The organism is Actinomyces bowdenii, assembly GCF_017592395.1.
Classification (GTDB): domain Bacteria; phylum Actinomycetota; class Actinomycetes; order Actinomycetales; family Actinomycetaceae; genus Actinomyces; species Actinomyces bowdenii.
Genome location: NZ_JAGFOU010000002.1, coordinates 1 through 164,205 on the forward strand (window position 1 = coordinate 1; position 164,205 = coordinate 164,205).

Here is a 164,205-nt window from a genome sequence, read left to right on the forward strand (position 1 = left end):
TTGGCACCCCAGTGATCCCCTCATCCCTTACTACTAATTCCACCAGACGGTTCAACTGCGCCCTGTCCAGGCCTGTGATACCCTTGCTCATGACGGCTCGTTCCTGAGAGGTTTTCGTTATGCAATCTGATTCTCTCAGACCAACGAGCCGTCACCCATCTAACACGCCGAACACCTACCCCCAGTAAACACCCCTGAATAACCTTCTATATAAATAACTTCTACCCGCTCGCAGTGCTATTCCTCTACATGTCAGCGGGACTCGCTCTCGGGGTGCTTCTCATAGGCCTGCTCCTGGCTTATGCCAGATCGTCGCGGCGGCGGTTCCGGCTGGTTCTGGGGGGAGTGGAGCTGAGAAGCCCGGGGCTCTTCCTCGTCGGGGAGCTCTGCATCGTCATTCTCCTCCTCATCGGCGCCGGCGACACCCTCCTGCTGACCATCGTGTCGCCCTACGCCGATCAGTATGAAGGGCGCCACATAGCATTCATGGCGTCCCTCGCGACGATCATCCTCCTCATCATCTCCTGGAGCATCACCGAGTCCTACGAGCTGCCGGGGCGCCGGGCGATCACGCTGAGTCCCGATGGACTCCGCGTCTCCCGGAAGCACCGCCAGGCCATTGATGTTCCTTGGTGCTGCTCGCCACAGGTGATGGGGGTGAGGAGAAGGGACGGGGCAGTCATCATCAACCTCAACGAAGGCATGATGAGGCCAGCCGAGATTCCCCTCCGTCTCGTGCCGATCAGCTACGTGCGTTTCGAGCAGATCATCTCGTTCTACGCAAGCCACCCGGAGTTGCGACACGAACTGGGCACTGATGCCGGGCTCGCACGGGTACAGGACCTCATGAGGCGCTACGCCTGGGAGATCGAGGAAGACCTCTGATCCCCGCATGAACAGGCCCAGGATTCGACCGCGGTAGAGGGAGGGGCCGCGCCAGCCGGCGAGCCCCCGGCGGTGCCGCGCCAGAACCATCCGATGACCGGCCGCCGGTATCGACAATCGTGGGCGGAGGAGGCCCCAGGGGAGGACGGCTCTCACGAGCGAGGGGCACGGGTGTCCACCGATCGGTGGACACCCGTGTGAGTCGGCTGATGGCTACCGCCCACGCGGGCCAGTTCCAACACTGGAGCCATGACCAGCACCGGCACGGCCCCCGCCACCAGCACCGATCCCGCCACCACGGCGGCCCCTGCCCATGACGCGACCACCGCCCCGACCCCCACCACCGCCGCAGCGGCCCATGCCGCCAGCGCCCCGGCCATCGATATCCGCTCCCTGACCAAGTCCTACGGGGCCAAGCAGGTCCTGGACGGCCTCGACCTCACCGTCCCGGCCGGCAGTGTCCTGGCCCTCCTGGGCCCCAACGGCGCCGGCAAGACCACCACGGTCGAGATCCTCCAGGGCCTGCGCCGCCCCGACTCCGGTGCTCTGGCCGTCCTGGGGCAGGACCCCCGCCGCGCCTCCCGCTCCTGGCGCGCCCGCCTGGGCATCGTCTCCCAGGCCTCCACCGACCTGGCCGACCTCACCGTCACCGAGGCCCTCACCCACATCTCCCGATTCTTCGCCGAGCCCGCCGGCGTCACCGAGACCATTGAGCGCGTCGGCCTGGCCGATGACGCCCGCACCCGGGCCTCGCGCCTGTCCGGCGGGCGCCGGCGCCGCCTCGACGTCGCCCTGGCCATCATCGGCCGGCCCGAGCTGCTGTTCCTCGATGAGCCCACCACCGGCTTCGACCCCCAGGCGCGCCGCGAGTTCTGGAGGCTTGTGGAGGACCTTCGCGACGACGGCACCACCGTGCTCCTGACCACCCACTACCTGGAGGAGGCCGCCCATCTGGCGGACGAGGTCGCCATCATCCTGGGCGGCCGCATCATCACCCACGGCACCCCCGAGCAGCTCGCCCGTCAGGCGGGCACCGAGCGGACCGTGCGCTGGATCGATAACGGCCGCCCCTACGAGACCAGCACCGCCACCCCCACCGCTGTCGTGCGCCACCTGCTCGATAGGCTGGCCGACGACGGCGGGGAGATCGAGGGCCTGGAGATCCTCACCCCCACCCTGGAGGAGCACTACCTGGCGCTCATCGCCGAGCACGCCCACCATGCCGCGCGGGATCGCGCCGCCTCCTGAGCCGCCCGCCACGTCGCCCACCTCCACCGGATCGCACGAAGGACCCTCCGCCATGCCCACCGCACCGACCCCCTCCATGCCCCCCGCCACCGCCGTCGTCGGCCCGGGCGCCATCCCGGGCCCGGCACCTGAGGATGCGCGCCCCGGCCAGCCCGCCCCGAGCCCGGCCGGCACCCTGGCCATCGTCGCCACCCTGACCCGCACCAGCCTGCTCACCTTCATCCGCGAGCCCGTCAGCCTGGCCATGCAGTTCTTCTACCCCTTGTTCATGCTGGGCATCTTCAACGCCGTCTTCCCCGACGACATCGCCCCCGGCGTGTCCTACGCCGAGTACCTCCTGCCCGCCATGATCACCACCGGCATCCTGACCACCTGCCTTCAGCACCTCACCATCGCGGTGGCCACCGAGCGCGAGGACGGCGCCCTCAGGCGCCTGGCGATCCTGCCCGCCCCCGCCTGGGCGCATGTGGTCAGCAAATGCGCCTCCAACACGATCCTGGCCCTGGCCAACAGCGCGATGCTCATGCTCGTGGCCCACTACGGCCTGGACATCGACCTGCCCACCACCACTCGCGCCTGGGGCCTGCTGAGTGCCACCTGCCTGCTCATGATCGCCACCTGCACCGCCCTGGGGCTGGCCATCGGCCGGATGAGCCCCACCGCCCGCTCCGCCGCAGGCCTCATCACCCCGGTGGTCATCATGCTCCAGTTCGTCTCGGGGATCTTCTTCCCCCTGTCCCAGCTGCCCGACTGGATGGTCCGCACCTTCTCCGTGCTGCCGGTGCGCTGGTCCGCAGAGCTCATGCGCGAGGCGCTCCTGCCCTCCACCTTCGCCGCGGCTGAGCCCACCGGCGCCTGGGAGACCGGCAGGGGGCTGGCGGTCGTGGCCGCCTGGCTGGTGGCAGGGGTCGTGGCCGCTATTGTCATCACCCGCCGCGATACGGTGGACCGGTGAGACCCGCGGAACCGATCGTGCCGGCGGCCTCGGCCCCCGACGCTCCGGTCCCTGCTCCCGCCCAGCCCGGGCGACAGGACGGGGAGGTGCCCGCAGCCCCGGCATCGCGCCGAGCATCGAGGGCGCCGGGGCAGCCTGCGGGGGCCGAGGCCACCGCCTGCGCCCCTGCGGCTGGGCGGGCCCCGGGGGCCATCGCTGCACTGCTGGACCGGCCACGGCCGCCGCGCTGGGCCTGGCGACTCCTGGCCTGGAGCTGCGCCGCCCTCACCCTGGGCCTGCTGTGGTGGCAGACCTGGGCCTTCGCGCTCTTCTTCATCGTCTTCCCCCTGCTGTGGGTCGTCCAGGACACCTTCCGGGCCGGGATCCGGGCCAATCTCCTCTTCGGTGCGGGCATCGCCGTTGTGGGTGGGATCGGGCGCGACCCCTCCTGGGTGGTCACCGCACTTGTCTCCACCGGTTTCTCCCTGCTCATGGGCGTGTGGATGCAGCGGGTCCATGTGGCCCGCGCCCAGGCCGTCCAGGCGCTGGCGGACAAGCAGGAGGCCCTGGCCGCCCTGGTCGCCGCCCAGGAGCGGCTGGCCGCGGCCGAGCGCGCCGCCGGCATCGCCGTTGAGCGCGAGCGGTGGGCGCGGGAGGTTCACGACACCCTGGCCCAGGGCTTCGTCTCAGTTATCACCCTGGCCCAGGCGGCCCGAGCCGCGCATGAGGCACTGGCCGGGCCTGGTCGCGCGGCGCCGGAGGATCGGCGCAGCCGGGAGCTGGGGGAGCGCCTGCAGTGGATCGAGGAGATCGCACGGGACAACCTCATTGAGGCGCGCGCCCTGGTGGCCGGCGATGTTCCCAGTGCGCTGCATGAGGGGGGAGTGGCCTCGGCCCTGGAGCGTCTGGCCGCCGACCAGCACCGGCACGGCCTGGAGGTCTCGCTGACCACCAGCCTGCCCGAGGGCCTGCCCGTGTCCAGGCAGGTGGCGATCCTGCGCACGGTCCAGGAGTCGCTGAGCAATGTCGTGCGCCACGCCCAGGCCCGTACCGCCCAGATCAGCGCCGGGGTGCAGGACGGTGAGATCGTCATCGCCGTGCGCGATGACGGCCGGGGCACGCGCGGGGCCCCGGAGGGCACGGGCCTGAGCGGGATGAGGGCGCGCCTGGAGTCGATGGCGGGCACCCTGACCGTCGACCCGCTCCACGCCCCCGATGCTCAGGGTCGCACCGGCACGATCGTGGAGGCGAGGATGAGCCTATGAGCCCTGAGGACAACCGCGTCGGAGCGCCCACCCCGGGGACGGAGCCCGCACCGTCTCATCCCCTCGGCCCCGATCTCGTACTTCCAACCGCCGAGATGGAGGCCGAGGGGACGAGATCGGCGAGCCCGCCGGTGCGGGTCCTGGTCGTCGACGACCACCCGGTCGTGCGCCTGGGGATCGTCGGCATGCTCGCCGACCAGGAGGACCTGCGGGTGGTGGGGCAGGCCGACGACGGCCGCCAGGCCCTGGAGGCCGTTGCCGAGCTCGACCCCGACGTCGTGCTCATGGACCTGCGCATGCCGGTGCTCGACGGCGTGGAGGCCACCCGGCGCATCGCGGCCCTGGATGATGGCCCGCGCGTGGTGGTGCTGACCACCTACGACACCGACGGGGACATCCTGCGGGCCGTGGAGGCCGGGGCCATCGGCTACCTGCTCAAGGACTCCCCGCGGGGTGAGGTCCTGGCCGCGGTGCGGGCCGCTGCGGTGGGGCGCAGCGCCCTGAGCCCCACGGTGAGCACCCGTCTGGTCGGGGCGGCCCGCAGCAGGGGCGCTGCCCCCGGCGCCGGTGGGTCTCGCGGGGCGGGTGTGTCTCGGGGTGGGCCGGTGAGCCTTTCCCCGCGTGAGTGCCAGGTGCTGGAGGCGGTGGCGCGGGGTCTGTCCAACAGCCAGATCGGCAGCGAGCTCTACATCACCGAGGCCACGGTCAAGACTCATCTGTTGCGGGCTTATGGCAAGCTCGGGGTGGAGACGCGCACGGCTGCGGTCACTGAGGCGCTGCGCCGTGGCCTGCTCGACCTGGGCTGAGTCCTGGTGGTCGGGCCGGGTTGGGGTCCGCTGGTGTCCAGATCCCTGACAAAGGGGGGTTGAGGGGTGTGCTGCGTTGATATGGATCCGCATGATCCTGCGGTTCCTTCTCGCCGTTGAGCGGCGCGGGAAGTCCTTTGTCAGGGATCTGGACACCCAACCCTCCACGACCTCCGCGGGGCGCCGGGGCAGCCCGCTCGGTCCCGGCCCCGGTGATCGGAGGGCTCAGCGATCCGGGGAGACGCCGGCCAGCTCCTCGTCATCGGCGTTGCCGCCGGTGCAGACCACGGCACAGGGGCCGCCGCGCTCCAGGCGCCCCTCGTCGGCCATGAGGCCCGCCAGGGACGCCGCTCCCGCGCCCTCGGCCAGGGTGTGGGCGCGGGTGGCCATGAGGCGGACCGCCCGCTGGATGTCCTCGTCACTGACCAGGAGGAAGTTGTCCAGGCGCTCGCGCAGCACCGACTGGGTCAGGGCGAATCCGGTGCCGACCGCCAGGCCCGCCACCCGTGTCGTGCAGGGGGCGCTGAGCGGCTCACCGCTGCGCCAGGAGCGGTAGGCGGCCGGGGCCGAGGCGGACTGGACCGCCACCACCCGGCACTGGGGGGCCAGGGCATCGCGCACCAGGCAGGCACCCGCCGCCCCCGATCCCGATCCCGCCGGCACGTACACCGTCGTGAGATCGCCGTGGCGCAGGAACAGCTCGAGGTAGACCGTGGCATGTCCCAGGACGATCGCCGGCTCATCGCCGGGGGAGACCAGGCGCAGGCCGTCGGTCTCGGCCAGGCGGGCGGCGTGGGCCAGGGAGTCGCACATCGTCGCCCCCTCCACCACGACCTGCGCGCCCAGGGCCCGCACCGCCTCGACCTTGCGCGCCGGGGCGCTCAGGGGCATGACCACGCAGACCGGCACGCCCCGCCGGGCCCCGGCCCAGGCCAGGGACTGGGCGTGGTTGCCGGTGGAGGCCGTCACCACCCCCGTGCGGCGCTCCCGGGGGCCCAGGGCCGCCATGAGCGCCACCCCGCCGCGCACCTTGAAGGCCCCGGTGGGCTGGACATTCTCGTGCTTGACCACGACCTCGACCCCGGCGGCCTCATCGAGCAGCGGGTAGGACCAGGCCGGGGTCTCGGGCAGCAGGGCGCGCACCTCGTCGAAGGCGCGCAGCACGGCGGCGAAGTCCAGTCCTGCGGGCGCCGGGCGGGCGGCGCTGGGGGATGCGGCGCCGGCGGCGCCCGGGCCGATCGCTGTGGTGGTCGCAGTGGTGGTCGCAGTGGCGGTGCTGAGCATGCCCTCCATCATCCCCACCCCCGTCATATCAGTCCAATGCATGTTTTTTCGATATCCAATCAAGTTTGGACATGCTTTGGCGTAGCATGGTCCCATGCTCGACCTCCGCCAGCTCGAGGCCCTTGTCGCCCTGTCCCACCACGGCACCGTCTCGGCCGCCGCCCGGGCGCTGGGCTACAGCCAGCCCACCGTCTCCCACCACCTGGCCGCGCTCGCGCGCGCCACCGGGGCGGTTCTGGTGGCCCGGGCCGGGCGCGGGGTGCGCCTGACCCAGGAGGGGCGGGCCCTGGCGGCGCGCGGCGAGGAGATCCTGGGGCTCATGGACCGGGCCGAGCGCGAGATCGGGGCCATGGCGCGCGCCGAGGCGGGGCGGGTGCGCCTGGCCGCCTTCCCCTCGGCCGTGGCCTCCCTGGTGCCCGGTGTTCTGGCCCTCCTGCACGAGCGCCACCCCGGCCTGGTCGTCGAGCTGATCGATGCCGAGCCCCCCGAGGCCCTGGAGGCCCTGAGCCGGGGGCGGGTCGACGCCGCCCTGTCCTTCTCCTACGCCGAGGGCGAGGAGGACCGCGAGGGCACCCGGACCATTCCGCTCATGGACGACCCGCTCTACCTCGTCACCGGCCCCGATGGGATCGAGGACATCGCCCAGGGCGGCCGGTGCCGGTGGATCACCGGCTGTGCGCGCTGCCATGAGGAGCTGGCCGCCGTGGGCCGCTCGGCAGGCTTCGAGCCGGAGGTGGCCTACGCCAGTGACGATTACGTCGCCGTCCAGGGCCTGGTGGCCGCGGGTCTTGGCGCGTGCCTGCTGCCGGGCATGGCCCTGCGCGCCTACCGCCACCCCGAGGTCGTCGTGCGCCCGCTGGCCGGCGAGCGCCGTCACGTGGCCATCGTCGTCCACGCCGCCGTGCCGCGCCCCGCCGCCATCGACGCCCTGGTCGGCGCCTGCCGCGGTGCCGCCGAGGCCGTGGCCCCCGGCGGTTCGCGGATCCCCGTGGCGGTCTGAGCCGGGCGCTGCGCGGACTGCTGGCCACTGCTGCCGCCGCGCCCTGGTGCGCAAGCGGGCGCGGGGGCTGGGGCGGCCTTGCAGCGGGCCCGGCCTGGCCCGCTGCACATCTTCGCGCCTGGTCCCGGGCGGTCATCGGCATGATTCCAAGGATGTGTTCCCCGCTGGAGCTCCTGGGGCCCCTGAAGATGTGCAACCCCGGGCCCGCTGCACATCTTCACCGGGCCGGCGCGAGCCTGAACCCCGGGATCACGCCGATCGGCGGGCCCGGAATCGCCCCTCGAGAGCCGAAGATGTGCAGCCCCGGATCCGCGGCGCTGCGTCGGCCCCGGCGGGCCGCGTGCGACCATCCGACCAGCCGCACTCCTGAGCGCACCCGGCTCAACCCTACTCACGCCTACCGCGAACAGGGGCATGGGCGCCCCCTCCGCCTGGTTAGCCTTGTCAGCACGTGCCCGCGCCATCTCTCCAACGGCGCTGCGCCACTCCCACCGCCAACACCGGTCGGGCGGCGCGCTGTGCACGTGCCGAGGAGGAATCACGGATGTTTGAACGCTTTACTGATCGCGCCCGCCGCGTCGTCGTGCTCGCCCAGGACGAGGCCCGGGCGCTCAACCACAACTACATCGGCACCGAGCACCTCCTTCTCGGCCTCATCCACGAGGGCGAGGGGGTGGCGGCCAAGGCGCTGGAGTCCATGGACATCTCCCTGGACGCCGTGCGCGCCCAGGTCGTGGAGATCATCGGTGAGGGCCAGTCGGCCCCCACCGGCCATATCCCCTTCACCCCCCGGGGCAAGAAGGTCTTCGAGCTGTCCATGCGCGAGGCCCTCCAGCTGGGCCACAACTACATCGGCACCGAGCACCTGCTCCTGGGCCTGCTGCGCGAGGGCGAGGGCGTGGCCGCCCAGGTGCTGACCAACCTCGGCGGGGACCTGTCCAGCGTGCGCCAGACCGTCATGCAGATGCTCTCGGGCTACGAGGGCAAGGAGGCGGTGGCCGCGGGGCCGGGCGGCTCGAAGGAGGGCACGCCCTCGGGCAGCGCCATCCTCGACCAGTTCGGCCGCAACCTCACCGCCGCCGCCCGCGAGGGCAAGCTCGACCCCGTCATCGGGCGCCACAAGGAGATGGAGCGGGTCATGCAGATCCTCTCGCGGCGCACCAAGAACAACCCCGTGCTCATCGGGGAGCCCGGCGTGGGCAAGACCGCCGTCGTGGAGGGCCTGAGCCAGGCCATCGTCCATGGCGATGTCCCCGAGACCCTGCGCGACAAGCAGCTCTACTCCCTGGACATGGGCTCCCTGGTGGCCGGCTCGCGCTACCGCGGCGACTTCGAGGAGCGCCTGAAGAAGGTCCTCAAGGAGGTGCGCACCCGCGGCGACATCGTGCTGTTCATCGACGAGATCCACACCCTGGTGGGGGCCGGCGCCGCTGAGGGCGCGGTGGACGCCGCCTCCATCCTCAAGCCCATGCTCGCCCGCGGCGAGCTGCAGACCATCGGGGCCACCACCCTGGATGAGTACCGCAAGATCGAGAAGGACGCCGCCCTGGAGCGCCGCTTCCAGCCGGTGACCGTCGAGCAGCCCAGCATCGAGGAGACCGTGGGCATCCTCACGGGCCTGCGCGACCGCTACGAGGCCTTCCACCGCGTGGTCATCACCGATGACGCCATCGAGGCTGCCGCCAAGCTGGCCGACCGCTACATCAACGACCGCTTCCTGCCCGACAAGGCTATCGACCTGGTCGACGAGGCCGGCGCCCGCCTGCGCATCCGCCGCATGACCGCCCCCCAGGAGCTGCGCGACATCGACGAGCGGATCGCCGAGGTCAAGCGGGAGAAGGAGTCGGCCATCGACGACCAGGACTTCGAGCGCGCCGCCTCCCTGCGCGACGACGAGCGCCGCCTGGGCGAGGAGCGGGCCGCCAAGGAGAAGGCCTGGAAGTCCGGGGACCTGGACCAGGTGGCCGAGGTCGATGAGAACCTCATCGCCGAGGTCCTGGCCATGTCCACCGGCATCCCGGTGGTCAAGCTCACCGAGGCCGAGTCCGCCAAGCTGCTCAACATGGAGGGCGAGCTCCACAAGCGCATCATCGGCCAGAACAAGGCCATCGAGGCGCTGTCGAAGTCCATCCGCCGCACCCGCGCCGGCCTGAAGGACCCCAAGCGGCCCGGGGGCTCCTTCATCTTCGCCGGGCCCACCGGTGTGGGCAAGACCGAGCTGGCCAAGGCCCTGGCGGAGTTCCTCTTCGACGATGAGGACGCCCTCATCCAGCTCGACATGTCCGAGTTCGCCGAGAAGCACACGGTCTCGCGCCTCTTCGGCGCGCCTCCGGGCTATGTCGGCTACGACGAGGGCGGGCAGCTGACCGAGAAGGTGCGGCGCCGTCCCTTCTCCGTGGTGCTCTTCGACGAGGTGGAGAAGGCCCACCCCGATATCTTCAACTCCCTGCTGCAGATCCTGGAGGACGGGCACCTGTCCGATGCCCAGGGCCGTGTGGTGGACTTCAAGAACACCGTCATCATCATGACCACCAACCTGGGCTCCAAGGACATCGGCAAGTCGGTGGCCACCGGCTTCCAGTCCACCGACTCCGGGGCCATGGACTACGAGGAGATGAAGGCCCACGTCAATCGCGAGCTCAAGCAGCAGTTCCGGCCCGAGTTCCTCAACCGCGTCGACGATCTCATCGTCTTCCCGCAGCTGACCAAGGCCGAGGTGCGCCAGATCGTGGACCTCATGATCGCCCGTCTGGCCGTGCGCCTGGCCGAGCAGGAGATGTCCATCGAGTTGACCGACGCCGCCAAGGAGCTGCTGGCCGAGCGCGGCTTCGACCCGGTCCTGGGGGCCCGCCCGCTGCGCCGCGCCATCCAGCGCGACATCGAGGACGCCCTGAGCGAGAAGATCCTCTTCGGCGAGATCGAGCGCGGCCAGAAGGTGATCGTCGACGCCGAGGGCGATTCGATCCTGGGGGAGTTCATCTTCCGCGGCGAGCCCTGGACGCCCGGTGAGGCCGAGGAGGCCGCGGTGCGCGAGGCCGAGAAGATCGTCTCGGGATCCTCGGTGAGCAGCGCTCCGATGCCCGCCCCGCGGACCTCCCCCGGCAGTGAGGGCGCCGCGCCCGCGCCCGGCTTCTGAGCCGGCTGCCGCCGTCGCAGGCCAACGCCGTCCGCCGTCGGCCCCGATGGCCAGGGCGCTCCACGGCACTGCCCGAGCCCGCTGGGGCCGGACCGGTTCTCGGTCCGGCCCCAGCGGGCTCCCGGCGCTCATGCGGCGTCCATGGGGCGCGGCGGCTGCTGGCAGGCTCGTGGAGCAGGGGCGAGAGTCCTAGGAGCCTGTGATGAATGAAGCCTCATATATGGTGAAAGAATGCTCAAAAAAAGGGGGGAACAGCCTGATGGGATGCCGCTCCTCGATCGGGTGCCCGCTGCCGGCCGTTACAGTGTTGTGACACCCGTGGTCGCCTGCCGCAGTCGACCCGGTTCCCCAGGGCGCCTCCGCGCGCCAGGATCCGCGCCTTGTTACTGAGAAAGCCGCTATGACCCAGGCCAGATACGAACCCCGCCACCTCTCACGGTTCCGGCGCCCCACCTTGCGCACAGCCAATGGGTCCGCGGCCCTGGGGGGCAGCTGCCTCATGGTCGGGGGCCTGGCCTGGGCCCAGTGGCCCCCACCGGCGACCGCGGCCGTCCTGACCGTCATCGTCTTCATCAGCCTCGGCCTGGTCACCGCGCCGCCCTCCAGCGCGCTGCGGCGGGGGGTCATGCCCCACGGCTCCCGCCGGGCCTGGGCGGGCACCATGATCCTGGCCATGTCCCCCGCGATCCTGCTGGGGATCGTCTTCCCGATCGTCGCCCCCCGGATCGCCGGGAGCTCCATCGGGGGCGTGGGGCTTCAGGCCATCATCCTGAGCGTGTCCGTGGTGGTGCCCTGGATCAGCCAGGTGGTGGGCAACCCCGTCTACCGCCTGCTCGGCGATGCCATCGGGCGCGGCCCGGCGGTGGTGCTGCGCCGGTACTGCTCGGCCTGGCCCGCCCTCTTCCTGTGGGCGCTCATCCCCTCCCTGCTCGTGGCGCTGACGGTCTCCGCGGTCACCGGCTGGTCCGCCCGGGCCATGGGGGCCCACCTGGCCCTGCTGCTCGCCCACGTCGTCTTCGTCCAGTCCCTCATCATCTCGGACATCTCCGGACGCCGCCGCCTGTGGGCCGTGGGATGGCTCGTCTACGCCCTGTCGCTCCTGGCCGTGCCCGCCTGGTGGATCCTGCCCCCGCTGCTGGGGGCCGTCAGCCAGCTGCTCACCATGGGGGGAGCCCTCGGCGGCCTGCTGCGCCCCACGGCCGTCCCGGCCGGTCCCCTCGTCCAGGACATGGCCCGCGGCCTCATCCTGGGGGGAGTGCTGTGGTCGGACAAGTTCTTCCTCTTCCTGTCCGCAGGCACCGGCTTCAACGTCGCCCTGGTCTACCTCAGCCTGCAGCCCGCGGTCGTCGCCTACTGCTACTACTTCTCGGTGACCTCCCCACGGGTCAACACCGAGGTGGCCCTCTTCCAGGCGCTCCTGAAGGAGCGGCACATGGAGGAGCTGCGCTCGCGCGGCCAGCAGCTGCGCCATCTGCTCAACGCGAGCCTGGTGCGGGCCTGCGCCGTGGGCATCGGGGGAGTGCTCATCATCGTCGTCCTCACCGCCCTGGCCTCTCCCGGGGACCTGCGCGAGGTGCTCATCGTGGGGTCCTCCTCCCTGCTCTTCACCATCCTGACCCTCCTGTCCTACGAGATCGACCACATCGGCGACCACGTGTCCTCCCTGCTGCTGTCCGCCGCCCACCTGGCCGCGGCCGCCTTCCTGCTGCTGGGCCGGGGCAGCACGCAGGCCTACCTCCCGCTGGCCGGTGTCGATCTCATCCTGTGCCTGGCCGCCCTGGTGCTCTACCGCAGGCGCTGGGCCGCACCCGAGTACTCCTTCTTCTGGGGAAAGGCGATGTCCTGGTGAGCTCATCCATTCGCAGGCGGCTGGAGTCGCTGCCCTCCTACTACTCGGCGCCCGCCGGGGGCTATGCGCCCATGCCTCCCTCGATGAGCAACCGGGGCTCGGCCGCCTCACCGCAGACGGCCCGACGGCGCTCCGCCTCCAGTGCCGAGCCGCCTGAGGCGGAGCGGGCCGCGGGCCACCGCCCTGCCGCAGCCGCGCCGCCGCCCGGGCCGGGGCAGCAGCTGCCCGGGCCGGCGGCTGCCGACGGGCCGCCCGCGCCATCAGGGCTCCAGCCCACGCCGCAGGGCTACGGCTTCGTGGTCACCGGCCCCACCCCCGCCTCCCCTCCCGCCGCCGGTCGGGCCGGCGCGCCGTCGGCCCCCGCCACGCCCCCGGTCCCGGCCGCCGGCCCGCAGGCGCCGGGCGCCGCGCCCCACCCGCCTGAGGACCGCGCGCCCGGGCCCGCGGGCCCCCTGCTCGACGACGTCGTCGAGCCCGAGGGCGTCCTCATCGTCGAGGACCTCCCGGCCGTCTCGCCCAGCGAGGAGGTCCCCCCGCCCGTCCAGGAGGCGGCCACCGGCCCCGGATCGCCCTCCTGGCCCGACGGCGTGCCCGCCGACGGCGTCTACCAGGACGTGGACGTGGCCATCGTCATGGAGTCCACCTACCCCTACCTCAAGGGCGGGGTCTCCGCGGTCGTCCACGACATCATCACCGGCAACCCGGAGCTGACCTTCGGCATCATCCACCTCACCTGGGACTCGCAGGCGCCCAACAAGGACCTGTACGGCATGCCCGGCAACGTCGCCTGGGTGCGGGTGCTCTACCTGGCCATGGAGGAGCATGAGGAGCCCTTCCTGCGGGCCCGCCCCCGCGACCTGCGCATGGGGCGGCGCAAGCGCCGCGAGCTGTCCCGCAGGCTCGTCGGCTCCCTGCTGTCCCTGGCCCAGGAGGGCCGCACCGAGCCCCTGTGGGATCTCATCACCGAGGGCCTGGCCGGGGGCACGCGCCGCTACCCGGTGTGGGCGATCCTGGGGACCCAGGAGTTCATGGAGGCCTACCGGGAGATGATGCCGGACCTGGGCATGTCCATGTCCGACATCTTCTGGTGCCTGCGCGACTTCTTCTCCCTGGCCTACGCCGTGCTCTCCGAGCCCATGCCCCGCGCCGCCGTCTACCACGCGCACACCACCGGGTACGCGGCGCTGCTCTCGGTGGCCGCCTCCCGGCTGCACGGCACGAGCTTCCTGCTCACCGAGCACAACCTCTACGTGCGCGACACGGTCAACACCCTGCTGGACCGGCGCCTGGACCGCAACATCGCCCTGACCGACTACCGCACCTTCGACGTCACCGGCCGCCAGCGCATGTGGATGGCCTGGTGGCTGGAGATGGGCAGGCTGTGCTACCCCTACGCCTACGCCAGCACCTACCTCTACCCGAGGGCCATCACCGAGGCCACCGAGCTGGGCGGGGATGCGAGCAAGGCGATCATCATCCCCAACGGCATCGTCACCACCGAGTTCGATGCCTCCTACGCCGCCCGCATGAGGGCGCTGGAGGCGATCAGGAGGGAGGGCGCGGGCAGGCACCTGTGGAAGCTGGTGTACATCGCCCGTGTCGTGCCCATAAAGGGTCTCATGGACATGATCGACTCCATGAAGCTCATGGTGGGCCGCGGCCTGAACGTGCACCTGGACGTGTGCGGCCCCACCGAGCACCGCCCCGACTACTTCGAGAAGTGCCTCAACCACATCATCGAGCAGGGCCTGGAGTCGGTCATCACCATCCGCGGCACCGTCAAGGTCCGGGCCCTGCTGCCCGAGTTCGACCTGTTCGTCCTGCCCAGCTACAACGAGGGGCTGCCCGTAGTCTCCCTGGAGACCATGGGGGCGGGCATCCCCACGGTGAGCACCGACGTCGGCGCCGTGCGCTCGGTGGTGGAGGACGAGATCGTTGCCGAGGACGGCACCGTGTGGGGGCCCTGCGGCACCATCATCGAGCCGGGCGACCCCGTGGTCATGGCCGATGAGGTCCAGCGCATCATCGAGGATCTCGACCTCTACGAGAGGCTGTGCCGGGCGGCGCGCGGGCGCGTGGAGGCCGCCTACAACCTGGAGAAGGTCAACGCCGCCTACAACAAGGTCTACCGGCAGGGCGGTGCCGGGAAGGGAGCGTGAGCGTGAGTGGAGTCGGAGCCTGGATCCGGTACGGCAACCCCCTGGAGCCCTCGGAGGTCGACTTCGCGTTGCGCCACTACCGGGTGGCCATCCTCCAGCCCTGGGAGACCGAGGCGGCGGCGCGCCTGAAGGACCGGCGCCCCGATATGACGGTCCTGGCCTACCGCTGCCTGTCCTCCGCCCGCGACTTCGAGCCCCCCGAGCGCTGCGCCTCGGGCCTGACCTTCCAGGAGGTCTCCCGGCGCGGCTGGCTGGCCCGGCGCGCCGATGGCAGCGCTGTGGAGTGGTCGACCTACCCCGGCCACTTCCAGGCCCGGGTCTGGGACGAGCGCTACCGGGCCCGCTGGGTGGAGCAGGTCTGCGAGGACACCGCCGGGACGGCATTCGACGGCATCATGTCCGACAACGACGTCTTCGACGACTACTACGGCCTGGGACTGCCCCTGGAGGAGGTGGAGGACGCCGCCGCCCTGCGCCGGGTCCTCGACGGCTTCGTGGAGCAGGTGGGCTGGGGCCTGGCCGGGGTGGGCAAGATCCTGGTGCCCAACATCGCCGAGGCCCGCCGCGAGCCGGGCCGCTGGGAGCGCCACGCCGCCTGGGGCGGCGGCCTCGACGAGTGCTGGCTGGGGTGGGGCGGCAGCCGGCTCTTCGACGAGCCCACGGCCCTGGCGCAGATCCACCAGCTGCGCGGTCCGGGCCTATCCGTGGTGCGCACCCCCGACGGCGGTGGCGGCCGGGCCCCGCACGCCCTCTACGGGCTGGCCGCCTTCTGGGTCTTCGGCGGCGGCCGGGGCGCCTACGCCTCCACGGGCCACGACGACTACTCCCGCACCCCCTGGTTCCCCGCACTGGACGCCGACCTGGGCCGGCCCATGGGCGAGCCCCGGCGCGAGGGCGGGGCCTGGGTGCGCGACTTCGAGGGCGGCCTGGCCGCCGTCGTCCTGGACCCCCACCACCGGGCCCGGCTCGATCTGCCCCGGGGCCTGGTCCTGCCCGGGCGCACGGGGCAGCCCGACGGGCGGGCCCTGCCCCGCAGCGCCGTGCTGCCCGCGCAGCACGGGCTTCTCGCCCTGCGCCCCTGAGCCGTTGCACATCTTCGGCGCTCCTCGCACCGCCCGGGGCCGGTTCTTCCGCGGAATCCCGTCGACCTCCGAGGTGAAGATGTGCAGCAGCGCCCCCGTTGCACATCTTCAGGCCGCTCCGGGGCGGGCGGGCCCGGGGGATCTGCGGGATGCCGCGGTTCTGGTTGCCGGCTGCCGGCTGAAGATGTGCAGCTCGGGGCAGGCGCGCTCCGTGGCGCCCCGGCTTTTTGATCTAGGACTGAGGTCACACTAGAGTGGGGCCGTTGACGCGCAGGCGCGCAGTCCATCCACACCAGTCCCATCAGGATCCATCCACCGAAAGAGGCGATGATGCCCACCACCTACGTGTACCGCTTCAGCGAGGGCGACAAGGACCAGAAGGACCTTCTGGGCGGCAAGGGGGCGAACCTCGCCGAGATGACCCGTCTCGGCCTGCCTGTCCCCCCAGGCTTCACCATCACCACCGATGCCTGCCGCGCCTACCTGGCCACCGGTGAGGTCCCCGAGGAGCTCGCCGTCCAGGTCACCACCGCCCTGCGCGAGGTCGAGGCGGAGCTGGGCCGCCAGCTCGGCGCCGCCGAGGACCCCCTCCTGGTCTCGGTGCGCTCGGGCGCCAAGTTCTCCATGCCCGGCATGATGGAGACGGTGCTCAACATCGGCCTCAATGACGAGTCCGTCAAGGGACTGGCCACCGCCAGCCAGGACGAGCGCTTCGCCTGGGACTCCTACCGCCGCCTCATCCAGATGTTCGGCAAGACCGTGCTGGACATCGACGGCGAGCACTTCGCCTCGGCCCTGGAGGCCAAGAAGGCCGACCGGGGCGTGAGCCTGGACTACGAGCTGGATGTCGAGGCCCTCACCGAGCTGGTCGAGGAGTACAAGGCGATCGTGCGCGAGCACGCGGACATCGACTTCCCCCAGGACCCGCGCGCCCAGCTCGACATGGCCACCGAGGCGGTCTTCCGCTCCTGGAACACCGAGCGCGCCCACATCTACCGCCGCCGCGAGAAGATCCCCCACGACCTGGGCACCGCCGTCAACGTGTGCACCATGGTCTTCGGCAACATGGGGCAGACCTCCGGCACGGGCGTGTGCTTCACCCGCGACCCCTCCACCGGCCGCTCCGGCGTCTACGGCGACTACCTGGTCAACGCCCAGGGCGAGGACGTGGTGGCGGGCATCCGCAACACCCTGTCCCTGTCCGACCTCAAGACCATCGACCCGGAGTCCTACAAGGAGCTGCGCGCCGCGATGCGCCGCCTGGAGACCCACTACCGGGACCTGTGCGACATCGAGTTCACCATCGAGCGCGGCAAGCTCTGGCTGCTCCAGACCCGCGTGGGCAAGCGCACCGCCGCCGCGGCCTTCCGCGTGGCCACCCAGCTGGTGGACGAGAAGCTCATCACCAAGGACGAGGCCCTCACTCGCGTCACCGGCGACCAGCTCACCCAGCTGATGTTCCCCCAGTTCGAGCACACCGGGGACAACGACCTCATCACCAAGGCCATGCCGGCCTCCCCGGGTGCGGCCGTGGGCCGCATCGTCTTCGACAACGCCGAGGCCGTGGCCCGCGCCGAGGCGGGGGAGCCGGTCATCCTCGTGCGCCGCGAGACCAACCCCGACGACCTGCCCGGCATGGTGGCGGCGGTCGGCGTGCTCACCGCGCGCGGCGGCAAGACCTCCCACGCCGCCGTCGTCGCCCGGGGCATGGGCAAGACCTGCGTGTGCGGCGCCGACCAGCTCGAGGTCGACGCGGCCGCCAAGACCATCCGGGTGCGGGGCCGTGAGGACCTGGTCCTCACCAGCGAGGACACCATCGCCATCGACGGGCAGACCGGTGAGGTCTTCCTCGGCGAGGTCCCCGTGGCCGACTCCCCGGTGATGACCTACCTGCGCCGCGGCCTGCAGGCGGCCCTCGACGCCGCGGGCGACGTCGACTCCCGCGAGCTCATCACCAGCGTGGACCGCCTCATGCGCCACGCCGATGCGGTGCGCCGCCTGGAGGTGCGGGCCAACGCCGACAACCCCGACGACGCCCGCCACGCCATCCACCGCGGCGCCCAGGGCGTGGGCCTGTGCCGCACCGAGCACATGTTCCTGGGCGAGCGCAAGCAGTTCGTCCAGAACCTCATCCTGGCCCAGACCCCCCAGGAGCGCGAGAGCGCCCTGGCGGCCCTGCTGCCCCTGCAGAAGGGCGACTTCGTCCAGATGTTCGAGACGATGAACGGCAAGCCCATGACGGTGCGCCTCATCGACCCGCCGCTGCACGAGTTCCTGCCCGACTTCACCGAGCTGAGCGTCAAGGTGGCCCTGGACCGCGAGCGCGGCGCCCTGGACCCGGCCGATGAGGAGCTCCTGGCGGTGGTGCGCCGCAACCACGAGGCCAACCCCATGCTGGGCCTGCGCGGGGTGCGCTTGCTGCTGACCATGCCCGGGCTCATCGAGCTCCAGGTGCGCGCCATCGCCGAGGCCGCTGTGGAGCGCCTCAAGGCCGGCGGGGACCCGCGCCCGGAGATCATGATCCCGCTCATCGGCTCGGTGCGCGAGCTCCAGATCGCCCGCGAGCGGGTCGAGGCCGTGCTGGCCGAGGTCTCCCAGGCCTCCGGCTACGAGCTGGACTTCCCCGTGGGCTGCATGATCGAGCTGCCGCGCGCCGCCGTGAGCGCGGACACCATCGCCGAGGAGGCGGACTTCTTCTCCTTCGGCACCAATGACCTGACCCAGACCACCTGGGGCTTCTCGCGCGACGACGTCGAGGGCACCTTCTTCAAGGAGTACCTGGAGGAGGGCGTCTTCGGGGTCTCGCCCTTCGAGACCATCGACGAGCGCGGTGTGGGGCGCATGGTCGAGCTCGGCGCCGAGCGCGGCCGCCGGACCAAGCCCGGCCTCAAGCTGGGGGTCTGCGGGGAGCACGGCGGCGACCCCGAGTCCATCGAGTTCTTCCACCGCGCGGGCCTGAACTACGTGTCCTGCTCGCCCTTCCGGGTGCCGGTGGCGCGCCTGGAGGCGGGGCGCGCAGCGGTGTTCAGCTCGGCGCAGGACTGAGCCCGAGCCGCCCGGGTACCGCGCGGGGAGAGGGCGTGACGCCTGAGCCCTGAGGCAGAACCGGATCATTCCAGTGGGGGCCGTGGAGCGGAACCGTCGCTCCACGGCCCCCACCGGCATGGGCCGTGGGCTGTGCGGTGCGCCGTCATCCTGGCCGGCAGGGCCGGTGCTCGCCCCCCCGGGCGGGGTTCCGCTGAGGGTGAGGCAGTGCGGGCCCCGATCGGCGGGCGTGCCATCATCGCATCATGACCAGTCCAGCGCCCTCGGCACCGCCCGGCAGCATCGGCCCCGGACTCCGCCCGGCCACGGCCCCCGAGCCGGCCGTGTCCCTCCAGGCCCTCACCGGCGCCCTGCGCGAGCGGATCGAATCCGTCGTGGTGGGCAAGAGGCGCGCCGTGGACACCGCCATCGCCGCCCTCCTGGCCGGGGGCCATCTGCTCATCGAGGACGTTCCCGGGGTCGGCAAGACCACCCTGGCCACCGCCCTGGCCCGCTGCCTGGACCTGAGCGTGGCCCGCATCCAGTTCACCTCCGATCTCCTGCCCGCCGACGTCACCGGTGTGAGCATCTACGACCAGTCCACCCGGGCCTTCCGCTTCCACCCCGGCCCCGTCTTCAACTCCGTGGTCATCGCCGACGAGATCAACCGGGCCACCCCGCGCACCCAGTCGGCCCTCCTGGAGGCCATGGGGGAGGGGCATGTCAGTGTCGAGGGGCGCACCCTCGACCTGCCCGAGCCCTTCATGGTGGTGGCCACCCAGAACCCCCTGGACATGGAGGGCACCTACCTGCTGCCCGAGGCCCAGCGCGACCGCTTCATGGCCCGCATCTCCATGGGCTACCCCGAGCCGGGCGCCGAGACCGCCATGCACACCGCCCGCAGCGGCACCGACCCGCTCAGCGCCCTGAGGCCCCTGGCCGGCATCGAGGACGTGCGCCGCGCCCGCGCCGCCGTCGCCCGCCTGCACCTGGCCGAGCCGGTGGCCGCCTACATCGTCGCCCTCGTGGGCGCCACGCGCACCGACCAGGCCCTCTCCCTGGGGGCCAGCCCGCGCGCCGGACTGCAGCTGGCCGCCCTGGCCCGTGCCCGCGCCGCCATGAGGGGCCGGGACTTCGTGACGCCCGACGATGTCGCCCGCTCCGCCCACGGAGCCCTCACCCACCGCCTCATCCCGGCCGGGCGCTTCGCCTCGGCCGCCCAGGCCCATGCCGCCGCGGGGGAGGTCCTGGCGCGCATCGTGGCGCGCACGAAGGTGCCGGGCCGGTGAGCCAGGCCCTCGCGGCCACCCCGGCCCCCGGCTCCCGAGCGCCCCTCCCGGGCCGCCTGCCCCGGGTGGGGCTCACCGCGCGGGGGCGGGGGCTGGTGGCCCTGGCGGCCCTGCTGGCCCTGGCCTGGTACCTGCTGCGACTGCACCTGCTCACCCATGCCGCCCTCCTCCTGCTGGCCCCCGTGGCCACCGCGCTGCTCGCCGTGGTGATCCTCCTGGCGGCCAATCTGCTGCGGCGCCCCCGCGCCGAGCTGGACGTCCTGGGCCTTGCCCAGGTCGGCCAGCGGGTGCGGGTGGCCATCCGCACCCGCTGCCTCATCCCCCGATTCCTGCCCGCCTGGGTCGCCTGGCAGGTGGAGGAGGCCGGCAGCGCCCCCGCCCTGACCCCCCTGGACCGCGGCACCAGCCTCCTGGCGCTCAGCGCCATCCGGCGCGGCCCCGCCGCACTGGGGGCCATGGGCATCGAGATCATCGAGCCCCTGGGCCTGGTCCGCGCCCGCCTGCCCCTGAGGGCGGGCCTGGTGCTGCTGGTCCTGCCCCAGCCCCTCGCGCTGCCCGAGCCGCCGCCCGCGCCGCGAGCCGGCCTGAGGCCGGGCGGGAGTGCCGGGGAGCAGGGCGAGGAGCGCGTGGGCAGCCTGCGGGACTACCGCCCCGGGGACGCCCTGGCCTCCATCCACTGGAGGCAATCGGCCCGCCTGGACCGACTCGTGGTCACCGAGCCGGAGCGCGAGGCGCGGCCCCGGCCGCGCCTGGCCCTCGTCGTCGGAACCGGGGCCTACCAGGGCCCCGAGCACGCCGAGACGGCCGTGGCCCTGGCCGCCGGCGTCATCGAGGCCTGGGAGCAGGGGCGCCGCGGCATCGACCTGCTCCTCCTGAGCGGCGACCCGCTGGGAGCGGGGCGGGCGGGGGAGCAGGCCTGGACGTGCCTGCGCTACTCCTGCGAGCCGGAGCGCGTGCCGGCCCTGGCCCGGGTCCTGGCTCTGCTGGAGCACTCCGCCCCCGATGCCCTGGACTCCCTGCGCCGGGCCGTCGCCCACCATGAGCCCTCCCTGAGCGCCCTGGGCGGCCCGCTCCCGGGCGCGCTGCGCGCCGACGTGCTCCTCACCGGGCCCCCGGGCCGGGTGCCATCCGCGCCGGGTGCCCACCCGGTGCTGGACCCCCGGGCTCGCGGCACCCTCGTCCTGGTCGGTACCGGGAGGGCCACTGCCACCACCTCCACCGCCACCACCGGTGCTCCCGCCACCTGGCGGGTGCTGGAGGCCCGGGGGCACACCTGGGGGCGGCGCCGATGAGCCGGGATGCCGCCATCCGCCCCCGCAGCGCCCGCCGCCCTCCGGGGCCCGGCGCCGCCGTGCCCCGGGTGCCCCGCCGTGCCGCGGGCGGCCCGGCACCCGCCCGGCTCCGGGCCCAGGAGGCGGGCAACCGGGTGATGAGCGCCCCCGGGCGCCTGGAGCCGCTCCTGGCCGCACTGCTGCTGACCGCCCTGTGGTGGATGGGACTGAGCTCCCTGACCGGCCTGCTGGCCGCGGGGCCCTGGCTGCACCAGGCGCTCGCGGTGTGCGCGGCCGCGGTGCTGACCACCGGGGTGGGGCGCTGCCTGTGGCCGCAGCGGGCCCTGCTGATGATCCTGGCTGGGCTGGCCGCCGGTGCGGGCGCGGTGGCCTGGGCGGGGCGCGCCGGCCCCTTCCCCGAGATGTGGTGGCATGAGCCCTCCGGGGCCCTGGCGGCGGTCAGGGCGCAGATCTCCGAGGGCGTGCCCCCACTCGCCCCCGCACCGGCACTGGCCTCTCTGCTCCTCCTGTCCTGCCTGCTGCTGTCCTGGACCAGCGCCGTGCTCTCCGCCGGGGGCGGGGACGCCATCGCCGTCAGCGGCCTGCTGCCCGCCGGCCTCCTGCTGCTGCCCGCCCTCTTCCTGAGCACGACGCCGCCCACGGCCGTCCTCATCGCGGTCAGCGCCTGCCTCCTGGGCCTGGTCAGCATCTCCGCCCCCGCCCGCTACTGGCCCGCGCGCGGCCACGGGCCCGGAAGCGCCCACGGCCCCCGGGTCCTGCGCCGCCTGAGCGCCCTGGCCATGGGGCTGGCGGCCCTGGCCCTGGGCGGGGGCCTCATCAGCAGCGCCCCCACGACGCCGGACCACGTGTGGAATCCCGAGGGCGCCTCCTCCACCATCCCCGACCTGAGCGTCGGGCTGTCCCGGGACCTGGTGCGCGGCTCCAACGCCACGGCCTTCTCCTACACCGGGCAGGCCGATGAGGGCGAGAGCATGCGCTTCACCCTGGGGGTCATCACCAGCCTGGAGGGGGAGGTCTGGCAGCCGGACGCCACCGCCGAGGACCTCGCCGTCGACCAGCTCCGGACGGGCGATGCCCCCAGCACGCTGACCGCCGGGGGCGCCGCCAGTGCCTCGGGCCTGGATGCCGAGCGGGTGCGCGAGAGCCTGGGAGCCCTGACCCTGACCACCCAGGGGCTGCGCACCGACCGCCTCCCCACCCTCCAGTCCACGGCACTGGTCGCCCAGCCGGTGACCACTCCCGACTCCCTGCCCCCGGGAGCACAGGTCCAGGTGCCCGACCTGGGGCAGTGGCGCTGGGTGCAGGGCAGCTCCACCGCCGTGGCCGGCACCGCGCCCCTGAACCCGGGCAGCACGTACAGCCTCCTGGGCTGGAGTGCGGTGGCCGACGCCCAGGGGCGCCCCCGCGCACCGGTGCCCCTGCCCCCGGCCCCGCCCGACCCCCAGGCCCTGGACGCCTACACGGCCCTGCCCGAGCACACCCCACCGGCCATCGCCGCCTTCGCCCAGGAGACCGTCTCCCAGGCCGGGACGGATCGGGCCTCCCAGGCGGCCGCCCTCGTGGCCCGGCTGCGCGGCCCGGACTTCACCTACGACGAGTCCGCCCCCTACGCCCAGGACACCACCGCCATGGCCTCCATCGAGGCCTTCCTCAGCGCCCGCAGCGGCTACTGCGTCCACTACGCCTCCGCCTTCACCGTCATGGCCCGCTCCCAGGGCATCCCCACCCGCATCGCGGTGGGATACGCCTCGCGCAGCACCGGTCCCGGGCAGTGGACCGCCGTCACCGGCCACCAGCTCCACGCCTGGCCCGAGGTCTGGCTCGACGACGCCGGTTGGGTGGCCTTCGAGCCCACGCCCGGCGGTGCCGGCCTGGCCGCCGACGAGGGGACGACGACGCCGGGCGGCGCCAGTCCCGCACCCGCCACCAGCCCCGCGGGCGGGGCCGCCCCCAGTGCCCGGCCCGGGCCCAGCGCCTCGGCTGCGGGCGAGCCGGGGGCCGGGCCCTCCGCTCCGACGACTCCTGGGGGCTCGCAGTCCGCCGCCGAGGCCGGGCCGGCGGCTCGCCTGGCCGGCCCGGCCATGGCGCTGGCCGCGGGCCTGGCGGTGCTGGCGGTGCTGGCCGCGCCGGCCCTGGCCCGTCGGGCCCGGCGCGGCCGGCGCCTGGCCCGGGTGCGCTCCGGGGACCGCCCCGCCCAGGCGGCCTGGGATGAGCTGCTGGCCACCGCCCGGGACCTGGGACTGCCCACCGGCGGGAGCCCCCGCGCCACCACCGAGGAGGCCGTGGAGGAGGCCCTGGCCCAGGCGGTGCGGGCGGCTGAGGGGCCCCGGGCGGGGCCCGGCGATGCGGGCCGGGAGGCGATCCGGGCCCTGCGCGCCCTGCGGCAGGCCGTCGTCGCCGAGCGCTACGGCCCCCCGGGCCGGGCCGGGGCCCCGGCTGAGGCCCTTCTCACTGCTCTGGAGGCCTGCGCCCCGGCGCTGGGGGCGGCCGCGGGGCGGTCCCGGCGCCTGGTGGCGGTCCTGGCCCCGGCCAGCCTGATCCCCGCAAGCCCGCGCCCGGGCGGCCGGGCGCCCCGCGGGCCCGGGTGAGCCCGCCCGGGCGGGGCGCGGATGAGGCCAGGAGGACACAAGACGGTATCGCTGCCGAACTGTGATCATGAGAGGATGAGCGGGGCGCCGCAGACATGCGCCCCGCGCTGGCGGCGGTTGATGCACGACGAGGAAGGGCTTCTTCTCCATGGCCATGTACGAGCTCGACGGCAATCACCTCCTCCCGGTGCGACTGGGACGCTCGGCGGATGCTGATACTCGGGCCCGTAGCCTCGCCGCCCTCCAGCGCCAGATCGTCGAGGTCCTGCGCCGGCCCCTGTTCCCCCTGGAGTGGGGCCGGGTCACCGGCGGCGAGAGCCTGACCGCCCTGGACGCCACCGGGCAGGTGGTGCTCGTCGAGGTCCTGCAATCCCTCAGCGCCGCCGAGGTCATGGCCGCCATGGCCCGGCTGACCGCCACCGCCGCCCTGGGCAGGCGCGAGCTGGCCGGGCGCTACGCCGGGGGGCTGGTGTCCTTCCGCGAGGACTGGAACGAGTTCCGCGAGGCCATGCCCGCCCAGGTCGAGGCCGGCCCCCGACTGACCCTGGTGACGGCCTCGCTGGCCCCCGAGGTGCGCTCCAGCCTATCGGTGCTCATCGGCTCGGGGGTCGAGCTCTACGAGGTCGACGTGCGCGTGGTCGATGAGGCCCGCGTGGTGGTCGTCGTCGAGCAGATCGTGGAGGGCTCACTGGACGCCGAGGGCCCCCTGCTCGTGGCCCGCGCCCCCCGCCCCTCGCTGACCGGCTCGGAGCAGCGCGCCGGTCAGGAGGCTGATCCGGGGCCCGCCTCCTCCCGGGCCGCCAGGCCGCCCCGGCCCAAGGCCGACCCCGTCACCGGCCCCATCGAGATCGTCATCCCCCGCAACTCGGACGGCGCGCAGCGGCAGGCCGGCCGGGTCGCGCGCGGCGCGAGAGCCGGGGAGCGGGGATCCGCCCCGCAGGCCCCTGGACGAGCCTCCCGCGCCCGCGCGGGCAGCCCGGGTGACTCAGGCGGGGCGGCCCGCAGCGCTCAGGCCCCCCAGGCCGTGCCTGCCTCAGGAGACCACGGCGGGGCAGGCGCCGAGGATCAGGTGGAGCGCAGTGCCGGCCCGGCCGATGAGGCGCAGGCCGCCGCTCCTCCCAGCGGGGCGCGGCCCGCTGCGCCCGTGGAGGCCACCAGGCGAGGGGCCTCGGGGCGCAGTGCCCACGCCGCCGTCTCTGCCCGCCGGGAGGCCGTGGTACGGCGCGGCGTGCACGCCTCCGACGCCGCGGGCGGCCATGAGACCGGCAGTGCCGACGATGAGCCGACGGAGGCGGCCGGCCCTCCAGGCGCCCAGGCGCCCAGTGCGTCGTCGGGCTCCACCCAGGAGATCCCCGCCGCCGGTGGCGGCGCAGGGCATGCGGACGGGGCGGCCCACGCCAGCCCGGCCACGGCCCAGGCCGATCCGTCTCCGGCAGTGCCCCAGGCACCGCCCCGCCTGACCCGCAGCTCCCTGCGCGCCGGGGCGGGCGGCGCCTCCCCGCAGGAGACCGGCACGGCCGGTGCCTCCGGCTCATCCTGGGCTGCGGGCGGCGGCCCCGCCGCGGCCGCCATCCCCCCAGCGGGCGGATCGGCCAAGGACGAGGACGACCTGGTGGCCATCGCCTCCAGCTTCGACCGCCCCCAGCGGATCATCTGGCAGGGGCTGCGCCGCGGCATCTACCACGAGGCGCAGCTCTCGGCAGCCGGCATCATCACCCTGGCCGACGGGCGCAAGTTCACCGACCCGACCTCGGCCGCCAACGCCGCCCAGAACGTCACCGACGCCGACGGGTGGCGCGTGTGGCGCCTGGGACTGCGCGGCCCCCACCTCAGCGAGCTGCGCGAGCGCCTCTCCCAGGACCGGACGGGCGCCTGAGCCCCGGCCGCGCAGCCACTGCTGGCCCTGAGCCCGGCCCCTCCCGCAGGCCCACTGCCGGGCCGGGAGGCTCGGCCTCACGGGCGGGGCCGTGTGCATCGCTGGTCGTAGTCCCAGTGCCGTCGTGAGCCTCTAGAGCGCAGCCGCCCCCGTGCCCCAGGCTGGTCCCGGTCCGCGGCTCCCCGACCCCGCGGACGGAAGGAGAGGACGATGAGCGTGATCCGACGGGCCGCGGCCCTGGTCCTGCTGCCCTTGCTGTCGCTGCTGGCCGCCTGCTCCAGCTCCCTGCCCGCCAGCAGGCCCCCGGTGGAGGCGCCGGCTGAGAGCCATGAGCTGACGGCGCAGGACGTTCAAGCCTGGCTCGATGGCAAGCTGCCCGATGCGCTGCAGAACGGAGACATCCCGGGAGCGGTGGTGAGCGTGGTCAAGGACGGCCAGGTGCTGACCACCCGTGGATACGGCTGGGCGGAGACGGGCGCAGGCAGCGGGGAGGCGGTGCCGGTGGATGCGCAGTCCACGCTGTTCCGGGTGGGGTCGATCTCGAAGATCCCCACCTCGATCGCGGTGATGCAGCTGGTGGAGCAGGGCAGGCTCGACCTGGACGCGGATATCAGCGCCTACCTGGACTTCGAGATCGAGCGGGGATTCGAAGGGCCTGTGACGCTGCGCCACCTGCTCACCCACACCGCGGGATTCGAGGAGAAGGGCAAGGCCGTGATCGAGGCCGGCGGCGGCCCCTCGGACCTGGAGGCCGCCGTCAAGAAGGACCGTCCGGCCCAGGTCTTCGCCCCGGGGACCACCCCGGCCTACTCCAACTACGGGATCGCCCTGGCGGGCTACATCGTCCAGCGCGCCAGTGGGCAGCCCTTCGAGGACTATGTGCGTGAGCACGTCCTGGAGCCGGCGGGGATGGGATCCTCCACCTACGACCAGCCCCTGCCCGCCGAGCTGGAGGGGCGGATGGCCAGCGGCTACACCAGCGCGGACCAGCCCGCCCAGCCCTTCGAGTCGATCAATGCGCCGGCCGGGGCGCTGACCGCCTCGGCGCCGGACTTCGCGGCCTTCATGATCGCCCAGCTCCAGCGCTCATCCGAGCTGCTCTCCGAGGCCTCCTGGGAGCAGATGTGGAGCCCGAACCCCGATCCCGAGGGGCTGGGCGGCCTGGCCCAGGGCGACCGCATGGGCCTGGGCTACTGGATCTATGAGCGCAACGGTCACCGCATTGTCGAGCACGGCGGAGACACCGTCTTCTTCCACTCCGATTTTGAGATCTACCCCGAGGACGGCGTCGGCATCTTCATCGCCATGAACGGTGGCGGCACTGAGAATGCCAGTGGGACCATCCGCACCGATCTCATGGAGGGCTTCACCGACCGCTACTTCCCCGCCGAGCAGGACGCCGACCAGGCGGGCGCCGCCGGCCAGCAGGCGGATCCGGAGCAGTCGCGCGAGCGGGCCGAGCAGGTGGCCGGCAGCTACCAGGTGGCGCGTGGTTCCTTCACCACCTCCCTGACGATCTTCGACCCTCTCCAGACCGTGAGCGTCTCGGCCCGGGACAACGGCAACCTGGTGCTCAGCGCTCAAGGGCAGCCCCTGGAGTATGAGGAGATCGAGCCCTGGGTGTGGCAGCGGCTCGGGGGCCACGACCTCATCGCCGCCGACACCGGGGATCAGGGCGTGCGCCTGTCCTTCATGGGGCCGCACACCCTCCTGCCGGCCAGTGCGAGCACCCGGCTGCTGCTGCCGGTCATCATCGGTGGCGCGGTGCTCCTCGTCATCGTCCTGGTGGCCTGGCCCATCGGGGCCCTGCGTCGGCGGAGGAAGAGCCGCAGTGGCAGGCCGGCCCCTGCCGCGCTGCCCTGGACGGGCAGGATCGCCCGGATCGGGGGACTCATCGCCCTGGTGGTCACCCCCGGCTGGCTGGCGATGTGGGTGATGGCCTTCTCGACCTCCCAGCTCCCCAGTGATCTGCTGCTCAGGGTCATGCAGGCTGCACAGTGGGCGGGTGCCCTGGCGATCGTCCCGGCGGCCTGGGACCTGTGGACGGCGCTGCGGGGCCGTGCGGGATGGCGGCGCATCACCGTCTCCGGCCTGCTGCTCCTGGGCCTGGTGGCACTGGCCTGGGTGGCCTGGTCCGCCAACCTGCTGACCTCCGGCACCCGCTACTGACAGGACCGGGGAGGAACGATGGCACCACGATGGATCGGCAGCGCTCTGAGCCTCCAGATCGGTCCATGAGCAGGGACAATACCGCCGTGCCTCACACCAGGAGCGCTGCTCGCCCCCGGATCCGCCGCAATGACGTTCTGCTGGCCCTCGGGCTGGCGGTGGCCCAGGGAGCGGCAGTGGTGCTGGGGGGCGTCGTAGTAGCCGAGTTCCGTCCCCTACTCCCGATGATCACGGTCCTGCTGGTGGCCGAGAGCCTGGCGCTCATGCTGTGGCGCTCCCGCCCCCTGGTCTGCCAGGCCCTGGTCTGGTCGATGGAGATGCTCATCGCGCTGATGGTGCCGATCGGCTACAGCGTCAGCGGCCTGGGGCAGCTCGTCGTCTCCTTCGGCATCGGCATGCGACTGCCACTGCGCCGGGCCGTCCCCCTCCTGAGCGCGCTGGCGCTCACCGGCCCGATCATCTCGTACGGGAGGGAGCCCGCCTCGCCGTGGCAGAGCAGCGCGCTGCTCCTCCTTGTCGAACTGGCCATCTACCTGTTGCCGATGCTGGGAGGGGCGGCCCTGGCCAGCAGCCGCAGGTATGAGGCCGCCCTGCGCGAGTTCCAGAGGCGCGAGCACGCGCGCCAGTTGGAGGTCGCCCTCATCCAGGAGCGGCGCCGCCTGGCCGGGGAGCTGCACGACGTGGCCGCCCACCACTTGGCCGGGATCGCGGTGCAGGCCGCCGCTATCGACAGGCTCGTGGAGCGCGAGCCCGCCGCCGCCAGGGCCGCCGCGGCGCAGTTGCGCGGGCAGGCCAAGGAGGCGCTGGCGGGCCTGCGCTCCGTCGTCGGGCTGCTGCGGCGCGACCACGAGGACGGAGTCGCCCCGCCCGGCCTGGCGCACCTGCCGGCCCTGGTCGAGTCCATCAGCGAGCTCGGCGTTGATATCCGCATGCGCGCCGATGGGCAGGGCCCGCCACCGGGCCTGGCCCCGCAGGAGGGCACCGCCGTCTACCGCGTCGCCCAGCAGGCCATCAGCAACGCCCTTCAGCACGCGCCGGGCGCCCGGATCCTCGTCGAGATGCGCAGCTCCGGGGACCGCCTCGTCCTGTGCGTGACCAACACCGCCGCGCAGGGGGAGCCCGCCGAGCCGGGAGGCGGGGGAAGCGGGCTGGCGGTCATGCGCGAGCGCGCCGCGGCCGTCGGAGGCCGGCTGGAGGCGGGGCCGATCCGGCAGGGCGGCTGGCGGGTACGGTTGGCCCTGCCCCTGAATCGGGAGGATGAGGCATGATCACAGTGGTGCTGGTCGATGACCAGGTGGTGGTGCGCGCCGGGTTCCGCGTCCTGCTGGAGGAGCACGGCGACATCACCGTGGTCGGGGAGGCCGGTGGGGGCCGTGAGGCGGTGCGCGTGGTGCGCGAGACCCGGCCCGACGTGGTGTGCATGGACCTGCGCATGCCCCAGGGCGATGGCCTGGGCGCCACCCGCAGGATCGTCGCTGAGCGCCACGACGGCTCACCGGCGGTCCTGGTGGTCACCACCTTCGACATGGACGCCGACGTCTTCGGCGCCCTGGAGGCCGGGGCCGACGGCTTCATTCTCAAGGACTGCGAGCCCGAGGATCTCGTGGGGGCCGTGCGCCGGCTCGCCGGGGGCCAGGGGCTGGTCGACCACAGCGTCACCCGCCGGGTCATCGCCGAGTTCGCCCGCCGCCAGGCACCAGTGGTCAACCACGGGCAGCTGGCCCTGCTCACTGAGCGCGAGCGGGAGGTGGTCGAGCTGCTGGCTCGTGGCATGTCGAATGCGGAGATCGCCGCCGAGCTCGTGGTGGAGACCAGCACCGTCAAGTCCCATCTCGCCAGGATCCTGCCCAAGATCGGGGCGCGTGATCGGGTTCAGGCGGTCGTGTGGGCCTTCCGCAACGGGCTGGCCTGAGGGCCGCGGCCGGCCCTGCGCGCCGGCGGGACTGTCACATGAGCACGTAGGCGGCCAGCCAGCGGCGCATGGCGGAGAAGACCTGCTCGCGCACCGGGGGCTCGGACAGGGTCAGGTCGTGCACCCCGCCGCGGAAGCGCGCCACCGTCACCAGGTCCCCCAGCTGGACGGAGCGGCGAGCGGTGGCGTCGGCGTCGATGATCGTGTCGGCGTGGCGGGAGTCCGGCGAGCGGCCCACCCCCAGGCGGGTGCGCGCCGAGCTCATCGACAGCACCGGGCAGCGGATATCCAGACCCTGGGCCACGCGGGCGTGCCCGGCCAGGATCGCCTGCAGCCAGCCCGGCCGGATCGGCGCCGAGGGCTTGAGCGACCAGGCCCGGTTGATCTGCCAGCCGGTGACATAGGGGTCGCCCTCCCAGGAGGGGTCCGGCAGCTCGCCGTCGAGCTCGGGGTCCCAGCCGTCGGTGATGGAGAAGGCCTTGGCCGGGTCGATCATCCCGGTCAGCAGGGCCATGCGGGGGTCGCGCAGCGCCAGGGTGCGGATGACCGGCTCGCCCACGGTGCGCAGCAGGTCCGAGCCGTGCATCTCCAGCCAGGCGGAGTTGAGCACCAGGGCGCTCAGGGCCCCGGGATGGCGGTCGGCCCACAGGGCCGCGGTCAGCCCACCGGTGGAGTGGCCCGAGAGCACCAGCTCGGCCTCCCAGTCCTGCTCGGCGCGGATGACCCCCAGGGCCAGTCCCAGGTCCTCGTCGTACTCGGTCAGGGAGGTGCACCACCCGTGCAGCTGGCCCTCGCGCCACGAGCGCCCGTAGCGGCGCAGGTCCAGGGCGTAGAAGGCGCCCCCCAGCCGGGAGATCTCACGGGCCAGGTGGGTCTGGAAGAAGTAGTCGTTCCAGCCGTGGACGTAGAGGTAGATGAAGGCCGGGCTCGACGGCGTGCCGGGGATGGCCTGCGGGTCCAGGGCCGGCAGGTGGCGCACGAGAGTGGCCACGGCGCCGTCGTCCTCGTCATCGGGCAGCAGCTCCAGGGTGCGGGCCTGGAAGCCCGGCCCCAGGATGTCAGGGCCCCAGGCCCCCACCGGCGCATGCTCCTGCTCCGGCCCGGACTGGGGCGCGGCGGGGCAGGCGTGCGGCGAAGGGGCACTGGGATCGGTCACGCCACCATTGTGGCCGCAGTGCTCCCGTGACGCTCCCGGCTTCGCCCTCAGCGCTGCCAGGCCCTTACGCGCTTCTACCCTTCAAGACGCAGATCGGCATGCCTGCAAGAGGTGGAACTGCGTCTTGAAGGGTGAAACTGCGTCTTGATGGCCCCATGCGCGGACCGGGTGAGCGGCCCGGCCCCGATCAGCGGGAGTGGGCGGCGATGAACTCGCTGATGGCGGCCTCCACCCGCTGATCGGGGCCGACCAGGAGGTGCCCGCCGGTCTCGACGATGACCGCGGTCAGGTCCGGGTAGCGGTGCAGCGAGGCCTGCACCCCTCCCTTCGGGGGAGCGAAGCGCGCCACCCTGTCGTCCCGCGCGTGCACGAGCAGCACGGGGACCTCCAGCTCCTCGATGGGGTAGTCCTCGAAGCGCACCGCCATATCCCGATTGGTCACCCGAGCATCCAGGTCGGCCCCCGCCCGGCGCGGCGCCAGGGGCAGCATCCCGTGGATCGTGCTGCGGGGCATCCCCATGAGCGGCCCGAACAGCGGCGATGCCAGCCACATGATCCAGTCACGGCTCATCCATGCCGGCGGCCCCAGCCGCCCCGGGGGCCTCGGCGGCCGGCTCGCCCACGGTGCCGCCGAGGACAGCAGGATGAGGCCCATGACCCTCTCGGGGTGGTCCAGGGCGAAGCGGATCGCCGGTGTCCCGCCCGCCGAGGCCCCCAGCACCAGGGCCCGCTCGATGCCCAGGTGGTCCAGGAGCTCGGCGAGGACCTCCGCCTGCTCGGCCGGGGTGCCCCCGCCCCGCACCGCGCTGCCCGGGTAGCCGAAGCGCGAGGGCGCGATCACCCGGCACCGCGCGCCGATCCCCCTGGCATTGCCCAGGGCCTGGTCGAAGCCGCCGTACAGGCCGTGGAGGGACAGCAGGGGCGCGCCCTGCCCATCATCGACGAAGGACACCGGCCCGTGGGCCAGGGCGATGCTCCGAGCGCCGCAGGCCTCCAGGTGGGCGCGGGCCCGGCGAAGGTCCCGCCGCAGCGCCAGCGCCGCCCCGCAGGCCACCAGCCCGGCGCCCACCCCGAGGGAGGTGAGCAGCCCCGCCCGCATCGGCCGCGATCCGCGCTTGCCCATGGACGACATGGTAGACGCCAAGTGCGCGATCCCACGGGCCCCTGAGCGGGCCGCCCGGAGGGCGCGCGGGCAGCCGCCCCAGTGCGCGCCGCAGGCCCGGCCCTCTCATGCCCCGGCCAGGAAGTCGCGCAGGATCGCATCCATCTGGTCGGCCTCGATGAGGAAGCCGTCATGGCCGTGCAGGGAGGAGATCGTCGCCCGGCGCGCTCCCGCGATCCCCCGCTGGAGCTCCTCGGCCTGGGAGGGCGGGAAGAGGCGGTCGGAGTCCACATCCACCACCAGGGTGCGCGCGCTCACCCGCCCCAGGGCCTCCGCGATCCCGCCGCGCCCCGTGCCCACGTCGTGAACCATCATCGAGTGGGTGACGATGAGGTAGGTGTTGGCATCGAAGCGCGCCAGCAGCTTGCCCGCGTGGTGGTCCAGGTAGGACTCCACCTGGTAGCGGCCCCCCACCGCCGGGTCCTCCGCCCCCTGGTGGCGGCGCCCGAAGCGCTCATCCAGCTCGGCGGCCGAGCGGTAGGTCGTATGCGCCAGCGCTCTGGCCAGCCCCAGCCCCCGCACCGGCCCCACCGGGTGGGAGTAGTAGTCGCCGTCGAAGAAGAAGGGGTCGGCCACGATCGCCAGCTCCTGGAGGTGGCACCAGGCCAGCTGGTCCGCCGTCGTCGAGGCGCCTGTGGCCACCAGCGCCAGGTTGCGCACCCGATCGGGGTGGGTGACCGCCCACTCGAGGGCGCGGTGCCCGCCCAGGGAGGCGCCGATGACCAGGTGGAAGGCCTCGATGCCCAGGGCATCGGCCAGGCGGGACTCGGCCTCCACGGCGTCGCGCGTGGTCAGCCAGGGGAAGCGCGAGCCCCAGGGGCGCCCGTCCGGGGCGATCGAGGAGGGGCCCGTCGAGCCCTGGCAGCCGCCCAGGATATTGGCCGCCACCACGTAGTAGCGGCCGGTGTCCACAGCCCTGCCCGGCCCCACCAGCTCTGACCACCAGCCCGCCGTCGGGTGCCCCGGGCCGGCCTCGCCGGTGACATGGGAGTCCCCCGTCAGGGCGTGCAGCACCAGCACCGCGTTGTCCCGCGCGGCGCTGAGCTCCCCCCAGGTCTCGAAGGCCAGGACCGTGTCGGGCAGCACCTCCCCGGAGACCAGGGGCAGGTCCCCGATCTCCAGGAAGCGGCGATGGCCGGGCTCGTCCCCCGGCCGCCACGCCCCGGTGGGGGAGCCCGCCTTGCGGTCCACCAGCTTGGAGGCCGCTGTGCCCACCCCGTAGGCCGGTGCCACCGGTGCCCCGGCGGGCTCGGGGCGGGCGGGGCGCGCGGCGCCGGGAGCGCTCACTGCCCGTCCCCCGCCGCGGAGCCTCCGGATCCGGCGACGGCGGCCGCGGCCAGGGCCTGATCCAGATCGGCCAGGATGTCCTCGATGTGCTCGATGCCCACGCTCAGGCGCACGGTGCCCGCGGTGATGCCGGCGGCGGCCAGGCCCGCGTCGTCGAGCTGGGAGTGGGTGGTGGTGGCCGGGTGGATCGCCAGGGAGCGCACGTCCCCGATATTGGCCAGGTGGGAGAACAGCCCCAGGGCGTCGATGAAGGCCGCTCCCGCCTCGCGCCCGCCGGGCAGGTCGAAGGCCAGGACCGCCCCCGCCCCGCGCGGGCAGTACTTGCGGTGCAGCTCGTAGTAGGGGCTGGAGGCCAGGCCCGCGTAGCGCACCCCGGACACATCCGGCCGGGCCTCCAGCCAGTTGGCCACCGCCAGGGCGTTGTCCACATGGCGCTCCATGCGCAGGGAGAGGGTCTCGATGCCCTGGGCGATGAGGAAGGCCGAGTGCGGGGCCAGCGGCAGGCCCAGGTCGCGCTGCCCCTCGACCCGGGCCTTGAGGATGAAGGCGAGGTTGGCGCCCAGGGCCCCGCCCACGCCCAGGTCCCTGGCGTAGACCAGCCCGTGGTAGGACTCATCGGGGGTGTTGAAGCCGGGGAAGCGCCCGGGGTCCGCCGCGAAGTCGAAGCTCCCGGCGTCCACGATCACCCCGGCCACCGTGGAGCCGTGCCCGCCCAGGAACTTGGTGGCCGAGGCCACCACGATGTCGGCGCCCCACTCGATGGGGCGGGTGAGGAAGGGGGAGGCCACGGTGTTGTCCACCACCAGGGGGATGCCCTCGGCATGCGCCGCCCCCGCCACCGCCTCGATGTCCAGGATGTCGCCGCGCGGGTTGGGGATGGTCTCCCCGAAGAAGGCGATGGTGCGCTCATCGGCCAGCGCCGACCAGGCCCGCGGGTCGGAGGGGTCCTCCACGAAGCGGGTCTCGATGCCGAAGCGGGGCAGGGAGTGGGCGAGCAGGTTCGTGGTGCCCCCGTACAGGGAGGGGGAGGACACGATGTTGGTGCCCGCCGACCCCAGGGTCAGCAGGGCCAGGGTCTGGGCGCCCTGGCCCGAGGCGGTCAGCAGCGCCCCGACCCCGCCCTCCAGGGCGGCGATGCGCTTCTCCACGATCTCATTGGTGGGGTTGTTGAGACGGGTGTAGATGGGCCCGGGCTCGGCCAGGGAGAAGCGGGCGGCGGCCTGCTCGGCGGAGTCGAAGACGAAGGAGGTGGTCTGGTAGATGGGGATGGCCCGGGCGTGGGCGCCGTCCGCCCGGGGGTCGTGGCCGGCCTGGACCTGCTTGGTCTCGAAGCGCCAGTCCTGGGGGCCGGCGGGGGCCCGGGTGTCGTCCTGCGTGGGCTGGGTGGTCATCGTGTGCTCCTTGGGTCCGTGGTGACCAGGGGCGGACGACGGCGGTGCGGGGCACGTGCCCGGCCTCCGCGCGCTGGGGCGCGTCGGGCCGGTGTGCCGTGCCCCAGCGCCTCCTCGATCCGCGATCACCTGTGCGGGTGAGGTGGGAGGACGCGCACGTGGGCAGGCTGCTGCGGCTGCGGCGTGCGCGTCAACTGCGCATTCGCATGCGGTGGGGCTGCGGGGGCGCCGAGGGGCTCGGGCCGGACACGTTCCAGGGCATGCCCGAACTGTAGTGGTCCCCCTGCTCCGGGGCGCAAGCCGGGGCGAGGGGCGTCCGTCAGGTGGACGCCCGGCTCCCCGATGAGGCGGCTGGGCCGGTGGGGGTGGGACCTCAGTCCTGCGATCGAGGTCCGGAAGACCGGTTGGAGGGTCCTGGAATTTCCCCGTGTGGGATGTCACGTGGGTCACGTCACGGTATCGATGGTGGCGATGGCCGGAATGACGCCGATAGCCCTGAAATCACAGTGGTGTAAGTGGTGAATGTGAAGAATGTGAACAGTGTTCCCAAGGTGAACTAAGGCGACTAATGTGGCTCGAGAGCACATGGAGGCGCACCTCGCGGTGCCGCATCCACCGAGCAGCCCGGACGCCCACCACCGGGCGGCGCATCCTGATGCGCCTGGCGGTGGCGGGCGTCCGGGCCGGCTCCGACCGACCATGACCTCTGAATGACCGACGGAGACCCCAGTGACCCCCTCGTCCCAGAACCGATGGAGGCGCGGCACCATCGCCACAGCCGTCCTGGCGCTGGCCTGCCTCGCCCTGCCCTCGGCCCATGCTGATCCCGTCACCCAGGACGACGTCGATCGGGCCAAGGAGGCCGAGGCCTCCACCAGCGCCTCCATCGGCGAGCTGGAGGCCCAGCTCGCCCAGCTGAACGTCGATCTGGAGACCGCCCAGCGCAACGCCCAGATCGCCAATGAGGACTACCTCATGGCTGTCCAGGACCTGGCCACCGCCTCCTCGGAGGCGCAGACCGCGCAGGAGAGCGCCGACTCCGCGGCCCAGGAGACCAGGACGGCTCGCGCCGACCTGGGCGCCGTCGTCGTCCAGACCTACCAGGAGGGCGGCAGCGCGATCACCGCCCTGACCCCCTACGTGACCGCCACCTCCATGTCCGAGCTGGCCGATGCCGACGTCGCCCGCGCCCGGATGGGGGAGCTCACCAATGCCAAGGTCCAGGACGTCGAGGCGCTCCAGGCCGTGGCCGAGACCATGCAGGGGATCGCCGACGAGAAGGTCGAGACCAAGCAGACAGCCGCCACCGAGGCGGAGACCGCCAAGGCCGATGCCGCCAGCGCTGCCACCACCGCCCAGACCGAGGTCGCCCAGGCCCAGGCCCAGCGGGATGCCCTGGTGACCAGGCTCGCCGAGCAGCGGGGCACCACCGTCGAGCTGGAGAAGCAGCACCAGGACCAGCTCGAGGCCGAGCGCAAGGCCCGCGAGGAGGCGGCCGCCAAGGCCGCCGCCGAGGAGGCCGCCAGGACCGCCGCCCAGCAGGCGCCCCAGGAGCCCCCCTCCCAGGCCGCTGAGGACCAGCCCGCCGCCGAGGAGGCCGCGCCTCAGGCGCAGGAGCCCGAGACGGAGCAGCCCGCACCGGCCACCGAGGGCGCTGAGGAGGCTGAGGAGCCGGAGGAGGCTCCGCAGGAGGCCCCGGCCCCCCAGCCGGCCCCGGCCGTCGAGGAGGAGGCCGAGGAGCCGGCCCCCGCGCCGGCCGCCTCGGGCGACGCCGCGAGCGTCGCCATCGCCTCGGCGATGAACTACATCGGCACCCCCTACGTGTGGGGAGGCGAGTCCGCCGCGGGCCTGGACTGCTCCGGCCTGACGATGATGGCCTACCAGGCCGCGGGCATCTCCCTGACCCACTCCTCCCGGGTGCAGTACGGCCAGGGCGCGCATGTCCCGCTGTCCAGCGCACAGCCGGGCGATCTGGTGTTCTGGTCCTCCGACGGCACCCAGTCGGGCATCTACCACGTGGCCATCTACCTGGGTGATGGGCAGATGATCGAGGCGCCGACCTTCGGCTTCACCGTCACCGTGACCTCCATGCGCTACTCGGGCGCCATGCCCACGGCCGTGCGCCCCTACTGAGGCTCCCGGGGAGTCCCCGGGACTCCCCGCCCGGGCCGCGAGCAGGGCAGTGCTCGCACGGATGAAGCGGCTGGGGCCGGGACATCACCTGACGTGATCGTCCCGGCCCCAGCCGCTTCGCATCCAGGACCGCATCCCCGCAGGGTGGCCGGCAGCGTCCGACGGCAGAGGTGACGGCGAGCCCGGGGCCTCCATGCGGGCGCGGGTGCCTCAGTGCTCGCCGTGGGCCAGGTTCTCGGCCTCGCGCGCGTAGGAGCGGCGGATCTCCTCCTCGGCCTCCTCGCGCCCCACCCAGTGGGCGCCCTCCACCGACTTGCCCGGCTCCAGGTCCTTGTAGACCTCGAAGAAGTGCTGGATCTCCAGGCGGTGGAACTCCGAGACGTCCTCGATATCCGTGCGCCAGGAGGCCCGCTGGTCGGCGCTGGGCACGCACAGGACCTTGTCATCCCCGCCCTTCTCGTCGCGCATGCGGAACATGCCCAGGGCGCGGCAGCGGATGACGCAGCCGGGGAAGGTGGGCTCCTCCAGCAGGACCAGGGCGTCGAGCGGATCGCCATCCTCACCCAGGGTGCCATCGATGAAGCCGTAGTCATCGGGGTAGCGCGTTGAGGTGAAGAGCATCCTGTCCAAGCGGATCCGGCCGGTCTCGTGGTCGATCTCGTACTTGTTGCGGTTGCCCTTGGGGATCTCGATCGTGACGTCGAACTCCACGTGGAGCCTCCTTCGCTAGTCATAGCAGTCCGTATGAGGCCGATCAACCGGCGTCGGGTTCGGCGTCGAGTCCGGCGGGTCGGGCGGCAATGGCACTAGTGTGGCCTACGCGGGCGCCGGAGGTGGGAAACTACCGACTGCGGCGCCCCGACCCGTCCCTCAGCGGTGGGGCCCGGTGCCGCCCTCCGGCGCCTCCCAGCGCCGTCCCCGGCACCAGCCTACCGGGTGCCCCTCCCGGCTGCCCGGCGGCCGGGGCCGGCACCGGGTCGGCCTGCGGCCGTCCGCCTCCACCCTGTATCCACCCCGTCAACCCGCCAGTAAATGAGGACCCATGCGCAAGGCCCAGATCGCCTCCCTGACCGCGGCGAGCCTCCTCGTCGCGGGCGGCTACTACGGCCTGGCCGATGCACTCGACCTGGTGCCCGGACCCGTGACCGCGGCCCCGATGGACATCGCCGCCCAGCCCTACCCCACCATCGCCGCCCCCGACGCCGCCCTGGCCCAGCCCTCGGGGCTCGACCCCCAGGCCCCGGCGCCCTCCAGCGCCGCCCTGAGCGCGATGGTCTCGGAGATGGCCTCGGACAAGGCCCTGGAGGGCGGCTCGGTCAGCGCCTCCATCATCGATGTGGCCACCGGCCAGGAGCTCGTCAACCACTCGGCCGCCAGCGGTGTCACCCCGGCATCGTCCAACAAGCTGCTGGTGGCCCAGGCCTCCCTGTCCCTCATGGGAGCCGACCACACCCTGGCCACGAGCACCGTCCTGGAGGGCCAGAACCTCACGCTCGTGGGCGGCGGGGACGTCCTGCTGGCCGAGGACGAGGGCGACCCCACCGCCACCGCCGGCAGGGCCGGACTGGGCGACCTGGCCCGACTCAGCGCCCAGGCCCTCAAGGACAAGGGCGTCACCAGTGTCTCGGTGCGCCTGGACGACACCCTGTTCACCGGCCCCACCTGGAACGACGGCTGGGAGGCCGGCAATGAGGCCTGGGTGGGCAAGATCCAGCCGATCATGGTGGATGTCTCGGCCCACCACGGGCAGGCCACCTACCCCGAGGACCCGGCCCTGGAGGCCGCCCAGGCCTTCCGCGACCACCTGGCGGCCGAGGGCATCACCGTCTCGGGGGACATCACCCGCGCCGCCGCCCCGGACTCGGCCACCGAGCTGGCCTCGGTGCACTCCGCGCCGCTGGAGGACATCCTGGCCCTGTCGCTGAAGACCTCCGACAACACCATGACCGAGGTCGAGGGCCGGCTGGTGGCTGTGGCCTCGGGCCAGAGCGCCGACTTCCAGGGCGCCGCCCGAGCCGTGCTCGACCAGCTGGGCAAGGACGGCCTGGACACCACCGGGGTCACCCTCCTGGACTCCTCGGGCCTGGCCAAGGGCAACAAGGTCCCCTCCCGTCTCCTGGCCCAGATCCTGGCCAGGGCCGCGGGCCCCGACGGCGGAACCCCCGGGCGCGCCCTCATCTCGGCCCTGCCCGTGGGCGCCCTGGACGGGACTCTGCACGACCGCTTCCACGGCAGCGATGCCGCCGGGACGGTGCGGGCCAAGACCGGCACGCTGGAGCAGACGGTCTCCCTGTCCGGGGTGGTCACCACCGCCGAGGGGCGCCTGCTGGCCTTCGCGGTCCTCCTGGACGGATTCCCTGCCGAGAACGCGGGCAGTGCCAAGGCGGTCCTGGACGACCGCCTCATCACCCCCCTGGCCGCCTGCGGCTGCCGGGGCTGAGGGGGGACCGGATGAGCGGGGCGACCCCGACCGGCCGATCCGGATCGCAGGCCCCCGGGCGCGCCGCGCCCGGGGCCGGTACCGCCGCGGGCCTCATCGACTGGCCGGCTGTGGACCGGCTCTCGGCCCTCGTCCCCCCGGGGCCGGCGGTCTCCCGGTCCTCGCGCTCCGGGGCCGTGGCGGTCCTGCGGCGCTCGGCCCAGGAGTCCCCGGCCTGGATCGCCGAGATCACCGGCCTGCGCCGGGCGGCGGGGCTGGTGGCCGGGGGCACCGATGTGCGCGTGGTGGACCGTCGCGGGCTCATCCGCGCCTCGGCGGCGGGCCTGCGCGCGCTCATGGAGGCCGTTCCCGCCCCACGGGTCGGCTCGGGCCTGCGCCGGGCGGGCGCTGTGGAGGTCGCCGGGGCGCTGGGCCTGATCGCCATGCGCCTGCTCGGGCAGGTGCTGCCCGCGGGCCCCGCAGGGGCCCCGGCCGCCGTGGCGGGCGGGGCCCAGGGGCAGGGCCCTCCCACGACCCGCCTGCTGCTCGTGGCGCCCAATGTGCTTGAGGTGCGACGCCGTCTCGACCTGGACCTGCTCGACCTGCCCGCCTGGGTGAGCCTCCACGAGACCACCCACGCCGTCCAGCTCGCGGCCGCCCCCTGGCTCATGGACTACCTCTCCTGCCGGATGCGCGCCGTCATCTCCGGGGTCGTGGGCACGCTCCACGGCAGTGGCAGTGGCAGTGGAAGCGGAAGCGGCAGGCGCCCCGGGGGCCGGTGGCTGAGAGGCGCCCATGCGGGGGCGGTCCTGGCGGGCAGGGGCCCCTCACTGGAGGACCTGGTGGGTCCCCGTGAGCGCCAGGCCCTGGCGGAGCTGTCCTGCGCCCTGACCTTCCTGGAGGGCCACGCCGAGACGGTGCTCGACGCCGTGGGTCCCAAGCGCCTGCCATCGGTGCATCGTCTGCGCGCTGCGCTGTCGCGCGCCCGGGGCGATGCCATCGGGGTGGGGCCCGGCCCGGGATCCGGCTCGATCCTGCACCGCCTGGTGAGCCTGGATGCCAAGGAGGCCCAGTACGCCGACGGCGCGGCCTTCGCACGAGCCGTCGTCACCCGGGTGGGGCACGAGGGGCTCAACCGGGTGTGGGCCGGGCCCCAGTGCCTGCCCGCACCTGCTGAGATCGCCCGGCCCGACCTGTGGATCGAGCGCATGGGCTGATCGGAAGCCCCGCTGCTGATCCGCCCGACGATGGGGCCGCGGTCGCAGGCCCGGCAGCCGAGCGGATCATCGGCCTTGAATACCGGGCGGTTATTATTCGATTCATCGATCATCATTATTCGATGGGCTCCATATCCGCCCTGAAGCCAAGGTCGAGCCTGAGGTTCTCGACGGCGCGTCGTTCGCTGTGGGCGTTCCCCGGGTCCTCCACGGGGTGAATGGGGACCTCAGTCCCGATTTCTTCCCGGAATCCCGCAGATCGAGGCCTCTTCGTGACTTCCCGCACGTCATCGGGGCGGGAGGGCCCGGCGCGCCGGGGGCCCCGGGGGCGGGCGGCGGGCCGCATGTGGCAGGCTGTTGGCTCCAGGCCATGGCGAAGAGCCGGGAATGCGCCGAGGAATCGGTGGGAATGCAAGGAGATAGGTGGAGGCAATGGGTATTGCAGACATGGGCGCGGACCTTCGGCAGGTCCTCATCACGCAGGAGCAGATCGAGGGGCGCCTCGATGAGATGGCGGCCCAGATCGATGCCGATTATCAAGGGCGGGATCTTCTCCTGGTCGGAGTGCTCAAGGGCGCCGTCTATGTCATGGCCGACCTCTCGCGCCGCCTGCGCCGCTCGGTGCCCATGGACTGGATGGCGGTGTCCTCCTACGGCTCGGGCACCAAGTCCTCCGGGGTGGTGCGGATCCTCAAGGACCTGGACGCCGACATCACCGGACGTGACGTACTTATCGTCGAGGACATCATCGACTCGGGCCTGACGCTGTCGTGGCTCATGGGCAACCTGGGCTCCAGGGGCGCCAATTCCGTTGAAACTGCAACGCTCCTGCGCAAGCCCGAGGCCGTGAGGGTCGAGGTGGATGTGAGGTATATCGGCTTCGACATCCCCAACGAGTTCGTCGTGGGCTACGGCCTGGATTACGCCGAGAACTACCGCAATCTCCCCTTCATCGGGACCTTGAGCCCATCTGTCTACGAGAGCTGAGGGAGGCCTTCGGGGGCGCTTGCCATACGTCGGCATCACGGTAGGGTCACGTCTCGCCAACCGATGTCTACGCCAGGAGTCGACCACCCATGGCAGTTTCCACACCGCGCATCCGACGCGCAGCCGCGATCGCGGGCACCGCCCTGCTCGCCGCATCCCTGACCGCACCGACGGCGGCGGCGGGCACCGCCGGGGCGATCCCCGCGTCGCAGACATCGACCTCCTCGCAGTTCAACACGCTCGCCGAGCTGCAGCAGGCCAGGGGGCTGTCGGGAACGGTGCGGACCGCCGGGGACGAGTACCCCGGTGACGGCGCGGGCATGAGTTACACGATCACCCCCACCCGCCCCACTGACGAGACGGCGAACGTGGCCATGCCCCTGGCCGATGGCCAGTGGGCGGTGCCGCAGGGCCTGGCCACAGCGCCGAGCACCCAGTCCGACTCCGCCGCCACGGAGGACCTCATCGCCCGCGGTCAGACCTTCGTCGACGCCGGCACCCGGCTCCAGTGGGACGCCAGCCGGCCCACCCCGCTGACGGGCCAGGTGGTGCACTCCATCAACTCCGCCCCCTACGCCGTCACCTGCTCGTCCTTCGTGGGGATGGCGCTCATGGGCTGGAACTACGACTCGACCACCTATGTGGCCGACCAGAACACCAAGGTGGGCTACGGGGTGGACTTCGGCCCTGACGCCGTGGGCTCGCCCATGTGGCAGGCCAACAACCTCGCCAGCTGGTTCTACGCCAACGGCGACCTGTGGCTCGACACCGACGGGCAGTACCAGCGCGGTGACGTCCTGTTCTTCTCCAGCCACAACCCGACCGTGACCCCCGGCACCGCCGAGGGCGCCCGCTCCACCTTCGGCAACGTCTACCACGTGGCCATCTACCTCGGGGACGGCATGCTCATGCACTCCACCGGCAGGGCGGCCGGCCAGGGCGTGCACGTGTCCAGGATGGGCTCCTCCCTGGAGGCCGACATCAGCTTTGTGGCGCGCCCCGACCTGGGCGGGGGCTCGACCCGGGCGAGCTCCTCGGGAGCCGCCTCCCCGGCATCGGTGAGCCTGGGTGATGAGGGCCAGCAGGGCGGCGGGGACCAGGCCGTGACCGACTCCGACTCCGTGGCCCAGGACACCGCTCCCTCTCAGGACGCCGATGGCGGCCAGCCCCAGGCGGGCCAGGAGGAGGCCGGCGCCGGCCAGGCGGAGCAGGGCGCCGGCCCGGCCGGGGGCGAGCAGACCGCCCCGCAGGAGGGCCAGTCCGCCGGGCAGGCCCCCGCCGGCACCGGCGCGGATTCCTCGGCAGCGCCCCAGGGGGCCCTGCCCGACGCCGCCCCGACCCCCGCGAACTCCGCCGTGGCCGTCATCGCCGCCAGCGACGTGGAGGGCGACGTCCCCCACTCCCCGCAGCCGCAGGCCGCCGCGCCGAAGCCGGAGGAGGACCGGCGGCTGCCCATGACCGGGACCTCCATCGCCGGTGCCGTCATCGCCACCCTGCTGGTGGCCGCGGGTGCGGGCTTCATCCTGGCCCGCCGGGTGGGCGCCCGCCGTGCGGCTGTGAGCGTGCCCTCGATGGGCGAGGGCCGCTCGCGGCGCTGAGCCGGGCCCGGGCGCAGGGGCGCCGGCGGCGCGGCCTGATGGTGCGAGCCGCCGCGGAGCCCCGATCGCTGATCCATGCGCCTGCGGGGCGCAGGAACCGCATCCGGTTCCTGCGCCCCGCAGGCGCATGGTGCGCCGAGGCCCGCCCCGCAGCCCGGGGCCGGGGCGCGGCGCCGTCGGCCCAGCCTGCGGTGCGGGCGGGCCGGGGTGCGCACCGCCGTCGGATCCGTTTCCTCGCTGTTGCCTGCAACTGCCTGCAACGCCGGGCGCGAACGTGAGCAAGCGCAATAGGGACTGGGAGCCGACATCGGCTAACGTCTGAGAGTCGGACACGCGAAGGGATCCACCACAGATGAGTGACTCGGGCCAGAGGCCTGGCCGTAAGGGCCAGGGCAAGGCGGGCAAGCGGGACGCCGGGCACGGCCGTGACAGGAAGCGCCGCGGCACCCTGGGCAATCCCCTGCTGTGGGTGGCGCCCATCATCCTCGTGGTGCTCCTGGCGGGCAGCCTGCTGTGGTCCATGGGCGGCTACCGCAGCATCGACACCTCCGACGGCATCGCCCTGCTGCGCGACAAGCCCGACACCATCGAATCCGTCACCGTGGTGGATGGCACCCAGCGCGTCGAGCTCGACCTGACCGAGCCCTACGTCCAGAAGCCCAAGAAGGAGGGCGAGTCCGAGGAGAAGCTGGGGGAGAAGGTCCAGTTCACCTTCACCGACGCCCAGGCCGAGCAGGTCGACCGCCTGGTGCAGGCCGCCAGCCCCTCAGCCGGCTTCAACTCCGTGGTGCCCACCACCTCGTGGTGGTCCTCCATGCTCCAGCTCCTCCTGCCCGTGGTCATCTTCCTGGGCTTCATGTGGTGGATCTTCTCGCGCATGAGCGGGGGGCGGGGCGGCGCCATGGGCTTCGGCAAGTCCAAGGCCAAGATCGGCTCCAAGGAGATGCCCGACGTCACCTTCGACGATGTCGCCGGGGAGGACGAGGCCGTCGAGGAGCTGGAGGAGATCCGGGAGTTCCTCTCCGAGCCGGAGAAGTTCCGGGCCGTGGGCGCCAAGATCCCCAAGGGGGTCCTCCTCTACGGGCCTCCCGGGACCGGTAAGACCCTCCTGGCCAAGGCCGTGGCGGGCGAGGCCGGGGTGCCCTTCTTCTCCATGGCGGCCTCGGAGTTCGTCGAGATGTTCGTGGGCGTGGGCGCCTCGCGCGTGCGCGACCTGTTCGAGCAGGCCAAGGAGAACTCCCCGGCGATCATCTTCGTCGATGAGATCGACGCCGTGGGGCGCCACCGCGGCAGCGGCACCGGTGGCGGGCACGACGAGCGCGAGCAGACCCTCAACCAGCTGCTGGTGGAGATGGACGGCTTCGACGCCAACACCAATGTCATCCTCATCGCCGCCACCAACCGCCCCGACGTCCTGGACCCCGCCCTGCTGCGACCGGGCCGCTTCGACCGGCAGGTGAGCGTCGAGGCCCCGGACATGGCCGGGCGCGCCGCCATCCTGCGGGTCCACGCCAAGGGCAAGCCCTTGACCCGCGACGTCGACCTGGACCTGGTGGCCAAGCGCACCCCCGGTTTCACCGGCGCGGATCTGGCCAATGTCCTCAACGAGGCGGCCCTGCTCACCGCCCGCTCCAACGCCCAGCTCATCGACAACCGGGCCCTGGACGAGGCCATCGACCGCGTCATCGCCGGGCCCCAGAAGCGCACCCGGGTGATGAACGACCATGAGAAGCGGGTGACGGCCTACCACGAGGCGGGCCATGCCCTGTGCGCCGCCGCGGGCCGCTACTCCGACCCGGTCACCAAGGTCACCATCCTGCCGCGCGGCCGCGCCCTGGGCTACACCCAGGTGATGCCGCAGGACGACAAGTACTCGGTGACCCGCAACGAGCTGCTCGACCAGCTCGTCTACGCCATGGGCGGGCGGGCCGCCGAGGAGATCATCTTCCGCGATCCCACCACCGGGGCCTCCAATGACATCGAGAAGGCCACCTCCACGGCCCGCAAGATGGTCACCGACTACGGCATGACCTCGGCGGTGGGCGCCGTCAAGCTGGGCACCACCGAGAACGAGACCGTCCTGGGGCTCAGCGCCACCAGCCGCGACTTCTCCGAGCAGGTCGCCGCCACGGTCGACGCCGAGGTGCGCTCCCTGCTCGACGCCGCGCACCGGGAGGCCTGGGAGATCCTCACCCGCAACCGGGCGGTCCTCGATGAGCTGGCGGGCCAGCTGCTGGAGCGCGAGACGCTGCTGGAGAAGGACCTGGAGGAGATCTTCGCCCCGGTCATCAAGCAGGCCGAGCGGCCCCTGTGGCGCAGCGATGAGAGCCTGGAGGTCGTCGAGGCCGCGCCGGCAGCTGTCGCCGTCGACGACGAGGCCTGAGGCGGGCGCCGGTGGGTTATGACGCCGAGGGCGTGCGCCGGGCGGTGCGCGACCTGCTCATCGCCATCGGCGAGGACCCTGAGCGCGACGGGCTGCGCGAGACCCCGGAGCGGATGGCGCGCGCCTACGCGGAGATGTTCGCCGGGCTCGGGGAGGATCCCGCCGCCCACCTGGACCGGGTCTTCGATGTGGGCCATGAGGAGATGGTCCTGGTGCGCGACATCCCCCTGTACTCGGTGTGCGAGCACCACCTCCTGCCCTTCCACGGGGTGGCCCACGTGGGCTACATCCCCGGGGAGGACGGGCGCGTGACGGGCCTGTCCAAGCTGGCGCGCCTGGTGGAGGGCTATGCGCGCCGCCCTCAGGTCCAGGAGCGCCTGACCGCCCAGATCGCCGATGCCATGGTGGATCGCCTGGGCTGCCGGGGGGTGCTGGCGGTGGTGGAGGCCGAGCACCTGTGCATGTCCATGCGCGGGGTGCGCAAGCCCGGCTCCAACACGATCACCTCGGCCGTGCGCGGCATCATGCGCGCCGCCGCCACCCGCTCGGAGGCCATGAGCCTCATCCTGGGCGGCCGCCACTGAGGAGCGGTCTCCTTGGCCGGTGGGCGTGGACAGCGCTGTCCATCAACGACGGCGGCGCCGCGGCTCTGGAACCTGCAGTTCCGGGACGGCTCGGAGCATGAACGCCTCGAAGTCTGGCACCGTGAAGGCTGCATACCCGTGCTGAGGCGTGTACAGCAGCCCCATGTCGATGAGCTGGGAGCGGACAGGGGCCACTTGTGAGGACTCCCGCCCCATGCGAGCGGCGACGTCCGCGGCTTTCTGGGGCTCTGACCCGAGTTCGGCCATGGCGCGCATGTAGGCGATCTGCAGCGGGGTGGCACGGTCGAGGCGGACCTTGAAGAAGGAGCTGTCGAGTTTCGCCTCGTAGGCCTCGCGCGCAGCGGCGACATCGGCACGGTCGATGCGCGCGTCCTCCGCGATGATCCAGGCCTGGTAGCCGAGCTCCTGAAGGAAGTAGGGGTATCCATGCGTGATGCTCACCGCGAGGTCTGCGGCGTCCTCGGTGAAGGTCACCCCCTCCGTGCGCGCCGGCTCGATGAGTGCGCGTCGAGCATCCTCGGGACCGAGGGAGTCGATACGGGGGAACTTGAAGAGGCGTTCGGCGTAGGACTTGGCGTCTCCTGCGAGTTCGGCGATCTGCGGCAGCCCGGCCCCGACGAAGGTGATGGGAAGGGTCCTCTGAACCGACTTGTGCACTGCTTGGATCAAGGACTCGAGCTGGCCTGTGGTGAGGAACTGGACCTCATCGATGAGCAGGACGATGCCGGTGCTCTTCTCCTTCGCCACTGCTCCCACGGACAGGAAGACGTCGGTGAGGTCCAGGCCGAGGTCCCCATGGTCGCCGTAACCGCCTGAGGGCGGTACGTCCCAGGTGACGGAGAGCGTTCCCTCCTGGTCGATGGACAGGGCGAAGGAGCTCAGGACCGAGGCGGCATGACGGGCCCGGTCGGTCCAGCGCTGCCGCGGTGAGAGGTGGAGTAGGGCGGCGCGAAACTTGGAGAAGATCGCTTGGCGGAAAGCGCGCTCGTCATGCTTGGATGCCTCAAGGTCAATGACCTCCCAGCCGGCCTCCTCGGCCAGGTTGCTGAACCTGTTGAGCAGGACCGTCTTGCCGACCCCCCGGAGGCCGGTGATGATCATGGACTGCTCTGTGCGTCCCCTTCTCAGGCGCTCAAGCAGCACGGTGAAGGCCTGGGTCTGCCCGTCTCGTCCGATGAGGGCCTCGGGGGTGGCGCCCGCGTTCGGGGTGTACGGGTTGTTGATGTTGTCCACGAGGGGACTTTACCTACTTTACTCGACTTTATCTATTTCTAGTAAAGCTTGTTGCGCTTGGCGCGCTCGCCACCCGCTCGGAGGCCATGAGCCTCATCCTGGGCGGCCGCCACTGAGGAGCGGTCTCCCTGGCCGGTGGGCATGGCCGTGGCCCTCGCCGTCGGTGGATGCCGGTCCCATTGTGCCGGGCCGGGCGCGCGCCGCCGGGGCCGGCCGCAGTTCGCGGGGTCGTCCGTGCTTCGCAGGTCTTGTCGGCACTCCGCACCCCTGGGGCCCTCCGATCTGCCGGCGTCCCCCGCAAGGTGCAGACAACCCCGGCAATCTGCACCCCACCGCTCGGCCCTGCGGCCAGCACCCGCCCAGGACCTCCCACCATGCTGAGGGGCGCACCGCCCGCCGGACGCTCCTCAAAGGGCTCCGGGTCGAGCCCCCGCCGCACCGAGAGGCGCGCCCTCCTGGGGCCGGCGGGCCCGCTGCTCGTCGGGCCCACGATGGCGTCGCTTCGCGGAAAAGGCGTCACTTCGCGACTTGGACGGCACTTACAGGTGCCGTCCAAGTCGCGAAGCGACGCGCCTGTCGCGAAGCGACGTCCAACCTGCTCTCCACGCGCACCGCTGAGCCGCCAACCCGGCCGGCGCCCGCCACTCCAGACGGGGGCGCTCACCGGAGAGGATCCTCGCTGGCCGGCGCCGGCCTCACGCGCCGTGCCGCCCGGCGGCCAGCGGCACGGAGAGGACCACCATGAAGCGCTCGGCGCTGCCAGTGGCGCTGAAGGTCCCGCCCAGGGACTCCACCCGGCGCCGGGCCCCCTCCAGCCCCAGGCCCGAGGAGGCACTGGGGGCCGGCAGGTCGGAGGTGCCATCCGGCGGTGCCACGGCATTGGTGGCCATCGCCTCCAGGCTCAGGCCATCGGCCTCGATGACGAGCCGTGCGGGCCCGGGCGCCGCGTACTTGGTCATATTGCTCACCAGCTCGCCGAGCACCCGCACCAGCTGCTGGCGCACTCCGGGGCTGACCACTGGGGCGTCGAGCAGCCCCAGGCCAGTGGCCGCCAGGTCGGCGCCGCGGCCGGCCATGACCGCCCGCGCCTCGGCCACCACCTCGGCCAGCGGCCGTGGAGCGGAGGAGGCGAGCACATCCATGCCGGCCCCGCCCCCGGCCTCGTTCATCGCCCGCAGGCTGGAGCGCAGGCGGCTCACCGAGGCGCGCACCGAGGCCGTCATCGAGGCCAGTGCCGGCGAGAGCGCCGCGTCCTCGCGGTGGGCCAGGCGCGCCTGCTCAGCGAGCATGACCACCTGGCTCAGATCGCGCACCACCGTGTCGTGCAGCTCGGAGACCACCAGGAGGCGCTGGCGCTCCAGGTCCGCCTCGTGGCGCTCAGCGGCGGCCTCGGCCAGCCGGCGCGGCTGGCGGATGAGCTCGGCCACCACCAGGCAGGCCGCGCCCAGCAGGAGGGTGTAGAGATAGGCCTCGGTGAAGGGCGTGGTGTAGCCGCCCTCGTAGACCGGCGGCGGGTCGAGGCGGTAGGACAGGTGAGCCAGGGCGGCGCCGCACGCCGCCACCCCGTAGGCCAAGGCGCGGTGGAAGCCCCTGGAGACCAGCACCGAGGCGCACAGCCACGGCCCGACAGCAGGCAGGGGGAAGCCGCTCATCGAGGAGCAGCAGGCCGCGACCAGGCAGAGGATCGCCCCGCCCAGTGGCCACACCGAGACCAGGGCCAGGCCCAGCCCGCTGAGCGCGATGGCCGAGGCGCCACCCGCCTCGAAGGGGTAGAGGGACACCATCGAGACCAGCGCGAGCAGGCCCGAGCAGGCCGCGCCCAGCAGGTGGGTGCGGCCGCTGGGCGCCCAGGTGGACAGGCCGCTGCGGGCCAGGACCCGGGCCGTCACCCGTGCGGTGGCGGACAGCCGCGCCCCGGCGCCCCCGCCGCTCCCGCGCGGGGCCGGAACCCTTCCCCAGGCCCTCATCGGCGCCCTCCTCCTGCCTCTCATCGCCTCCTATGCCGGCACGGCCGCCCTGGCCGTGCCGGCCCGCGAGCTGCCAGCGCCCTGCCGCTAGCATCCTTCCATGGCCGCATCCCCCCAGCCCAGCACCCAGGCGACCGTGGTCCGGGTGGCCGTGGTCGATGACGACCCCTTCGTGCTCACCGCCCTGCGCGCCTACCTGGCCTCCAGCGCGCGGATCGAGGTCTCCTCCACCTTCTCGCGCGCCCAGGACGCCCTTGCCTTCCTGCGGAGGGTGCCGGTGGACGTCCTGCTCACCGACGTGCGCATGCCGGGCATGGACGGCCTGGAGCTGCTGGGCCGGGTGCGCGCGGCGCACCCCGGTACCGCGGTGGTCCTGCTGACCTCCTTCGACGACCACACCGCCATGCTCCAGGCCCTGGCTCAGCAGGCCAGCGGCTTCCTGCTCAAGGACGCGGCCCCCGAGGAGGTGGTGCGCGCCGTGCTCGCGGCCAGCGAAGGTGGCACGACCATCTCCCCGGCCGCCGCCACCCGCCTGGTCTCCCAGCACCTGCGCGCCGCGGTCCCGGCTCCGTGCGACGGGGCCGGGCCAACGGTCACCGAGGCCGAGCGGGCCGTCCTGTCCCTGCTGTGCGAGGGCCACTCCAATGCGGAGATCGCCGAGCAGCTGGTGATCTCCGAGGCCACGGTCAAGACCCACGTCTCCCACCTGATGAGGAAGTACGCAGTGACCTCCCGTCTGAAGCTGGTGGTCGCCGTGCACCGCCAGCGCGAGGCCCGGGGCTGAGGGGCGCCCGAGGGGCTGCGGCGCACTGCGGTGCCCAGACCTGTGGCGAAGGGGCTCCCAGCGCCCCGGAGGCCGCCGCATGATCCTTGCACTGATGCGGATCGTGCGCCGCGCCCGTGGGTCTCCGCCTCTCCTTGCCGCAGATCCGGACACTCCCAGCCCCAGTCGGGTCCTCAGTCGGCGGCCAGGACCGTCACGGGGGCCACGGCCGCGGCCCGGCCTGAGGGCCGCAGGCACGCCACCACCCCCACCGCCCCGGAGATGAGGACGATCCCAGCCAGGATGAGCCAGGGGATGGAGATCCGGATGCCCTCGCCACCGCTATCGCCCAGGAGCGCCGAGATCCCGGCCACTCCCACCCCGATGCCCACGGCGGCGCCGATGCCGCCCCCCAGGAGCGCCATGACCGCCGACTCGGTGAGGAACAGGCGGCGGATCGTGGTGCGCCCCGTGCCGGTGGCGCGCAGGACTCCCACCTCGCGCATTCGCTCCACCACGCTGACCTCCGCGGTGTTGGCCAGGCCGGACAGCGTGATGAGCAGGCTCAGGGCGAGGATCGCTCCGATGGTCAGGGCCGTGCGACGGATCTGCCCGGTGAAGGACAGGCGCCCCTGGTCAGCGGTGCTCACCAGCAGGCCCGAGCCCCGCAGCTCCTCGCGCACGGCGCTGGCCGCTGCAGTGCCCGAGCCGTCCCCCGCGGCGCGCGCCCACAGGCTCGTGGGCACCGGCTCGGCACCGGTGAGCGCCTGGGCGGTGGCGGCGGTGATCACCGGGCCGTAGCCGCCCTCCTCGACATGGACCCGCAGCCTGCGCGTGCCCGCCGGGCCGCTGAGCGTCACCTCACTGCCCTCGGGCAGGCTGTAGATGCCCCCGACGATGAGGGTGTCGTCATCGAGGCCCTCCAGGCCGTGGTGGGAGCGGACGATGGGGTCGATGGCGGCATCGTCGATGGCGCTGACGGTGATCTCGTCGTCCCGGGCCTCGGAGGTGAGCCGCAGGCTCGGGGTGGGCACGATGATGCTCGCCTCCACCCCCTCAACGCCCTCGACCCGCCGGGACAGGGCGGCAGTGTCGTGGTCCGCCTCGATGGCGGAGACACGGATGTCGATGGGGGAGCCGGAGGCCAGGTAGCCCTCCAGGGAGGCGCTGAGGGTGGACAGGCCGGTGGCCATCGTGGCGGCCACCGAGACCGAGACGAGCAGCGCGGCGGTGGTGGCGGCCGCGCGCCCCGGGTTGCGGGCCAGGTTGCGGCAGGCGAGCTGCAGGACGGGGCGGCGCGCCCCGCCGCCGAGGCGCTCGATGAGCTGGGAGGCTCCCACGACCAGCAGGGGCAGGGACAGCAGCACGCCCAGGACCATGGCCACGGCGCCCGCGGCGGTGGTCTCGATGATGCGCCCGTGAACCCCTGCCCAGGTCATGGCGATGCCCAGGCCCGCGACCACCAGGCCCGCGGCTGCCGCCACCCGGCGTCGGCGGCCCAGGGCGGAGGCGTCCGCCACCTGGCCGGTCAGGGCGATGAGGGGGCTGACCCGCGCGGCCTGGTGGGCCGGCCGCAGCACGGCCACCAGGGTGATGACCACGCTGAGCAGGACCGTCAGGGCGGGGCTGGTCCAGGAGACGGTGAGGTGCTGGGGATCGAGCGCAGCCAGGAGGCGCGCCCGGATGGCCACGATCGCCAGGACGGCGCCCACGGCCGCTCCCAGGACCGAGCCGCTCAGGGCGGTGAGCAGGCCCGCGCGCAGCACTGCCAGGCGCACCTGGCGCCGGCTGGCCCCCACGCAGCGCAGCAGGCCGATGGTGCGGGTCTGCTTGGCCAGGAGCGTGGTGAAGGTGGTGGCGATGACGATGACTGCGACCACGGCGCACACGGGGCCGAGGACCTGGAGCAGGGTGAGGGTGGCCGAGGCGAGACTGTTGCCGCTCACTGCGCGCTGCCCGATGGTCTCCTGGGCGGACTGCACGGTGGCCTCGGGCCGGCTGGCCCCCATGGCCGTGGCAGCGGCCTCCACCAGCTGGGAGGTGCCCGTGCCGGGGGCGGCGGTGAGGTAGAGGACGGCGAGCTCGTCGGGCACGCCCAGGGCGGCCTGCTGCTGGGGGCTGGCGAAGATGAAGCTGTTGAGGGGGTTCCTGCGGCTGACCTGCGGCCCGGGCTCGATGATGCCGACGACGGTGGCCGTGGCCTGGCGGGACTGGGCGCCATCGTCCGGGTCATCGGCTCTCAGCGCGATCGTGGAGCCGGCCTCGATGCCCTGCTTCTGGGCCAGGACCGGGGAGATCGCGATCTCCCCGTCGGCCTCGGGCAGGCGCCCGGCGGTCAGCCGCGTTCCCCCTGCCAGGGGCGGGATGTCAAGGACGAAGGCGTGCTCGTCGTAGGTCTCGCCCGGGCGATCGACCCACAGGTGCCCCTCACGGTAGGGGCGCACGTCCCGGACCTCGGGCAGGGCGGCCAGATCCTGGACGTGCTGCCCGTTGAGGCCCTGGCCGCGGCCCGCGATGACGACGGCGTCGGCCCCTCCCACCGAGGCGCGGGCGCTGGAGGTGATCGCGGTGGTGAAGGAGGCGGAGATGATGAAGGCGAAGGCCATGAGCGTGGCCGCCAGTGCCACGGCCACCACGGCGGCGGCGGTGCGCCGCAGGTCGAGCAGGCGGGGCATCAGCGCACCCCCGTCCAGGGCTGGCGGGTGGGGGCGTCGGCCTCGATGCGCCCGTCGCGCAGGCGGATGATGCGGTTGGTGGTGGCCGCGGCGTCCTGGTCGTGGGTGACCATGACGACGGTCTGGCCCAGGGTCTCGCACATGCGGGCGAGGGTCTGGAGCAGGTTGGCGGCCGAGGCGGTGTCCAGCGCCCCGGTGGGCTCGTCGGCGAAGACGACCTTGGGGCGCCCCACGAGGGCCCGGGCCACGGCCACGCGCTGCTGCTGGCCGCCGGAGAGCTCGCTGGGGCGGTGGGTGAGGCGCTCGCTGAGGCCCAGGACCGAGATGACGGCGTCGTACCAGTCCCGGTCCGGCTTGCGGCGGGCCAGGTGCTGGGGCAGGAGGATGTTCTCCTCGGCGCTCAGGGTGGGCAGGAGGTTGAAGGACTGGAAGATGAAGCCGAGCTGGTCGCGGCGTACGGCGGTCAGCTGCTTGTCCTTCATGCCCGACAGCTCCCGCCCGGCGATGAGGACGCTCCCGGAGGTGGGGGTGTCCAGGCCGGCCAGGCAGTGCAGGAGCGTGGACTTGCCCGAGCCCGAGGGGCCCATGATGGCCACGAACTCCCCCTCGGTGATGGTGAGGCTGACGGTGTCCAGGGCGACCACCTGGGCCCCGCCCTCGCCGTGGACCTTGCGCAGCGCGCGGGCCTCGACCACCGTGGCGGCGGTGGGGCCGATGGGTGGGATGTGCGGGATCCGGTGCGGCATGGTGCTCCTCCTTCTCATCCGTCGGGAGCCGCGGCCGGTGCGCCGCACGATCCCGTGATGCCTCGATCAATCCCTGAGGCTAGGAATCGCGCGGTCGGGGCGGAATGCGTCGAAGGGGTGGACCGCGGCGGCCCCTCCGACTTTCGGATGAGGCCCGCCCCCGGCCCACGGGGACCGGGCCCGGCGGCTCGCGACGGGCGGAAAAGGCCACGGTCCTCCCACAGGGACGGCCCAGCCGTTAGCCTGGGCCCGTGACTTCTCCGACCGCCACCGCCCCGGCGCCCCTGCCGGACTCGCTGCCGCGCGGTCGGACCCTGCTCATGGCCATCGTCAACATCACCCCGGACTCCTTCTCCGACGGCGGCCGGTGGGACAGCCATGAGGCGGCCCTGGCCCACGGCCGTGAGCTGCTGGACCAGGGCGCGGACCTGCTGGACATTGGCGGGGAGTCCACCCGCCCCGGCGCCCAGCGCGTCAGCCCCGACCAGGAGCGCGAGCGGATCCTGCCGGTGGTGCGCGAGCTCGCCGCGCAGGGCGCCGTCGTCTCGGTGGACACCACCCGCGCCGTCACGGCCGCGGCCGCCATCGAGGCCGGGGCGCTCATCATCAACGACGTCTCCGGGGGCCTGGCGGATCCCGCCATGCACCGGCTCGTCGCCGAGTCGGGCGTGGTCTACGTCTGCCAGCACTGGCGCGGCAGCCCCGAGACCATGGACGCGCTCACCGACTATCCCGACGGCGTCGTGGCCGGGGTGGAGTCCGAGCTGCGCCTGCGCCTGGCCGGGCTGGAGGCCGCCGGAGCGGATCCCGCCCAGGTGGTCCTGGACCCCGGCCTCGGCTTCGCCAAGACCCATGAGCAGTCCTGGCAGCTCCTGGCCGCCACCGCCCGCCTGACCGCCGACCTGGGCCGCCCCCTGCTCATCGGGGCCTCCCGCAAGCGCTTCCTGGGCCTGGCCGCCGGGCCCGGGGCCGCCCCCGTCCAGCGCGACGCCGCCACTGCCGCCGCCACCGCCCTGGCCGCCGCCGCCGGCGCCTGGGCCGTGAGAGTCCACGAGGTCCCGGCCAACCGGGATGCTCTTCGCACCGCCTCCCTCTGGAAGGAACACCAGTGAGCACCACCGTCAACGCGACCACCGACCGGATCCGCCTGGTCGGGCTGTCAGCCCGTGGCCATCACGGCGTCCTGCCCTTCGAACGGGAGGAGGGCCAGCTCTTCACCGTGGACGTCACCCTCGACCTGGGCCCCCGCGGCACCGCGGTGGCCGCCGTCACCGACAGCCTCGACGATGCCGTGGACTACTCCTCCGTGGCCAACGCCGTGGTCACGGTCATCGAGGGGGAGCCCGTCAACCTCCTGGAGGCCCTGGCGGACCGGATCGCCGAGCGCGTCCTGGCCTACCCCCGGGTCCTGGCCGCCGAGATCACGGTGCACAAGCCCCAGGCGCCGCTGGATGTCGCCTTCGAGGACGTGGCGATGACCATCTACCGCACCTCCGAGTCGGTCGGCCAGTCTGCCGGGGCTCACGCGGCCGAGCCCGCCGAGGAGGAGCAGGCCCCCGCTGAGCCGCGCCGCTTCACCTCCCACCGCGCCGAGCCGGCCGAGCCCGGGCCCGCAGCCCTCGGCGTGGCGGCCCCGCCGCTCCAGGCCGCGCCCCCGCCCGCCGCCCAGTCGCCCGCATCGGACCCCTGGGCCCCCGACCAGTGGATGAGCGAGGCCGCCGACGCCGGGGCCCCGGCCCCCGGGCCCTCCGCTGAGGACCCCCTGGGCCTGGGCGGGCCCGAGACCGGCCAGGCCCCGCCCTCGGCGCGGGAGGCCGACTCCGAGCCGGGCGCCGCCTCACTCCTGGATGGCCCTGATGGTGCCGAGCCGGGTCTCGGCCTGCCCGAGGCCGATCCCGTCGGTGCCTTCGAGCCCGTCTCTGCCATGGGCGGCGCTGACGGCGCCGACGGTGCTGACGGCGCCCCCGCCGAGGCCCGCGCCGCGGCCTCGGAGGACTCCGCCCCGGTGGAGTCCCTGCCCACGGGCCTGCCCGTCCAGCTGCCTGGGGAGGGGCGCCACCGCGCCGAGCCCAGCGGCGATGCCGCCGTCGACTCGGCCGATGAGCCGGATCCCGCGCGCAGCGCCGGCCTCGTGGGCCTGCCCGGGGCCGGAGAGCCGGAGGCGGGGGCCGAGCCCCTCACCGGTGGGGCGAGCGCCTACCCGGCCGGAACGGCCGAGCCGCCCGAGGGCGGGCAGGAGCCCCTCATGGCCCACTCCGACCCCGACTCCCCCCTGGCGCCGGAGCCCTCCCAGGCCGTCGACGCCTTCGGCGTCGACGCCGTCCCCGCCTCACCGCTGTCCCACGCAGGCCCCGAGCACGCGGCCGCCGAGGCGGCGGGCCCCGCCCCGGCCCCGGATGAGGCGGCACTCGGCCTCGTGGACGGCCCGCCCGTGGACGGCGGGCACCAGGTCGACGCAGCCGTGGGCGGTGCCCCGTCCCCGGCGCCGATCTCCCCGGCGCTGGGCACCGCCTCCCCCGCCGATCCTCCGGCGGCCCCGGCGGAGCCCGTGGAGCCGGCCCCGGGGGCGGCCCCCTTCGCCGCGCCCGCCCCGGCCGATCCGCTGGAGCAGCGCCCGGGCCGGCCCGTGGGCGCCGTCTTCGCCCTGGGCGCCAACGCCGGTCACCTGCTGGTCACCCTGCGCGCAGCGGTGCGCTCCCTCAAGGGCACCGAGGGCATCGAGGTCATCCAGGTCGGGCCCCTGGCCCGCACGGTGGCCGTGGTCCCCGAGGGCGGTGAGCCCCAGCCCGACTACCTCAACACGGTCGTCACGGTCCTGACCACCCTCTCGCCGCGCGAGCTGCTGGCCGTGTGCCAGGCCCTGGAGTCCGATGCCGGCCGCGTGCGCACTCAGCACTGGGGCCCGCGCACCCTCGACGTCGACCTGGTGACGGTTGAGGGCGTGGACAGCCGGGATCCCGAGCTGACCCTGCCCCACGCCCATGCCCACGAGCGCGCCTTCGTCCTGGTTCCCTGGTCCCAGGCCGACCCCTTCGCCGAGCTGGGCGGGCGCACCGTCACCGAGCTGGCCGAGCAGGCCCCCGACCGCTCCGGCCTGCGCTGGCTGGCCTTCGACTGGCTCGACACGGACAACATCCCGGAGAAGCCCACCGGGCCCTACGTGGCCCCGCCCGTCGTCGATGAGGACCCCGAGCCCGTCGAGCAGGTCTTCAACGCCACCCGCAACGAGCAGTCCGTCATCGACGCCGAGCTCGCCGCCGAGTACCTGGCCGGGATCGGCGATCTGCCGCCTCAGGACGCCGGTGCCCAGGGCGCCCGGGAGGCCCAGGAGCGCTACGGGGACCAGTACGGCCAGCAGGCAGCCCCCGACGCCGAAGCGCCCTCCGGCGGAGCCCCCCAGGCCGTTCACGGCCCCGGCCCCGAGCCGGCCGGCCTGGAGGCCGACAACCCCTTCGCAGCGGCCTCCTTCGGCACCGATTACGCCGTGCCCGTGGACGCGGCACAGGCCCCCGGGCAGGCGCCCCGGCCCCAGGAGCCCGAGCCGCTCTCCGTGCCCCAGGTCGGCGAGGAGGACTCCTGGGAGGCCCCCCTGCAGTGGAACGAGGTCATTGGAGGCACTGACGGGATGGGGCCCCGTCAGGGCTCCTGATGCGGCGCACCCGCTGGACCAGCGCCCTGGCCTGGTTCGCGGTCGTCTCGGTGACCACCTGGGTGGTGGGGGAGACGGTCATGCGCCACCGGGGCTGGGTGCCGGGCCTGACCCCCTGGGGCGCGGTGGCCGCCCTGGCGATCTCCGCCGTCGTGCTGACCTGCGGACTGGCCGTGCGGCGCCTGCGCGCCCGCCGGCGCACCTGGATCACCCTCACCGGCGCCGCGACCACCGCGGCCGCCGCGCAGGCCTCGGCGATCGTGGGCGCCGCCGTCGGCGGCGCCTATGCCGGACAGCTGGCCCTGGCGGTCCTGGCGCCACCCTCACCCGCCATGGCCCACCTCGCCTGGAGTGCCGCTGCGAGCCTGGTGGCCTGCGGGCTGTGGTGCCTCATCGGCTTCCTCGTGGAGCACTGGTGCGCCATCTCCGAGGACGATGATGAGACCCCCGGGGAGGGCGCCGAGGGCGGCGCCCCGGCCTGAGAGCCGGCGCGGCGCCCGCCGGCGGGCCTGGGGAGCGGTGCGTGACGGCTGATGCCGTATCTGCTAGACCATTGCCATGAGGAGCCCCAGGAGCGCGCCCGCCGCAGATCCCTTCGCCCCCGAGGGAGTGGACTTCCAGCCCGTCTCACCCAGGCTCATCACCGCGCGCCTCCTGGGCGGCGGCCTGGTCAACGCGGTCCTGGTGGCGGTGGGGATCACGCTGGGGGTGCTGGTCAGCCCCTGGTTCCACATCATGACCGGGGCCGGCACGGCCCTCATGGCCGTGGAGCTGTGGTTCATCCCCCGCCAGGTGCGGGCCATGGGCTACGCCCTGACCGAGGACCATCTGCTGTGGCGCCAGGGGGTCATGTTCCGCTCCGTCTCGGTCATCCCCTACGGCCGCATGCAGTTCGTGGACACCTCCCAGGGGCCGCTGGCCGCGCGACTGGGCATCGCCGAGGTCAAGCTCCACACGGCCTCGGCCGGCACCGACGCCACCATCGACGGGCTGCCGGTGGATCAGGCCGAGCACCTGCGCCAGGTCCTGTCCCAGCGCGGCGAGGAGAGGATGGCCGGTCTGTGAGCGAGCAGGCGCATCCCCGCAGCACCGGTGCCGGGCGGCGGCAGCGGCAGGCGCGCCGCATCGAGCTCCCGCAGGACGTCACCTGGCAGCGCGTCTCCCTCATCACCCCCTTGCTCGAGGGGTGGAAGATCGCCACCGGGATCATGGCCTTCGTGACCGTCCAGAACCTGGACGAGATCATCGAGGCCTACCGCTTCGTGCGCCGCCACGGCACCGTCGTGGGCGACTACCTCCTCTACTTCCTCCTGGGCGTCCTGCTCCTCGTGCTGGGATGGGCGGCGATCGGCCTGCTGTCCTGGCACCGCCGCTCCTACGCCGTGGATGCCCACGGGGTCTACCTGCGCACCGGCGTGCTCTTCCGCCAGCTGCGCACCGCCCGCCTGCCGCGCATCCAGTCCGTCGACGTCGTCCACCCGCTCCTGGGGCGCATCCTCGGCCTGGGCCAGCTGACGGTGGAGGTCGCCGGGGGCAAGGACTCCCGGGTGGTCATCGGCTACCTGCGCACCTGGCAGCTGGAGGCCCTGCGCGACCGCATCCTGGTCCTGGCCGCCGGCGCGCAGGAGGAGCCCCAGGAGGGCGCCGGTGAGGCCAGGGTCCTTCCCGGGGCGGCAGGCCCGCACGGCGGTGCCGCACCTGTGGACGGCGCGGCGGCCGGCGGGCTGGACGCCGTCGAGGCGCCCCCGCAGGACCGGCGCCCGGGAGCCCCGGTGGGCCCCGGGCTCGCAGGCTTCGAGGAGGCCGCCGCCGCTCCGCGGCTGGCATCCCCGGTCCGGGTTGAGGAGCACCCCCTCTACCAGGTCGGCACGGGGATGCTCCTGGCCTCCATGCTGCGCAGCGGCAGCCTGGTGGCAGGATGCCTGCTCCTGCTGCTGCTCGTGCTCGGCGCCGTGGGCGCGGTGGTCCTCGGCGGCCTGCGCCCGGGGCTGTCATCATGGGGCGGCATGCTGTCGGTCCTGGCGGCCCCCGTGGGCGTCATCACCATGCTGTGGGGGCGATTCAACCGGGGCTGGGGGTTCAGGGCGGCAGCGACACCCAGCGGCATCCGCATGCGCTACGGCCTGACCTCGGAGGTCTCCCGGACCCTGCCTCCCGGGCGCGTCCACGCCGTGGGCCTCAGCCAGCCGCTGCTGTGGCGCTCCCGGGACTGGTGGGCAGTGGGTGCCAGCGTCGCCGGTCGGGAGAAGGGGCAGGAGGAGGCCGGCGAGTCCGGCTCGAAGAACGCGCTCCTGCCCGTGGGCGCCAGGGCCACCGCGCTGCGCGCCCTGTGGCTGGTGGTCCCCGACCTGGGCGCCCCGGACCCCGACGGCCTGCTGCGCTCCGCGCTCCTGGGCGCCGGCGACGACGGCGTCGGGGACCCGGCCGCCCCGATGGGCTCGCCCGAGCGCGGCTTCGTGCGGATCTCCCCGCGCGGACGCCTCTTCTCCCCCCTGGCCTGGCGGCGCCAGGCCCTGGCCCTGACCCGGACCTGCGTCATCATCCGCGATGGCCGGTGGCATCGGCGCGTGAGTGTGGTGCCCTACGAGCGCATCCAGTCCCTGTCGGTCACCCAGGGGCCATGGGCGCGGCGCCGGGCCATGGCGCGGATCCGGTTGGACATGGTGGCCACCGATGTGCCCACCTCGCTCGCCAACCTGCGCGCCGAGGACGCCCGGGCGCTGGCCGCCGAGATCTCCCGGCGGGCCCTGCGGCGCCGCTCCGAGGAGCGGCTCGACCGGTGGCTCAGCCGCGCCGCGGGAGGACCCGGGGCGGTGGCTGAGCCCCGTGAGACCATCGGCCCATGAGTGACGCGACAGTCCGACCTGCGGGCGCATCGGCCGCCTCCCGTCCCGGGCGGCTGGGGGTGGGGATCATCTCCGCGGGCCGGGTCGGGGCCGTCCTGGGGTCGGCGCTGCGGGCGGTGGACCACCAGGTCGTCGGGGTGCACGCCGTCTCCGCGGACTCCCGGGAGCGGGCGGAGATGCTCCTGCCCGGAGTCCCCGTGCTGGAGGTCGAGCAGATCATCGAGCGCGCCGAGCTGGTGCTGCTCTCCGTCCCCGACGACTCCCTGGGCCCGCTGGTGCAGGGCCTGGCCGAGCTCGGCCGCTGGCAGCCGGGCCAGCTGGTCGTCCACACCTCGGGGCTCCACGGGCTCGCCGCCCTGGAGCCCGCCCGGCGTGGCGGGGCCATCCCCCTGGCCCTCCACCCGGCCATGACCTTCGCCGGCCTGTCCACCGACCTCGCCCGGCTCGTGGGGTGCCCCATGGCCGTCACCGCGCCGGCCGCGGTCCTGCCCATCGCCCAGGCCCTGGCCGTCGAGCTCGGCGGGGAGCCCTTCATCCTGGAGGACGCGGCCCGGCCCGCCTACCACGCCGCCCTGGCCCACGGCGCCAACCATCTGGTGACCCTGGTGGGGCAGGCCGTGCGGGTCCTGGAGGCCGCCGGCATCCAGGACGGCCCGGCAACCCTGCGGCCCCTCCTGGGCGCCGCCCTCGACCGCGCCCTGAGTGAGGGCGGGGCCGCCCTCACCGGCCCGGTCTCACGAGCCGACGTCGGGACGGTCCGCGGCCACGTCGCCGCCATGGAGGCGTTGAGCCGAGACCGCGGAGGCGGCCTGGACGACGTCGTGGCGACCTACCGGCAGCTGGCCTCGGCCACTGCGCAGCGCTGCGAGGCCGAGGGGAGGATCACCGCCGACCAGGCCCGGAGGCTGCGCGAGGCCCTGGGGCCCGGCCGGGGCGATGGCACCGGCTCCAGCGCGGACGGCTCGGGGGAGCCGGCGCCCTCCTCGCCGGGGTGAGGCCGGGCCCGGTGGGCCAGTGGGGCCCTGCGGCGGGCCTCGGCGCACCGCCGTGCCCTATTCGTGATCCGGCCGTTTCCCAGAGGCGTCGGCAGGGCAGGAGCCTGAGTGGCACCATAGGATCCCATCACGACTGCGTGTCGAGCCGCTGGGCCGCCACTGAGAGCTAGGAGGAGACAATGCCGCTGAGTGCCAATGACGTGCTCAACAAGAGGTTCCAGGTCGTCAGGTCCCGTGAGGGCTACGCGCAGGAGGAGGTGGACGCCTACCTGGAGGAGGTCGTCGACGCCATGCGCCTCCTGGAGGGCCAGGTCAGTGCGGCGAGCGGGGAGCCCGGCGCCGCCTCGCAGGAGCAGATCGCCGCGGCCATCGCCCCGCGCGACCACCGCATTGAGGAGCTGGAGCGGGAGAACGCCTACCTGCGCGACGAGCTCGAGGCCGCCAAGGGCCGCCTGGAGCAGGCCTGAGTGCTCCAGTCGGTGCTGACTGCCTCCCTTCCGACCCCGATTCGTCCCGGGCGCGGCGGCGCACTAGCGTGAGCGCATGCCACCGATGCCCACCGATCCAGCCGTGAGCGCCCCCGGACCCGACGGCGCCTCCGGCGCGGCTCAGTCATCCGACCCGGCCGCGCCGGCGGCCGGCGGGGCGGGCGCCGTGCTCACCCGCAGCCGTGAGGAGCTCGCGGCGGCCCTGGGCCGGGCCCCCGGCCCGCGCGCCGTGGTGATGACCATGGGGGCCCTCCATGAGGGGCACTTCGACCTCGTGCGCGAGGCGGTCCGCCGCGTGGGAGAGGCCGGGACCGTGGTGGTCACCATCTTCGTCAACCCCCTCCAGTTCGCCGCCGGTGAGGACCTGGACTCCTACCCCCGCGACCTCGAGGGGGACCTGGAGGGGCTGGAGCGGGCCCTGCGCGGGCCGGAGGGGGCCCTGGGCGTCGGGCGGCTCGTGGTCTTCGCCCCCGCCCCCGAGGCCATCTACCCCGATGGCCCGCCGCGCGTGCGCATCGACCCCGGCCCCATGTCCACGGTCCTGGAGGGCCGCACCCGGCCCACCCACTTCGCCGGCGTGTGCCAGGTGGTCCTGGCCCTGCTGCACCTGACCTCGCCCCGCTGGGCGCTGTTCGGCCGCAAGGACGCCCAGCAGCTGGCGATCGTCACCGCCATGGTGGAGGACCTGGCCGTCCCCGTCGAGATCGTCCCGGTCGATATCCGGCGTGAGCCCGACGGGCTGGCCATGAGCTCGCGCAATGCCTATCTCACCGCCGAGGAGCGCCGTCGGGCACTGGCCCTGTCCGAGGCGCTGGGGGCCGGGCGCCGGGCGTCCGCAGGCGGTGCGGGACCAGCCCAGGTGCGCAGTGCCGCCCAGGCCGTCCTGGATGCGGCCCCCGGCGTGATCACCGACTACGTGGCTGTGGTGGACCCGGCGACCTTCACCGACCTCACCGGCCAGGGCCCGGGGCTCCCCCCGTCGTCGGGCATCAGCGGCGAGCGGCCGGGGGGCTCGGGGCGGGCGCTGCTGGCCGTGGCCGCACGGGTGGGATCGACCCGCCTCATCGACAACTGCCTGGTGGACCTCCCCGCGGACCGGGGCTGAGGGCCCCGGAGCCTGCCGGCGGCGGCCGGGCGCGTGAGCTGCGCGCCCGGGGCAGGCCGCTGAGGCGCCTCTGGGCCCTCAAAGGGCGTCGCTTCGCGGATTCGACGTCGTTTCGCGACTTGGACGCACCTTGCAGGCACCGTCCAAGTCGCGAAGTGACGCCCAAGTCGTGAAGTGACGCCCAGGTCGTGAAGTGACGCCCAACTGCTCCGGCCCTGCCCGCCCGTGCTCGTCGAGGTGCCCGGCTCTGCCCGCCCGCGCCCCAGTGGACATCCTCACCCCCGCATGCGGAATGCGGCCTGTGCACTGGCGGAAGGCACTGGACCGCTGGGGCCGGTGCCTGTCGTCCCCCTCACCACCGTGATGGCACCGGGCGCGGGGGCGCTACGCTGAGCGGCGATGAGCACCCGCACCCGGACGATGATGACGTCCAAGATCCACCGCGCCACCGTGACCCAGGCCGACCTGGACTACGTCGGCTCCATCACCGTGGACCTCGATCTCCTGGAGGCCGCCGATCTGCTGCCCGGGGAGCGCGTGGATGTCCTGGACTGCACCAACGGCGCCCGCCTGTCCACCTACGTCATCCCCGGACCGCGCGGTGCGGGGGAGATCTGCATCAATGGGGCGGCCGCCCACCTGGTCCACCCCGGCGACATCGTCATCCTCATCGCCTACTCCCAGCTCGATGAGGACCAGGCCCGCAGCTACCTGCCCGCCGTCGTCCTCGTCGATGAGCGCAACCGGGTGATCGACCGCGGCACCGAGCCCGGCCAGGTCCCCCAGGACGAGGCCGCCAGCGGCCTGCGCTCCTCGGGCCTGCCCCTGTCCGAGGCGCGGTCCGCCCGGGCGCGATAGGCCGGCCTGGTCTCCCCGGACCTGCGCGTCTCGGGCCGTGACGGGGATGGGACCCACGTGAGCATCACGGTGGAGACGGGCAGGAGAGTCCTGGTCCTCAAGGAGGCCTCCGTCGACATGGACCAGGAGCTCGCGGACTACCTGGTCGCCGTCACCGGGAGCCGGCAGCGCCCGCCCTACCGCCATGAGCCGGATGTGGGGGAGTGCAACGACACGATCTGGTCTGACCACCTGGCCCGGGACCTGCTGATCCGACTGGCGCGGGTCACGGTCGGTGTGGTGGCTGATGACCCCGTGCGCATGCTGTGGCCGCAGAACGACCCCCCCCGATGCGGCACGACGACGAGGAAGAGCCGTGGCCGCCGGTGCGCGCGCTGGCGTGGCGCTGGTAGGTGCGCTGCTCGGCGCGTCCGCGCGCCCGACCCGCGCTCGCGCCCCGCGCCTGGCTCGCGCTCGCGGCTCGCGATGCGCGACGTCGTCGGGCCGGGCCATGGGGCCGCAGGGGGCATATAGACTCCCAGTCGTGACTGACGAGAACCCCACCGCGAGCCCCGCTGCGGCCCCCGCCGCTCCCGCCCCCGCCCAGGCCGACGACGACACCCGCCAGCCCAAGGCGGACCCGGGCCCCGGGGAGCAGTTCGAGGTGCGCTCGGGCAAGCGCGAGCGGCTGCGCGCCGAGGGCTGGGACCCCTACCCGGTGAGCCTGCCGGTGAGCACCACCATCGCGGCCGTCCGCCGTGATTTCGGGCACCTGGAGGCCGGCCAGGAGACCGGGGACCTGGTGGGCGTGGCCGGGCGCGTGGTCTTCCTGCGCAACACCGGCAAGCTGTGCTTCGTCACCCTCCAGGACGGCGCGGGCGCCACCCTCCAGGCGATGCTCTCGGCCAAGCTGCTGCCGGGCCAGGGCCACTCCAGCCTGGCGGCCTTCAAGACCGACGTCGACCTGGGCGATCACCTCTTCGTCCACGGGCACGTGGGCTGCTCGCGCCGCGGCGAGCTCTCCGTCTTCGCCGAGCCTGTGCTGCGCGAGGGGGTCGAGCCGGCGCAGGCAGGTGATGAGGACGTCGAGGTCCCGGCCTGGCGCCTGGCCTCCAAGGCCCTGCGCCCCCTGCCCAAGACCTGGACCAATGAGGCCGGGGAGGCGGTGACCCTCTCGGAGGAGCAGCGCGTGCGCCGTCGCGAGCTCGACCTCATCACCCGCCCGGCCGCGCGCGACATGGTGCGCACGCGGGCCGCCGTCGTGCGCTCCATCCGCGAGAACTTCCACCGCCGCGACTACCTGGAGCTGGAGACCCCCATGCTCCAGGTCATCCACGGCGGGGCCTCGGCGCGCCCCTTCGTCACCCGCATGAACGCCTTCGACACCGACCTCTACCTGCGCATCGCCACGGAGATCTACCTCAAGCGCGCCGTGGTGGGCGGGGTGGACCGGGTCTTCGAGATCAACCGCAACTTCCGCAACGAGGGCGTGGACTCCTCCCACTCCCCGGAGTTCACCGCCCTGGAGGCCTACGAGGCCTACTCCGACTACCACGGCATGGCCGAGCTGACCCGTGACCTCATCCAGGTCGCCGCCCGGGAGGCCTTCGACCTGCCCGAGGGCCAGGAGGTCGTCACGCTGGCCGATGGCACCGAGTACGACCTGTCGGGCCAGTGGCGGATCATCGACCTCTACACCTCCCTGTCCGAGGCCGTGGGGGAGGAGATCACGGTGGAGACCCCGCGCGAGCAGCTGGTGCGCCTGGCTGAGGCCCGGGGGATCGAGGTCGATGACTACGCGGTGCCCGGCAAGATCGCCGAGGACCTCTTCGAGGAGCTCGTGGGCAACAGCCTGTGGGAGCCGACCTTCGTCTTCGACTTCCCCGAGGACACCTCGCCCCTGACCCGCTACCACCGCAGCCGTCCGGGCCTGACGGAGAAGTGGGACCTCTACATCCGCGGCATGGAGACCGCCACCGCCTACTCCGAGCTGGCCGACCCGGTGGTCCAGCGCGAGCGCTTCGAGGCCCAGGCGCTGGCCGCGGCCAAGGGCGACCCTGAGGCGATGGTCCTGGACGAGGACTTCCTGGTGGCCATGGAGCAGGGCTTCCCGCCCTGCGGCGGCATGGGGATGGGCATCGACCGGGTGCTCATGGCCCTGACCGGCCAGGGCATCCGCGAGACGATCACCTTCCCCATCGTCAAGCGCGCCTAACTTTCGACAATTTGCATGAGATCGGCTTTCTCCAGCGCTGGAAAAGCACGATCTCATGCAAATTGTCGAAAAGAGGGGGTTACAGGGGCGCTGGGCCCCGGGTGCGCTCCTCGTATGCCTGGAGCGTGTCGGCGATGCGCTCCATGAGGGCATCGACCTCCTCCTTGAGGTAGCCCGGGCGGAATCGTACGAGGGGCAGGCGCGTGGCGAGCGCCTCCTGGGAGGTCAGGACAGTCACGGGGCCTCCTGTTCTCATCCGGGCGATTACGCTGCTCAGCGCCGTGCCCCATCCTCGCACCCCGGCCGCTGTCGCGCAGCGTTATCGGCTATCGGCGGTCCTGGCCCCGCATGAGGGCGCGGATGCGGGCCTCGCACTGGGCCGCCCCCACGGGCCGGCAGCCCTTGGCCGCCCACTGGGCGATGCGCCGGGGCTCCTCCAGGGACAGCCGCAGGCCCCGGGTGAGCAGGATGTGCGGGGGCTTGCGGTGCTGGGACAGATCCCGGCGCAGGCGGAACCACCAGGTCTGCAGGCGCGGGCGCCGCAGGCACAGGGCGTCGGCCAGCACCCCCGCGTCCCGGCAGGGCGCCACGAGCTCGGCGGCGAAGACCCCCTCGGCCACCAGGACCGGGGAGGCGGGATCGAGGCGCATCTCCCGCTGGCCGACGGCGGCGTTGTCGGGGATGGAGTAGATGGGCACCCGCGCGGCCCCCCGCCGGCACAGAGCCAGGACCGCCTCCATGGCGGCCTGGCGGTCCCAGGAGGCCGGGTGGTCCCAGTCGATCTGCCCGGACGGGTCCTGGACGGGCTCGGGGCCCGACGACCCGCCGCCCACCAGTGGCATCCCCGGCTCGTGCCCACCGCGGTAGAAGTCGTCCAGGGGGAGCCTGGCCACCCCCAGGCGGCGCAGCAGCGAGGACTTCCCCGACCCCGAGGGGCCGGTCAGCAGGATGACGCGGGCGCTCACGGAATCCCAGTCTATGGGCCCGACGCCCCCGCCCGGACCGGGCGGGGGCGTCGGGAGCCGCATCAGTGCGGGCACGGGCCTGCGCCGGACCGGCGCCAGGCCGGTGGAAGAGCACTGGGGCAGCGCGGGCGGCCCCGGCCTCAGGATCCCTGGGCCGTGACCCCCAGGTCGCTCATCCGGCGCTCGGTCCAGGGGCTCACCGCGTACAAGGCCATGGCCACCACCAGGGTGACGGCCCCCAGCCAGTAGTAGAAGGTCGCGTCCGAGACCCCGCCGGTGCGCTCGATGACGACGGCGGCGATGCCCTGCCCCGTCGCCGAGGTCAGCAGCCACAGCGCCATGGCCTGGGAGGCGAAGGACTTGGGCGCCAGCGCCGTGGTCACCGACAGCCCCACTGGGGACAGGAAGAGCTCGCCGACGGTCTGGAAGGCGAAGACGGCGGCCAGGAACCACCACGGCGCCAGGCGGCCGGTATCGGCACCGGGCCACCACTGGAACCCGGCCCCCATGATGAGGGCCGAGACGCCGATGATGAGCACGGCGGTGGCGAACTTGACCGCCGTGGAGGGGAACCTGCCGGCGCGGCGGGTGAAGAGGAGCCCCAGCACCGGGGCGAGGAGGACGACGACGGCCGGGTTGACCGACTGGTAGGCCTCGGGGGAGATCACCCAGCCCAGGGAGGGGATGAGCCCGTCGGTGTTGGACTCGGCGAAGGTCGCCATCTTGCCGGAGGCCTGCTCGAAGATCATCCAGAACAGGACCGCGCCCACCCACAGGGGGATGTAGGCGCGCAGGTGCCCGCGCTCATGCGCGGTGACCTTCCTGGAGCGGAACATGACCACGAAGTAGGCGAGTGAGGAGCCCGAGGCCACCAGGAACAGGGTGTAGGCGATCGCGGAGGACATCTCGCCGGTGATGGCGGTCAGGAGGGCCAGGAGCGCGGCGAAGCCCGCGACGGCCGCCAGGGATCCCAGCAGCAGCCTCTGCCTCTCCTTGCCCCGCAGCGGGTTGGGGATGTCGAAGGCGAAGGCCGACAGGCGGCTGCGCCCGTAGAAGAAGGCCACCAGGGCCAGGGCCATCCCCACCGCCGCGGCGGCGAAGCCGGCGTGGTAGCCGTAGTGGGCCTTGAGCCAGCCGGTGACCAGCGGGGAGAAGAAGGAGCCCACATTGACCGACATGTAGAACAGCTGGAAGCCGGCATCCCGGCGGGGGTCGTCGTCATCGTAGAGCCCGCCCACGATGGTGGACAGGTTGGGCTTGATGAAGCCGGTTCCCACCGCCACGCACACGATCCCCGCCCAGGCCAGGGGGCCCAGGGGGACCGCCAGGAGCAGGTGGCCCGTCATGATGATGACGCCGCCGTAGAGGGTGGAGGGCCAGGGGCCGATGATGCGGTCGGCGAAGATCGCCCCGGGGATCGCCAGGAGGTAGACCGCTGCGCCGTAGGCGGCCAGGATCACCTGCCCGGTGTTCTGGTCGGTGCCCAGCCCGCCGTTGGCCACCGTGTCGGTGATGAAGTACAGCAGGATGGCCCGCATCCCGTAGTAGGAGAAGCGCTCCCACATCTCGACGTTGAGCATCCAGGGCAGGCCCTTGGGGTGGCCGAAGAGGCCGCGGTCCTCCCGCGAGGGCGAGGTGCGCAGGGTTGCGGGCCGCCAGCGCGAGGCGACGGCGCCCTGAGGGTCTCCCGAGGGCCTCAGGGGCGCGGAGGGCTCAGGCGGATCTCCGTGCTCTGCGGGCGCTGAGGTGCGATGGGACATGAAGGCTCTCCTCCAGCCGGTGGTTGCGCCGTGGAGTGCCACGGGCGTCGGGGCCGGCCGCGGTTGCGGCGGCAGGGATAAAGATACGAGGTCAGGGCAGGGCCCGGTGAGGGCCGGGAATGGGACGGCAGGTGCCCCGGGCCTCATCAGTCCTGGGCACCCGCCGTCCCTGCCTCCTCGCGGCGGCTGTCGGAGTGCTTCAGCCGACCTGGGCGGCGGCCTCGCGCACCTGGGGGCGCACCGGCACCAGGCGGGTGAGCTGGGTGACGTGGCGCGGCTCGAGCTCCTCGATGCTGGCCACTCCCAGGAGCTTCATGGTGCGCACGACCTCCTCGGAGAGGATCTCGATGGTGCGGTCCACCCCGCGTCGCCCGCCGGCCATGAGGCCGTAGAGGTAGGCCCGGCCGATGAGGGAGAACTTCGCCCCCAGGGCGGTGGCGGCCACGATATCGGCGCCGTTCATGATGCCGGTGTCCACCATGATCGTGGCGTCCTTGCCGACCTCGCGCACCACCTGGGGCAGGAGGTGGAAGGGGATGGGGGCGCGGTCGAGCTGGCGCCCGCCGTGGTTGGACAGCAGGATGCCGTCCACGCCCAGGTCGATGAGCCGCACGGCGTCGGGGACGTTCTGAACCCCCTTGATGACGATCCTGCCCGGCCACATCTCCCGGATGACCCGCAGGTCCTCATCACTGATGGTCGGATCCATGGCCGAGTCGAGCAGCTCGCCCACCGTGCCGCCGGTGGACTGCAGGGAGGCGAACTCCAGCTTGGGGGTGGTCAGGAAGTCGAACCACCACCAGGGCCGCGGGATGGCGTTGAGCACGGTGCCCGGGGTGATCTGCGGCGGGATGGAGAAGCCGTTGCGCTTGTCGCGCAGGCGGGCCCCGGCCACCGGGGTGTCCACGGTGAACATGAGGGTGTCGAAGCCGGCGGCCGCAGCGCGCTCGACCAGCCCGTAGGAGATCTCGCGCTTGCGCATGACGTAGAGCTGGAACCAGTTGCGGCCGTGGGGGTTGGCGGCCTTGACGTCCTCGATGGAGGTGGTCCCCAGGGTGGATAGGGTGAAGGGGATCCCCGCGGCGCCCGCGGCCCCCGCACCGGCGACCTCCCCCTCGGTCTGCATGAGGCGGGTGAAGCCGGTGGGGGCGATGCCGAAGGGCATGGCCGAGGGCCCGCCCAGGATCTCGCAGGAGGTGTCGACGTCGATGGCCGGGCGCAGGACATCGGGGTGGAACTCCACGTCGCGGAAGGCCTGGCGGGCCCGGCGCAGGGAGATCTCCCCCTCGGCGGCGCCGTCGGTGTAGTCGAATGCGGCGGCGGGAGTGCGGCGCTTGGCGATCCGGCGCAGGTCCCATATCGTCAGCGCGGAGTCCAAGCGGCGGCGCACGGGGTCGAGCTGGGGCTTCTTGAACTGGAGCAGCTCGAAGATCTCGCTGGGGTTGGGCATCTGACGCTTGACCATGAAAACCTCGACGGTGAGATGACGGTATGAACCCGCGGAGCGGGGCCCGTGCCAGGCATCTGCGCCGAACTCGGCGGAGCAGATCTATTGCCCGGCCAGGACGCTCATCATCCTATGGGACATAAGTCATGGGAGGCAAGGTGACCCTAATGGCCGAGGCCGGAGGGTATCTGAGCATGTCAGGGGTGCTTCAGGAGGGTCCTGCCCGCCCGTCACCCTCCGGCCCGGCGCCGGGTCAATGGGCGACGACCACGCGCAGGTCGCGCGGTCCGTGCACCCCGTTGACGCGCACCAGCTCGATGTCACTGGTGGCCGAGGGGCCGGCGATCCAGGTCATCGGCCGCGCGGGGTGCTCGCCCAGGATGTCGACCGCCTGCGGCACCGTCGGCACGATCGACTCGCGCTCCAGGACCACGACGTGCTTGTCCGGCACCAGGGAGATGGCCCGGCGGCCCTGGTCGGGCTCGCCGTCGAGGACGATCGTGCCCGAGATCGAGATCCCCAGGCGGGAGCAGGTGAGCACCGCGTCGGCCTCATCGAGCCGCAGCGTGGCGATGGGCTCCTCCCGGGAGTCCTCCCACAGCTCGCGCCCGGAGCGGGCCGCCGCCTCCTTGTAGTGCGAGGGCAGGCCGGCGGGCACGACGACGGCGCGCGCCGGACCGAGCAGCTCGTCGATGGCCTCCAGGATCGCCGCGTCCTGGGGGGCCACGACGACACTGGCCGAGTAGTCCTCGAGCTTCTCGATCATCTCGTCGACCACGGGCGGGGAGCCGGGCGGGTTCTCCCCGGAGCGGATGTAGTCGCGGGGGACCGCACCCACCGGCCGGGTCTGGGACCGCGAGATCGCGTCGCGGGCGCGGGCCAGGATCGCGGATCTCGCATCCATCACAGCTCCTCCTCACGGGTCGGGACGGCCGGGGCCCCGCTGGCCCCCGGGGCGATCGGCTCGGGGCCGACGATGGCCGAGCGCGCGTCCAGCGGGGCCGGGGACGGCTCGCCGTCGGCGCTCGCGCTGCCGGGGACCGGCCCGCCGGGAGGCGGGGGCGGATCGGCGGGTAAGCCGTCGCCGGCGCCCACGGCGCGGCCGGCCGCACCCCCCATCGGGGTCCTGCCGTCGGGGTGCGTGCGCCGCCACCACTGGCGGAAGGTCTCCGGGGGCGCCACCGGCAGGTCCCGCGCCCCGGTCCACAGGGATGCGGGGAAGGGCAGGGCCCCGATCCTGCCCTCCTCGCCGCCCAGCAGCGCCGATGCCTTGACCGTGAGCGAAGCGGCCTCCCACAGCGGGCTCTTGGACATCACCGGTGCCGAGACGCTCATCGCCACGTCCCACACGTCCGGCACCACGCGGCGCTTGACGTCCACGGAGCGGGCCCGCAGGTGGACGAGGATCGTGGGGATGTCGATCTTGACCGGGCACACCTCCCCGCAGGCACCGCACAGGGAGGAGGCGAAGGGCAGGGTGTGCACCGGGTCGTCCTCGGCCAGCCCCTGGGTGAGCTGGGGGGTGATGATCGAGCCGATCGGACCGGGGTAGACCGAGCCGTAGGCGTGCCCGCCGGTGTGCTGGTAGACGGGGCAGATGTTCATGCACGATCCGCAGCGGATGCAGGCCAGCGCCTGACGGCCCACCGGGTCGGCCAGGGTCTTGGTGCGCCCGTTGTCCATGAGCACCAGGTGGAACTCCTGGGGCCCGTCGCCCTCGGTGACGCCGGTCCACATGGAGGTGTAGGGGTTCATGCGCTCCCCGGTGGCCGAGCGCGGCAGGAGCTGGGAGAAGATCTCCACGTCCTGGAAGCGGGGCACCAGCTTCTCGATCCCCATGAGGGTGATGAGGGTGTCGGGCAGGGTCAGGCACATGCGCCCGTTGCCCTCGGACTCGAAGACCGAGACCGTGCCGGTCTCGGCCACGCCCATATTGGTGCCCGAGACGGCCACGGAGGCGCGCAGGAACTTGTGGCGCAGGTGGGAGCGGGCCGCGGCCGTGAGCTCCTGGGGGTCGTCGGACAGATCCCCGGGGGCGCCCTCCATCCGGTCCAGGAAGATGCCGCGCACCTCCGAGCGGTTGCGGTGGATGGCGGGCACCACGATGTGGGAGGGCATGTCGTCGGCGAGCTGGACGATCATCTCGGCCAGGTCCGTCTCGTGGGCCGTGATGCCCCGGTCGGCCAGGTACTCGTTGAGGTTGGTCTCCTGAGTGGCCATCGACTTGACCTTGACGACGTCGTCGACTCCCTTGGAGGCGATGATGCCGGCGATGATCCGGTTGGCCTCGGCGGCGTCGCGGGCCCAGTGGACGATCCCGCCGCGGGCGGTGACATTGGCCTCGAACTGCTCCAGCAGCTCGGGCAGGCGCGAGGCCACCTCGAACTTCACCGCCTCGGCGGCGTCGCGCAGCGCCTCCCAGTCGGGCATCTCGGCCACCCGCATGGCGCGCTTGGATCGGATGGTGCGCGTGGCGTGGCCCAGGTTGCGGCGCATCTGGGTGTTGGCCAGGGTCCGGTGCGCCCCCTGGGGGAAGGTGGGGCCCCAGCGCAGCGTGTCCTCGGGCTGCTCGACGTCGGTGCGCCAGCCGCCCGTGCGGGGCATGCCCAGGAATACCTGTGTCATCGTGCCACCGCCTGTGCGTGCCGGGGGCTCTCGGCGTGCTGGACGTGCCTGGGGGCGAAGGAGATGTTGCCCTCGAAGGGGGCGTCCTTGGTGGAGGCCAGGATCTCGGCCAGGTGCATGATGCGCACCCCGGAGTTGACGCGCGACAGGCCGCCGCCGATGTGCATGAGGCAGGAGTAGTCGCCGGCGCACAGGACCTCGGCGCGCGTCGAGATCACGTTGCTCATCTTGTCGGCGAGCATGGCGGTGGAGGTCTCGGAGTTCTTCATCGAGAAGGTGCCGCCGAAGCCGCAGCAGACCTCGGCGTCGGGCAGGTCGATGAGGGTGAGGGCCTCGACCGCCCTGAGGAGGCGGTACGGGCGGTCGCCCACCTTGGCGATCCGCAGCGAGTGGCAGGTGGGATGGTAGGCGACGGTGTGCGGGAAGTAGGCGCCCACGTCCTCGGTGCCCAGGACGTCGATGAGCAGCTCGGTGAGGTCGTAGGTGCGGGCGGCGATCTGCTCGACCCGTGCGGCCAGGGCGGTATCGCCCACATGCTCGGCCACCAGGCGCTGCTCATGGCGCGCGGCCCCCGTGCAGGAGCCCGAGGGGATGACGATGGCGTCCCACTGGCCGTCCAGCACGGGGGAGAAGGTCTCCACGTGGTTGCGGATGATGCGGGCCGCCTGCGTGAAGTAGCCGGTGTTGGCGTGCATCTGGCCGCAGCAGACCTGGCCGGGAGGGAAGTGGACCTCATGGCCCAGTCTCTCCAGGAGGGAGACGGTGGCCTGGGCCGCCTGCGGGAACATGGTGTCGGCGAGGCAGGTCGCGAAGAGTGCGATGCGCACGGTAGTCCTCCAGGATTGCTCCGGAGGGCTCCCTCCGGATGGCGTCCACGGCGTTGTGGATTGACGTGGATTGATCTGTCGATATCTCAGGCAACTCGATCAACTCGGGGCCGTGCTCCGCAGCCTATGCCCGCCGTCGGGCGCCCTGCCCGCCGCGGTGCGCGCGAGGGCCCCTCCCGCCCGCTGCGGCGCTGGCGGTGACCCGTCATCGCACCGATCCGCCGACGCCGCCGCCGGCGATCCCGCCGGGCCCGCGGCGGGCCCGGCGGGCGCGTCAAGTGCCTGAATTGAGGCAGGCGGGAGTGCGTTTATGCCGATGCGGCCCGTGGGTACCCGCCGCGGGCGGTGCGCGGGGCGGGCACCCACGGGCCGGAGCGGCTCAGGCGGGCAGGTAGCCGCCGAGCCAGCCCTGGGAGGCGATGAGCACCAGAGTGCACAGCACCAGCAGCAGCCCCAGGGAGTAGGGGGCGACCTTGCGCAGGATGTCGGCCTCGGTCCCCGGGGCGTCCACCGCCGTGGAGGCGATGGCCAGGTTCTGGGGCGAGACGATCTTGCCCAGGCCCCCGCCGATGGTGTTGGCGGCCAGCAGGATCCGCGGGTCCAGCCCCGCGCCCTGGGCCGCGGTGGCCTGGAGGTTGGCGAACAGCGCTCCCGCGCTGGTGGCCGAGCCGGCCACCGCCGTGCCCAGCCAGCCCAGGACGGGGGACAGGAAGGCATAGGCCGCCCCCGTGGTGGCCAGGGCCGCGCCGATGGCCGTGGTCTGGCCGGAGAAGTTCATGACATAGGCCAGGGCCATGACGCTGGCGATGGTCACCACCGCCAGGCGCAGGGTGCGGAAGGTGCGCAGCAGGGTCGCCGCGCTCAGCCGCGGGCTCATCTCGAAGCGCCCCGGCACGGAGCGCAGCGAGTAGACGGCGGTGACGATGAGGGCGGTCACCAGGATCCAGGTGCCCGGGTTGGACAGGGTCTGGAGGGTGTAGACGGCGCTGGAGGAGGGCTCTCCCTGGGCGGTGAGCAGCTGCCCGTGGACGCCGGGCCACTTGATGGGGACATCGGTGGCCTTCAGGGCCGAGCTCAGGTCGAGGCCCAGGCTCCACAGCTTGGTCACGGCGATGATGATGACCACCAGGACGTAGGGCAGCAGGGCCAGCACCACGCGCTCGCGGTCAGGGGCGTCGTCAGTGGCCACCCGGGAGCGGTGCTCCTGGGGGGTGGTGGGGGTCCACACCAGCAGGAAGAGGTAGGAGGCGGCCAGGCCCAGCAGGGAGGCCAGGACCGCGGTGAGCTCGTAGGAGATCGACGGCGTCAGGTAGTGCCCGGCGCCGGTGGCCAGGCCCGCCACGATGGCCAGGGGCCACAGCTGGCGCACGCCCCGCACACCGTCGAGGATGAACAGGAGCACCAGGGGGATGAAGGCGCACAGGACCCAGGTCAGGTGGCCCATGAAGGAGGCCACGACCACCGGCTCCTGGCCGCCGAGCCTGCCCGCGGTGGTCACCGGGATGGCGATGGCCCCGAAGCCCACGTTGATGGCGTTGCCGACCATGACCACGGCGGCGGACCTGAGCTTGGGCAGGCCCAGGGCGGCGACCATGGCCGCGGCGATGGCCACGGGCGCGCCGAAGCCCGCCAGGCCCTCCAGCAGCCCGCAGAAGGAGAAGGCGACGATGAGCGCCTGGGCCCTCATGTCGCCCTTGCCGATGGTGTTGAACACGGCCCGCAGGTCGTCCGAGCGGCCCGAGGCCTCGGTGAGGTTGTAGAGCCAGACCGCCGCGATGATGATGTAGACGATCGGCACCAGGCCCATGGCCACGCCCTGGGCGGCGCTCATCGCGGTCATGGGGACGGGCATGCCGAAGAAGGCGACGGCGATGATGCAGGCCAGGGCCAGGGAGATGAGCGAGCACCAGTGCGTGGCCACCTTGAGCACACCCATGAGCGCGAAGAAGGCTATGAGTGGCACCAGCCCCACTGCGGCGGTGAGGAACACGCTGCCGCCCACGGCCGTCGTCGAGGGCGTGAAGGAGGCGAGGGGTGCGATGCTCATGGCTGGTAAGAGGAGGACAGGCTCCATTGGATGCTCTCCTGGTCGGTGACATGTCAGGCGTGCGGGGCACGGGACCATGCGGTGGCGGGACTTTGGGCCCTTGAGCACGGCGCCACGCACGCGCATGAGATCCTGCCACAATCGCCGCTGCCGTGCTCCGTGAGTATGCCTGCGGGGCATGCAGCCCGTTTCTATATTGTGACCATATTTATGGGCAGATTACTTCCGGTGGCGCTCGTGGTGAGGCACACTACGGGACGCATCCGTGACCCCGCGGTGCAATCCCGCCATTGAAGGAGATCCCAATGAAGCGAGCACTTCACGTGCTGGTCGGCGCAGTGCTGGCCGCCACACTCATCGCCCCCAGCGTCTCGGCCGCCCAGCAAGGGGTGGAGGGGGGCGGGTGGTCCGAGACCACCGGCAGCTACTCGACGAGCTCCGGCGGGATCAGCGCCAAGCGCTCCTTCCGCGAGGGCGTGCCCCACCACTCCGGCGAGGCCCAGCGCAAGTCCATCAACGGCACCACCCACAAGCGCGCCCACGGCTGGACGCGGTGGAACGGCGTGTGCCACCACACCACGGCCCAGCTGGAGCACCACTGGCCCAGGGGGCAGGTCATCTCCTCCTCCGGGCGGGTCAAGCGGTGGCACTACTCCGAGGCCTGGAGCTCGTGGGTGGCCTACAACCCCAACGCCCGGTCCAACGGCTACGGCCTGGCACGCACCTACTACGGGCGCAGCTGCAGCTGATGCCCCTGCTCCTGCGTCGAGCGGTGGCCCCGGCCCTGATCCCCACGGCGATCATCGCCGTGGGGATCGGCCTGCTGCTCCTGCTGTGCGTCTTCCAGGGCGAGATGGCCCTGGCCAGGCAAGAGGGCAGCCGCGGCTACACCCCCCGGGCGCTCAGCGTCCAGGCGGCGCCCGATGAGGTCATGCGGGCCCTGAGCGCCTCGGGACTGGACGCCCACGCCTATGTGGAGGACGGGCCGGGCCGCAGGATCCTCGCCCTGGCCCCCGGGGCGGACCTGTCGCTCCCGCTCCACGGCGGGCAGGTCCGGGAGGGCGCCGGCCCCCAGGCGCTCATCGGCAGTCAGGTGGGCGCTGCCGAGCCACTCGAAGGCGTCGGGGCCGCTCAGGGCGCCGCCTCCGCGCAGGTGGTCGATGACGGCCGGGCCGTCATCGTCGAGGGGCGCCGCTACCCGGTCACCGCAGTGCTGGGGAGCCGCGAGCGCAGCCTGCTCCAGTACGAGACGCTCATCATCGACAACCAGCGCTTCGCCGCCTCCCATGCCGCGGTCGTCGTCGTCGACGGCCCGCAGGCCCGTGAGCTGGTCGAGGAGCACCTGGCCGGCGCCCGCTGGCAGCCCCAGGACCAGGGCGTGGCGCGCCGGCTCTCCCTCGACACCTTCTCCCCGGTCCTGCTGCCCCTGGGCGGTCTGGCCGGCGCGCTGAGCCTGTGGGCGGCTCTCGGCCTGGTGGTCGCCTGGCGGCGCCAGGAGGCGCGGGTCAGCATCATCCTGGGGCGCACGGCTCTGGCCGCGCACCTGGCCACGGGCGCCCGCCTCGCGGGGGCGGGCCTGCTGGGAGCCGCCCTGGCGGTGGCCGGGGTGCATGCGGCGGTGGGGCTGCCGGGCGGCGGGCGCACCCTGGGCGTCCTGGGGGCCGCCCTGGGCGGCCTGGCGGTTCTGGGGGCCGGGCGCCTGGTCATGGAGAGCCGGCTGGAGGGCGCGGCGCCATGATCCATGAGATGGTCCTGGACCTGCGGGCCCGCCCCGCCGCCCTGGGGGTCAAGATCGCCTTGACCGCCCTGGTGAGCCTGGCGGTCTTCGCCGTGGGGGCTGTGGGGGCCCGCACGGAGGCGGAGGTGGGGCGCGTGGCGGACTCCCGCTCCGGGCGGGTCCTGTACGGGCTGGTCGACACCCTGGCCGATCCCGAGCGCTACGAGGAGTTCCGCGCCGAGGAGGGCGGCACCCGGTCGGTGGCGGCCTTCTACGACGCCCTGAGCAGCTCGACGAGCTTCGAGTTCCCCTCCCTGTTCAACCACATGGTCCCGGTGGTCGACTTCCCCGGCGGAGAGCAGTACCGGCATGTCTACGAGGGCCTGGGAGGCCCTCTGGAGCCCTACCCCGATCCGCTGGGGCGCACGGTCACCGACATCAAGTCCTTCCAGCTCAACCAGGACGCCTACGAGTTCTACGGGATCGAGCTCAGCCAGGGGCCGGGCCTGGACTGGCAGGCCGTCGACTACTCCAGCGGCGAGCCGGTGCCGGTGCTGGTGGGCTCCTCCCTGGCCTCGGTCTACAGCGTCGGGACGAGTCTCCAGGGGTGGCTGGGCGGCCACCCGCTGGAGTTCCGGGTGGCCGGGGTGGTGGACTCGCGCTCGGCGGTCTACCTGCCCGGGCAGCCCAGCACCTTCCTGGATGAGGCGCTCATCATCCCCTACCCCCACAGCCTGGGGCAGTGCGAGGGCTACGACATGGGCCTGTGCAACTCATTGGCCTTCGCCATGGTCAACGGCACCATCGCCGCGCCCGCCTCCATGCGGCCCTCCGAGCTGCTCGACATCCTCAATGCCATGGGCGCGGCCTGCGGCTTCGAGGACTACACGCTGCTGGGCACCCCGATCTACACCGTCCAGCTGGGGCTCATGCGCGACTTCGTCGAGCGCCAGGGCGCGCTGGTCCGCGCGATCGCGGTGGCGGTGGCCCTCTGCTCCCTGACGGCCCTGGCGGGAGTGGGGCTGCACCTGTGGCGCGGGCGCCGCCCGGTGGTGCGCGCCTGGCTCCTCCTGGGGTGGGCGCCCGGTCGCATCGCCCGCACCCTGACGGCCCTGTGGGTGCGCGACGCCGTCATCCTGGCCGCCATCGTCATCCCCCTGGTGGCGGCCTCGGCGAGCTTCGACGGCAACTGGGGTCTGGTGGGCCTGGGTGCGGGGCTGGGGCTCATCGCGCTGGAGGGCGCGGGGCACCTGGCGGCGGTCCGGCGGCTTGCGCGCGGGGGCGCGGTGCGCGGCGGAGGAGATGAGGAGCCATGATCGAGCTGGATGTCAGGCGCAAGGAGTTCCGTGAGCCCAACGGGCAGGTGCGCACGCTCTTCGAGGGCCTGCGCCTGTCGCTGGGGCAGGAGGACCACTCGGTGGCGGTGTGCGGGCGCTCGGGCTCGGGCAAGACGACGCTGCTGCGGATCCTGGCGGGCCTGGACACCGCCTTCGAGGGCCGCTACGTCTTCCGGGGCCAGGAGCTGGGCCTGAGGGCCGCACCCATGGCCCGCCACCGTGCGGCGCATATCGGGTACATCACCCAGCGCTTCGATCTGCTGACCGACCGGCACGTGCTGGACAACGTGGCCATGGCGGCGCAGGACCGCGGGCGCTCCCGGCGCCGCCAGCGGGCCCTGTCCGCCCTGGCGGCGGTGGGCCTGGAGGGGTACGGCGGCAAGGATGTGCGGCGCCTGTCCGGGGGAGAGGCCCAGCGGGTGGCCATCGCCCGCGCCGTGGTGGGGCGGCCCGACCTGGTGCTGGCCGATGAGCCGACCGGCTCCCTGGACGAGGGCACCGAGACCGAGATCCTGGAGCTCTTCGCGGACCTGCGCGAGCGCGGGACGCGCTTCGTCATCGCCACCCACTCCGAGACGGTCTCCTCCTGGTGCGCCCGCAGCCTGCGCATCGAGGGCCGCGCCCTGCGGGACTGAGGGCTCCTGGGGCCTGCCGGGGGGCCGGGCGGGTGCGCCCGACTCAGGCCGGGCCCCCTCCCAGCACAGCGGAGACGCTGAGATCGGGGCCGGTGGTCACCCTCAGGGCGGTGACGCCCACCTCCCCCTCGGGGCTGCGCAGCGGCACCCGCCTGCCCTGGAGGCCCTGGAGGTCCTTGGCAGCGACGGCCAGCATCGCCGCCACCACCGGGTGGCGCGAGGCGACCCTCACCTGTGCCAGCGTGGCGACCAGCGCTGGGCGCCCGCCGGTCGGCGCCCCGCCTGAGCCGATGGGCCCGCTGCCCGGGCCACTGCCGGCGCCGGGCTGGTGGGGATCGGCCTCCTGCACGTCCACCTGGGCGCCGACCCGCACGCGGGCCCGCAGCGGGCCCCGGCGGATCCGGCCGCTGCCGCTGATCCGCAGGGCCCCCGGTGCCGCCCCGCTGATCTCCAGCTCCACGTCGTCGAGCGCGCCCCTGCCCTCCAGCAGGTGGGTGCCGAGCCGCTCGATGGCGGTGGCCAGGCCCGCCTGGGAGATGCGGATCTCCACCTGGCCGTGCAGCGGGGACTGGGCGCTGGGCTCGGCGAGGACCAGGCGCCCGCTGCCGTCCTCCTCCCGCCAGGCGATCGCCAGATCGCGGAGGCGGGCATCGAGATGCACCGGCGCTCCCAGGACCTCCATGGGCCGGGCCCTCACCTGGAGGCGGCGCAGCCGGCCCGGTGCCGGGACGGGCGCGCCCCCTGGCTCCTCCTGCGGTTGCCGCTCGGGCTCGTGAGCACCGGGCGGGCCCAGCGGGGAGGTGATGGCCGTGCCACTGGCGTCGACATCGATGAGGTCGATGTCCGGGGCGTCGGGGCGGACCAGGATGCGCATGGCAGTGGGGTTGCTCAGCACGGGCGCGACCGCCTCCGCGATGCCCTGGCGCAGGCGCAGGGACAGCCCGTCACTGGTCCTGGGGAGGGGGAGCCGGCCGAGGGGGATGGTCACCACCGCACCCTACCCGGTGGTGGGGCCCGGCAGGAGCGGATCGTCCCGCCGGGCCCCACCGCCGCGCTCGGCGGCTCAGCGGCTCAGCGCGCGGGCCGCCCGAGGCGCTGCGCCGGGATCACTCCACGACGTCGTCGTCCACCCAGTCCAGGGTGCGGGTGACCGCCTTGTTCCAGTTGCGGAAGAGGCGGTCGCGCTCGGCCTCGTCCATCTGCGGGGTCCAGCGCTTGCCCTCGGCCCAGTTGTCGATGACGTCCTGGGTGCCCGACCAGAAGCCCACGGCGATACCGGCGGCGTAGGCCGCGCCCAGGGCGGTGGTCTCGGTGACCTCGGGCCGCACGACGGGCACGCCCACCTGGTCGGCCTGGAACTGCATGAGCAGCTCATCGCGGGTCATGCCGCCGTCGACCTTGAGCTCGGTCAGGGCCTGGCCGGAGTCGGCGTTCATGGCCTCCAGGACCTCGCGGGTCTGGAAGGCGGTGGACTCCTCCACGGCGCGGGCGATGTGCCCCTTGTTGACGTAGCGGGTCAGGCCCACCAGGGCGCCGCGGGCATCGGGGCGCCAGTGCGGGGCGAACAGGCCGGAGAAGGCGGGCACGAAGTAGGCCCCGCCGTTGTCCTCCACGCTCCTGGCCAGCTCCTCGACATCCTTGGAGTCCTTGATGATCCCCAGGTTGTCGCGCAGCCACTGCACCAGGGAGCCGGCCACCGCGATGGAGCCCTCCAGGGCGTAGACCGCGGGCTCGCCCTCGATCTGGTAGCACACGGTGGTCAGCAGGCCGTTGGTGGAGTGCACCGGCTCGGTGCCGGTGTTCATGAGCATGAAGCAGCCGGTGCCGTAGGTGTTCTTGGCCTGGCCCCTGGTGAAGCAGGCCTGGCCGAAGGTCGCCGCCTGCTGATCCCCCAGGATGCCGCTGATGGGGGTGTCCACCAGCAGCCCGTTCTTGCGGCCGTGGCCGAAGATGCCCGAGGAGGGCTTGATCTCGGGCAGCATGGAGACCGGGATGCCCATGTCGGCGCAGATCCCCGGGTTCCAGTCCAGGGTGTCGATGTTCATGAGCATCGTGCGCGAGGCGTTGGTGACATCCGTGGCGTGAACGCCGCCGTTGACGCCCCCGGTGAGGTTCCACAGCACCCAGGTGTCCATGGTCCCCATGAGCAGGTCGCCGGCCTCGGCCCGCTCGCGCGCGCCCTCGACGTTCTCCAGGATCCAGGTGACCTTGGGGCCCGAGAAGTAGGTGGCCAGGCCCAGGCCCACGCGCTCCTTGTACTTGTCGGGGCCCTCATCGCCGGCCAGGCGCTCGCAGATCCTCTGGGTGCGGGTGTCCTGCCAGACGATGACGTTGTAGACCGGCTCGCCGGTGGTCTTGTCCCACACCACGGCGCTCTCGCGCTGGTTGGTGATGCCCACCGAGGCGATCTGGTGGCGGTTGACCTCGGCGGCGGAGAGCACCCCGGCGACGACGTCGCGCACATTGCGCCAGATCTCCAGCGGGTCGTGCTCGACCCAGCCGGCGCGCGGGAAGATCTGCTCGTGCTCCTTCTGGTCCACCGCCACGATCCGCCCGGAGTGGTCGAAGAGGATGGCGCGCGAGGAGGTGGTGCCCTGGTCGATCGCCAGGACGTACTTCTTCTCAGTCATGGGGGTCCTTTCCATGGTGTGACAGGTGGGGTGCTCCGGCAGCAGTCATCGCGGCCCGGGGCGCGCTCGTGCGCGGCCCGGATGGTCGGGGAGGCGCGGCCCACCGGGGCCCGCATCCGGGCCCGGCCCGGGCGGGGGCGCCTATGGCGGGGCTGGTCTCATGCTCGACTCGCTTTCCGACACGTCCTTGTGCACTGCCGATCCCGTGGCGCCCTCGGGGATGGCTCCCGACGCGGCTGCCCGCGTGCCGCCCTGGGCAGGGCGCCGTCTCGAGTGGTCCCCGTGGTGCAGCACCGGGCTGCGGCGGGGCTCTATGGGATGGGAGGCTACCCAGTCGCCGTCATGCGTGGGAAGGCGGTGAGGGCGAGGGACCCGCCCGCTGGCAGAAGGTGCGCCGCTGACCGCGGGGCTGTGCACGGATGTGCGGAGCCCCGGTGCAGATGCCCACGAGGGGCGGGGCATGGGGTAGGAATGCCTCTCAAGCGATGGTGCGCCTCACATGAGGTGTCACGTCGGGCATGTTAGAAACACCACTGCATCTGTAATATCTGTTGGGCGCGGTCCGGGTGAGGAGGCTGGGGCCGCACCGACGAGGACGGAGCTGTCATGGGATTGAGGATCGTCGTCGCGGCCGACCCGGCCGGAGTGGACTACGGAGTGGACTACAAGGAGGCCGTCGAGGCCGACCTCGAGGCCGACCCCCGCGTGGATGAAGCCATCGATGCCGGCTGCGCTCCCGGCGAGGCCGCTGTCCCCCAGCATCGCCCTCCCCGCCGCCACCATGATCACCTCGGGCCGGGCCGACCGCGGCATCTGCTTCCGCGGCACCGGCATGGGCATGGCCATCAGCGCCAACAAGATGCCCGGCGTGCGGGCCTCCACCGCCCACGACTCCTTCTGCGTCGAGCGCCTCATCATGTCCAATGACGCCCACCTCCTGTGCCCGGCAGCGCGTCGTCGGCCGCGAGCTGGCGCGCCGCCCGGCCAGCGAGCTCCTGGGCCGCACCTTCGATCCGGCCTCGCACTCCAAGGCCACTATCGACCTCATCATCGAGCACGAGGGCCGGGCCGGCTCCCGGGCCGGCCACCGATCGTGACCGAGCAGCACCGTCCCCCATCCGCACGACTCAAGGAACAACGATGTTCATCGCTTCTCTTGGGATCTTCCTGTTCGGAGTGATCCTCGCAATGGCCGGGGGCGCCGTCGGCGCCTCCATCGGTGGCAACTACGCCTTCGTCCTCACCGGACTCAGCGTCATCACCTCATGGGGGGTCTTCGCCTTCACCGGCTCCACCTTCGCCTTCGACTACATCGCCTTCGGCCCCTTCATGGGCCCGCATATCGCCTTCGCCGGCGGTGCGGCCGCGGCGGTCTACGCCGCCTACCGGGGCTACATGGAGGACGGCAAGGACGTCAACAGCCCCCTGGCGGGGCTGGGCCGCCCCGACGTGCTGCTCGTGGGCGCCGCCTTCGGCGTCCTGGGCTACCTGCTGCAGATCGGCATCTCCATGATCCCGTGGTTCGGCGGCCACACCGACTCCGTGGCCCTGACCGTGCTGCTGTCCGGCATGACCGCGCGCGTCGCCTTCGGCGGGGCCCGATTGTTCTCCGGCTCCCTGCACAACGCCGACAAGTTCGCGCAGGGCAAGCGCGGCCTGGCCAGGATCGCTCCCGGAACCAACGGGCGCTGGCTGGAGTGGCAGGAGAGGCCCGGCCAGGTCATCACCATCGGCAGCTTCTTCGGGGCCGCAGCAGGCGGGGTCAGCCTGTTCCTGGCCGGCAATGTCGGGGCCCGCCTCACCGAGCTGGGCATGGACGGCAGCCTGGCCGCATCCCTGGCCAACACCTTCCCCTTCGCCATCTCCGCGGTGATCATCCTCTTCCTCATCACCAACCGGAGCATGCCGGTCCAGCACCACGTGACCAACATCGGAGGGCTGGCCACGATCCAGTTCTTCCCCATCCTCATGGGCTCGACCTTCGCCACCTTCCAGTGGACCGAGACCTCCACCTGGGACTCCCGCACCTGGCTGATCGCCGCGGCCGCCGTCCTCATCGGCGGGGTCTTCGGCGTCGTGGCTGCCTCCTTCGGCGAGCTGGCCGCGCGCCTGTGGTACAACCGCGGCACCAGCCACATCGACCCGCCGGCCGGGGCCATCTGGATCTGCAACACGATCGTCGTCAGCCTCGCCGCGCTCCTGTCCTGAAGGCCCCGGAGCACCGGAGCCGCCACGGACCCGTCACCATCGGCTGCACAGGAACGGAGCCCCTTCCATGAGCGACTCGCCGCTGCTATTCCCCGAGGACCTGGCCAAGGCCTACGTCTTCGACCTGGACGGGACGATCTACCTGGGCGACGGCCTGCTGCCGGGGGCGCGGCGGCTCCTGGCCGAGCTCCAGCGCCGGGAGATCACCGTGCGCTACCTGTCCAACAACCCCACCAAGGATCCGCGCCAGTACCTCGACAAGCTCACCGGGCTCGGCCTGCCGGCCAGGATCGAGGACATCTGCAACACGGTGGTGACCACCACCCGCTGGCTCAAGGAGAACCATCCGGGGGCCGCGGTCTTCGCCATCGCCGAGCAGCCGCTCCAGAGGGCGCTGGTCGAGGCGGGCCTGCGCCTGAGCGAGGACCCGCGGGAGATCGACGTCGTCGTGGCCTCCTACGACCGGGCCTTCGACTACCGCAAGCTCCAGATCGCCTTCGACGCGCTCTGGTTCCACAAGCGGGCCATCCTCATCCAGACCAACCCCGACCGCTACTGCCCCTTCCCGGGCGGCCGCGGCGAGCCCGACTGCGCGGCCATCACCGCGGCGATCGAGGCCTGCACCGGGGTGGCCTGCCAGGCCAGCCTGGGCAAGCCCTCGCCGATCATGCTCCACGAGGCCCTGGCGGGCCTGGACCTCGAGCCCCGGGACTGCATGATGGTGGGGGACCGGCTCCAGACCGATATCCAGATGGCCATCGACACCGGGATGAGGTCCGCCTGCGTCCTGACCGGGGAGGCCACGCCCGACGACGTCGCGGCGCGCCCCGAGGGCCAGCGGCCCGACTACGTCCTGGACCGGGTGGACCGGCTCATCCCCGCTGCCATCTGGGAGGAGCTGGGCTGGTCCCAGATGGCAGCGGGCCCCGGCGGCGCCTGACCCCGGCGGCCGTCGGGGGCCGGGCGGCCCGAGCGGGTCGCGCCGCCCGCCCGGGTCCTGACCGGCCAGTCCGCCGCCGAGGTCCACGGCAAGGGCTTCTTCGGGGCCCACACCGACGGCGTCCTGCCGGACCAGTGCACGGTCGAGGGCGGCTTCGAGGTCACCCGCATGGCGGCCTGCGGCGGGGCCACCAAGAGCCGCGACTGGATGCAGATGCACGCCGACGTCACGGGCGTGCCCATCGCCGTGACGGAGGGCGCCGCGCCGCCGGTCCCTGCGCTCCTGCCCGTCTACTGCTGTTCGAGGGCGGTGCGGGCCGGGGCGGGCGGCGCGATGAGCGGCTCGACGCCGCGCTCCCTGAGGGACTCGGCGTCCTCGGCCGGGATCCGCGAGTCGACGATGACGTGGTCGAAATCCGTGAGGTCGGCGAAGCGCACCAGGGCGTGGCGGTGCAGCTTGGAGCGGTCGATGAGCAGGATGCGCACCTGGGAGCTGGCCAGCATCGCCCGCTTGACCTCGGCGATGTCCTGGTGGGGGTGGTAGCAGCTCGGGCCGGAGACCCCGGAGGCCGACAGCACGCAGAAGCCCGCCCGCAGGTCGCGGATCTGCTCCAGGGCCGCCCGGCCCGCGGTGGCGCGGGCCCAGGGCTGGTACTGCCCGCCGATGAGGATGAGCCGGGTGCCGTGGACGCTGATGGCCTCCTCGGCGGCGATCTGGGAGTTGGTGACCACCGTCATGGAGGACAGCCGGGGCAGGGCCCGCAGCAGCCAGATGCTGGAGGTGGAGTCATCGAGCATGAGGGAGGCCCCCGGGGGGATGAGCCCGGCGGCGCAGGCCGCCATGTCCTGCTTGTCCTGCCGGTGCTGCTCCAGGCGGAAGACGGCGTCGGCCTCGTGCAGGCCGGAGGCCTGGGCGATGACCCGGCCGCGGTCACGCTGGACCAGGCCGGCCTCCTCCAGGGCCACCAGGTCCCTGTAGACGGTCATGGTGGACACCCCGACCAGCTCTGCCAGCTCCCCGACCCGCATGGAGCCGCGGTGCATGACGGCCTCGGCCATGACCATCTGGCGCCGGTGCGCGCTCTGGGAGGGCTCGGTCATGGCGGCGGGTTCTCCGATAGGACTGCAGTGGGGAGGCGGCAGGCCCCGGCCTGAGCGGCGCGGGCCTGTGACTCACACTGTAGTCCTCGGCGAGCGGCCCCAGGCGGAGGCCCGGAGGCCATCCCAGAGATCACGGGCAGTGCCCGCACGGCGGGAGGCGCGCCGCCCTGCCCGCAGGCGGGGCGCCAGGGGCAGGGCGGCGCGGCAGCCATGAGAGGCCCTCGCCCTTCTCCGGCACGGCAGGCCGATCGGGCCCGGCGAGGCCGAGGAGCCGCCGGGCCCGGCCGGCGATCAGATCGGCTTGCTCAGGTGCGCCACCGCGGCGGCGTCGGTGGCCTCGGCCTCGGCGGCGGCGATCTCCTCGACACGCTGGGCGTAGGCCTTCTTCTGGGCGGCGACCTCGGCCTCGTCCCAGCCCAGGAGCGGGGCCATGATGGCGCAGACCTCATCGGCGCTGGACAGGCCCCGGTCGCGCCGGCACAGGTCCAGTCGGACCCGGCGGGTGAGCACATCCTCCAGTGACAGTGCCCCCTCATGGGTCACGGCCCAGGCCACCTCCACGCGCAGGTACTCGGGAGCGCCCTCCAGGGGCTGGTCCAGGTCGCCGGGCCCGGTGCCCTGCTCCTTCGCGGCGTCGATGGCGGCCAGCAGGTCGAGGGTCTCCGAGCCGTAGCGGTCGAGCAGGTGGGTGACGCGCGCCAGGGTCCAGCCGCGCTCGCGGGCGATCCGCCCGGCCTCATCGACCAGCTCGTGGTACCCCTCGGCGCCCACCAGGGGCAGGTCCGCGGTGACCGAGGGGTGGGCGTGGGCGAGGGCCTCGCCCAGGGCGTGGTCGACGGCGTCCTCGGCCATGACCCGGTAGGTGGTGAGCTTGCCGCCGGCGATGGCGGTCAGCCCCGGTGCCACGCGTGTGACCGTGTGCTCGCGCGAGACCTTGGTCGAGGCGGCCTTGGCGCCGGGCTTGAGCTTCGGCTGGAGCAGGGGGCGCAGGCCCGCGTAGACGCCGATGATGTCCTGGCGTCTGATGGGGCGGTTGAGCACGGAGTTGGCGTGCTCCAGGATGTAGTCCACGTCGGCCGAGGTGGCCACGGGCTTGGCCACGTCCTGGTCCCAGGGGGTGTCGGTGGTGCCGATGACCCAGTACTCGGGCCAGGGGATGATGAACAGGACGGACTTCTCGGTGCGCAGGAAGATGCCGGTCTCGGCGTCGATGGCCTCGCGCGGCACCACGATGTGGATGCCCTTGGAGGCCAGCACCTTCAGCCCGCCGTCCTTGGTGGCCAGGTCCTGGACGTCCTCGGTCCACACCCCCGCGGCGTTGATGGTGCGCTTGGCATGGATCTCCAGCTCCTCGCCGGTGGTCAGGTCGGTCACGGCAGCGCCGAGGACCTGCCCGCGCCCGTCCTTGAGGAAGCCGGTGACCCGGGTGCGCGAGGCGGCGTGGGCGCCCAGCCCCACGGCGGTGCGCACGAGGTCCAGGACCAGGCGCGAGTCGTCGACGCGGGCGTCGTAGAAGCGGATGGCGCCGGCCAGGCCGCTGACGTCCAGGGCCGGGGCCAGGGCGGCGGTGCCCTTCCTGCCCAGGTGCTGCTGGATGGGCACGGTCTTGTGGCCGCGGGCGCCGGCCAGGGCCAGGGCGTCGTACATGCCCACGCCCACGGCGGAGTAGGAGCGCTCGTAGTGGTGCTTGAGCGGCCACAGGAAGGGCTGGGCCTTGACCAGGTGGGGGGCCGTGGTGGTCAGGAGGCGCCCCCGCTCGGTGAGCGCCTCGTGCACCAGGGCGAAGTTGAGCTGGTAGAGGTAGCGCAGGCCGCCGTGGACCAGCTTGGAGGAGTAGGAGGAGGTGCCCTGGGCCCAGTCGCCCATCTCCACGATCCCGGTGCGAAGACCCCGGGCCGCGGCGTCCAGGGCGATGCCGGCGCCGGTGACCCCGCCGCCGACGACGAGGATGTCCAGGCCCTCCGCATTGCTCATCGCCTCCAGCGCGGCGCTGCGCTGGGCGCCGTTGAGCGCGGTGGCGGGGGTGGGCTGGAGTCCGTTGGGGGAAGTCTGCATGGTCGCTGCCGCTCCTGTGAGACATGTGCTGACGCCCTCTACTCTGGTCCCCTATGGGAGGATGATCAAATATGATGCACGAACGTGCATGACCCGCGTGTGGGGAGAGGAACATGACCACGACGGCCACCATGACCACTGATCGCCATGACCGCTGAGCCCGCCGGCCGGGGGCGCGGCCGGGCCCCGCGCTCGAGACCTCGGCGCACGGTGGTGCCGGCGGCCCCGGAGGGCCCGGCCGCGTCGTCGGCGCCGCCTGCATCGGCGCCCCCCGCGCTCACCGACGACCCCAGTGGCCTGCTGCGCGCCTATGAGGCCGCCTCCATGTACTACATCCAGGGCGAGACCATGGAGGTCATCGCCCGCCACCTGGGGGTCTCGCGCTCCACCGTCTCACGGCTGCTCCTGCGGGCCAAGCAGGTGGGAATCGTGCGCATCGAGCTGATCCAGCCCGGGGGAGCGGGCAGTCTGGAGGGGCGCCTGCTGTCCCAGTTCGGGGTGCGGGCCCAGATCGTCCCCGTGCGCGAGGGGGCCACCGAGATCCTGCGCCTCCAGCAGGTCGCGGGCGTGGCGGCCGGGCGCATGGTCGACCTCATCGGTGAGCTGACCGCCGGCCCTCGCAGTGCGGGCGCGGAGCCGGGGGCGGACCCGGCGGGCGGCGGGGCGGGAGGCGCCGGATCGCCCGGTCCGGGCCGCGCGGAGCCGGCGGTGCAGGAGGCGGCCCGGGGCCTGGTGGTGGGGGTGGCCTGGGGAACCACCATGTCCGAGGTCAGCGCGGCCCTGCCCAGCCGCACGGTCCCCGGCCTGACCGTGGTCCAGCTCAACGGCGCCACCGATCCCATGGAGGAGGGCACCAGTGCCGGGGAGATGCTCTCGCGCATCGCCGGGGCCCTGCGGGCCCGCAGTGTGGCCTTCCCCGTGCCCGCCTTCTTCGACCACGTGGAGACCCGTGAGGCCATGTGGTCCGAGCGCTCGGTGCGCCGGGTGCTGGCCCTGGTGGGCCGGGCGCGCCTGGCGGTCTTCGGCGTGGGGTCCCTGGAGGGGTCCCTGCCCTCCCAGGTCTACGAGGGCGGGCATCTGTCCAGCGCGGACAGGGCCGTGGTGCGCCGCGAGAAGGTGGTGGGCGATGTGTGCACCGTGATGCTGCGCGCGGACGGCTCCTGGCGGGACATCGACCTCAACGCCCGGGCCACCGGCCCGACCCCCGCCCAGCTCTCCCGCATCCCGCGGCGCCTGTGCGTGGTGGCGGGGGTCGCCAAGGCCCCCGCCCTCCTGGCGGCGCTGCGGGCCAGGGTGGCCACCGACCTGGTGGTCGACGATGCCACGGCCAGGGCCGTGCTCGACCTGGCCGCTCGCACCGAGCACCGCCCCTAGGGGGCCTTCCCTGAAAGGCGGGGCTTGTCCAGGAGTGGGGGTGTGGGCGTGGCCGGCAGGGTGCAGGCTGCGGGACCGGGGCGGTTCTCCAGGAGGGTCAGGTTCTCCGGGAGGGGCATGCCTTCCAGGACGCGCAGGTGCTCGGCGACGGGTGCGGGCCGCACGTTGGACGTCACTTCGCGACAAGGGCGTCACGTCGCGGAATGGACGTACCTTGTAGGTGTCGTCCATTCCGCGAAGTGACGCCCATTGCGCCAAACGACGCCCAATTCTATCCCTGCACCCCTCCCGAGAACCTGCCTGCCCGGCAACGCCCGACCCTCCTGGAGGCCCCTCCCGCAGCGCCCCCCGGGGCAGGACCCCACCGTCGTCGCAGCTTCCTCACCTCCTGGGCACGTCGGCCTAGGATCGCCGGCCCCACCACAGGTAGGCGCTCAGGACCGCGTAGACCAGGGCTGCGCCGATGAGTGCGGGGCGCGGGTCCGCTGTCGTGCTCAGGGCGATGGCGCTCCAGCCCCCGGCGATGCCGCCCAGAGCCCCGGCGCCCTGGGACCAGGCGGTGGCATCGAGGAAGCGCTGGCCCACCAGCGTGACCTGGCGCTGGCCGATGAGCAGCGTGGCCAGTGCCCAGGAGGCCATCTGCGCGATGGCGAGCATCACCGCCGCCGCCCAGAAGGACGTCGTCGGCGCCGAGGGCGCCAGGGTGAGGCAGGCACCGGTGAGCAGGGCTGCGGCGGTGATCGCCATCGCCACCCCGAGCCCTGCCGCGCTTGTCGCCTGTGCCGTGGCGCCGGCGTCCGCGATTGCAGCATCTCCATCGGCCCGGGCGCTCAAGACCTGCCCTGCCAGCCGCGTGACCTGGGGGCCGGCGGTGGCCCCCAGGCCCACCGTGATCAGCACGGCGAGGTAGGGGCCCTGGCCCCGGGCCTGCCCGATGTGGATGAGCACGTAGGACCCGGCCAGGGCGGTGGCGAAGGACCGGGCCAGGACGCTGGCCGGGGAGATGAGCGGGTGGCCCAGCAGGTGCCTGAGGGCCGCCGGGGTGGAGGCGAAGAGGGGCTCGTCCGTCTCCTGGGCCTCGGTCCGGGTACGAGCCAGGCGCACCGCCTCCTCCTCGGCGTGCATGCCGTGGAGGCGGGCGCCGATGGCCGCCGCGGACAGGACGAGGTTGGCCAGGACGATGAGGCTGGGGGAGACGAAGGTGAGGTAGGCGCCCAGGGGGATGGACACGACGCCGGAGAAGAAGGCGGACAGGGACTGCAGGTGGGAGGTGAAGCGCAGGGAGGTCTGGGGGTCGATCGCGGCCATCTCCGCGCCGTAGATCTCCTCGACGACGTCGAGCACCAGGGGGATGGGGGAGGCCAGAACCATGTAGGCGGCGATGACCGCCCCGGCGGGCGCGCCCAGGGCCAGTGCCACGAGGGTGAGCACGAGGAGGGCGACGTCGTAGCCCTCGCAGGCCAGGAGCACCCGGCCCGGCCGGGCCCGCCCGAGCAGCCTGACGGCCAGGGGCGAGAGCACGTCCTCGATACTGGTCAGCGTGGCATACCCGGCGATCCAGGCAGCCGGCAGGGCCGAGGCCACCACGAGGGCCGGTGAGGCGCCGGCGAAGACCTCGCTGCCGGCCATCGACAGGGTCCAGCCGATGAGCATGCCGATGCGCGAGCGCCTCACCAGGCGCGCGGCGCGGGCCCGCTGGGTGCTGGTGGCGCCAGCGCCATCGGCGCCGTCGGGGGTGTCAGCCATGGTTGAGTCCTGGTTGAGTCATGACCATCCGCGCCATTCCTCGGGCTCGCGCTGCCCTGCCGGCCTCGGGGCGGCGATCTGGGATGGCAGGACCGGGCGCGCAGTACTGTGAGCCCACCCTACCGCCAGCGGCGCAGATCCCCCTCGTTGCACATCTTCGGGTGGGGTGCGGACGGGATGATGCGGAAGGATCGGGGTTGATGGCCGCTGGGGGTGGTGAAGATGTGCAACGGGCGCCGGGGGCGCGGGGTGTGGGCGCTGGAGGGCGCCGGGGCCGGCCGCGCTGGCCGCGGTGCCGGCAGATGCGGGTGCGTATCCGCTGGTGACGGTCTGGGGCTCATGGCAGGATGGGCGGAGTGACCTCACAGCGAGATGAAGCGCGGGGAGCGGCCCAGGCCCCCCGGGAGTCCGGGGCGGCCGGCGGCCTGCGGGATCCGGACGGCCCTGAGCCGCAGGCGCCGGTGGGACGGGGCGGAGCCCCCGCGAGGGCCGCCGGGCCCACCCCCGGGACCCGGATCGCGCTGCGCCCGGCGCGCCCGGCCGACGTGCGGGCCATCGCCGACCTGGTGCGCCCCTACTCCGACCGGCGCATCCTCATCGCCAAGGACCTCATCTCCTACTTCGAGGACGTCCAGGAGTTCATCGTGGCCGAGGATGCGGCCGCCGTCGGCTCCTCCCGGGCCGCCGGGCACGCCGATCCCCCAGGGGCTGGCGAGTCGGCCATCGTGGGCTGCGGCGCCCTGCATGTCATGTGGGACGACATCGCCGAGGTGCGCACCCTGGCCGTCCACCGCGACCACCTGGGCGCGGGCGTGGGCTCGGCGATCCTGCGCGAGCTCATTGGGAGGGCCAGGGCCCTGGGCCTCCAGCGCCTGTTCTGCCTGACCTTCGAGGTCGACTTCTTCGCCCGCCACGGCTTCGCCCCGATCTCGGGCACCCCGGTGGGCACCGACGTCTTCTCCGAGATGGTGCGCTCCCACGACGACGGCGTGGCCGAGTTCCTCAACCTGGCACGGGTCAAGCCCAACACCCTGGGCAACACCCGCATGCTCCTGCAGCTGTGAGTGCGCGCATCGGGGACCAGGAGGCCGCCGGCGGCGGTGCCCAGGGCCCCTCGGCCGGCGCCGTCGTCTCCTGGTACGCCCGCCACGCCCGCGACCTGCCCTGGCGCAGGCCCGGCACCACTCCCTGGGAGGTGCTGCTCAGCGAGGTGATGAGCCAGCAGACCCCGGTGGCGCGCGTCATCCCCGCCTGGAGGCAGTGGCTGGAGCGCTGGCCGGGCCCGGCCGAGCTCGCCGCGGCCCCCACCGCCGAGGTGCTGCGCGTGTGGGGGCGCCTGGGCTACCCCCGGCGGGCCCTGCGGCTCATCGAATGCGCCCGGGCCCTCGTCCAGGATCATGGTGGTCGGCTGCCCAGTGACCGCGAGGCCCTCCTGGCCCTGCCCGGGGTGGGGGAGTACACCGCCGGTGCCGTCATGGTCTTCGCCTATGGCAGGCGCGCCCTGGTGCTGGACACGAATGTGCGCCGCGTCCTGGCCCGGGCCGTGGGCGGCCAGGCCCTGCCCCCGCCCCACCTGGGCCGCGCCGAGCGGGAGCGGGCCCTGGCACTGCTGCCCCCGGACGAGGCCACCGCCGCGCGCTGGTCGGTGGCTGTCATGGAGCTGGGGGCCCTGGTGTGCACGGCGCGCGACCCCCGGTGCGAGCAGTGCCCGTGGCGCTCCCAGTGCGCCTGGCTGGCGGCCGGGCGCCCCGCCGATGCGCATGCGGGCCGGCGCCGCACCCAGGCCTGGCACGGCACCGACCGCCAGGCCCGGGGCATGATCATGGCCGCCCTGCGGGAGAGCCCGCGGGGCCTGGCGCGCACCGACCTGCTGGTGGCGGCCGCAGCCGCGGGGGGCCGGGCGGGGCGCGCCGATCCCGACCAGCCCGCCCGGGCCCTGGCAAGCCTCCTGGCCGATGGGCTCATCGCCACCGACGACGACGGCGCCACCTATCGGCTGCCCTGAGGCCGGCCGGCGGCCGCGCCGATGCGGTCCTGCCCCGGAGGGCGGCGCTGGCGCGCCAACCGAGCACCGGCACAACGATCCCAGGACGTCCGCCCCGGAGGGCGGCGCTGGCGCGCCAACCGAGCACCGGCACAACGATCCCAGGACGTCCGCCCCGGAGGGCGGCGCTGGCTCCATGTCGGCTCACGGCCACACGGTGGGGCTGACCTGGGCCCGGCGCTGACGCCGGTAGAGTCGGGGGCATGGCGAAGGGACGGGGACGAGGCGGGCGCGGATCGGCCCGGCGGGCCAAGGGCGCGGTGCCGCGGGGCTCGGCGGGCGCCCCGCGGGGCGCCCAGTCACGGCCCCGGCCCCAGGGCGGCTCGGGCGCGCGCCGAGGCGCGCCGGGCGGTGCTCAGGCGGCCCGGGGCGGGGCAGCGGCCCGGGCCGCGTCTCGCGGGGATTCCGGCGCCCATGGCGGCGCTCACGACACTGGCCGCATGAGCGGTGGCGCCCGGCAGGCCGCCACCCGCGATGGCGCCCGTGGCGAGGAGCGCCGGGGCGCGCGCTCATCAACGGGCCGCCCCTCGGCAGCCCGCGGTGCGGCGTCGACTCGGGGCGCCGGCCGGGGCGGGCGCGCCGCGCAGGCCTCCGGCGGGCGCCAGCGCAGGGCTGCACAGCCCGGTGGGCGCGCTCCGCGCCGCACCACGGCCGGAGCGCGCACGGGGCAGGCGGCGCAGGGCGCGCCGCGCCCCCGGCAGGCCGTCCCGGGGACCGCCCGCTCCCACCGCGCCACCTCCACCCAGGCGGGGCGCCCCTCGCGCTCGACGCGCGCAGGCGGGGCGCATCCCCACAGCCGCAGGCTGCGGGCCCTGGGGGCACGGGGCCGTGGCAGGCTCCGCCCCCGCTACGGCCTGCGCCGCACCGTGGTGGCGGGCCTGGCGATCCTGCTGGTCGTCGGCCTCGGCGCGGGCGCAGTGGCCTCCGCCCTGTGGGTGCGCCAGACCATCCGGACCCAGGATGCGGACCGCGCCGCCGCCCAGGCCCGCACCGTCTACCCCCAGCCGCAGTCCTGCGCCGTCGGGGATCTGGAGGTGGCCTCCAGCGGCCCGCAGATCCTCAGCGCGGGCGAGGGCGGGTCCTTCACCGTGAGCCTGACCAACGCTGGGAGCGAGCCCTGCCTGCTCGACGTCGGCCAGGCCTCCCTCGGCGTCCTGCTCACCTCTGGTGAGGAGCAGGTGTGGAGCTCGGCGGCCTGCCCGGCCGGGAGCCAGGAGCGGCTCCTGCTCCTGGGGCAGGGCGATGCCACCGAGGTGGGCCTGGAGTGGAACGGCTACGCGGCGGGCTCGGACTGCGACCTGGCCCATGCCCCGGCAGCCGGGGCCGCCGCCTCCGCTGAGCCGTCGGCCTCCCCCGATCCGTCGGCCTCCCAGGCCCCGCAGGAGGGTGAGAGCGCTCCGCCCAGTGCCGACCCCGCCCCGGCGGCCGATGAGAGGATCGCGGGCCCGGGCTCCTACCACTACCGCTTCACCCTGGGGGGCCAGGACCTCACCGAGGACGCCCTGCTGCTCATCCAGTGAGCCTCCGGGGCCAGTGCCGGACTCAGGCGTAGCGGTCCACGATGGAGATCTCAGCCAGACGGGACAGGCCGTCGCGCAGGGTGCGGGCGCGCTGGGCGTTGACTCCCTCGATGGCCTCGAGCTCCTCGGTGGTGGCCCCCAGGACTCCCTGGAGGGAGCCCCAGTGCTCCACCACGGCGCGCGCGGTGACCACGGGCAGACGGGGGATCTTGGACAGGATGCGCAGGCCCCGGGGGGAGACCTGGGCATCCAGGTCCTGCCCGTCGATGCCGCCCAGGCCCATGGAGCGCGCCACCATGGCCAGGTCGAGCAGGGCGGGGGAGCCCACCCATTTCAGGCGGGCCTCGACGGTGGTGGTCTCCAGGCCGACGGGCAGGTAGTCCTCCAGCAGGAAGCCGTGCTCGGCACTCAGGCCGCGGGTGAGCTCCTCGACCTGGAGGGCCAGGAGACGCCCGTCGGTGCCCAGCTCCAGGACGTAGGAGTCGATGTCGGCGGAGATGCGCCGGACCATCTCCATGAGCTGGAGGACGGAGGTGACGTCGCGCACGGTCACCAGGTCCTCGATCTCCAGGGAGTCCAGACCGGCCGAGGTCTGGTCGAGTCGGGCCTTGTAGCGCTCCAGGGCCGCCAGGGCCTGGTTGGCGCTGGCCAGGATCGACTCGCTGGGCTCCAGGACGTGGCGCTTGCCGTCGACGTACAGGGAGATGATCCGCATGGACTGGCTCACCGAGATGACCGGGTAGCCGGTCTGGCGGGCGACGCGCTCGGCGGTGCGGTGGCGCATGCCGGTCTCGGAGGTCTGGATGGAGGCGTTGGGCAGGAGCTGGACGTTGGCGCGCCGGATCCGGGAGGTGTCCATGTCGACCACGACGCCGCCATCCATCTTGGCGAGCTCGCGCAGGCGGGCCGCGGAGAGCTCGACGTCGAGGTGGAAGCCGCCCGACGAGATCGCCTCGACCACGGGATCGAAGCCCAGGACGATGATGGCGCCGGTGCGTCCGCGCAGGATGCGCTCCAGGCCGTCGCGCAGGACGGTGCCCGGGGCGACGAGAGCGAGCGTCTCGCGCAACTGGCCGGCGGCCTCAATCATCGGTGTCTCCTGGGTTCATGGGCCCCGGGGCGGAGTGCTGCCCCGGGGCGCGGCTGGTCGCAGCCAGGTGCGCGGCCGCACTCATCGTATCGGTAGCCATGGTGCTCTTCGCACTGCGCGCCCCAACAGGGGCCCTTCTCACCCCTGGGGCAGGGCGGCGCCCACGGCCTCACCCACATGCGCCACGGGGAGGACCCTCATGCCGGGAACCTCGCGCAGCTCCTCCGAGCCGGGCAGGGGGACGATGGCCCGGTCGAAGCCCAGGCGCGCGGCCTCGGCCAGGCGGCGCTGGATGCCGACCGTGGCGCGCACCTCGCCGGTGAGGCCCACCTCCCCGAAGGCCACCAGGCCCGGTGGGGTAGGCAGGCTCCTGGCGGCCGAGACCACCGCGACGGCCACGGCCAGGTCCGTGGCGGGCTCCACGGCCCTGGCCCCGCCGACGGTGGAGACGTAGACGTCGCTGGAGGAGGTGTCCACGCGCATGCGCGCCGCGAGCACGGCCAGGGCCATGGCGGCCCGGGAGTGGTCCACCCCCGAGGTGGCGCGCCGCGGGGAGCCCGCGTTGGTGGCCGCGACGAGGGCCTGGATCTCCACGGGCATGGGGCGGCGCCCCTCCAGGGTGACGGTGGCGCAGGTGCCGGGGACCTCGGAGCGGGCGGCGGACAGGAACAGCCCGGAGGGGTCGGCCAGGCCCACGATCCCGCGCTCGCCCAGATCGAAGCAGCCGACCTCATCGGTGGGCCCGTACCGGTTCTTCACCGCTCGCAGCAGCCGCAGCCGGCCGTGGCGCTCGCCCTCGAACTGGGTGACGACGTCCACCAGGTGCTCCAGGACCCGGGGGCCGGCGATCCCGCCGTCCTTGGTCACATGGCCCACCAGGAGGACGGGGATGCCGCGCTCCTTGGCCACGGCGATGAGCGCCCCGGCCACGGCCCGCACCTGGGACACGCCCCCGGCGCTGCCCTCGACGCGGGCCGAGGCGATGGTCTGGACCGAGTCGACGACCAGGAGGGAGGGGCGGGCCTGCGCCACATGGCCCAGGAGCGCGCCGAGCTCGGTCTCGGCGGCGAGCAGCAGGGCCGGGTCGATGGCCTCGATGCGCTCGGCGCGCAGGCGCACCTGCGAGGCCGACTCCTCGCCGGTGACGTAGAGGACCGGGCCCTGGTCCCGCTCACGGCTGGCGGCCGCGCAGGAGGCCGCCACGGTGAGCAGGAGCGTGGACTTGCCGACGCCGGGCTCCCCGGCAAGCAGGATGACGGCGCCGGGCACGATCCCGCCGCCCAGGACCCGGTCCAGCTCTCCGATGCCGGTGGAGCGGGCGCGCGCCTGCTCGGCGCTGATCTCGGCGATGGGCTGGGCGGCGGTGGCGGGGCGGGTGGCGGTGGCCAGGAGCGCGCCGCTGCCCGAGGCCTCCGCGGCGGCGGGCTGGACCTCCTCCAGGGTTCCCCAGGCGCGGCACTCGCGGCACTGCCCCAGCCACTTGGGGCTGGACCAGCCGCACTCGGTGCAGGTGTAGGTGGGCCGGGGGGCCTTGGGCGTCCTGGTGGTGCTCGGCATGCCAGGAGGGTAGCGGGGGCCTGGGACATGTGCGGCGCCGCCTGCCGCCCCCCCGCACCAACCTTCGACAATTTGCATGAGATCGGCCTTCTCCAGCGCCGGAGAAGGCCGATCTCATGCAAATTGTCGAAAAGAGGGGAGGGCATGCCGGGGGGCGCGATCGGGCCGGTGGGGGCCGGGCGGCCTCGGGCCTCAGAGCTGCTGGCCGGGCCGGCCGTAGCCAGTGGGAGGATTCGGCACGGAGCCGTAGGGGGCCTGGCCCGGCTGGTCGGACCGGCCCTGCGGCGCCGCCTGCCCGTAGGGGGCCTGGGGGGCGTGGGCGACGTTCCGGCCATAGGGGTGCTGCGGTGGGGTGGAGCCCTGGCCGCCGGCCGGTCCGGCCCCGGAGCCGGCCACTGCTGCTCTCTTGGAGGCCGGCACCAGGTTGGGGTACTTCCGGGCCACATGGGAGTCGCCCAGGCGCACGGCGCCCACCAGGATGAGTGCGGGGGCGGCGAGCAGGATGACGGGGATGCGCGTGCTGCCGGTGGTGCTGTTGCCGATCCAGACGTACAGGACGAGGGCGAGGATGCCGCCCAGCACGATCGCGACGGCGAAGGCCGGGTAGTACAAGTAGGTGTGGACAGCCTCATCCTTGCCCGAGCCCTTGCGGTCGCCGGCCCTCGGCGCGCCGGGCTCCTGCGGGGCGGCTCCATAGGAGCCGCTGGAGTGCGGGATCGGGCCGGGCTGCGGGGAGGAGCTGCTCCAGTCGTGCTGCGCGGTCATGGGGAGTCACCCTTCTGCATCGTGGTGTTGAGGGACGGGGCCCAGCATGCCCGCCAGGAGCGGCGTCATGCACCCATCGGGCATGGGGCGGGCAACCCATGCCCGGACCCCGCCGGCGCTCTCCCGCCGGGCTACCCCCGCTCGGTGCGGCGGGCGGGAGGGCGCCGTCGTCGATCGCCGTCCCCGGCGCCGCCACGACGGCGGCGCCGGGGCCCCGGGGGCTCGTCCTGCGCCCGGCTCCCGCCCTGAGGCCGATCCCGCTGGGCGGCCGCGATGAGCCCCCTGGCGGTGGGCTCGTCGGTGACCAGCCCGGAGAGGTAGCCGCCGGCCAGCGCCGCCCTGATGGCGCCGAGCTTGCCCCGGCCCGCCGCCACCCCGATGACCATGGGGATGCCCAGAAGCCGCTCGGGGTCCAGGCACACCGTGCGGTCGCACAGGGAGGTCCCCACGTGCTGGCCCGAGGCATTGAGGTGATGACCGCACAGGTGCGCCACCACGCCCTTGTCCCGGCACTCCTGGCTGACCCCCAGGGTCATCCAGCGACGCAGCAGCGGGCTGGTCGACTCCCCCACGCTGCCGATCCCGGTCAGGGCCACGTCGCTGCGCCCGGCCAGCTCCAGGGTGGTGAGCACCTGATCCTCCTCCCGCACCGCCTGGGCGCTGCGCAGGGAGCCGAAGACCAGGGGCACCGGCAGGGACCGGTAGTGCCCGCCCAGGCGCAGGGCCAGGCCGCGGCAGATATCTGGCCCATCCTCCAGCTGGAGGGAGTCGCCCGCGGCCCCCAGCATCGCCACGGTGGTCGAGTGCGGCCAGGTCCGCTCGGGCAGGTGATGGACGACGGCGCCCACCGCCCGGCCGTTGGACACCGCGATCACCGAGCGCGGCCCGCAGTACTCCAGCAGCAGCTCGCCCGCACTGCGGGCCACCGCCGGGCTGATCCCCCCGGGCGCCCCGCCCTCCTGTGCCCCGTGCTCCCATGCCCGCGCCTCCTCGTCGGATCCCTGGGGCGGCGCCTCGGCCACGCGCGCCTCGGTGAGCCCGTAGGCCTGCGCCAGGGCCCTCTCCAGCGCCATGAGGCGCTGGATGGGGTGGGAGACGGTGACGGTGACGATCCCCGTCCTGCGGGCCTGGGCCAGCATCCGCGAGACCGTGGGGCGCGAGTAGCCCAGGCGCGAGGCGATCGCCTCCTGGGCCAGGCCCTCCTCCCAGTACAACTGGGCCACCTCCAGCAGGAGCACCGCTCGCGAGCGGGAGAGTTGAGCGCACATACGTGCATGATAACAATCTGATCACTAGCGAGTAACTCCATTCCCAGGCGAATCAGCCTTCCTGCTCCCTGCCCGCTGCATCAGGAATGTGAACATCTGATCAAGGCTGGTCTTGGGGGCCGGTGGCCCGGCTCCTAGCGTGGCAGCAGGCGGAGGGCAGACCCGAACCAGCACCGGGAGCCGCGCAGACGCGCCAGAGGCGATCACGGCCCACCGTGCGCCCCGCCCACCGCCCCGCATACGAGCCAGCGACTCGAAGGAGAACCCGATGGGCATCGTCCGCACGATCCATGGTGATGTGGACCCCTCCAGCCTGGGCGTGGTCAACGCCCACGACCATCTCATCCGCGTCGGCGCGGGAGAGGTCTACATCGACCCCGACCACCTCCTCAACGACCCGGACAAGGCCGTCCAGGAGGCCGCCTCCTTCGTCGAGGCCTCCAAGCGCTTCGCCCCCAGCGCCACCATCGTGGACATGTGCCCGGCCTCTTGCGGGCGCGGCGTGCTCCTGCTGCGCGACGTCGTCGACCGCGTCCCGGGGCTCCAGGTCATCCAGGCCACCGGCTTCCACCAGCAGAAGGTCTACCTGGAGTGGCGCCAGTCCTGGGTCAACCAGTACACGGTCACCGAGATCGCCGACCTGCTCATCGCCGACATCGTCGAGGGAGTCGACGCCAACGACTACATGGGCCCACTGGTCAAGCGCACCGATATCCGCGCCGGCTGCATCAAATGGGCCACCGCCTACGGGCGCATCACCGACTGGGAGGTCAAGACCGGTCAGGCCGTGGCCATCGCCGCCAAGGAGACCGGGGCCCCCATCAACACCCACGTCACCGCGGGCACCTGCGGCCCCGAGCAGGCCCGCTTCCTCATCGACCACGGTGTGGCCCCCGAGAGGATCGCCATCGGCCACATCCAGCGCAACTGGGACCCCTGGGTCCACGAGCAGATCGTCAAGCTCGGCGCCTACGTCGAGCTCGACGGCACCAACCGCATCAAGTACGTCCCCGACCACGCCCGCGTCGAGCTCATCAAGACCCTGGGCGCCAAGGGCTACGGCAAGCAGATCCTCCTGGGCACCGACTCGGGCAAGGCCTCCTACCAGAAGGCCTACGGCTCGGTCTCGGGCATCGACTACGACCCGGCCGTGTTCTGCCCGCGCCTCATCGAGGACGAGGGCGTGGACCCCGGCTACGTCCAGGACCTCCTGGTGGGCAACGCGGCGGCCTTCTTCGCCTTCGAGCCCGCCCAGGGCTGAGCGGCGGTGAGCGCAGTGAGCACCACGAGCACGAGCCCCGTGGCCACCCCCCGGCTCCAGATAGCCCTGGACACCACCGACCTGCCCAGCGCGCTCGCCCCGCTGCAACGGGCGGCGCCCCACATCGACATCATCGAGTGCGGGACCGTCCTCATCCTGAGCGAGGGGCTCCACGCCGTGCGCGCCATCCGGGCGCTGTTCCCGGGCAAGCCCATCCTCGCCGACATCCGCATCGCCGAGGCCGGCTCCAAGCTCGCAGCCCTGGCCTTCGAGGCGGGGGCCTCCATGGTCTCCTGCGTCGCCGGGGCCTCCATGGCCACCATCGGCCAGGTCTGCGAGGTCGCCTCCGCCCACGGCGGCGAGGTCCAGGTCGAGCTGGCCGACGAGTGGTACGACCCCCAGCGGGCCCGCGCCTGGCGCCAGGCCGGTGTCGAGCACGTCATCGTCAAGCGCTCGCGGGACCGTGAGGCCGGCGGCGACCTGTCCTGGGGCCCCGGGGACATGGAGCGGGTCGATGAGCTGGCGGGCATGGGCCTGACGGTGACGATCACCGGCGGGGTGGGGCCCGCGGACCTGCCCGCCTTCGCCGGGCGCCGGGTCGGCATCGTCATCTCGGGGCGGGCCATCGTCGGGGCCGAGGATCCCGGGGCGGCGGCCCGCGACCTGAGCCGGGCCCTGGCGCAGGTGTGGCCATGAGTGCCGCCGGCCTGCGGGAGGGCATCAGCCTGGGCATCTACGAGAAGGCCCTCATCTCCAACCCCCTGGCCTCGGGGCGGGACTGGAGGCGCTTCCTGGAGCAGGTGCCCCGCGCGGGCTTCTCCTTCCTGGACCTGTCCATCGATGAGAGCCCCCAGCGCCAGGAGCGCCTGGACTGGGGCCCGGCCCAGTGCCGGCGCGTGCGCGATGCCGCCGACGACGTCGGGACGGCCATCGGTGGGGTGTGCCTGTCCCTGCACCGCAGGATCGGGCCGGGCTCGGCCGACCCCGAGGTGCGCCGTCGGGCGCGCGAGGTGATGACCCGTGGCCTGGAGGTCTGCCACGACCTGGGGGCGCCGGTGATCCAGATCGCCGGGTACTACGCCTACTACGAGCAGTCCGGCCCTGAGGCCGAGCACTGGTACCGCCAGATGCTGGCCGACGCGGCGCCGATGGCGGCCCGCCTGGGCGTGGTCATGGGCATCGAGAACGTCGATGGCCATGATGTGACCTCCATCCGCAAGGCCGTCGAGCTCGTCCGCGAGGTCGACTCCCCCTACCTCCAGGTCTACCCGGACCTGGGCAACATCGCCGAGCAGGGCCTGGACCCCCGCGTCGAGCTGGCCGCGGGACGGGGGCGCATGGTGGCGATGCACGCCAAGGATGTGCGCCGCGGGCAGCCCCGGCGCGTGGAGATGGGGCGGGGCATCGTCGACTGGGACCTCAGCTTCCGCCTGCTCAAGGACCAGCGCTGGGCGGGCAGGCTGATGATCGAGATGTGGAACGACGACGCCCCGGACTCCCTGGAGCGGTGCCGTGCGGCGCGCGCCTTCATCGAGGGCCGTGCCCGCGGCGCCGGCATCGAGGTCCGCCCCGCGGCCTGACCGGCGCCCAGCCCGCCATCCGACAGCCACACACGCACTACGACTATTCACCGGTCCGGCCATGGGCCGCACGGAGAGGACAACGACAATGACGTACGACCTTTCGACCATCGGGGAGGGGCAGATCCGGCTCACCTGCGAGCACGGGGAGCGCCTGTCCACCGCACGATCCCTGCGCATGACCGCCGCGGGCTCGGAGGCCAATGTCTCGGGCCTGCTGGCCCAGCTCGGGCGCAGCACCGCCTGGGCCACCAAGCTGCCCCGCGGCGGGCTGTCCGAGCGCATCGCCATCGAGTACAGCGCCGTGGGGGTGGACATGTCCCACATGGTGCTGGCCGACGAGGGCAGGGTGGCCCTGTACTTCCTGGAGCCGGGAGAGTTCCCCCTGCCGGGCAAGGTCACCTACGACCGCCTGCACACCCCCTTCCGGGACATCACCCCCGAGGAGCTGGACTGGGACAGCCTGCTGGATACGCGGGTCGTCTTCCTCACCGGCATCACCGCGGCCCTGACGCCCGCCACGGCGCGGGTGGTGCGCTACTTCGCCGACGCCGCCCATGAGCGGGGCGTCCCGGTGGCCCTGGACGTCAACTTCCGCTCCCTGCTGTGGAGCGGGGAGCAGGCCCGTGAGGTGCTGGAGCCCATCGCCAGGATGTCCTCCATCCTGTTCTGCTCGCGCACGGACGCGGGCATCGTCTTCGGCATCCACGAGGAGGGGGAGGCGGCCTGCCGCGCCCTGCGCGAGCAGCTGGAGGCGCCCGTGGTCGTCTCCACCGACGGGCGCGCCGGCACCTACCTATCCACCCCCGAGGGCGAGCGGGTCTACGAGATCCGCTCGGTCCCCGTCCTGGACCGCCCCGGAGCCGGGGACGCCTTCGTGGCCGGTACCCTGCACGGCTGGCTCGACGACGACGTCGAGCGGGGCATCGAGATGGGCACCCGCGTGGCCTGCCTGGCCCTGACCCACCACGGCGACCTCACCCACATCTACCCGGGCGAGCTCATGGCCGGCCAGGGCACGGACATCGTGCGCTGAGCGCGCCACTGACCATCGCCACTGATCACCGGCACCGATCGCCGGCGCCGATCCCACCGGCGGGGGCCCGAGGACATGAGCCCCCGCTCCCACCCGACCCCCACCCACTCAGAGAGGTCCGCAGATGAGTACAGCACGCGCATCAGCCCTCACCAGTGCGCCCCAGGGCCGCACCGCCCCCGAGCAGATCGACAACCACCGTCTCACCGGTCACCAGAGATCACTCATCGGCATGGCCATCGTCGGCAATGTCTCGGAGTTCTTCGACCTGTTCCTCATCGGCTTCATCGTCAACATCCTCATGGAGACCCCCGGGTGGAGCCTGACCGGCTTCCACTCCGGCGTCATCCTGGCCGGGGCCGGCCTGGGCACCGTTATCGGCGCCATCGCCTGGGGCCGCCTGGCCGATATCTTCGGCCGCAGGCACGCCTTCGTGGCCTGCATCATCGTCCTGGTCGCCTTCACCGCGATCTCCGCCCTGACCCCGGTCAACGGCTGGATCCTCCTGGCCGTCATGCGCACCGGGGTGGGCATCGGCGTGGGCGGCCTGAACATCACCTCGGTGCCCTTCGTCCAGGAGTTCGTCCCCGCCCGGCAGCGGGGCCTCCTGGCGGGGCTGACCAGCGTCTTCATCCCCGCGGGCATCTTCCTGGGCGGGGTGGTCACCAAGTACTTCGGGGACGCCCTGGGCTGGCGCGGCCTCATCGCCGTGGGCTGCATCCCCATCGTCCTGCTCGCCTGGGCGCGCATCATCCCCGAGTCCCCGCGCTTCCTCCAGGCCCAGGGGCGCGAGCAGGAGGCCAAGGAGGCCTACGCCTGGGCCATGGAGATCCCCGTGGAGCAGGTGGCCGATCTGCCCGAGATCAAGGAGACCGGCTCGGCCTCCTACCGGGTCATCTTCAGCCGCTACCCCCGTCAGCTCCTGGTGGTGGCACTGGGCTCCTTCTGCTTCATCATGGGCTCCTTCACCGTCCAGTCCTGGGGGCAGACCCTGCTGGGGCAATCCTTCGGCTTCCACGTGGGCACGGTTGCCACGCTGTTCATGCTCGTGTCCCTGGGAGACCTGCTCGGGCGCCTGGGATCGGCCTGGATCTCCGACCGGATCGGGCGGCGCTGGACGATGTTCGGCTGCGGGATGATCGGCGGCGTGGGGGCGCTCATCGCCGCCCTGTCCACCCGGATGGTCCACGGCGAGGACGTGGGCATGGCCGGCTACGTCTTCTTCGCCGGCATCCTCATCATCATGACCTTCGGGGACGGGGCCTTCGGCATCCTCAACGCCTTCGGGGGCGAGCAGTTCCCCACCGAGGCGCGCTCGACCGGCCTGGGACTGGGCTATGGGATCGGGGCGATGGCCAAGGTGGTGGGCCCCTACTTCGTGGGGGCGCTCATCGGCTCGGCCGAGCTCAGCGCCCAGGTGGTCTTCCTGCCCTTCCTCATCTTCGCGCTCCTGCTGTTCCTGGGCGGATTCATCTACCTCTTCGCCAAGGAGACCAAGGGGGCCTCACTGGAGGACATCTAGGGCCGAGGCACGGCTGCGTCACTTCGCGGCAAGGGCGTCACGCAGCGAATGGGCGGCACCTGCAGGTGCCGCCCATTCGCTGCGCCGGCGCGCCCCGGCCGAGGGCCCACGGCCCCGCCTACTGGCCCCTCTGGCCGTAGACGTGCTGGTAGCGCTCGTTGAGGCTGTCGATCTGCGCCTGGTCGATGGGCACCGGCTCCCCGCCCTGCCGGGCGATGTGCACGGTGCGGGCCACCTCCTCGCACATGGCCGCGGCCTTGACCGCTGCCCGGGCGTCGCGGCCGATGGTGAAGGGGCCGTGGTTGGCCATGAGCACGGCGGGGGAGCGCGAGCCCGACAGGGTCTCGACGATGCCCCGGCCGATGGAGTCGTCACCGATGAGGGCGAAGGGTCCCACGGGGATATCCCCGCCGAACTCGTCGGCCATCATGGTCAGCACGCAGGGGATGGGCTCACGGCGGGCGGCCCAGGCGGTGGCGTAGGTCGAGTGCGTGTGGACCACGCCGCCGACCTCCTCCATATGCCGGTAGACGTAGGCGTGGGCGGCGGTGTCCGAGGAGGGGGCCAGGGAGGCAGGCGTGCCGTCCTCGATCTTGTCGCCCTGGAGGGTGCACACCACCATGGTGCTGGGGCTCAACTCGTCGTAGGAGACCCCGGAGGGCTTGATGACGAACAGCCCCGGGCCCTGGCCCCGGCCCAGGGGCACGCGCTCGGAGACATTGCCCGCCGTCCAGACCACCAGGCCCCAGCGCGGCAGCTCGGCGTGCAGCGCCGCAACGCGCTCGCGGGTGGCGGCCACCGCGGCCTGGACCTCCTCATCGAGCTCGGACAGGACGATCCTGCGGTCCTCCTCGTGGTCATTGCCGTTCTCGTTCTCGGGATGACTGCCTCCCACTGGCACTCCTTCGTCGTGGGTCCGCCTCGCGTCAATCACGCAAGGCCCGTCGAGGCCCTACCAGGGCCCTGCTCCGGGCCGCAGAGGGCAGTCGTGCCGCCCGCCGCCCTGGTGGGGATTCTATGAGGCGGGCGGCGGCCCGCGGCAGTCGCCGTTGAACGGGTGTGCGGGCAGGGTCATGAGGAGCAGCGGTGCTCAGGTCACGAGGGGCTGAGGGGCGGCAGAGATGCGGTGGAGGGCTCGGTGGGGAGCAGGAAGGTGCGACGAATGCGCACATCTGTGCGTTGGGAGTGCTCCCTGGAGGCGCTGGTGCCGAGTGCCCGCATCTGGAATGCGAGTTCGGGGTGCAGAATGCGAGTGCAGGGTCATCGCATTCTGCACCCCGAACTCGCATCGTGCGCGGGGGGCGACGCCCGCGGCCTATGGCTGCTGGCCGTAGCCCGGTCCGCCCTGGCCGTAGCCCGGTCCGCCCTGGCCGTAGCTCGTTGGCGGCTGGCCGTGGGTCTGGGCCGGCTGTCCGTAGCCGGTCCCGGCGCTGCTCTGGCCGTAAGCGGCTGCCGGGCCATAGCCGGCTTGAGGCGAGGGTCCGCCCTGGGGCAGGGGCGAGCCCATCTGGGAGGCGGACCGGGCCTCCTTCTGGCGCTGCATGCCCTCCGTATAGCGCACGCCGAAGACCAGCAGAGCACCGAGGCCCACAAGGAGGAGGCGGGTGAGGCCCCGGCCGGCTCCACCGTCGTACACAGTGGAGAAGACGAGCACGGCGACGACGGTCCACAGGACCACGGCACCGGCCACCATGGGCCAGAAGATTCTCGACTTGGGCGTCTTCCACGGGGACTGCTTGGCGTGGGGCTGCTCGGACAACGGACATCTCCCATCGGGCGGCGGGGCGGTCCCCACGAGTTTAAACACGGCTGTGGGGCCCGCGTCCAGTAGCGGGCCCCACAGCCGTAGGAGCGGGCGCCGGGGCCCGCGCCAGGATCAGGAGCGGCGGCGCTCCAGGGCGCGGCCCGCCACCGCCGCGACATTCTCCCCGGTGAAGCCGTACTCCTCGAAGAGCCGCGCAGCGGGGGCCGAGGCGCCGAAGTGGTCGATGGAGACCACGGCGCCGGCCTCGCCCACGATCTCGCGCCACCCCATGGCGATGCCCGCCTCCACTGAGACCCGCACGGCGTCGGCGGGCAGGACGGCGGCGCGGTAGTCCTCATCCTGCTCGGCGAACCACTCCAGGCAGGGGGCCGAGACCACGCGGGTGGGCGTGCCCTGGGCCTGGAGGATCTCCCGCGCCGCCACGGCCACGGAGACCTCCGAGCCGGTGGCGATGAGCACGAGCTCGGGGGCGGCCGGGGCGCCGGCGGCGTCAGCCGCCTCCACGAGGATGTAGGCCCCCCGGCGCACGCCCTCGGCGGCGGCCTGCGGCGAGGCGTGCACCGTCAGGTTCTGGCGCGAGAGGACCAGGCCCGCCGGCTCGCGATGGCGGCGCAGGACCTCCGCCCAGGCGGCGGCCGTCTCGTTGGCGTCCCCGGGGCGGACCACCGCCAGGCCCGGGATGGCCCGCAGCGCGGCCAGGTGCTCGATGGGCTGGTGGGTGGGGCCGTCCTCACCCACACCGATGGAGTCGTGGGTCCACACGAAGATGGAGCCCACCCTCATGAGGGCGGCCAGGCGCACCGCCGGGCGCATGTAGTCGGAGAAGACCATGAAGGTCCCCCCGTAGGCGCGGGTCAATCCATCCAGGGCGATCCCGTTGAGGATGGAGCCCATGGCGTGCTCGCGCACCCCGAAGTGGATGGTGCGCCCGTAGGGGCCGCCGCCATGGCTCGCGGCGAGCGAGGAGGGCAGGAAGGAGGACTCACCGGCCATGGTCGTGTTGTTGGATCCGGCCAGATCGGCCGAGCCGCCCCACAGCTCGGGCATCACGGGGGCCAGGGCGCTCAGCGTCTTGCCGGAGGCCGAGCGCGTGGCCAGGGACTCCCCGGGCTCCCAGCTCGGCAGCGCCTCCTCCAGGCCCGCGGGCAGCTCCCCGGCCCGCAGCCGCTCCAGCAGGGCCGCGCCCTGGGGGCTGGCCTGCCGCCAGGCCTCGAAACGGGCATCCCAGTCGCGGCGGGCCTCGGCGGCCCGCGCCGCCGCCTGCCCGCGGGTGTGGGCCAGGACCTCCTCGGGCAGCTGGAAGGCCTGCTCCTCGTCCAGGCCGAGCGCGCGCTTGAGCCCGGCGACCTCCTGGGCGCCGAGCTTGGCGCCGTGGGAGGACTCCTGGCCCTGCTTGGTGGGGGAGGGCCAGGCGATGATCGTGCGCAGGCGGATGAGGCTGGGGCGCGCGGTCTCGGCACGGGCCGCCTCCAGGGCGGCGTGCAGCGCCTCGTAGTCCTCGTGGTACTCGCCCCCGGCGCGCCAGTCGACGTCGAGCACCTGCCAGCCGTAGGCCTCGAAGCGGGCCGAGGGGTCCTCGGTGAAGGCGATGTCGGTGTCGCCCTCGATGGAGATGTCGTTGTCGTCGTAGATGGCGATGAGGTTGCCCAGCTCCTGGGTCCCGGCCAGGGAGGCGGCCTCGGCGGCCACGCCCTCCTGCATGCAGCCGTCGCCGACGATGGCGTAGACGTGGTGGTCGAAGACCGACTCCCCCGCGGGCGCCCCGGCGTCGAGCATCCCGTGCTCGCGGCGGGAGGCCATGGCCATGCCCACGGCGGTGGCCAGGCCCGCTCCCAGCGGCCCGGTGGTGGTCTCCACCCCGGCGGTGTGGCCGAACTCGGGGTGCCCGGGGGTCAGCGAGCCCCACTGGCGCAGCTGGCGCAGGTCCTCGACCTCCAGGCCGTAGCCGGCCAGTGCCAGCTGGATGTACTGCAGGAGGGAGGCGTGCCCGATGGACAGCACGAAGCGGTCGCGGCCCAGCCAGGCGGGGTCGGAGGGGTCCACGCGCATCTCGCGCTGGTAGAGAAGGTAGGCCACTCCCGCCAGGGAGATCGGGGTGCCGGGATGCCCGGAGCCGGCCTTCTCGACGGCGTCGGCGGCCAGTGCCTTGGAGATGGCGATGGCGCGGTGGTCGAGATCGGTCAGTAGCGGCTCAGCGGTCATACGGGCTCCTTGAAGCGGTGTCGGGGCCCGCGGCGGCAGGCCTGGATGATTCATCCTGCCCCGCGTCGCCGGCCGGGGCAACCATGCGCGCTCGTGGCGGAACGGCCCGTCGCGGGGAATAGGGAGCAGGCTCCGGCCCGCCGATCCCCGAACATTCGACAATTTGCATGAGATCGGCCTTCTCCAGCGCCGGAAAAGGCCGATCTCATGCAAATTGTCGAAGAGTGGGGAGGGTCAGGGCGCTGAGGGCCGGTCCCCGCCCTCTCCGCCGTCGCCGCCGTCCTGGGGCAGGAGGTGGCCCACCATGTCGGTCAGGCCCGTGCCCACCAGGCTGCGCAGCACGGCGTCGAGCTGGTCGACATTGCCGGCCACGGCCCTGGGCAGGGCGGAGGCGCCCTCGGTGGAGATGATCGACATGTCGCGGACGTTGCCCAGGGGCTCGCTCAGGGCCCGGGCGATCTCGGGCGCCTTGTCCAGCAGCATCTGGCGCGTGGCCGCCTCGCCGTACTTGGCCAGGGCATCGGCCTTGTCGCTCATCGCCTTGGCCTCGGCCTCACCGGCGGCGCGGATGGTCTCGGCCTCGGCCTGGCCCCGGGCGGCGATCGCCTCGGCCTCGGCGCGGGCGCGCGCGGCGGTCGCCCTGGCCTCGGCCTCGGCGCGGGCCACGGTGGCCTGCGCCTGGGCCTCGGCATCCAGCCGGGTGCGCTCGGCCTCGGCCTCGGCGCGCAGGAGGGCCTCGGTCTTGGAGGCCTGGGCCTCCTGCTCGCGCTGGTAGCGCGCGGCGTCGGCCGGCTTGCGCACCGAGGAGTCCAGTTCGCGCTCGGTCAGGGCGGCCTTGGCCTCGGCGGCCTCCTGCTCGATGACGGCGATCTCCCGCTCCTTGGCGGCGCGGGCCAGGGGGCCGGCGGAGTCGGCATCGGCCTGGGCCTTATCGGTCTCGGCCTTGAGCTGGGCGGCGCGCAGGGCCAGGTCCCTCTCGCGCTCGGCGATGAGCTGGCGGGAGGTGACCTCGGCGTCGCGGGCCTCGCGCTCGGCCTGGGCCCGGGCGATGCGGGCGTCCTTCTCCACGCGCTGCTGCTCGGGCACGCCCAGGGACTCGATGTACCCGCCGGCGTCGGTGATCTCGGAGACCTGGAGCATGTCGATCTCCAGGCCCATGTTGGCCAGGACCGACTTGGCGTCGTCGAAGACGTTCTTCTGCAGGGCATCGCGGTCGGAGATGAGGTCGGTGACCGTCATGTGGCCGATGATGGAGCGCAGCGAGCCGATGAGGGCCTCACGGGCCGAGTCGGCGATGGCCTGATCGGTGTTGGGCTTGCCCAGGAAGCGCTTGGCGGCGGCCCGCACCTGCTCGTCGGAGTCACCGACCTTGACGGCCGCCACGGCCGAGACATTGACGTTGATCTTGTTCTCGTCCTCGGCGGTGACCTTGAATCCGATGGTGGTCTGGGTGAAGGGCAGGTACTGGATGGACTGGATGATGGGCAGGACGAAATCGCGCCCGCCGGGGTGGATGATCTTGACCGCGCCCCGGTTGGATCCGGAGATGAGCCCGGTGAGGTTGGAGGGAACGACGACGACCCGCGTGAGCATGTAGGCGCCCAGGAGCAGGACGATGATGATGAGGGCTGCGATCGGCAGCACCACGGAGGAGTCGAGCACGGCTGGCTGTTCCTTTCGATGAGGGGATGGGGACTGAAAGTGGGAACGGTGCGGGGAGACTGCGGGGGCGCGGGGCTGGGACGGTGGGAGGTGCTGGGCGGCTCAGTCCTGCGACCAGGGGGTGATGAGGAGGGCGTCGTCCTGGTAGATGTCCAGGACCCAGGCGCTCTGGCCGGCGCTCAGCGGCTCGGGGGAGCGCGCCGCCAGCGTCAACTGGTGGCCGCGCGCCAGGGCCCGGACCTCGCCGGTGCCCTCCTTCCACCACAGGACGCTGACCTCCTGACCGACCAGCTCGGCGGCCGACGGCGGTGCGGCGTCCAGGGGCATGGAGCGCCGGAGCCGGGACCAGGCCCAGCGCGCGGCCCCGCCGGCGGCCAGGGCCAGGGCTGCGGGGGCGCCCCATAGCACGACGGCGGGGGCCCCGGGGCCCCCGCCCGCGGCGGCCTCCACGCCCATGCCCACGGCCCCGAAGACCGCCAGGGCGACGGCCAGGACCGGCAGCGCGCCGTCGGGCAGGAGCTCGTCCAGGGGTCCGTCCAGGAGGATCCCCAGCAGCAGGACGGCGCAGCCGATGAGGGTGCACCAGGCGAAGATGCTCACGGGTCCGTCCTTCTGCGGTGGCCCGGGCGGCCCCGCAGACGGGATTGTGCCACGCCCGGCCCGGGGCGGGGCGCCGGGCCTGCGGGGAGGACTCCCCGGTTCGGCGGTCCCGGCCCGGGCCGTGTCAGCCCAGGTCGAAGTGGGCGGGGTCCTGGCCCGCGTTGCGCAGGACGTCGGACAGGGGGCTGATGAGGGCCAGGCGGAAAGCGGGATCCATGCTCCCGGCACTGATGGAGCCCCAGATCTGCTCGGCGCTCAGGGGCGCGCTGGTGGGGTCCAGGTCCCGGCGCATGGCGGCCACCAGATCGGACTCCAGGCGGGCGTAGGCCATGGTGTAGGAGTCGGGCCATACGGCCTGGGGCCGCCGCGAGCGCAGGATGGTGAAGTTGCGCAGGGCGCGCTGGACCTCGTGGGAGGCCCACAGCATCGACTCCACCCGCAGGTGGTTGAGCGCCTCGTCGGCCGAGCCGATGACCGGCACGTGCCCGGGGCGCATGAGGTGGCGGTTCTCCTGGGCCGCCTGGTGGAGGAAGGCCCGGTAGAGCCGGGTCTTGTCAGCCATGACCCGCTCCTCCGAGGCGGTCCGCAACTGCTTGAGGGCGCGCTGCTCGCCGGCCTGGGCGCTGTGCGCCGCCGACTGCACCCGGCGCAGGCGCTCGATGCTCGCCCGGGAGATCCTGGAGGCCTCCCTGGCGGCGATCTCGGCCCGTGCCGCACTGCGGCCGGCCACGATGATGGCCACCAGGGCGATCGCCAGGCTCAGTCCGATCGCCGGTGCCACGACAAGCAGGTCCATGGGCCCATCCTGCCTGGCTCGGGGCCCCGGGGCATACCATCTCAGGCGCGAATGGGCCCCGATTCAGACACGGATTCCGAAAGCAGAAGAATCTGAGGGAATCCTGAAGCAGTCCTGAATCATCTCGGGGCCGGGGCAGGGCCGTGCTGCCCGCGGATTCTCGGGGCCTTTGCGCCTGCCGTGGCTCGCGGATCGCCGTCACGCCCCTGTGGCGGGCGCCGCCCCGGGCCGGTAGCGTCGTCCCCATGAAGAAGCTCATCGATTCCGCCGACACCGTGGTCGCGGACGCACTGGCGGGGATGGCCGCGGCCCACCCCCATCAGCTCGCCGTCGACCTGGACAACCGCATCATCTACCGCCGCACCCCCAAGGACGGGGGCAAGGTCGCCATCATCTCCGGCGGCGGCAGCGGCCACGAGCCCCTCCACGGCGGCTTCGTGGGCACGGGCATGCTGGATGCCGCCTGCGCCGGGGAGGTCTTCACCTCGCCGGTCCCCGACCAGATCGTGGCTGCCACCACCGCCGTGGACCGGGGCGCCGGCGTGCTGCACATCGTCAAGAACTACACCGGCGATGTCATGAACTTCGAGATGGCCGCCGAGATCGTGGACATGGAGTCCGGTATCGAGGTGGCCACCGTGGTGACCAACGACGACGTCGCCGTGGAGGACTCCCTGTACACCGCGGGCCGCCGCGGGGTGGGGATCACGGTCATGGTGGAGAAGATCGCCGGGGCCGCCGCCGAGGAGGGGCGCGGCCTGGCCGAGGTCGCCGAGATCGCCTCGCGCGTCAACGCCGCGGGCCGCTCCATGGGCATGGCCCTGACCTCCTGCACCGTGCCCGCCAATGGCAAGCCCTCCTTCGACCTTCCCGAGGACGAGATGGAGATCGGCATCGGCATCCACGGCGAGCCCGGCCGCCACCGCGAGCGGATCGCGCCGGCCGAGCGGATCGCCGCCCAGCTCATCGAGCCCATCCTGGCCGAGCTGCCCGAGGGCGAGGACGGCCACGGCGTCATCGCCATGCTCAACGGCATGGGGGCCACGCCGCTGCTCGAGCTCTACCTCATGCACGGCCACGTCGCCGAGCAGCTCGGGGCCGCGGGGGTCACGGTGGAGCGCTCGCTGGTGGGCAACTACATCACCAGCCTGGACATGGCCGGCTGCTCCCTGACACTGCTGCGCGCCGACGCCGAGATGCTGCGCCTGTGGGACGCCCCGGTTCTCACCCCCGGGCTGAGGTGGGGGGCATGAGCCGGGCGCCGGGCGTCGAGGAGCTGGGGCCCGCCGAGCTGCGGGCCTGGCTGCACGAGTGCTCCGCCCTGGTGAGCGCCCATGCCGAGGAGCTGACCGCCCTGGACGCCGCCATCGGGGACGCCGACCACGGCGCCAATATGAAGCGGGGGCTCAGCGCGGTCGAGGCGGTCCTGGAGGCGGGCAGCTTCGAGACCATCGGAGCGCTGCTGAAGAAGGCGGGCATGACCCTGGTCTCCACGGTCGGGGGAGCCTCGGGCCCCCTGTACGGCACCTTCTTCATGCGCATGGGGGCGGCCGCGGGGACGGCCAGCGCCTTGGACGCCCGGGGACTGGTGCGGGCGGTGTCCGCGGGCGTGGAGGGTATTGCCGCGCGCGGGCGGGCCACCACGGGGGAGAAGACCATGCTCGATGCGTGGAGCCCCGCCCTGGAGGCCCTCGGCGCCCATCCCGAGGACCTGGCGGCCGGCACCGCTGCGGCCGCCCGGGCGGCCGAGCAGGGCCGCCGGGCCACCGAGGCGATGATCGCCACCAAGGGGCGGGCCTCCTACCTGGCCGAGCGCTCCGTGGGCCACATCGACCCCGGGGCGGCCTCCACGGCCCTCATCCTCCAGGCCCTGGCCCGGGTCGTCGCGGGCGGTGGCGCCGCCGACGGCGATGCCGGCCCCGCCGCCCAGGGCGCGCCCGCCCCTGTCCCCGGCCCCGAGGAGGGCGGCGCCTGCCCGCAGGGCTCCGCAGGCCGGGAGGCGGCCGCCCCCGCCGCGGCACCGGCGGAGCCCGCGACGCGGGCACAGGCCTCCGGCACGACGGCGGCGCCTGCCGAGGTGGGCATCGTCCTGGTCTCGCACTCACGGGCCCTGGCGCAGGCGGCTGCCGATCTGGCCACCGGCCTGGTCGCCGGCCTCGACGTCGTCGTCGAGATCGCCGCGGGACTTCCCGACGGCGGCCTGGGCACTGACGGATCCGCCGTCGCGGCTGCCATCACCCGGGTGGCCCGGGGCGGCACCGCAGTACTGGTCCTGGCCGACCTGGGCAGCGCCATCATGAGCGCCGAGGCGGCGCTGGAGCAGCTGGATGCGCCGGTGGCGGCGCGCACGCGGATCAGCGCGGCGCCCTTCATCGAGGGGCTCGTGGGCGCCTACGCGGCGGCGGGCATCGGCCGCGGCCTGGAGGCCGTGGCCGCCGAGGCACTGACGGCGTCAGCGGCCAAGGAGGCCCAGATCGGGGCGTCGTGAACCCGGTGCCCGTCAATGGGCCCGGCGGCGGGCGGGGCGGAGGGGCCGGCGGGGGTCGAGCGGGTCGGGGATGGCTGTAGGATGAGGTGGCTCGGCCGGGCCCGTGCAGCGCATCGGAGGGCTGCACGGGCGCCCGGGCCGGCACGCGACCGTCCGCCGCGCCTTGCGGACCCCCGATCAACGGCAGACCGAGGGCCCGCAGGCGGGCCCCTGAGAAGGACCCTACCTACATGTCCCACATGCGCACCTGGCCATCGTCCCAGCCCGTCGCGAGCGGCGGCGGTACCGCGATCACTGCGGATACCGCAGGCGCCGTGGAGGCCGCTGATGAGCCGCAGGCCGGCATCAACGGCCGGCTCATCGACCTGGAGGCGGGGCCGTACCGGGCCCGCATCGCCACCTGCGGGGCCACCCTGGTCCACCTGCGGCGCTCGGGGCGCGATCTCGTCCTGCCCTTCGACGCGCAGGCCGCCCTGCCCGGCGGCTGGCAGGGCAAGGCCCTGGTCCCCTGGCCCAACCGCGTGGCCGGGGCCCGCTACACCTACGGCGGCACCCGGTACCTGCTGGCCTGCAATGAGCCCGAGACCGGCGCGGCCCTCCACGGCCTGGTGGGATGGAGCGACTTCCAGGTGGCCCGGCGCACCGGCGATGAGCTCATCCTGGTCCTGACCCTGCCCGCCTCCTACGGCTACCCGTGGACCCTGGGGATCCGGGTGCGCTTCACCCTGGATGCCCGCGAGGGCCTGCGCCTGAGCATCACCACGACGAGCCTGGGCGCCGCCCGCCCCGCCCCGGCCACCCCGGGAGCCCCTCAGGGGCGGGATGGCGCGCTGCCCGCCCCCTACGGCGTCTCCTACCATCCCTACCTCACCCGCTCGGTCCCCATCGACCAGTGCCACCTGAGCGCTCCGGGCCGGCGCGTCCTGGAGACCGATCCCGTGACCCTGGCCCCCGCAGGGGAGCGCGGCGTGGAGGGAACCGACTGGGACTGGCGCGAGGGCCGGCTGGTGGGCCCGACCTCCACCGACAATGCCTACCTGGGTCTGCCCGAGGGGACCTGGCAGGTGCGGCTGCGCGGGGGCGACGGCGAGGGCGCCGTTGTCCTGGAGGCCCAGTCGCCCTGGCTCCAGCTCTACACCGCCGAGCACCTGGGCCGCGCCGGGGTGGCGGTGGAGCCCATGACCTGCCCGCCGGACGCCTTCAACTCCGGGCGCGACCTCATCCTGCTGGAGGCCGGCCAGTCCCACGAGTTCCGGCTGCGCCTGTACGAGGAGGACTGAGCCGGCCCGGAGCCACGATCCCGAGTTTGCTGCAGTCTCCTTGGTGTGTTAGCGTGAACATCACCACGAAACTTCAGCCGGCGATCGCCAGGCGATGAAGCGGGTGGTACTTTATGCAGATAAGAAGCTCCCTTCGAGCAGGATGACGCACCCCACGTCAGCATCCCGATGGCGCCGTCAGGGCAGGGCTGCCCTGAGGCCCCTCAGGCCCACGATGCGCGTCCCCGGCTCCGGGGTCTTCACCAACCCACCATGAAGGAGCGCGGGTACATCGGCGTACGCGCGCACTCCTCGGCATCACCTCAAGGAGGAGACCACCATGTCGATGCTGCTCTCACGCCGTTCCATCCTCGCCGGCTCCCTGGCGGCCGCCGCCGCGGCCGGCCTCGCCGCCTGCGGCGGCTCCGGGGGGTCCCAGGGCTCGTCGGGCAAGGACGGCAACACCCTGACCGTGTGGACCTGGGACCCCAACTTCAACATCTACGCGATGAAGGAGGCGGAGAAGATCTACAAGAAGGACCACCCGGACTTCAGCCTCAACATCGTGGAGATGTCCTGGGATGACATCCAGCAGAAGATCACCACCCTGGCCCAGAGCCAGAAGATCGACCAGCTGCCCGACATCTTCCTCATGCAGAACATGGCGGCGCAGAAGAACATCACCAACTACCCGGATGTGTTCTCCGACCTGGAGGGCTCGGGGATCGACTTCTCCCAGTTCCCCGAGTCGGTGGTCAACTTCTCCGTCGAGGACAAGGTCCACTACGCCCTGCCCTTCGACTCCGGCACCGCCGTGCTGGCGCTGCGCACCGACCTGCTGGAGCAGGCCGGGCTGAGCATCAAGGACTTCACCGGCATCACCTGGAGCAAGTTCATCGAGCTGGGCAAGACGGTGCTGGACAAGACCGGCAAGTCGATGCTCTCGGGGCGGGCCGGGGCCTCCGATCTCATCATGATGATGGTGCAGTCGGCGGGTGCCAGCATGTTCAACGAGGACGGCACCGTCAACATCAAGGACAACAAGGCCCTGCTCAAGGGCGCCGAGATCTACAAGGAGATGGTCGACTCCAAGGTCTTCCTCGAGGTCAATGCCGACGAGGAGTACATCAAGAGCTTCACCAGCGGACAGGTCGCCGGGGTCCTCAACGGCATCTGGATCTCCGGCTCCATCCAGGAGGCCAAGGATCAGTCCGGGAACTGGATGGTCACCAACATCCCCTCCCTGGACGGGGTCGACGGCGCCACCAACTACACCGCCAACGGCGGCTCGTCCTGGGTCATCTCCGCCAACGCCGACTACGAGCTGGCGGCCGATTTCCTGAAGTCCACCTTCGCGGGCTCCACCGAGTTCTATGACACGATCCTGCCCTCCTCCGGTGCCATCGCCAACTGGATCCCCGCCGGGGAGTCCAAGGTCTACCAGGAGCCGCTGGAGTTCTACGGCGGCCAGGCCGTCTACGCCGACGTCGTCGAGTACGGCACCAAGGTGCCCGCGGTGCACGTGGGGGTCTACCACTACGAGGCGCGCGACGCCGTCTCAGCGGCCCTGACCGAGATCGTCGGCGGCAAGGACCCGGCCACGGCGATGGCCGAGGCCCAGGAGACCGTCGAGTTCGCGATGGGCTGAGGCCGCGGGACGAGCTGATGTGACTCGGCCCTCCGCGCGCAGGGCTGGTGTCCGCGGCGGCCGGCGCCGGCCGCCACGGACACCAGCCCCGCCCCGGGGGCGAGGGCTCCCAGGTCCGCAGTGGTGAGAAGAAAGTAGGTTGCTCGTGTTGTCAGGATCCTCAGGATCGTTGAAGCTGTCGAAGGGGGTGCAGCGCCCAGGCGTGAAGGCGCCCGCTGCCGCATCCGCCTCCCGCGCGATGACATCGGAGAGGCGCCGCAGCCTGACCGGCTGGGCCTTCCTCCTGCCCGCCGCCCTGCTCATCGTGCTGATGAGCTTCTACCCCATGCTCCAGGCCTTCCTGCTGTCCTTGCAGACAGGCAAGGGCACGCGCCTGCGGTATGCCGAGCCCCTGTGGTCCAATTACTCGCGCCTCCTGTCCGACGAGCGCTTCCTGGAGACCGTCAGGAGCACCTTCCTCTACCTGCTGATCCAGGTGCCCATCATGCTGGCCCTGGCCCTGGTGCTGGCGGTCATCCTCAACGACCCCCACCTGCGCTTCAAGGGCCTGTGGCGCACAGCGATCTTCCTGCCCTGCGCGGTCTCCCTGGTCTCCTACTCCCTGGTGTTCCGCACCATCTTCGCCACGGACGGCTTCGTCAACGACATGCTGCTGGGCCTGCATCTCATCGACAGCCCCATCAACTGGCTGGGCCAGGCCGGCACGGCCCGCATCGTCATCATCCTGGGACTGCTGTGGCGGTGGACCGGCTACAACATGGTGTTCTTCCTGGCAGGCCTGCAGAACATCGACTACGCCACCATCGAGGCGGCCCGCATCGACGGCGCGGGCGCGTGGAAGACCTTCTGGTACGTCATCGTCCCCCAGCTCAAGCCCATGATCCTGCTGACAGCCATCATGTCGACCAACGGCACCCTCCAGCTCTTCGACGAGTCATGGAACCTCACCCTGGGAGGTCCGGGGAATGCCACGAAGACCATGTCCCACTACCTCTACGAGCTCTCCTTCCTCAAGAGCCCCAACATCGGCTACGCCTCGGCCATCTCCTATGTGATCCTCATCCTCGTCGCGGTCCTCGCGCTCATCCAGATGAAGGTCGGTGACAAGCGCGATGCCTGAGCCCAGGACAACAACCATGCCCGCCACAGCCATGCCCGCCACGACCACGCCCGCCGCGCCCGCCGCGCCAGGCCCCGCCAGGAGCAGGCGCGCGCGAGCAGTCCTGCTGCTCACGCGTCTGAGCGCCCGACTTCGCCGCGCAGCGATCTACGTGTTCCTGACCATCTGCTCGGTGGTCTCCGTCTTCCCCCTCTTCTTCATGGTGGTCTCGGCGACCAACACCAGCAACGACGTCCTGGCCTCCCGCCTGCTGCCCGGCAGCCACCTCATGGACAACCTCAGGTCCCTGGCGAGCACCACCAGCCTCGGGCCCGCCCTGGGCTACTCGGCGGCCATCGCCCTGGCGACCACCGTCCTGGCCCTGCTGGTGTGCTCCCTGGCGGGCTACGGCTTCGAGATCTACCACTCCAAGGCCAAGGACGCTGTGATGGCGGTGCTGCTGCTGGCCATGATGATCCCCTTCGCCGCCACGATGATCCCCCTGTTCCGCCTCTTCGCGGGCCTGGGGATGGTCAACTCCCTGTGGGCGGTGGTGGTCCCCGCGGTCTCCACCCCCTTCCTCATCCTGCTCTTCCGCCAGGCCTCGCGCTCCTTCCCCCATGAGGTCCTGGAGGCGGCGCGCCTGGACGGCCTGAGCGAGGTGGGGATCTTCCTGCGCATCTACGTGCCCACCATGAAGTCCACCTATGCCGCCGCAGCCGTGGTGACCTTCATGACCGCTTGGAACAACTTCCTGTGGCCGCGCATCATCCTGGTGGACAGCGATGTCCAGACCATGCCCCTGCTCATCTCCAACCTCTCCGCCGGATACGTCACCAACTACGGGGTGCTCATGCTCGCCGTGCTCCTGGCCTCCCTGCCCGCGATGGTCGTCTTCCTCGCCCTTCAGCGCTCCTTCGCCAACGGGATCATGGGGGCGCTGAAATGAGCCGGATGACACCAGTGGAGCAGCCGTCCCCCTCAGCGCCGTCAGCGCCGCAGGACGCCGGGGCGCCGGCGGCCGCGGGGCCCGGCTTCGACCCCGCCCGGCTCCACGACCCCGGGTTCTTCGCCGAGAACCGGCTCCCGACCCACTCCGACCACCTGTGGTACGCCGACTGGGACGAGGCCCGCCTGGGCGGCTCCAGCTTCCAGATCAGTCTGGACGGGGTGTGGAAGCTCAGCTGCGCCAAGAGCCCCGCCCTGGCGGTGGAGGGGTTCTGGGCCGACGACGTCGATGTGAGCCACTGGGACGACATCCCCGTGCCCGCCCACATCCAGCTCCACGGCTACGACCGCCCCCAGTACGTCAACACCCAGTACCCCTGGGACGGGCATGAGGCCCTGGCCCCCGGCCAGGCCCCCACCGGCTACAACCCGGTGGCCAGCTACGTCAAGGACATCGACCTGGGCGCGCTGCCCGAGGGCGAGCGCCTCATCCTGCGCCTGGAGGGCGCCGAGAGCGCCGTGGCCGTCTGGTTCAACGGGCAGTACATCGGCTACTCCACGGACTCCTTCACCCCCGCCGAGTTCGACCTGACCAGCACCGCCCGCCGGGGGCGCAACCGCCTGGCCCTGCGGGTCTTCAAGTGGTCCGCCGCATCCTGGTTGGAGGATCAGGACTTCTACCGGTTCTCCGGTCTCTTCCGCTCCGTGCTGCTGCGCCGCCTGCCCGCCGTGCACCTGGAGGACCTGCGGGTGCGCACCGAGCTGAGCCCGGACCTGGGCGCCGCCGTCGTGCGCCTGGACTACCGGCTGCGCGGCCGCGGCCGCGTGCGAGCCGTGCTCGACGGCGTCGGGGAGCTGGGCCCTGCGGGCGCGGCGGCCCCGGGGGCAGGGGCGGCCGAGGAGGTCCAGGAGGGCCGCGGTGCTCTGAGCATCACCGTGCCCGGCCCCTACCTGTGGAGCAGCGAGGATCCCCACCTGTACTCCCTCCTCATCGAGGTGCTCGATGAGGAGGGCGCCCTGGTCGAGGCCGTCCCCCACCGCGTGGGCATCCGCGGCGTGGCCATCGAGGACGGGATCCTCAAGGTCAACGGCAGGCGCGTCGTCCTCAAGGGCGTCAACCGCCACGAGTTCGGGCTCCAGGGCCGCGTCGTCGGCCGCGAGACCACCGAGGCCGACCTGGTGGCCCTCAAGCGCGCCAATGTCAATGCCATCCGCACCTCCCACTACCCCAACAGCACCTTCTTCTACGAGCTGTGCGACCGCTACGGCTTCTACGTCATCGACGAGGCGAATCTGGAGACGCACGGGGTATGGGATCTCATCGAGCGCGACGGGGAGCCGGTGTCCTCCTCGGTCCCGGGAGACCTCCCGCAGTGGCGCGGGGCCGTCCTGGACCGGGCCCGCTCCATGTACGAGCGCGACAAGAACCACCCCTCGATCATCATGTGGTCCTGCGGGAACGAGTCCTACGGCGGCACCAACCTGCGCGACATGGCCGACCTGCTGCGCAGCCTGGACACCAGGCCCGTGCACTACGAGGGCATCCACTGGGATCAGCGCTACCCGCAGACCTCCGACGTCATCAGCCAGATGTACACCCCGGCCGCCGAGGTCGAGGAGCAGATCCGCAACCGCACCGCCCCGGCGGAGCGGCCCGGCCCGGCCGGGGGGACGCCGGGGGCCCAGGACGCCAAGCCCTTCATCCTGTGCGAGTTCGCCCACGCCATGGGCAACTCCCTGGGCGCGGTGGACCGCTACCTGGACCTGGCCGAGCGCGAGCCCCGCTTCCAGGGCGGCTTCATCTGGGACTTCGCCGACCAGGCCATCGAGCTGCGCAGCTCCAGCGGGCGCACCTACCTCGGCTACGGCGGGGACTGCGGGGAGGCGCCGCATGACGGCGACTTCTGCGGCAACGGGATCCTCTTCGCCGACCGCACCCCCTCGCCCAAGGTGGCCGAGGTCGCCCATCTGTACCGCCCTCTGCTCACCGAGGTGGGCGAGGAGGGCTTCACGGTGGCCAACCGCCACCTGTTCACCGGATCAGGAGCCTTCGAGTGCGTGGTCCGCCTCGAGCGCGAGGGGATCCTGCTGGAGCGGGCCGTGGTGGACACCGACGTGCCGCCCGGGCAGTCCCGGTCCTACCCGCTGCCGCTGAGCCTGCCGCAGGAGGCGGGGGAGTACGCCCTGACGGTCTCCTTCCACCTGCGCCGGGCCACCACGTGGGCGCCGGCGGGCCATGAAATCGCCTGGGATCAGCGCGTGCTGACCCGTGGCCGGCAGGCGGGGCCGGCCGCCGGGAGCGGCGAGGCGGCGGACGGCGCTGCCGCGGCGCCATCGGCCTCCGGCGGCGCCCTGTGGCAGGTGTCGGCCCGCGCCCCCGAGCTCATCCGGGGAGGGCACAACATCGGGGTGCGGGGCGAGCACTTCGAGGCGCTCTTCTCCCGGCTCGCCGGGGGCCTGAGCTCCTACCGCTACGGCATGACCCCCGATGGCGGCAATGAGCTGCTGCGCTCGGTGGTGCGCCCCTGCTTCTGGCACGCGCCCACCGCCAATGAGCGGGGCTACAGCGGGCCCTTCCACGAGGGCCCCTGGCTCCTCGCCAGCCGCTACTCCCGGCCCGCGGGGGGCCAGGACCTGCCCAGGGTCCAGGAGGAGGCAGACGGCTCAGCGGTCACGGTCGCCTTCGACTACGAACTGGCGGGCCTGCCCGGCTCCACCTGCTCGATGTCCTACCGGGTGCTGGCCGACGGGACGGTGGAGGTCCTCCAGGTGCTCCGGCCCGCGGGCGAGGTGCCCGAGCTGCCCGAGTTCTCCACGCTCTTCGAGGTGCCCGGCTCCCTGGACCGCCTGACCTGGTACGGCGAGGGGCCTCAGGAGTGCTACGTCGACCGCCGTGGGGGCGTCCGCCTGGGCGTCTACCGGGCCGATGTCGCTGAGCAGCTGACCGCCTACCTCAAGCCCCAGGAGTCCGGCAACCGCACCGGGGTGCGCTGGGCGGAGGTGCGCGGACGGCGGGGCCTGGGCCTGCGCTTCGAGTGCGAGCCGGGTGCGCCCATGGAGCTGTCGGCCCTGCCCTGGACGCCCTACGAGGTGGAGAATGCCGCTCACGCCTTCGAGTTGCCGCCCTCGGAGCGCACCGTCATCCGCCCCGCCCTCATGCGGCGCGGTGTGGCCGGGGACGACTCCTGGGGCGCCCGGCCCCACCCCGAGTTCCGCCTGCCCGCGGGGCGCCTGGAGCTGCGCTACTCCTTCCGGGGCCTGCTGTAGGCGGCATTCGCCCCGGCATCCTCCGTCCCGGCCCTCGCCGTCGAGCCCGCGCCTCTGGGCCCCGGATCGACGGCGAGGCCGCGGGAGGGCGGCACGAGCGGAGGCTGCCGGGCTCGGCGGCCCGGGTCAGGCCCGGTTGGCGAAGCGCTCCAGCAGGGCGGCGTCGCCCCCGACCACCAGGATGTCATCGGGGGCGATGAGCGTGTCCGGGGTGGCGTACTCGAAGGGCTCGCCGGGGCTCATGAGGCCCACCACCGTCACCCCGTAGCGCGAGCGGATCTTGGACTGGCCGATGGTGAAGCCGTGCAGCTCCGAGCGCGGGCGCATCTTGACGATGGTGAAGCCGCCCTTCTCCATCTCGATGTAGTCCAGCATCCGCCCCGAGACCAGGTGGGCGGCGCGCTGGCCGGCGTCGAACTCCGGGTAGACGACGTGCTGGGCGCCGATGCGCCGCAGGATGCGCCCGTGGGCCCGGGAGATGGCCTTGGCCCAGATCTGCGGGGTCCCCAGGTCCACGAGGTTGCCGGTGATGAGCACGGAGGCCTCCAGCGAGGTGGCCACGCCGACCACGGCGGTGCCGAAGTCGGTGGCGCCCAGCTGCTCCAGGGCCTCGGCGTCGGTGGCGTCGGCCTCGACCAGGGGGATGCGCCCGGTCCACTGGCGCACGGTGGCGGGATTGGTCTCCACGGCCAGGACCTCGCGGCCCAGGCGGTCCAGGGTGGCGGCCACGGCCGAGCCGAAGCGGCCCAGGCCGATGACGAGGGTGGAGTCGTTGTGGGCGGAGCGGTCTGGCATGGGTTCGCGGCGTCCTCGCGGTGGCGGTGGTGGCAGCCATGCATGGATCCGGCCGGGGCGTCCGCGCCCGGCCGGGCCCGGCTGGGCCCGGTCGGGTACACGGTAGCCCTCTGCGCCGTCCGGGTGCCAGTGGGCCTCAGCCGATGAGCGGGCTCTCCTCGGGCATGCGGATGACTCGCCGGCGGTCGCGCAGGGCCAGTGCCGAGGCGGCGGTCATGGTGCCCACGCGCCCGACGAACATGAGCGCCACCATGACGTACTTCGCGCTCTCGGGCAGGATCGGGGTGATGCCCGTGGACAGCCCCACGGTGGCGAAGGCGGAGATCACCTCGAACAGGACCCGGTCCAGGGTCAGGTGGGTGATCTGGAGCAGCACCAGGGTGGCGATGCCGATGATGGACACGCCGATGAAGGCGACCGCCACGCTCACCCTCACGGTCGAGGGCGGGATCCGGCGGCCGAAGGCCTCGATGTCCTCATCGCCCCGGGCCTCGGCCAGGATCGCCAGGACCAGCACGGCGAAGGTGGTGACCTTGATGCCCCCGGCGGTCGAGGCGGTGCCCCCGCCCACGAACATGAGGACGTCCTGGAGCAGCCAGGTGGTCTCGTGCATGTGCTCGGGGGCGATGAGGGACAGCCCTGAGGAGCGGGCATTGACCCCGTTGACCAGGGCCGTCAGCAGCTTGCCGCTGGTGGGCAGGGACCCGTAGGTGCGCGCATTGCCCCACTCCAGGGCCGCGATGGCGACCGCTGAGACGAGGCTGAGGCTGAGGTAGGTGGTCAGGGTGATCTTGGTGTGCAGGCTCCAGGCCCGGGGCCTGCGCCGGTGGCCGGCCACGTCGAGGATGACGGGGAAGCCCACCGCGCCCACGATGGTGCCCAGGACGATGGGCAGGCCCATCCACCAGTCCGAGGCGTAGGGGGCCAGTCCCTCGGGCATGACCACGAATCCCGCATTGTTGAAGATGGACAGGGCCATGAACAGCGAGTACCACAGCGCATGGCCCGGATCCAGGCCGCTGATGAGGAAGCGCGGCAGCAGCGCGACCATGAGCACCAGCTGGCACCCCACCGAGGTGTAGATGACCGCGCGCAGCAGGGAGGCCACATCCCCCAGGCGCGACTGGTTCTCCTGGGCCGCCAGCATCCGCTGGGTCAGGCCCACGTGGCGGGAGACCACCAGGGAGAGCAGGGAGGCGATGGTCATGATCCCCAGGCCGCCCACCGCGGCCCCCAGGATGATGACGGCCTGGCCGAAGGGCGACCAGTAGGTCGCGGTGTCCACCGTGGTCAGTCCGGTGACGCAGACGGCGGAGGTCGCTGTGAACAGGGCGTCGACGAGCTCGGCCCTCTGCCCGGAGGCGGTGGCCACCGGCAGGCTCAGCAGGCCCGTGACCACGGCGATGATCCCGGCGAAGACGGCGACGGCCAGGCGCGAGGGGGTGAAGCGGGCGGCCTGGGCGACTCGCTTGAGCGAGACGAGCCGGCGCAGCCGGCTCAGCAGCTCGCGCAGCACGGAGGGCTGCTGAGAGCTCCGTCCCGCCCTGGTGCTGCGGGGCGCGTCGGGTTCCTGGGGCACACCGGCCATTGTTGCCGACTGGCCGCCCCCGGTCATCTCAGCGCGCCGGTGGGGGCGGTGCCGCCCCGAGCGCGCCACCGCGATGAGGCCGGGGCTCCTGGTGCTCCAGTGCCGCTCGTGGCTGTGGTTGCCTTGGTTGCCCCAGTGTGAGATGCGACGCGCGTGATTGATGTGAGTGCGAAACCCTGTGCCGCGCTGCCGGCTCGGGATATATTGGCTGTGTTCCTGCCCCCAGTGGGCGCCCTCGACGATGGGACTCAAGAGTCATGGCACCGGGTCTGCCCTCATCCTCCAGCGCCTCCGGCGCCCCCTCCTTCCTCACCGTTGCCGAGGTGGCCGGGATGCTGCGCGTCTCGAAGATGACCGTCTACCGCATGGTGCACTCCGGCGACCTGCCCGCGATGCAGGTCGGGCGCTCCTTCCGGGTCCCGGAGAGGGCCGTCCAGGAGTACCTGGCCGCCGGGCTTGGTGATTGGGGCCACGAGAAGTCGGAGGCATCGGGGTCCTAGGACCCGCTAGACTCGCCCGGTCACCCGTGTGGTCGGCTGTGAGTCGTCACGCGCCGACCAATCGCCCCAAGGCGCCCGCCGGTCGATCCCCGGCCCCGGCGGACCCGGTGGGCACGACCAGCGAACTGCAAGGAGATCTCATGGGATCCGTGATCAAGAAGCGCCGCAAGCGCATGGCCAAGAAGAAGCACCGCAAGCTGCTTCGCAAGACCCGCCACCAGCGTCGCAACAAGAAGTGACGATCACGCGCCCGTGATCGGCGAGGGCCTCGTCCGCGCAGGACGGGGCCCTGTGCGTCTGCGTGCCCGCGGTGCGCCAGCAGCGCCGGGCCCCGGGCGCCCTCGTCCCGCGGGGCGCGGCCGAGTCGCCGGCGCCCCCATCCCCGTGACCGTCACCATTCAGCAGCGCCCGATGCCCGAGGAGAGCCCTATGACACAGCCCAGCCGCGCAGCCCGCGACGAGTCCGCCGGCCCGGTGCCCGACAGCGCGGATGCGTGCCTGATGCCGTTGAGCGCCGCGGATGGCGGTGAGCAGGAGGCCTGGCCCGCCCCGGTCAGCGCCCTGGCCCGGCCGCTGGGGGGCCCGGCGCCCACCACCCTGGCCGAGATGACGACCCTGCGCGTGGGCGGGCCCATCGGCGAGTACGTGGAGGCCGCCACCGAGGCTGAGCTCATCGACGCCGTGCGGAGCGCCGACGAGGCGGGCACCCCCCTGCTGGTCATCGGAGGGGGCTCCAACATCCTGGCCTCCGATGCGGGCTTCGAGGGCCTCGTCGTGCGCGATGCCCGTCAGGAGGTGCGGACCGACTCCGACAGCGCCTGCGGAGGCGTTGAGCTCACCGCGACGGCGGGCACCACCTGGGACGACCTGGTGCGCCGGGCCATCGCCTCCCACTGGGCGGGCTTCGCCCCCCTGTCCGGCATCCCCGGCACCGTGGGCGCCGCCCCGGTGCAGAACATCGGCGCCTATGGCGCCGAGGTCTCCGAGCTCCTGGCCTTCGTGCGGGCCTGGGACCGGCTGACCGGCCGCAGCGTCCACCTGCCCCTGGGCAGCCTGCACCTGTCCTACCGGGACTCCGACCTCAAGCGCTCCTTGACCGACGCCGAGGTCGGCGGCGGGCGCCTGTGGGGCCCCACCGGCCGCTGGGTGGTCCTGGAGGTCGGCTTCCATGTGCGCCAGGCCTCCCTGTCGGCGCCCATCGCCTACAGCCAGCTCGCCGAGGCCCTCGGCGTCGGGCTCGGGGACCGTGTCCCGGCCGTGCGGGTGCGTGAGGCGGTCCTGGAGCTGCGCCGCTCCAAGGGCATGGTCCTGGACGACGCCGACCGCGACACCTGGTCCGCGGGCTCCTTCTTCACCAACCCGATCCTCACCGAGGAGCAGGCCGCCGCCCTGCCCGAGCGGGCCCCCCGCTTCCCCGTCGCCGATCACTCCAAGGTGGTCCTGGGCACCCGGGCCGCCCCCGTCATCGAGGGGCTGGTCAAGACCAGTGCCGCCTGGCTCATCGACCAGGCGGGATTCCCCAAGGGCTTCTCCCTGGGCGCCGCCGGCTCCCAGGGCCGGACGCCCGCCTCGCTGTCCACCAAGCACGTCCTGGCGCTGACCAACCGCGGCGGGGCCCGGGCCGCGGATATCGCCGCGCTGCGCGACGCCATCGTGGCCGGGGTCCGGGAGCGCTACGGCGTGACCCTGGTGCCCGAGCCCGTGCACGTGGGCTGGTAGGGCGGCGGTCCCGGCCCACCGCGAGCCACGCCCGGCGGCCCCGCCCTTTGCGGGCGGGGCCGGGCGCGAGCCCCGCCTCCGATCCGCAGGGATCGTCACAGCCGCATCCATCCGAACGCAAACGATTGCGCTGATGCAAACGATTGTGTACCGTGATGCGCGCCATCACCGCCGTCCCGGGGCCGTGCCGCCGGGACGGCCCCCATCCCTTCTGAACCACAACGAGGTGGATCATGAACAACAGCAGTGGTCCTTTCGGGATCAGCGCCAAGCCGCTGGGGCGGATCCCCCTCCAGATCCAGCGCAAGCGCTGGATCTGGGAGTTCCTCAAGACCTACTCCGTCCTCATCATCGCCTACGGGGGCTTCTACCTCCTGCGCACCAACTTCAAATCGGCCCAGCCCTTCCTCGTGGAGCAGGCGGGTCTGACCACCACCCAGCTGGGAGCCATCGGCTTCGGCTTCTCCCTGACCTACGGCTTCGGCGGCCTGGTGCTCGGCTTCTTCATCGACGGGCGCAACACCAAGAGGGTCGTGGCCGCCCTGCTCCTCGCCTCGGGCCTGACCTCGATCCTCATCGGGGTGGTGCTGGCGGCCGGGGGCAGCCCGTACGGGTGGATGATCCTCCTGTGGTCCCTCAACGGACTGTTCCAGGCACCCGGGGGGCCGTGCTGCAACTCCACGATGAACCGCTGGACGCCGCGCCGCCTGCGCGGGCGCTTCATCGGCTGGTGGAACTCCTCCCACAACCTGGGCGCCATGATCGCCGGCGCGCTGGCCCTGTGGGGCGCCAACACCCTGTTCAACGGCTCGGTCGTCGGCATGTTCATCGTGCCCGCCATCGTGGCCATCCCCATCGGCATCTGGGGGTACTTCTTCGGCAAGGACGATCCGGTGGAGCTGGGCTGGAGCACGCCCGAGGAGATCTTCGAGGAGCCCCAGGCCAAGGCCGACGTCGTCACCGAGGACATCTCCAAGGGGCGCATCCTCATGGACTACGTGGTGAGGAACCCCGCCGTGTGGTTCCTGTGCATCGCCAATGTCGCCGCCTACTGCGTGCGCATCGGCATCGACAACTGGAACGTCCTCTACACCCACGACGTCCTGGGCTTCTCCGACTACGTCGCGGTCAACTCCACCATCGCCCTGGAGCTCGGCGGCCTGGCCGGCTCCCTGCTGTGGGGCTACGCCTCGGACAGGATGGGCGGACGGAGGGCCCTGGCCGCCGCCATCGGCATCGCCCTGGTCATCATCCCCATCTGGGTCTACTCCCAGGCCACCACCCCGACCCTGGTCTACGTCTCCCTGTTCCTCATCGGCTTCCTCATCTTCGGACCCGTGACGCTCATCGGCATCTGCGTCATCGGCTTCGCCCCCAAGACCGCCACCGTCGTGGTCAATGCCGTGCCCCGGGCCTTCGGGTACGTCTTCGGCGACTCGATGGCCAAGGTCCTCCTGGGTCGGATCGCCGACCCCACCAAGGACGGCGTGCACATCCTGGGCCACACCCTGCACGGCTGGGGATCGACCTTCACGGTGCTCATCGTCTCGGCCCTGGTGGGCCTGGCCTGCCTCATCGTCGTCGCGCTGCTGGAGGAGCGCCTCATCCGCGGTGACCGCGCCTTCTCCCAGGGCGGGGAGGCATGATGGGCGGCATGGCACTGCGCAGTGATCCCGACGGGCTCCTGGCCCTGGCGGTCGACGTCGTCCGGGAGGCCGCCGCCATGGCCCTCCACCCGGGCCAGGACCTCGAGGTCAGCACCAAGTCGGACCGCAACGACCTGGTCACCGCCGTGGACCGGCGCATCGAGGAGCACGTGGCCGCCCGCCTGAAGGGCACCGGCTACGGCCTGCTGGGGGAGGAGGGGCACGGCGTGGACACCTGGCAGGGCCGGGTGTGGGTCCTCGACCCCATCGACGGGACGATGAACTTCGTCCAGACCCACCGGGACTACGCGGTCAGCCTGGCCCTGTGCGAGGACGGGGCCCCGGTGCTCGGCGTGGTCATGGATGTCGTGGCCGGCCGCTGCTACACTGCCGTGCGCGCGGGCGGCGCGTGCTGCGACGGCGAGCCCCTGAGCCCCGTCGTCGATGACCGCGGCTACCGCGACGCCGTCCTCATCACCGATCTCAAGGAGATGCGGGCCCTGCCGCGCCTGGCCCGGTGCCTGGAGGAGTCCCGCGGGCATCGGCGCTACGGCTCGGCGGCCCTGGAGTGCGTGGAGGTCGCGGCGGGCCGCGCCGGGGCCTTCGTGCACATGTGGGTCTCGCCCTGGGACATCGCGGCGGCCGGCCTCATCTGCTCCGAGCTCGGGGTGCGCGTCACCCGACTGGACGGCACGCCCCTGGACCTGCGGTGGAAGGGCTCCGTGCTCGCGGCGCCCCCGACCATCCACGACCAGCTCCTGCACCGGCTCATGATCGACCCCCGGTAGTCCGGGCGCAGGAGTCCTCAGCGGCGCGCCGGGCCGGTGGAGGAGCGGGGGACCAGGGCGGTGCCCACGGTTCGGCTCACCGGTTCACGGGCCTCGGACTCGACCCGGGCCCCGGCCAGCTCCACCGCCAGGCGCGCCACATCGGCTGGGCTGCGGTCGATGGAGGTCAGGTCGAAGGCCGCTGAGGCCGCCAGCCGGGAGTTGTCGACGCCCGCCACCGACAGGTCCGCCCCCGGCCGCAGCCCGGCGCGCAGTGCGGCGATGATCACCCCCTGGGCGCACTGGTCGTTGTAGCAGACCACCGCCGTGCACGGCTCCCGGCCGGGTGCCGGGCGCAGGAGCCCGGCCCGGTCCAGCAGCGGCGTGAGAGCGGCCAGCCCTGAGTCGACGTCTGCCCCGCCCGGCACGATGTGGAAGGCCAGCCCGGCCCTCCCGGCCGCCTCCTGGAAGGCCCGGCGCCTGGCATCGGCGGAGACGCCGGGGGTGGAGTCGATGTAGACCGCCCGGCGGTGGCCCAGGCCCCTGAGGTGGTCGACGAGCTGGGCCATGCCCTCGGAGTTGTCGCTGGTGACCAGGTCCGAGGCGGCCACGGGCCGCTGCTGGCCGATGGTCACCGCCCCCTCCAGGAGGGCGGGCTCCGCCTGCGCGACGGTCGCCGGGTCGATGATGATGAGGGTCTGGCAGCGCAGGCGGAGCAGGTTGTCGATGGCCTCGCCGGCGCCGCGCAGCGGCCCGACGCTCTCGGTGACCAGCCGCAGGCCGTGGGCCTCGGCCTGGGCCAGGAGGTGATCGCGGTAGACGACGTGGAGCTCCTGGTCCAGGCGGCACAGCAGCCCCAGCACGCGGGGGCGCGGGGTGCGGAGCAGGGCGCCGATCGGGTCGGCCTGATAGCCCAGGCGCCGTGCCACCGCCCCGACCCGGCGCCGGGTGGGCTCGCTGATCTGCGGGCTGCCGGCCAGGGCCCGGGAGACCGTGGACACGGAGTACCCCGTGGCCTCGGCGACATCCTTGAGCGTGGGGCGCCTCATCGGCTCGGCGCCTCCGGCCGCCCGGAGCCCCGCTGATCGGCCTCCCTGCGGCCGGCTGCGGGCCCATCCCCGCGGTCGCGAGCCCCGCCAGGCGCGCCATCCCCGGTCGCCGATGAGGCGGGATCGGGTCCCGCCAGCCAGTCCTCGACCTGGGCCAGCCACTGCTGCTTGGACCGCGGTGAGGCCAGTGAGGCGCGGATCGAGCCGCGCGCCAGCTCGGCCAGGGCCGCGTCGTCGCAGCCCAGGGAGCGGGCGATCTCGTACTGGTCGACCAGCCGGGACTGGAAGAGCAGCGGGTCATCGGCGCCCAGGGCCACCTGCGCCCCGTGGGCCAGCAGCGCCGGCAGGGGCACCTCCTGCGCGCAGGGGTAGACGCCGAGGCCCACATTGGAGGCGGGGCACACCTCCAGGCTGATGCCCCGGTCGACCACCTCCTCCAGCAGCGCGGGGTCCTCGCCGGTGCGCACCCCGTGGCCCAGGCGGGTGGGGCCCAGGGCGCGGACCACCTCGCGCACATGCTCGGGTCCCAGCAGCTCCCCGCCGTGGGGCACGCAGGCCAGCCCGCCGCGGCGGGCGATCGCGAAGGCCGGGCCCCAGGAGGCCGTCTGCCCGGCGCGCTCGTCATTGGACAGCCCGAAGCCGACGACGCGGCCCGGGCTGTCCCCGGCGTAGCGCACCGCGAGGCGGGCCAGGGTGCGCCCGTCCAGGGGGTGGCGCATGCGGGAGGCCGCCACGATGACCGCCACCTCCACGCCCGTGAGGGCGGTGGCCTGGTCGGCGGCGTCCAGGATGATCTCCAGGGCCGGGGTGATGCCGCCCACGAAAGGGGCGTAGCTGGTGGGATCCACCTGCATCTCCAGGCGGCGCGAGCCCTCGGCCGCGTCGTCCATGGCGGCCTCCAGGACCAGGCGCCGCATGGTCTCCTCGCTGCGCACCAGGGCGCGGGCGGTGTCGTAGGCGCGCTGGAAGCGGAACCAGCCCCGCCGGTCGGCCGGGACGCGCAGGGGGTCCCCGTCCAGGAGGCTGGCGGGCAGGCGCGTGCGCGTGGCGGTGGCGAGCTCGACCAGCGTCTCCAGGCGCATGGACCCCGTGAAGTGCAGGTGCAGGTGCGCCTTGGGCAGGGCGGCGAGATCGCGCATGGAGGGGATTGTTCCATGAACGGCCCCCGGCGCCGGCGGCGCGACCCGCGGGCCGGACTCGTGGCCCGGAGCGGCCCAGAGCCCCTGGGGCCGGTGCGGATCCGGGCCGCGCCTCCTCCCGGGGCCACTGATTCCACGGCGAGTCGTGGTCTCAGCGCACACGGTGGGGCAGACTTGAGGCATGAACCACTCGTCGGCCACGCATGAGCCGGAGGAGGTCGCCCTGCTCACCGGGCCCCGCGCCGCCTCTGTGCTCTCGGCGGCATTGGCGCCCTCCGGTCAGGGACTGGCCAGCTGGGAGGTCCACTCGGTCCACCACCGCCCCGGCGCGGGGGTCTCCGTGGGCTACACCGCCGTCGTCGTCTCCGGGGGGCGCTCGACCACCGAGTACCTGTGCGCGACCACCGCCCGCCTGTCCAATCCCGGAGCGCCCGGGCTCACCCGCGTGGCGCCCACGGGGGGCGACGGGCCAGTGGTCCATGTGTGGCGCCACCCGGCCGACCCCGAGCTGCCGGGACTGGCCGTGGCCTGCACCCCGGCGCTGCTCTCGGCCCGCATCGGAACCCAGATCAAGGCCACGATGGTGGCCTACCGCCCCACCCGCCGGGCAGTGGTGCGCGCCACCTTCCCGGATAAGACCACCGCCTACGCCAAGGTCCTGCGCCCCACGCAGGCGGCCGGCTTCGCCCAGCGCCACCGCATGCTCACCGCTGCGGGCGTGCCCGCCCCGGAGGTGCTGCGGGAGGACTCCGACGGCCTGGTGCTCATCTCGGCCGGCTCCGGCGCCGTCCTGTCCGGCCTGCTGTCCCAGGGGATGGAGGTCGACCGGGCCGAGCGGGTGTTCAACGGCCTGATCTCCCTGCTGGACTCCCTGCCCCGCAGCGCCCTCCAGCTGCCCGTCCACCCCGCCTGGTCCGACCGGGCGCGCCACTACGCGCATGCCGCCGCCACCGTCCTGCCCCAGAGCGCGGTGCGCGCCCGAGCCGTGGCCGACGGCGTCGAGCAGCTGATGAAGAGCTCGCACACCGGGCCGCTGGTCCCCGTCCACGGGGACTTCTACGAGGCCAACATCCTCATGGAGGGGGAGAAGGTCACCTGCCTGCTGGATGTGGACTCCCTGGGGCCGGGCTACCGGGTCGACGACCTGGCCTGCCTGCTGGGGCATATCAGTGTCCTGGACCACCTGGCGCCCTCCTCCTACCCGCGCCTGCGCCCCATCCTGGAGACCTGGACCCGGATGGCCGAGGCCCTCGTGGACCCCGTGGCCCTGCGCGCCCGCTGCGCCGGAGTGGTCCTGTCCCTGGTGGCGGGCGCCCGGCGGGAGGACGGCGGGCCGTGGCGGGCCGACGCCGAGGGCCGCCTGGCGCGCGCCGAGTCCTGGCTGGCCCAGGGCCGCGAGATCCTGGCCCGCCGCGGCCCCCACTGATCGCCGTCCCGGCTGCGCATCCTCACGGGCCCCGGCCAGCGGGCCGGCCCCCCTCCGCCACGCTCTGCCATGCTCTGTCATGGCGCCGTCACACGCTCAGGACCTAGCCTTCTGCCGAGCCCGGTGCCCGGCCGGGCGGGAAGGCCAGTCATGCTCCATCCCCCTGCCCCAGCCGTCCTTTCCGGCCCCCTCGGGCCCGTCAGCGCCTCCCCGGTGCCGGCACTGCCCGGGCCCGCCGCGTCCGACGGCCTGATCGGCGCGCCCTCCACGGCCCTGCCCGCCTCGGCTGGAGCGGCCGGCGGCATCGAGTCCGTCCTCAACGCCGTCAGCGCCTTCATCTGGGGCCCGTGGTTCCTCATCCCCCTGCTCCTGGGCACCGGCATGGTGCTCACGGTGCGCCTGCGGGGCCTGCAGCTGCGCAAGCTCGGGCCGGCGCTGCGCTTCGCCCTCCTCGACCGCCAGGACGGGGAGAGGGACACCGCCGAGGGCGACATCTCCCACTACCAGGCCCTGACGACGGCACTGGCGGCCACGGTCGGCGTGGGCAACATCATCGGCGTGGCCACGGCCATCCACCTGGGCGGCCCGGGGGCCCTGCTCTGGATGTGGGTCACGGCGCTGTTCGGCATGGCCTCGAAGTACGCCGAGGCCTTCCTGGCGGTGCGCTTCCGCACCACCGATGCTCACGGCAGGCAGTCCGGCGGCCCCCAGTACTACCTGCGCCACGCCATCAAGGGCCGCGCGGGGCGCCTCCTATCCGTGCTCTTCGCCGTGGCCGCCATCCTGGCCTCCTTCGGGATCGGCTCGACCACCCAGTCCAATGCGGTGGCCGCGCAGCTGTCCCACTCCTTCGGCTGGGACCCGGCCCTGGTGGGGATCCTGCTGGCCATCGCCGTCGGCGCGGTGCTCCTGGGCGGCATCAGCGCCATCGGCACCGTGACGGCCGCCTTCGTGCCCATGATGATCGTCTTCTACGTCACGGGATGCCTCTACATCCTGGCGGTCAACGCCGGCTCCATCCCCCACGCCCTGGGGATGGTCCTCCAGGGGGCCTTCACCGGCTCGGGGGCGGCGGGCGGATTCCTGGGCTCCACGGTGCTCATGGCCGTCCAGTACGGGGTGGCCCGGGGCATCTTCTCCAACGAGTCGGGCATGGGGTCGGCGGCCATCGCCGCGGCGGCGGCCAAGACCAGGCACCCGACCCGTCAGGGCCTGGTGTCCATGACCCAGACCTTCATCGACACCATCATCGTGGTCACCTGCACCGGCCTGGTCATCCTGACCACCGGCAGCTGGACGGGCGGCAACCCCGACACCATGACCGCGGAGGCCTTCAGCAACGGCCTGCCCGGCCAGTGGGGGCACTACATCGTCTCGGTGGCCCTGGTCTTCCTGGCCTCCTCCACGATCCTGGGGTGGGCCTACTACGCCGAGCGCTGCGTGGTCAGGCTCGTGGGGGTGCACGGGGTGCTGCCCTTCCGCCTCGTGTTCACCATGGCCGTCTTCATCGGCTCGGTGACGAGCCTGGACGCGGTGTGGGCCTTCGCCGACATCGCCAACGGGCTCATGGCCGTGCCCAATCTCATCGGCCTGCTCGTCCTGTCGGGCCTCATCGTCCGCGAGACCGGCGACTACCTGGCCCAGGACCCCCACCTGCGCCGGCCGGGGGGCGAGTTCACCTCCGTGCCGACGCCGGCGGCCCAGGAGCCCTGAGCCCCGATACCGGTGGCGGGTCCCCGCTCCCGGTGACCATCGGCGGATTCCCCCGTCTCGGGGCGGGGATACGGGCTATGGTGGTGTGGTCCTCGCGACACGGCTCCTGTGCCAGACCGCCCAGCCGCCTGAGGCGCGCCCAGCGCACGGCGGGAGCGCCGTCGCCGCTTGCCGAGAGAAGGTGCGCCGTGACCGCTCAACGCCCTGTGCCCGCCGCTGATCCCGGGATGCCCGCCGAAGCGCCTCACCACGAGGCGCCGGGCGCCTACCGGGTCCTGACCATGTCCACCATCGCCTTCACCCTCATGTTCGCGGTGTGGCTGATGTTCGGCATCCTGGGCAAGCCGATCCAGAAGGAGTTCGGCCTCGACGCCGTCCAGCTGTCCTGGATCAGCGCCGTGGCCGTGCTCAACGGCTCCATGTGGCGCCTGCCCGCGGGCATCCTGGCCGACCGCTACGGGGGCAGGATCGTCATGACGGCCATGATGGCGCTGGGGGCCGTGGCCTGCGTGCTGGTCTCCCTGGCCACCAGCTACGCCATGCTGCTGGTGCTGGCCTTCTGCGTGGGGGTGGTGGGCAACTCCTTCTCCAGCGGCATCGCCTGGAACTCCGCCTGGTTCTCCGAGCGGCACAAGGGCCTGGCCCTGGGGGTCTTCGGGGCGGGCAATGTGGGCGCCTCGGTCACCAAGCTCATCGGCCCGGGCATCATCGCCGCCACCGCGGGGTCCACCTACCTGCTGGGCATCCGGGGCGGGTGGCGCCTCATCCCCATGGTCTACGCGGTGCTCCTGGTCGTGTGCGCGGTGGCCCTGTGGCTCATCACCCCCAGCCCGGACCGCAAGCCCGGCCGCTCCACCCCGGTGCGCGTCATGCTCCGGCCCATGTCGGATATCCGCGTGTGGCGCTTCAGCCTCTACTACGTCATCGTCTTCGGCGCCTACGTGGCCTACTCGGCGATCCTGCCCGGCTACTACCTGGACGCCTACGGGGTGTCGCTGGGCACCGCCGGCCTGCTGACGGCCTCCTTCATCTTCCCCGCCTCCCTGCTGCGGCCCCTGGGCGGGTGGGTCTCCGACCGGTGGGGCGCGCGGGCCGCCATGTACGGCACCTTCCTCATCATCGGGGCGGTGCTCACCGTCCTGTGCCTGCCCTCGGGCGTCGATGAGAACGGCAGGGCCTACGGGCTGCCCCTGTGGCTGGTGGTGCTCCTCATCTTCCTGGTGGGCTGCTCCATGGGCATCGGCAAGGCCGCGGTCTACAAGCACATCCCCACCTACTTCCCCGGCAATGTCGGCTCCGTGGGCGGCCTGGTGGGCATGCTCGGCGGCCTGGGCGGGTTCTTCCTGCCCCCGGCCTTCGCCTACATCGAGGACCTGACCGGCCTGACCTCCACGCCCTTCATCGTGCTGACCCTCATCACCGGGCTCACCCTCATCTGGATGCACCTGGTCATCACCCGCATGAGGCGCGAGCAGCCGCAGGCCGACCTCATCGAGGTCCCCGCAGCCGGCCGCTGAGGCCTCCGGGCCTGCCACGGGGCACGGTGCCCCGGGTGCGCTGGGGCCCGTGGCGTCGCGCGCCCGCGGGCAGGCGCCTGGGAACGCGCCCCTGCCGCCCGCGCAGGGCGGCAGGGGCGCGCATGCGGGGCGGGCTGCCCGGCTACTCGACCTCGGCCAGCAGGGACTGGATGCGGCCGACGCCCTCGGCCAGGTCCTCGTCGCCCAGGGCGTAGGACAGGCGCAGGAAGCCGGAGGGGCCGAAGGCCTCACCGGGGACGACCGCCACCTCGGCGTGCTCCAGGATCAGCCCCGCCAGGGTGGCCGAGGAGTCGATCCCGGTGCCGCGCAGGCGGCGCCCCAGGAGGGCCTCCATGCTGGGGTAGGCGTAGAAGGCGCCCTGGGGGACCGGGACGGTCAGGCCCTCGATGGCGGTGAGCATCTCGACCATGGTGCGGCGGCGGCGGTCGAAGGCCGAGCGCATCTCCTCCACGGCGGACAGGTCCCCGGCCACGGCCGCCAGCGCGGCGCGCTGGGAGACGTTGGCGACGTTGCTGGTCAGGTGGGACTGGAAGTTGGTGGCCGCCTTGATGACGTCGCCGGGGCCGATCATCCAGCCCACGCGCCAGCCGGTCATGGCGTAGGTCTTGGCCACGCCGTTGAGCACGATGGCCTGGTCGGCCAGCTCGGGGACGAGGGCGACGATATGGGCGGGGGCGGCGCCGTCGTACAGGAGGTGCTCGTAGATCTCGTCGGTGATGACCCAGATGCCGTGCTCCAGCGCCCACTGCCCGATGGCACTCAGCTCGGCGGGGGTGTGGACGCTGCCGGTGGGGTTGGAGGGGGAGCACACGAGCAGGGCCTTGGTGCGCTCGGTGCGGGCGGCCTCGAGCTGGTCGACCGTGACCTTGTAGTCCTGCTCGGCCCCGGCGAAGACCTCCACGGTGGTGCCCCCCGCCAGGGCGATGGCCTCGGGGTAGGTGGTCCAGTAGGGGGTGGGCAGCAGCACCTCGTCGCCGGGATCGACGATGGCGGCGAAGGCCTGGAAGACGGCCTGCTTGCCGCCGTTGGTCACCAGGATGCCCTCGGGGGAGACCTCGTAGCCCGAGTCCCTCAGGGTCTTGGCGGCGATGGCCTCGCGCAGGGCCGGAAGGCCCTTGGCGGGGGAGTACTTGTGGTTGGCGGGGTCCTTGGCGGCCTCGACGGCGGCTGCGACGATGTAGTCGGGGGTGGCGAAGTCGGGCTCCCCGGCACCGAAGCCGATGACCGGGCGGCCGGCGGCCTTGAGGGCCTTGGCCTTGGCGTCCACGGCGAGGGTGGCGGAGGGGGCGATGGCGGACAGGCGGGCGGAGACGCGGCTCTTGGGCGCGGTGCTGGCTGTGCTCACGGCTCCCATGGTCCCACACCGGTGGCCTGGAGGATGCGGGTGAGCATGGCCGCCCGCGTGGGCAGGTCCGCATCGGCGGGCACCTGGCACTTGGCGCCCAGGTAGCGGGCGGCGGGCGCCGCGGCCTGGGGCCCGACGGCGGCCAGGGCGCACTCGCGCACGTGCGCGGCGCTCATCACCGACCCGGGCTCGTCGGCCTCCAGGGGCAGGTGGCCGTCCATCCAGGCCTTGGCGTAGGGCGTGTCCACCGGGCCGGCCCCCGAGAAGGTCACCCCCTCCAGGACCCCGGCGGCCCGGGCGGCGCGCACATGCTCCAGGGGGGCGGAGGCGTCGTGGGCCTCCAGGGCGCTGCGCCCCCAGTTCAGGCTCATGCGCACCCCGGGATGGTCCAGCTCGCGCAGCACCTCGAGCTCCTCGGCCAGGGTCAGCATCCGCTTCTCCCCGCGGTCGTCGCCGACGTAGGCGTCGCAGTGCTCCACCAGCAGCAGCGCCCCGCCCCAGTCCCAGTCGGCCACCTCGGCCAGGGACTCCCCGAAGGCCTCCGCCACGTGAGCCACCCCCGGCGCCCCCGAGGGCGCCGAGTGCAGCTCGACCCCGGCGACGACGTCGCGCCCGGCCGCCTCCCGCAGGGCCTCGACGCCGTCGCGCACGGCACGGGTGAAGGCCAGGGCCTCGGCCCGCCCGCCCCGGTCGGTGGAGGCCAGGCCGAACGTGGCGGTGGCCCACACGCGCATCATGGTCCCGGGGATGGCGGTGACGATATTGCGGTCCCAGGCGGGGGCGAGCCGGGCCGCCAGCCAGTCGATGCCGGCGGGGCCGGCCAGGTCGTCGCGGAAGGGCAGCTCCAGGCCCCGCACCGCGGGCAGGGCGGCCAGCAGCCGGTAGTACTCCTCGACCTCCTCCTGCCTGCTGGGCAGGGAGGCGTAGGCGCCCAGGACGGCGATCGGGCCCGGTGAGGGGGCGGTGCCTGCGGTGTCAGTGGGACTGCCGGTGGGGGTCATGCTCTCCTCCTTGAGCGCGATGGGTGCGAGACGGGTGCGATGGGACCGGAGGTGCTGCCGGGACCGGCGGGCCGCCAGGGGCGCCGCTGGTGATGGGCGACGTCGTCGCAGCCCCACCGAAGCATCAGACATCAGATGATACGCCACCGGTGACGTGTCGCAGCCCACGGCGGCGGGTTGCCCCGGATGCCCGTCCGTATGGCAGACTAGGGCACCGCTGAAGGGCAGTGGCGCAATTGGTAGCGCACCGGTCTCCAAAACCGGCGGTTGTGGGTTCGAGTCCCGCCTGCCCTGCTGAGAACGGCGGATCTGTCGGGGGATCCCGTCGACTCCGTCCTCTCGCCCGCATGCGGGCACTGATCGAGATGTATGACCCTGAGGACCGACATTCATGAGCGAGAGCGCCGCGAGCACACCCACGAAGAAGAGTCGCGGCTTCTTCGGGCGCATTGCGCTGTTCATCCGCCAGGTCATCGACGAGCTGCGCAAGGTCGTCTGGCCCACCCGCTCCGAGCTGGGGACCTACTTCGTCGTCGTGGTCGTCTTCATCCTCGCCATCATGCTGTTCACCGGCGTGCTGGACTTCGTCTTCAACCGCGCTGTCACGTGGATCTTCGCCTGAGCGCGGACCGGGCTGCCCACCAGCAGCCTCCCGGGCACACCTGACATACTCAAGGGTCTTGCCCCGCCCGCATCGAGCCACCGGAAAGCAGGTACACCATGTCAGAGGACACCTCCGCCCAGCCCTTCGCCGAGGATGCTCAGGGCGTCGAGCCGGTGGCGAGCGCCGACTCCGCCGAGGGTGCGCAGCAGGCCGCCGCCCCGCAGGCCGGTGAGCCGTCTGAGGCCGCCGGGGCCCCCGAGGCCGCCGAGCAGGAGGCGCCCGCGGTCGATCCCCTGGAGGAGTTCCGCAAGCAGATGTCCGCCCTGCCCGGGGAGTGGTACGTGCTGCACACCTACTCCGGCTACGAGCGCCGGGTGGCCACCGACATCATGACCCGCGCCGAGAACTTCGAGGTCGAGGACTACGTCTTCGATGCCACGGTCCCCATGGAGACCGTCATCGAGATCAAGAACGGGTCCAAGAAGAAGGAGGTCTCCCGTGTGCGCATCCCCGGCTACGTCTTCGTGCGCATGGACCTGGATGACCCGGAGACCTCCGACCGCGTGTGGCGCACCATCAAGGACACCCCCGCCGTCACCGGCTTCGTCGGCGACCGCTACAACCCGGTTCCCCTGACCTTCGAGGAGGCCGTCTCCCAGCTCGGCCCCACCCCCGAGGAGGTCGCCGCCAAGCAGGCCGAGGCCCAGGCCGCCCCCGAGTCCGGCTCGGGCACCCAGATCGCCGCCGACGGCAAGGTCTTCGAGGTGGCTTTCGAGGTGGGCGAGTCCGTCATCGTCACCGACGGCCCCTTCGAGACGCTTCCCGCCACGATCGCCGAGATCCACCCCGAGACCCAGAAGCTCCAGGTGCTCATCTCCCTGTTCGGCCGCGACACCCCCGCCGAGCTCTCCTTCACCCAGGTCGCCAAGATCTGAGGCGCCCCGAGCCCCGGCGGCGCCCCCTCGTGGGCGCGGCCGCGGCAGGGCGGGAGCCGAGGATCACAGCGCGGCTCCTGTGAAACCGCGCACCGAGCGCCCTGAGGAGTCCCGGGCGGGGCTACGATGGGCGCTTGTGCGTGCCCACGCATGCATACGCTGCACGGCAGGCGTGCAGCATCTTCCGGACACGATAAGGACCCCACTATGGCCCCCAAGAAGAAGGTCGCCGGGCTGATCAAGCTCCAGATCCAGGCCGGCCAGGCCAACCCCGCCCCGCCGATCGGCCCCGCCCTGGGTGCCCAGGGCGTGAACATCATGGAGTTCTGCAAGGCGTACAACGCTGCCACCGAGTCGCAGCGCGGCAACGTCATCCCCGTGGAGATCACCGTCTACGAGGACCGCTCCTTCACCTTCATCACCAAGACCCCGCCGGCCGCCGAGCTCATCAAGAAGGCCGCGGGCATCTCCAAGGGCTCCGCCACCCCGCACAGCGCCAAGGTGGCCTCCCTGAGCGCCGACCAGATCCGCGAGATCGCCGAGTCCAAGATGCCCGACCTCAACGCCAACGACGTCGAGGCCGCCGCCAGGATCATCGCCGGCACCGCCCGCTCCATGGGCATCACCGTCGAGGCCTGAGGCGCCCCGATCACCTGTCGAGGCGCCCGAGGGCGGCTCGGCGCGCGGGCCCCGGGCCCGCCGCACCCACCGATGTCATGAACCACCCGTGGTAGGGCCCAGCGCGGCCCGCCAACCACGACTGCTAAGGAGAAGCAGATGACCAAGCGCAGCAAGGCCTACCGCGCCGCCGCTGAGAAGATCCAGTCCGGAATCCTCTACACGCCGGCCGAGGCCGTCCACCTGGCCAAGGGGACCACCGTCACGAAGTTCGACTCCACCGTGGACGTCGTCTTCCGCCTGGGTGTGGACCCCCGCAAGGCCGACCAGATGGTCCGAGGCACCGTGTCCCTGCCGCACGGCACCGGTAAGACCGCCCGCGTCGTCGTCTTCGCCCAGGGCGAGCGCGCCCAGCAGGCGCTGGACGCCGGGGCCGACGAGGTCGGCGGCGACGAGCTCATCGAGAAGGTCGCCGCCGGCTACACGGACTTCGACGCCGCCGTGGCCACCCCCGACCTCATGGGCAAGGTCGGCCGCCTGGGCCGCGTCCTGGGCCCCCGCGGCCTCATGCCCAACCCCAAGACCGGCACCGTGACCATGGACGTGGCCAAGGCCGTCACCGACATCAAGGGCGGGCGCATCGAGTTCCGCGTGGACCGCGCCGCCAACCTCCACTTCATCATCGGCAAGGCCGGCTTCACCGAGGAGCAGCTGCTGGACAACTTCCAGGCCGCCCTCGATGAGGTCCTGCGCCTCAAGCCCTCGACCTCCAAGGGCCGCTACATCCTCAAGGCCACCATGAGCACCACCATGGGCCCGGGCATCCCGATGGATGTCGCCAAGGCCTGAGGTGGCCTGAGGCCCTCCGGGCACCGCAGTTGGAGTTCCGGGCCCGCGATCGGGCTGGTGGAACCAGCTGCTGAATCGACGCCGTCGGCCGTCTCCCCGCGTGGGAGGCGGCCGACGGCGTCCCCGTGCTCCCCGGGGCCTGCCCGTGGAATGGGGTGGGGCCCGGGCCCTGCACGTTCTTTCCCCGTGGGAGCCTGCCCATTCCTCTGTTTCCGGGATTCTCCTACGGTGCTGCCATTCCTCGAGCCGAGACGGCTGGCGAGGAGTGGCAATTGAGCACGATGGAGGTTTCATCATGATGGGGATGACTGAGCGGGCTGCTGGGCGGGTTCTCGCCGCGATGAGTGCGGTCGGATTGGCACTGGGGCTGGCGGGCTGCCAGCTCACGGGAGGAGGCAGCGATGATGCGGCGTCGTCACCTGCTGCCTCCGGGGCCGGCAGCGCAGGTGCGGGTACGAGCGAGGCTGGTGGCGAGGGCGGGGGAGCGCCGGGGAATCTCGGCTCCTATGAGACGACCGTTGAAGGGAATGCGGCCACCGTCACCCTCAACTCGGTCGGTGGCACGGGGAGCACGATCACCGTCACATTCACCGTGACGAATAATGACCCGGACGATGACATGTGGGTCTATGAGACCTTCTCCGACGGTGATGACTCCGTTCCGCAGGCGGAGGGAAAGCCCTCCCCCGGAGGGGTATCCAATAATGCCGACGGGCTCACGCTCACCGAGTCGTCCTCCTCGACGGTCTACCGGGTGGCCTATGACGGCAACGGGGGCTGCCTGTGCTCCGGCCCCTTATCGGAGTATGTGAAGCCGGGGAACTCCCTGGTCCTGCAGGCGACCTTCGCCGGCGTTCCTGCCGAAGCCTCCACGGTCACGGTCGCCATCCCCTCGGGTGGCACCTTCAGCAATGTGACGGTGACCCGATGAGACCGGGGACGCTCAGGGCATCGGCGCGCGATGGCCGGCGCCGGTGTGGCCGCGCGCGCCTGCCGCTCCTGCCGGGTGCTGCCGTCCTCGCCGTGAGCGCGCTCGTCCTCGCCTCGCCCGCCGCGGCTGCCTCCACGCCCTCTGCGCTGAGCGGCGCGGCCGGTGCCTCGTCGGGGGAGGCCTCTCCGACGCCGTCGGGCAGCGGGAGGGTCGAGAGGATCCCTCCTGAGAGCACCGGCCCGGGCATCCCCCGAACCGCGGACCTCATCGTGCGCGCGATGGAGCCGGTCTCGCGGAAGGGCAGTGCCGATAGTGCGGTGACCTACTCCTCCCACGGCTCGACGACGACGGCCTCCCTGTCCGGGGATGTCAACTTCGACGTCGATTCCGCGACGCTCACCGAGCGTGCCAAGGAGGTGCTGGACGGGATTGCCGAGGGTTGGGGGAGCAGGCCACCGGCCTCGGTGACGGTGGTGGGGCACACTGATTCGGTGGCTGATGATGGGCATAACCAGACCCTGTCCGAGCAGCGGGCGCAGGCGGTGGCCGAGTACCTGACCTCCAAGGCGCCCTCCGTGACGGTGGAGTCCTCGGGCAAGGGTGAGAGCGAGCCGGTGGCCAGTGAGACCAAGGAGGATGGCTCGGTCAGTGAGGAGGGCAAGGCCGCCAACCGCCGCGTGGAGATCACCTGGCAGCAGTAGGAGGCATCGTGCGCCGTCGGCCGTCTCCCCGCGTGGGAGGCGGCTGACGACGCGTCTGCGGGCAGTGCCCGGGCTCTCCCCGTGGACCCGTGAGGGGCCCGGGCTCTATACGCTTTCTCCCCGTGGGCGCCTGCCCATATCCCTGCCATGATGGTGGTTCTACTCTTGAGAGCGGGGCGGGCAGAGGGAGTCCGCCAGATCATGGAGGTTCGCGATGATCCGCACGACGATCCGCACTGGCAGGACCACTGAGAGGGCCGAGGGCGGTGGAGCAGCCCGGCGCTCCGCCTCGCCGTCGGGTGGACGGCGCCGTCGGCTGCTGGCCGCCGTGAGTGCCGCCGCCCTGGCCGCCGGCACCCTGAGCGCCTGCTCGTTCTTCGGGGGCGGCTCGGAGGAGTCCGCCGACGGCGGCTCGCAGCAGGCCTCGAACGTCCCCGCGGCGGTCACCTCCGTGCTGGAGTCCACCCGGGCCTCGGCGGGCTCCGATGAGCCGGTGGCCATCTCGACCGAACTGCCGGTCATCGCCTCGCGGGAGAGCTCCGAGGGCAAGACGCCCCTGACCATCACCCTGAACTCCGTGACCGTGTCGGGCGGGGTGACGACCGTCCTGTTCTCCGTGACCAACACCAATACCGAGGCGGGGGATGACTGGATTCCTTGGGACAACCTGTCCGACCAGGTCAGCGGCGTCCCGCTCAACTCCGAGGGCGCGGTCAGCGACAGTGGCGGGACTAACTACAACACCGACGGCGTCACCGTCCTGGACACCACGAACAACGAGATCTACCGGGCGGCCTACGACACCGGGGGCAACTGCCTGTGCTCGCCCACCTCCGGCCTGAACATCGCACCCGGCCGGACCATGGTCTTCCAGACCTCCTTCGCCGCCCTGCCCCAGGATGTGAGCGCCGTGACGGTGACGATTCCGCTGGCCGGTTCCTTCGACAACGTGTCGGTGACACGATGAGCGCCCCGGGAGTCAGCAGGGCCCATCGCGGCCTGACCAGCGGTGCCTGCGCCCTGGCGGCCCTGGGGGTGGCCCTGGTCGGGATGGTGGGCCCGGCCTGGGCCGATGACGAGTCGCCCGAGGACTCCAGGGGCGGCGTGGCCACGAGGACCTCGGGCTCGGTCACCCATCCGCCTGCGATCACCGGGCAGGCCATGCCGCCCGCCTCCGTCCGGCCCGATATCACGCCGATCAGGCAGATCGTCATGCCGAGGATGGACCTCGTCCTGCGCGTGGGGGCCTCCGACGGTGCGGTGACTACGGACTCCGATGGCACGAGGACCAGGGCGACGCTGTCGGGCGACGTCAACTTCGAGACCGACTCGGCCACCCTCACCGACCGGGCCACGCAGGTCCTCGACGAGATCGTGTCCGGGTGGGGCGGTGCTCCGCCGGAGTCGGTGACGGTGGTGGGGCACACCGATTCGGTGGCAGACGACGCCCACAACCAGACCCTGTCCGAGCAGCGGGCCCAGGCCGTGGCCGACTACCTGACCTCCAAGGCGCCGTCCCTGAAGGTGGAGGCCTCCGGGAAGGGCGAGAGCGAGCCGGCAGCAAGCGAGACCAAGGAGGACGGCTCGGTCAGCGAGGAGGGCAGGGCCGCCAACCGCCGCGTGGAGATCACCTGGCAGCAGTGATAGCGCGCTGCCGTCGTGGGCGCGGGGCGAGGGCTCTCGACGCGGCAGGCACAGGCAGGTGGTGTGGAGAACCACAGCGTGCCTGAGGCCCTCTCGCTGGAGATGAGTGCGCTGGGAGGGCATGGTGAAAGGCTGTCGGTCCTTGGCCTGCGGATATAGAGCGGGGCATGTGGAGAGCCGTGAACGAGGTGCGGACAGACCGAGGGATCCGCGTGTACCTGGGGAGTGCATGGGTGTATCGGGGACGTATGGATAACGGCTGCTGACAGGTGTTGAGTGCGATGAGGATCGGGCCTTAGCGGCGGGATGGTGAGGGAATTCGCGAATGTGGTGTGAGACACCGGGGCTGGGGGCGGCCGTGGGGCGAGCGCCCCTATCGACTCTCCCGGCCGTCCCTTAGGCTGATGTTGTTGGAAAGCGCCAATGGCTCCAGTTATCTCTGTAGGTTTCCGAGTCTGCTGCTGCCGTTCGAGGATGCTTCACGTCCTTTCATGATGGCGCTGAACCATGGTGTGCTTGATCGTTCACCAATATGTCCTCGTGGGGGTTCAGGGATGGGGAGAAGGGCCCGTCCAGATGGGAGGGGTATCCCATGCTGGTGCTGTCCGCCTCATGTATAGTCCCTGACAACATCACGATCGTTGCAGTTTGGTTGCGATCACCTCAAGAGTCGTGCGTCCCATCCCATACCCATTCCCAAGAGTGGTAAGGCCGTCGGCTTTGGTCGTTCTGGCTGCGTGATCAGGAGGAAACCGGATTCTCCCCGCCGGTCGGGGGGACTGATCACAGGAGGGAAGTCATGTTCCTCACCGCGGGAATTGATCTCTCCGGGCTGGTTCCAGGCCTGAAATCGGCCGATACCCTTGACGGGGCGGTCGGCCTGATCCCAGCCTGGCCTGAGGAGGACGTGCTCATCCTCTGCGGGCCCAGAGAGGCCATGCGGGCGCCCTGGGTCGCCCGGGCCGCTCTGGAGCATGATCGCGTCGCCATCGTGACGATCCCAGGAACTCCCACTCGTCAGGCGGCCATCGCCTCCCTGGTCCTGTCCATCCCCACCAGCCACCTGGGCGTGGCGCAAGCGGTGGTCGACGCCTCGCAGAGGATCGTGTCCACCCGCGTTGCCCTGACCTCCGTGTCCCGGCTCGAGGCGGGCCGCCCGTCCATGCTCCAGCACCTGCGCAGCTTCTTCCCCGGAGCGAGTTTCGACGTCGACGTGGTCACGCGCGAGGTCACCTCCGTCAAGCCCGTGGACTGGTCGCAGCTGCCAGTGGCGATGAGCGTGGAGGCCCGCTCTGAGCCCCCCGGCGGCGACGGCGCGATCGCCGTCGTAGCGCCACCGGCCGGCTTTCACCTGCCTGTGGACCCAGCGACCTGGAAGGCCCGCAGCTGGGTGGAGCGCTCGGCGCTTCCCGAGGCGCCCAACCGGATGGCCATCGCGCTGGCGCAGCGGGCCGGATGCAGCGGATGCCCCACCTGCGGCAGGCCTGCGGGCCCCACTGGCTGCCTGTTCTGCGGAACCGACCGCACATCCGTCGGGGCCATGAGAAGCAACCGGCCCGTGAACCGGGCCACGACCGAAGGAGCAAGGATCTGATGAACCCCCGGCAGCGCAAAGGCGTCATCCTCATCTTCTTCACCATGATCGGAGCCCTCGTCACCTTCGGGCTCGTGGCCTCCTACGTCAGCTCGGTCGCGAGCCAGGTAGGACCGATGACCACCGTCGTCACCCTGACCCGGGATGTGGAGTCCCTGACCTCGCTGACCGAGGAGGATGTGGAGATCAAGGAGGTGCCCGAGCGGTGGGTGCCCGAGCAGGCGCTGCACACCTTCGAGGAGACGGCAGGACTGGTGACCGCCGGCAGCTACCACAGCGGCGACATGCTCCAGAGCGGGATGCTCGAACCGCCCCCGGGCCTCCAGCCCGGCTACCGCGAGGTCGCCATCATCGTCGACGCCGAGACCGGCGTGGCCGGGAAGGTCTCCTCGGGCGAGACGGTCGACATCATCGCCACCGTCGAGGACCCGAGCACGAAGGTCCAGGAGGCCAAGGTCGTGGTCGAGAACGCCCTTGTCATCGATGTCGGCGTGCCCACCGCGGTCAAGGAGGAGGATGCCTCCGGGAACTTCACCGATGAGGAGGGCGTCCCGGTCACCTTCGCCCTGACCTCGCAGGACGCGCTCAAGATCGCCTACGCCGAGAGCTTCGCCGTCAAGGTGCGCCTGGCCCTGCGCGGCGAGGGGGATGACGGCGCCCTGGATCCCGGATCCACCCAGTACGGAGGTGCTGCCCAGGCGCCCGAGGCCCCTGCGGCGCCCCAGGGCGGTGAGTGAGCATGGCGCTGTTCATCGTCTCCCAGGACCGCGAGGTCGTCGAGCAGGTGCGGGCCACCCTGCGCGAGATCGACGCCACGACCTCGATACACGCCGTCGCCTCCTCAGAGGCCCTGCGCCTGCGGCTCCAGGACGACTCCGAGGGGCATGTCGTTCTCATCGACCTGCGCGTCAACGATGGGCTCGGGCTGGATCTGGCCCGGGAGGTCACGATGGCCTGGCCGCTGGTGGCCACCCTGCTGCTGACCACGGAGCGCGGCAACCAGATCTACGAGAACGCCCTGGAGGTGGGGGCCCGTGATGTGCTGCCACTCCCGGCCTCCCTGGAGGCCTACTCCACGCGGATCCCCTCGGCGCTGGCGTGGACGCAGGCGGCCCACCACCGCGTGGAGGGGGTGGCCATCGAGCAGCAGCGCCAGATCGGCCGGGTCATCGCCGTCGTCGGCGCCAAAGGCGGAGTGGGAACATCACTGCTGGCCCTCCTCCTGGCCCGCGAGTTCGCCAGGCGGGCCCCCACCTGCCTGGTGGACTTCGACCTGCGCAATGGTGATCTGGCCGCCTACTGCGGGGCCAGGCCGCGGCGCTCCGTGGCGGACCTCGCCGAGGTGGGGGAGAACATCGGCCGCCGTGAGCTCGACGAGGCGAGCTTCCCCGTGCCCCACGGGATCATGCTCCTGTCGGCACCACGGCACGGCGAGGCCGGTGAGGCCATGGGGGAGGCGCAGATCCGGCGCGTCATCCAGGCCACGCGCTACCAGTACGCCGCCATCATCCTGGACTGCGGGTCCCGCCTGGATGATGTGCAGGCCGCCGCCCTGGACTTCGCCGACGAGCTGCTCATCGTTGCCACCCCCGACATCCCCGCCCTGCGGGCCGCTCGGCGCCTGCATGAGGCCATGGAGCGGCTCGATATCGCCCGCTCCACACCGATGTCCCTGGCGCTGAACAAGGTGAGCAGGAGGGCGGAGATCCAGCCGGCCGCCGCTGGCCGCCTGACCGGCCTGGCCCTGGGGGTGGAGATCCCTGAGGCTGAGAAGCTGCTGGAGCCGCCCATGAACACCGCCACCGTCCTGGATCAGCCGCTGGAGCCCATCTGCGAGCCGCTCTCGAAATGGGTGGATCACAGTGCCCGTCCTCCTCAGGGGGCGCCTGCGCCCCAGGTGCAGCAGGGATTCGACGAGATCACCCGCGGCAGGAGCGCTGAGGGTGCGGAGCAGGGCAAGCGGGACCGGCGTCGGGAGAAGAGGAGGACCTGGGGGCGGCGTCGGGAGCGGGGCCAGATCCTCGCTGAGGCACCCGTGGGCTTCGCCCTGGTGACGCTGGCCGTCCTGGTGTGCATCCAGCTCGTGTTCTGGGGCGCCAGCCACCTCGTGGCCTCCAATGCCGCTGAGGACGCGGCGCGCTACTACGCCGTGGGGATGTCGCCCGGGGAGGTGCAGGCCAGGGTGGCCGACGACGTCCCCTGGGGCTGGGACGACAACCTCACCGTCGGCGCCCCCAGCGGCGATCGGGTGAGGGTGTCCCTGACGATCCCCTCGCCCTTCACCCTGCCGCCCGCCGATGCCACTGCGAGTATCCACTGGGAGCGTTGATCATGAGTCTTCGACAGTACCGAGCCGACCGGCGCCACTGCGAGCGGGGATCCCTCTCCGTGGAGCTCGCGATCGCCATCCCCATCATCGTGCTCGTCACCCTGTTCGTGGTTCAGGGCTTCCTGGCAGTCTCAGTCATCTCCTCGGCGCAGACCGCCGCCCGCGATGGTGCCAGGGCCGCGATGACCCGCTCGGCCTCAGTGGAGGGCGCGGTGGCCGAGGCCCTGCCGGACTGGGTGGTCACCGAGAGTGTGAGCCGGTCCTGCCCCGGTGAGAACTGCGTGGCGGTGACGGTGCGCATGCCCGTCGGCATCCCCTGGATCACCAGCGAGGAGCTGACGGTGACGCGGAGCGCCTCCTTCCCCCGGGGGGAGTCCTGATGGCCCTGCGCGACAGGGTCCTGCGCGACCAGGACCAGCCCACGAATGAGCGCGAGAGCCTGGTCTCGGTCTACCGCAGCAGGCTCCTGGAGGAGGTCGACCTCAACGAGGTCTCGTCCCTGTCGATGCCGCAGCGCCGGGCCCGCCTGGAGCGCATGCTCTCCCGCATCCTGTCCGCCGAGGGCCCGGTGATGTCCTCCCCGGAGAGAGCCCAGCTCATCGAGCGGGTGGTCGACGAATCGGTGGGCCTGGGGATCCTCGAGCCGCTCATCGCCGACCAGAGCGTCACCGAGATCATGGTCAATGGGGCGGGGAGCATCTTCGTGGAGCGCTCCGGGCGCCTGGAGCGCCTGCCCCAGGGCTTCTCCTCCGAGGCGGAGATCTACCAGACCATCGACCGCATCGTCTCCTCGGTCAACCGCCGGGTTGATGAGTCCAGCCCCATGGTGGATGCCCGCCTGGCGGGGGGCGAGCGCGTCAACGTCATCATCCCGCCCCTGGCCCTCGACGGGCCGACGATCACGATCCGCCGCTTCCCGCGGCCCTTCCGCCTCAACGACCTCATCGCACGCCGGAGCCTGCCCGAGGACGCGGCGGCCCTCCTGGCGGCGATGGTCCGGGCGCGCCTGAACATCCTGGTCTCCGGCGGTACCGGCACGGGCAAGACGACCTTCCTCAACGCCCTGTCCGGTGCGATCCCCGAGGCCGAGCGCATCCTGACCATCGAGGACGCCGCCGAGCTCTCCCTCCAGCAGCACCATGTCGTGCGCCTGGAGGCCCGGCCCGCCAACTCCGAGGGCAAGGGGCAGGTGACGATCCGCGACCTGGTGCGCAATGCCCTGCGCATGCGGCCGGACAGGATCGTCGTCGGCGAGGTCCGTGGCGGCGAGACCCTGGACATGCTCCAGGCGATGAACACCGGTCACGAGGGCTCCCTGACCACGGTGCATGCCAACAGCACGGCCGATGCCCTCAGCCGCCTGGAGACCCTGGCCTCCATGTCCGATGTGGCCCTCCCGGTCGACACGATCCGTGATCAGATCAACGGCGCCATCGACATCATCGTCCAGCTCGAGCGGGACTCCACGGGCATGCGGCGCGTCAGCGAGATCGCCGAGGTCACCTCCCAGCGCCGGGAGCCGTACGTGACCCAGCCGGTCATGCGCTTCGTGCCCGGGCCCTCGCGCTCCGGGGAGGGTGAGACGCTGCGCTTCCCCCTCTCCGAGAACCTCTCCCAGCGCATGGTGGCCAAGCGCGAGCAGATCCCGCCGGCCTATGCCGGGACGCCGGGGGGTGCGTGATGAGTCCGTGGCTGGTGCTCTTCTCGGCGGTCGTGCCCCTGGTCCTGGGATGCTGGGGGATCGCCGTGCTCTCCGGGGACCGCGCCCGCAGCCAGGAGCTGGAGGAGAGCGTGGGTGCAGGGGGCCGGCCGGCCAATGGCGGCCGGCTCGGCGGTATGGGGCGCCGCCTGCGCTCGACCCGCTGGATGACGGGCATGCAGAAGCGCCTCGCGGCGGCAGGGCTGTCATGGCCCGCGGGTCGGGTGCTGCTCGTCCTGGCCTTCGCCATCATCGTCATCCTCCTGGGCGGGCAGGTGCTTGTGGGCCGGATCGCCTCGGTCGTTATCGCCCTGCTCCTGCCCCTGCTGCTGTGGAAGTGGCTGGACTACCGCAAGACCAAGCGGACCCAGCGCTTCGTCGCCCAGCTCCCGGAACTGGCCCGCCTGCTGGCCAATGGGAGCTCCGCGGGGCTGTCCATGCGCCGCTGCCTGGGGATGGCGGCCACGGAGCTTCCGGAGCCCGCGAGCGGAGAGATCAACCATGTGGTCAGCCAGCTCGATATCGGCTGGTCGATCGAGCAGGCGCTCCAGCAGCTCACGGAGCGGCTGCCCTCCCGTGAGGTTGGAGTCCTCATTCGCACCATCGTCATCCAGCAGCGCGCCGGCGGGGAGCTGGTCCGCGCCCTGCATGATATCGCCGCCTCCCTGGAGGACCGCAAGGAGCTGCGCCGCGAGGTGGGGACCACCATCATGGGCGCCTCGATCTCCGGCTACGCCGTCATCCTCATCGGATTGGGCTCGGTGCTTCTCATGAATCTCTTGAAGCCCGGGATCCTCGACATGATGGCCACCTCCCTCCTGGGCCAGATCGCCCTGGTGACCTCCGGAGTGCTCTTCGGTGGAGGTATCGGTCTGATGCGCCTAGTGGGGAGGGTGGATATCTGATGCACCCCATCGCACTTCTTGCTGGTTGTGCCGCCTTCGCCCTGGTCCTGGGTGCTGCGCAGGGCCTGCGCATGGTCCGCTATGACGCCGCGAGCTCGCTGTCCATGGAGGAGCCTGTGGATAGTGGGGCTCGGGGCAGCCTCATCGTCAGGGTCGTCGACGGCCTGGGGCGCCGCTTCGGGAGCCTGCTCCGGGGGGTGTACAGCCCTCGACAGCGAGCATTATTGGAGAAGCGGTTGAAGAGGGCGGGCTATCCGGCGGGCCTCACCCAGGCGAGTTTTATTCAACGGGAAGCCGGTTTCATGGTCCTTGGGGTGATCGTCCTCCTCTTTGCCTTCCTGCTGCGTCAGTGGCTCCTGGGCTTCATGATCTCCTTGCTTCTCGTCGGATGGATGCGGTTATGGCTCATCAATACCGGGATGCGGCGCTCCCGGGAGATCGATCGTGACCTGCCTGATTTCCTTGATGTATTGTCAGTGACGGTCCGCTCGGGGATGGCCTTCCGGCCCGCTATCGAGCGCGTGAGCTCTTATCATGGAGGTCCGTTGGCCGAGGAGATGAGGAATGCCATCCAGTCCATGCGGCTGGGGGTTTCCCGCCGGGATGCCTTCGTCGCGGTTCGGGATAACTCTCGTAGCGAGAACGTTGCCCTCTTCGTCTCGGCCTTCCTCCAGGCCGAAGAGCTGGGCACGCCCCTGGCGGACGCCCTGATGGACATCTCCACGGAGATCCGTCGGGAGCGGGCCCAGCAGGTCCGGCGCGCGGCCGCCAGGGCCCAGCCGAAGATCGCCCTGGTGGTCACCACGATGATCCTGCCCGCCACGCTGCTCCTCATCCTGGGCGGGATGATCCTCATCAATATCGGATCCGGCTTCGGGGGTTGAGATGAACATTGAAGATGCGCCCCTGGCCACGCAGGTCCTGGCGGGAACCATCAGGTCGACGGTGTCCTTCCTCGCCTGCGCGCGGATGGGGATACTGACGGCGATAGGTGTCGTAGCGGCTGTTGCCTGGCCGGGGACCGGTGCGGCCGTGCTTCCGCTTCTCGCCTTGCCGATGAGTGCGCTTCTCCTGTGGGGCTGGTCGTGGACCTCGCACGCGGTGCTCAACGGTTGGCTCTTCCCGGTAGGCGACGCCGTCATAGCAGGGATTCTCTGTGTGGTTGTTGTCACCCGTCTTGATGCCCCGGTGCTCGGCGGGGCCTACCTCCTGCTCTCCATCGTGCTCATGGGAATCACCCGCTCCGCCCCCTGGGTGGCCGGGTGGCTCGTCATCACAGGAGCCATTGTGCTCGTCGGGCATGGGCCAGCCTCTCCCTACGGCGGGGGGATGGGACTCGCCCTCATCCTGGTGTCCTTCGTGCTGACCGCGATGCTCGCCCTGAGGATGGGGAACCAGTTCCGACAGACCGGTCATCTCACCGACGAGCTCGCCGAGGCGCGCATCCAGCGGGCCGCCAGTGATGAGCGCCTCCTCATCGCCCGGGACCTGCATGACTCGGTGGCCAAGTCCGTCCATGGCATCCGCATGCTCTCCGAGGCGCTGCGGGATGATCTGGAGGGCGCCGATCCTGGGACGCGGCGCCTGGCGGAGGTCCTCTTCGAGTCCGCGGATGAGGCCAGCAGAGAGGCCCGTGCTGTCCTGGACGGATTGAACTCCTCGGCGCAGGTGCAAGATCTCAGTGCCCACCTCTCCCAGCAGGTCGAGACCTGGGGGCGGCGAACCGGCCATCGAACGGTCCTCGACCTCTCGGAGGATCTCCGGGGGCAGCAGGCCCAGGGTGAGTGGGCCTGGAATGTCGAGCGTGTGCTCGGGGAGCTGCTCGCGAATGTGGAGAAGCATGCGCAGGCGGAGACTGCCCACGTGACGATGCGCCGTCAGGAGGAGACCCTCGTTGTCGTGGTCGAGGACGATGGGCGGGGGACCCCGGAGGCGCTGCACCGGTTGGATGATCTCGCCTCCGAGGGGCATTACGGACTGGCAGGGGTGAGGGAGCGCCTGCGGAGATTCGAGGGGGCGTTGCATATCGGGCAGCGCGCCGATGGACCTGGAACAGCGGTCACCATGACGGTGCCACTGCCCCGCCAGGAGCACGGGATCGCATGATGTTGGAACACATGAGGAAGGCACGATGATGCAGGTACTGGTTGTGGACGACAACCCGATCGTCAGGGCGGGACTGGTGACCCTCCTGCGGCGCATGGAGCAGGTGGAGAGCGTCGAGGAGGCCGGGGATGGAGTGGAGGCGATCACCTCGGCCCGCAGGACCTCTCCCGATGTCGTGCTCCTCGACGTCGATATGCCGAGGATGGGCGGGCTGGAGGCCCTACCGGAGCTCTCGTCGCTCTCCACCGTCCTCATGCTCACCAATTCGGGCCAATCCGAGACGATCCGCCAAGCACTGGAGCTCGGGGCACGCGGCTACCTGGTGCACGGCGGGATCGGCATGAAGGAGCTCGCCGGGGCACTGTCCACTGCTCTCATGGGCGGGATGGTCCTGGGGCCGGAGGCGGCGGAGGTCATGCTCAACGGCCCGGCGCCCCAGGCGACGAATCCGCTGCGCGCCAAGGTCACGGAGCGCGAGGCGGAGGTCCTCGATGCTGCCGCCCGCGGCATGACCAATGAGGAGATCGCCCGGGAGCAGTTCCTCTCGGCCCGGACGGTGAAGAACTACCTCAATGCCGCCTACCCCAAACTGGGGGTGCACAACAGGGCGGAGGCGGTTCTGGCCTGGGTCAACGGAGGGGCGCCGGACAGGGCGGGAGAAGGGCTGAGCTGAGGGCGCCTGCCCCTGGGGTGCGGGTCATGAGCTCCCCTAGAGTAATGAATGTCAGCAAGGACGGGCGCTTAAAGCCGGTCCACCTCATGTCACTCGCAAAGCGAAAGGGGACACGACATGTTCAGCACCAACAAGATGCTCGCCCTCCAGGTCCGTACCAAGATGGCCTTCGAGCAGATGAAGAACTCTGAGCGCGGCCAGACCGCTGTGGAGTACGCCGGGATCGCCTTCCTCGTTGCGCTGATCGCTCTGGCGCTGATCGGCGCCAACTCGGAGATCGGAGACGCGGTTAAGGCCAAGATCATCGAGGCGATCGACAAGATCACTGGCTGATCCAGCATCTAGCGCTGCATAGGGAGGTGCCCCGCTCGCCGGAGCGGGGCACCTCCCTTATCGTCTTGGGAGCTCCTGTGGAGCTCTAGGGCGGGCGTGAATCCTGAGATCGTTTATCCATGGTGCCTGGGGAGTCCACGGGGTGTTCCCTGTGGCGAGGTGCCGGGGCATGCTCTAGGGTGGTTTGCATCCTTGTCGGTTGCTCATCGCGCAGCGGGATGCGAAGGAATCCTCTGGGTGCATGTGAGTGCAGTAGTTCAATCTGCGGAGAGGACGTGTGATCATGGGCGGTAGGACTCGACGGTCAGTGCTCCTGGGTGGTGGTCTATCGGTGCTGGGGGTGCCGGTGCTGGCCGCATGCCTGGGACGGGGGCAGGATAGCGGCTCCGCTGAGCCGACTGGAGGAGACGGCAGCGCGTCGAGCAGCGCTCCTAGCGGGGCGTCCTCGGGAGGTGCCAGTGGTGGTGCCTCGGTGGACCCGGGGCGGGGGGTGAAACGGACAGTCACGACGATGGGGGCGAGCGTGGAGATCGCAGTGGGGCCGGCCATGGTCAGTGGTGACGTCATGGTGGTGCCGCTCGCAGCGCACCTGGACAAGCTCTGGACCACCAAGCCGCCGTCGGTCACCGGTGACGGCGTGAATATCGCACTCCTATGGAACGGGACGGAGAGCTTCAGCGGCGCTGATGGTGTGCGGCTGGTGGACTTCGATACGGGAATGGCGCAGGAGACTTACAAGGCGGCTTCTGAGTCAGCCGAGGTGAGTGAGGAGAGTCCCGATGACGTGCTGCATGCGTTCTTCAAGCCGGTGACTGCGGAACGCATCAATGTGCTCGTGCCCCAGGCGGGCCTGTTCACAGGTGTCCCGGTGGTGCGTGATGGCAAGTTGTCGGCCGAGGCCCAGAAGGCGCTCGATCGGGCGAAGGACACGAAGAACAGTCCAGATCCTGCGGCCTTGGAGAGCTTCACTGCAACAGTTGACGGCGCCTCGGATACGCGGGTGACGCAGGAGTCGGTGACGGTGACGCTGGCGGCCGATGTGCTGTTCGCCGTCGATTCGGCGGAGCTCAGCGGTGAGGCCGATGCTGCCCTGCGAGGGGCAGCGGACCAGCTCAAGGCGTATTCCGGGGGCGAGGTCTCGATCGTGGGGCACACGGATGACGTTGCTGATGAAGCCCATAACCAGGACCTGTCCACGCGCCGGGCTCAGGCCGTGGCCGATCGCCTGGGGCAGTTGACCGATATGTCCGCCTTCACCGTGAGTGTGTCGGGCAAGGGTGAGGGTGAGCCGCGGGTGCCCAATGACTCTGACGAGAACCGCCAGCTCAATCGACGGGTGGAGGTCGTTCTCGTCCCCACCCAGGAGGTCTCCGAGAAGAAGGGGAGGAGCGACAGCAGCGGGGAGCTACCGGCGCCCCAGGGGCCAACGGCCAAGGGAAGTGAGGGCGTCACCGTCTCGCGTGGCCTCGGCGATGGCGAGGCGGTCTTCACCCTGAAGGAGGTCACCCGCTATGGGGACTACCTCGTCGGGGAGGTCATGGTGACCGGTGGCACCGGGGGAACAGTGGTGGGGCCAGCCGACTGGCTCCAGCCCACGAAGAGGCTGGGGAGTGCCCGAGGCGAGGAGGACAATGCGCTGCTCTTCGCGGTGACGGGGCTGAGCCTGTTGACGGGGACGACGCGGTACTACCCGGTGGACTACAGGTCCGCCAAGGACACGCACCACCCGCTCAGTGAGATTACAGCAGACAGTGTGTTAGGCGAGGGAAATACGACGACTCTGACGGTGGTCTGGCCCGACACCGGTCAGGACACGGTCACCCTCGATCTTGAAGCGCCCGAGAAGAACTCTGCCCGATCGAACAACCCCTTCCGCCTCACCGACATCCCCGTCGTCGAGCGGTGAGATGTCGATGGGACGCCTCGTGGTCAGGGGGTGCGTCAGGGGCGATCGCCCCTGGCGGATGACGACTCACTCGAGTGCAATAGGAGTACTTGAGGAGAGGTGATCATGGAGGAACTGCGTCGTCGTCTGCGGCTGAGGGCCACCGAGGAGCGGGGGAGCATGCTCCCCTATGTTGTGGCGGGGGTCTTCGTCATCACCCTCATCGGGTACATGCTCATCGGATACCTCGGTGATGGCTACGACGAGAGCCGGCAGTCCAAGGCTGCCGCGGATGCGGCCGCTCTAGCAGCAGCGGAGTCCTGGTCTCAGGCACTGGAGTTGGAGTACACCAAGGCGCTGGCCTCCTCAAGCCCAGCCGAGTTCTGGAGCCACTTCGGTAAACGGCTCACCCTGACCAAGGGGACGGCGGAGCTCGCGGCGGAGCAGTATGCGAGCAACAACGACGCCACGGTTACCTCCGTCTCCTACGATGCGCGCACCGCCACCGTCGAGGTCACCGTTCGCGGGAACGATGAGATCAGGGACACTGGGCAGCGGGCTGAGGCCACCGCCTCGGCCCGGATCGTCTTCGAAGGCGGGATCTGCAACTCCAAGGGCGACCTGGGGGTCTCCATCGGGGGCGCCTGCGCCACCAGTCCCACCTCCGCAACCGTCCCTGATGGCTTCGACTTCTCCACAGCCCTCAAGGGCGTGCTTCCTCAGACCAGGACCCGCCTGACCGACGGGCAGGACTGAGGAAGCAGTCAACCGCAGGGCTGCAGCCCTCAGGGCATGCTCAACGCCCAGCTCAGGAGGATCCCTGCAATGAGATAGGGGCCGAAGGCCATGGGATCCTTCCGGCCGATTCGCTTGAGCGCCATGAGAGTAAGCGCCACGGGGCCGGCCAGGAGGAAGCTTCCCATGAGGGCTCCTAGGGGAGCCAGCAGGCTCAGGGAGCCCAGCCACAGGCCCGCCACGCCCATGAGTTTGACATCCCCCATCCCCATTCCCGAGCCGATGAAGGCCAGTACAGTCGTGACGACGAGCACCAGCGCGGCTGCCCCCAGCCAGGTCAGCACAGCAGTGGCACTGGGTTGCTGGGCTAGTCGCACGATGCTGCTCATGAGAGCGGGAAATGCGGCAAGCCCGAGGAGGGCATTGGGCAGGCGGTGGCATACCGCGTCCACGGAGCCGGCCTGGCAGAGGGCGACGGCGACAGGCGCGGCCAAGAGCCCTTCAAGAGGAGCATTGAGGGAGCAGGCCCACCCGATGGTGAGCCCCGAGGCAAGCAGGGCCAGGCCGGCCTGCCATGCCGTGCCCAGGAGCCAGGTGTGCCGCGGTCGTGGATCCTCAATCTCCTGCGCATAGCTGCGGCACCAGGAGGCGCCTCTACCACCAGCCAGCACCGCGCAGGTGACGGTGACGAGAGCGCCGATCACGCCTGTGACCGCCCCGCTCATGCCGAGTGGCCTTCCTTCCTGGTCCTCGTGCGATAGAGACGGTGCGGTCGTGCTACCTTGAGGGTCATGATCAGCATGGCCCTAGCCTGGCAGAACTCACCGCATCGGGGCGGCTTCTCGAGAAGATCAGGGAGTTCTCAGGGCGAACGCCCCTAGGAGCAGGGACACCGGTTGCGGTCTCCTTGGTTCGTGGATGCGCGAGAGCGACGGAATACTCGGCCGACGAACCAGGAGGACCCGATGCAGTCTCGATGGCGGATGACATGCGAACGTGGTCAAACAGCGGTCCAATACGCGGGCATGGCGTTCTTTGCCGCTGTGCTGGCCGTGGTGCTGATCGCCTTCTCCACCCCCATCGGCGAACAGGTCGCCTGCAAGATCCAAGGCGCGATTGCTGAGTTGACTGGCGACAGCTATTCGTGTAGTTCCACTGCGGCCAGTGACCCCTATCAAGTGGATCCTTCTAAGGTGGTCAAGTCGTCTATTGAGAAGTCGTCTTCTACTGAAATCGGAGTTTCTGTTCCCGTGGGGCCAGGATCCGTGAATGTTGATGGTAAAGATGGGCAGGCAATTACGTTTACAACCTATTCTGATGGCTCTGGGATGCGAGGATTCAGTTCTACACAGGAGTTGTCTGGCAGTTATGGTGTAGAGAAAGGTCGGGAGAGCAGTAAAGAAAACAAAGGCGGCGAGGCCGGTTTTGAGGCTAAAGTTAGCGCCTCTGGGGGCGTCTCGGTAAGTCGTACCACGACTAATAACTTCCATTGTGACTCCGAAGGACAACCATCTTGCCGGCAGTTCGATAGAGATAATTCTGAGGCGATTGAGGATCATCTTGATAATCACGGATTTGGGCGTTTTGGTGAGGAGAAGGAGGTGAATGATGAAGTGGATGAGCAATCGGTATCACACAAGGTGAGGCTCTTCCTTCAGGCCGGGGCGTCCGTCAGCGCTAACGCGGAGATCAAAAAGAACAATAACAATGGGGGCGAGGAGGATGAAGAGGGTGCTAGTGTCAGTGTGGGCAGCGGGAGTGTCGGCGCAAGCGTGTCCATATCGGGAGAGGCGAGCTATACTCATACGGATTCGATAGCCAAGACGGAAACAGGTGAGAAGCACAGTACTTCGCATGAATTTTCTTATAAGGGCGAGGCGTCTGCTTCTGCGTCCGCCGAAGGGAAGGGTCCGAATGAGGTGTTCGGATTAGAAGGAAATGCTGATGCGTCAGCTAGTTATGTGGGTAACTATAAAGTGACGTATGATGAGATGGGTAATCTACAAACTATTACTTTCACTAACGTCAAAGAGGGGCAGGCGTCAGCCTCTGCGAAGGCTGAAGTGGGAGGAGCTGAAATTGGGGATGCCTCTGCTGCCACGCCTACGGTGACCTCCACCATCGAGACAACCCTCGATGTCTCATCACTAAGCCCGGAGCAGAGGCGAATCGCTGAGGACTACGTCAACTCCTCCCTGACTAACGGGGCGCTGACAGTGCCCCAGTCCGCTCTTGACCCTAGTAAGCCCTCCTCTGATCCCTTTGACAATCTCCTTTATGAGAGGGCTCAGGTTACGCGTACCCTGCAGGAGGGGACTCAGGTTACTGACTCTGGGGGCGTTGATTTTTGGGTTATGAACTGGAATGAGGTTGACTCGGAGACAACCAAGGAGACCCTCTCCGTTGAGCAACTGGGGCGCCCGTCCGTAGGGGGTGGTGAGAGGCGTTATGAGGATGCTGAGATTCCATAATGAGTCGGCAGGTATCCTTTTGGTTGAACCTGAGGTGCGGTACTGCCCAGTGACTGGGTTGTCGCTACATGGACTTTGGAGTATACTTTAGACATGAGTATGTATGTTGTGAGGAGTAGGCGGATGATTCGATTCGATTGTGGTTCCTCCATCGTGGGCGGTCTTGTGATGATCCTCGTCGGTGCTATGTTGTGCTCATGTAGTAGTTCTTCCGATCCTGCCGATGCTTCGATTTCTCCTGATTCAGTTCGCGAATCGGCGTCTGCGGCTACGGAACAGCCATCTAGTGGTGTTTCTTCTGCGCCTTCGCAGGCGGAGGGGTGGACGATGAATCCGGCCCTCGGGCTTACTGTGACGATATCCGAAGAGGCTGGTTCTGAGCCTCCGAGGACGTTCGATGACGGCCGGAAGCAGGTTATATACAATGTGGATACGGATGCTCCTTACTCTGTTTTTGTGGAGTATTATGCTAATGGAGAGAAGAGTGCTGATGATATTCTCGCCGTCGAGCAGGAGGCCTTTTCTTCGAAAGGTGAGGATGTGTCTGCGGTCAGCGTGTCGGTTGATGGTGGGAGAAATGCTAGGCGATTGGAGTGGTCGCAGCAAGGAAAAACCCGTTGGTCCACTGAGAGCCCCAATGCTGAAGTCGAGTTGAGAGGTGCGGCGATTATAGTTGACGGTGAGGGTGGGTATAGTTATTCCGTCTATGTGATGGCTCCGGCTGCTAATAGTGAAGCTGTGGATGCCGCATATGCGGTCCTCGACTCACTGGTGGTGAGCGCCCCGTGAGGCGGCGCGCCGTGGTTGCCTCAGCATCCGTCGTCGCCGCGGCCGGTGTGCTGGCCGCATGCGGATCCGGTGACGCCCCCTCAAAGGCCCTCACTGAGATCTCCGACGTCCCCCAGGCGCCCTCGCCGCGCCCAGGACCGGACGAGGACGCCGCCGGCTGGCAGGAGACAACCATTGGGGCCATGCGACTGCTCCTGCCCACGGACGCCGCCGGCCCCACCGCCCACGAGGACTGGGGCCAGTACGCCAGCTCCTACGACATCCCCGGTCAGAGCGAGGAGAACGGGGCGGCCCACAGGATCCTCACCGGCCAGCTCTCGGCCGGCACCTCCGCCAACGGCGCCCGCCAGGTCGTGGACCGCATCAATTCCTTCCTCATCGAGAACTATGTGGAGATCGACAGGATCTCCTGGGACCAGGACGAGGCCACAGGCATCGAGCGCATCGCCTTCTACTGGGGCCCCACCGGCTCCGACAGCGGCTGGACCTGGCTCACGGCCGGCAACAGCGGTGAGATCGCGATCGTCACGCTCTTCGGCAGCACCGTCGACGACGGGCTGCGCAACGGGATCGAGGAGTCCATGACCTACTCCGAGGGGGAGTAATGACCACCGCCATGCCTCGCAGAGCAGGACTCCTGGCACTCGTGGGCGGGATCGCCGTCGGCGCCGCCGCCTGCTCCTCACTGCCCGGCCCCGACGGGGACTGGGAGCGCGTCGACGAGAGCGGCATGCTCCTGGCCACCCCCTCCGGCTGGGAGAGATCAGCTCCAGCAGCGGGACTATGGACCGCCGTGTGGACCACCCGGGACGATTCGGGGAGCCGGCTCATGGCCGCCCCCCACGTCGACGCCGACGACGTCTACGGCGCCATCGACATCGCGATGAACGCCGCCCGCTCCGTCACCCGCGGATACACCCCCGTGGGGGCGCGCACCGCCTGGTCCGGGGGCGGAACCACCCTCGTCCGCCAGGACTACCGCGCCACCTCGCCCCTGGACGCCACCGGCACCCTCTGGGGGATTCAGCGGGGCGAGCGCATCGCTTTGCTCGACCTTGCCGGCCCCACCGTCACCGATGAGCAGCGCACCACCGTCGGATCCTGGATCGAGCTCACCGACGACCAGCCGGCCACCCCCAGCGCCGCCGTCTCAACCGCCTCCGCCTCTCAAGCCGTCCCCGGACAGGAGGCCGATGCCGACGGCGTCACGCTCCTCATTCCCGAGGGCTGGCTGGAGACCGGAGGGGCTGAGGGATCCCAGCGCTGGACCAGGGGATGGGCGCTGGTGGATGACAACAGCATCATGATCCAGCGCCTCCTCGTGGCACCCACCATGCCCGAGGAGTCCGTGGCGTTGGCACTGGCGCAGATCGAGGTCGACCACAAGGCGGGATCCCTCACCGGCTACGTCGCCAAAGTGCGCAACCCCCTGACATTGGAGGGCCTCAAGGAGGCCGTGCGCGTCGACTTCTCCCACGGTGATGACGGCACCGATGAGGGCTGCCTCTGGGTGATCAGCAACGGCGAGCGCATCGCCGCGGTGCAGTACGTCGCCACAGGTGAGATCAACACCGAAGTGCGCTCCGCCGTCGAGGACTCCCTGGCCCTCACCGCCGGCTGAAGCGCCCGGGCGCGGTGCCTCTGCGTGCGGGATCGGCCAGGACGCTGCCCCGACGGATGCCCAGGCGCTCGGCCATCCCGGCCTCCATCTCCACCACCGCGCTGGCGCGTAGGCGGGGCAGGCCGATCCGCCCCGGCGCCAAGGGCGCCACCGCCACCACCGTCCCGGAGCGGCGGACGTAGACGACATCGATCGTGTACCGCATGCCGAAGCAGTGCACCCAGTTGCAGCGCGGGATCCACAGCGCCCCCTCGATGCCGTCGGTGCCGAGCAGCCCCTTATTGCGCTCGCGCCGGTTGGAGGCCACCCACAGGGGCAGGCCCGTGTCCCGCCCGTCAACAGTGAGACGGGGGAGATCGTCGGGCAGGGCGTCTGACCACACGGGCGCTGTCGTCCTCATGGCGTGAGCCTATGGGGGCTGCGCCGCCACAGGCAGGGGCGCCCGCCCCGACGCCCCGGGGCGCCAGTGGAGCCCGCGGCGAGCCGAGCCCCGCGTGACCAGCCCCACGGCGCCCGGCCTTGCCGCAGCGGCGCCGTCGGCCTGTACAGTTGGCCCCGCCAAAGACCGCAGGTTGCCCACTCCGGTGGGACCAAGTCCGCTTACGGCGGGGCCGGCGCAGGTGAGACGAGACCCGGCCGGGGTGCCCCGGCCCGCGAGCCCCGTGCCCACCGGCGCGGGGCTCCTCTGCTGAGCGGGCCCTGCGGCAGACCACGGAAGGAGGGCCCATGGCACGGCCTGACAAGGAAGCAGCCGTCGCTGCACTCGCGGACAGGTTCCGCGAGGCGGACGCGGTCCTGCTCACCGAGTACCGGGGACTGAGCGTCAGCCAGCTCAAGGAGCTGCGCCGCGCTCTCGCCGGTAACGCCGAGTACGCCGTGGTGAAGAACACGCTTGCCGCGATCGCCGCCCGCCAGGTCGGCCTCGAGGCCTTCGCCGAGGACCTCAAGGGCCCCTCCGCCCTGACCTTCGTCACCGGTGAGCCGGTGGAGGCCGCCAAGGCCCTGCGTGACTTCGCCAAGGACAACAAGCAGCTCGTCATCAAGGGCGGCGTCATGGACGGCGATGTGCTGTCCGCCGACGGCGTCGACAAGCTCGCCTCTCTCGAATCCCGCGAGGTGCTGCTGGCCAAGGCCGCGGGCGCTATGAAGGCGTCCCTGTCCAAGGCCGCCTACCTCTTCGCCGCACCGGCCTCCCAGGCCGTGCGCACCGTCGACGCCCTGCGCGAGAAGCAGGAGACGGCGGCCTGAGGCCGCACGCGTCATCCACCACCCCTGCACGCGCAGGAACCACACCAGGAAGGAACGCCCATCATGGCGAAGCTGACCACTGAAGAGCTCATCGAGCAGTTCAAGGAGCTCACCCTCATCGAGCTCTCCGAGTTCGTCAAGGCCTTCGAGGAGACCTTCGACGTCACCGCCGCCGCCCCGGCCGCCGTGGCCGTGGCCGCCGCCCCCGCCGCTGCCGGTGGCGAGGCCGCCGTCGAGGAGAAGGACGAGTTCGACGTCATCCTCGAGGCCGCCGGCGACAAGAAGATCCAGGTCATCAAGGAGGTGCGCGCCCTGACCTCCCTCGGCCTGAAGGAGGCCAAGGAGCTGGTCGACGGAGCCCCCAAGGCCGTCCTGGAGGGCGCCAACAAGGAGGCCGCCGAGAAGGCCAAGGAGCAGCTCGAGGGCGCCGGCGCCACCGTCACCCTCAAGTGAGCCCCGCCCCGCTGCACGGCGCACGGTAGTTGCCGGCGCCGCGCCGGGGGAGTGCTTCCACGTGGCCCCGTCCACCCCTGCGGTGGGCGGGGCCGCGTCGCGTTCCCGCGCCGGGGGTGCTGAGGGCCACCGGTTCGGCGTCGGTTGGCGACTTGGGCGTCGTTTCGCGACGTGGACGTACCTTGCAGGTGTCGCCTCCGTCGCGAAGTGACGCGCCTGTCGCGAAGTGACGCCCTTCTTGCGCCCGGCGGGCCCTGTCACTGCCGTTGCTCCGGAGCCGCCCGGGTCAAGTCTCTTGGTGTGGTGTTCTTTGTGTTAGGTGGTGATGGTCATCAGGGGGTGGTTGTCGGGGGTGGTGTGGGTCAGGGTGTGGGTTAGTTGCTGGAGTGAGGTCTGGGATAGGTAGCGGCG

Annotated in this window: 137 protein-coding genes, 1 tRNA gene and 2 pseudogenes; 97 read left to right on the forward strand and 43 right to left on the reverse strand. The window is 72.1% G+C overall.

Annotation, left to right across the window (positions count from 1 at the left end; genetic code table 11):
* Positions 1-234 precede the first annotated feature (234 nt).
* From J5X07_RS01180 to J5X07_RS01200, 5 genes are all read left to right on the forward strand, one after another.
* Positions 235-885, forward strand: a complete 651-nt coding sequence (locus J5X07_RS01180) for a hypothetical protein (RefSeq protein ID WP_208478404.1) — start codon at positions 235-237, stop codon at positions 883-885.
* A gap of 249 nt (positions 886-1,134) precedes the next feature.
* Positions 1,135-2,133: an ABC transporter ATP-binding protein gene (locus J5X07_RS01185; RefSeq protein WP_208478405.1), complete on the forward strand. Its 999-nt coding sequence runs from the start codon at positions 1,135-1,137 to the stop codon at positions 2,131-2,133.
* Between the two features lie 52 nt (positions 2,134-2,185).
* Positions 2,186-3,088 carry an ABC transporter permease gene (locus tag J5X07_RS01190; protein ID WP_243896253.1) on the forward strand — a complete coding sequence of 301 codons (903 nt, stop codon included), beginning with the start codon at positions 2,186-2,188 and terminating at the stop codon, positions 3,086-3,088.
* Between the two features lie 86 nt (positions 3,089-3,174).
* Positions 3,175-4,332: a sensor histidine kinase gene (locus J5X07_RS01195; protein WP_208478406.1), complete on the forward strand. Its 1,158-nt coding sequence runs from the start codon at positions 3,175-3,177 to the stop codon at positions 4,330-4,332.
* Entirely contained in the window at positions 4,329-5,138 is an 810-nt protein-coding gene (locus J5X07_RS01200; protein ID WP_279595994.1) for a response regulator, read from the forward strand. Before J5X07_RS01195 ends, J5X07_RS01200 begins: the two co-directional genes overlap by 4 nt.
* A gap of 225 nt (positions 5,139-5,363) precedes the next feature.
* On the opposite strand, the gene J5X07_RS01205 is transcribed toward J5X07_RS01200, so the two are convergent.
* Positions 5,364-6,422 (reverse strand): threonine ammonia-lyase, encoded by a 1,059-nt coding sequence (locus tag J5X07_RS01205; RefSeq protein ID WP_208478407.1) that lies wholly within the window; start codon positions 6,420-6,422, stop codon positions 5,364-5,366.
* 94 nt (positions 6,423-6,516) lie between these two features.
* Between J5X07_RS01205 and J5X07_RS01210 the strand changes: the two genes are divergently transcribed.
* From J5X07_RS01210 to J5X07_RS01270, 13 genes are all read left to right on the forward strand, one after another.
* Positions 6,517-7,422 (forward strand): LysR family transcriptional regulator, encoded by a 906-nt coding sequence (locus J5X07_RS01210; RefSeq protein WP_208478408.1) that lies wholly within the window; start codon positions 6,517-6,519, stop codon positions 7,420-7,422.
* 544 nt (positions 7,423-7,966) lie between these two features.
* Positions 7,967-10,558 (forward strand): ATP-dependent Clp protease ATP-binding subunit, encoded by a 2,592-nt coding sequence (locus J5X07_RS01215; protein WP_124932772.1) that lies wholly within the window; start codon positions 7,967-7,969, stop codon positions 10,556-10,558.
* 454 nt (positions 10,559-11,012) lie between these two features.
* Positions 11,013-12,407, forward strand: a complete 1,395-nt coding sequence (locus J5X07_RS01220) for a hypothetical protein (protein WP_243896255.1) — start codon at positions 11,013-11,015, stop codon at positions 12,405-12,407.
* On the forward strand, positions 12,404-14,566 hold the full coding sequence (pelF, locus tag J5X07_RS01225) for a GT4 family glycosyltransferase PelF (protein WP_341769362.1): 2,163 nt from the start codon (positions 12,404-12,406) through the stop codon (positions 14,564-14,566). The genes J5X07_RS01220 and pelF overlap by 4 nt, the downstream gene beginning before the upstream one ends.
* Positions 14,567-14,568: 2 nt before the next feature.
* On the forward strand, positions 14,569-15,648 hold the full coding sequence (locus tag J5X07_RS01230; protein WP_341769363.1) for a putative glycoside hydrolase: 1,080 nt from the start codon (positions 14,569-14,571) through the stop codon (positions 15,646-15,648).
* Between the two features lie 330 nt (positions 15,649-15,978).
* Complete coding sequence (gene ppdK / locus J5X07_RS01235) at positions 15,979-18,693, forward strand: pyruvate, phosphate dikinase (RefSeq protein WP_208478410.1); 2,715 nt, start codon at positions 15,979-15,981, stop codon at positions 18,691-18,693.
* A gap of 245 nt (positions 18,694-18,938) precedes the next feature.
* Positions 18,939-19,961, forward strand: a complete 1,023-nt coding sequence (locus J5X07_RS01240) for an AAA family ATPase (protein ID WP_208478411.1) — start codon at positions 18,939-18,941, stop codon at positions 19,959-19,961.
* Positions 19,958-21,253: a DUF58 domain-containing protein gene (locus J5X07_RS13335; RefSeq protein WP_208478412.1), complete on the forward strand. Its 1,296-nt coding sequence runs from the start codon at positions 19,958-19,960 to the stop codon at positions 21,251-21,253. Before J5X07_RS01240 ends, J5X07_RS13335 begins: the two co-directional genes overlap by 4 nt.
* Positions 21,250-23,841, forward strand: coding sequence for a transglutaminaseTgpA domain-containing protein (locus J5X07_RS13210; protein ID WP_208478413.1), 2,592 nt, complete (start codon positions 21,250-21,252; stop codon positions 23,839-23,841). Before J5X07_RS13335 ends, J5X07_RS13210 begins: the two co-directional genes overlap by 4 nt.
* A gap of 148 nt (positions 23,842-23,989) precedes the next feature.
* Positions 23,990-25,717: a restriction system modified-DNA reader domain-containing protein gene (locus J5X07_RS01255; protein WP_208478414.1), complete on the forward strand. Its 1,728-nt coding sequence runs from the start codon at positions 23,990-23,992 to the stop codon at positions 25,715-25,717.
* 210 nt (positions 25,718-25,927) lie between these two features.
* A complete protein-coding gene (locus tag J5X07_RS01260; RefSeq protein WP_208478415.1) occupies positions 25,928-27,886 on the forward strand; it encodes a serine hydrolase domain-containing protein in 1,959 nt (652 codons plus the stop codon).
* A gap of 86 nt (positions 27,887-27,972) precedes the next feature.
* Complete coding sequence (locus J5X07_RS01265) at positions 27,973-29,154, forward strand: sensor histidine kinase (protein ID WP_244924921.1); 1,182 nt, start codon at positions 27,973-27,975, stop codon at positions 29,152-29,154.
* Positions 29,151-29,798 carry a response regulator gene (locus tag J5X07_RS01270; RefSeq protein WP_208478416.1) on the forward strand — a complete coding sequence of 216 codons (648 nt, stop codon included), beginning with the start codon at positions 29,151-29,153 and terminating at the stop codon, positions 29,796-29,798. Before J5X07_RS01265 ends, J5X07_RS01270 begins: the two co-directional genes overlap by 4 nt.
* Before the next feature lie 34 nt (positions 29,799-29,832).
* Here J5X07_RS01270 and J5X07_RS01275 read toward each other — a convergent pair whose 3' ends face one another.
* From J5X07_RS01275 to J5X07_RS01290, 4 genes are all read right to left on the reverse strand, one after another.
* Positions 29,833-30,876 carry an alpha/beta hydrolase gene (locus J5X07_RS01275; RefSeq protein ID WP_341769370.1) on the reverse strand — a complete coding sequence of 348 codons (1,044 nt, stop codon included), beginning with the start codon at positions 30,874-30,876 and terminating at the stop codon, positions 29,833-29,835.
* A 265-nt stretch (positions 30,877-31,141) separates the two neighbouring features.
* The gene (locus J5X07_RS01280) at positions 31,142-32,077 is read right to left on the reverse strand and encodes an alpha/beta fold hydrolase (protein ID WP_243896257.1); all 936 of its coding nucleotides are present in this window, start codon (positions 32,075-32,077) and stop codon (positions 31,142-31,144) included.
* A gap of 105 nt (positions 32,078-32,182) precedes the next feature.
* Complete coding sequence (gene metX, locus J5X07_RS01285; RefSeq protein ID WP_208478471.1) at positions 32,183-33,349, reverse strand: homoserine O-acetyltransferase MetX; 1,167 nt, start codon at positions 33,347-33,349, stop codon at positions 32,183-32,185.
* Between the two features lie 50 nt (positions 33,350-33,399).
* Positions 33,400-34,794 (reverse strand): O-acetylhomoserine aminocarboxypropyltransferase/cysteine synthase family protein, encoded by a 1,395-nt coding sequence (locus tag J5X07_RS01290; protein ID WP_208478418.1) that lies wholly within the window; start codon positions 34,792-34,794, stop codon positions 33,400-33,402.
* Between the two features lie 729 nt (positions 34,795-35,523).
* On the opposite strand from J5X07_RS01290, the gene J5X07_RS01295 reads away from it, so the two are divergent.
* Positions 35,524-36,927, forward strand: coding sequence for a C40 family peptidase (locus tag J5X07_RS01295; protein ID WP_244924919.1), 1,404 nt, complete (start codon positions 35,524-35,526; stop codon positions 36,925-36,927).
* A gap of 210 nt (positions 36,928-37,137) precedes the next feature.
* Here J5X07_RS01295 and J5X07_RS01300 read toward each other — a convergent pair whose 3' ends face one another.
* Positions 37,138-37,638 carry an inorganic diphosphatase gene (locus tag J5X07_RS01300; protein WP_124932760.1) on the reverse strand — a complete coding sequence of 167 codons (501 nt, stop codon included), beginning with the start codon at positions 37,636-37,638 and terminating at the stop codon, positions 37,138-37,140.
* A gap of 331 nt (positions 37,639-37,969) precedes the next feature.
* Here J5X07_RS01300 and dacB point away from each other — a divergent pair, with 331 nt between their 5' ends.
* The 6 genes from dacB to folE all read left to right on the forward strand — a co-directional run bounded on the left by dacB (position 37,970) and on the right by folE (position 46,115).
* Complete coding sequence (gene dacB, locus J5X07_RS01305; RefSeq protein ID WP_208478419.1) at positions 37,970-39,367, forward strand: D-alanyl-D-alanine carboxypeptidase/D-alanyl-D-alanine endopeptidase; 1,398 nt, start codon at positions 37,970-37,972, stop codon at positions 39,365-39,367.
* 11 nt (positions 39,368-39,378) lie between these two features.
* On the forward strand, positions 39,379-40,563 hold the full coding sequence (locus J5X07_RS01310; RefSeq protein WP_208478420.1) for a zinc-dependent metalloprotease: 1,185 nt from the start codon (positions 39,379-39,381) through the stop codon (positions 40,561-40,563).
* A gap of 432 nt (positions 40,564-40,995) precedes the next feature.
* Positions 40,996-41,550 (forward strand): hypoxanthine phosphoribosyltransferase, encoded by a 555-nt coding sequence (hpt, locus tag J5X07_RS01315; protein WP_124932757.1) that lies wholly within the window; start codon positions 40,996-40,998, stop codon positions 41,548-41,550.
* Between the two features lie 89 nt (positions 41,551-41,639).
* On the forward strand, positions 41,640-43,148 hold the full coding sequence (locus J5X07_RS01320) for an NlpC/P60 family protein (protein ID WP_208478421.1): 1,509 nt from the start codon (positions 41,640-41,642) through the stop codon (positions 43,146-43,148).
* 352 nt (positions 43,149-43,500) lie between these two features.
* Complete coding sequence (gene ftsH, locus J5X07_RS01325; protein ID WP_124932755.1) at positions 43,501-45,531, forward strand: ATP-dependent zinc metalloprotease FtsH; 2,031 nt, start codon at positions 43,501-43,503, stop codon at positions 45,529-45,531.
* Positions 45,532-45,542: 11 nt separating this feature from the next.
* On the forward strand, positions 45,543-46,115 hold the full coding sequence (gene folE, locus J5X07_RS01330) for a GTP cyclohydrolase I FolE (RefSeq protein WP_124932754.1): 573 nt from the start codon (positions 45,543-45,545) through the stop codon (positions 46,113-46,115).
* A gap of 42 nt (positions 46,116-46,157) precedes the next feature.
* On the opposite strand, the gene J5X07_RS01335 is transcribed toward folE, so the two are convergent.
* A complete protein-coding gene (locus J5X07_RS01335; protein WP_208478422.1) occupies positions 46,158-47,369 on the reverse strand; it encodes an ATP-binding protein in 1,212 nt (403 codons plus the stop codon).
* Positions 47,370-48,064: 695 nt separating this feature from the next.
* The gene (locus J5X07_RS01340; RefSeq protein WP_243896258.1) at positions 48,065-49,336 is read right to left on the reverse strand and encodes a sensor histidine kinase; all 1,272 of its coding nucleotides are present in this window, start codon (positions 49,334-49,336) and stop codon (positions 48,065-48,067) included.
* 100 nt (positions 49,337-49,436) lie between these two features.
* Between J5X07_RS01340 and J5X07_RS01345 the strand changes: the two genes are divergently transcribed.
* Positions 49,437-50,120 (forward strand): response regulator, encoded by a 684-nt coding sequence (locus J5X07_RS01345; protein WP_208478423.1) that lies wholly within the window; start codon positions 49,437-49,439, stop codon positions 50,118-50,120.
* A gap of 173 nt (positions 50,121-50,293) precedes the next feature.
* Here J5X07_RS01345 and J5X07_RS01350 read toward each other — a convergent pair whose 3' ends face one another.
* Together J5X07_RS01350 and J5X07_RS01355 are read right to left on the reverse strand one after the other, a co-directional pair.
* Positions 50,294-52,774 carry an FtsX-like permease family protein gene (locus tag J5X07_RS01350; protein ID WP_208478424.1) on the reverse strand — a complete coding sequence of 827 codons (2,481 nt, stop codon included), beginning with the start codon at positions 52,772-52,774 and terminating at the stop codon, positions 50,294-50,296.
* A complete protein-coding gene (locus tag J5X07_RS01355) occupies positions 52,774-53,520 on the reverse strand; it encodes an ABC transporter ATP-binding protein (RefSeq protein WP_208478425.1) in 747 nt (248 codons plus the stop codon). The genes J5X07_RS01350 and J5X07_RS01355 overlap by 1 nt, the downstream gene beginning before the upstream one ends.
* 320 nt (positions 53,521-53,840) lie before the next feature.
* Here J5X07_RS01355 and folP point away from each other — a divergent pair, with 320 nt between their 5' ends.
* From folP to J5X07_RS01410, 11 genes are all read left to right on the forward strand, one after another.
* Positions 53,841-54,632: a dihydropteroate synthase gene (gene folP / locus J5X07_RS01360; protein ID WP_208478473.1), complete on the forward strand. Its 792-nt coding sequence runs from the start codon at positions 53,841-53,843 to the stop codon at positions 54,630-54,632.
* Positions 54,629-57,169: a 2-amino-4-hydroxy-6-hydroxymethyldihydropteridine diphosphokinase gene (gene folK / locus J5X07_RS01365; protein ID WP_208478426.1), complete on the forward strand. Its 2,541-nt coding sequence runs from the start codon at positions 54,629-54,631 to the stop codon at positions 57,167-57,169. Before folP ends, folK begins: the two co-directional genes overlap by 4 nt.
* Positions 57,169-57,651, forward strand: coding sequence for a DUF3180 family protein (locus J5X07_RS01370; protein WP_124932749.1), 483 nt, complete (start codon positions 57,169-57,171; stop codon positions 57,649-57,651). Before folK ends, J5X07_RS01370 begins: the two co-directional genes overlap by 1 nt.
* Before the next feature lie 76 nt (positions 57,652-57,727).
* Positions 57,728-58,234 carry a PH domain-containing protein gene (locus tag J5X07_RS01375; RefSeq protein ID WP_208478427.1) on the forward strand — a complete coding sequence of 169 codons (507 nt, stop codon included), beginning with the start codon at positions 57,728-57,730 and terminating at the stop codon, positions 58,232-58,234.
* On the forward strand, positions 58,231-60,015 hold the full coding sequence (locus tag J5X07_RS01380) for a PH domain-containing protein (RefSeq protein ID WP_208478428.1): 1,785 nt from the start codon (positions 58,231-58,233) through the stop codon (positions 60,013-60,015). Before J5X07_RS01375 ends, J5X07_RS01380 begins: the two co-directional genes overlap by 4 nt.
* On the forward strand, positions 60,012-61,010 hold the full coding sequence (locus J5X07_RS01385) for a Rossmann-like and DUF2520 domain-containing protein (protein WP_208478429.1): 999 nt from the start codon (positions 60,012-60,014) through the stop codon (positions 61,008-61,010). Before J5X07_RS01380 ends, J5X07_RS01385 begins: the two co-directional genes overlap by 4 nt.
* Before the next feature lie 179 nt (positions 61,011-61,189).
* Positions 61,190-61,477 carry a DivIVA domain-containing protein gene (locus J5X07_RS01390; RefSeq protein WP_124932745.1) on the forward strand — a complete coding sequence of 96 codons (288 nt, stop codon included), beginning with the start codon at positions 61,190-61,192 and terminating at the stop codon, positions 61,475-61,477.
* A 76-nt stretch (positions 61,478-61,553) separates the two neighbouring features.
* Complete coding sequence (panC, locus tag J5X07_RS01395; protein WP_243896260.1) at positions 61,554-62,603, forward strand: pantoate--beta-alanine ligase; 1,050 nt, start codon at positions 61,554-61,556, stop codon at positions 62,601-62,603.
* Between the two features lie 399 nt (positions 62,604-63,002).
* Complete coding sequence (gene panD, locus J5X07_RS01400) at positions 63,003-63,461, forward strand: aspartate 1-decarboxylase (protein ID WP_124932744.1); 459 nt, start codon at positions 63,003-63,005, stop codon at positions 63,459-63,461.
* A gap of 57 nt (positions 63,462-63,518) precedes the next feature.
* Positions 63,519-63,974, forward strand: coding sequence for a hypothetical protein (locus J5X07_RS01405; RefSeq protein WP_208478430.1), 456 nt, complete (start codon positions 63,519-63,521; stop codon positions 63,972-63,974).
* A 10-nt stretch (positions 63,975-63,984) separates the two neighbouring features.
* Positions 63,985-65,655, forward strand: coding sequence for a lysine--tRNA ligase (locus tag J5X07_RS01410; RefSeq protein ID WP_124932742.1), 1,671 nt, complete (start codon positions 63,985-63,987; stop codon positions 65,653-65,655).
* Positions 65,656-65,734: 79 nt separating this feature from the next.
* On the opposite strand, the gene J5X07_RS01415 is transcribed toward J5X07_RS01410, so the two are convergent.
* The 8 genes from J5X07_RS01415 to J5X07_RS01450 form a co-directional block, all read right to left on the reverse strand.
* On the reverse strand, positions 65,735-65,893 hold the full coding sequence (locus J5X07_RS01415) for a DivIVA domain-containing protein (RefSeq protein ID WP_124932741.1): 159 nt from the start codon (positions 65,891-65,893) through the stop codon (positions 65,735-65,737).
* An 88-nt stretch (positions 65,894-65,981) separates the two neighbouring features.
* Entirely contained in the window at positions 65,982-66,620 is a 639-nt protein-coding gene (locus J5X07_RS01420; RefSeq protein ID WP_208478431.1) for a uridine kinase family protein, read from the reverse strand.
* Positions 66,621-66,760: 140 nt separating this feature from the next.
* Complete coding sequence (locus J5X07_RS01425) at positions 66,761-68,380, reverse strand: peptide MFS transporter (protein WP_124932739.1); 1,620 nt, start codon at positions 68,378-68,380, stop codon at positions 66,761-66,763.
* A gap of 199 nt (positions 68,381-68,579) precedes the next feature.
* Entirely contained in the window at positions 68,580-69,845 is a 1,266-nt protein-coding gene (locus J5X07_RS01430; RefSeq protein WP_124932738.1) for an alpha-hydroxy acid oxidase, read from the reverse strand.
* Between the two features lie 235 nt (positions 69,846-70,080).
* Positions 70,081-70,731, reverse strand: coding sequence for a LutC/YkgG family protein (locus tag J5X07_RS01435; RefSeq protein ID WP_208478432.1), 651 nt, complete (start codon positions 70,729-70,731; stop codon positions 70,081-70,083).
* On the reverse strand, positions 70,731-72,452 hold the full coding sequence (locus J5X07_RS01440) for a LutB/LldF family L-lactate oxidation iron-sulfur protein (RefSeq protein WP_124932736.1): 1,722 nt from the start codon (positions 72,450-72,452) through the stop codon (positions 70,731-70,733). Before J5X07_RS01440 ends, J5X07_RS01435 begins: the two co-directional genes overlap by 1 nt.
* Complete coding sequence (locus J5X07_RS01445; RefSeq protein WP_124932735.1) at positions 72,449-73,279, reverse strand: (Fe-S)-binding protein; 831 nt, start codon at positions 73,277-73,279, stop codon at positions 72,449-72,451. The genes J5X07_RS01440 and J5X07_RS01445 overlap by 4 nt, the downstream gene beginning before the upstream one ends.
* A gap of 379 nt (positions 73,280-73,658) precedes the next feature.
* On the reverse strand, positions 73,659-75,326 hold the full coding sequence (locus J5X07_RS01450; RefSeq protein ID WP_243896264.1) for an L-lactate permease: 1,668 nt from the start codon (positions 75,324-75,326) through the stop codon (positions 73,659-73,661).
* 305 nt (positions 75,327-75,631) lie between these two features.
* Between J5X07_RS01450 and J5X07_RS01455 the strand changes: the two genes are divergently transcribed.
* Genes J5X07_RS01455 through J5X07_RS01470 form a run of 4 tightly spaced genes read left to right on the forward strand, consistent with a single transcriptional unit; the run spans position 75,632 to position 79,015 of the window.
* Positions 75,632-76,075: a hypothetical protein gene (locus J5X07_RS01455; protein WP_124932733.1), complete on the forward strand. Its 444-nt coding sequence runs from the start codon at positions 75,632-75,634 to the stop codon at positions 76,073-76,075.
* The gene (locus J5X07_RS01460) at positions 76,075-77,064 is read left to right on the forward strand and encodes a hypothetical protein (RefSeq protein ID WP_124932732.1); all 990 of its coding nucleotides are present in this window, start codon (positions 76,075-76,077) and stop codon (positions 77,062-77,064) included. Before J5X07_RS01455 ends, J5X07_RS01460 begins: the two co-directional genes overlap by 1 nt.
* On the forward strand, positions 77,061-78,359 hold the full coding sequence (locus tag J5X07_RS01465) for a hypothetical protein (RefSeq protein WP_208478434.1): 1,299 nt from the start codon (positions 77,061-77,063) through the stop codon (positions 78,357-78,359). The genes J5X07_RS01460 and J5X07_RS01465 overlap by 4 nt, the downstream gene beginning before the upstream one ends.
* Positions 78,356-79,015, forward strand: coding sequence for an ABC transporter ATP-binding protein (locus J5X07_RS01470; protein ID WP_208478435.1), 660 nt, complete (start codon positions 78,356-78,358; stop codon positions 79,013-79,015). Before J5X07_RS01465 ends, J5X07_RS01470 begins: the two co-directional genes overlap by 4 nt.
* A gap of 43 nt (positions 79,016-79,058) precedes the next feature.
* On the opposite strand, the gene J5X07_RS01475 is transcribed toward J5X07_RS01470, so the two are convergent.
* From J5X07_RS01475 to J5X07_RS13340, 3 genes are all read right to left on the reverse strand, one after another.
* Positions 79,059-80,003 carry a hypothetical protein gene (locus J5X07_RS01475; protein ID WP_208478436.1) on the reverse strand — a complete coding sequence of 315 codons (945 nt, stop codon included), beginning with the start codon at positions 80,001-80,003 and terminating at the stop codon, positions 79,059-79,061.
* 118 nt (positions 80,004-80,121) lie between these two features.
* Positions 80,122-81,645 (reverse strand): glycerol kinase GlpK, encoded by a 1,524-nt coding sequence (glpK, locus tag J5X07_RS01480; protein WP_208478437.1) that lies wholly within the window; start codon positions 81,643-81,645, stop codon positions 80,122-80,124.
* A gap of 507 nt (positions 81,646-82,152) precedes the next feature.
* Complete coding sequence (locus tag J5X07_RS13340; RefSeq protein WP_341769373.1) at positions 82,153-82,527, reverse strand: hypothetical protein; 375 nt, start codon at positions 82,525-82,527, stop codon at positions 82,153-82,155.
* Between J5X07_RS13340 and J5X07_RS13345 the strand changes: the two genes are divergently transcribed.
* From J5X07_RS13345 to J5X07_RS13215, 4 genes and pseudogenes are all read left to right on the forward strand, one after another.
* Entirely contained in the window at positions 82,427-82,825 is a 399-nt protein-coding gene (locus J5X07_RS13345) for an RpiB/LacA/LacB family sugar-phosphate isomerase (protein ID WP_341769365.1), read from the forward strand. The genes J5X07_RS13340 and J5X07_RS13345 overlap by 101 nt on opposite strands.
* On the forward strand, positions 82,786-83,853 hold the full coding sequence (locus J5X07_RS01490) for a DUF7973 family transport facilitator (protein WP_124932727.1): 1,068 nt from the start codon (positions 82,786-82,788) through the stop codon (positions 83,851-83,853). Before J5X07_RS13345 ends, J5X07_RS01490 begins: the two co-directional genes overlap by 40 nt.
* A gap of 67 nt (positions 83,854-83,920) precedes the next feature.
* Positions 83,921-84,793, forward strand: coding sequence for an HAD-IIA family hydrolase (locus tag J5X07_RS01495; protein ID WP_208478438.1), 873 nt, complete (start codon positions 83,921-83,923; stop codon positions 84,791-84,793).
* 123 nt (positions 84,794-84,916) lie between these two features.
* Positions 84,917-85,042: pseudogene (locus tag J5X07_RS13215) on the forward strand (FGGY-family carbohydrate kinase); the annotation flags it as partial.
* 41 nt (positions 85,043-85,083) lie between these two features.
* On the opposite strand, the gene J5X07_RS01505 reads toward J5X07_RS13215, so the two are convergent.
* Both J5X07_RS01505 and J5X07_RS01510 read right to left on the reverse strand, forming a co-directional pair.
* The gene (locus J5X07_RS01505) at positions 85,084-85,893 is read right to left on the reverse strand and encodes a DeoR/GlpR family DNA-binding transcription regulator (RefSeq protein WP_208478439.1); all 810 of its coding nucleotides are present in this window, start codon (positions 85,891-85,893) and stop codon (positions 85,084-85,086) included.
* Positions 85,894-86,184: 291 nt separating this feature from the next.
* A complete protein-coding gene (locus J5X07_RS01510) occupies positions 86,185-87,948 on the reverse strand; it encodes a glycerol-3-phosphate dehydrogenase/oxidase (RefSeq protein WP_243896265.1) in 1,764 nt (587 codons plus the stop codon).
* 147 nt (positions 87,949-88,095) lie between these two features.
* Here J5X07_RS01510 and J5X07_RS01515 point away from each other — a divergent pair, with 147 nt between their 5' ends.
* Positions 88,096-89,322 carry a sugar-binding transcriptional regulator gene (locus J5X07_RS01515; RefSeq protein ID WP_208478440.1) on the forward strand — a complete coding sequence of 409 codons (1,227 nt, stop codon included), beginning with the start codon at positions 88,096-88,098 and terminating at the stop codon, positions 89,320-89,322.
* Here J5X07_RS01515 and J5X07_RS01520 read toward each other — a convergent pair.
* On the reverse strand, positions 89,319-89,498 hold the full coding sequence (locus J5X07_RS01520; RefSeq protein ID WP_208478441.1) for a hypothetical protein: 180 nt from the start codon (positions 89,496-89,498) through the stop codon (positions 89,319-89,321). The two genes, J5X07_RS01515 and J5X07_RS01520, sit on opposite strands and share 4 nt — an antisense overlap.
* 226 nt (positions 89,499-89,724) lie before the next feature.
* Positions 89,725-91,068 (reverse strand): MFS transporter, encoded by a 1,344-nt coding sequence (locus tag J5X07_RS01525; protein ID WP_208478442.1) that lies wholly within the window; start codon positions 91,066-91,068, stop codon positions 89,725-89,727.
* Positions 91,069-91,415: 347 nt separating this feature from the next.
* On the opposite strand from J5X07_RS01525, the gene J5X07_RS01530 reads away from it, so the two are divergent.
* The 3 genes from J5X07_RS01530 to J5X07_RS01540 all read left to right on the forward strand — a co-directional run bounded on the left by J5X07_RS01530 (position 91,416) and on the right by J5X07_RS01540 (position 94,632).
* Complete coding sequence (locus J5X07_RS01530) at positions 91,416-92,132, forward strand: amino-acid N-acetyltransferase (RefSeq protein WP_208478443.1); 717 nt, start codon at positions 91,416-91,418, stop codon at positions 92,130-92,132.
* Entirely contained in the window at positions 92,129-93,073 is a 945-nt protein-coding gene (locus J5X07_RS01535; RefSeq protein ID WP_424924068.1) for an HhH-GPD family protein, read from the forward strand. Before J5X07_RS01530 ends, J5X07_RS01535 begins: the two co-directional genes overlap by 4 nt.
* Positions 93,074-93,552: 479 nt before the next feature.
* Positions 93,553-94,632, forward strand: a complete 1,080-nt coding sequence (locus J5X07_RS01540; protein WP_124932719.1) for a hypothetical protein — start codon at positions 93,553-93,555, stop codon at positions 94,630-94,632.
* A 22-nt stretch (positions 94,633-94,654) separates the two neighbouring features.
* Here J5X07_RS01540 and disA read toward each other — a convergent pair whose 3' ends face one another.
* The 4 genes from disA to J5X07_RS01560 all read right to left on the reverse strand — a co-directional run bounded on the left by disA (position 94,655) and on the right by J5X07_RS01560 (position 99,312).
* Entirely contained in the window at positions 94,655-95,722 is a 1,068-nt protein-coding gene (disA, locus tag J5X07_RS01545; protein WP_124932718.1) for a DNA integrity scanning diadenylate cyclase DisA, read from the reverse strand.
* A 138-nt stretch (positions 95,723-95,860) separates the two neighbouring features.
* Entirely contained in the window at positions 95,861-97,279 is a 1,419-nt protein-coding gene (gene radA / locus J5X07_RS01550) for a DNA repair protein RadA (protein WP_124932717.1), read from the reverse strand.
* Between the two features lie 192 nt (positions 97,280-97,471).
* Positions 97,472-98,044, reverse strand: coding sequence for a hypothetical protein (locus tag J5X07_RS01555; protein ID WP_124932716.1), 573 nt, complete (start codon positions 98,042-98,044; stop codon positions 97,472-97,474).
* Positions 98,045-98,175: 131 nt separating this feature from the next.
* Entirely contained in the window at positions 98,176-99,312 is a 1,137-nt protein-coding gene (locus J5X07_RS01560; RefSeq protein WP_208478444.1) for a sugar-binding transcriptional regulator, read from the reverse strand.
* 268 nt (positions 99,313-99,580) lie between these two features.
* On the opposite strand from J5X07_RS01560, the gene J5X07_RS01565 reads away from it, so the two are divergent.
* The 5 genes from J5X07_RS01565 (at position 99,581) to J5X07_RS01585 (ending at position 104,711) form a co-directional block, all read left to right on the forward strand.
* The gene (locus J5X07_RS01565) at positions 99,581-100,573 is read left to right on the forward strand and encodes a phosphotriesterase family protein (RefSeq protein WP_208478445.1); all 993 of its coding nucleotides are present in this window, start codon (positions 99,581-99,583) and stop codon (positions 100,571-100,573) included.
* A 15-nt stretch (positions 100,574-100,588) separates the two neighbouring features.
* Positions 100,589-101,269, forward strand: coding sequence for an orotidine 5'-phosphate decarboxylase / HUMPS family protein (locus tag J5X07_RS01570; protein WP_341769366.1), 681 nt, complete (start codon positions 100,589-100,591; stop codon positions 101,267-101,269).
* Positions 101,266-102,153 carry an L-ribulose-5-phosphate 3-epimerase gene (locus tag J5X07_RS01575; RefSeq protein WP_124932712.1) on the forward strand — a complete coding sequence of 296 codons (888 nt, stop codon included), beginning with the start codon at positions 101,266-101,268 and terminating at the stop codon, positions 102,151-102,153. The genes J5X07_RS01570 and J5X07_RS01575 overlap by 4 nt, the downstream gene beginning before the upstream one ends.
* Positions 102,154-102,241: 88 nt before the next feature.
* Positions 102,242-103,189 (forward strand): sugar kinase, encoded by a 948-nt coding sequence (locus J5X07_RS01580; protein ID WP_124932711.1) that lies wholly within the window; start codon positions 102,242-102,244, stop codon positions 103,187-103,189.
* Between the two features lie 124 nt (positions 103,190-103,313).
* A complete protein-coding gene (locus J5X07_RS01585) occupies positions 103,314-104,711 on the forward strand; it encodes an MFS transporter (RefSeq protein ID WP_208478446.1) in 1,398 nt (465 codons plus the stop codon).
* A gap of 118 nt (positions 104,712-104,829) precedes the next feature.
* Here J5X07_RS01585 and J5X07_RS01590 read toward each other — a convergent pair whose 3' ends face one another.
* The 6 genes from J5X07_RS01590 to J5X07_RS01615 all read right to left on the reverse strand — a co-directional run bounded on the left by J5X07_RS01590 (position 104,830) and on the right by J5X07_RS01615 (position 111,736).
* Entirely contained in the window at positions 104,830-105,606 is a 777-nt protein-coding gene (locus tag J5X07_RS01590; RefSeq protein WP_185731949.1) for an L-ribulose-5-phosphate 4-epimerase, read from the reverse strand.
* A gap of 420 nt (positions 105,607-106,026) precedes the next feature.
* A complete protein-coding gene (locus tag J5X07_RS01595; RefSeq protein ID WP_124932709.1) occupies positions 106,027-106,470 on the reverse strand; it encodes a hypothetical protein in 444 nt (147 codons plus the stop codon).
* A 117-nt stretch (positions 106,471-106,587) separates the two neighbouring features.
* Positions 106,588-108,678: a transketolase gene (gene tkt / locus J5X07_RS01600; protein WP_208478447.1), complete on the reverse strand. Its 2,091-nt coding sequence runs from the start codon at positions 108,676-108,678 to the stop codon at positions 106,588-106,590.
* A gap of 234 nt (positions 108,679-108,912) precedes the next feature.
* Positions 108,913-110,340 carry a flotillin family protein gene (locus tag J5X07_RS01605; protein ID WP_244924914.1) on the reverse strand — a complete coding sequence of 476 codons (1,428 nt, stop codon included), beginning with the start codon at positions 110,338-110,340 and terminating at the stop codon, positions 108,913-108,915.
* 102 nt (positions 110,341-110,442) lie between these two features.
* The gene (locus J5X07_RS01610) at positions 110,443-110,940 is read right to left on the reverse strand and encodes a nodulation protein NfeD (protein WP_208478448.1); all 498 of its coding nucleotides are present in this window, start codon (positions 110,938-110,940) and stop codon (positions 110,443-110,445) included.
* Between the two features lie 124 nt (positions 110,941-111,064).
* A complete protein-coding gene (locus tag J5X07_RS01615; RefSeq protein WP_124932706.1) occupies positions 111,065-111,736 on the reverse strand; it encodes a hypothetical protein in 672 nt (223 codons plus the stop codon).
* Between the two features lie 245 nt (positions 111,737-111,981).
* Here J5X07_RS01615 and dhaK point away from each other — a divergent pair, with 245 nt between their 5' ends.
* The 8 genes and pseudogenes from dhaK to lacZ all read left to right on the forward strand — a co-directional run bounded on the left by dhaK (position 111,982) and on the right by lacZ (position 122,445).
* On the forward strand, positions 111,982-112,989 hold the full coding sequence (dhaK, locus tag J5X07_RS01620; protein WP_124932705.1) for a dihydroxyacetone kinase subunit DhaK: 1,008 nt from the start codon (positions 111,982-111,984) through the stop codon (positions 112,987-112,989).
* Positions 112,986-113,627: pseudogene (gene dhaL / locus J5X07_RS01625) on the forward strand (dihydroxyacetone kinase subunit DhaL); the annotation flags it as partial. The gene dhaK and the pseudogene dhaL, both read left to right, overlap by 4 nt.
* 186 nt (positions 113,628-113,813) lie before the next feature.
* Positions 113,814-114,224: a dihydroxyacetone kinase phosphoryl donor subunit DhaM gene (gene dhaM, locus J5X07_RS01630; RefSeq protein WP_208478478.1), complete on the forward strand. Its 411-nt coding sequence runs from the start codon at positions 113,814-113,816 to the stop codon at positions 114,222-114,224.
* Between the two features lie 230 nt (positions 114,225-114,454).
* Positions 114,455-115,504, forward strand: coding sequence for an aldose epimerase family protein (locus J5X07_RS01635; protein ID WP_243896267.1), 1,050 nt, complete (start codon positions 114,455-114,457; stop codon positions 115,502-115,504).
* Positions 115,505-115,823: 319 nt separating this feature from the next.
* Positions 115,824-117,131, forward strand: coding sequence for an ABC transporter substrate-binding protein (locus J5X07_RS01640; RefSeq protein ID WP_243896269.1), 1,308 nt, complete (start codon positions 115,824-115,826; stop codon positions 117,129-117,131).
* A gap of 238 nt (positions 117,132-117,369) precedes the next feature.
* Complete coding sequence (locus J5X07_RS01645) at positions 117,370-118,251, forward strand: carbohydrate ABC transporter permease (protein ID WP_124932703.1); 882 nt, start codon at positions 117,370-117,372, stop codon at positions 118,249-118,251.
* A 16-nt stretch (positions 118,252-118,267) separates the two neighbouring features.
* Positions 118,268-119,179 (forward strand): carbohydrate ABC transporter permease, encoded by a 912-nt coding sequence (locus tag J5X07_RS01650; protein WP_243896270.1) that lies wholly within the window; start codon positions 118,268-118,270, stop codon positions 119,177-119,179.
* A 5-nt stretch (positions 119,180-119,184) separates the two neighbouring features.
* A complete protein-coding gene (gene lacZ / locus J5X07_RS01655) occupies positions 119,185-122,445 on the forward strand; it encodes a beta-galactosidase, LacZ type (protein WP_208478449.1) in 3,261 nt (1,086 codons plus the stop codon).
* Between the two features lie 126 nt (positions 122,446-122,571).
* On the opposite strand, the gene J5X07_RS01660 is transcribed toward lacZ, so the two are convergent.
* Positions 122,572-123,240 (reverse strand): potassium channel family protein, encoded by a 669-nt coding sequence (locus J5X07_RS01660; RefSeq protein WP_124932701.1) that lies wholly within the window; start codon positions 123,238-123,240, stop codon positions 122,572-122,574.
* A 136-nt stretch (positions 123,241-123,376) separates the two neighbouring features.
* Positions 123,377-124,828: a TrkH family potassium uptake protein gene (locus J5X07_RS01665; protein ID WP_424924069.1), complete on the reverse strand. Its 1,452-nt coding sequence runs from the start codon at positions 124,826-124,828 to the stop codon at positions 123,377-123,379.
* A 257-nt stretch (positions 124,829-125,085) separates the two neighbouring features.
* On the opposite strand from J5X07_RS01665, the gene J5X07_RS01670 reads away from it, so the two are divergent.
* From J5X07_RS01670 to J5X07_RS01690, 5 genes are all read left to right on the forward strand, one after another.
* A complete protein-coding gene (locus tag J5X07_RS01670; RefSeq protein WP_124932699.1) occupies positions 125,086-125,328 on the forward strand; it encodes a helix-turn-helix domain-containing protein in 243 nt (80 codons plus the stop codon).
* Positions 125,329-125,468: 140 nt separating this feature from the next.
* Complete coding sequence (locus J5X07_RS01675; protein WP_003792170.1) at positions 125,469-125,567, forward strand: 30S ribosomal protein bS22; 99 nt, start codon at positions 125,469-125,471, stop codon at positions 125,565-125,567.
* Positions 125,568-125,829: 262 nt separating this feature from the next.
* Positions 125,830-127,047, forward strand: a complete 1,218-nt coding sequence (locus J5X07_RS01680; RefSeq protein WP_424924072.1) for a UDP-N-acetylmuramate dehydrogenase — start codon at positions 125,830-125,832, stop codon at positions 127,045-127,047.
* A 233-nt stretch (positions 127,048-127,280) separates the two neighbouring features.
* A complete protein-coding gene (gene uhpT / locus J5X07_RS01685) occupies positions 127,281-128,693 on the forward strand; it encodes a hexose-6-phosphate:phosphate antiporter (protein WP_208478452.1) in 1,413 nt (470 codons plus the stop codon).
* An 8-nt stretch (positions 128,694-128,701) separates the two neighbouring features.
* A complete protein-coding gene (locus tag J5X07_RS01690; protein WP_208478453.1) occupies positions 128,702-129,481 on the forward strand; it encodes an inositol monophosphatase family protein in 780 nt (259 codons plus the stop codon).
* A 17-nt stretch (positions 129,482-129,498) separates the two neighbouring features.
* Here J5X07_RS01690 and J5X07_RS01695 read toward each other — a convergent pair whose 3' ends face one another.
* The gene (locus tag J5X07_RS01695; RefSeq protein WP_124932696.1) at positions 129,499-130,509 is read right to left on the reverse strand and encodes a LacI family DNA-binding transcriptional regulator; all 1,011 of its coding nucleotides are present in this window, start codon (positions 130,507-130,509) and stop codon (positions 129,499-129,501) included.
* Complete coding sequence (locus tag J5X07_RS01700) at positions 130,506-131,648, reverse strand: adenosine deaminase (RefSeq protein WP_124932695.1); 1,143 nt, start codon at positions 131,646-131,648, stop codon at positions 130,506-130,508. Before J5X07_RS01700 ends, J5X07_RS01695 begins: the two co-directional genes overlap by 4 nt.
* Before the next feature lie 181 nt (positions 131,649-131,829).
* Here J5X07_RS01700 and J5X07_RS01705 point away from each other — a divergent pair, with 181 nt between their 5' ends.
* The 3 genes from J5X07_RS01705 (at position 131,830) to J5X07_RS01715 (ending at position 136,304) form a co-directional block, all read left to right on the forward strand.
* A complete protein-coding gene (locus tag J5X07_RS01705) occupies positions 131,830-133,074 on the forward strand; it encodes a phosphotransferase (protein WP_208478454.1) in 1,245 nt (414 codons plus the stop codon).
* Between the two features lie 273 nt (positions 133,075-133,347).
* Complete coding sequence (locus tag J5X07_RS01710) at positions 133,348-134,787, forward strand: alanine/glycine:cation symporter family protein (protein WP_341769372.1); 1,440 nt, start codon at positions 133,348-133,350, stop codon at positions 134,785-134,787.
* Positions 134,788-134,975: 188 nt separating this feature from the next.
* Positions 134,976-136,304: an MFS transporter gene (locus J5X07_RS01715; protein WP_341769368.1), complete on the forward strand. Its 1,329-nt coding sequence runs from the start codon at positions 134,976-134,978 to the stop codon at positions 136,302-136,304.
* Between the two features lie 142 nt (positions 136,305-136,446).
* On the opposite strand, the gene J5X07_RS01720 is transcribed toward J5X07_RS01715, so the two are convergent.
* A complete protein-coding gene (locus tag J5X07_RS01720; RefSeq protein ID WP_208478455.1) occupies positions 136,447-137,679 on the reverse strand; it encodes a pyridoxal phosphate-dependent aminotransferase in 1,233 nt (410 codons plus the stop codon).
* Positions 137,667-138,671 (reverse strand): DUF4862 family protein, encoded by a 1,005-nt coding sequence (locus J5X07_RS01725; protein WP_208478456.1) that lies wholly within the window; start codon positions 138,669-138,671, stop codon positions 137,667-137,669. The genes J5X07_RS01720 and J5X07_RS01725 overlap by 13 nt, the downstream gene beginning before the upstream one ends.
* Positions 138,672-138,892: 221 nt before the next feature.
* On the opposite strand from J5X07_RS01725, the gene J5X07_RS01730 reads away from it, so the two are divergent.
* From J5X07_RS01730 to J5X07_RS01830, 21 genes are all read left to right on the forward strand, one after another.
* Positions 138,893-138,965: transfer RNA gene (locus J5X07_RS01730), tRNA-Trp, on the forward strand.
* A gap of 97 nt (positions 138,966-139,062) precedes the next feature.
* Entirely contained in the window at positions 139,063-139,293 is a 231-nt protein-coding gene (gene secE, locus J5X07_RS01735; RefSeq protein WP_124932691.1) for a preprotein translocase subunit SecE, read from the forward strand.
* Between the two features lie 98 nt (positions 139,294-139,391).
* Positions 139,392-140,210, forward strand: a complete 819-nt coding sequence (gene nusG / locus J5X07_RS01740) for a transcription termination/antitermination protein NusG (protein ID WP_208478457.1) — start codon at positions 139,392-139,394, stop codon at positions 140,208-140,210.
* Positions 140,211-140,417: 207 nt separating this feature from the next.
* Complete coding sequence (gene rplK, locus J5X07_RS01745) at positions 140,418-140,849, forward strand: 50S ribosomal protein L11 (RefSeq protein WP_124932689.1); 432 nt, start codon at positions 140,418-140,420, stop codon at positions 140,847-140,849.
* 138 nt (positions 140,850-140,987) lie between these two features.
* A complete protein-coding gene (rplA, locus tag J5X07_RS01750) occupies positions 140,988-141,677 on the forward strand; it encodes a 50S ribosomal protein L1 (protein ID WP_124932688.1) in 690 nt (229 codons plus the stop codon).
* Between the two features lie 265 nt (positions 141,678-141,942).
* On the forward strand, positions 141,943-142,608 hold the full coding sequence (locus J5X07_RS01755; RefSeq protein WP_341769369.1) for a hypothetical protein: 666 nt from the start codon (positions 141,943-141,945) through the stop codon (positions 142,606-142,608).
* Positions 142,609-142,700: 92 nt separating this feature from the next.
* Positions 142,701-143,309 (forward strand): OmpA family protein, encoded by a 609-nt coding sequence (locus J5X07_RS01760; RefSeq protein WP_244924906.1) that lies wholly within the window; start codon positions 142,701-142,703, stop codon positions 143,307-143,309.
* A 214-nt stretch (positions 143,310-143,523) separates the two neighbouring features.
* A complete protein-coding gene (locus tag J5X07_RS01765; RefSeq protein ID WP_243896272.1) occupies positions 143,524-144,276 on the forward strand; it encodes a hypothetical protein in 753 nt (250 codons plus the stop codon).
* The gene (locus J5X07_RS12795; protein ID WP_243896274.1) at positions 144,273-144,953 is read left to right on the forward strand and encodes an OmpA family protein; all 681 of its coding nucleotides are present in this window, start codon (positions 144,273-144,275) and stop codon (positions 144,951-144,953) included. The genes J5X07_RS01765 and J5X07_RS12795 overlap by 4 nt, the downstream gene beginning before the upstream one ends.
* 991 nt (positions 144,954-145,944) lie before the next feature.
* Positions 145,945-146,547 carry a hypothetical protein gene (locus J5X07_RS01775; protein ID WP_124932687.1) on the forward strand — a complete coding sequence of 201 codons (603 nt, stop codon included), beginning with the start codon at positions 145,945-145,947 and terminating at the stop codon, positions 146,545-146,547.
* The gene (cpaB, locus tag J5X07_RS01780; protein ID WP_124932686.1) at positions 146,547-147,284 is read left to right on the forward strand and encodes a Flp pilus assembly protein CpaB; all 738 of its coding nucleotides are present in this window, start codon (positions 146,547-146,549) and stop codon (positions 147,282-147,284) included. The genes J5X07_RS01775 and cpaB overlap by 1 nt, the downstream gene beginning before the upstream one ends.
* 2 nt (positions 147,285-147,286) lie before the next feature.
* Complete coding sequence (locus J5X07_RS01785; protein ID WP_208478458.1) at positions 147,287-148,876, forward strand: AAA family ATPase; 1,590 nt, start codon at positions 147,287-147,289, stop codon at positions 148,874-148,876.
* Between the two features lie 2 nt (positions 148,877-148,878).
* Positions 148,879-149,256, forward strand: a complete 378-nt coding sequence (locus tag J5X07_RS01790) for a TadE/TadG family type IV pilus assembly protein (RefSeq protein WP_208478459.1) — start codon at positions 148,879-148,881, stop codon at positions 149,254-149,256.
* Entirely contained in the window at positions 149,256-150,557 is a 1,302-nt protein-coding gene (locus tag J5X07_RS01795; RefSeq protein WP_124932683.1) for a TadA family conjugal transfer-associated ATPase, read from the forward strand. Before J5X07_RS01790 ends, J5X07_RS01795 begins: the two co-directional genes overlap by 1 nt.
* Entirely contained in the window at positions 150,557-151,480 is a 924-nt protein-coding gene (locus tag J5X07_RS01800) for a type II secretion system F family protein (protein ID WP_243896276.1), read from the forward strand. The genes J5X07_RS01795 and J5X07_RS01800 overlap by 1 nt, the downstream gene beginning before the upstream one ends.
* Entirely contained in the window at positions 151,480-152,364 is an 885-nt protein-coding gene (locus J5X07_RS01805; protein WP_124932682.1) for a type II secretion system F family protein, read from the forward strand. The genes J5X07_RS01800 and J5X07_RS01805 overlap by 1 nt, the downstream gene beginning before the upstream one ends.
* A 274-nt stretch (positions 152,365-152,638) precedes the next feature.
* Positions 152,639-153,586 carry a sensor histidine kinase gene (locus J5X07_RS01810; protein WP_185731943.1) on the forward strand — a complete coding sequence of 316 codons (948 nt, stop codon included), beginning with the start codon at positions 152,639-152,641 and terminating at the stop codon, positions 153,584-153,586.
* A gap of 25 nt (positions 153,587-153,611) precedes the next feature.
* Positions 153,612-154,259 (forward strand): response regulator transcription factor, encoded by a 648-nt coding sequence (locus J5X07_RS01815; RefSeq protein WP_243896278.1) that lies wholly within the window; start codon positions 153,612-153,614, stop codon positions 154,257-154,259.
* A gap of 117 nt (positions 154,260-154,376) precedes the next feature.
* Positions 154,377-154,592 (forward strand): Flp family type IVb pilin, encoded by a 216-nt coding sequence (locus J5X07_RS01820; protein WP_124932680.1) that lies wholly within the window; start codon positions 154,377-154,379, stop codon positions 154,590-154,592.
* Between the two features lie 523 nt (positions 154,593-155,115).
* Positions 155,116-156,498, forward strand: coding sequence for an OmpA family protein (locus tag J5X07_RS01825; protein ID WP_185731942.1), 1,383 nt, complete (start codon positions 155,116-155,118; stop codon positions 156,496-156,498).
* 105 nt (positions 156,499-156,603) lie between these two features.
* A complete protein-coding gene (locus J5X07_RS01830; protein WP_208478460.1) occupies positions 156,604-157,233 on the forward strand; it encodes a pilus assembly protein TadG-related protein in 630 nt (209 codons plus the stop codon).
* A 29-nt stretch (positions 157,234-157,262) separates the two neighbouring features.
* On the opposite strand, the gene J5X07_RS01835 is transcribed toward J5X07_RS01830, so the two are convergent.
* Positions 157,263-157,937 carry a prepilin peptidase gene (locus tag J5X07_RS01835; protein ID WP_208478461.1) on the reverse strand — a complete coding sequence of 225 codons (675 nt, stop codon included), beginning with the start codon at positions 157,935-157,937 and terminating at the stop codon, positions 157,263-157,265.
* 300 nt (positions 157,938-158,237) lie between these two features.
* Here J5X07_RS01835 and J5X07_RS01840 point away from each other — a divergent pair, with 300 nt between their 5' ends.
* The 4 genes from J5X07_RS01840 (at position 158,238) to J5X07_RS01855 (ending at position 162,093) form a co-directional block, all read left to right on the forward strand.
* The gene (locus J5X07_RS01840; protein WP_208478462.1) at positions 158,238-159,683 is read left to right on the forward strand and encodes a hypothetical protein; all 1,446 of its coding nucleotides are present in this window, start codon (positions 158,238-158,240) and stop codon (positions 159,681-159,683) included.
* 327 nt (positions 159,684-160,010) lie between these two features.
* Entirely contained in the window at positions 160,011-160,472 is a 462-nt protein-coding gene (locus J5X07_RS01845) for a hypothetical protein (protein ID WP_208478463.1), read from the forward strand.
* Between the two features lie 11 nt (positions 160,473-160,483).
* Positions 160,484-161,077: a hypothetical protein gene (locus J5X07_RS01850; protein ID WP_208478464.1), complete on the forward strand. Its 594-nt coding sequence runs from the start codon at positions 160,484-160,486 to the stop codon at positions 161,075-161,077.
* Positions 161,078-161,088: 11 nt separating this feature from the next.
* A complete protein-coding gene (locus J5X07_RS01855; protein ID WP_208478465.1) occupies positions 161,089-162,093 on the forward strand; it encodes a hypothetical protein in 1,005 nt (334 codons plus the stop codon).
* Here the strand turns inward: J5X07_RS01855 and J5X07_RS01860 are convergent.
* On the reverse strand, positions 162,080-162,493 hold the full coding sequence (locus J5X07_RS01860) for a DUF192 domain-containing protein (protein ID WP_208478466.1): 414 nt from the start codon (positions 162,491-162,493) through the stop codon (positions 162,080-162,082). The genes J5X07_RS01855 and J5X07_RS01860 overlap by 14 nt on opposite strands.
* A 326-nt stretch (positions 162,494-162,819) precedes the next feature.
* On the opposite strand from J5X07_RS01860, the gene rplJ reads away from it, so the two are divergent.
* The gene (gene rplJ, locus J5X07_RS01865) at positions 162,820-163,341 is read left to right on the forward strand and encodes a 50S ribosomal protein L10 (protein ID WP_124932671.1); all 522 of its coding nucleotides are present in this window, start codon (positions 162,820-162,822) and stop codon (positions 163,339-163,341) included.
* 63 nt (positions 163,342-163,404) lie between these two features.
* The gene (rplL, locus tag J5X07_RS01870) at positions 163,405-163,794 is read left to right on the forward strand and encodes a 50S ribosomal protein L7/L12 (protein ID WP_124932670.1); all 390 of its coding nucleotides are present in this window, start codon (positions 163,405-163,407) and stop codon (positions 163,792-163,794) included.
* The last annotated feature ends 411 nt before the right edge of the window (positions 163,795-164,205 follow it).

Coding starts and splice junctions, on each gene's coding strand:
- J5X07_RS01185 (WP_208478405.1), top strand. CDS start 1,135: ATGACCAGCACCGGCACGGCCCCCGCCACCAGCACCGATCCCGCCACC.
- J5X07_RS01190 (WP_243896253.1), top strand. CDS start 2,186: ATGCCCACCGCACCGACCCCCTCCATGCCCCCCGCCACCGCCGTCGTC.
- J5X07_RS01200 (WP_279595994.1), top strand. CDS start 4,329: ATGAGCCCTGAGGACAACCGCGTCGGAGCGCCCACCCCGGGGACGGAG.
- J5X07_RS01205 (WP_208478407.1), bottom strand. CDS start 6,422: ATGCTCAGCACCGCCACTGCGACCACCACTGCGACCACCACAGCGATC.
- J5X07_RS01210 (WP_208478408.1), top strand. CDS start 6,517: ATGCTCGACCTCCGCCAGCTCGAGGCCCTTGTCGCCCTGTCCCACCAC.
- J5X07_RS01215 (WP_124932772.1), top strand. CDS start 7,967: ATGTTTGAACGCTTTACTGATCGCGCCCGCCGCGTCGTCGTGCTCGCC.
- ppdK (WP_208478410.1), top strand. CDS start 15,979: ATGCCCACCACCTACGTGTACCGCTTCAGCGAGGGCGACAAGGACCAG.
- J5X07_RS01240 (WP_208478411.1), top strand. CDS start 18,939: ATGACCAGTCCAGCGCCCTCGGCACCGCCCGGCAGCATCGGCCCCGGA.
- J5X07_RS13210 (WP_208478413.1), top strand. CDS start 21,250: ATGAGCCGGGATGCCGCCATCCGCCCCCGCAGCGCCCGCCGCCCTCCG.
- J5X07_RS01255 (WP_208478414.1), top strand. CDS start 23,990: ATGGCCATGTACGAGCTCGACGGCAATCACCTCCTCCCGGTGCGACTG.
- J5X07_RS01260 (WP_208478415.1), top strand. CDS start 25,928: ATGAGCGTGATCCGACGGGCCGCGGCCCTGGTCCTGCTGCCCTTGCTG.
- J5X07_RS01270 (WP_208478416.1), top strand. CDS start 29,151: ATGATCACAGTGGTGCTGGTCGATGACCAGGTGGTGGTGCGCGCCGGG.
- J5X07_RS01280 (WP_243896257.1), bottom strand. CDS start 32,077: ATGGGCAAGCGCGGATCGCGGCCGATGCGGGCGGGGCTGCTCACCTCC.
- J5X07_RS01290 (WP_208478418.1), bottom strand. CDS start 34,794: ATGACCACCCAGCCCACGCAGGACGACACCCGGGCCCCCGCCGGCCCC.
- dacB (WP_208478419.1), top strand. CDS start 37,970: ATGCGCAAGGCCCAGATCGCCTCCCTGACCGCGGCGAGCCTCCTCGTC.
- J5X07_RS01310 (WP_208478420.1), top strand. CDS start 39,379: ATGAGCGGGGCGACCCCGACCGGCCGATCCGGATCGCAGGCCCCCGGG.
- hpt (WP_124932757.1), top strand. CDS start 40,996: ATGGGTATTGCAGACATGGGCGCGGACCTTCGGCAGGTCCTCATCACG.
- J5X07_RS01320 (WP_208478421.1), top strand. CDS start 41,640: ATGGCAGTTTCCACACCGCGCATCCGACGCGCAGCCGCGATCGCGGGC.
- ftsH (WP_124932755.1), top strand. CDS start 43,501: ATGAGTGACTCGGGCCAGAGGCCTGGCCGTAAGGGCCAGGGCAAGGCG.
- J5X07_RS01340 (WP_243896258.1), bottom strand. CDS start 49,336: ATGAGGGCCTGGGGAAGGGTTCCGGCCCCGCGCGGGAGCGGCGGGGGC.
- J5X07_RS01345 (WP_208478423.1), top strand. CDS start 49,437: ATGGCCGCATCCCCCCAGCCCAGCACCCAGGCGACCGTGGTCCGGGTG.
- J5X07_RS01350 (WP_208478424.1), bottom strand. CDS start 52,774: ATGCCCCGCCTGCTCGACCTGCGGCGCACCGCCGCCGCCGTGGTGGCC.
- J5X07_RS01355 (WP_208478425.1), bottom strand. CDS start 53,520: ATGCCGCACCGGATCCCGCACATCCCACCCATCGGCCCCACCGCCGCC.
- folP (WP_208478473.1), top strand. CDS start 53,841: ATGGCCATCGTCAACATCACCCCGGACTCCTTCTCCGACGGCGGCCGG.
- J5X07_RS01370 (WP_124932749.1), top strand. CDS start 57,169: ATGCGGCGCACCCGCTGGACCAGCGCCCTGGCCTGGTTCGCGGTCGTC.
- J5X07_RS01375 (WP_208478427.1), top strand. CDS start 57,728: ATGAGGAGCCCCAGGAGCGCGCCCGCCGCAGATCCCTTCGCCCCCGAG.
- J5X07_RS01385 (WP_208478429.1), top strand. CDS start 60,012: ATGAGTGACGCGACAGTCCGACCTGCGGGCGCATCGGCCGCCTCCCGT.
- J5X07_RS01390 (WP_124932745.1), top strand. CDS start 61,190: ATGCCGCTGAGTGCCAATGACGTGCTCAACAAGAGGTTCCAGGTCGTC.
- panC (WP_243896260.1), top strand. CDS start 61,554: ATGCCACCGATGCCCACCGATCCAGCCGTGAGCGCCCCCGGACCCGAC.
- panD (WP_124932744.1), top strand. CDS start 63,003: ATGAGCACCCGCACCCGGACGATGATGACGTCCAAGATCCACCGCGCC.
- J5X07_RS01425 (WP_124932739.1), bottom strand. CDS start 68,380: ATGTCCCATCGCACCTCAGCGCCCGCAGAGCACGGAGATCCGCCTGAG.
- J5X07_RS01430 (WP_124932738.1), bottom strand. CDS start 69,845: ATGGTCAAGCGTCAGATGCCCAACCCCAGCGAGATCTTCGAGCTGCTC.
- J5X07_RS01435 (WP_208478432.1), bottom strand. CDS start 70,731: ATGGATGCGAGATCCGCGATCCTGGCCCGCGCCCGCGACGCGATCTCG.
- J5X07_RS01440 (WP_124932736.1), bottom strand. CDS start 72,452: ATGACACAGGTATTCCTGGGCATGCCCCGCACGGGCGGCTGGCGCACC.
- J5X07_RS01450 (WP_243896264.1), bottom strand. CDS start 75,326: ATGAGCATCGCACCCCTCGCCTCCTTCACGCCCTCGACGACGGCCGTG.
- J5X07_RS01455 (WP_124932733.1), top strand. CDS start 75,632: ATGAAGCGAGCACTTCACGTGCTGGTCGGCGCAGTGCTGGCCGCCACA.
- J5X07_RS01460 (WP_124932732.1), top strand. CDS start 76,075: ATGCCCCTGCTCCTGCGTCGAGCGGTGGCCCCGGCCCTGATCCCCACG.
- J5X07_RS01465 (WP_208478434.1), top strand. CDS start 77,061: ATGATCCATGAGATGGTCCTGGACCTGCGGGCCCGCCCCGCCGCCCTG.
- J5X07_RS01470 (WP_208478435.1), top strand. CDS start 78,356: ATGATCGAGCTGGATGTCAGGCGCAAGGAGTTCCGTGAGCCCAACGGG.
- glpK (WP_208478437.1), bottom strand. CDS start 81,645: ATGACTGAGAAGAAGTACGTCCTGGCGATCGACCAGGGCACCACCTCC.
- J5X07_RS13345 (WP_341769365.1), top strand. CDS start 82,427: ATGATCACCTCGGGCCGGGCCGACCGCGGCATCTGCTTCCGCGGCACC.
- J5X07_RS01490 (WP_124932727.1), top strand. CDS start 82,786: ATGTTCATCGCTTCTCTTGGGATCTTCCTGTTCGGAGTGATCCTCGCA.
- J5X07_RS01495 (WP_208478438.1), top strand. CDS start 83,921: ATGAGCGACTCGCCGCTGCTATTCCCCGAGGACCTGGCCAAGGCCTAC.
- J5X07_RS01505 (WP_208478439.1), bottom strand. CDS start 85,893: ATGACCGAGCCCTCCCAGAGCGCGCACCGGCGCCAGATGGTCATGGCC.
- J5X07_RS01510 (WP_243896265.1), bottom strand. CDS start 87,948: ATGCAGACTTCCCCCAACGGACTCCAGCCCACCCCCGCCACCGCGCTC.
- J5X07_RS01515 (WP_208478440.1), top strand. CDS start 88,096: ATGACCGCTGAGCCCGCCGGCCGGGGGCGCGGCCGGGCCCCGCGCTCG.
- J5X07_RS01525 (WP_208478442.1), bottom strand. CDS start 91,068: ATGGCTGACACCCCCGACGGCGCCGATGGCGCTGGCGCCACCAGCACC.
- J5X07_RS01530 (WP_208478443.1), top strand. CDS start 91,416: ATGGGCGGAGTGACCTCACAGCGAGATGAAGCGCGGGGAGCGGCCCAG.
- J5X07_RS01540 (WP_124932719.1), top strand. CDS start 93,553: ATGAGCGGTGGCGCCCGGCAGGCCGCCACCCGCGATGGCGCCCGTGGC.
- disA (WP_124932718.1), bottom strand. CDS start 95,722: ATGATTGAGGCCGCCGGCCAGTTGCGCGAGACGCTCGCTCTCGTCGCC.
- radA (WP_124932717.1), bottom strand. CDS start 97,279: ATGCCGAGCACCACCAGGACGCCCAAGGCCCCCCGGCCCACCTACACC.
- J5X07_RS01555 (WP_124932716.1), bottom strand. CDS start 98,044: ATGACCGCGCAGCACGACTGGAGCAGCTCCTCCCCGCAGCCCGGCCCG.
- J5X07_RS01560 (WP_208478444.1), bottom strand. CDS start 99,312: ATGTGCGCTCAACTCTCCCGCTCGCGAGCGGTGCTCCTGCTGGAGGTG.
- J5X07_RS01565 (WP_208478445.1), top strand. CDS start 99,581: ATGGGCATCGTCCGCACGATCCATGGTGATGTGGACCCCTCCAGCCTG.
- J5X07_RS01575 (WP_124932712.1), top strand. CDS start 101,266: ATGAGTGCCGCCGGCCTGCGGGAGGGCATCAGCCTGGGCATCTACGAG.
- J5X07_RS01580 (WP_124932711.1), top strand. CDS start 102,242: ATGACGTACGACCTTTCGACCATCGGGGAGGGGCAGATCCGGCTCACC.
- J5X07_RS01585 (WP_208478446.1), top strand. CDS start 103,314: ATGAGTACAGCACGCGCATCAGCCCTCACCAGTGCGCCCCAGGGCCGC.
- tkt (WP_208478447.1), bottom strand. CDS start 108,678: ATGACCGCTGAGCCGCTACTGACCGATCTCGACCACCGCGCCATCGCC.
- J5X07_RS01615 (WP_124932706.1), bottom strand. CDS start 111,736: ATGGACCTGCTTGTCGTGGCACCGGCGATCGGACTGAGCCTGGCGATC.
- dhaK (WP_124932705.1), top strand. CDS start 111,982: ATGAAGAAGCTCATCGATTCCGCCGACACCGTGGTCGCGGACGCACTG.
- J5X07_RS01635 (WP_243896267.1), top strand. CDS start 114,455: ATGTCCCACATGCGCACCTGGCCATCGTCCCAGCCCGTCGCGAGCGGC.
- J5X07_RS01640 (WP_243896269.1), top strand. CDS start 115,824: ATGTCGATGCTGCTCTCACGCCGTTCCATCCTCGCCGGCTCCCTGGCG.
- J5X07_RS01645 (WP_124932703.1), top strand. CDS start 117,370: ATGACATCGGAGAGGCGCCGCAGCCTGACCGGCTGGGCCTTCCTCCTG.
- J5X07_RS01650 (WP_243896270.1), top strand. CDS start 118,268: ATGCCCGCCACAGCCATGCCCGCCACGACCACGCCCGCCGCGCCCGCC.
- lacZ (WP_208478449.1), top strand. CDS start 119,185: ATGACACCAGTGGAGCAGCCGTCCCCCTCAGCGCCGTCAGCGCCGCAG.
- J5X07_RS01660 (WP_124932701.1), bottom strand. CDS start 123,240: ATGCCAGACCGCTCCGCCCACAACGACTCCACCCTCGTCATCGGCCTG.
- J5X07_RS01665 (WP_424924069.1), bottom strand. CDS start 124,828: ATGGCCGGTGTGCCCCAGGAACCCGACGCGCCCCGCAGCACCAGGGCG.
- J5X07_RS01670 (WP_124932699.1), top strand. CDS start 125,086: ATGGCACCGGGTCTGCCCTCATCCTCCAGCGCCTCCGGCGCCCCCTCC.
- J5X07_RS01675 (WP_003792170.1), top strand. CDS start 125,469: ATGGGATCCGTGATCAAGAAGCGCCGCAAGCGCATGGCCAAGAAGAAG.
- J5X07_RS01680 (WP_424924072.1), top strand. CDS start 125,830: ATGCCGTTGAGCGCCGCGGATGGCGGTGAGCAGGAGGCCTGGCCCGCC.
- uhpT (WP_208478452.1), top strand. CDS start 127,281: ATGAACAACAGCAGTGGTCCTTTCGGGATCAGCGCCAAGCCGCTGGGG.
- J5X07_RS01690 (WP_208478453.1), top strand. CDS start 128,702: ATGGCACTGCGCAGTGATCCCGACGGGCTCCTGGCCCTGGCGGTCGAC.
- J5X07_RS01695 (WP_124932696.1), bottom strand. CDS start 130,509: ATGAGGCGCCCCACGCTCAAGGATGTCGCCGAGGCCACGGGGTACTCC.
- J5X07_RS01700 (WP_124932695.1), bottom strand. CDS start 131,648: ATGCGCGATCTCGCCGCCCTGCCCAAGGCGCACCTGCACCTGCACTTC.
- J5X07_RS01705 (WP_208478454.1), top strand. CDS start 131,830: ATGAACCACTCGTCGGCCACGCATGAGCCGGAGGAGGTCGCCCTGCTC.
- J5X07_RS01720 (WP_208478455.1), bottom strand. CDS start 137,679: ATGGGAGCCGTGAGCACAGCCAGCACCGCGCCCAAGAGCCGCGTCTCC.
- J5X07_RS01725 (WP_208478456.1), bottom strand. CDS start 138,671: ATGACCCCCACCGGCAGTCCCACTGACACCGCAGGCACCGCCCCCTCA.
- secE (WP_124932691.1), top strand. CDS start 139,063: ATGAGCGAGAGCGCCGCGAGCACACCCACGAAGAAGAGTCGCGGCTTC.
- nusG (WP_208478457.1), top strand. CDS start 139,392: ATGTCAGAGGACACCTCCGCCCAGCCCTTCGCCGAGGATGCTCAGGGC.
- rplK (WP_124932689.1), top strand. CDS start 140,418: ATGGCCCCCAAGAAGAAGGTCGCCGGGCTGATCAAGCTCCAGATCCAG.
- rplA (WP_124932688.1), top strand. CDS start 140,988: ATGACCAAGCGCAGCAAGGCCTACCGCGCCGCCGCTGAGAAGATCCAG.
- J5X07_RS01765 (WP_243896272.1), top strand. CDS start 143,524: ATGATCCGCACGACGATCCGCACTGGCAGGACCACTGAGAGGGCCGAG.
- J5X07_RS12795 (WP_243896274.1), top strand. CDS start 144,273: ATGAGCGCCCCGGGAGTCAGCAGGGCCCATCGCGGCCTGACCAGCGGT.
- cpaB (WP_124932686.1), top strand. CDS start 146,547: ATGAACCCCCGGCAGCGCAAAGGCGTCATCCTCATCTTCTTCACCATG.
- J5X07_RS01785 (WP_208478458.1), top strand. CDS start 147,287: ATGGCGCTGTTCATCGTCTCCCAGGACCGCGAGGTCGTCGAGCAGGTG.
- J5X07_RS01790 (WP_208478459.1), top strand. CDS start 148,879: ATGAGTCTTCGACAGTACCGAGCCGACCGGCGCCACTGCGAGCGGGGA.
- J5X07_RS01795 (WP_124932683.1), top strand. CDS start 149,256: ATGGCCCTGCGCGACAGGGTCCTGCGCGACCAGGACCAGCCCACGAAT.
- J5X07_RS01800 (WP_243896276.1), top strand. CDS start 150,557: ATGAGTCCGTGGCTGGTGCTCTTCTCGGCGGTCGTGCCCCTGGTCCTG.
- J5X07_RS01805 (WP_124932682.1), top strand. CDS start 151,480: ATGCACCCCATCGCACTTCTTGCTGGTTGTGCCGCCTTCGCCCTGGTC.
- J5X07_RS01815 (WP_243896278.1), top strand. CDS start 153,612: ATGATGCAGGTACTGGTTGTGGACGACAACCCGATCGTCAGGGCGGGA.
- J5X07_RS01820 (WP_124932680.1), top strand. CDS start 154,377: ATGTTCAGCACCAACAAGATGCTCGCCCTCCAGGTCCGTACCAAGATG.
- J5X07_RS01830 (WP_208478460.1), top strand. CDS start 156,604: ATGGAGGAACTGCGTCGTCGTCTGCGGCTGAGGGCCACCGAGGAGCGG.
- J5X07_RS01835 (WP_208478461.1), bottom strand. CDS start 157,937: ATGAGCGGGGCGGTCACAGGCGTGATCGGCGCTCTCGTCACCGTCACC.
- J5X07_RS01840 (WP_208478462.1), top strand. CDS start 158,238: ATGGCGTTCTTTGCCGCTGTGCTGGCCGTGGTGCTGATCGCCTTCTCC.
- J5X07_RS01845 (WP_208478463.1), top strand. CDS start 160,011: ATGAATCCGGCCCTCGGGCTTACTGTGACGATATCCGAAGAGGCTGGT.
- J5X07_RS01855 (WP_208478465.1), top strand. CDS start 161,089: ATGCCTCGCAGAGCAGGACTCCTGGCACTCGTGGGCGGGATCGCCGTC.
- J5X07_RS01860 (WP_208478466.1), bottom strand. CDS start 162,493: ATGAGGACGACAGCGCCCGTGTGGTCAGACGCCCTGCCCGACGATCTC.
- rplJ (WP_124932671.1), top strand. CDS start 162,820: ATGGCACGGCCTGACAAGGAAGCAGCCGTCGCTGCACTCGCGGACAGG.
- rplL (WP_124932670.1), top strand. CDS start 163,405: ATGGCGAAGCTGACCACTGAAGAGCTCATCGAGCAGTTCAAGGAGCTC.